The following is a 230,686-nucleotide window of genomic DNA, read 5'->3' on the forward strand; positions in this document are numbered from 1 at the left end:
TATGGTTTAGGCGAAAGGGATATGACGATCGCGCATTTATGCGAGATTTTTGAAGAAATCAATGAAGACGCTCTTAAAGGCACGCTCACGCACCCTACCCAACAATTCGTAGGTTTGCATGGCCCTAAAATGAGCTTTTTTTAAAAAGGAAATATCATGGTAAAAGAAGTCAAAACACTCAAAGGTTTTAGCCAAAGCGCTGAGAAATTTCAAGGCTCGCACTTGCTTTGCCCGGGTTGTGGGCATGGCATTATTGTGCGCGAAGTTTTAAACGCTGTAGATGGGCCTATTGTTTTAGGCAATTCTACCGGTTGTTTAGAGGTATGCTCGGCGGTGTATCCGCACACTTCATGGGATGTGCCTTGGATTCATATTGGTTTTGAAAATGGCTCTACGGCGATTTCAGGGGTGGAAGCGATGTATAAGGCTTTAGTGAATAAGGGCCGCTATCAAGGTCAAAAGCCAAAATTTGTGGCGTTTGGGGGCGATGGAGCTAGTTATGATATTGGTTTTCAATTCATCAGCGGTTGCATGGAAAGAGGGCATGACATGACTTACATTTGCCTAGATAATGAAAACTACGCCAATACCGGCGGTCAAAGAAGTGGTTCTACGCCATTAGGGGCTAGCACTTCTACCACGCCAGCAGGATCGGTTAGCTTTGGTAAAAAAGAAAAGAAAAAAGACATCGTCAATATCATGGCAAGCCATGGGGTCCCTTATGTGGCGCAACTCTCGCCCAATAAATGGAAAGACATGAATAAAAAGATTAAAACCGCGCTAGACACTGAAGGGCCTTGCTTTATCAACGCTCTTAGCCCATGCACGACTGAATGGAAATTTGAATCCAATAAAACCATTGAATTAGCGGATATGGCTGTGGATAGTTTGATGTTCCCCTTATTTGAAATCTTTAATGGCAGGGAATTGAAAATCACTTACCGCCCCAGAAATATCATTCCTGTAAGGGATTATTTAGCGGCTCAAAAGCGTTTCAAACACCTTTTCAAAAAAGAAAACGAACACATCATTGAAGAATTGCAAAAAGATGTGAATGATCGTTGGGAATACTTGCAACGCAGAGAAGAAGCTAAAGTATAACCCTTCCATTAAATCAAGGGGCTTTTTTGCACCTTGTGCGATTTTCCCCTTGATTCTTTAAACCCCTTTAAAGTAACATAAATCCCATTTTGATTGTAAGGATTGTCGGTGTTAGAACGCTATGCGAATGAAGAAATGAAAGCCCTATGGAATGAGCAAACCAAGTTTGAAACCTATTTAGAAGTGGAAAAAGCTGTCGTTAGAGCGTGGAACAAGCTTGGACAAATCCAAGATAGCGATTGTGAAAAAATCTGTGCGAAAGCGGCATTCAATCTTGAACGCATCAAAGAAATTGAAAAAACCACTAAGCATGATTTAATCGCTTTCACTACTTGCGTGGCTGAAAGCTTGGGCGAAGAATCCCGCTTCTTTCATTATGGGATCACTTCTAGCGATTGCATTGATACGGCTATGGCGTTATTGATGACCAAAAGCTTAAAACTCATTCAAAAAGGCGTTCAAAATCTTTATGAAACCCTTAAAAATAGGGCTTTAGAGCATAAAGACACGCTGATGGTGGGCAGAAGCCATGGGGTGTTTGGCGAACCCATTACTTTTGGCTTAGTGTTAGCCCTTTTTGCTGATGAAATCAAACGGCATTTAAAAGCCTTGGATTTAACGATGGAATTTATCAGCGTGGGAGCGATCAGTGGGGCTATGGGGAATTTCGCGCACGCCCCTTTAGAATTAGAAGAATTAGCGTGCGAATTTTTAGGCTTAAAAACCGCCAATATCAGCAATCAAGTCATTCAAAGAGACCGCTACGCTAGGCTTGCATGCGATCTGGCTCTTTTAGCGAGCAGTTGTGAAAAAATCGCTGTCAATATCCGCCATTTGCAACGCAGTGAAGTCTATGAAGTGGAAGAAGCTTTTTCAACAGGGCAAAAAGGAAGCTCTGCAATGCCCCATAAAAGAAACCCCATCTTGAGCGAGAATATCACCGGGCTTTGCAGGGTGATTCGCTCTTTTACGACCCCTATGTTAGAAAATGTCGCCTTATGGCATGAAAGAGACATGAGCCATAGCTCTGTGGAGCGTTTTGCCTTGCCCGATCTGTTTATCACGAGCGATTTTATGCTCAGCCGCCTAAATGGCGTGATTGAAAATCTGGTGGTTTATCCTAAAAACATGCTTAAAAATTTAGCTTTGAGTGGGGGGCTAGTCTTTTCGCAACGGGTGTTATTGGAATTGCCTAAAAAAGGTTTGAGCCGAGAAGAAAGCTATTCTATCGTGCAAGAAAATGCGATGAAAATATGGGAGGTTTTGCAACAAGGCGCTTTTAAAAACGCTGATGAAAATTTGTTTTTAAACGCCCTACTCAACGATGAACGCTTGAAAAAATATTTGAGCGAGGACGAAATCAAAGCATGTTTTGATTACAGCTATTACACTAAAAATGTGGGGGCGATTTTTAAAAGGGTGTTTGGATAAGGCGCGTTTTTACAAAAACAAAACTATAAAATAAGCGCTAAAAAATTGAAGTTTTAAGGGGTTTTTTGAAACGAGCGTTATACTTAATTTTAGGGCTTTTTTGCGCGCTTAATGCAAAGGGTTTTAAAGATGTTTTGACTAAAGGGGATTACACTTTTTTTAATAAGAAGGTAGTTTCGCCCATCAAACGCTATGCGGATAGATCAGCGTTTTATTTGGGGCTTGGGTATCAGTTAGGGAGCATTCAGCACAACTACAGCAACTTGAATTTATCCCAACAATTCAATAAGAGCCAAATCATTTTTAGCGATGGCTTAAGCCCTGTTTTTAAAAATTCGTATATGTCTAACGGCCTTGGCGTGCAAGTGGGCTATAAATGGGTGGGTAAGCATGAAGAAACGAAGTGGTTTGGATTTAGGTGGGGATTATTTTATGATTTGAGCGCTTCTCTTTATGGCCAAAAAGAATCGCAGTCTATCATCATTTCCACTTACGGCACTTATATGGATTTATTGCTTAACGCTTATAATGGGGATAAGTTTTTTGCTGGGTTCAATCTGGGGATCGCTTTTGCTGGAGTGTATGACAAATTGAGCGATGCGTTATTGTATCAAGCCCTTCTTTTAGACACTTTTGGCGGGAAAGTGGATCCAAATGGTTTCCAATTTTTGGTAAATTTAGGGGTTCGTTTGGGGAATAAGCGCAACCAATTTGGCTTTGGGATTAAAGTCCCTACTTATTATTTTAACCATTATTATTCCATGAATAACATTAGCAATAATAGTGGAGATGTTCTCAAAGTTTTACGATTTTTAGAATACGGGATCAACAGCTTGTTATACCAAGTTGATTTCAGGCGCAATTACTCGGTTTATTTCAACTACACTTATAGTTTTTAAAGCGTTCTTAATTGAGCGATTTCGTCTCTCAAACGCATCGCTTCTTCAAAATCCAAATTTTTCGCGCATTCTCGCATTTTTTTATCCAATTCTTTAATGATTTTTTCCCTTTCACTTTTAGGCATTTTGTCCTTTTTTAAGGCTTTAGCGATTCTAATCTCATCGTCTCTTAATTTCAATTCCTCTTCTAAAGTGCGAGTAACGGTTTTAGGGGTAATATTATGGATTTTATTGAACTCTTCTTGTTTGGCGCGCCTGTAACTAGTGATCTCAAAGGCTTTTTGCATGCTTTGAGTGATCTTTTTAGCGTATAATAAAACCTTGCCATTAGCGTTTCTAGCGGCTCGCCCCATGGTTTGAATGAGGCTTGTTTCGCTCCTTAAAAACCCTTCTTTATCCGCATCCATGATCGCTACTAAAGAGACTTCAGGCAAATCCAACCCCTCTCTTAAAAGATTGATCCCTATTAAAATGTCAAATTCTTTAAGCCTTAAAGAGCGGATAATGTGGTTCCTTTCAATCGCATCAATTTCACTATGCATGTAACGCACTTTCAAGCCCCATTCAGCATAATATTTGCACAATTCTTCTGCCATTTTTTTAGTGAGCGTGGTGATGAGCACCCTTTCATCTCTGGCCACCACTGACTTGATTTCATCAAACAAATCCTGGACTTGCTTATCACTGTCTCGCACTTCAAATTTGGGGTCTAAAAGCCCTGTAGGGCGAATGATTTGCTCAGCGACATTCTTTTGAGAAAGCTCTAATTCTAGCTTATTGGGCGTAGCGGACACAAAAAGGAACTGGCAATTTTTATGGATAAATTCATCAAATTTTAAAGGGCGGTTGTCTAAAGTGCTAGGCAATCTAAAACCATATTCCACTAAAACGCTTTTCCTGCTCATATCCCCTGCATACATCCCCCCAAATTGCGGCAAACTCACATGGCTTTCATCTACAATGACTAAAAACTCCCGCTCAAAAATCCCTAAATAATCAAACAAACAAAAGGGCGTTTCGTTAGGGGCTTTGCCTGTAAAATGGCGCGCGTAATTTTCAATGCCCTTACACACACCGGTTGCGCTAATCATTTCTAAATCATGCTCGGTGCGTTGTTTGAGGCGGTTGTATTCAAGCATTTTATCCTGCTCTTTAAAAAATTTCAATCTTAAAGCGAGTTCATCTTCAATGCTTTTAATGGCTAAATTCAACCTCTCACTCCCTACGGCAAACTGACTGGCCGCATAAAGCATGACAGAATCCAAGCGCTTGATTTCATTTCTTTCTAAAGCGTCAAAGACCGCAATCCTTTCTATCTCATCGCCAAAAAATTCAATCCTAATAAATTCAGCGTCATTATAAGCGGGGAAAATATCCACGCATTCTCCGGTCGCTCTAAAGCTCCCCCTATCAAACACCACTTCATTACGGCTATAACCCATTTCCACTAGCTTGAGTAAAAAGCTCTTGTAAGCGCGCTTCTCGCCCACTTTGATTTTTTCCATGACTTTTAAATATTCTTCAGGGTTACCCAAACCATAATTAGCCGAAACGCTCGCTATCACGATCACATCATCATAACCTAAAAGCGAGGTGGTCGCACTCAATCTCAAACGCTCCAAATCATCGTTAATAGAGCTGTCTTTTTCAATGAATAAATCCCTCCTAGGGATATAGCTTTCAGGCTGGTAGTAATCAAAGTGGGAGATAAAATACTCCACCCTATTATGCGGGAAAAACGCCTTAAACTCGCTATAAAGCTGCGCGCATAAGGTCTTATTATGGCTCATGATCAAAGCGGGTTTATTGGTTTGAGCGATGATATTGGCCATCGTATAAGTCTTACCGCTTCCTGTAACCCCCACTAAAGTTTGATAATGGTTGTTATTTTTCAAGCTTTTCGTTAAGGCTTCTATGGCTTGGGGCTGATCGCCTGCTGGTGGGTAAGGGCTTTTTAAATCAAATAAAGGCATCTTTAAAACTCGCATTTTTTAGGGGTATTATAGTGGTTTTTTAACACGCCTTATTCAATCTCAAAAAAATCAATGTTTTGATAATGATCGGTTTTTTTCGCTTCAGTAATCTCGCTTGTGGCTTGGGTTTTTTCTTTTTTGATGTTGTTTAAAACTTCTTGCTTATTGGTGTTTATTTGATTTGTAGCGCTCTCTTTGGCTTCGTTAATGTTAGTGATCGCTTGCGTTTGATTGTTGCTTATTTCGTTGTTAGCGTTGTTTTTCGCTTCGTTAATGTTAGCTATCGCTTGCGTTTTATTCGTGCTTATTTCGTTGTTAGCGCTTTCTTTAGCTTGGTTTATCGCTTCAAGGCTTTGGGTTTTGTTTTCTGTGATTTGATGGTTAGCGTTATCTCTGGCTTGGTTTAAAAAGATTTGATAGCTCGTTAAAAGCCTTGTAGTGGTTTCTATGATTTGATTTTCTAGCTTTTTAACTTCGCTTTTAATGTTTTCAGTGTTAGCGTTTAAAGTAGCAGTTACTTCTTGCTCGTTGGTGCGCATGCTCGTATTAAACTCGTTAAAAAAGCGCTCGTATTCTTTCATTTTTAATTTCAAGCTCTCGCCGGCGTTACTCAGCCATTCAATGGAATTTCTTAAACTGCTATCTATTTCATTCGCATTCTTGAAAAAATCCAAACTCAAAAGCACTTCTAAAATCCTAACAATCCCTTTAAGGCTTAGTTTTATTTGATCCGTAAAAAGCGCGTTACTATGTAAAGCGTTCTGTAATTGCTTTAAGAGTTCGTTAGTGATTTCTTTCACTTCGGGCTGTTCGCTTATTTCTAAAGCGCTATTAGGTAGATTAGGGTAATTGATCATTTCAACACTCCGTGATTATCTATAAGAGAGATAGTAATACGCATCCCAAAAATAAGATAACTAACTAATAAAAAAATAATATATACATTTTCTACATTAAAAAATATTTTTAAATTTTCATTAAGTTTTTTAATGTTTTCCCATTCATCATTAGTTACTTCCATATTCAAATCCTTTTCTAATTCGCTAACGCTGTCAAATTTCAAGCTCTTAGCGCTTTGAAAATCTTTCTTTTGCCACTCATAAAGCAAATAGCAACCTACCACTAAAAACAAAAAATACAAATGAGGCTTATTGGTAAAACTCACGCTTAAACAAACCATGTTAAGACCAAAAAAAATAAAAGCGTTTTAATGCGTTTATTAAGCATGTTCCTCGCTTCTAAGATAATGTCAAAGGGTTTCATTTCTTTCATTTGTTTTATTCCTTTTTTATTTTTTTTGTGGTAGGATTAGGTCCTACGGAGTTTAAAGAATTAAACGCCTTTTCTTTAGTGATTGCTTGCGGAGTAGACCGTAACGCTTGCTTCTCTGTATCATACAATTCATAACTGCTTATCACCCAATGATTTTCTAATTTTTCATTTTTCCACTCATTATTTAATCCCACTCTCTTGTTATCATAATCCACAAACACACGCCCTAAATGATCCGTTCCTTTAGTGCCTTTCTCTAACACTTCAGGGATTGATTTAACGATATTTAGGGCGTATTCTTTAGCTTCTGTTTCACTTAAGCCTTTCTTCATCTCGTTAGATATTCTACGCTCTAATATATGCGCTAAGCCATAACCGTTGCTATCTTTAGTCTTTGGCGTTCCCCAAACTAAATCAATATCTCCTAATCCTTCCTTATAAAACGCTCCCGCTACAAAACCTTTTTTAGTTTCTAATAGCTTGTTAATCGCTCCTAAGCCATCACCCTTGAACTCGCTATAATTCTCTCCCCATTCGCTAGGCGCTTCAAGTTTTTGTTTTATCCCTTTCTCGCTCTCTTTTTGCATGTCTTTAACGGCTTCTATCAAGCGCTTTAAAACGGGATTATTTTCGTTCGGCTCTCTATTCACCATTAAAAGGTAATGCGCAAAATCGTAAATATCAATATCCTTAAATTCCTTACTATCAGGGTTAAACATGTCTTTGGTAAGATCTGCGATCTTAAATTCTTTCAAACCTTTTTTAATGTTATCGCTCTTTAAGGCTTCAAATAACGCTTTGCTAGGATCATCAAACCTCGCAAAGCGCGCGATCGCACCTCCTAAAATCTCGCTTATATCGCTCGTAGTTTGATCGCTCTTTTCAAACATCTCTAAAGAACTCGTTTTATAGAATTTCTCGCTCAAATCTTTTAAGCTCTCGCTTGTAGTTGGATAATTCTTTAAATTCGCAAAACTGCGATCCATGATATCGCTCAAATAAGCGTTAAGGCTTACATTAGGAAAATTCATGTCGTGGATTAGATTGTGAAAACTCCCAGCGTTATCTACAAACATTTTTTTCACATTTTCATAGCTTTTAATATCGTTAGAAAATTCTTTCTGCCAACGATTGAGTAACTCTATCCCTTGCGTTTTCGTCCTTGGCATGTTAAACATTAAAAGGGCTAGGTTGCTATCGCCTACATTAGGGTGAGTGGCTTTGTCAAAATTCAAATTTTTAGCAACGATATTTTTAAGTGAGTAGATGCTATCAGCGTCTAATTTTTGGTCTAATTCTTTCAATTTCGCTTCATAGTGGCTTAAAACCGCTATCGCATGATCGCTTTCGCTATTAAAACGTCCTTGATTAGAAGAAGCCGCTAAATTGTTGATCTCGGTGTTGTTTAATCTATTGTGCGGCACTCTCACTAACAGCTCGTCTGGTTTTAAGTCTATGTGATAGTATTCCTTGATCGCTTTCTCGTAAGCAAAACGGCTTTTAGGCGTGAAGTTTAGCATACCAGCTATGCGGTGGTTTCCTGCGATCACTTGCCCATCGTGTAAGATAATCGGTAAATCTTCAAAACCTCCGCTCCCAAATATCTTTTTAGGATCAAAATTTTCAGCGATGCTTTTAATCTGTTCTTCGTTCATGTCCGTGCGTTTTTGCGTCCCGCCTGTGGTAAAGCTTGGTTTCAAATCTTTAGCTTTGACGATCGCATAATCTAGATCGTAAATCTCTCGCTCGTTCAACCTTACTCGGCTTTTTGGTAGTTGCTCCTGTGTTTGTGTAGGTATATCCTCTCCTACTTCTATTTTAGTCTGGCTTTCAATGTTGCCTGCATTGCCGCGCTCGTGCTCTAATTTCTTTTTTAACGCTTCTTTACGCTTTAATTCTTGCTCTTTAGCTTTTAAAAATTCTTGTTCGCTTTGTAGGGCTTCGCTTTCTAACTTCGCTAACTTTTCGGCGTTGGCAAGTTCTAGGGGGCTTAAATTTTTAACTTCTTGGGTGGTTTCGTTTAAGTTTTCGCTTGTTTTTAATAAATCCTCTTGACTATTTAGTGGTTTTTATATAATATTTTCTGTAGCACCACTATGACTATGGGAACTCAACCCATGGGGCACCTTCGCGTTAGCGTCGAGTGAGGTGCTTGAAAATTCTTTATAAACATCATTATTCTTATAATCTCCGTTACTTTTGAACATCGTTTTTAAAACTAATTCATTTTTCTTATTGACCGCTTGCTCTACCACTACCGCATAGCCGTTGATTTGTTTAAACGCTGTTATATTTTCTTTATTTCCTTTTCCTATGGCTCTAATAATTTCATCAGCGTTATTAACAATATCTCTATAATTAGCTATATCTTCGTAAGTGATAGGGCTTTCACCATTTCTAACATTAACAGAATTAACGCCATGCCTTTTGAGTATGTGAGCGATAGCATCATGATCTAAACTCGCTCTTATGTTTTGCTTAAAGTTAGCGTCTTTTAAAAGTTCTAATTCTTTGTTAGAGGCTTTTTCTATAATCATTTTTTTGTTGTTTTTGTGTAAAAATTCAACCATTTCAGGGTTTAGGTTATTCACTCCAAAAGTGATCGCATCTCTCCCGCTTGTAGGGATTTCTGCGTTATTTAGTATCTCTTTGATTTGTTCGTTAGTGAGTTTTTCATTAGAAAAATCAAACGCTTTCTCTTTGATTTCTTCACTGGCTTGCTTGATTCCGTTAGTAAGCTCTTCAATGATTTTAAGCGTGTTGTTGGAAAATTTAGCGTTTTTGGCGCTCAAGTTTAAATTTTTACTAAATTCGCTTATGCTGTGGCTTCTCTCTAGCGCTCTTTTAATGTGATACTTTAAAGCCGCTCCTGCGGTGGCTTCGTTTAAGGCTTTGGGTAACTTCACGCCTAAAATGCGATCGGGCGCGTTGCGGTATAAAGTCCCTAGCGTGAATTTAGTCCATTGGTATTTTAACGCTCCGCTTAAAGTGGTCGCTAAACCTTGGCTTAAGTTTTTCGTAATGGCTGGCTTTAGGCTTTCGGCGATCTTAGCGTCGTTTTTAAAAAGCTTGTGAAAACCGCTCGCTATTGTTTGGAGTTTGTAAATTTAGGGGGTTTGTTAAGATTGGGGGAGTATTTAAGGCAAAAACAGAGCAAGGTTATAGCAAACAATATTTTTTGGCTAAAGTTTTTGGTAGGAAGCCACTTAGCCATGAAAATGCAATGTCTTTAATCTATCGCTTCAAATCAATTGTTCAAAAACGCATGCTACTTAAAATAAAACAAAAATCCTTGAATCAAGCCCAAGTTTGAGAGTTATCGGCTTGAAGTGTTCTTTTTCTTACAATTTTTATCAATGTCAAAATCGCATGCTTTTTGCATGTATTCTTCAGCCTTTTGCTTATCTTTTTCCACGCCTAACCCATACCGATAAGACTCTGACAACCCTTCATAAGCTCTAGAAGAACTCATGTCAGCCGCCATTTTATAATAGACAATCGCCTTATCTTTGTCTGGCTCAATACCCAATTGATCATTCCCACTATAATAAATATCCCCTAAAAGGATATAAGCTTCTACATTACCCTTATGCATCGCTTTTCTAAAGCACTCTGTCGCTTTCACATAGTTGCTTGGAACGCCCCTACCCTCCATATACATGATGCCTAAGTTGATATAAGCGTTAGTATAGCCCTTCTCTGTAGCTATTCTAAAATACTCCACGGCTTTTTTTTCATCTTTAGGCACGCCCCTACCCTCTTTATACATCACGCCTAAATTGTTATACCCTCTAGGCATATCGTTATCAACCGCTTTTTGAAAATATTCAGCCGCTTTCTTGTAATCTTTAGGCACACCCCTACCATTTTCATACATGATCCCTAAAAGAACATAAGCAAGCGGTTCGCCATTTTTAATAGCACTCTTATAAAAAGAAGCCGCCCGCTCATATTCCTTATTATTATAGGCTTCCTCCCCTTTATAAATATAACTCCTTTTTTGTTCAAGGTGTTCTGCACCAAGAACACTAAATAAACATAAACTTGCCAAACAAATCTTCAAGGCTAATTTGCTTGCGTATCCCATTGTTACTCCTCTGCTTTAATAAGATCAAACATAATGTGAATGGCTACCAATCTTAAAAAAGAAACTGCATGCGTTCTAAAACCAGCAAACATTCTCAAACTCCATTCTGCATATACCATATTTAGATCTAATATCGTCTCTTGTAATGAGAAATTTTACACTATTTTTATGAATTTTAAAACTAAATTTAAGATTTTCTCGCTAAAAAAGTCCCCCCTCCCAAAACAATAAGGCTAAATAGGATTAAAATTCTTTCCTTGGATCCGTTGCCCCATAGAAAACGCTCCCTTTAGTTTTAGGCAAAACTTGGATCGCATTCACATCGCCCATGACCGGCTTGGTAACGATTTGATAGCCCATTTTAGTGAGGTTATCTTTCACATCAGCGGGCATGCCAAACTTTTCAATCCTTAATTCATCAGGGAGCCATTGCATGTGGAATCTAGGGGCTGAGACCGCTTCAGAAACATTCATATTATAATCAATGACATTAGAAATCACTTGCAACACCGTAGTGATAATCCTAGACCCTCCAGGGCTTCCCACCACCAAGAAAACCTTATTGTTTTTCAACACGATCGTAGGCGACATGGAGCTTAAAGGGCGTTTATTGGCTTCAATCGCATTCGCATCGCCCCCTACTAAACCATAGAGATTGGGATTCCCTGGCTTGATGGAAAAATCATCCATTTCATTGTTCAATAAAAATCCTGCCCCATCAATACTAGCAGCGCTCCCATAAGAAGCGTTAATGGTGTAAGTAACGCTGACTGCATTCCCCCACCTGTCCGCTACAGAATAATGCGTGGTGTTGCTCCCCTCATGCAACTGCCCCATTCCTGGCTTGATTTGAGAGCTTGGCGTGACCGTATCTGGCTGGATAGCGTCAAAAATCTTTTTGGCATACGCTTTATTAATCAATTTATCCACCGGCACTGAAACAAAATCAGCGTCTCCCATATAAACCGATCGGTCCGCATAAGCCTGGCGCATCGCTTCTGCAGCGATATGGATATTCTTAGAAGCCCCATACCCAAGAGCGCTTAAATCCGCATTCTCCATGACATTTAAAATCTGGATCAAATGCGTACCTCCCGAACTTGGTGGCGACATAGAAATGATCTTATACCCACGATAACTCCCTACCACGGGTTTGCGCCATTTCACATTGTAACTGGCTAAATCTTCTTTAGTGATAATCCCTCCATTTTTTTTCATATCTTTCTCAATAAGCTCAGCGACTTGCCCTTGATAAAAACCTTTAGCGCCTAGCGTTTTGATTTGATTCAAAGTCTTGGCTAGATCTTTTTGGACAAACAAATCCCCTTCTTGATAATCAAGATGCCCTTTTTTAAAAAAATACTTTTTGCTAGAACTGTATTTTAAAAACCGCTCCCTTGCTTCTTTTAAGGTTTCTGCTTGTCTTTGTGAAATCGCATAACCATTTTCAGCCAATTTAATGGCAGGATCAATGAGTTGCGATAGTTTTTTAGTGCCGTATTTTTTCAACATCGCTTCCATGCCCGCCACCGTTCCAGGAACCCCAGCCGCCAAATAGCCATCTTCGCTGAGTTTAGGGACTACATTGCCTTGCTTGTCTAAAAACATGTTTTTAGTGGCTTTTAAGGGGGCTTTTTCTCTAAAATCTAAGGCAACATTTTCACCATTAGCTAAATGGATAACCGCAAAACCCCCACCACCAATATTGCCTGCTGCAGGATGGACGACCGCTAGAGCAAAACCTATCGCTACCGCCGCATCAATCGCATTACCCCCATCTTCTAAAACCTTTTGCCCAATTTCAGTGGCTAGCGGGTGGCTAGAAAGGGCTAACCCCACTTTAGTGTTTTTAATGGGCGGGTAACTCGCTGTGCTCAAAGGGCTTAACAAACCCAAAGAGAGTGCTATCACGCCCAAGCCAATCGTCTTTAAAAAACTCCGTCTCATCTGTTTTCCTTTCAATCAGTTACGCTTAAAATTTCGTTGTTATTATAACACAAGCTTTACAAAACACCCTCTCGCTTATAGCTTATAATGGCTATTAAGCACTATCGTTAATGAGTTTTAAAATAAATAGAGTTTAAAAAATAAGTTACATAAGGCTTGTTTGATAAAAACGCTATGGGTAGAAAACTTATTGTTTAATCCCCAATAAAGTGTCTATCATCCGATCAATAGCGGTAATGACTTTAGCGTTAGCGGCATAACCGCTTTGAAATTTGATTAGATTCAGCATTTCTTCATCCACGCTCACTTGCGAAATAGAGAGTTGCTCTTTTTTAATGGTTTCTAACATGCTCTTTTTAGTGTCCAAGATACGCCCTGATTTTTCAGCGTCCGTGTTGATTTTACCGGTTAAAAATTGATAAAACTCGCTGATTTTCATTGGTTTGATGTCAAACTTGTCGTTATAAAAATCCACGCTGTCGTATTGCAATTGCTGCATCATGTTCGCCACATCAAAATTCCCGTTAATGGGAGCAAGCCATGGGCGGATAGTGGTAGGCTCTTTTTTGTATTCTTTATTCAAGCTGATATTAGAAGCGTCATCGCCTTGAAAAAAGGGGTTGAGTTTTAACGCCCCCATAAAATTCGTGCCATCATCTTTCATGGAGACAAACAACCCTTGCGAAGCGTTTTTAGGCTGGATAACAAACTTTTTAGTCTCATTGTTAAAGCTCGCTGTGAAATAATCATCAAAATCGTTTTCGGTGTTATTGTCTTGATTGTCATCGGTGTTAGCGTTAATGGCTTGGATAATGTCGTTCATGGTTGTAATGGGCGTGATAGCAATGGTTTTCCTGGCGATTTCTTTACCATCGGTGTTGTAAGCGATTAAATCAAACGAGCCGTTTTTGATATTATAATTAGTGTCTTTAAAGGCTTCATCGCTGTTAAACTCCACAGGTTCGCCTTCAATATGATGACTCGCGCTTTGAGCGTAAATCGCATTCGTGGATTCTATCAAGCCCCTAGCAAAAGAATCCAACAAATCAATATAATCTTGCAACTTGCCCTTTAAAGTCCCGTTAGAGCCGTCATTATACACATTCAATAACGCCCCCACTTTCCCTTGATTGAGCTTATCGGTAATATTAGTGAGCTTAAAATCATCGCTTTGAAAATAGATTTGATTCAAACCCCCTTTATTTTCGGATTCTTTAACCACTAAAGGATGGAAAATAGAACCATCAATGATATTGAATCCATGCCCGATATTAAGGTTATAGCTCTCATCAAAATCCGCTGAGTCTTTATCGGTGAGCGAATGAGTCTTAATGCTGCTTTTAAAAACATTCCCCCCCAAAAGCTCTCGCAAATGAAACTCTAATTCATCTCGCTTATCCCTTAATTCATTCGCATGCTTTAAGCTCTTGTTGTTTTCCACTTCTTTAATGCGTTTGTTGATCTCAGCGATTTGAGAACCCAAGCTATTGACTTCTTTAATGACGCTTTTTAATTCTTCGCTCGCCTTGTGCTGTAAGGTCGTTAACCTCTCTCTGGTGTCTTTAATGTTGTGCGTTAAAGCTTCTGTTTTTTGAGCGAGAGCCTGTTTTTGAGCGGAGTCTTTGGCGTTTTTAGACAATTCTTTCCATGAGTTAAAATAATCTTGCAAATCCGTAAAAAGGCTCGCTTCATCAATGTCCGGAAAATACGCGCTCGCTTCTTTTAAATGCGAAAACTCTGTATCGTAATAAGTGTTTTCGTAATTAGCCTTCGTGTAACGAGCAAAAACAAACTCATCATGCACCCTTTCAATGGCTTCTACATCCACGCCCATATTCACATTTTTAGTGCCATACATGTAAGCCGCTTGAGGCTTTGCGATCACGCGCTGACGGCTATAAAATTCATCGCTAGCGTTAGAAATATTATTCCCGGTAACATCCACCATGCTCTGATGGGCTTGCAAGCCGGTGTAAGAAGTGTTGAGTGAAGATAAAATCCCGCCCATTTTACGCCTGCACTCTTAAAAAATGACTCCCCACATGCCTAGAGCCTTTATAATCGCAGGTGTCATGGGGAATGATTTGTTGGATGAGCGAAGAATAAAACTCAGAAACCGCAAACGCCATGCGCGAATAAATCAAGTTTTTTTCTTTCAAAACAAACAAGGACTCTCGCATTTGGTTTAAAAAATCGCTCGTTTTTTCGTCTAATAACTCACTCATTTCTTTATTAGGGAATTGATTTTTTAAAGACAACATTTGCGCATCTATATTCGCTTTTTCTTTTTCAAAAGCTTGAATCGCTAGCTGTTTTTGATGGTTTCTTTCAAAAATTTCGGTGTGTTTAGCGAGCTTAATGTCTCTTATATCGCGCTCGGTTAAATCAATCAATTCTTTCAATTGGTTTAGCGCGTTTTCTAAATGAGAATGTAAAACGACCATAACAAATCCTTTAGCTCTTATTTCAACCATATTCAAGCAAATACTATGCCGTTTTATTTTGGATTTTTCAGTTTGTTGTAAAACTCAATTTCTTAAGGGGATAGGGGGTGTTTTGAAATCATTTTCCCCTTAAAACTCCCTTATTAGATCGCCTTTAACATTTGCTTAGCGATAGTGGCAATCACATTCACGCTCATCGCATTCCCCGCTTGGGATAACAAATGGCTTTCTTTAAAGTTAGGGTTGTCTTTAATCTTAGCGATCAAATCTCTAGGAAATCCTTGTAAAAGCAGGCTTTCAATAGCGTTTAATCTTTTGATTTTGCCTTTTTGGGCATAAAACAAGCCATGCCGAGAAGTCCTTAAAGTAGGAAAAACATTAAAATACAACCTTAAATCAGATTGTCTTGTGTCTAAAACAGTGTTTTCTAAAGTTAAAATATTCTCTAAAGAAACCCGGTTATGGTTGTATGGGTTGTGCAAGTATCTTTGGAAAGTAGCGTTACTCACATCCAAATAGCATTCATTATCAGCGTCTAAAAAATCCTTAAAACAATAATCATTGGCTAAACCTAAAGGAAAGACAAAATGATGTTTTAAATCCTTCCTAAACCCTACAATATAAAGGCGTTCTCTGTTTTGGGCTAATTGGAAATCAGCGCTGTTTAAAATTTGATAATAAGTTGTATAGCCCGCTTCTTGCAAGGCTTTGATAATGGTTTTAAAAGTTTCTTGTTGCTTATGATGGATCAAGCCCTTAACATTTTCAAGCAAGAAACATTTGGGCTGTTTGACTTTTAAGATACGAATAATCCCATAAATAATAGTCCCTCTTTCATCTTCAAGCCCCTTCCTTTTGCCATTGATAGAAAAAGCTTGACAAGGAAACCCACTAATGAGCGCATCAAAATCGGGTAAATCATTAGGATTGATTCGCATCAAATCCCCAAAATTATGGGTATCTTTAAAAAATAATTCATAAGTTCTAAGGGCTTCATGATTGATTTCGGCATGCCCTACGCATTTTAAATGGCATCGCTCCAAGCCCAAACGGCCTCCACCAATACCAGAACAAAAATCCATAAAAGTTAAAATTCCCAATCAATCATTCCTAACACACAAAAAAACATGCCCTATTTAAGAAAGCAACAAACGCATTTCAAAATACAAAAAAACTAAACTTCAATGAAAAACAAAACGACAGCGAGAATAACCCCCCTAGAAATGAAGCCCTTAAACCCCCTAGCTTATCCCCAATAAATCCTGTGCCATTTTGTGAGAAGTCTCATGCAAGTTGATTTTATACTGGTTATTTTCAATCGCTTTCTTGATCTCAGCTACCCTATCAAGAGCGGCCTCATTGTTTTCAACTTTTTCATTCTTTTCCACACGCTTATAATTCCCCAAAGACTGCACCGGAGCAAGAGAAGAAACGGCATTAATCATTGTAAAATCCTTTAATTTGATATTCATTCCATCACAGCAAGTATCGGCAAAAAAGAAAAAAAGTTAATGGATTTTTGAAATCTGTTTTTGCAATTCCTTACCAAATTTCTTGGTGGTTGTGATGGGTTTTTTTCCGGTTTCTGCCACAGAGCCAAAAGATTGCGATTGCAAACTTTTAAACATAAAAAACATTAAAAAAATTAAAATATAACAAAATAAAAAAAAGCAAATGGTAGGGAATAGCCAATTTTTGAGGTTAGAACTATTCATGACCTTGCCTTTTAAAGACTCCTATACCTTACTACCCATGCGAACATGAGCAACCACAACCCCCACCTTTCTTTCCGCCATGACCCCCATGACCGCCACAGCAACCTGTCCCACCGCTGTGGTGTGAAGCTAAAATTTCTTCTTCGCTCACTTCCCTAAAACCTAAAACCTTGAAACGAAACGCTAAAGTTTTCCCGGCTAACGGGTGGTTATAATCCACCATCACATGCGTGTTGCTAAAGTCTTTGATAGTGGCTTGAATGGTTTGGTTGTCTTCAGTTTGCCCAAAAACGCTCATGCCTTTTTCTAATTCAATGCCTTCAAATTGATCTCTAGGAACTTCTTGCAAATAGCTGCTTTCATAAACCCCATAAGCTTCCTCTGGGGCGATGACAACCTCTTCCCACTCGCCAATTTGAGCCTTTAATACCGCTTTTTCTAACCCTACTATGATTTGATTAGCGCCTATGATAAACTCTAAAGGCTCTTTAGAAATATTACTATCTAGCACTTCGCTAGAGCCTTGTTCTCTCACTTCATATTCAATCAAAGCGGCTTGCTTGATTGATTCTAAATCATGGTTTTGCATGGTGGTGTTTCTCCTTGTTTTCTAAGATTTTTTGTGCCATTTTAACTTGTTCGCTTGAAGGATACAAGTGTTGCAAAGTGTTTAAAAATTTATAATAGTTTTGATCGTCTTTGATTTTTTTAAACGACCATGCCGTATGCCACAAAAGCACAGGCATGTAAGACGCTTTTTTATTTAAAAGAGCGCTCTCTTTGTAATACTTGATCGCTTCTCTATACTTTTTCTCTCCATAAGCCACTTCTCCAAGAACATAACGCACATAATAAAGTCTGTAACTATTGGCTTCTAACCACAACAAACGCTCTTTAGCTTCTGCATAGGATTTGTTTTTAAAAAAAGACAGAGCTTCTTGAAAGATCTCTTTTTGCTTGGACAGATCTTTATCAAACTCCACTTTCGCCTTTTCTTGGGTTTTTTTCTCTTGATTTTTTGGGGCTTCGGCTTTTAAAGAAGGGTTTTTATTGGCCGGAACGCTTGGTTTGAGCGGCTTTTCAGCTTTTTCCTCTTGTTCTTTTAGGGCTTTTTGGATTAAGGCGATTTGTGAAACCAAATCCTGGCTTAACTTGGTCAATAATTCACTCATCTCTTTATTTTGCTTGTCTAACTGCTGGATAGCTTGCTGGTTAGCGTGGATCTCATTCCTCAAATCCTCTAAAGTTTGCGATTGCTGCTTTAATGTGTTAGCCTGCACTTCTTGAGAGGCTTTTAAGGCTCGCAAGGATTCTTCTTGGGAAAGGATAGCGTTATTGAGATCTTTAATCTTATTAGCCTGCCCCTCATAAACGCTTCTCAAACCCTCTTGAGCTTGAGTGTTAGCCTCCACTTGCGAATGGATTTTGGTCAAAATATTAGAAAAATTCTTACTATTGATTTGCAACTGCTTGAGTTCTTTTTTGGTCGCTCCGCTTTGCAAATCAAACGCTGAAGGCTCCCCATTGAGAAAAAAGGGAGCGATAAAAGGGATAAAAAAAAGCCTTTTCATCCTAGAATTACTTCACTAATTTGACATCCACTCTTCTGTTTTCTTTATAACACTCTCTAGTTTTTTGGGCGCATTTGGGTTTGGTTTCACCAAAACTGATGGTTTTGATCATATCTTTTTCTACCCCCTTAATGACTAAAGCGTTTTTCACGCTCAAAGTCCTTTTAACGCCAAGCGCTTGGTTGTATTCGCTAGAGCCAAATTCATCGGTATTGCCTTCCAAAAGCACTTGCATGTGGTTTTCTTTAGCTTTTTGCACGATTTCATCCAAAGTCTCTTGATCGGATTCTTTGATCTCATACTTGTCAAAATCAAAATAAATAGAAGCGATGATAGTCCCGCTCTCAACAGCCGGTTTTTCTTCAACCACTGGAGCTGGCTCTTGTTTAGGCTCTTCTTTCTCTGGAGCTGGTTCTGTAGTAACAGGTGCAGTCTGAACCGTTTTAGCACTCACATCGCCAGCCACAGTCTTATTATCCATTTTATGACTACAGCCAGCTACCAATAAAAAAGCTACCAAGAAACTAAATACAGAAGATCTCTTCATTATAAATTCTCCAAGAATCAAATTTTAATAAGTGTAAATATTAACTCACATTCGCTTAATTTAACCTTACCAATCAAAGGCTTGTATTTTCACATTCTTTAAGGGGAATAAAAAACTCTGATTATAGTCTAGCAAAATAAGCCCCATGGCGTATTCTTGGGGTGTCTTTTTGATATACATGATATTTTTCCCATCCATAGAAAAACGAGGCATCTGGTTAGAGCCATTCACGGTAAGTCTGCGGATATATTTGCTATTTAAGGCGATCAAATTCAAATTAAACACCGTTTTGCCAAATTCATTAAGATTTTCCCGGCTCACATACACAATACTATCTTTATAAGCGTCAATGGATTCATTGCTTCTCCCTTCATAAAGGAGTTGCTCCGCGCTCTCTTTTAACCCCAATTTCTTCATATAGATGTTAGGATAACCGGATCTATCCGAAACAAAAGCCATAGACTTGTCATCTTCTAAAAACACTCCTGAGACATCTATCCCAGGATAGCGCGTTATTTTGGTTTTAGTTTTTTTATGCGTATCATATAGATATACATCCGGTTGGCCATCAGGGGCTAAAGACATTAAAATTTTAGAGCCATCAGAACTCACGCTAGAGACCACAGCCATTCCTTGAGAGCTAGCGATATTCTCATGAGTGGCTTTTTGAATGTTGTATTTTAAAATCATGGGCGTTCTTTCGCCATACTGCGTGTAATAAAACTCCGTTTGCTCAGCGTTCGCCCATTTAGGGAAAATATTGAGTCGGTTATTTTTGATGATTTCTTTTTGATAACGCATCGTGTAATCGGCTAGTGCGATATTTGTGATTCCTGGTCCAATGTATTTAGAAAAAACAATAAGGCGCTTCATCCAAGCGATAGAAGGAGCTTTTAAATAATCATTCACCACAATGGCCATGTTGTGCGCTGCAAAAGGGTATAGATCGGAACTTACAATGGGGTAGTCAAAAGTCTTTTTGAGCGTTCCTGTATCCACATCATAAAGTTTTAATCGTGAGATTTTATTGCCGTTTTCTACCGCCACGCTCACAAGTGCTACAAGATGGACTTTTTTATCCTTGAGTTCTGCGTAATTGATAGCGCCTTGATCCTTGTTTTGAGAAACATCAAAATGCTGGCTAGTCTTTAAATCGTTCGCTAAGACTTCATGCAATTTTAAAGCGTAATTGGCATCGTTATCTATAGAGTAGCGCACTTCAATCTTAGGAAGTTTTTGAATGGTTTTAATAATATCTAGCGTTTTATCCGTTGCAAAAAGCCCTATAGTGTGTATTAAAAAAAGCCATAAATACCTCATTGTTCTTCCTTAGTGGTGAAATTAACTTGAATAGAAATCATGTTTCCTCCAGGATATGGGGGGAAATCCACTTTCTTTAAATCATTTAAAAGGGTCATCACACTCTTGTTATAATCCTTAAAATCGGAGTAACTAAGAATGGTATAATCAAACTCCCCATCTTTAGTGATCATAATCAGCGCGCTCACTGAAGCCTTGTGATAAAAAACCCCTTTCCAACCTTTATATAAAATCTGATAGATTTGAGCGTACCATTCTTGATAAGCCTTTTCATCAACCCCATCTTGTTTAGGGATTTGCAAATCTAAAGTTTTGTTTTTAACGCTTTCTAGTTTTTGTGCGAATTGATCCAAATTCTGTTGCAAATCTTTCAACATCTCTTGATTTTTTTGGTTTTTTCTTAAGCGTTGCTGTTCTTTTAAACGCCTTTGCTCTTCTTCTTGCTCATTTTTTTGCTCATCTTTTTGGGCGTTTGTGTCTGTCTTTTCTTGAAAATCATTGAGTGAAGAAAAAATATCTTCAAGGCTTTCTTCTTGTTCTTTAGGATCAATAAAATCGCCCTCTTTATCAGTTGCATTTTTTTCAACTACTTTTTCATCTTTTTTTTCTTCTGCTTTTTCAGCGATTTTTTCATCTTTTTTTTCATCGCTTGGCAAATCTTCTAAATTCAAATCAATGACTTGTTCGTTTTTTTTGCCCAAATCTAAAAGGATTTTCTCCGCTTCTTTATTGTGCTTTTCTAGCAACAAACCATATAATAACAAAGCATAGAGCAAGAACGCTAAAAAGCCAGAAACAACAAAGATCGCGCTCTTACTCATGCAAATTAGCCCTACTTTTTAAGGACTTGTGATTAAAGAAACTTTTAAAAAACCCGCTTCTTTAATCGTTTTTAACAAATAAATCACTTTATCATAAGTCAATCGTTTGTCCGCACGGATACTAACCCTAGTATCTTTATCGTATTTCTTAGAAAGCAAGTTGAAAGTATCCGGGAAAGAGTTGTATTCATAGGTTTGACTATCTATATAGATTTTTGCGTCTTTATCCATGCGGATCTCTATCATTTTATCTTGAGTGGCTCTAGCAGTTTTTGAACCAGAAGGCAAAGCAATCTCTTCTTTATAAGTGAGAGTGGGCGTCGTTACCATAAGAATAGCCAATAAAACAAGCATCACATCCACTAAAGGCGTGATATTGAGTTCTGGCTTGTCTTCATCCCAATAGTTATCATAATTCATAAAAACCTTCTAACTCCCTATTTAAGATATTTATAAAATCCCCTTAAAGCTTTATTTTTTAGAAGACAAAATATCCACTTGCATCTGCACATAAACCGATAAATCATACACCTTGCGTTTTAAAATCAAGTAAAAAGAATAAGCTGGAATGGCCGCTAAAATACCTGCAGCGGTGGCGATAAGAGCCTTAGAAATAATGGGTGCAATCACCCCAAAAGAAGCCTGACCTAACGCGCCCAAATTGTTAAACGCTTCTAAAATTTCAACCACCGTCCCAAACAAACCAATAAAGGGGGCTGTAGAAGAGATAATGCTCAACACCACTAAACCTGTCGTGCTTTGCTTAAGAACTTGGTGTTTCCAAGCTTGCAACAATTCATTAGAATACCTTTTGGTCTCATCATTTCTTTTTTTATTAAACATGAAATGCTCTGGAGCGTCTTGCGCCCCATTAAGAATGTTAGACAAAGATTGCATCTCGCGCCTGAGTTCAATCTTTAACACAATGCTTTTATACAAAAAGACCCATAAAGTCATCACCAAATAAAGCGAAATCCAAACTAAAACAAGCGTAGTAACAAACCCGCTCTTATTGAAAAAATAAACGATTGAATCGAACATGATTATCCCCTTAAAGAGACTCAATCTTAGCCAGCACGCTAGAGACCGCTAACCTGTCAGAGCTTGCGTCCTCTAAAAGCTTTTTAGCCCTAGAGATAGCATCGTCTCTGTCGTCTGATTCTTTTTTAATAAAGACCGCCCCATCGGCTAAAATATCCACCCGTTCATTAGTAACTTCTGCATAGCCCCAATTGATCGCAATGTGCTCTTTTTGATTCTCCGTTTCAATCTCAACCACTCCCGCCTGAAGCAAAGTAATCATGTTGCTATGCCCATAAAGCACCCCAAATTCCCCTTCAACTCCTGGCAACACAACGCTTTTAACCTCTCCTGTATAAACTTCCCCCTCAGGAACTACCACACTAATTTTCAACAAAGCCATCACAAAACCCTTAGGAATTTTTCATGTTTTTAGCTTTTTCTAAAACCTCTTGAATGCTGCCCACCATGTAAAACGCGTTTTCAGGAATATGATCGTATTTGCCCTCTAAAATCCCTCCAAAGCCCTCTAAAGTCTCTTGGAGAGTCACATACTTACCGGGACTTCCTGTAAACACTTCAGCCACAAAGAACGGCTGGGATAAAAACTTCTCAATTTTTCTGGCCCTTTCAACCGTTTTTTTATCCTCTTCGCTCAATTCGTCTAAGCCCAAAATCGCAATAATGTCTTGCAGATCCTTGTATTTTTGCAAAACCTGCTGGATACCGGTGGCGATTTCATAGTGTTTCTCGCCAATCATTTGAGGGCTTAAAATCCTTGAAGTGGAATCTAAAGGATCCACCGCCGGATAAATCCCTTTTTCAGCGATCTTTCTATTCAACACCGTAGTTGCATCTAAATGCGCAAACACCGAAGCAGGGGCTGGGTCAGTCAAGTCGTCTGCTGGCACATACACCGCTTGAACCGAAGTGATAGAGCCATTTTTAGTGGAAGCGATACGCTCTTGAAGTTTCCCCATTTCCCCAGCTAGCGTGGGCTGATACCCTACGGCTGAAGGGATACGGCCTAATAGTGCGCTCATTTCCGCACCGCTTTGAGCGTATCTAAAGATGTTATCAATGAACATCAACACGTCTAAGCCCTTTTCATCACGAAAATACTCCGCCATTGTCAAGCCGGTGAATGCGATGCGATTCCTCGCACCTGGTGGCTCATTCATTTGCCCATAGCACAGCGCGACTTTGTCTAAAACGCCCCCTTCTTTCATCTCAAAATACAGATCGTTCCCTTCTCTGGTGCGCTCCCCCACACCCGCAAACACCGAATACCCGTTATGTTTGTAAGCCACATTATGGATAAGCTCCATAATGATCACCGTTTTCCCTACGCCAGCCCCACCAAACAAGCCTACTTTACCGCCCTTAGAATAAGGCGCAAGCAAGTCAATGACTTTAATACCGGTTTCAAACATTTCTGTTTTAGTGCTTTGCTGCTCAAAACTAGGGGCTTTTCTGTGAATGGGCCAAGTTAAGGACGGCTTAAGAGGTTCTAAATTGTCAATGCTCTCGCCCACAACATTAAAAATACGCCCTAACACTTCTTCGCCCACAGGCACTTCAATCATTTTGCCACGAGCTTTGATCACTTGGTTACGCACTAAGCCTTCTGTCATATCCATAGCAATCGCTCGCACCCGATTACCTCCCAAATGGGCTGCCACCTCTAAAACTAAAGATTTTTGAACGCCATTGACTTCAAAATTAATGTCTAACGCTTCAAAAATCGCCGGCAGATAGGATTCAAACTCCACATCTACCACCGGGCCTAAAACCTGAATGATTTTACCTTCCATCGCTTTCATCGCTCCTTATTTTAATGTAATTTTTATTTTAGGGCTTCTACGCCAGCATTGATTTCTACTAGCTCGGTCGTAATCGCCTCTTGTCTGGCTTTATTATAAGAAATAGTTAAAGTTTTAACCAAATCTTTAGCGTTATTCGTCGCTGTATCCATAGCCTGCATTCTAGCGCTATGCTCTGCAGCTAAAGAATCAATCAAAGCGTAGTATAAACTATACTCCACATATTTTTCTGCCAAAGAGTCTAAAATTTCATCTTCACTCCCGCTTGGCTCACTAGTAATAGTCTCTTGCGTCTCATTAGGCTGAGGGTTTTGGTGGATGATTTTATACCCAATCGGCAAAATTGTTTTCACTCTTATTTCTTGGCTGATCATGTTTTTAAAGCCATTATGAATGATAATCACCTTATCGGTTTTCCCACTCAAATAATCCTCTACCACTTTTTTCATGAATTCCTGTGCGCGTTCATAATTAGGCGTAGAACTCAAATTATTGATCTTGTCTAAAACCTCTATCCCGTTAAAGCTAAAATACTCATTACCCTTTTTACCAATACCGCGCAAACGCACTTTAATGTCTTTTTCTTTGTATTCATTCGTGCATGCTAAAACTTTTTTAATGGTATTGGTGTTAAAGCCCCCACAAAGCCCCTTATCGGCTGTGATAAAAATAATATCCACTTTTTTGATTTCAAGTCTTTCTAGTTCCCTAAAATACTTGCTTTGAATGTCTTCAATCCCTTGATTTTTCATCTTGGATAGCACATCATCAAACACAGCGTCTAGTTTCAGTGCATACGCTCTGGAATTTCTTGCAACTTCTTCAGCTTTTCTTAGCTTGGAAGTGGAAACGAGTTTCATCGCATGCGTGATTTTTTGCGTGTTTTTAACGCTTCCAATTTTCTTTCTAATGTCTCTTAAATTCGCCATATTCTAGCCGTCTCCTACTCGCTATAAGTGAGCTTAAATTCCTCTAAGACTTTTCTTAGCATGGCTTCTAAATCCTTATCTAGCACTTTTTTAGTGTGGATTTCTTCTAAAACTTGGGGGTATTTTGCTTCCAAGAAAGGGTGCAGTTGCTCTTCAAAATCCACAACTTTTTTCACGCTCACGCTGTCTAAAAAGCCCTTAGCCCCAGCGTAAATAATGACCACTTGCTTTTCAATAGGCAAGGGCGAATAAGGGGCTTGTTTCAGCACTTCCACCATGCGTTGCCCCCTTTCTAATTGCTTCTTACTCGCTTCATCTAAATCAGAAGCGAATTGCGTGAAGGCTTGCAACTCTCTGTATTGCGCTAAATCCAGGCGCAAAGTCCCTGAAACCTGCTTGGTCGCTTTGATTTGAGCGGCCCCTCCAACCCTTGAAACCGACAAGCCCACATTAATAGCCGGGCGGATCCCTGAATAAAACAAATCCGTTTCTAAGAAAATTTGTCCGTCTGTAATAGAAATGATATTCGTAGGGATATAAGCTGAAACATCGCCCGCTTGAGTTTCCACAATAGGGAGTGCGGTCAAAGAGCCGGCACCCTTTTCATCGCAAAGTTTAGCCGCTCTTTCTAAAAGCCGTGAGTGGATATAAAACACATCTCCAGGAAAAGCCTCCCTACCTGGGGGTCTTCTCAAAATCAAAGAAATTTCTCTGTAAGCGACAGCATGCTTACTCAAATCATCATAAATGATTAGGGCATGGCGGGCATGATCTCTAAAGTATTCCCCCATAGCTACACCTGAATAAGGGGCTAAATATTGCATTGCAGCTGAATCTGAAGCCGAAGCGTTGATCACGACGCTGTATTCCATCGCTCCGTATTCTTCTAATTTGCGGACCACTTGCGCAACAGTGGATTCTTTTTGCCCAATAGCCACATAGATACAGATCACATTTTGCCCTTTTTGGTTAATGATCGCATCGATCGCTACGGTGGTTTTACCGGTTTGTTTATCCCCAATGATCAATTCCCTTTGCCCGCGCCCAATAGGAACTAACGCATCAATAGCTTTAATGCCAGTTTGTAAAGGCTCATGCACCGATTTTCTGTCCATAATGCCCGGGGCTTTTTGCTCTATTAGGCTAAACTCATTCGTTTCTATCTCGCCCTTGCCATCAATAGGCTCACCCAAAGCGTTCAACACACGCCCTACAACCGCATCGCCAACAGGAACTTTCATCAAATTCTTCGTGCGTTTAACGCCAGTCCCCTCTTTAATATTGTTGCCAAAACCAAACACAATCACGCCAACGCTATCTTCTTCTAAGTTAGCCGCAACGCCTTTATCCCCTGTTTCAAACTCCAGCACTTCATACGACATCACACCATTTAAGCCATAAACCTTAGCCACACCATCAGCGTATGAAACGACTTTTCCTACTTCAGCCATATCACAATCAAGTTCAAAATTCTTGATTTTTTCTTCAATAACCGAGCTGATTTCTTCCAATTTTAGTTGGGACATTATCTTTATCTCCTTAGATTGATTAAATAGATTGAATAACCTGTTTTTCTATTTTCTTTAAAATATCTTCTTTAGAAAAGCCTATTTCTAAATCCAGGCTTGAAACGCTCAAAGAAACCCCTTTTTTAGACCAAGTGTCTTGAGCGATTTCTACAGGGGCGTTAAAACGTGCTTGCAATTTTTGTTGCACGGCTTCTAGTTCATTATTTTCAAGCTTTTCTGGGACTAAAAGTGTGGCTTCTAAAGTCCTTTTAGAATCAAAAGACAGCTCTTCAGCGACTAATTCCAACATGTCAAGCCGGTTATTTTTTAACACCACTTCCATTACAGGCTTTAAAACTGAACATGCTTTTATAGAAGTTATTTTTTCTAAGATTTCAAATACAACCTCTTTTTTAACTTTTAAAGAAACATGAGCTAACACCTGGTTGAGTTTGTGTAACTTTATGGCTTCTGCTACATTTTTAAGCCCCACAACGATTTCTTCCAATAACGCTAGATCGCTTTTAGTGTGGTTTTTCAACGCCTTAGCATAATGCTTAGCGATCACTTTTAAATCTTGCATTTAAAGCCTTTGTTTCAAAATATTCACGCAATCTTGCGCATTGAAAGAGACTTTTTTGCTCTCTCTTAGATCTTTAAAAACGCTTTCAACCAGCTCTCTTTTGATCTTTTTAACTTCTAAATCCATCAACGCCTTAGAATTTTTGATCAAATTTTCCACATCCATTTTGGTTTGCAATTCGTATTTTTGCGTGATCGTGTAAGCTTCTTTATTCGCATCAGAAATAATTAATTCAGCTTTTTCTTTGGCTTGCTCTAATTCTTTAAGGAGTTTTTTCTTATTTTCTTTACTCACTTTAAGTTGGGCTTGAATTTCTTCTAAGCGTTTGGAGATTTCAAGGCTTTTGGAGCGTAAAAATGAACGCAGTTTTTTAGCCAAAAAATACCACAAAATCCCCGCAAATAAAAGGAAATTTAAAGAACGCTCTATAATATCTGTTTGTGAAATATCCAATCCAGTAGCGCACAAAGGGCTTAAAAGGATCAAAAACCCTAACACCATTTTAACTACAAACATTCATCAACTCCCTAAACCCATAGCCACACGCTTGTTTAACTCGTCTTCAAATACCGGCATTTGTGCTTGCAACTGCTCTTTTAGCGCTTGCTTTTCATTTTGCAATTGCTTTGCAAACGCTTCAAACTCTTGATTGAGTTCGTTCTCTTTTTGCTTGATCACAGCGTCATAGGACTCTGTGGCTTTTTGAATCGCTTCTGCTATTATTTCTCTGCGTTTTTCAGCCGCTTCCTTAAGAAGAGTCTCAATTTGATGACCAATCTCCACGCTTTGGGTGTTATCCGTTTTGATTTTAGCCAAGCTATCCTTTATCTCTGCCTGTCTGTTATCCATAAAAGCCAACAAAGGCCTATACACCCAAACATTCATCGCCCACAACAATAACACAAACACCACAAAAACGACCGCCATTAAATAGGGGTTAACCGATATATTCATAACCTATTTCTTTCCTAAAATCCTACAAAATATTTGAAACTCGCATTTGTTATAAAAACATTAACTCTATCTTAACAAAAAATCGCTTAAAAATTGAGAATATCTAAGCATTAAGACATCATTTTTTTCATAAAAGCCTCTAAAAGAGAATTTTTATAACATCGTAAAATGATTTTATTCCCTTTTAAAGCCGCTTTAAGCTTGTAACGATCCCACAAACTTTGATTAAAACGCTCTAATTCATCTTCAGCGATGAGCGTTTGGGTTTGCTTGAAACCATGTTTTTTATTGTCAAAATTTGCGTTTATTTTAAAATCACGCGTTAAATCTTCTGTCTGGCGCACGCTGAGTTTCTGCCCTATGATGGAATTTAAAATCAATTCTTGTTTTTCTTCATCCAAACCCACCAAGACTTTTGCATGCCCTGAAGTGATTTTTTCTTCTAAAAGAGCGTTTTGAACCTTAGAAGAGAGCGTCAATAAACGCATGATATTAGCCACATGGGCTCGGGATTTTTTAACGATTTTAGACAGCTCTTCTTGGGTCATTTGATAGCTTTCAAGCAATTCTTTATAAGATCTAGCCAACTCTAAAGGGTTTAAATCTTCTCGTTGGATATTTTCAATCAACGCCACTTCACGCATTTTCTCTTGCTCAATATCCACAACAATCGCCTTAATCGTAGGCATTTTAGCTAATTTGCTCGCTCTTAAGCGCCTTTCACCCGCGATCAAATGGTAACGCCCGTTCTCACTCACCACCAAAACCGGTTGCAACAAACCATGTTCTTTAATGGATTGTGCTAATTCTTCTAAAGAATCTTCGCTAAAGATTTTTCTGGGCTGGTAAGGATTAGGCATCACCTCATCAATACCAAGCTCCACAACCCGATTCGCTCTTTCATACAGCCCTTGCTCATACACTTCATTGATCTCAGGGAAAATATCCGCTAAACCCCTACCCAACACTTTATTTTTTGCCATATGCTACCCTTGAAGAATACTTTGAGCTAATTTTTGATAAGCGATACTGCCATTAGATTTAATATCATAGAGCAAAATGGGCTTACCAAAGCTAGGCGATTCCGCTAGTTTCACGCTTTTAGGGATCATAATATACTCTCCTGTAGCTGAATCTCTAAAAAACTCTGAGTCAAAATACTTGAACAATTCCGCTAAAACCCCTTTTGTCAAATTGAGTTGAGGGACATGCATTGTGGGTAAAAAACCTCTGATTTTGAGCTTAGAGTTCGTGCTTTTTTGCAGCATTCTAATGGTGTTAAGCAACAATTTAGTGCCTTCAAGGGCAAAAAATTCGCATTGGATAGGAATGATCACCGAATGGGCTGCTGAAAGCGAATTGATCGTGAGAGGCCCAAGAGCTGGCGGGGAATCAATAATGATATAATCATAAAGTCCCACCACGCTCTCTAATGCGTTTTTGAGCATGAGCTCGCCTCGTTTGTTCTCATCTTGGCTGTCATAAAAGGTTTTTTCAAACCCGGCCAAACCCAAATTAGAAGGCACTAAATCCAAAAAAGGCATTTGGGTTTTTAAGATCACTTGAGAAATTTGCTTACGGCCAATCAGCACATGATAAATATCATAATCAATTTTATCGCGCCTAAAACCCAAGCTTGAAGTGGCGTTGGCTTGAGGGTCAAAATCAATCAGCAAGATTTTTTTTTCATGCACCGCTAAAGAAGCCGATAAATTAACCGCCGTTGTCGTTTTGCCCACACCCCCTTTTTGATTAGCCACTGCAATGATTTCACTCATCATACTCACATCCTATCATAAATCTTACCTTTAATACAAATGCGGCCGTCTTCTAACAATTCCGCATCTTTCAAACTCATCGCTTCGCCCCAATCATTATGGAAGCTAAAAGAGTTGCTTCTATGAAATTCTAACGCATACTTACTTAAAACTTCCCCCCAAAAAAGATTTTCTTCTATTTTTTTTAAAAAGCCCTCTATAATCAAATCATCGCTCGCGCCAATATCTAAACATGCCCATTTTGTTGAAACCCTATTCACGCCAATGCCGCACACCCGCATGTCTTTATAAACATTAACCAGCACGCCCCCTATTTTTTGATCCTCTAAATACAAGTCGTTAGGCCATTTAAGCCAGGTTTGAGAGCCTAATTCTTTTAAAACTTCTTTAAATAAAAACCCCAAATACAAAGCGTTCGCTTGCATGGGTAAATCGTTAGGCAAATCGCTTGCGTTTAAAGCGAGCGAAAAAGTCAAAGCGCTTTTTGTGCCCTCCCAAATATTCCCCCTACTGCCTATCCCAGCGCTTTGGTTTTTAGCCATAATCAAAACAGGGGCTTTGAGCGCATCGTTTTTAAGTTTTTCTAAAAGATAGGTTTGCGTGGAAGGCAGGCTATCAAAAACCCTTTTTTCACATTTTCTCATGCCAAAATACCGCCTACTTTCAAACGCTTGCCATTCAAATAATCCTTCGCTTTCAAGGGCTTTTTACCCACCGCTTGCAACCTTGCTATACGCACGCTACCCTTCAAACAACCCACAAGAACGCCTTTTTCATCAATTTCTAAAATCTCGCCTTCCTTGTGGCTCTTTTCATTCTCCACCAACTCCACTTCTAAAAGTTTAAGGCTGTTTTCTAAAAAGATTTCTGGCCAACTCTTAAACGCAAGCGATTTTAAAAACAAGCTTTTAGCGTCTTTAAAACCCACTAAACCATCGGCTTTGGTGATTTTTTTACAAAAAGTAGCTTGCGTGTGATCTTGATGCTTTCTTGTGATGGAATGAAAATTTTTGAGCGTTGAAAGAAGTAAATCCGCTCCCATATGCGCTAATTTTAAACTTAAAGCGTCTAAATCCAAATAATCCTCTCTCAAAAAAGAAGCGCTTTCTAAAATATCCCCGCTATCCAATTCCAAATCCATAAGCATGGTGCTTATGCCATAAATCCTATCGTCATTGAGTATCATCTCATGAATGGGCGAAGCCCCCCTGTATTTGGGCAATAACGATGCATGCACATTAATGCAAGGAGCGATGGTTAAAACCTCTTTAGGCAAAATCTTACCATAAGCCACCACCACGATAAAATCAGGCTTCAAGTCTTTTAAAATTTGAACTTCAGGCTCTTTCAAACTTTGCGGTTGGAAAATGGGGATGTTTAAATGATTTTCTAAAATGTATGTTTTAGTCTCTGGGGCTTTCAATTCTTTTTTGCGCCCAAAAGGTTTATCTATTTGAGTGAATAGCCCCACCACTTCTATGTCTTTATCTCCAACCAACGCCCTTAAGATCACTCCAGCAAAACCCGGCGTTCCCATAAATACGATTCGCATGTTACCAACCCTTAATTTTTATCTTTTGTAATACCATACTTTCTTTCTCTATTTTTAAAAGCTTCTTCGCCCCCCTCTAATTTCAATAAATCATCTCTATATCCATCGCTCTCAATCGTAAAAGATTGCGCGATTATCTTATTATTCTCATTTTTTAACTGAATAATTAGCTCTGCATCAGCGTTCAAAACAAAATTAGCGTTATGGGTGGCAAAAATAATTTGTCTTTCTTGTTTCCGCTCTTTGATTAGAGTAACCAAGTATTTAGCGATTAAAGCGCTATCCAAGTGTGCTTCTGGCTCATCAATGATGATAGGGTTATTCCCTAAAGATAAAAGGACAACCAATACAGCAGTGCATCTTTGCCCAAAGGAAGTTTCATTTAAAGCTCTTTTGTCATAACGGACTTCAAAAATTTTATATTTTTCAACATTCCTTAAATGTTTGAGAACGAAAAGCCGATAGATTTGAAAATGACTTTCTCTATCAAATATATCTTTCATGGTTTCATAAAATGTCGCTTTTTTATTTTCAATTAGATTATCAAGCTTTTCTGTAAATTCTGTATGTTGCATACCTATAACACTTTTTAATTCAATTTCTTTTAAATATTCCTTGATTTTTGATTGGTGTCTTTGGATATTAAAACCCTTATCCACCAACTTATCAAAATCCTCAAAAACCCCTTCAAAAACATCTTCATTCAAACGATATTCTATGATAATTGGTTTCACTTCCTTGTGATTTTTTGAAATTTCTTCAAAAACTGAATTGATTTTGTTTAATTCCTCATTGATTTGATTTTTAAATTCTTTAATATTTTTATCAATATCTTCATAAGAAAAACCTTCTATTTTGTTAGCCTTCTCTTTTATTTCACGCTCTAAATCAGCAATGTTCATTTCTATGTTTCCTAAATGGTGATTAGCGTTTCTAATATCTCCTATATTCTCATCGCTCACGCCTTTTTCTTTAAGAAATTCCCCAATCTCTTGTCTCAATACTTCGCGTCCTGATTCTAGCGTCCTTATTTCCTCGTCTTCGCTATTAAAATACCCATTTTTTATATGTTTATCTATTTCTTCAAGTTCCTTACAAATATTTTGTTTGAGTTGGTTATAGACTTTATCATAGCTATTTTTTTCTTTCATGTTTTCTTTTGAATTAAAATTCACAACCCGTTTTAATTCTTCAATAAAAGTCAAAAATCCCTCTTTAGATTGTTTTAAATCAATTAACGCCTTGCGTTTTTCTTACAATTTGTCTTTTTTGTCCAAATAGTTCTTATCTGTAAAAGCATCTATAATGCTTTGGTATTTCTTTCTTATTTTTTCGCTCTCTTTTAGTCGTTCTTCTAGTTTGGTCTTTTCTTGCCAACATGCAATTTGCTCATCAAACTTTTCAATGCCTTTTGTAATTTGCTTTTCTAACTCCTTAAGTCTTCCACTTGACTTGCTATCCATTCTGTTAAAAATAGCCTCTGTGAATTTTGAAACATTAGTTGCAAATTCTTCCACTTCATTTTGAGCCAAATACTCTACGCTATCCACTATGTCTATGTCTGGCTGTATTTTTAAAGACTTTTGAATTGTTTCAAGCCTTAAGCCTTTAACAAAACTTTCCTCTTTAATTGATGAGGCTATCAATTGCAACAAAGTGCTTTTACCACTCCCTCTACCCCCTATCACACAAGTAAAATACGGACTAAAAAATAGCGTTTCATTAAATCCTGCATAACAAAAAGGAGTATCGCCTTTTTCATTGGTGATTTTTACATCTTCATTAAAGTGCAACCCCACACAATCTATCTTATACAAAGGATCTTGAAGTTTCTCTTCATCAATGCTCACTCTTGTTTCTGGCTCATAAATAATTTGTTTTAACCTCTCAAAGGTTTTTTCAGCCTTTATCCAAGTGTATCTTTTCCCTATTTGCTCCTCTTCGTGGGCATCGCTACTCTGTAAGAGAGATTTGTTACATTTAAGCCAAAATTCTCTATCCTTTTTAAGATTTTCTTGGTTATTTGATGAGTGGATTAAAAAATGCGACTTATTAATGATTTTTTGATAGATAGTCTCATTGCGACCACCTTTTCCAAGAAACTCACATTCAATACTGCCGTGCCCTCTTGATAAAAACCCTAGCAAATACTTGCCTCTCAAGTTTAAAGACTCTTCCTCTAAACATTCCAACAATTGATCAAAATTAACTACTGCTTTATTAAAATCATTTTTTTCTAAATCTGCAAGTCTTTTCTCAGTTCCATCAATAGTAGCTTTCATATCTGATAAAAACCTTTTTATATCATCACTTAAGATCTCATCTGAAAAAATAATGTGGAAATCTAAAAACTTATTTTTATTATTCTTATAATCCAACCTAACTTCTAAATTATAAAAAACCTTAATGCCCTCTTTTTCTATTTTTTCTTTTAATTCAAATTCTTCCTTATTAAACTTAAAATAGTTCGTTAATCCAATACAATCAATCTTGCTATCGCATAGTTTTTGTATAAACTCCTCTTCAGAACATTTATATTTCTTATTTAAATTTGTATATGGCGTATGCACATGTAAATCCCATTTATGCCAACTTGAACCTTTACTATGATCTTTATTGCCCATATTTTCTCCTAATATAATACTATCTCAAAAGCACACCACAAAAACTAATCTTCTAAATCTTCCCCATCATACCCAAGCTCTAGCGCTTTCACTTGCCCAATAGCATTACCCGCAATGCCCTTGATAGAGCCATACATGTTAATCGTTCCCTCAAACACTTTTTCAATTTGTTTTTCCCTGCTTTTCCAGATCTTATTCATCGCGCGCTTTTCGCTTTCTAAATCCGCTCTCAATTGCTCAAACCCCTCTATAATCGCATTCACTTGCATAGAAAATTCAGAGCTTGTCAAATAATGATAGAGCAGATTCACTTTATCGCCCTTATTTTCCTGACTTTTTTTAGCCAAACTCACTTGAATAACCCCCTCTCTTAGCACCGCGCTCAACCCCTTAAACTCTTCAAACGAACACACCCACACCCCTTCAAGTAACCCCATCCTCTCCATCTCTTTAGGTAGCGCTTCACTCACAATGACCCCCACATCAGCCCCAATCTCTCGCATGTCGCTTTTAAGCTTTTCCACCCAAGCTTTTTGAAAGTCTTTAGTGCGTTTGCTCTCATAATAAATTTTCCCGCAATTTTGAAATTCCCTAGTATGCACCACCTGAATGCAATCGCCCCCTCTTTGCCCTTTTTTGATTTCTTCAATACTATCTAGGGGGAATTTTTGCTTCAAAAACTCTTCAATCGCTAATTCCTGCACCTCGCCTTGGAGTTGCTGCGAGCTTAACTCCGCCTTTCTTTGAGCGTTTTTCAACTCGTTTCTTAACATTTCTAATTGCTCTTCTTGCTGCTTGAATTTCAATTCATTTTTTTCATGCAAGGCTTTTTCTATTTTTTCCCTTTCCAGATCCAATTTTTCATTCAATTTTTTTTCATTTTCAGCCTTCAATCGGCTCTCTGCTTCGTTATTCTCTCTTTTTAGCCTTTCAATTTCCGCTTCTTTTTGGTGCAATTCCTGGACTTGTTTGGACTTCTCGTCTAATTCTTTTTGCAACAATTCCAAGCCCTTTTGCTGCTCTAAAAAAGCGTTTTTTCTAGCTTCTTCAATGATTTTAGCCCTTTCATCTTGCAAGGCTAACGCGCTCGCTTGTTTGACCGCCTCATCAAATTGAGCCTGTTGCTCTTTTGCCCGCTCTTTTAGGGCCTCTTCTTTTTGCTCTAACATTTTAAGATGAGTATGATATTGCGCTCTTTCTTCATTCATCTCTTTTTCAAACTCTTTTTGTTGGGCTAAAAACCGGCTTTGATTTTCTAGCTCAATCTGTTTGTATAGCGCTTCTCTCACATCAATGAGCGTTTGACACTTGGGGCATGTGATTTGATTTTCTTGCATGATTTTCCTTTAAGATTTGATTTTTTATATTTTATAATAGAATGAGATCAATTTAACTTAAGCAGGTTTTATCCAATAAGTTCAGTAAAATAGGGCTTTAAACAAGGTAAAAAATACCTTTCGCATAAAAACCACATTATAAATAAAAAGAATGAAGAAATTGAGATAATGATCGATCAGTTGCAAGTTGTCCCAAAAGCACAAGTTTTAGAGAACCATACGATGGGAAGAAGTCTTGCATCAGCATTACAAAAGGCATCTATCTCTAGATTCGCATCGGTGCATAGAGTGCCGCTCATCAATCATTTTTTAGAACAAGTTATTCTACAAAGCCCATCTGATGAAAACAAAAATATAAAAACAATTGCTTTTGGAGGTGTTATCAAACTCAATCCACACAATAGAAATCCCTTATTAAAACCCTACAGCGCATTTATTGCGCTTTCTTGTGCTCAATTCCATTATTCGGGCATGCGCCTAGTTGCCCCCTATGAAAACGATTCTATTATTTTTGAGTTATTGCATTGATTTTCAGGCACGCAATTTTGAACGCCAACAACTTGTTCAATTAGATCCGAAGAAATTAAAACTCAAATCCTTGAGCGTTTAAAACTCTAGAAATATAGGGCATTAAAAATCAAAAATAATCCCCACCCCCTTATGATTTTCACTATAAGATAAAACTTCAAACTATAAAAATAAGGCTTTAAACATCAATACTTGATGGGAACGGAGTTTTCAAATCCAAACGCATTCAATTACAATCAGATCAGACCCACCAAAAACACCAAAAGCAAAAATCAAACATTAAGAAATAAGAAACAACAAACAGCAAGCAACCAAAACACATGAAAACAAGGAGAAACAACAAAAGCCATAAGCAGTAAAAAACAAAATCAAGCGATTAAAATCATTAAACATTAAACATTAAAAAAACAAGAAGCAATAAATCTAAACAAAAGAATTAAGAAAGCTCAACGCTAAATCCAACACAACTAGCAAAAAAATTTAAAGCAGCAAACAAGAAAACACTAACTTCAATTGAAGAGCAAAAAACCAAACATTAAAGCATAAGAATAAACAAAGTAAAAAATCAAACACAACAAACAAAAACCATAAGCGATTAAAATCAAGCAAGCAAGAAATAAGATTTAAGAAACCAACACAAGCAAACTAAACACATTAAACATTAAATATAAAAACACTAACAACTAAAAATATAAGTATTAAGAAATAACAAACAATAAGCAAGCAAATATTAAAAACAATCAAGAAGTAAAAAAGAAAGAAAAGCCCAATCTTTCAAAACTAAGCAAAAAAAGTTCTTTTGTCAGGTAATACTCTTGGCTTTTAACAAGCGAATGTTAAAAGCTTTTCTCTAGAAAGGAGGTGATCCAACCGCAGGTTCACCTACGGTTACCTTGTTACGACTTCACCCCAGTCGCTGTGTGTGCCGTGGGCAGTAGCCAATTTAGCATCCTGACTTAAGGCAAACACAACTCCCATGGTGTGACGGGCGGTGAGTACAAGACCCGGGAACGTATTCACCGCAACATGGCTGATTTGCGATTACTAGCGATTCCAGCTTCATGCAGGCGAGTTGCAGCCTACAATCCGAACTGAGAGGTGTTTTGAAGATTGGCTCCACTTCGCAGTATTGCTTCTCTTTGTGCACCCCATTGTAGCACGTGTGTAGCCCTAGGCGTAAGGGCCATGATGACTTGACGTCGTCCCCACCTTCCTCCTCCTTACGGAGGCAGTATCCTTAGAGTTCTCAGCATGACCTGTTAGCAACTAAGAAAGGGGGTTGCGCTCGTTGCGGGACTTAACCCAACATCTCACGACACGAGCTGACGACAGCCGTGCAGCACCTGTTTTCAAGGTCTAGCAAGCTAGACACTCCACTATTTCTAGCGGATTCTCTCAATGTCAAGCCTAGGTAAGGTTCTTCGTGTATCTTCGAATTAAACCACATGCTCCACCGCTTGTGCGGGTCCCCGTCTATTCCTTTGAGTTTTAATCTTGCGACCGTACTCCCCAGGCGGGATGCTTAATGCGTTAGCTGCATTACTGGAGAGACTAAGCCCTCCAACAACTAGCATCCATCGTTTAGGGCGTGGACTACCAGGGTATCTAATCCTGTTTGCTCCCCACGCTTTCGCGCAATCAGCGTCAGTAATGTTCCAGCAGGTCGCCTTCGCAATGAGTATTCCTCTTGATCTCTACGGATTTTACCCCTACACCAAGAATTCCACCTACCTCTCCCACACTCTAGAATAGTAGTTTCAAATGCGGTTCTATGGTTAAGCCATAGGATTTCACACCTGACTGACTATCCCGCCTACGCGCTCTTTACGCCCAGTGATTCCGAGTAACGCTTGCACCCTCCGTATTACCGCGGCTGCTGGCACGGAGTTAGCCGGTGCTTATTCGTTAGATACCGTCATTATCTTCTCTAACAAAAGGAGTTTACAATCCTAAAACCTTCATCCTCCACGCGGCGTTGCTGCTTCAGGGTTTCCCCCATTGAGCAATATTCCCTACTGCTGCCTCCCGTAGGAGTCTGGACCGTGTCTCAGTTCCAGTGTGTCCGTTCACCCTCTCAGGCCGGATACCCGTCATAGCCTTGGTAAGCCATTACCTTACCAACAAGCTGATAGGACATAGGCTGATCTCTTAGCGATAAATCTTTCCCCCGTAGGGAGTATCTGGTATTAATCATCGTTTCCAATGGCTATCCCAAACTAAAAGGCACATGACCTATGCGTTACTCACCCGTGCGCCACTAATCAGCATTCTAGCAAGCTAGAAGCTTCATCGTTCGACTTGCATGTATTAGGCACGCCGCCAGCGTTCACTCTGAGCCAGGATCAAACTCTCCATAAAAGTGTTTGTCCTAAAGCTCTTTTGTTTTTTGATAGGCTGTTGTTATTCCTAACAACAGCTTTAGCGTATCACAAGAACTCGTTTTATTTGATTATTGAATAAAACGGGTTGTGTTCTTAAGTATTACAACAACAAAACAGAAAGAAACTTTTTAAAAAGGTTTAGCCAAACGCTAACCTAAAAATACTCTCATGCCATTCAGTCATCAATCATAATGATATAATCATCATAATCAATGAAATTGATTGGCACTGGTTGGATAAGAATTTCTTATAAAAGAATGAAAGTTATAAAAACCCTCACTCTATTTAGTCAGTCATTACTTACTTTGTTTTAGAATATCCCTTTAAAAAGAACTTCTATCAATTTGCTTAGTTTTCAAAGATCGTTTGCTTTAAACAGCTATCCTTGTAAGGTATCAAGCGGCTTTTCAAAAGCCCTTGCTGAAACAAGGAAATGAAAGTATAGTCATAGAAAGCTTAAGGTTTGCTTAAATTATAAAAATTTTTGACAGAGTAGGTTAAAATTTTAAAACGATTGGGTTTTGAGAAATCTAAATACCGCCAAAAACACGCACGCATTCCCCATAAAACCACTATTATAGGCGCTAATTTATCTCTGTTTTCAAAAATCACTCCATAATAGAGAGCAAAAAATGAAATCATGGATTAGAAAAAATCCGCTTAAGCTAACCCTTTTAAAATGGGCACTTTTTTGTCCCCTTGGTGGGGGGATCGTGTTAGTTCTTCTTAAAGAGTTGGTCTTTAAGTAAGCTGTTAAAAGGCTCGTTGGGGGAAAAGTTCTTTTTCTTGGGGGTGTACTGATTTTTTGGCAAGTTATCTACAATGTCAGTGACACTGCGTTCTCTCACATTGCAAGACTTCTTCAAGTCTGAAGGGACAGAATTGGGACTTTCTTGAATGTTAGCAATGAAGACTTCAAAGCCTTTCTCCCAAGCGGCTTCTAACACAGGCACAAAATCAGTATCCCTGCTGAACAGCAAAATACACCCTCCTTGTTTGGTGCAATACAGCTTGGTAATATCGTGCACCAACAGCGCATCAACTTGTTTTTGACGCAACTTTAAGTAAGGTATGAAAATCTTGGCTTCTAGACCATTATAGACTTCTTATGTCTTCGAACTTATATACGAATTTGAACATTACCCGCCCGACTCGTAATTTCACTTGATTTTGTTGGGCGATCGCATGGTTGAAAGATTGGATAATCCCTGATTTATTCACTCTTTCCTCATAATCTTTGGGATTCTTCTCTTTATACTTTTCAAGTTCTTCGTTTTTATTGCCCCTAATTCTGGGCTCGGCTTCTGTGAAAGGCTCAGAAACATAAAAATAGATCCGCTTCAATTCCTCTTCAGGCTCCAAAAACGAACGGATTAGCGCTAAGAGTTGATCGGGATTGTTGAAATTAAAATTAGGCTCTTTTAAACGCTCATCCGTTTCTTGGATTGCTTTCAAATCAGCGAGAAGATTTTCCCAATCCACAAAAATCGTGGTTTCAGTTTTTTCCATGCTTTCTCCCAAAATATGAATTTTGCCATAAGGGTTGAGTATAGCATGGGGATTTAAACATGCCTTGTTTTTTAAAAAAAATAAAAGTTCTGTTAAAGTTCTGTTCTCATCAAACAGACACCAAAAGCCTTAATTAATTTCTTTCATTTTTTAAAAACTTTATAGTAAAATTTTCTTGAGAATATGAGGGGATATTTCGCGCTTTAATGTTCTTTCAAACCCTTTAAATCCCCCTTAACCTGATCGCTTTTTTTAAGGAGTCATCGTTCAACTTGCGTCAAGTTTTTTGTATTTTGATGGTAAAAAACGCTTTTTAACCTTTTTTAAAATTTGACAACCAACGCCCCATTAAAAACAGAGCCAAAAATTCAGTTTAATAGACAGCAAGCTAGAAAAGAAGTTATCTAGAAAAGAAGCAATTAAAGCTTTGCCTTGAAAAAACGAACGCCAACGCTAAAAAGAGTTTAGAGTTTTAAAAAAAGTTGGTGGTAAAAACTAAAATAAAAACTAAAAAGGGATTAAAAAACTCTTTTCAAGCCAATCCAATCCATTGAAAAAGTTTTACGCTAATTTTAAGAGAAGCGGTTAAAAAACGGATTTCAACCCCTAAAGAGTGTTTTACCCATCAGCATTGATTGAAGCATGACAGATAAAAAGCCTTAAAGTTAATGGCGGACTTCTTTAATCCTTGCTGCCTTACCTCTCCTATCGCGCAAATAGTAGAGCTTCGCGCGACGCACCCTACCCACACGCAACACCTCAACGCTCGCCAAACTTTCGCTATAAAAAGGGAAAATTTTCTCCACGCCGATATTGTTAGCCCCTATTTTACGCACGCAAAAAGTCTTATCCACGCCATTGCCTCTAATCGCAATGCACACGCCTTCAAAATACTGAGTTCGTGTTTTTTCGCCTTCTTTAATGGTAATACCCAATCTCAAAGTATCGCCGGCCTTAAATGCTGGCATGGTCTTGTCTTTTAACTGAGCGTCTTCAAACTGCTGAATGTAGCGGTTTTTCATGTGTTTTCCTTAATGTCAATTTCATGATTTGTGCTGTTTGAATAAATCAAGGCGGTAGAATTTTGTCCTTAATTTTGACAAATCAAGTTTTAGTTGCTTGATTTTAGCATGATTTCCTTTAGAATATTCTAAAGGGGCAGGGATTTTATTGATTTCTTTGGATTTAAAAACAGCGTTAGCGAAATTAGGGGCTTCCAAATAATGGTTTTCAAAGCTCTCATTTTCTAAAGATTGGGCGTTACCCAAAACCCCTTGAATGTGGCGAGCGATACTATCTATCAAGCACAACGCCCCAAGCTCGCCCCCTGTTAAAATAAAATCGCCTATACAAAAAACTTCATCAGCGCTCAATTCAATAGAGCGTTCATCAAATCCCTCATAACGCCCGCACACCAAAACGACATGCTTTTTTTGAGCCAAACGCATCGCGTCTGTTTGCTTGAAAGGCTTGCCCACCGCGCTTAAAAAAATCGTGTGTTTAGGGTTTTTAACAGAATGGAGCGCGTTTTCTACCATCTCAGGGTCTAAAATTTGCCCCGCACCCCCACCAATGAGCGTGTGATCCGCTTTTTGATATTTATTAGCGCTAAAATCTCTAAGGTTTAACACTTCCAATTCAAAAAGATTTTTTTCTAACGCTCTTTTTAAAATAGAATCTTCAAAATAAGGCAAAATGAGCTGCGGGAAAAGGGTTAAAACGCTGAATTTCACTCAACTATTCTCTAAAAGCGTTTTAGCGTTATGGGTGGTTATTTTTTTGTCTTGCAAAAGGATTTCTTTGATATAAAAATCCCTATAAGGGATTAAAAAAATCTTAGCCAAACCTTTTTCAACCAAGTTCAGCGTGGTTTCAACCATGAAATAATCTGTTTGAGAAATCCTTTGGATTTCTATGACTTTTCCTAGAATCTCGTTTTCTTCCACCACGCTAAGCCCTACTAAATCGCAATAAAAAAACTCGCCCTCTTTTAAAACACAGAGTTTTTTACTCTCTACTTCGCTCATAAAAAGCCCTAAATTAGTCAGCTCTTTAGCTTTTTCAGGCGTGTGGATAGTTTCTAAAAATAACAAATTTTTAGCATGTTCATAAGAATGGATCACATAGTCTTTAAAAGAAGAAGCGTAAGAGAAAGCGTTGGTTGGAGCGACGCTCACCTTAACGCCCTTTTTTAAGCACTCCGGAAAATCGCTCTCTAAATGAAGCTTTAGCCCCCCATTAAGCCCCACGCTTTTACCAATCCTACCCACTAAAAGCATAGAAACCATTCAAGGCGTTTGATCGCCTAAAGCATGGGGATTTTTATCGCTATTTTTATCGTTATTGGCAAAAACAACAATCTTATAAGAAAACCCATCTTTGGCTTTCACACCAGAAACAAATGCCTTAATCGCGCTCACCATTTTGCCCTCTTTACCAATCACATGCCCCATGTCTGATGGGTGGGTATAAATAGTGATTTGCTTGACTTTATATTCTAAAAGCGTGTACTCTACGCTCAAAGCTTGCGGAAAAGAAACAACCTTTTTTAAATATTTTTCTAAAAAAGTTGCCACACAATACGAATAGTCCTTGCATTCAGCTTGAGAAAAAGGCGTGTTCAAAGGATCTAATTCGCGCATTTAGTCTCACAAAACCTTAGGCTTTTTGAGAAAGTTTTTCCACCCTCTCGCTCATTTTAGCCCCCACGCCTTTCCAATAATCCAAGCGCTCCTTATCAATCTTAATATCTTTAGGCTCGCTTAAAGGGTTGTAATACCCAATGGATTCAATCCAACCCCCATCTCTTCTTTTCCTGGAATCGGTTACCACCACCCTATAAAAAGGCTTTTTCTTTCTCCCAATGCGCGTGAGTCTAATGACTGTCATTACAAAAATCTCCTAAAATATTCGTATTAAATTTGAGATTATACAACAAAAGTGCCTAAAACATGCTTAAAAGTTAGCGCATTTTAGGGGGCGTTTGATTTTTAGCCTGACTCATTAGATTCATCAAATCGCTAATACCCTTTTTATTCGTTAAGCGTTTAGCCATTTTGCTCGCTTGATCAAAGCGTTTGATAATGCGGTTGATTTCAGACACTTCTAAGCCGCTCCCTAAAGCGATCCTTTTTCTTCGGCTGCCGTTTAAAATCTCGGGGTTTTCTTGCTCTTTTTTGGTCATGGAATTGACCATAGCCTTGATTTTTTTCACTTCTAAAGAACTTTCTAAATCCGTGTCTTTTAGCGCGCTTGCCATATTCCCTAAACCTGGAATCATAGAGATTAGAGAACTCATAGAGCCTAATTTTTTCACTTTTTCAATTTGGTTTAAAAAATCGTTGAAAGTGAATTGCCCTTTTTTGAGCTTTTTGCTTAAGTCTTTGGCTTCATTAGGGTTTAGAACGCTGGCGGTTTTTTCAGCGAGCGAGACAATATCTCCAGCCCCCATCAAACGCCCCACAATCCTTTCAGGCACAAACACATCTAAATCAGGGATTTTTTCCCCGCTCCCAATAAACCGCAAGGGTAAGCCCAATTGATAAGTGATGCCTAAAGCGATACCCCCTTTAGAATCGCTATCAAATTTGCTTAACACCACCCCACTCACGCCTATTTCTTCATTAAAGGTGTTCGCGCTTTTGACCCCATCTTGCCCGCTCAATGCGTCTGCAACATACAGCACTTCATGGGGGTTTAAGACTTCTTTGACTTCTTTTAATTCTTGCATAAGCTCTTTATCAATGGCTAAACGCCCCGCGCTATCCACGAGCAAAACGTCAAATTGTGCTTCTTTAGCCCTTTTTAAAGCGTTGTTGGCGATTTCTTTCACGCTTTTATTTTCTTCGTAAAACACTTCCACGCCCACCTGTTCACCCAAAACCTTTAATTGCTCCACTGCCGCTAAGCGTTGCAAATCGCATGCACATAAAAGCACTTTTTTATTTTTGGTTTTTAAATAATGAGCGAGTTTAGCGGTCGTGGTTGTCTTACCGCTCCCTTGCAAACCTGCCATTAAAACCACAGTGGGGGGCGTTTGAGCGAAAGTGAAACCACTGCTCCCTTTAGCGCTTAAAATTTCTAACAAACTCTTTTCTAAAGCGTCTAAAAATTGCTGCTTACCGATGCCACTCGCTTTAGTCTGGCTTTCCACTTTTTTGAGCAATTCTCTAGCGACTTTATGATGCACATCGTTTTTTAAAAGCGTTTTTTTCAATTCGTCTAACGCTCTGTCTAGCGCTTTTTCATCATCTTGAAAGCGGATTTTATTGAGCGCGTTTTTAAACCCATCGCTTAATGCTTGAAACATTTTCTATCCTTTGATTATGGTTGTTCTAACAAATCCAATTCTTGCTTGATCTTACCCTCTTTTTCTAAAAGCGTTTTTAAGCTCTCTTTGGCTTTTTCTAGCACGCTTTTAGGCGCGTTTTTGACAAAATTTTCATTGTGCAAATTGAGTTTTAGTTTTTCTTTTTCCAGTTTTTCTAGCTGCTTTTTTAAACGAGCAATGAGCGGGCTTAAATCAAGATTTTCTAAATCCGCATAAGTCTGGCAAAATTCACCCACATCGCTCACGCTTTTTAAAGGCTTGAGAGCTATCACGCTGACCTTTTCTAATTTCGCTAATTTTTGGGCGTAAGTTTGCAAACGCTCTGTGTTTTCTATTTTTTCCCTTAATCCCACGCTCGCTTCTTTTAAAACAATCGGTGGGGTTTCTAGCATGATTTTCAAACGCCTTAAAGACACGATGCAATCTTTGATCACTTCAAATTCATGCTCTAGTTTTTCATCTTGCGCCAAATCTTTAGGGTAAGGCATGACCATAATAGAATGAGTGTTTTCTAGCTCCGTGTTACTGAGCTTGTGGTATAAAGACTCGCTAATAAAAGGCATGAAAGGGTGCAAGAGTTTTAAAGCTTCTTTTAACACGCTCCCTAATTCGTCTATCGCTTCATTTTCCACTTTAGAAAATTCAATGAACCAATCGCAAAATTCCCCCCACAAAAAGCGGTATAACAAAGTCGTGGCGTCATTAAAACGATAATTATCTAAAGCGTTACGAACCTCTTTAGTAACAAGATTCAAGCGCGATTTCGCATAACGCCCCAAAGGCGTTTGGTATTCGTTCAAATATTCTTTATCTTTGAAAGATTCTTGTTTGAGCTTCAAGTAACTCGCTGCATTAAAAAGCTTGTTAGCGAAATTCTTGTTATTTTCTAAATGCGTAATAGAAAGCTTGATGTCCCTACCCGTAGCGCACAAATTGGCTAAAGTGAAGCGCAGGCTATCCGCGCCGTATTTTTCTATCATCTCTAAAGGATCGATCACATTACCTTTAGATTTGCTCATTTTTTCACCCTTTTCGTCCCTAACCAAGGCGTGCAAGTAAATGTCTTTAAAGGGCAATTCGCCTAAAAGCGACTCGCTGCAAAAAAGCATCCTAGCCACCCAAAAAAAGAGAATATCAAACCCGGTAATGAGCGTGGTGTTAGGGTAGAAATCTTTCAAATCGCTTTCATTAAACAAACCGCTTTTTTCTTGCCCCCACCCTAGAGTGGAAAACGCCCATAACCCTGAACTAAACCATGTGTCTAGCACATCTTTATCCTGCTCTAATTTTTCACTCTTGCAAGTAGGGCAATTTAAGGGAGCATCAAGGCTTACGAACTGGTGGTTATTCTCGCAAGTAAACACCGGTATTTGATGCCCCCAAAACAATTGCCTGCTGATACACCAAGGGCGTAATTCCCTCATCCAAGCGTTATAATTGTTGATCCAATTAGAGGGGTAAAATCGCGCCAAACCTTGTTGGATTTTCTCAATAGAACTTTGAGCGATTTCAGGCTTGACAAACCATTGCTTAGACACATAAGGCTCTACCACATTATGACAACGATAGCAATGCCCCACTTGATGCGTGTGTTCTTCTATTTTTTCCAATAAGGCGTTTTCTTTTAATCTTTCTACGACCTTATCTCTAGCTTCTAATCGTTCTAAATTTTCAAACTCCCCGCAATGCGCGTTTAAAATCCCCTTTTCATCAAAAATTTTAATCATTTCCAAATGGTGGCGTTTGCCCACTTCGTAATCGTTAAAATCATGCCCAGGGGTAACTTTCACACACCCTGTGCCAAACTCCATTTCCACATGCGCATCAGCGATAATAGGGATTGTGCGATTAATTAAAGGCAGGATCGCTTTTTGCCCCACTAAATGCTTGTACCTCTCATCGTTAGGATTGACCATAAGCGCGCTATCGCCAAACAAAGTTTCAGGGCGCGTGGTGGCCACCACCAAATAATCTTTTTGATTTTCTAAATAATATCTAATATAATACAATGCCCCCTTACGCTCTTCATACTCCACTTCAATATCGCTCAACGCCCCGTCTTTAGTGCACCAATTCACCATGTAATTATCTTGAACGATGAGACCTTGTTCATACCATTTCAAAAACGCCAATTTGACCGCTCTTTGCAAGCCCTTATCCATCGTGAAACGAGTCCTAGAAAAGGCCGCGCTCACGCCTAAATGCTTCATTTGCTCTAAAATCGCTCCCCCGCTCTTTTCTTTCCATTCCCACACTTTTTTAATGAACTCTTCACGCCCTAAATCTTCTTTTTTAATCCCTTGACTTAAAAGCTGCTTTTCCACAACATTTTGCGTCGCAATGCCGGCGTGATCCAACCCGGGCTGATACAAAGTCTTATACCCGTCCATGCGTTTGTAACGCGCTAAAATATCTTGCAAGCTTAAAGTTAGGGCATGCCCTATGTGTAAAATACCGGTCACATTAGGAGGGGGCATCATCAAGCAAAATCGTTTGTTTTTTTCTTGGATTTTTTCATTGCCATTGATTTCAAAATACCCCCTGTGAGAGCAAATTTCATAAATCTTTTTTTCTATTTCTTTAGGTTGGTAAGTGGTGGGTTCTTGTTTCATTATTTTCCTAAATTTTCCTAAATTATCTTAAAATAGAATGTTCCTTAAAAAATGGTTGGTTTTTGGAACGCCTTTTGCTTTTACGCTTTTAATTGTTGCGTATTTTTTCAAAATTATACAACAAAGCATTTAAATTAAAAAGGATAGTCCAGTGAATTACTTTTTAAAAGCCCCTATTTTAGGATTTGAGCATATCAATGAAGTGCGTTTGGAAAAAATTGATTCCTTATTCAGCCGATTGGTTAGTCAAACGAACTCGCCCATGGCGTTGGATATGGTCTTAGTGAATCCCTATTGTTTGAGGGAATACAGCTTTGTGATACCCAAATACATAGAATTACTGCTAGAATTAGATTCTCATTCCAAAGTTGAGGTGTATTGCGTGGTCGTGTTGCAAAAAAATTTAGAAGATTCTATGGTTAATTTCTTAGCCCCCTTAGTGTTTAATTCCAAAAATGGCTTTGGCGCTCAAGTCGCACTTTCTATGATGGATTATCCGGATTTTGGCTTTAGGGATCCTTTAAAAAGCTTTGTGGTTAAAGAAAGAGAACGAGCTTAAGGGTTTTTAGCATGAAATTCGCTCTCACAGGGGGAGGTACAGGGGGGCATCTCTCTATCGCTAAAGCCTTAGCTATAGAATTAGAAAAGCAAGGCATAGAGGCTATTTATTTAGGCTCCACTTACGGGCAAGATAGAGAATGGTTTGAAAACAGCCCCTTATTTAGCGAACGCTATTTTTTTAACACGCAAGGCGTGGTCAATAAAAGCTTTTTCAAAAAAATAGGCTCTTTATTTTTGCAAGCTAAAGCCGCATTTAAGGCTAAAGAAATCTTAAAAAAACACCAGATCACGCACACCATTAGCGTGGGAGGGTTTAGTGCAGGGCCGGCGAGTTTTGCAAGCTTACTCAATAAAATACCCCTTTATATCCATGAGCAAAATGCGATTAAAGGCTCTCTTAATCGCTACCTTTCCCCCAAAGCTAAAGCGGTGTTTTCAAGCTACGCTTTTAAAGATAAGGGAAATCATGTTTTAACCTCCTATCCCGTGCAAAACGCTTTTTTTGATTTTGCTAGGACTCGCACGGAAATCAAGCACATTTTATTTTTAGGCGGTTCGCAAGGGGCAAAAGCGATCAATGAATTCGCTTTATTAAACGCTCCCAAACTCACCAAACAAGGGATTAAAATCACGCACATTTGCGGCCCCAATTCTTATGAACAAGTGCGTTTTTTTTACCAGGAATTGGGGCTGTTGGACAAGGTAGAATTGTTTGCTTTCCACAATAATATCACAGAAGTCATGCATAGAGCGGATTTGTGTGTGAGCCGAGCGGGTGCTAGCAGCGTGTGGGAATTGTGCGCCAATGGCTTACCCACGATTTTTATCCCCTACCCTTTTGCGAGCAATAACCACCAGTATTACAATGTCTTAGAATTTGAAAAAGAAAACTTGTGCTATGTCGTGCCTCAAAATGAATTGTTACCTAAAAAACTCTTTGAAGTCATTAGAAAGCTCAATCAAAAAGACGATCAAGGCAATAAAAACCTCACCACTATCAGCAACAAATTGCAACAAAAAATCGCTAAAAACGGCGCAAAAACCATTATTGAAACGATTTTGAGCGCCTAAAATAGCCCATTTTAATCAACAATTAAGCGACTAACCATTAAACTTAAGCGATAAATAAGATAAAATTTAGGATAGCTCAAATCTTTATAAAAAGAAAAGGATAACCCTTTGCAAAACTTTATTTTTAATAAAAAATGGCTTATCTATTCTAGCCTACTCCCCTTGTTTTTTCTCAATCCCTTAGCGGCAGAAGATGACGGGTTTTTTATGGGGGTGAGTTATCAAACTTCTTTGGCCGTTCAAAGGGTGGATAACTCAGGGCTTAACGCCAGTCAAGCCGCATCCACTTATATCCGCCAAAACGCTATCGCTCTAGAATCTGCAGCAGTGCCTTTAGCCTATTATTTAGAAGCGATGGGCCAACAAACGAGGGTTTTAATGCAAATGCTCTGCCCTGATCCTTCTAAAAGATGCTTGCTTTATGCGGGGGGTTATCAACAAAACGCCCAAAATGGCGATACAGGCAACAACCCCCCAAGAGGCAATGTCAATGCCACTTTTGATATGCAATCTTTAGTCAATAATTTAAACAAGCTCACCCAACTCATCGGCGAGACTCTACTCCGTAACCCTGAAAATCTTTCTAACGCCAAAGTTTTTAATGTCAAATTTGGCAATCAAAGCACTGTTATTGCATTGCCTGAGGGTCTAGCCAATACCATGGACGCTTTAAACAATGATATTACCAACGCTTTAACCACGCTCTGGTATAACCAAACCTTAACGAATAAATCTTTTAACAGCGGTAATTCCGTGAATTTTAGCCCTGAAGTCTTGCAACACCTTTTACAAGACGGCTTAGCCACAGCCAACAACAATCAAACCATTTGCAGCACTCAAAACCAATGCACCGCCACTAATGAAGCTAAATCTATCGCTCAAAACGCCCAAAACATCTTCCAGGCCTTGATGCAAGCAGGGATTTTAGGGGGCTTAGCGAATGAAAAACAATTTGGCTTCACTTACAACAAAGCCCCTAATGGCAGTAATTCCCAACAAGGCTACCAAAGCTTTAGCGGCCCGGGTTATTACACCAAAAATGACAGCACGCAAGCCCCCTTAAAAACCTTGCCCGCTGGAGCGACAATTGGATCAGGCAATGGCCAATACACCTACCACCCTAGCTCGGCGGTCTATTATTTAGCCGATAGCATCATCGCTAATGGCATTACCGCTTCTATGATTTTTTCAGGCATGCAAAATTTCGCCAATAAAGCCGCTAAACTGACAGGCACTTCAAGCTATAACCAGATGCAAGATGCGATCAACTATGGGGAAAGCTTGATTAGTAACACCGTAGCGTATGGGGATTTCATCACCAATTGGGTCGCCCCCTATTTGGATTTAAATAATAAAGGTTTGAATTTCTTGCCTAGCTATGGGGGGCAATTGAATGGCGCTAATCATCAAACCCCACAATTAACCCCACAACAAGCCCAACAAGAACAAAAAGTGATCATCAACCAACTAGAGCAAGCCACAAACGCCCCCACCCCTGCACAAATAGACAAAATCTTAGCCAACCCCTATTCCCCCACGGCAAAAACTTTAATGGCTTATGGGCTTTATCGCTCTAAAGCAGTGATTGGTGGGGTGATTGATGAAATGCAAACTAAAGTGAATCAAGTCTATCAAATGGGCTTTGCTAGGAATTTTTTGGAGCATAACTCTAATTCTAATAACATGAACGGCTTTGGCGTGAAAATGGGCTATAAGCAATTCTTTGGCAAAAAGCGCATGTTTGGGCTTAGGTATTATGGCTTTTATGATTTTGGTTACGCTCAATTTGGCTCAAACCCCTCTTTAGTGAAAGCCACTCTCTCTAGCTATGGGGCAGGCACAGACTTTCTTTATAATGTTTTCACCCGAAAAAGGGGGACTGAAGCGATAGATATAGGTTTTTTTGCCGGTATCCAACTGGCAGGGCAAACCTGGAAAACGAATTTTTTAGATCAAGTGGATGGCAACCATCTTAAGCCTAAGGACACTTCTTTCCAATTCCTTTTTGATTTGGGCATAAGGACTAATTTTTCCAAAATCGCTCATCAAAAAAGATCCCGTTTTTCTCAAGGGGTAGAATTTGGCCTTAAAATACCGGTGCTTTATCACACCTATTACCAGTCAGAAGGCGTTACAGCGAAGTATAGAAGAGCCTTTAGTTTTTATGTGGGCTACAACATAGGCTTTTGATTAAACAAAATAAGGGAAAAATATGATAAAAAAAGCTAGAAAATTCATACCACTCTTTTTAATTGGCTCCCTCTTAGCTGAAGACAATGGCTGGTATATGTCTGTAGGCTATCAAATCGGTGGCACGCAACAATTCATCAATAACAAACAACTTTTAGAAAATCAAAATATCATCAACAGCGTAACCCAAAGCGCGATCAATATTGCAGGGCCTACTACCGGTTTAATCACTTTAAGCTCTCAAAGCGTCATTGACGCTTTAGGCTATGGCGTGAGTAACACGGTGGGCAACCAATTAGAGGGCATTTCTAATATCCTGAATCAAATTGGCAAAAGAAAAGACTTTTATTCTAGCCGTCAAATCTCTAGCATTTCCCAACAAATCATAGGGCTTAAAGGAAGCTCTGACCCCTTAAAAGCCCACTCTTCACAAATCACAGCCAAACTCCTTTCCAACACCCAGAGCGCGTTTGATGAAGGCATCGCGCTAAGCACTAACATCATTAGCTCTATCAATAGCCTTAATCCCAGCAACAACACCCAAGAAGTCAAAGCCCAGCTCCAAAACACCGCGCAATCCATGACAGAATTATTGCAACAAATTGAACACAGCATCACTAAAACCACTAGCACCACTTACGCGCAATCCTTGCTCACCAACCTAACCGATGCGGTGAACGCTTCTAGCAATAATACCGCTTATGTGAGCGCTCTTGTTAACGCTTTAAACACTTTAGGGGTGGGGGTTTTCCCCACCACAACCTCAACGCATGTGGTGTTAAACCCACCGGGACAAGTCGTATTCTATCCAACTAATTCCCTTTTAGGCTCCACTTCTTCAAACAGCAACAACCAACAACAATACAACAACACCCTTTTAATGAACACCTTACAAGGGGAATTAAGCGCTAATAATCAAAATAACCCCAATGGTTGCACCAATCAAGTCCAGTGTTTAGAGCAATTCATCCAAAATTTAGCCCCTTTAGCCGCAACCCCCACTTCAAACAACCAGGCCAACCAGCAAGTCAAAGCCATCGCTCAAAAGCTTCAAAGTGTGGCTATCAACGCTTTAGACAACAATGCGATCAACAACACCACCTATAATTTAAACAACTTGCACAACGCTTTGAATTTCCAAGCCTATGAAAGCACGATAGAACAATACAATAACGCTTTAAAACAAATTTCTTGGATTAGTTTCACTGAGCCTAAAAACTTGCTCAAAAACACTTCCAATAACTACCAAATCGGCACCGTTACCAACGCTCAAGGGCAAAATATCAGCGCCTATGATTGCGCAAGCGCTACCGGGAGTATTACTAGCAGTGCTTCTAGCGGGATTTCATGCTCAGCCACAAGCTCCACAAATGGCTCTACAAACAGCACAAACAGCTTTGACAATTCTTTAGTCGCTACCTCCAAAGTCCAAACCATAGGAGGCAAAGAGCAGATCGGCGTGAATTCTTTTAACCTTGTTTCTCAAGTGTGGAGCGTTTATAACTCTTTAAAAACTTCAGAAGCCAATTTGAAAAACAACGCCAAAATATTATGCAACAATGGATCGCCATCCGGGACAAGCTCATGCAATAGCTCTTCGGGGGGTTTGAGCATCAGCGGGAACGCCCAATTGCAAAATATTTTAAGCTCTACTAATGGGACTACCACTCAAGCTAAAAGCAACGCTCCCAAAAAAGCAATGGTGGTGGTGAATAATGAAGAAGAAGCTAAAACGACTAATTTAGCTCAAAATAGTGGGCCAACCACTCAATCTCCTAACAGCACGGTGATGGGAGCTTTAAACACCGTGTTGCAAAATGTCAGCAATTTCCAACAAAGCATTCAAAGCGCTTTTCAAAACCAAGAAAATAATATCCAAGCTTGGGCGAATGCGATTTATAACCCTAATGGGAGTCAATCGCAAGAGATGACACCTAACAATAACCAAGATTTACGCATCCAATTGAGAGCGAATTTCTACCAGCTCATCAATACCATTAACCAGCAAGTGCCTACAGACATGAGTGCTTTAATCGCTCAAAGCCAACAAACCCAACAAACAAGCGGATCAGCAACAAACAATAACAATCCATGCAGTAATGGTAATGGAACCGGTAGCACCAACTGGTGCTATCAGCAATGGTCCGATTCTAAGGCTTATTACAGCGGGTTGCAAAGCGCTTTAGGGTATCAAACACAAGCGACAACTCAAAGTGGGAACAATGGTGGGAACAGCATCACCTACAATGTCCAACAAATCACGCTCACTAGTGGTGGTTTGCTCAATAATATCATTTCATCTCTTAAGAGTTTTAGCAGTAGCGGAAATAATGGGGGTAATGGGAATGGAAACATCAACACAGCCTACCAGATGCTCACAGACGCTAGTGATGGGAAGTTGGGAACTTATACTAATAATGCCTACCAAACATGCAATAGCGGGAGCAATGGAACGAGTGGGAACAATTGCTACACCCCTAGCAAAACACAAAACGCCACCACCGCAACCACCGCAACCGACAGCAATTTACAAAAAGTCTATAATGACGCCCAAAAAATAGCCAACATTATCGCTAGCTCTGGGAATAATAAAGGCGTTGAAAACGGCTTAAAACAATTCTTTGAAGCGCTAAAAAGTAATAGCAACAGTCTCAGTAATTTGTGTGGTAATAGTAGTAGCGGTAGTAGCTCTACTTGCTCCGGTGGGCTTATCAACCTTTTAGGGGCAATCCCCACAAACGGGGTGAGCGATACGAATAATTTAATCCATTTGCTCACTGAATTTATTAAGACTGCCGGGTTTATCCAAAATAATGATAATAACGCTAGTAATGAGAGTCTCAAAAGCGCTTTTCAAGCCATTACGAGTGCTATTTCTCAAGGGTTTCAAGCCTTACAAAACGATATTAGCCCTAATGCGATTTTAACCTTGCTCCAAGAGATTACTTCTAACACCACCACGATCCAAGCGTTCTCGCAAACCTTACGGCAGCTTTTAGGGGATAAGACCTTCTTTATGGTGCAACAAAAGCTCATTGATGCGATGATTAACGCCAGAAATCAGGTTCAAAACGCGCAAAATCAAGCCAATAACTACGGCTCTCAACCCGTTTTAAGCCAGTATGCGGCCGCTAAAAGCACCCAACACGGCATGAGCAACGGCTTAGGGGTTGGCATAGGCTATAAATACTTCTTTGGTAAAGCGAGAAAATTAGGCCTTAGGCATTATTTTTTCTTTGATTACGGCTTTAGTGAAATAGGCCTAGCCAATCAAAGCGTGAAAGCGAATATCTTTGCTTATGGGGTAGGCACGGATTTTTTATGGAACTTGTTCAGGAGGACTTACAACACTAAAGCGTTGAATTTTGGGCTGTTTGCTGGGGTCCAATTAGGCGGTGCGACTTGGCTTAGCTCTTTAAGGCAACAAATCATTGACAATTGGGGGAACGCTAATGACATCCATTCAACGAATTTTCAAGTGGCGCTGAATTTTGGGGTGCGCACCAACTTTGCAGAGTTCAAGCGTTTTGCTAAGAAGTTCCACAATCAAGGGGTTATCAGCCAAAAGAGCGTGGAATTTGGGATTAAAGTGCCTCTCATCAATCAAGCGTATTTGAGAAGTGCTGGGGCTGATGTGAGTTATAGGAGGCTTTATACTTTCTATATCAATTACATCATGGGGTTTTAAAAAAGGCGTTTCATGGAAATCTTACAATTCATCGGCTATGGGAATATGGCTCAAGCGATTTTAGAAGGCGCTCATGAAACTTTATCCAAGCGTTTTATTTTAGAAATCACCGGAAGAAACCCTGAAAAAATCGCCCCCTTTTTACAAGAAAAAAACATTCAAGCTCAAATCGTGCCTTACAAAGACGCTATTGATATACACCAAAAATTCGTGTTTTTACTTTTTAAGCCTTATAACCTTAAGGATTTTAATTATCAAGGGCAAGCCCAAAGCGTTTTGAGTGCGTTAGCCGGGGTAAATTTTGAAGCTTTAAGCGATGCGATAGATTCTTTACATTACTTAAAATGCATGCCCAACATTGCGAGCAAGTTCGCCCTTTCTTCTACGGCGGTGTGTGAAAAATCGGTTGCGCCTTCAATAAGCGAGAAAGCTTTGAGTATTATTGAGAGTTTTGGGAATTGCGTGCGAGTGGGTAATGAAGAGCAGGTGGATTCTAGCGTGGCGACAAACGGGAGCGCGCTCGCGTTTTTAAGCTTGGTAGCGAGCAGTTTGAAAGACGCCGGTATTAGAGAGGGTTTGAACGCTAGAGATTCTTTAGAATTGGTGGAAATGAGTTTTAAAGGCTTTGCCAAGCTGTTAGAAAAAGAACGCCCAGAAATGATTATAGAGCAAATTTGCACCCCTAAAGGCGCAACGATTGAAGGCTTGAGCGTTTTAGAAAAAAAAGGGGTTAGGGGAGCGTTTATAGAAGCTTGCCATGAAAGCGTGAAAAAAATGCGCCTCTAAAAATTACACTCTTAAAAATAAGCGCGATGCATTTAGACAGACAGAGTTTAGAAAAAGCCAAGCATTTAATCCAAAGCGGTCTGATTGATACCATAGAAGTAGGCACAATCAAGGGCTTGCAAGAAATCCATCGGTTTTTATTTGAAGGGCTGTATGAATTTGCCGGGAAAATCAGGGATAAAAATATTTCGAATTTCAAGTTCGCTAACTGTTTGTATTTGGATTTGATTTTACCCAGAATTGAAAGCATGCCGCAAAGCAATTTCAATCAAATCATAGAAAAATATGTGGAAATGAATATCGCCCACCCTTTTTTGGAAGGTAATGGCAGAGCGACTAGAATATGGCTTGATTTGTTGCTTAAGAAGGAATTAAAAAAATTGCGCTTTGGGATAGGATTGATAAAGCCGCTTATTTGAGTGCGATAAAAAGGAGTCCTGTGAATGATTTGGAAATCAAAACGCTTTTAAAAAAGCATTTGAGTTCTAATACCAACGATCCCTTAACTTTCATTAAAGGCATCACGCAGTCATATTACTATGAAGGGCTTTGAAAAAATACTAAAATCATTTTTTATAATCCAATACGAAAGAGTTTGACGCTAGTCAAGAGATAGTTTTTTATAATGCGATCTTAGGGGATTAGTGGGATTTAGTTGGGGGGTTGCAGGAGAAAATGTTACCTCTTATCCCCCCCTTTACCATAAAATAAAATTTAAAGTATAAAACAAAGTAATTAAAGCCCCATTTTAAAAGAAATTAAAAGCTTTATTTGTCAGCATTAGTAGAGCATCTAAACCTAATCCTGTGTGCGTTCAATCAAACTCAAAGGCAAGTCAAACGCTTTAATGAGTTCGCTCTCTTTTTGGCGTTGTTCGCCCTTATCTTTTTCATGGTCATAGCCCAACAAGTGCAACACCCCATGAATGAATAAAAGAGCGATCTCATTTTCTAAGCTATGCCCTAATTTCAGGGCGTTAGTTTGAGCTAATGGTGCATTAATCACCACGCTCCCTAAAGGGGTGTGAGGGATCGCTTCTAAAGGGAAACTCAAAACATCGGTAGCGTAATCGCAACCCCTTAAATCCCTGTTGATTTCTCGCATGGTTTCATCGCTCACTAAAACAAGCTCAATGATTTGAGTGGGGGCTAAAACATTTGCGATTTTTTCTAATAATAAAAAGTCTGATTCTAGTGGGGTTTGGTTGTCTATTTCTAGCATCAAAGATATAAAAAGAAGTTTAAAAAAGCCCTAAAATTTAGGGCTTACAAAGATTAAGCGAAAGAACCTTTAACTTGTTCTACCCATTTTGAAATCCTCTCATCAGTGAGATCGTCTTGATTGTCTTCATCAATCACAAGACCCACGAATTTACCGCCTTCTACCGCTTTAGAAGCTTCAAAATGATAACCATCAGTGGGAGTTTGCCCTACCACTTTGCCGGCTTTAGCTTTTTCATAAATGTGGAAAATGCCTTCCGCAAAAGTTTCGCTGTAAGTGTCTTGATCGCCTAAGCCTACAAGTCCAATGGTTTTATTCGCAAAGTCGCTCGCTTCTAGTGTGCCTAAAAAGTCTTCCCAATCTGTTTGCAAATCGCCCGCACCAGCTGTTGGAGCGACTAAAATAACCTTTGTAAAGCTATTGAATTGCTCTTTAGAAGCTTTAGCCACATCAACCACTTCGGCATTACCAATAGCCTTGCTGATTTTTTCAGCGATAGCTTCAGCGTTCCCGCTATCTGTCCCAAAAAAGATACCAATTTTTCCCATGTTCTCAATCCTTGTGTTTAAAGATATTAACGCACCCGCTTTTGCGAATGCTTGTGGGCGTAGTTTAGCGCATTTAATTAAAAATCTTGCTTAAAAACCCATTTTGCGCGAATATCGTTTCAATAAAAACCATATTAAAAGCGCGATAAGAGCAAAGCTTATGACAAAAAACGAAGTGTAATGAGAAAGCCTTTCATACAGCGTTTTCACCCAATCGCTCGCTTGAAAAGAAACGCTCCCCACGATTAACGCCCACAAAAAACTGGAAAAAACATTAAGCCATAAAAATCTTTTTAAAGGGTATTTGCTAAAACCAACCGCCAAAGGCACAACGCTCTTAATCCCATACAAATATTTATTGACAAAAATCATGAGCAAGGCGTAGCGTTTCACCCACAAACTCGCTAAAGCAAGCTTTCTTCTATGCTTTTGGAAATACTTTAAAAATTCTCTTTTTTGATAGCGGGCAAAGATTACAAGAGCCCCACTCCCTACCATATTCCCTAAAAAAGCGACAAGAATGGTTATTTTTATATCCAAAGCGTGTGTGGTAGCGCTCAAAATAGAAGCGATGACAATCCCCACATACCCACCCCCTAAAGAATATAAAAATAAAATAAGATAACCCCACTCCTTAAAACCCTCTTGAAAACGCAATAACGCTTCTTGCATTCAAACCCTCTTTTTAGTTTTCTCATTTTCATGTTATCCAAACTTATTCAACCTATTGGTGATTTAAACGCTATCTTTTAGTATAATGACAGCATTATCCTAATAACCTAAAAGATATAGAGATGAATACAGAAATTTTAACCATCATGTTAGTTGTCTCAGTGCTTATGGGATTGGTAGGCTTAATAGCGTTTTTATGGGGGGTTAAAAGCGGTCAGTTTGACGATGAAAAACGCATGCTTGAAAGCGTGTTGTATGACAGCACGAGCGATTTGAACGAAGCGATTTTACAAGAAAAACGCCAAGGGAATTAAAAAATTAAAATAAAAGGATAGGAATGAACCAAGAAATTTTAGATGTATTGATAGTGGGTGCAGGGCCTGGGGGCATTGCCACGGCCGTAGAATGCGAAATAGCCGGCGTTAAAAAAGTGCTTTTATGCGAAAAAACCGAAAGCCATTCAGGCATGTTAGAGAAGTTTTATAAAGCCGGTAAAAGGATTGATAAAGATTATAAAAAGCAAGTCGTAGAGCTTAAAGGGCATATCCCTTTTAAAGACAGCTTTAAAGAAGAAACTTTAGAGAATTTCACTAACCTTTTAAAAGAGCACCGCATCACGCCAAGCTATAAAACCGATATTGAGAGCGTGAAAAAAGAGGGCGAATACTTTAAAATCACCACCACTTCTAACACAACCTATCATGCTAAATTTGTGGTGGTTGCGATCGGGAAAATGGGCCAGCCAAACCGCCCTACTACTTATAAAATCCCTGTTGCGCTCTCCAAACAAGTGGTTTTTAGCATCAATGATTGTAAGGAAAATGAAAAAACCCTTGTGATCGGCGGAGGCAACTCAGCGGTGGAATACGCCATTGCTTTGTGTAAAACCACCCCTACCACCCTCAATTACCGCAAAAAAGAATTCAGCCGCATCAATGAAGACAACGCTAAAAACTTGCAAGAAGTCCTAGACAACAACACGCTTAAAAGCAAGCTTGGAGTGGATATTGAAAGCCTAGAAGAAGATGGGGCTCAAATTAAGGTTAATTTCACCGATAACACGAGCGAGAGTTTTGATCGTTTGCTGTATGCGATCGGCGGCTCTACCCCTTTAGAGTTTTTTAAACGCTGTTCTTTAGAATTAGATCCTAGCACCAATATCCCTGTGGTGAAAGAAAATTTAGAGAGCAACAATATCCCTAATTTGTTCATCGTGGGCGATATTTTATTCAAATCAGGGGCGAGCATCGCTACCGCGCTCAATCATGGCTATGATGTCGCTATAGAAATCGCTAAAAGGTTGCACTCTTAAAACCGCTCACTCATCAAACGGCTTAGCCTTATACAAAAAGAAAAAGAGGATGAGAAGCGTTAGGGAAAAATGCATGGTGATGATAGTTAGGGGCGAGAAGTAACGCAGTTCCAAACTGCTGAGCGATAAAACTAGCACAGAGACCACGCGCACACAGCTTGATGAAAGCGATGAGAGCGAGGAAATGTTATTTTTAGAAACGAATTTGGAGAATTGATAGTTTAAGCAATAACTCATGTAAGTGAAAAACGCCACCATGAGCGCATACACCCCTATAAAACAATAAGGGATATTGCTAAGCAACAAGGGGCTAACGCTTAACAACACCAAAAGCGAACTCAAGGCGATTTTTTGGCTGTAATTTTTGGCTTTTAAAAAATGAATGAGGATAGAAATCACTTGAAAAGCGATATAAAACATAAAAAGGTATTGCTCTTTAATGCCTTGTTTTAAAAAATACGCTTGCCACATTTGAAAATGGCTCATAAAAAAGATAGGCGTAATCAAATGCCCCACTAACAAAATTTTAAGCTTGGGGTTATCTTTAAGCTCTTTAAGACTGCCTTTGACTTGCTCTTTAAGGAGTTTCAGGCTTTTTTGGCTTTTAAAATCCCCTTCTTTTTCTTTAAAATAAAACACGATCGTTAGCGCACAAAGCATGATTAAAAAAATCCCCACGATATACAGCATCGCATGGATTTTGAGATACAAAAACGATCCCAAAGAGCTCCCTATAATCATGCCTAAATAAGTAATTTGATTGTTTTTGGCTAAAAACTTGGATAAATCCTTTTTATTTTCTTTAATGTCCGTGATGAGTGAAGCTTCAATCGTGCCGCTAGAGCATGCGCTATACAAACCATACAGCCCCCACGCTAAAAGCATGAAAATAAAGCTATCAAAAAACAGCACAAACGAAAAACTAGCGATTAAAAAGGCATTAGAAACCAAGAATAAATTTTTCCGACTCATCAAATCCGCTAAAACGCCGCTTGGGTATTCAGCCACTAGCACGCAAAAACTAAAAAAGGTTTGCACGAGCAAGATTTCACTCAAACTAAGCCCTTTAGAAAGCAACAAGGGGGTTAAAATCGCATGGGGCAAGCTTTGAGCGATGATTAAGAGAAAATTCGCCCCATAGTAAGCTAAAATGTTTTTCCTTAACATTTGAAAATTGTAATTAAAACTAGCTTATAATAGAGTGTTATATCTTTTATTTAAGGGGTATTGATGCTAACCCAATTAAAAACTTATCCAAAATTACTCAAACATTATGAAGAAATCAAAGAAGCGCATATGCGCGATTGGTTTTTTAAAGACAAAGAGCGAGCGAGCCGCTATTTTTTGCAATTTGAAAGCTTGAGTTTGGATTATTCCAAAAACCGCCTGAACGATACCACTTTAAAGCTTCTTTTTGAATTAGCGAAGGATTGTTCTTTAAAAGAAAAGATTGAAGCGATGTTTAAGGGCGAAAAAATCAACACCACCGAAAAAAGGGCCGTTTTACACACCGCCTTAAGAAGCTTGAATGACGCAGAAATCTTGCTAGACAACATGGAAGTGTTAAAAAGTGTGAGAAGCGTTTTAAAACGCATGCGAGCCTTTAGCGATAGCGTGAGAAGCGGTAAAAGACTAGGCTATACCAATCAAGTGATCACCGATATTGTCAATATCGGTATTGGAGGGTCAGATTTAGGCGCTTTAATGGTTTGCACCGCCTTAAAACGCTACGCCCACCCGAGATTAAAAATGCATTTTGTGTCTAATGTGGATGGCACGCAGATTTTAGACGTTTTGGAAAAAATCAATCCGGCTAGCACGCTTTTTATCGTGGCTTCTAAGACTTTTTCCACTCAAGAAACCTTAACCAACGCCCTAACCGCTAGAAAATGGTTTGTAGAAAGGAGCGGCGATGAAAAACATATCGCTAAACACTTTGTAGCGGTATCCACCAATAAAGAAGCCGTGCAACAATTTGGCATTGACGAACATAACATGTTTGAATTTTGGGATTTTGTAGGGGGGCGCTATAGCTTGTGGTCGGCTATTGGCTTATCCATTATGATCTATTTGGGGAAGAAAAATTTTAACGCTCTTTTGAAAGGGGCGTATTTGATGGATGAGCATTTTAGAAACGCCCCTTTTGAAAGCAATTTACCCGTTTTAATGGGGCTAATTGGCGTGTGGTATATCAATTTTTTCCAATCCAAAAGCCATTTGATCGCCCCTTACGATCAGTATTTGAGGCATTTCCCTAAATTCATTCAGCAACTGGATATGGAAAGCAATGGCAAACGCATCAGCAAAAAAGGCGAAACCATCCCCTATGACACCTGCCCTGTTGTTTGGGGCGATATGGGCATTAACGCTCAGCATGCCTTTTTCCAGCTCTTGCATCAAGGCACGCATTTAATCCCCATTGATTTTATCGCCTCTTTGGATAAAAAGCCTAACGCTAAAGGCCACCATGAGATTTTATTCAGCAATGTTTTAGCGCAAGCACAAGCCTTCATGAAAGGCAAAAGTTATGAAGAAGCGTTTGGCGAACTGCTTTCTAAAGGCTTAGACAAAGATGAAGCCAAAGACTTGGCCCACCACAGGGTGTTTTTTGGCAACCGCCCCTCTAATATCCTTTTATTAGAAAAGATTTCACCAAGCAATATTGGGGCGTTAGTGGCTCTTTATGAGCATAAAGTCTTTGTGCAAGGGGTTATTTGGGATATTAACAGCTTTGATCAATGGGGCGTGGAGCTTGGGAAAGAATTAGCCGTGCCGATTTTACAAGAATTAGAAGGGCATAAAAGCAACGCTTATTTTGACAGCTCCACTAAGCATTTAATAGAATTGTATAAAAATTACAACCAATAGGCTTTATCTTACAACCAGATAAAACCTAAAAAACGATAAAACAAAGCTTAACCCCCATTTTCAAGCGCTCCATTCAAAATAATCCGTTAATCATAACGGATTTTAGCACCATATATTAGCCATTTGAATTTAAAGAGAGTAAATTTTCCACAAATTGATCGTTTTTAGCTTTTAAAAGCTTGACTTTCTCATCATATGCATTATTTTACATATTATAATTACTTCAAAGCTAAGAATAATAAAAATCAAAGAATAGATTTATCTTTAAAGTATCTGCATTTATCAATCTCATTTTAGGAGGTATGCATGAAAAAGGCAAGTCAGGTTTTATTCTTTGGGGCATTTTTAAGCTCTTCTTTACAAGGTTTTGAAGCTAAGCTCAACGGCTTTGTGGATCAATCCAGCACGATCGGTTTTAACCAGCATAAAATCAATAAAGAAAGAGGCATCTACCCTATGCAGCAATTCGCAACGATTGCGGGCTATTTAGGGCTTGGTTTTAGCCTGTTACCCAAAAAGGTTTCAGACCATGTTCTAAAAGGCAAAATAGGGGGCATGGTCGGATCTATTTTCTATGACGGCACGAAGAAGTTTGAAGACGGATCTGTGGCTTACAACCTCTTTGGTTATTACGATGGGTTTATGGGGGGCTATACGAATATCTTACAGACCGATAGCCTTGAAACACAGAACATGAAACACAACAAAAATGTCCGCAATTATGTCTTTAGCGATGCGTATTTAGAATACGCTTATAAGAATTATTTTGAAATAAAAGCCGGACGCTATCTCTCCACTATGCCTTATAAAAGCGGTCAAACGCAAGGCTTTCAAGTTTCTGGGCAATACAAGCATGCGCGCTTGACTTGGTTTAGCTCTTTTGGGAGGGCGTTCGCTTACGGCTCGTTTTTAATGGATTGGTTTGCCGCTAGGACCACTTATAGCGGAGGCTTTACCAAAAACGATAAGGGAGGTTATGATAGCCATGGGCGAAAGGTGCTTTATGGCACGCATGCGGTGCAACTCACCTATAAACCTCATCGTTTCCTCATAGAAGGCTTTTATTACCTTTCGCCTCAAATCTTTAACGCTCCAGGCGTTAAGATTGGTTGGGACTCTAACCCTAATTTTAGTGGCACAGGCTTTCGCTCTGATACAGCTGTCATAGGGTTTTTTCCCATTTACTACCCTTGGATGATCGTTAAATCCAATGGAAGCCCGGTCTATAAATACGACACGCCTGCCACTCAAAACGGGCAAAACCTCATTATCCGCCAACGCTTTGACATCAACAATTACAATGTTTCAATCGCCTTTTATAAAGTCTTTCAAAACGCTAATGGTTGGATAGGCAACATGGGTAATCCAAGCGGTGTGATCATGGGGAGTAACAGCGTCTATGCGGGTTTTACAGGCACAGCCCTTAAAAGAGACGCCGCTACCATTCTCTTGTCTTGTGGTGGCACTCATTTTGCCAAAAAATTCACATGGAAATTCGCCACGCAATACTCCAATTCCGTGGTCTCTTGGGAAGCGAGAGCGATGATCTCTTTAGGCTATAAATTCAATGAATATTTGAGCGGCAGCGTGGATCTTGCGTATTATGGCGTGCATACTAACAAAGGCTTTAAACCGGGTGAAAACGGGCCTGTGCCTAAAGATTTCCCCGCCCTTTATTCTGACAGGAGCGCGTTATACACGGCTCTAGTAGCATCTTTTTGATGCTGTCTCCTATAATATGGTAGGCGTTTTAACGCTACCCTATGAATATGATAGGCGTCATTTTGATGCTACGATCACAAAAAATAGTAGGCATTATTTTGATGCTGTCTCCTACGATATGATAGGCGTTTTTTAACGCTGTTCCTCTAATCTCTATATAAAATTTCTTTTCAAGCAAAAGCCCTTTGTTAATCATACCCATTAAGCAAAATATCCATTATCTTCATCATCTTTAAAATTGAGCTTTTAAAAAGCAAACGATAGTTTTTTAAAAACCAAAACAGAAATCCCAAACATCTTTAGTGTTTGGCGCTTCACGAACAGGGTCAAACTTTTTTTATGGATTTAAAGGGGGCTAAAAACCCCTTTTTTATTCAAGCGGCTTTGATATAGGGCGTTTCAGCCAGCGGCGGGTAAATTTGATTTTTAAAATAAGCGTTTGAGCAAATCCTAACGCTCACTATTAAAACCAATAGCGCCACGAGCATGAAAAACACGCACAAAATCGCATCAATCGCATGGTTAAAAAAGGATTTTTGGAGCGTTTTTAGCGCTTTTTCATCGGTAGTGAGCGCGATTTTTTCTTTGATGATTTGCATTTGTGCCACATGGGAAACGTTATTCAGCACGCTATCATTACTCTTTGGCATTACTTTTAAAATACCGCTATAAAAAGTGATAAATAAAATCAAAACTGCCGGCAAGGCGCTTATTATCGCCCCCTTAAAACGCCCCATTTTAAACAACACCACCGTAACCAGCAACAACGCCATGCCCGCTAACATCTGATTGCTCACGCCAAATAAAGGCCATAGCGTATAAATCCCCCCTTTAGGGTCAATCGTGCCTTGATACAAGAAATACCCCCACCCTGCCACACACAAAAGAGTGGCAAAAATCCCAGCTTTATAAGAGCTAAGATTACCCAAAGGCTTATAAACATTACCGAGCAGATCTTGAATCATAAAACGAGCGGTTCGTGTGCCAGCATCCACAGCGGTTAAAATGAACAAAGCTTCAAACAAAATCGCAAAATGATACCAAAACGCCATCACGCTTGGATCCCCTAAAATGTGATACACGATCATCGCTAAACCGATCGCAAAAGTGGGCGCCCCACCGGTGCGGCTCAAAATGGAGCTTTCGCCAATGTTTTTAGTCATCTCACTGATTTCTTCAGCGCTGATACTAAACCCCCATGAGCTAATCACCGAAGCCGCATCAGCTATGTCTTTACCGATGCTCACTTCTGGGGAATTGATAGCGAAATAAAGCCCTGGGTGCAAAATCCCTGCACACACCAACGCCATAAGAGCCACGACGCTCTCCATCACCATAGAGCCATAGCCCACTAGCCTGGCGTCGCTTTCTTTAGCGAGCATTTTAGGGGTCGTGCCTGAAGAAATTAAAGCATGAAAGCCGCTAATCGTCCCGCAAGCCACCGTGATAAACAAGAAAGGGAACACGCTTCCTGCAAACACAGGCCCACTGCCATCTACAAAGGGCGTGATTTTAGGGATTTGTAAGGGCGGAGCGACAAAAACAATGGCCACAACCAACACCCCTATAACGCCAATTTTTAAAAAAGTGCTTAAATAATCTCGTGGAGCGAGTAAAAACCATACCGGTAAAATAGAAGCCACAAACCCATAGCCCATGATCATCCACGCTAAAGAGCCGGCCTCAAAAGTAAAAATTGACGCTAGTTTGGGATCTAAAGAAACGTATTTACCCGCATAAATCGCTATAATCAACAAAATAAAGCCGATAACAGAAACTTCTAAAATCTTATGCGGCCTGAAAAACCGCATGTAAAGCCCCATAAGAATCGCAATGGGAATAGTCATTGCGATCGTAAAAAAGCCCCAAGGCGAATGCGCCAAAGCCTTCACCACCACCATCGCTAAAATCGCAATGATAATGAGCATGATCCCTAAAATGCCAAGACTTGCGATCATGCCTACAAATTGACCCATTTCAAGCTTGATCATTTCGCCTAAAGACTTGCCATCGCGCCTAATGGAAGCAAAAAGCACCACAAAATCATGCACGCAACCCCCTAGAACCGAGCCTATCAAAATCCATAGAATAGAGGGCAAGTAACCCATTTGAGCGGCTAGTATCGGACCTACTAAAGGGCCAGCCCCAGCAATAGCGGCGAAATGATGCCCAAAGGTGATGGCTTTATCGGTTGGCACAAAATCCTTGCCGTCATTCCTTATGCATGCAGGCGTGGCTCTGTTATCGTCTAGTTTTAACACCCGATAAGCGATAAAATGGCTATAAAAACGATAGCCTATGCTATAAATGCAAGCACTCGCTACTACAAGCCATAGCGTGTTAATGCTCTCACCCTTGTGTAAGGCTAACACCCCTAAACAGATCGCCCCTAAAATAGCTACAAAGACCCAAGCCAAAGAAACTAAACTTTTTTGCATGTCCTCTCCATTTAATGATTGTTTAATCATTGTTGTTAATTTCAGCCAGTTTTTTATTATAATCCAAAATTTCTTTGAATAGTGGCAAAACGGCTCATAAACTTCCCATAATAAGGGCTTGGGTTTTCCAAACTTCTAACAATTGGGGTGAATAAGAGCTGTTTTTAAACATGATGCTTTAAAGCGTCATTAATTTTAAGGTATAGCGTTATGGCATTAGATTGGGATTTTATGTTTCACTCCATCCCCGCGTTTTTTAAGGGGTTAGAACTCACGCTTTATATTTCTTTTTTTGGGATTTTACTCTCTCTTTTGGTGGGGTTTTTGTGCGCGATCGTTTTGTATTTTAAAACGCGCTTTATCTCCCCTATCGTCTATATCTATGGCGAAATTGCCAGGAACACGCCCCTACTCATCCAGCTTTTCTTTTTGTATTACGGGTTGAATGAAATCGGTTTGAGCGCTTTAGAGTGCGCGATTTTAGCACTAGGGTTTTTGGGTGGGGGGTATATGAGTCAAAGTTTTTTGCTTGGGTTTAAAAGCTTAGCTTCCATTCAAAGAGAAAGCGCTTTGAGTTTAGGGTTTAGCCCCTTGAAAATGATGTATTATATTACTCTGCCTCAAAGCTTAAGCGTTTCCATGCCTTCCATAGGGGCGAATGTGATTTTTTTACTCAAAGAAACTTCTGTGGTGGGCGCGATAGCCCTAACCGATATTATGTTTGTAGCGAAAGATTTTATTGGCATTTATTACAAAACGACTGAAAGCCTTTTGATGTTAAGCCTCACTTATTTGATCGCTTTACTCCCTTTAAGCGTTTTGTTTGTGATCTTAGAGCGTTTCTTTAAAAAGAAAGTGGCTTAAAATGGGAGTTTTGTTAGAATTAGACAACCTTAAGCGTTTGTTAGAAGGGTTTGAAACCACTCTTTTGATCGCTCTTAGCTCTGCGGTTATTTCAATCATTGTTGGAATACTTTTAGGGAGTTTGATGGCGTTTGGCTCTAAAATAATGGTTTTGGCGTGTCGTGTGTATTTAGAAAGCGTTCGCATCATCCCGCTTTTAGCATGGCTTTTTATCGTGTATTTTGGGTTAGCGAGCTTGTTTGATTTGCATATTAGCGCTGTTTTGGCGAGCGTTATTGTTTTTAGCTTGTGGGGTGGCGCTGAAATGATGGATTTGACTAGAGGGGTTTTAACTTCCGTGAGCAAACACCAAGTAGAAAGCGCTCTAGCCTTAGGCTTAGATTCAAAAAAGGTGATTTTTAATATTATTTTCCCTCAAAGCTTTTTGTCTTTATTGCCCTCAAGCCTTAATTTATTCACGCGCATGATTAAAACCACAGCCTTAGTCTCTCTCATTGGAGCGATTGATTTGTTAAAAGTGGGCCAGCAAATCATAGAGCTTAACCTCTTACGCATGCCTAATGCGAGCTTTGTGGTTTATGGCGTTATCTTAATGTTTTATTTTACTTTATGCTATAGTTTGAGCCTGTATAGTTCCTATTTAGAAAAAAAATTCCAATACATTAGAGGGTAAAATGAGCGCGATTTTAGAAACCAAAGGGTTAAAAAAAACCTATCAAAACCATTTGGTTTTAGACGGCATCAATTTCACTTTGAATAAGGGTGAAGTGGCAGTGATTTTAGGGCCTAGCGGGTGCGGGAAAAGCACTTTTTTAAAATGCCTAAACGGGCTTGAAAAGATTGATGAGGGTGAAATCCTTTTTGAAAACACTAATCTTAATACACCATCTACTAATTGGAATCAAATGCGCCAAAAAATAGGCATGGTGTTTCAAAATTATGAATTGTTCCCGCATTTAAATGTGCTGGATAATATCTTACTCGCCCCCTTAAAAGTGCAAAAACGCTCCAAAGATGAGGTCATTTCTCAAGCCGTAGAGCTTTTAAAACGAGTGGGTTTGGAGCATAAACAACAAGCTTACCCTAAAGAATTGAGCGGCGGGCAAAAACAACGAGTAGCCATTGTGCGCTCTTTGTGCATGCGGCCAAAAATCATGCTTTTTGATGAAGTAACCGCCTCATTAGACCCTGAAATGGTTAAAGAAGTTTTAGAAGTGATTTTAGAATTAGCCACAACAGGCATGAGCATGGTGATTGTAACGCATGAAATGAAATTCGCGCAAAAAATCGCTAGCAAAATCGTGTTTTTTGATAGCGGTAAAATCGCTGAAGAAAACAGCGCTAAAGAATTTTTTAACCACCCGAAATCTCAAAGAGCGCAAAAATTTTTAGAAACTTTCCATTTTTTAGGGAGCTGTTAAATAAAGTTTGCTAAAAAGATGATTTTAATTTCAAAAAAAAGGTGTTTTTATGAAAACGAACGGGCTTTTTAAAATGTGGGGGCTGTTTTTAGTTTTAATCGCTTTAGTCTTTAGCGCATGCTCTGATAGCCATAAAGAAAAAAAGGACGCTTTAGAAGTCATTAAACAAAGAGGAGTTTTAAAAGTGGGGGTTTTTAGCGATAAGCCTCCTTTTGGATCTGTGGATTCTAAAGGGAAATATCAAGGCTATGATGTGATCATCGCTAAACGCATGGCCCTTGATTTATTGGGCGATGAAAATAAGATTGAGTTTATTCCTGTAGAAGCTTCAGCTAGGGTGGAATTTTTAAAAGCCAATAAAGTGGATATTATCATGGCTAATTTCACGCGCACTAAAGAAAGAGAAAAAGTCGTGGATTTCGCTAAGCCGTATATGAAAGTCGCTTTGGGGGTGATTTCTAAAGATGGGGTCATTAAAAATATAGAAGAGTTGAAGGATAAAGAGTTGATCGTGAACAAAGGCACGACAGCGGATTTTTATTTCACTAAAAATTACCCCAATATCAAACTTTTGAAATTTGAGCAAAACACAGAGACTTTTTTAGCCCTTTTAAACAATAAGGCTACCGCTCTAGCCCATGACAACACTTTATTGCTCGCTTGGATAAAACAACACCCTGAGTTTAAATTAGGCATTACAAGCCTTGGCGATAAGGATGTGATCGCTCCAGCGATTAAAAAAGGCAACCCTAAGCTTTTAGAATGGTTGAACAACGAAATTGATTCCCTCATTTCTAGCGACTTTTTAAAAGAAGCTTACAAGGAAACTTTAGAGCCTGTTTATGGCGATGAAATCAAACCGGAAGAAATTATTTTTGAATGATTTCTTTAGGCTTTGCTTGACAGAAGCGCGTTTTTGTTGCTAAATTAGCAATTTTGTGATCTTTTTGTTTTTCATTTTGGGATATATTTGTTTGATTTTACATTGAAAGGATTTGTTGATGAGCTATTTTTATAAGCGTTGTTTGAAATTTTCATTAATTGGGTTGCTAGGGCTTTTGAGCGTTCAGCTTGACGCTAGGAGTTTTGTTGATGGGGATTTAGACATTCAAAAATTCAGCTATGAAGATTCTCTGCTTAAAAAGGGAGATCCTAATGGCGTGCATAAGGTTCAGGTGCGAGATTATAAGGGCAAAATGCAAGAAGCTGAGATCCATTCAGAAATACGCATTGCGCTTAAACCGGGGGTTAAAAAAGAAGTTAAAAAAGGCAAGATTTATAGCGCTCAAATCAATGATGGCATGTGCTATGCTTTTAGAATGCTCCAAACCGGCGATAATACCACAGGTCTTGATTCTAAAGAGTTCCCCAAGCAAAGCCGTGAAAAAAAGGGTCGAGTGATCACTTTAATCGGTAAAGATGAAGTGCCTTATCTTATCTTAGAAACCGATTGCCAAGTGGGTGATATTGCAAAGATCTCTTTAGTGGGTAATTTTGATGGCACTGGGTTTCTTACGGAATATAAATTCAAAGACGCTAAACCCATTTACTAATCTTCTTTTTTAGCTTCATTCTTAAAATCTCTTAATCTTTTGTGGTTAGGGGATTTTTCTTATTCATTAGCAGTGTTTTTGATCGCATCTTAAAATTTTAAAATTTGCATGCCTTTTGGTTTCAAACGCTGATCAATAAAAACCTTACTTATTTTACAAACAAGCTAAAAGAAAGAAAATAAAAGAGAAACCCCCCCCTTTTTTAGGAGTTTTCTTCCTGCTTATACCCTTTAAGCGCAAAGAAGAGGATATAAAAATAGCACAATAACGGCACACCATAAGCGTAGAGCAAATTTGATTCGGTTGCTGTTAGCATGTCTGTAACCGCGCCTTGAATGGGGGGGATTAACGCTCCTCCTACAATCGCCATGCTAATCACCCCAGAAGCTTTAGAAGTGAGATGCCCTAAATTGAGCGTAGCCAAAGAAAAGATGGTAGGGAACATGATAGAGTTGAAAAAGCCCACAAAAGTCAGAGCGAATAGAGCGATCTTGCCTCCAATAAGAATGGCTAAAGCAATGAGAACAATAGAGCTTAAGGCGTTGAAAGCCAGGTATTTATTAGGGGCAATTTTATTCATCAAAACACTGCCTAAGAAACGGCCCACCATCGCGCCGCCCCAATAATACACCAAGTAATGCGCGCTTGATTGAGGGTCTAAATTCAAAAGCTTTTCAAAGCTTAGCACCAAGAATGAGCCAATCGCCACTTCTCCCCCCACATAGAAAAAGATCCCCAAAGCCCCAAAAACAAAGTGTTTGTGCGAAAATAGGCTTTTTTGCGTCGTTTCTTTAGGCATTTCTTTTTCCACATCAGGCAATTTCAAAAGATACATCACAAGCGCTAAAAGAAGCGAAAACGCCGCCAAGCCCAAATAAGGCATTTGAACGCTTTTAGCGTCCGCTAATTTGTCTATCAAACTTGCATTATCGCCCATTTTAGTCGTGCTAAAAATCAACAAGCTCCCAAAAATAGGCCCTAAAGTTGTGCCAAGCGAATTGAACGCCTGGACTAAAACCAGGTTTCTGGCTTCTTTACCTTTAGAAAGCAAGGTTACAAAGGGATTACCAGCGGTTTGCAAGCACACAATCCCGCTCGCTAAAATAAACAACGCTCCTAAAAAAAACCCATAGGAGCCAAAATGCGCCGCTGGATAAAACAACGCGCACCCCGTCGCTGTGATCACAAAACCAAGCACCACGCCAAAAGGGTAGCCGATTTTACTGATCACATTCCCAAAAACTCCTCCCATGATGAAATACGCCCCAAAAAAGCAAAATTGAATGAGTGAAGCTTCAAAATAGGTCAAGTCAAAAATGGGCTTTAAATGCGGGATTAAAATGTCGTTTAAAACCGTGATAAAACCCATTAGAAAGAATAGCGCTGTCAAACTCCCCAGCGCCAAAGTGTTAGAAGTTTTTTGCATACCTTCTCCTTTTTTATTGAGTTGATATAATAATAATGATATTACAATTATTTTAAGATAATAATCTGTCTAAATAAAGAAAAAGAGGCATGAAATGGGTAAAAAATGCAAAGCCCCTTAAAAAGAGCTTAACGAAAGATAAATACAGAAACAGAAATGATGCAGAGAATGATGATGCCAGAATTGAGGGCTTTAAAGTCTTTTTGAACCAATTTGATGATACCATAAGACAAAAAGCCAAAGGCTAAGCCATCGGCAATGGAGAAGGTTAAAGGCATCATCACCACGGTTAAAAAAGTGGAAACGCTAATGGCCATGTCTTTAAAATTCACCCCCTCTAACACGCTAAACATCAAAACCCCTACTACCACTAGCACCGGATAAATCGCATTGCTAGGAATAGCTTTTAAAAGAGGCAAGCAAAAGAGCGTTAAAACAAAAAATAATCCGGTAAAAACCGCTGTCAGCCCTGTGCGGCCCCCCTCTTCAACCCCACTCGCGCTCTCTATAAAAGCTGTCGTAGTAGAAACGCCCACCACCGCGCTCCCTAAAGAAGCCACCGCATCCGCTTCTAAAGTCTTTTCCAATTCCTTATTTTTTTCTTCATCATTGAAAAAATCAGTCTTGTGGCCAATCCCTGCAAGCGTGCCTAAAGAATCAAACAAATCGGTTACAAAAAAAGTGATGATGACTGGCACTAACGCTAAAGTGAAAACCCCACTCGCATCAAAAAAAATGCCCTTAAAGTCTAATTGAAAGGCGATAGGGCCAATGCTAGCGGGCATGGAAAAAAACTCGCTAGGGTAAGGGGCTAGCTTTAAAACCCATGCGAGAATGGAAGTGATTAAAACCGCTATAATAAAAGAACCCTTGATTTTAAGCGTGTAGAGCGCAAAAGTTAGAATGATCCCCACAACCCCCAATAACACATGCGGATCGCTAAAATCGCCTAAGGTTACAAGCGTAGCCTTATGGGTAACTACAATATGCATTTCTTTAAGGCCAATGAATGCGATAAAAGCCCCTATCCCCGCGCTCACCGCACGCCTTAAATCGCTAGGAATGCTTCGCATGACCCAACTTCTAAATTTAGTGAAAGACAAAATCACAAAAATCGCTCCCGAGAGCGCTACGATGCCTAAAGCGCTCTGCCAAGGGAGTTTTAGCCCTTGAACTAACCCGAAGCTAAAATAAGCTGACAGCCCTAAGCCCACGCTCATGGCTATGGGGGTGTTTGCCCATAACCCGTTAAACACGCTCGATAAGATAGTGATAATGGCCGTTGCGCTCAAAAGGGCTTCATAAGGCATGTTGGCTTGAGAAAGGATAAGAGCGTTTAAGGGCACGATATAAATCATGGTGATAAAAGTCGTTAAACCCGCTCTAAACTCGGTGGCAATGTTCGTGTTGTGTTCTTTAAGCTTGAAAAACCCCATGTTAGATAACTCCTTACTATTTGGTATAGATTAATTTAATAAGGGGCTTTGGGGTTATGTTAGCGCTATTTTATTTTAAATTGCCTTAAGATGCTTGATTGTGTTGTTTCAATCAAAAGAAGTGAGTAAAAAACCCTTTTTTTAGAAAAACTCCGCTAAAAAATGATCGTTTTAATAAAAATCACAAAAAAGCTCATCTTGTAAGGTAATTTTACTCTTTAGTGGTTTTTGAGAGCGTTTTTTAAATTTGAAAAGATTGTTGCAAAACAAACGCCCCATAAGAGCGATTATGGGGATAAATTCTAAAAAGGAGTTTGCCATGGAAAACTAAAAACGAAAAATAAAAATGGCGGAAACATTATACCTTAAAATTTCATTTTTTAGGTTTAATAACTATTTTTTTGAAAATTTTTAGGTTTTTTAGAAGTTTAACCCCCCCCTTTTTTTTTAAAAAGAGAGTTTTTAATAAGCAAACACATAATTGAGATACACGCTATAAAGCCTTCTATATTCTAGTTTAGTGTCTAGAAAAGAATAGTAATTCGTGTTAATGGTAGGGATTTTCACGCCCAATTCCATGCCATGTTGAGCCGCATGATGGCTATCTTTTTTCTTAGGCCTAGCGAGATTGGTCCTCAAGCCCAAATTGAATAAAAATTGGAAGTTAGCCGTATTCACTTTAGCGCTATAGACATTGCTGATGGTTTTTAAATTCACAAATTGAGAATTAAGCCATGAAGTCCCTGCTAAGGCGATTCCTCCAAAAAGCCCAAAAGAAATCTGGTTATTCTTGCCTAAAAAGTTGGTGTTTTTATCATTGATGAAATTAAACAATAAATCGCTACCCACCCCATAAGTCCACACATCAGAAGCCGAGTTAAAGAAATTGGATTTGATATAGGCGTGGTTGTAATCAAAGAAACCATAATACCTTAACCCCCATCTTTTCTTTTCTCCAAAAAATTGCTTATAACCCACTTGCACCCCAAGGCCGTTCATCGCCCCGTTATTCGTGGTTGAAGAAGCGATCATGCCCATATTCCTAAAAGGGTTGTTGCCAAGTTCTTGAATAAGGGTGTTGGCTAGGTTTTGCGCTTGATTGATTTGAGGCGTTTGGTTGTTAAAATCAGCGGCGCTTGTTTTTAATAAATTCAGAGTTTCTTCCACGCCAGCACACCCGTTCCCCCAATTGTTCTTTTGATTTTGCATTGTCATATTCGCGCTGCTTATAGCGCTCGCATCGCATTTCCCTATGTAGTCTTTAAGATAGCCTGAAGAAAGTTTGTTAAAATCGCTCTCCACTTGATTGGCTAGTTTTAAAATTTCTGCTTGAGATTGCGCGTTTTTAAGCATTTTTTGAGCTAAAGCCGTAAGACTGCTAGGGGTGTTAAGGTTGAGATTTTGGGGTTGTGTGATATTTTTTGGTTGGTTGGCGCTGAGTTGTTGGGTTCTTTTAACGATTTCTTGCGCATTATTAATCATGTCTGAAGCGGCACTAAACTCCGCACCAAAAGTCGTGCATGAATTTTTGCTGCCACCGGCTGTTTGCCATGAAGGGGCGTTTGTAGTAGCTCCGCCACTACTTCCACTACTAGATTTCGCTATCAACATGGGGCAATAATCTTTAAGGGTATTGACAATCGTTTGCGCTTGAGTCAAAAGATTTTGCGCATCATTAGTCGTATCAATAACAGAAGTTGTCGTTTTAGTTTGATTATCTTGTTGATGCTTTGATGTGGTTACATGCGCTTTTAATTTTTCCCCTTTGCTATTTAAAGGAGCAAGCCCAGCTTGTTTTAAAGCTTTTGAAAGAATCTGATAAGCTTCATGGATTTTTTCATATTGCTCAATAGATAGAGAAACATTTTTGTCTGCTTTTAATGTATTTGTACCATTAGAACTATGAGTGCCATTACTATTTGTGCTCCCACCGCAATTGATTGTAGTGCCGTTGCCATTCTCATCGGTGTAGTGGAAATCTTTTTGATTGTTTTCGCCTGGACTTTTGGTATAGCCTCCGCATATGACCGCATAACCCATGCTATTCCATAGCCCTAACACCGATCTCAACGCTAAAAGCGTGGCTTGATAGGCAGGGGAATTGGTTGTCCCACCGGCTAAAGTTTTTGCGCGTTCGTTCAAATTATTAACCGCTTGGTTGATCGCTTGCGCGCTTGTCTTTGAGTTTGTGCCACTATCGTTGGTTAAAAGCCGGCTTAATTGTTCATAAGTGTCTGAAAGTTTTTGCACCTTGTCGGCGTTTTTCACTTTTTGAACCGCTTCACCGATTTGATAACCCACGCTTAAAAAAACGCCGTTGTCTTCAGCATGGAGCAATGATGACGCAAGAGTTAGAGAAAGCAGAATTGTTTTTTTCGTTTTTTTTATAAGATGTTCCTTAAAGTAATGTTTTTATTGTAAAAAATGTATCAAAATGAGAATTTATTTACAATGCGTTTAATTTTATCACAAATTTATTGGATTTCCAAAAAGTTTTAGGGTGTTTTGACGCACTCAATCAAGCTTTTAAGAGTGTTTTTATTTAATTGGGATTTGGTTTTAGAAAGATTGTTGTAAAATAAACACCCCCATAAGTGCAATTATGGGGATAATTTTTAATGGGAGTTTGCCATGAAAACAGAAAATGGTAAAAACTCTTGGAAAACATTATACCTTGAAATTTCGTTTTTGGGGTGTAAAGTTGTTGTTTTATTGAAGCGGTAGTTTTGTAAAACGAAGTTTCTGTAAAACGATAGCTTTAGTTTTTCCAAAGTTCCCTTAAGGCTTTTAGCTTTAAGGGTTTTCCTTTAAATTTTATCCTTAACTTATGGGGGGTAACAAAAAAGGCTAACTCATCATCTCTAAAGCCAGAATTATCATGTTATCAAAGCTTTCTATTCTTTCTTTAGGGCTTAAGGCTTCTTTAGTGATTAAGTGATCTGAGACAGAGCATAAGCATAAAGCCTTAGCGTTTAGTTCCATCGCCGTGGCGTATAACCCTGCCGCTTCCATTTCAATAGCCAAGTGGTTGTATTGGGCCATCAAATCAAAAACATGCGTTTCAAACGAATAGAAAAAATCGCTTGAAAAAATATTACCCACTTTCAAATCAATACCCAAACGCTTTGCTGTTTGATACGCTCTTAAACTCAATTCAAAATCAGGCGTTGCGCTCAAATCGTGGTTTAAAAAACGCACCCGATTGGTTTTAGAATCCGTTGAAGCTCCAGTGGCCATGACAATGTCTTTCAAGCCGACTTTTGGGCTAATCGCCCCGCAAGTGCCAATCCTTAAAAGCTCTTTAACCTGATAGGTTTTAATGAGTTCGGTTACATAAATCGTGCATGACGCAATGCCCATGCCATGCCCCATTAAAGAAATCCCCTTACCCTTATACTTCCCGCTAAAGCCTAGCATGTTACGCACATTCGTGATCTCTTTAGCGTCTTGTAAGAATTTTTTTGCAATGTAGCTCACCCTTAAGGGATCGCCGCATAAAAGGCATTGAGGATAAAAGTCGCCGATTTTAGCGTTGATGTGAGGGGTCATGGTTGTCCTTTAAATTTTAGTAAGTTTTTGCCATAATCTAGGGGGCTTAATCCCAAAAAGTGAGCGATGCTTTGCCCAATATCCGCAAACGACTCGCTCTTGCCTAAAAAGGCTGGTTGTAAATCCTTGTGATAGAACAAAACAGGAATGTATTCTCGTGTGTGATCGGTACCTTTAAAGCTAGGATCGCACCCATGATCGGCGCAAAGAATGAGCAAATCGTTTTCCCTTAAATTGTCTAAAACCTCTTTTAAACGCGTATCAAAATACTCTAAAGCGTTAGCATACCCGCTAATATCGCGCCGATGCCCATAATCGCTATCAAAATGCACAAAATTCGTAAAAATCAAGCTGTTGTTTGGGGCGTTTTTGACTCGCTCTAAAGTAACATCGCATAGCTCCATCAAACTACCGGCTTTGAACTTTTGAGTGATCCCCACATGAGCGTAAATATCAGCAATTTTCCCAATGCTGATGACTTCGCCTTGCTTTTCTTCAATGAATGTTTCAAAAAGCAATTTTTTATGGGGCTTTATCGCATAGTCTTTGCGATTGGCGGTGCGCTTGAAATTATCTCTATTGGTGCCAATAAAAGGGCGTGCGATCACTCTAGCGATCTTTAAAGGCTCTAGAATTTGAAACGCTTCTTCACAAAGAGCGTATAAATTATCCAGCCCAAACTTTTCTTCATGCGCAGCGATTTGAAACACCGAATCCGCTGAAGTGTAAAAAATGGGGTATAAAGTTTCTAAATGCTTTTCGCCTAAATCTTTAATGATTTCAGTCCCTGATGCGTGGCAATTCCCTAAATAGCCCTTAATCTTAGTTTTGTGCATGATTTCATCTAAAATTTCTTTAGGAAACGAATGGGTTTTGTCTTTAAAATACCCCCATTCAAAAAGAACGGGCGCGCCCATCATCTCCCAATGCCCAGAAATCGTATCTTTAGCGCTAGAAAGTTCTTGCGCATAAGCGTAAGCCCCTATTAGATTGGGTTGTGGTTGGAAACCCAAAGGCAATTCGTTTGCGGCTTTTAAAGTGCTCAAGCCTAAACCCAAACCCTCTAAATTGGGCAGTTTCAAAGCCCCATTGCGATCGTTAGAATTAGCCAAGTTATTAAAACAAGCCTTAGCGATATTGCCTAAAGTGTTCGCCCCCAAATCGCCAAAATCCTTAGCGTCTTCACTAGCCCCTATACCAAAAGAATCCAATAATAAGATTACCACTCTTTTTTGCATGCCTTATCCTTTTAATTGGCGCTTAACCCTATAAATAACCCGGCGATAGTCGCGCTCATGAAATTAGAAAGCGTGCCTACAAGCACCGCTTTTAAAGCAAGCCTGGCAATGAAATCTTTCTTTTTAGGCACTAAACTGCCAAGCCCTCCAATGAGCATGGCGACTGAGCTTAAGTTAGCGAATCCGCACAACGCAAAAGTAATGATCGCTTTGGTTTTCTCGCTCAAGATTAAAGGAGGGTTATCGCCCAAATAAGGCAATAATTGCATATAGCCCACAAATTCATTGAGCGCGATTTTAATGCCTATGATTTCCCCGGCAATCCCGGCCTGACTCCACGGAATGCCTAGCATAAAGGCTAAGGGTTTTAAGAGTGTGCCTAAAATCAACCCTAAAGACAAATGCTCCATGCCTAAAAACCCCCCTACAACCCCTAAAAGCCCGTTAATGAGCGCGAGCATCCCCACAAAGGCTAAAAGCATCGCTCCCACATGCAAGGCTAAATTTAGCCCTGTGCTTGCCCCATTAGCGATAGCTTCTATGGCATTGACATGCTTTTCTACCGAAACATCTGCATGGCTAGAAATGGTTTCGTTTTGCGGGTAAATGATTTTAGCGAACAACAACCCCCCAGGAGCGGACATAAACGATGCGGCTATTAAATAAGGCAAAGGAATGCCCATGCTCGCATACCCGGCTAACACAGGCCCCGCAACGCTAGCCATGCCCACGCACATGACCGCAAAAATCTCTGAATCGCTCATGCTTTTCAAATAAGGTTTAATGACTAGGGGTGCTTCGGTGTGCGCTACAAAAATATTAGCCGCTGCACTCATGCTTTCTGCTTTAGAAGTGCCTAAGCATTTTTGCAACGCCCCACCAATGAGATTGATAAACAAAGGCATGATTTTTAAATAATATAGAAGTGAAATCAAGCTAGCAAAAAAGATAATAATCGCTAAAACGTTGATCGCAAAGATAAAGCCTCCTATCCCTTGATCGCCTTTAGCGTTTGGAGCGAGATTGCCAAACAAGAAACGCACCCCCTCATAGCCGTAAGAAATCACGCTTTGTATGCCGCTGGCTAAGCCTTGCAACATTTCCCTACCCAAAGGCACATATAAAGCCAACGCCCCTAAAGCCACCTGAATCACAAAGGCGCTGACAATCGTGCGATAATTTATAGCCCTTTTATTGCTAGAAAACACCCAAGCAATAAGAAAAAGCACCGCCATCCCTACAACACTAAAAAGAGAGCTAAAAATCATCGTCAAATCCCTAATGTTAAGAAATTAAAAGATGCAACGCTATTGTAGTTCAGGTTTGCTAAAAAAAAGATTAAACGGATATTAAATGAAGATTAAATCAAATCATGGTGTCAAGAGGGGGACTTGAACCCCCGACCTCCGGCTTATGAGACCAGCACTCTAAACCAGCTGAGCTACCTTGACAAAAAAATAAAAGAATAAGATTATACAAAAAATTTTCTTAAAAATCCATTAAAATTACATTAAACTTTTATTATCAATCCTATTTCCCTAAATTAATGATAAAAATTAGATATTTTCTTGTAAAATAACCCGCATGTTTAAGAAAATTTTTCCATTAGCGTTAGTGTCGTCGTTGCGGTTTTTGGGGCTTTTTATTGTTTTGCCGGTCATTAGTTTGTATGCGGATAGTTTCCATTCAAGCAGTCCCTTACTCGTGGGGTTGGCTGTGGGCGGAGCGTATCTTACGCAAATTGTTTTTCAAACCCCCATGGGCATTCTTAGCGATAAGATAGGCCGTAAAGTGGTGGTTATGGTGTGCTTGTTGTTGTTTTTAGCTGGCTCGTTAGTGTGCTTTATAGCGAATGATATTGTTTGGCTCGTTATAGGGCGTTTCATTCAAGGCATGGGGGCTTTAGGGGGGGTTGTTAGCGCGATGGTGGCGGATGAAGTGAAAGAAGAAGAGCGCACCAAAGCGATGGCGATCATGGGAGCGTTTATTTTCATTAGCTTTACCATAAGCATGGCAATAGGCCCTGGGGTTGTGGCGTTTTTGGGGGGGGCAAAATGGCTCTTCTTGCTCACGGCGATCTTAACCTTATTGAGTTTGTTGATGCTTTTAAAAGTCAAAGACGCCCCTAAAATTTCTTACCAAATCAAAAACGTAAAGGCTTACCAACCCAACTCTAAAGCCTTGTATCTTTTGTATCTAAGCTCTTTTTTTGAAAAAGCGTTCATGACGCTTATTTTTGTGCTGATCCCTTTAGCCTTAGTGAATGAATTTCATAAAGATGAAAGTTTTTTGATCTTGGTGTATGTGCCTGGAGCCTTATTAGGGGTCTTAAGCATGGGGATAGCGAGCGTTATGGCTGAAAAATATAATAAGCCTAAGGGGGTGATGCTTTCTGGCGTGTTGTTGTTTATTGTGAGTTATTTGTGCTTGTTTTTAGCCGACTCTAGCTTTTTAGGGAAATATTTATGGCTCTTTATTCTTGGGGTGGCGTTTTTCTTTATTGGCTTTGCCACCTTAGAGCCTATCATGCAATCTTTAGCGTCTAAATTCGCTAAAGCAAACGAAAAAGGTAAGGTTTTAGGGCAATTCACCACTTTTGGCTATTTAGGGAGCTTTGTTGGGGGCGTGAGTGGGGGGTTAAGCTACCATCATTTAGGCGTTTCTAACACAAGCTTAATCGTTGTAGCTTTAGGGCTTATTTGGGGACTATCGCTCTTTTTACTCCATAACCCTTCCAAGCAAAAAAATGTCTATTTCCCCTTAGACGCTTATAATGAGGAACAATTTGAAACTTTAGGGGACAAAATCATTGAATGGTATGTTAATATTAGCGAAGAAATCATTATTGTGAAATATAATTCCGATCACATTAGCGAAGAAGAAATCATTCGCTTAGCGCGAAACTTTAGAAAATAAAACAATTAAGGATCAAAAATGGCCTATGAAATTTCCAAAAAAGTCTTACACATTGTAGGCAAGACCAACGCCACTTACAAACTCATAGAAGAAGGCGATAAAATCTTATTAGGATTGAGTGGGGGTAAGGATTCTATCATGCTCGCTTGCATCTTAGCCAGGATGCAAAAACATGCCCCTTTCAAATTTGATTTTAAAGCGGTTACCGTGCATTATGGTTTGGGCGAAGATTTGAAATGGTTGAGCGATTTGTGCCAAGAGCAAGGTATTGAGCATGAGATCATTTACACCCAAATCGCTGCCACGATCAACGAAAAACGCCGTGAAAAAAGCTCGTTTTGTTCGTTTTGTTCTCGTTTGAGGAGGGGGACTTTGTATTCTAAGGCTTTAGAAGAAGGCTATAATAAAGTCGCTATCGCGCACCATTTAGATGATGCGGTGGAGAGCTTTTTTATGAATTTCACTTATAACGGGAGTTTGAGGAGCATGCCCCCCATTTATAGGGCTGAAAACGGCTTATTGGTGATCCGCCCTTTGATTAAGGTTCGAGAAGCCAGCAGCATTCATTTTGTCACTTCTCAAAATATCCCGGTTGCTCCTGATTGCAACTGCCCAGCCAAGCAGCCCACCTCTGATAAGCCCCCTATCGCGCGATTAGCCACCAAAAATTTCTTAAAAGAAATGCAAAACTTGCACCCTCGTTTCTTTGACAGCTTAGAAAACGCATTCAACAATGTTCAAGCGAACAGCTTTAGCGACGCTAGATATTTAGACGCTTAAGCTTTCATTTAAGCTTTTTTGTTGAGTATTTTGATCGCAATCGTGAATAATACCCCTTCAAAAATAGCCGCCATGAGCAACGCGTAGTAGGTGTTTTGTGAGATCGCTTGCGCTTTTAAGCCTACCGCTGCGGTGGTTACTAAAAAAGTTAAAGGCATAGAAGCCCCTAAAGCAAATGAAAATAAATGCTTAGCCTCTTTAAAGTATTTGCGCCACAATAAGGTTGAAGTGATCAAGTGCAAACTCAACATCGCTATGACAATCAATATCCCTTGGAGAATCAAATGCGGGTTTAAAAACACTAATTTTAAGTCTAAAGTAGAGCCTACATGGATGAAAAACAAAGGCACAAAAAACCCAAAACCCACATCATTAAGCTTGTGGATCAATTCTGATTTATGAGGGAAAAAAGTAGAAACGACTAACCCTGCTAGAAACGCCCCTAAAACCATTTCTATTTTGAGCCACACCACGATCGCAACCAAGGAAAAAAAGAGCATGAGCGAAAAACGCACATCTTGGTTAAACTGACTGCTTTTAGGCATCACAAAAAGCTTTAAATGCGGGAACCACCAAAACAAAGTCTTAAAGATTTGAAACGCCACGATAATTAAGATTAAAAAAACAATGAGAATGCCTAAATCTTTAATCAAATCCATGCCCAAACCATGCGAATACACCCCATCCACGACCACCAAACCAAAAATGCTTAACAATTCCCCAATAACGCCCACTTTTAAAACCAAATCAAGCCACAAAATCTCTTTACGATAATCTTTGACTAAAGTCATGATCATGCCCAAACTGATAATAGGGAAAATCACCATAAAAATAGGCTCTAAATTAAGGCTAAAAGTAAGGATGAACGAAAGCGTGTATAAAATCAACAGATAAGCAAAAATGCGTTTTAAAAGAGAAACCCCTAATTTTTTAAACAAATAAATTTCTACTTCCAAACCGCATAAAAACATTAAAAATAAAAAGCCAATTTCGGACATGATTTCAAAGCCCTTAGTAGGCTCAATAAAACCCACATACGCCCCAACAGACCCAAATAAAATCTCCACGACCGTGATGGGCAAACGAGAGATTCTAGACATATAGGGAGCCATCACAATTAAAAGCATGATGAGCGCGAAAGTGAAAAATTCTGCATGCATGTCTTAATTTTACCTTATTTATTGGTTAAGTTTTCAAAGCGATAGGGTTTTTCTCTTTATAAGTGGTAAAAACCCTTTTTTTGATTTCATAATAAGTTACCCCTAACGCTACTAAAAACGCTAAAAATTGCGCGATAGGGTAAGTTACCCAAACGCCATTAATCCCATAGAAATGACTTAAAATCGGCAATAAAATAACGATAAACCCCAGCGTGTGCGAAAGGGTGATGATAAACGAACTTTTGGTGCGTTGGATGGATTGGAAAAACACCGCGCACAACAAAGTCATGCCTAAAAAAACATAGCCAACATAATAAATATTCATCGCTCTTTTAGTCTCTTGCATAAAAAGGGGGTCTTGTTCGCTTGGCTGCAAATAAAGCTTGATTAAAAATTCATCTAAGAAATAATAAGCGCCATAGAAAACAATCCCTATACAAAACGCTGCTTTCAAACCAAAAACAAACACCTCTTTCACGCGCTCTAAATTTCTAGCCCCATAGCTAAAGCTCGCAATCGGTTGGATGCCTTGAGAAATCGCAAATAAAGTCGTAAAAAAGATAATCGCATTATACATAACGATCCCATACATGCTCACAAACCTTTCCCCAGCCGTGTGCATGATAGCGGTATTAAACAATAAAATCATAATAGAAGCGCTAAATTCTGCCGTGCTTTGAGGCACGCCGCTTTTAGCTGAAGAAATGACTGAAGACAAGGAAAATCGTTTGATAAAATACAATTGCCCTTTTTTAAACCAAAAATGCTGCATTAAGACTAAAACCCCTATCGCATGCCCTATCACGGTGGCTATCGCGCTGCCTTGAACCCCCACTTCCAAAACAAAAATAAACAAGTAATTGAAAAAGATATTCGCTAACGAGCCAATCAGCATCGCTACCATCGCTAAAATGGGGCGTTTGTCATTCACCACAAAAATATCCGCTAAAGGGTGGAGGACCATAAAAACCGTGCCCATTAAAATGATTTCAATGTAGCGTTTGGACATGCTCAATAAAGCGTCATTGCTCCCAAAAAAACGCGCGATAGTTTCACTAAAAGGCAATAACGCCATGCTCAAAACAAAGGCGCTTAGAGCGACAAAATAAAACACGCTGCTAAACACAAGCCTAGCCCTATGGGTTTTATTTTGACCCAAAAAATACCCCACAATGCTCGCTGCCCCAAAACCAAAAAGCAATTCATACGCAATGAGTCCTGGAAAAATAGGCCATGCGATATTGACCGCAGCGATAGCTTCTTTACCCAGTTTTTTGCCCACAAACATGCCATCTACCATAGAGTAAGTGGAAAGTGAGATCATAGAAAAAGCTAAAGGGATGAAGTAATAAAAAAAGAGCTTCCTAATAGAATCTTTATGCAAATCAATCTTTTTTTTGAGCATTTAAACCACACACCGCTTAAAATTTATGACAAATTTTTCTATTTTAACATAAAAAGAGAGACAATCTATCCGTTAGTGCAGTTGGATTCAAGCCGTATCATTAAATTTTAAAAATGGTTTTTAACGCAAAAGGGATTTTCCTTTATTGGGCTAATCCTTTTAACGCTCTTTATGTTTTTTTAAACTTTATCGTAATGAATCTAAGCCAAAATAACGCCAACAACCCCAAAGCCCCACCCACAAAGCCAATATACCCTAGCCCTAATTGGTGGATCATAATACTGCCAAACAGCGCTCCTGATCCAATCCCCACATTATAGCTCCCCGAAAAAATCGCGCTCGCGACATCCGTGGCATCTGGGGCGAGCTGCAACACCCTCATTTGCAACGCAATGGTGAGTGAAGTGATCCCAATCCCCCATAAGAAAATTTGCAAAAAGATCACCCACTCTAAGTTTTTAAACACAAAAAGCAAGAGTTGCGGGCAAATAACTAAAACCATTGCAAAAGCGATGAATTTTCTTGAATTTTTCGCATACAAACGGCCAAATAAAAAACTCCCCGCCACGCCCGCTAACCCAAAAACAAACAGCATTAGCGTTGTAATGTCAGGAGAAAATTGGCTGATTTGAATGATAAAAGGCTCAATATAGCTATAAGTGGTGAAATGCCCAGAAATAACCATGATCACAAGCAAATAAATCCCCACTAAAAGCGGGCGTTTCATTAATATAGGGACACTTGCGAGCGTGCCGGCGTTTCTACTCGGTAGATGCGGGAGCAATTTCCACATAAGCAGCATTATAAGAGTCGCAACGCCCCCAATCACGCCAAAAGTGGATCGCCAATCCAGGATTTGCCCAATGATCCTCCCAAGCGGCAAACCCAAAATCATCGCTAACGAACTCCCTAGCGCTAATAACCCTAAGGCTTGCTGTTTTTTATTTCTTGGCGCGACACGAATGACTAAAGAAGCCGTAATGGACCAAAAAATAGAGTGGGCAAAAGCGATACCCATACGAGAAAGGAGGAGCACCCAAAAATTCCATGCTAACGCTGAAAGGATATGGCTGAGAATAAAAAGGGCAAAAAGAAAGAGCAATAAGCGTTTCCTTTCAACTTTAGCACTAAGCAGCATCAAGGGCAATGAGCCAAGAGACACCACCCATGCATAAGCAGTGATCATAAGCCCCACTGTCGCGCTCTCCATTTCAAAACTTTTCGCAATATCTGATAACAATGCGACAGGGACAAACTCCGTGGTGTTAAAAATAAACGCCGAAAGCGAAAACACAAAAACCCGCATTAAGGCGAATCTTTGATACGATTGTTTGGTTATCATCATTTAAATCTTAAGGGGTTAAATTTTATTCCATTTGAAAACTTGGAGTATAAGACAAAAATTTTAATCGCTTGTAAATTGGGGGGTTGGTTAAAACAAATATTTCGCTCCATAGGCGCATTAATTTAGAGTTGTTACCATATAAAACAGAATTTAAAATCATTTCCAACTTTTAACCAATCTATTTTTTGTAACTGCGGTCATTATTGATTAAGCGCTAGAATTAATTGCTTTTTAATATTTTAGAATTTTAGAATAAAGGATAATTAAAATGAAAAAAACTTTTTTGATCGCTTTAGCGTTAGCCACTTCTCTTATAGGCACTGAAAACACCCATTGGGATTATAAAAATAAAGAAAATGGCCCGCACCGCTGGGACAAATTGCACAAAGATTTTGAAGTGTGCAAAAGTGGTAAAAGCCAATCGCCCATCAACATTGAGCATTACTACCACACGCAAGATAAAGCCGATTTGCAATTCAAATACGCCGCTTCTAAACCTAAAGCGGTCTTTTTCACCCACCACACTTTAAAGGCTTCGTTTGAGCCGACTAACCACATTAATTATAGAGGGCATGATTATGTGCTGGATAATGTGCATTTCCACGCCCCTATGGAGTTTTTAATCAATAATAAAACCAGGCCTTTGAGCGCACATTTCGTGCATAAAGACGCTAAAGGGCGTTTGTTAGTGTTAGCGATTGGTTTTGAAGAAGGGAAAGAAAACCCCAACCTTGATCCTATTTTAGAAGGCATTCAAAAGAAACAGAATTTTAAAGAAGTGGCTTTAGACGCTTTCTTGCCTAAAAGCATCAATTACTACCATTTTAACGGCTCTCTCACCGCTCCCCCTTGCACAGAAGGGGTGGCATGGTTTGTCATAGAAGAGCCTTTGGAAGTCTCCGCTAAACAATTGGCTGAAATCAAAAAACGCATGAAAAATTCGCCCAACCAACGCCCCGTCCAGCCTGACTACAACACCGTGATCATTAAAGCTCAGCTGAGACCCGCTAAAGATCCGCTAAAATTAAAACTCTCTCTTTAATAAAGAGGGAGATAAAAACCATTCTTCATAAAAAAACAACGCTAAAAATTGCAACCGCTTGTATTTTGTGAAACGCTCAAACGCTAAAGACGATTGGGATCCCTACTAAGGAGTTTAAAAAAGGCTCTGTTCTCATTGGGTAATATAGACTCTTTAAAATACCATAAATAAGCTAAAAACGATTTTATGGTGTTCTTATTTTCTTATGCCTACATCCTTTTACTATAACCATAACCCGCTTTTTCTACTTTTTTCTCGGTATTAGCAACTACTTTTATTTCTTTACTAACATCAGCAAATATTTTTTGAACGAACAAAAGGCTTTGAGAGGTTGGAAGGTGGGCTTGTGGGTATGGTTTTAAATGCCTCATTTCAAGCATTTTAGCTTGAGCTTTAGAGCGTATTTTTAGATTTTCTTTTTGCCATTCTTCTGTAGCTTTAAAATCTCTAGGATCTAGCTCTAAATAAGCGATAGAACTTGGTTTATAAAAATCCACTTGTTTAGCGATAGCTTTTTGTGAATAGGGCAGAGATTCTAGCTCTTTTTGCAAATAAGCTATAAGCTCTTGCGCTTTTGATCCTCTTTGAGAGCGGGGTTGTTTAGAGTTTGGAAGGTGTTTTGGCTGGATAGGGGTTTGATTGGTTTTTGTGGGTTTAGGGGTTTTGCATTCAGCTTCTACTTCTATAGCAATACCACCCTTAATGCCTACTTTTTTAATAAAGAATTGATTATGATTTTCTTGGCAATTTTGTTCTGCTTTTTTAACCAAATCTTTTTGCGTATTGTTTGTCTTTTGTTTTTCTTGTTCTGTCTTTTGTTGTTCTTGTTCTACTTTTATTTGGTTATTAGTCTCTATATTGTTTGTCTTTTGTTTTTCTTGTTCTACTTTTATTTGGTTATTAGTCTCTATATTGCTTGTCTTTTGTTTTTCTTGTTCTGTCTTTTGTTTTTCTTGTTCTGTCTTTTGTTTTTCTTGTTCTGTCTTTTGTTTTTCTTGTTCTGTCTTTTGTTTTTCTTGTTCTGTCTTTTGTTTTTCTTGTTCTGTCTTTTGTTGTTCTTGTTCCAATTCTATCCCACTCTTGTTTGCTCTATCCCTAGCATTTTCAGCTTCCTTTTGAGCTTGAGCCACTTCTTTTTTGGATTGGTCATCAGCAAAACACACATTCATAAGCATGGCTGTTAAAGCTGTTACACCTATTGCTGAATTAAACCACGAGTTAGGATGCGTTTTTAAATAATCATCTGCAGTCTTAACATTCCCGCATATCCAATTGCTTTTTTTAATTTGTTTTTTTATCGAGTCTTTTATCGCTTCCCAAAAAGCAATCCCCATTATAGATATTCCCACATTCTTAAAAACTTTCTTTTCTTTTGCCGTTTTTCCTAATTTCATCATCATTGTTGCAAGCATTACCAAAACCCTTATAATAGGCATTTAAATCCTTTCAAAAAAACAATCTCACCTTTCAAAATCTTATTATTGTAGTGTATATAGCCATATTTAACCGCTATTAAACAATTGGTTTGAAAAATTGTAAGGGTCAATCCAATCAGATTTTTCTAATCCATTCCAACAAAACTTGATACAAGTTTCCCTTATACCTTAAACTCACACCCTTTTAAATGGAATAATAGGCAATAACTCGCTAGCTAAACATTCACTCTCTGCTTGAGTGTAAGCCTTTAATTCCTTTTGACCTACCAAATACTAGCATTTCTCTCAATCAAGCCTTGAGAAATTCAATTACACCCTTGTTTAACACCGCAAGCCTAGTAACTTAAAGCTCTTTTTTAGAGATTGGGTTAGATTGATCCTTATCCTTAATTCAAGCGCATGCGCATTCATCTTTGTTATCTTTGAATAAACTCAAGCGTTCTTAATGTAATGCATGGCGATTTTGAGCGCGTTGGTGGCTGCCCCCACTCTTAATTGATCCGCCACGCAAAAGCCATGCAAAGTTTTCTTATCAAACAAATCCTTCCTCAAGCGCCCTATAAAGGTGGTATCCGTGTGGCTCGCTTTTAGGGGCGTGGGGTAGAGGTTATGGCTAGGATCATCGCAAACAACCACGCTAGGGGCGTTTTTTAAAACTTCATAGACTTCTTTAAGATCGAATTCTTTTTCAAAAGCGATACTCAAACTCTCGCTATGGCTCCTCAATACCGGCACGCGCACGCAAGTCGCGCTGATAGGGAAATCCACGCCCATGATTTTATGGGTTTCATGCACCATTTTTAGCTCTTCTTTCGTGTAGCCATTCTCCTTAAAAGTGTCAATATGGGCGATCGCATTGAAAGCGATCGGGTAAGGGAAAGCCCCGGCTTGCAAAGCTTGGTTTAAATCAATAGCGGGGTCTTTTTCCAAACACTCTAATGCGGTTTTTAACTCATTTTTCAAACTCTCTATGCCCTTATTCCCTGCCCCACTCACGGCTTGATAGGTGCTAACAATCACGCTTTTTATCTTAAAATGGAGGTGTAAGGGGTTTAAAATCTGCGTCATTTGAATGGTAGAGCAATTAGGGTTAGCGATGATATTTAAGGGAGCGTTAAAAATTTCTTTAGCGTTGATTTCAGGCACGACTAAAGGCACATCTTTATTCAATCTAAAAAAGCTCGTGTTATCAATCACTAAGGCCGTTTTTGCAGCGCTTATAGCAAATTCTTCGCTCACGCTCCCCCCAGCGCTAAAAAAGGCGATGTCTATTTTTTCTTTTTCAAAAACCTCATGCGTGGTTTCTAAAATTTCATAGTCTTTATTGAAAGCTTTAATCTTTTTACCAGCGCTCCTAACGCTAGCGAACGGGACAAATTTTTTAATCGGGAAAAAAGAATTTTCTAAACCTTTAATCAGCTCTTGGCCTACCGCCCCACTAGCCCCGACAATAGCGACATTATAAGTCTTCATCGTTTTCTCCAATGATTTCAAGGGCTTTTAAAAAACTCAAGCAATTCAACTGCATGCCTGAATGCATGTTTTTCAAGCTTAAGGTTTCGCTTTTAAATTCTTCTTCGCCAATGACAGCCACAAACTCATGCCCTTTGTGGTTAGCGTAAGAAAAGGGTTTTTTGATTTTTTGAGCTTCTGGATAGACTTCGCTAAAAATCCCGCTTTGCCTTAAAGACTCCGCTAAGCGGTTGGCGTAAGAAAAATACTCTTCATGCATGCAAGCGATTAAAACTTTAGCTTGGGTGGAACGCTCGTCTAATAATTGCATTTCACTCAAAGCCACAATCAATCGATCAATCCCAATAGAAGCCCCTACCCCTTGTAAATTCTCTTTAGAAAAATTTTTAGTCAAATGATCGTAACGGCCCCCTGAACACACGCTCCCTAAAGACTTCATTTCATTAAGCGTGGTTTCATACACAATCCCCGTATAATACCCTAAGCCCCTAGCGATAGAAAAATCAATTTTATACAGGTTTTGAGAAATTTGCAAATCCCCTAGCAACTGGTATAGCCTTTCTAAATCCTGTATGCCCTTTTTCAGATTTTCATTATAGTCTTTCAAATAAGCAATCTTTTCAAAAAATTCCGCATGGCTCAAATCGTTCTGTTGGATTTGAACCATTTCTAAAAGCTCTTTAATGGTGTTTGAATTCAAATTGCACTCTTTTTTTAATTCTTCTTCAACCCCATTCAAGCCAATTTTTTCTAATTTATCCACAATGCGCAACACTTCATTCACTTGAGCAATGCCAAAATATTCGCATATGCCATTCAAAATTTTTCTGTGGTTGATAGAGACGCAAAAATCTTCTAAATCCAAAGCTTTTAAAGAAGCGATGATCACTTGAATAATCTCAGCATCGCACACCAAACTCTCGCTCCCTATAAAATCAAAATCGCATTGCGTAAATTCCCTATAACGCCCTTTTTGCGCCCTTTCGCCCCTAAAGACATTGCCTATAGCGTAGCGTTTAAAGGGCATGCCTAGCGTTTGGTGGTGCAAAGAAACAAAGCGGGCTAATGGCACGGTCAAATCAAACCTTAAAGCCACATCTCTATCCCCATGGTCTTTAAAACGATAAATTTCTTTTTGAATATCGCTGCTCGCATCAGGTAGTAGCACTTCAGCGTATTCCAAATGAGGGGTTTCAATCGGCACAAAACCAAAACTTTGAAACACGACTGAAACTTTCGCAAGCAACTGGGCTTTTTGTATCGCATCTTTAGGCAAGCGGTCTTTAAACCCGCTCAACACTTTAGGGGTAATCATTCCATTTCCTTGTATTTGTATGCTAAAATTTTAGCTTAAAATCTTTAAAAAAGGGCTATTGATGAGCGTAAATGCGCCCAAACGCATGCGTATTTTATTGCGTTTGCCTAATTGGTTAGGCGATGGGGTGATGGCAAGCTCGCTTTTTTACACCCTTAAACACCACTACCCTAACGCGCATTTTATCTTAGTGGGCCCACAAATCACTTGCGAACTTTTCAAAAAAGATGAAAAAATAGAAGCCGTTTTTATAGACGACACCAAAAAATCCTTTTTCAGGCTGCTAGCCACTCACAAACTCGCTCAAAAAATAGGGCGTTGCGATATAGCGATCACCTTAAACAACCATTTTTATTCCGCTTTTTTGCTCTATGCGACAAAAACGCCTGTTCGCATCGGTTTTGCTCAATTTTTCCGTTCTTTGTTTCTCAGCCATGCGATAACTGCTGCCCCTAAAGAGTATCATCAAGTGGAAAAGTATTGCTTTTTATTTTCGCAATTTTTAGAAAAAGAATTGGATCAAAAAAGCGTTTTACCCTTAAAATTAGCCTTTGATCTCCCCACTCACACCCCAAACACCCCTAAAAAAATCGGCTTTAACCCTAGCGCAAGCTATGGGAGCGCTAAAAGATGGCCGGCTTCTTATTACGCTGAAGTTGCGGCTGCTTTGTTAGAGAAAGGGCATGAAATTTATTTTTTTGGGGCTAAAGAAGACGCTATCGTTTCTGAAGAGATTTTAAAATCCGTTAAAAACTTATTGAAAAACCCCTTATTATCCCATAACGCTTACAATCTGTGCGGGAAAACAAGCATTGAAGAATTGATACAACGCATCGCTGTTTTGGATTTATTCATCACTAACGATAGCGGCCCTATGCATGTAGCCGCTAGCACGAAAACCCCCTTAATCGCTCTTTTTGGCCCCACTGATGAAAAAGAGACTCGCCCCTATAAAGCTCAAAAAACGATCGTATTGAACCACCATTTAAGCTGTGCGCCTTGCAAGAAACGAGTTTGCCCTTTAAAGAATGAAAAAAACCACTTGTGCATGAAATCTATCACGCCCCTTGAAGTCCTAGAAGCCGCTCGCACTCTTTTAGAAAAGCCTTAAACGCCTTTTATGCGCTTTTTTAAAAACACAGCCGTATTGACAAAATTCTAGTATATAAAAGATTTAAACTTTACTTTTGAAAGCGTGAGAAGAGCGATAAATCCTATCAAGGGTTTTACAAAATGGTAAGAAAAATTACAAGATAGTATCCAAAAAAGCGTTTTTAAAAACGCTTTTTTGAGTCAAAGCCATTAGGCCACTGAGTTTTTAGGTTTTTTAGCGTCTTTTTTATCTTTGTGAGCCACGACTAATTCTGTGCTAAATTTAGGTTTTTTAGCGTCTTTTTTATCTTTGTGAGCCACGACTAATTCTGTGCTAAATTTAGGTTTTTTAGCGTCTTTTTTATCTTTGTGAGCGTATGCAGAACTCACTGCCAAAACTGATAATAAAACACCTGTCAAGATTTGCTTTTTCATACGAAACTCCCTGTGATGATCTTAAAAGCGAGAGAATTATATTTTTCAAAAGTAAACGAATAGAAACCAATCAAATTTTTGATTGGTTTGGTGGTTTTGCTGCCTTAAAAAAACTACAATACAAAAAACTTGATAAATTATCTTTGGTTTTAGAAAGTTTGACAAAAAATTAAGATTCGGCTACACTAAAAAAACAGTATGAAATCAAGGAGTTTGTATGCAACAGCGTCATTTAGGCCCTTTAAAAGTGAGTGCGTTAGCTCTAGGGTGCATGGGCATGACTTATGGGTATGGGGAAGTCCATGATAAAAAGCAGATGGTTAAACTTATCCATAAGGCTTTGGAATTGGGTATTAACTTTTTTGACACTGCAGAGGCTTATGGGGAAGATAATGAAAAGCTTTTAGGCGAAGCGATCAAGCCTTTTAAAGACAAGGTTGTGGTAGCGAGCAAGTTTGGGATTTACTACGCAGATCCTAATGACAAATACGCAACCATGTTTTTAGACTCCAGTCCTAACCGCATTAAGAGCGCCATTGAAGGGAGTTTGAAACGCTTAAAAGTAGAATGCATTGATTTATACTACCAACACCGCATAGATACTAACACGCCCATAGAAGAAGTGGCAGAAGTTATGCAAGCTCTTATTAAAGAAGGAAAAATTAAAGCTTGGGGGATGAGTGAGGCAGGGTTATCTAGCATCCAAAAAGCCCATAAAATTTGCCCTTTAAGCGCGTTGCAGAGCGAATATTCCTTGTGGTGGCGCGAACCTGAAAAAGAGATTTTAGGTTTTTTAGAAAAAGAAAAAATTGGCTTTGTCGCTTTTTCGCCTTTGGGTAAGGGGTTTTTAGGCGCGAAATTTGAAAAAAATGCCACTTTCGCTAGTGAGGATTTTAGAAGCGTTTCTCCTAGGTTTAATCAAGAAAATCTAGCCAAAAATTATGTCTTGGTGGAATTAATCCAAGATCATGCACACGCTAAAGGCGTTACACCAGCCCAACTGGCTCTCTCGTGGATTTTGCACACGCAAAAAATCATTGTCCCTCTCTTTGGCACCACCAAAGAATCCAGGCTCATAGAAAATATAGGGGCTTTGCAGGTTTCTTGGAGTCAAAAAGAATTGGAGATTTTCCAAAAAGAATTGACTACAATCAAAATAGAAGGGGCCCGCTACCCTGAAAGAATCAATAAAATGGTGAATCAATAAAAGTATTGGGTATTTATAATTGCATTGGCTCTTTTAAAAGAGGTCAGTGTGTTTTTATCCCCTTAACAAACTTTTTAAGGCATTTTAACAAGGCTTTGTTTTAAAAGGCTTTGTTTTAATAAAAAATTGATTATAAAAATTTGAAAAATACCAAAAAGCGTTTTTTAAGACTGAATACAAAAGAGTTTGTTGTTAGTCAAGCGGAATTTCTTGTAAGGCGATCTATGAATTAGGGGATTTTTAAAGAGCATTGCTACAAAACACCCCCTAACCCCTTAAGAAAACGAATTCCACCATGAAATAAAATCTAAAACGATTAAACGAAGCAACCAAAACCCCATTTTTAAAAAATTAAAAAGTTTTAATTATTCTTGTTTGACAAGAGAGCCAAAAAATAATCTTATAGCAAACTAAAAAAGGTCATTAGAGAGATAAAAAGGGATAAAAACACTCAAAAAGTCTTTTTAAATCCAAAAGAGAAAAAATTTAAACAGCACCTATAACACCCCCTAAAAATAAGAGAGCGTTATTACAAAATCAGCCTTTGCGCTTTTCTACAATTTCCTTAGCGATATTGCTAGGCACTTCGCCATAATGATCAAACTCCATGGAGTAAGTCCCACGCCCTTGGGTAGCTGATCGTAAATCCGTAGAATAGCCAAACATTTCCACCAACGGCACAAAAGCGTTCACGATTTTCAAGCCTAATCTATCGTCCATAGAATTGATTTGCCCTCTTCTTCTATTCAAATCGCCAATCACATCGCCCATGTATTCTTCAGGGACTTCCACTTCCACTTTCATCATAGGCTCTAGTAAAACCGGGTTAGCCGCACGACTCGCTTCTTTAAACGCCATAGAGCCAGCGATTTTAAACGCCATTTCTGAAGAATCCACATCATGGTAGCTCCCATCATAAAGGGTAACTTTAAAATCCACCACCGGATAGCCCGCCAAAACGCCATTTTGCATCGCTTCTTGGATACCCTTATCCACCGCAGGGATATATTCTTTAGGGATCACGCCCCCAGAAATTTCATTCACAAATTCATACCCACTGCCAGGCTCTTTAGGCTCAAGCTTGATAAACACATGCCCGTATTGCCCACGACCACCGCTTTGCTTAGCGTATTTATGCTCTTTGCTCACGCTTGAGCGGATAGTTTCTCTAAAGGCGACTTGCGGCTGACCGATTTCAGCTTCCACCTTAAATTCTCTCTTCAACCTATCCACGATGATTTCTAGGTGCAATTCACCCATACCACCAATAAGGGTTTGCCCAGTTTCTTCTTGAGTCATCACCCTAAAGCTTGGATCCTCTTCAGCGAGCTTGCCTAACGCTACGCCCATTTTTTCCTGGTCTGCCTTAGTCTTAGGCTCTACAGCGATGTGAATGACCGGCTCAGGAAATTCCATCCTCTCTAAAACGACCGCATTCTTTTCATCGCAAAGCGTGTCCCCAGTTAGCGTGTCTTTTAAGCCCACAAACGCACAAATCTCACCCGCATAAACTTCTTTAATGTCTTCCCTCTTATTGGAGTGCATTTTAAGCAGTCTTCCCACGCGCTCTTTTTTGTCTTTGGTGGAGTTATACACATAGCTACCGGACTCTAGCTTGCCACGATACACGCGCACAAAAGTGAGTTGACCCACAAAAGGATCCGTCATGATTTTAAACGCCAAACCGGCAAACTCGCCATCATCGCTGGATTTCACAAAAACTTCTTCTTCGGTTTTTGGATCAATCCCCTTAATATCCACAACCTCCGTAGGCGCTGGCAAGTAATCAATGACCGCGTCTAATAAAGTCTGCACGCCTTTATTTTTAAAAGAAGAACCGCAAAGCATAGGGACAAGGCTCATGTTCAAACAACCTGTTTTAATGCCTTTTTTGATTTCTTCAATATCCAATTCTTCACCACCCAAATACTTTTCCATTAAGGCTTCATCTTGCTCAGCTACGGCTTCTACAAGCTTTTCTCGGTATTGTTTAGCCTTTTCTAACAAATCGCTAGGGATTTCTTCCACATCGTATTTGGCCCCCATGGTTTCATTATTCCAAACAATCGCTTTCATTTGGACTAAATCAATCACGCCAATGAAAGTGTCTTCAGCCCCAATAGGGATATTAATAGGCACAGGATTAGCTTTCAAGCGTTGCTTGATCTGGTTTTCCACATTATAGAAATTCGCCCCAATCCTATCCATTTTATTGACAAAAACAATCCTAGGCACGCCGTATTTATTCGCTTGACGCCACACGGTCTCGCTTTGAGGCTGCACACCCCCCACCGAGCAAAACACCGAAACCGCACCATCTAGCACGCGCATGGATCGTTCCACTTCAATAGTGAAATCCACATGCCCTGGGGTGTCAATCAAATTGATTTGGTGATCCTTCCAAAAGCAAGTCGTTGCCGCAGAAGTGATAGTGATCCCTCTTTCTTTTTCTTGCTCCATCCAGTCCATTGTCGCCGCGCCGTCATGCACTTCGCCAATTTTATGACTCACGCCTGTATAGAATAAAATCCTTTCAGAAGTGGTGGTTTTCCCAGCATCAATGTGAGCGGCGATACCGATATTCCTGATCCTATTTAATGGGGTTTTTCTAGCCATTCTAACTCCAATTACCAGCGGTAGTGCGCGAACGCTTTATTCGCTTCTGCCATTTTATGCACATCTTCTTTTTTCTTAAAAGCCGCACCCTTATCGCTAGCCGCATCCATAAGCTCGTTAGCCAGTCTATCCACCATCATTCTTTCATTACGTTTTCTGGTCGCTTCTAAAATCCAACGAATAGATAGCGACTGCTGGCGGCTCGCTCTCACTTCTACCGGCACTTGATAGGTAGCCCCACCCACTCTTCTGCTGCGCACTTCCACTAAAGGACGCACTCTTTCTAGGGCTTTTTCAAACACTTCAATCCCTTTTTCACCGCTTTTTTCTTCAATCTTATTAAAAGCTTTGTAGATGATTTTTTCCGCTACGCTTTTCTTGCCGTCGAACATCATCTTATTGATAAACTTAGTAACCACTTTGTTCCCATAAACAGGATCGCCCAAAACCTCCCTAACGGGTGCTTTTCTTCTTCTCATGTTTTTATTTTCCTCTTATTTTTTCTTGTTGTCTGTTGCTTTCTTGTCGGTCGCTTTAGCTTTTTTAGTCCCATATTTAGAGCGTGAAACCGTTCTTTTATTGACCCCTGCAGTGTCTAAAGCACCACGAACAATGTGGTATTTCACACCGGGTAAATCCTTAACCCTACCCCCACGCACTAACACAATGGAGTGTTCTTGCAAGTTATGCCCTTCACCAGGGATGTAACTGATCACTTCAAATTTACTGGTCAAACGGACCTTAGCGACCTTTCTTAAAGCCGAGTTAGGCTTTTTAGGGGTAGTCGTATAAACCCTAGTACAAACCCCTCTTCTTTGAGGGCATTCCACTAATGCAGGTGATTTCGTTTTTTTAACCACCTTTTTCCTTTCTTTTCTAATCAACTGATTGATAGTAGGCACTATTTTTCCTTATTCTAAAAATTTAAAACTAAAAGTTCTCCCATTTTACCCTAATTTTTCTTTTAAAAATCTTAACCGATTTTTTATATCAAAATTTAGAGTTATCCTCAAGCGCTCTCAGCACGATTTTTTTATTTTTATACATGCCCGTTCCCACAGGAATCATCCTTCCTAACACCACATTTTCTTTCAGATCCTCTAAAAAGTCTTTTTTCATCGCAATACTGGCTTCTGTTAAAACTTTAGTCGTTTCTTGAAAAGAGGCCGCTGAAATGATGCTATCGCTCCCAATAGCCGCTCTAGTGATCCCTAAAAGCACCGGTTCAGCAATCGCCGGCTCGCCTTTTAAAGCGATCACACGAGCGTTTTCTTCTTTGAAGAGTTTTTTACTGACCAAATCCCCTTCAATAAACTTGCTATCCCCGCTGTCTAAAATACGCACTTGCCTTAACATTTGAGACACAATGATTTCAATGTGTTTGTCCGCAATGCTTACCCCCTGCCTGCGATACACTTGCTGGACTTCGCTCACAATGTATTTATAAAGCTCTTTTTCGCCACTGATCCTTAAAATATCATGGCTTGAGATTACTCCATCTGTCATCGCTTCTCCTGCATGCACAAATTCATCAGCATGCACTAGAATTTGCTTGCCTTTATCCACAAAATAATCCATGGAACGGCCATCTTTAGAGGTTACGATGATGTGTTCTTTATTACGGATAGATTTACCAAAACTCACAATCCCATCAACCTCAGAAAGGATCGCCACATCTTTAGGTTTAGGCTTTCTCGCTTCAAACAATTCCGAAACCCTTGGGAGACCCCCAGTAATATCCCTGGATTTAACGGTCGCTTTAGGGATTTTCGCTAACACTTCAGCTTGCTCCACGCTAGAGCCATCGCTAATAGCGATAGAAGTTTTTGGCTCTAGGAAATAACGCGCTTCTTCGCCATTAGCCCCCTCTAAGAACAAGCTTGGTTTGTACCCGCTTGGGATGTAATCATTCACCACTAAATTGGTGATACCGGTATTTTCGTCTTCTTTTTCAGCGACCGTAACCCCTGCGATAACATCCACAAAACTCACCTTACCTTTAAAGTCCGCAATGATAGGGGTGTTGTAAGGATCCCATGTGGCAATCGTTTTGAAAGTGTTAGTCGTGGGTTTAGAAATCACGCTATTAGCGCTCACTTCACTATTATCATCAATCAAGATCTCAGAACCCCTAGCGATATAATGGCGAGCGGCTTCCCTACCATTATCATCAGCTATCACCGCAAACAAGCCTTTTTCGCTCACCATATCGCCCTTTTTGATCCCATGGGTGCGCTCTAAATGGTTAGCCTCTAAAACATAGTATTTGATTGCACCTTTTTCTTTGGCATACACGTCTTGCGCAATAGGGTCATTATCCTTGACTAGCAATTCGCTCGCATAAGGGATGCGATTAGGCACATTCCAGCCCTCTTGGATAATATCAGCAATACTTCCCCCCTTATGCACCTTATGCCCATTAGCATAAGGCAAATACACTTTCCCTTCAATCTTACCGCCAACGCCGGCTAATTCGCTTGGCTTGACAATATCGCTTCTTCTTAAAACGAATTTAGCTTCTTGATCGCCATTTTTCACGCTCACAACGACTTCTTCATAGACCGTTTCAATGCGTAATTCCCCATCAAAAGGTGCTTTAATCTTAGGCTCTACCACTAAAATAGAAGCGTTACGGCGGTTAGCGATAATGTTTTTACCCTCTTTATTCGTGTAAGTCCTAAGGTTATAAAAACGCACAAAACCTTCTTTGCTCGCTACAATTTCGCGCTCATCCTGACTCCTGCTCGCTGTCCCGCCCACATGGAAAGTCCTTAAAGTGAGCTGCGTTCCAGGCTCCCCGATAGATTGCGCGGCTACCACGCCCACCGCTTCACCCGGATAACTCATCTTGCCTTCGCCTAAATTCAAGCCATAGCATTTCGCGCACACGCCCTTTGGCGCTTTACAAGTTACTGGGGTGCGGATCGTAATGGATTTAATCCCGGCTTCAACCACCTTTTTAGCGCCCTCTTCATCAATCAAAGTGTCCGCATAAAGCAAGATTTCATTCGTAATGGGATCGATCACATCTTCTAATAAAACGCGCCCAAAAATACGCTCTTCTAAAGGTTCAATCAGCTCACTCCCCACCGCAATATCCGTGATTTCAATCCCTTCATGCGTGCCGCAATCATCAGACACCACCTTGACATTTTGCGAAACATCAATGAGCTTTCTTGTCAAATACCCCGCATTGGCTGTTTTTAGTGCTGTATCTGCTAAGCCCTTTCTAGCGCCATGGGTGGAGTTAAAGTATTCTAAGACATTCAACCCCTCTTTAAAGTTAGAAATAATGGGCGTTTCAATGATACTGCCGTCCGGCTTTGTCATAAGACCCCTCATCGCTGAAAGCTGGCGGATTTGCGCCGAGCTACCCCTTGCGCCGCTATCTGCCATCATATAAATAGAGTTAAAGCCCTCTTTATCTTTTGCGATAGCGGTCATCATTTCTTTACTCATTTTGTCATTGACTTCAGTCCAAGTGTCAATGATCTTATTGTAACGCTCTTGGTCAGTGAGCAACCCTTGATCGTATTGTTGCTGGATTTTTTTAACCTCTACTTTGGCTTTTTCCACCATTTTTTGCTTGTCTTTGGGCGTGATAATATCTTCCATAGAGATAGAAATACCAGCCTTAGTCGCATACCTAAAGCCAAGCGTTTTTAAATTATCCAAAAAGGTTGCAGTAATGCCGATACCGCCGACTTTATGCACATAATCCACAAGCACGCCAATATCTTTTTTCTTCATGGGTCTGTTCCACAAATCCGTAGGGATAAAATCAGGCAAAATAGACTTAATGATCATGCGCCCCGCGCTCGTAGCGATAATATTCCCTTGATCTAAAACCCTAATCTTTGCGTGGATGTCTAATTCTTTCGTGTCAATAGCGGTGATGATTTCATTCACGCTAGAGAAAAGCTTATGTTCGCCCTTGACCCCGCTCTTTTCTAAAGAAAGATAATAAAGCCCTAAAACCATATCCTGGCTAGGAATGGCTACGGCTTTACCGCTAGCGGGCAGAAGGATATTCATAGAGCTTAACATCAGCACCTTGCATTCAGCGATCGCTTCTTGGCTTAAAGGCACATGCACCGCCATTTGGTCCCCGTCAAAATCGGCGTTAAACGCTGAACACACTAACGGGTGCAACTGGATCGCTTTGCCGTCAATCAGCTTTGGATGGAACGCTTGAATGGATTGCTTGTGCAAGGTAGGAGCGCGGTTGAGTAACACCGGATACCCCTCTGTGATTTCTTGCAAGCACTCCCACACTTCATTGCTTTTTTGTTCAATCATGCGTTTAGCTTGTTTGAGCGTGGTAGCATAGCCCCTCTCTTCAAGCTTGGATAACAAATGCGGTTTGAAGAGTTCTAACGCCATGTTTTTGGGCAACCCGCATTCATCCATTTTGAGATTAGGCCCAACCACAATCACGCTTCTGCCTGAAAAATCCACGCGCTTACCTAAAAGGTTTTGCCTGAAACGCCCTTGCTTGCCTTTAATGATCTCGCTGAGCGATTTTAAAGGGCGTTTGTTAGCCCCTTTAACCGCATTGGTGCTGCGGCCGTTATCAAAAAGCACATCCACGGCTTCTTGCAACATCCTTTTTTCATTGCGCACAATGATTTCTGGCGCCCCAAGCTCCATTAGGCGTTTCAAGCGTTGGTTACGATTGATGACACGACGATACAATTCATTCACATCGCTGACCGCAAACTTCCCGCCATCTAGCGCGACTAAAGGCCTTAAATCCGGTGGCAATACCGGTAAAACCGTAAGCATCATCCATTCAGGCCTGTTACCAGAATTTAAAAAGCTTTCTACCACTTTCAAACGCTTAATGAGTTTTTTCTTTTTCGCATCAGAATTGGTATCTTTCACTTCTTCTTTCAAACTCTGCAATAAGGTGATCAAATCAATTTCTTCTAACAAATCCTTGATCGCTTCACCGCCCATTTGCGCTACAAAGCCCCTATCTTCGTATCTTCGTGAGATATTTTGATACTGCTCTTCATTCAAAATATCGTATTTCATCACAAGCTTAGCGCCTTCATTGTCATAAGCGGCTTCGCCTGGCTCTTTAACGATATAAGCTTCATAATACAACACGCGCTCTAAGTCTTTCATCTTAACGCCCAAAAGCGTGCCGATACGGCTAGGCAAGGAATTGACATACCAGATATGCGCTACAGGAGTGGCCAATTCAATATGCCCCATTCTAAAACGCCTGACTTTGGAGTGCGTGATCGCCACGCCGCATTTTTCGCATGTGCCAATGTCTTTGAAGCGAGGCTTTCTGTATTTACCGCACAAGCATTCATAATCTTTAGTAGGGCCAAAGATTTTCATGCAAAACAAGCCGTCTCGTTCAGGTTTTAGGGTGCGATAATTGATCGTTTCTGGCTTTTTAACTTCCCCATAACTCCAAGAATGGATTTTTTCAGGGCTGGCTAGAGTGAGCTGGAAAGAGCTAAAGTCTTTAGGCCTGTCATCTTCTTTAATGACAATGGGTTTAGGCACTCCATCTTCATCCACATCGTCCCCAAAAATATTAATATCCAAAGCGAGCGATTGCAATTCTTTAGTCAAAACATAGAAAGTCTCAGGGATTTCGCTCTCGCCCACTTGCTCACCCTTAGCGATAGCCCTATAAGCGTTCTCTCTGCCTCTAATATCATCGGATTTAATGGTGAGCATTTCTTTTAGAGTGTGCGCTGCACCATAAGCTTCTAGCGCCCATACTTCCATTTCCCCAAACCTTTGACCCCCAAAGAGCGCTTTACCCCCCACAGGCTGGTGCGTTACTAAGCTATAAGGGCCTGTGCTTCTGGCATGGACTTTTTCATCCACTAAATGGTGGAGTTTGATCATATACATATAGCCCACATTCACGCGCTCCCTCATTTTCTCGCCGGTGCGCCCATCATACAGATCCATTTTGCCATCCATAGCGATCTTGGCTAATTCAAACAGCTTGTAAAATTTTTCTTGCGAGATGCCTTCAAACACAGGGATAGCCATCTTAACGCCCTTGCTCCAATCTTTAGCGTATTCCAAAAGCTCTTCATCAGAGCAACTCTCAAGCACATGGATTGTCAAGGGGTCTTTTTCATTAATGGCGTTAGCGATTTCTAGCATTTTAGCACGCAATTCTTTGGCAAAATCTTTGGTTTTATCCTCTAGCATGCTAGCGATTTGTTTCCCAAACTCTTTCCCCACTAAGCCTAAATGCATTTCTAAAATCTGCCCGATATTCATGCGGCTTGGCACGCCTAAAGGGTTTAAGACAATATCCACAGGCTCGCCATCAGCGGTATAAGGCATATCCGCAACCGGCACGATATTAGACACAATCCCTTTATTCCCATGCCTTCCTGCCATTTTATCGCCCACTTTAAGCTTTCGTTTTGTAGCGATATAGAGCTTGACTTTTTTGATCACGCCATTAGGCAAAATATCATCTTTTTCTAAAATAGAGAGCTTTTCTTCATGCTCTTCGCCCAAAACTTTCTTTTGCTCTAAAAAATTGTTTTTAGTGATTTCATAGTGGTTTTGCACTTCTTTAGAATACTTTTTGACCAAACTAGCCAAAGTGAAGCGGTTGATTGAAGCGATTTCTTCTTTAGGGATTTGATCGCCTTCTTTATAATCCTTGCCGTTATGGCTGAAAGGCTCTTCTAAAATCGCTTGAGAAAGGAGCGAACTAACGCGCAACAATTCTTCTCTATTGAGCATGGTCAAGCGGTCAAAATGCTCCATATCAAGCTTGGCTTTTTCTTCTTCATACGCGCTCAAAACTCGCGCGTCTTTCTCATAGCCTTTTTTAGTGAAGACCTTCACGTCAATCACCGTGCCTTCCAAACTGGGGGGGCAATACAAACTCTTATTGACCACATGCCCGGCTTTATCCCCAAAAATAGCCCTTAAAAGCCGCTCTTCAGGCGTGCTTTTAATCTCGCCTTTAGGAGAAGTCTTACCCACTAAAATCATGCCAGCGCTCACATAAGTGCCGACTTTAACGATCCCGCTTTCATCAAGATGAGCGAGCGCTTCTTCTTTCACATCAGGAATATCAGCGGTAAATTCTTCCACGCCATGCTTAAGCTCTCTGGCATCCACTTCTTTTTCATAAATGTGCGTGGAAGTGAAAACATCGTCTTTAGTGATGCGCTCACTCACCACGATCGCGTCTTCAAAGTTATAGCCATTCCAAGGCATGAACGCCACGCGCACATTTTTCCCTAACGCCAACTCGCCTCTGTCCATGCTAGGGCCATCAGCGATGATTTGCCCAGCTTCCACTTTATCGCCCACTTTAACGATAGGGACTTGATTGAAACTGGTGTTTTGGTTGGTGCGCAAGTTTTTTTGCAAAGAATACGCGTCAATATAAGCCTCTTCTTTGCCTTCGCCTAAAATATAAATGTTTTTAGAATCAATTTTTTCTACAACGCCTGCGCGATTGGCCTTGATCGCCCCCCAAGAATCCCTAGCGATAATTTTTTCAATCCCTGTGCCTACAATGGGAGCGTCGCTTCTTAATAAAGGCACCGCTTGGCGTTGCATGTTAGTCCCCATTAGAGCGCGGTTAGCGTCATCATGCTCTAAGAAAGGAATGAGCGATGCGGCTACCCCTACTAGCATGCTAGAGCTTAGATCCATTAAGGTTACTTTGCTTTTTTCGTTTAAAACAATCTCGCCTTCCACGCGCGTTTCAATCAGATCGCCCAAAATATTACCCTCTTCATCAATGGGGGTGCTTGCGGGAGCGATGATGTGGCTGTCTTCTTGAATAGCGGTCAAATAAATCGTCTCACCCACTACCTTGCCATCCACAACCTTTTTATAAGGGGCTTCAATAAAGCCTAAATCATTCACTCTCGTGAAAGTGGAAAGGGTGTTGATCAAACCGATATTTTGACCTTCTGGGGTCTCAATGGGACAAATTCGGCCATAATGCGTGGGGTGCACATCCCTGGCTTCAAACCCTACCCTGTCTTTCACCAACCCCCCTTCACCGAGCGCTGAAAGGCGTCGTTTGTGCGTAACTTCACTCAAAGGGTTAGTTTGATCCATGAATTGCGAGAGCTGACCGCCCATGAAAAATTCCATGATCGTGCTGGTGATCATTTTAGAATTGACCAAGTCATGGGGCATGAGCGAATCAAAAGCCCCGCTCATGGTGGTGAGCTTGTCTTTAATGGTCTTTTGCATTTTCACCAAGCCTGAATGCAATTCATTGGCTAGTAATTCCCCAACGGCTCTGATCCTGCGATTGCCTAAGTGATCCCTATCATCAATCTTGCCCTGATTGTTTTTGATTCTCATGAGATATTTAACGGTGGTGATAATATCTTCATGCGTTAAAGTTGTGATGTAATCAGGCACATGCAAGCCTAACTTGTGATTCATTTTCATGCGCCCTACCATGGTCAAATCATAGCGTTCAGGGTCAAAGAAAAGTTTTTTGACAAACTGCTTAGCCACTTCAGTCGTAACGGGATCGCCTGGTTTCATAACCTTATGGATACGAATCGCCGCTAGAGCGTTTTCATCATCAATCTTTTCAGTTTGCTTGAGCAATTTCAAAGACTCATGATCGGCTGAGAAAGAATGGATAATGGAAGCGTCATGCCCTAACGCTAGATCGTTGATGATCACAAATTCTTGCACGCCTAGATCGTGGATTTTTTCTAGTCTGTTTTTATCCAACTGCGTGAGCATGTCCAATAAAACTTCTTTCCCTACCATAACAGGCTCAGCTAAATGGCGATTGAGTAAAATATCCATAGGGTATTCCACCCATTCTAAATGGTTTTCTTTAAGCTCTTTAATTTTCCTTGAAGTGAGCTTTTTACCCGCTAAAAGGATAATCTTGCCTTGAGGGTCTTTCAAGTCAAATTCCATTCTTTGATTGGCGTCTAATGAGGCAAACGGGATTAAATATTTATCGTTTTCATAACGTACTTTCACAAGCGGGTAGAACATTTTAATGATGTCTTGTTTTTGATAATCCATCGCCCTAAATAAAATGGTAACAGGCACTTTACGGCGTTTGTTGATACGAGCGTATAAAACATCTTTAGAATCGTATTCAAAATACAGCCACGAACCCCTATCAGGGATGATTTGCCCTGTGTAAATGAGCTTGTTTAAAGAAGTGCTAGATTCTTCTTCTTTGAAAATCACACCGGGGCTTCTGTGGAGCTGATTGACCACCACGCGCTCCACCCCATTGATAATAAATGAAGTGCGTTCTGTCATCAAAGGGATCTCACGAATGAAAATGCTTTGTTCTTTAATATCTTTGATGCCGTTCTTTTCGCCACTTTTGGTATCTTTTTCCCACAAGATCAAGCGCACTTTAATTTTGAGGGGGATAGAGTAGGTAATGCCCCTCTCCATCGCTTCTCTAACAGTGTATTTAGACTTGCCAAATTCGCAACCCGCGTATTCCAAAGTGATGCGGTTATGCTCATCTTGGATAGGGAAAATGGATTTAAAAACCTTTTCAATCCCGCTCTCTTTACCCTCTTTAGAATACAAGAAAGAATCATAGCTGTCTCGTTGTAATAATAATAAATTAGGAACTTCTAAATCTGTCGGGGTTTTTGTAAAATCAGCTCTCAAGCGGTTTTTTAGGGGAATTTTTTTTGACATATTTCAAGCCTTTGATCAAAAATTTTGAGTTATTTAATGCATTAATTCAAGTAAGCATTGCAAAAGGATCTTTAAACTTTAGAACCATCCATGATAAAAATACCAAAACCCACCTGCAATACTAACCACTTTAGGCTACACGCTCACAAACAAAATCATGGAGCAAAATCATCTGCCACACTAGAGCAGAGAAAGGCACAAAGACCTTTCTGTTTTTAAGTCTTACTTGACTTCAACCTTAGCACCTACTTCTTCAAGTTTCTTCTTGATGGTTTCAGCTTCTTCTTTATTCACGCCCTCTTTAAGCACATGAGGGGTTTTTTCGGTAGCGTCTTTAGCTTCTTTCAGGCCAAGCCCAGTGATTTCACGAACCACTTTAATCACCTTAATTTTTTCAGCACCGCTATCGGCTAAAATCACATTAAATTCGGTTTTTTCTTCGCTCTCAGCCGCTACACCGCCAGCTACAGCCGCACCCGCTACGACCGTTGGAGTCGCGCTCACGCCAAATTTTTCCTCAAACATTTTAACCAATTCAGCAAGCTCTAAAACGCTCAATGAACCAATATACTCTAACACTTCTTCTTTTGAAATTGCCATAATCCAATCCTTCAAATTTTTTTAATTAAAGCCATCATAGGCTCTTAGTTTTCTTCTTTCGCTTTACGCAAATTGTCTAAACCGGTCACAAAATAACGTGCCGGAGCCGTCCAAACAGAAAGCAACATTCCCATAAGCTCTTCTTTGCTTGGGAGTTTTGAAACCGCTTCCACATGAGCTACGCTAACGCTTTCTTTATCAAACAAGCCCGCTTTCAACACAAAGTGATCTTTATGCTCTTTTTGGAAATCAAACACAAGTTTAGAGAGAGCGATTTGATCACCGCCCCACAAAAACACATTGGTTTCTTTCAAATCCAAATCAGAATAGCCAGCCTCTTTCATGGCAATATGAGCGAGAGTGTTCTTAATCACTTGCACTTTAATGCCTTGATTGCGAGCCTTATTCCTTAAAGCTTCCAACTTTTTCACGCTAAGACCCTTATAATCGCAAATTAAAAGGACTTTGGCATCTGCAAATTGCGATTTTAAGTTAGCGACTAGCTCTACTTTATGCTGCCTTTGATGTTGTTTTTGCATCTTTTCCTCCTTTCTAGACTAGACCTCTGCAAGATTATCTTTTTAAAAAAAGAAATTTTAAGCTTTTTAGCTCTTGCGATCTTCAGCCTAAGATTAAAAACTCCTAACGCTATTTAATATCCATCAATTCCTGCGCGTCCAAACTCACTGAAGGCGACATGGTGAGCGAGAGAGCGGCGTTTCTAATATACTTGCCTTTCGCGCTACTGGGTTTTAGGCGGTTGATCGTTTTAACCAACTCAAGCATGTTTTCTTTGATTTTTTCTTCAGGAAAACTCGCTTTGCCAATAGGGGCATGAACATTGCCCTTTTTATCCACCCTGAAATTCACTTGACCGCTTTTAGCGTTACTGACCGCTTTAGCAATATCCATCGTAACGGTTCCGGTTTTAGGGTTTGGCATCAAACCCTTAGGGCCTAAAATCCTACCCACTTTACCGACAACCGCCATCATATCAGGCGTTGCAATCACCATGTCAAAATCAATGCGACCATTTTTGATTTCTTCAGCCAAATCGTCTCCGCCAACGACATCAGCCCCAGCGTTCTTGGCTTCATCTTGCTTAATATCTTTTGCAAAAACAGCCACCCTCACTTTTTTCCCTGTTCCATGAGGAAGCACCACCGCACCGCGCACCATTTGATCCGCATGCCTTGGATCAACCCCTAGTCTTAACGCTACTTCCACGGTTTCATCAAATTTGGCTGAAGCGAGAGATTTAACCACCTCTACGCCTTGCTCTACGCCATACGCTTTATCGTTTTGAATTTTAGAAAAAAGTTTTTCCAATCTCTTAAATACTTTTTTTGCCACGATTCTAATCCTTAAAAATTTCTTTCAATTCCAACAACACCCAATCAATCCACAACTTCTACGCCCATGCTCCTAGCACTGCCCATAACGATTTTTTTGGCCGCTTCCATGGTGCTTGTGTTTAAATCTTCCATTTTCAATTGTGCGATCTCTTCCACTTGCTTGTGGGTGAGCTTTGCAATTTTATTTTTGAGTGGGTTGTCAGAACCTTTTTCAACCCCAGAAGCTTTTTTGATCAAATCCGTTACCGGAGGCTTTTTAGTGATAAAGGTAAAACTCTTATCTTGATAAACCGTGATAATCACCGGGATATTAAAACTCCCCATGTCTTTAGTTCTCTCATTAAAAGCCTTACAAAATTCCATGATATTAACCCCTCTTTGACCCAACGCTGGCCCTACGGGAGGTGAAGGGTTTGCCTTACCGGCAGGGATTTGAAGTTTGATTTCTCCGACTACTTTTTTAGCCATGTTTTCTCCTTAAAAAGTTATATAATTTTTTCCACTTGCGAATGCAAAATCTCTATTGGAGTGTTCCTACCAAAAATAGAAACATTGAGCTTGAGTTTGCGGTGCTCCACATCATACTCTTCCACCGTAGCGGTAAAGTTCGCAAAAGGGCCTTCCACCACGCGCACCACTTCGCCTTGCTCAAAAAAGATTTTTGGCTTGGGGGCCGCTCGGTTATTCATTTTTTCTAGAATATGCCCAATATCCGCTTCACTCAATGGGGTTGGCTTTTTATTTTCTCCAATAAAACGGCTCACTCTTGGCAAAGATTGTATCTTATGCCACAAAACCGTATCTAAATCCACCTTAATAAAAACATACCCAGGATAAAGGCTTCGTTCCGTTACTTTCGTCTTGCTTTTTTTAGAAACCTCTATAATATCTTCAGTAGGTACAATGATCTCTTGTATCCTATCTCTTATATTATGGTCATTCGCTAGATTCTCAATCGCTTTCTTAACGGACTGCTCGCTCCCTGAATAAGTTTGTATAGCATACCAATCCATCATTATTCTCCTTAATTTAAAGCCACCAACCTATAGAACACTAGAGACAAAAGCCCCCAGAAAAAAATCCAACAAAGCTAAAAACAGCGTGATAGCACTCACCACCACCAAAACAGAAACAAGCGCGTTGCGTATCTGCTCCTTAATAGGAAATATCACTTTAGAAAGCTCTTCTCTAGCTAATTTATATTGCATGAGCCATTTATCCATAGTTTCTTTTCGCCCTCACTTAAACTTCATACATTTATACATTAAAAGAATTTTCAATTTTATCCAAAATAGCTTAAACTAAAATTAAAAAATTCAAAAACAATCCAATTGAAACAAAAATTTGATAGAATAAATTAGTAGATGGCAGGCCAGGAGGGACTCGAACCCCCAACAACCGGTTTTGGAGACCGACGCTCTACCATTGGAGCTACTGACCTAACCTCCCCTCCTTTTAAATCACAACACAAAAGAAAGAACTAGCTCTTCAATTTGATTTCTTTATGAAGAGTGTGTTTGTTTTCCCTTGGGCAGAACTTCTTAAGCTCCAGTTTTTCAGTGTTAGTTTTAGCGTTCTTGGTTGTGCTGTAATTGATGTCTTCACAATCAGAACACTTCACCCCTATTTTAACTTTCATAATGACCCTTTATGGTAACTCTTTTTGCTAATATTATTCAATAATATTGCTCACAACACCAGCACCAACGGTCCTACCGCCTTCACGAATCGCAAATTTAGTTCCCAACTCTAACGCAACAGGGCTAATCAACTCTACAGTGATTTTAACATTATCGCCAGGCATAACCATTTCTACGCCTTCAGGAAGAGTGATAGAGCCAGTCACATCAGTTGTGCGCACATAGAATTGCGGACGGTAATTGGTGAAGAATGGAGTGTGTCTCCCGCCTTCTTCTTTAGAAAGGACATAAATTTCTCCCTCAAATTTCTTGTGCGGAGTGATAGAACCTGGTTTGCATAGAACCATACCGCGTTCTACTTCTTCTTTTTTAGTTCCTCTCAAAAGCACGCCCACATTATCGCCGGCTTCACCTTTTTCTAATTCTTTTCTAAACATTTCCACACCGGTTACAGTCGTTTTTTGTGTAGCTCTGATACCAACGATTTCCACTTCATCGCCTACTTTCACCACACCTCTTTCAATCCTACCTGTAACCACAGTTCCTCTACCCGCAATAGAGAACACATCTTCAACCGGCATCAAGAAAGTTTTTTCAGTGTCTCTTTCTGGAGTAGGGATATAGGAATCCACTTCAGCCATGAGTTTAAGCACTTTTTCACCCCATTCACCCACATTGCCAGCCTTTGCTTCTTCTAAAGCTCTTAAAGCTGAACCCGCTACGATAGGAGTGTCATCGCCAGGGAATTCATACGCGCTCAACAACTCGCGCACTTCCATTTCTACAAGCTCTAACAATTCTTGGTCATCTACCATGTCTTGTTTGTTTAAGAAAACAACGATGTGAGGCACGCCTACTTGACGAGACAATAAGATATGCTCTCTGGTTTGAGGCATGGGGCCATCAGCTGCAGAAACAACCAAAATCGCTCCATCCATTTGCGCCGCACCGGTGATCATGTTTTTTACATAGTCAGCGTGTCCTGGGCAATCCACATGCGCGTAGTGTCTGTTTTCAGTCTCATATTCAATGTGAGAAGTAGCGATAGTGATCCCTCTTTCTTTTTCTTCAGGGGCGTTATCAATATTGTCATAGTCTTTCATTTCTGCAAGACCTTTCAAAGAAAGCACCGCTGAAATCGCTGCGCTCAAAGTCGTTTTACCATGGTCTACATGCCCAATGGTTCCAATATTAACATGCGGCTTAGTTCTATTAAACTTTTCTTTTGCCATTTGTATTTCTCCTTAATTTTTTGAAATGGATTTTAGAATTATACTAAACAAAATCCTAAGTATTCCTAAATGCTACTACAAAATTTAAGACATTTTTGTCTTATCGCCATTCAAGAGATTATAAACTGGAGCCTATAAGCGGAATTGAACCGCCGACCTCTTCCTTACCAAGGAAGTGCTCTGCCTCTGAGCTATATAGGCGTCTCAAAAACTAAAATGTTGTCCTAAAAATGGAGCGGGAAACGGGACTCGAACCCGCGACCCTCAGCTTGGAAGGCTGATGCTCTAGCCAACTGAGCTATTCCCGCATCTATAAAACAAACATGGTGGTGAGACGTGGATTCGAACCACGGAAGACATAGTCAGCAGATTTACAGTCTGCCCTCGTTGGCCACTTGAGTATCTCACCAAAAACTTTGCAAAATAACATTTTAACTGGAGCTGGCTAAGGGACTTGAACCCCCGACCTGCTGCTTACAAGGCAGCTGCTCTACCAACTGAGCTAAGCCAGCGACTAAATTAAATAATCAAAGACTTGGGATTATAGCAGTTTTATACTTAATTTGTCAAGAAATGATGACAGAAAGCTAAATTATTCGTATGGCGCAGAGCATGGTTAAAATTTTAGCTATAATCTAGCTCAATTTGGCTTAACACAGCTCAAACTTATTGCATATAAAAGAATTTATGGACACTTAAATTATGGCGAAAAAAAACATAAAATTCCTACTTTAAAATATTTTTTGCGTTCTTTAAAGCAAATCTATAGGCTCATCACTTTCAAGGAAAAAATGATTTTTTTCCTGCTTGTGTTGATGGCTGTTTTTTCTTCTTTTGTGGAAGTGATGTCCCTAACTCTTCTGATGCCTTTTATCACTCTCGCTTCCGATCCTAGCAGGGCTTTAGACGATAAAGACTGGAAAATGGTCTATGATTTTTTCCATTTTTCATCTCCCGTTCGTCTCATGTATTTCTTTAGTTTCTGTTTGGTGGGGATTTATTTGTTTAGGATGTTTTATGGGGTGTTTTTTACCTATTTAAGAGGGCGTTTTTCCAATAAAAAAGCTTATCAAATCAAGCAACAACTTTTCTTGCAACACATCAAAAACAACTATTTATCGCACCTCAACCACAACCTGGATTCTTTAAGAGACATTATCAACAATAAAGCGGAGGGCATGTTTATGAGCTTTAACGCTTTTTTGAGTTTATTGACCGAAATAACCGTGATCGTTTTTTTCTATTCCACGCTCATATTGACTAATTGGAAAATAACGCTCGTTTTTACCACGATCCTCGCCTTACAAATTTTTTTTATTGTCAAAAAAGTCACCGTCCTTATCAAAAAAAAGGGTGAGATGGCCGCCAAATCCAAAGCGCAAACGCTTAAAGTCTTTTCAAAATTTTTCAGCAATTTCAAAATCACTAAACTTAAAGACAACCACGAAGAAGCCCACAAACTTTTTGGAGAAAATAGCCGTAAAGCCCATGACACTGAGATCATTTACTCCACTTTGCAAGTGGTCCCCAGGTATTCAATAGAAACCGTGGGCTTTAGTTTGTTGATTTTAGCGGTCGCTTACATCTTATTCAAATACGGCGAAGCTAGAATGGTGCTCCCTACCATCTCTATGTATGCCCTAGCGCTTTATCGCATACTCCCTTCTGTAACTGGAGTGATCAACTATTATAATGAAATCGCTTACAACCAGCTTGCGACCAATGTTGTTTTTAAAAGCCTTTCTAAGACCATTATTGAAGAGGATTTAGTCCCTTTAGACTTTAATGAAAAAATCACTCTCCAAAACATTTCATTCGCTTATAAGTCAAAACACCCGGTTTTGAAAAATTTTAATCTCACCATTCAAAGAGGTCAAAAAGTCGCTCTCATAGGCCATAGTGGGTGCGGGAAATCCACGCTGGCGGATATTATTATGGGGCTTACTTACCCTAAAAGCGGGGAAATTTTTATTGATAACACCCTTTTAACCAACGAAAACAGGCGCTCATGGCGTAAAAAAATAGGCTATATCCCCCAAAATATTTACCTTTTTGATGGCACTGTGGGGGATAATATCGCTTTTGGGAGTGCTATAGATGAAAAACGCTTGATTAAGGTGTGCAAAATGGCTCATATTTATGATTTTTTATGCGAGCATGAGGGCCTTAAAACCCAAGTGGGCGAAGGGGGCGCTAAGCTTAGCGGCGGTCAAAAACAGCGCATAGGCATTGCAAGAGCCTTATACGATAACCCTGAAATTTTGGTTTTAGATGAAGCCACTTCAGCCCTAGACAATGAAACCGAGAGTAAAATCATGGATGAAATCTATCAAATCGCTAAAAATAAAACCCTAATCGTTATCGCCCACCGCTTAAGCACGATTGAACGCTGTGAAGTCATCATTGACATGAGCCAGCACAAAGACAAGCTTGGCTAATCAAGCGGCTTCACTCTTTCATGAAATTTTGCAAATCAAACCCTTTAAAGCCCTCTAAATACTTCCATTGATAGCCGTTTTGACCCACTAAATTTTTCAAAACCTTGCTGTTATAGCCCAAAAACGCCACTTTATTAGCTTGAGCACTTTCATAGTCATTGACGCTATCGCCTATCATTAGCATGCGGCTTGGGTTATAGGCATATTTTTGAATGATATTGGCGATGATTTTAGGTTTATTGGGCGGACTCCCTTCAACACTCCTAAAATACTTAGTAATCCCTAAAAACTCGCACAACACTTGCAATTCGCTATGCAAGGCCGCTGAAGCGATATGGAAAATGTAATTTTGATAATGCTCATCAATAAACGCCATCACTTCGCTATTCAAATGACCCCTATCAAAAAGCTTTTGTTCTATGATAGCGCCAAATTCTAGGGCTAATGCATCCACTTTTTCTTGAGCGATAGGGGTTTTTAAGATCTCGTTATAAAAGTATTGGATTTTTTCATTCCTTGAAATCCCCCCACTTTGATAATGATAAACTTCAAATTGCTTCAAATTCTCTTGATTCTTGTTGCCATGCTTTTGAAACAACGCTTTAAACCCTTCATATTTTAAATGCATGCTGTCAAAAATCACGCCATCAAAATCCCATAGAACCACTTCAAGCGCCATGATTTCCCCTTTTTTATAGGCTTATTTTGGTTTCATTTTACCTTATTCAAGCGGTATTTAAGCGATTATTTTTATCATTATTGGAGTATCTTGGATTGGTTTTAATCAAATACTGCCCGCTAAAGCCTTATTTAAAACTCTAACGCTCTTTAGACTTTTAACTTAAAGCTCGTTTTTAAAGGTTGGGTTGTTTTGACTCTTATTTGATAAGAATATGTAAACACTCTTTGGTGTGTGCGGCTTTGTGGGCGCGTTTGTTATCCGCTTTAAAACGCATGTAAGTTTTGGTCATTAAGGAGTAAGCACCGTATTTTTTTAAAATATTTCCAATCTCTATCTCGCTCATAAGCCCTTCATTGTTATAGCTTAAAAAAATATATTTGAATCGTGCTTTTTTGATCAAGTTTTCAAAAGCGTTTAAGATTTGAGAACGAGAGCAAAAAGAGGATTTCTGATAACTGGGCAAGCCGGTTTTGCCTTTTGGAGCAAAGGGCGTATAAGCAGCAATCGTGTTTAATAAATGATAATTCGCCCCGTATTGCCTCGCATTGTAAGGAGGGTCTAAATACAAAATATCCCCTGAAATCTTTCCGATCAACTCGCTAGCATCTTGCTGATACACTTCATTAGCGTTTAAACTCACATCAAAATGAGCGCCTTTTAAGATGAGTTCTTTTTGAGCGCTTTTTTTAAGGCGTTTTAAAAAAGCCCCATAAACTGAAGCGGTGTTAGCCACCTTGTCCGCACTCTCTAATAGTGATGCGAGCAAAAAATAATACGCGCAATTATCAATGTTTTGAGAAAGCTTAAGCTCTTCAATTTTTAGACGCATCGCATCAATTTTTTGAGCGTTTGTTTCGCTAAAATACTGCCTTGCACTCCCCCCCAAAGAATAATGCGAATAGATAAAGCCCTTTTTTAAAGCAACGCTATTGAGCCTATCAATAAGCTCTTCTTTATTGGGGATTTCTTGAATGTTGCCGATATAATTTTGATTCAAAACAAAGCTATAATACTCCAAATCATTAGAAATAACCTTATTAACAGCTTTTTTAAACGCACGCCCCACAATGCCCGTCCCAGCGAACAGATCACAAAAAATCGCACCAGAGAGATCATGGCCTACAACCGCATGGATATTTTCTTTAATAAAGGGAATGAGCTTGTATTTAGAACCGATGTAGTTCATTAATCTGTGTTTGTATGCTTCTTTAATATGGTATAGCTATATTAAAGTTAAATTTTATGTATTGTAACATAACTTGATTATGAATAAGTCCTAACCCCCACGATTAAAATAATCTTAAAACCAACTAATCAATCCTATGTGAAACGATGATCGTTTTTTTAATACCGCACGCTCTACCAATCGTTTCATTAAAACAACGAAACAACCCCTCTATTGCCAATAAAGACTTTTTCTATCGCAACTACTCATTAAAACACCGCTAGAAAAACAGCGAAACCCCTCTACTAGCTGAATGCATCAAAGCTTTTGCCGCTATTACCCTATTTTCTAGTAGGTTCTTTTATGAATACCATTCTCATATTCCTGTATTTTGCCATTAACGACTTTAACTACAACCGCCATTATAAACCTCCTAAAATATAAATTGTGATATACCCAACGCCAAACTACCAGTCTAGTCTATAGTCTAACTAACAGATAAACCTAATTTGAGTATTTGATCACAAAATCCCTAAAAAATAGCTTAATAACAAACTCGCTTAACTCTCATAAAATCCCTCTCTGTAACATTAAATCAATTTACCTCAAAACAACCCGCATGGTGCAAACTACAACCGCTTGTCTAAAATTAACGATCTTTTGTGATGGTTTTAGCTTTAGCGCCTACAGCCGTAGAACCCGTAGGTAAATCTGAAAGCACCACCGCATTAGCCCCAATCCTCACATCATCGCCCACGCAAATCGCGCCCAAGACCTTAGCCCCTGCCCCCACTACCACTCGGTTGCCTAAAGTAGGGTGGCGCTTGCCCTTGAACTTGCCCGTGCCCCCTAGGGTTACGCCATGATAAATAGTAACATCATCTCCAATCTCTGTGGTCTCGCCAATCACCACACCCATGCCATGATCAATAAAAAGCCCTCTCCCAATCTTAGCGCCAGGGTGGATTTCTATCCCAGTGATAAAACGCGCTAACTGAGAAAGCGCGCGCGCAATAAAATAAAACCCTTTCTTGTGCAACGCATGCGCTAGGCGGTGGCAAAGCAGTGCATGAATGCCCGGATAAAGCAAAAGAACCTCCCACTTATTCCTAGCTGCCGGGTCTTCTTGCAAGACACGCTCCAGGCTATAAGACAGATCTAGCATGACAGAGTCTCCGGTTAGAATATATCTGGATCAACATGACTTAAGCAGATTTTTCTCATCCATTCTAATAAAATTTGATGCAAATTTTTCTTGCCATTATACCTAAACTCACACTCCTTTTAATGGAGTAAAATCAATAGAGTAAAACGCTCTCTTTTTTAATTTTTTTTAAATTCTCTTAACAACCCTTTAAAAAAGGCTTAAAAACCCACTAATCCATCATTCATTTGGCATTTATTTGGGATAAAACTATTTTAAACGAAAAAATTTTAAACGAAAAAGATAAAAAGCAGATTGAAAAAAATTACTAGTAGTGGTGCCGAAGGTCGGACTCGAACCGACACGGGATTGCTCCCACCAGATTTTGAGTCTAGCGTGTCTACCAATTCCACCACTTCGGCGTTATAGAGCAAAGAGTGAGATTATACCCACTTATTCCTTAAAGAAACTTAATGGTGCACTGGGCGAGACTCGAACTCGCACGAGATTGCTCCCACCACCCCCTCAAGATGGCGTGTCTACCAATTCCACCACCAGTGCTAAAAATTTAAAACAAATATTATAGCTAAATCATGCTTTTTAAGCAATAATTTAGCCCATCAAAAAACCCTTAACTTAAGAATGGGTTACTATAAATAGCGATAATAGCAAACACTAGAGTATAAATCACTTGTGCTTCAATCATCGCCATGGCCACGAACATGGTGGTGAGCAATTTACCGCCCACTCCTGGGTTTCTTGCTGTGCCTGTAATGGTCGCTGCGGCCGCATTCCCCATGCCGATCGCCCCACCAAAAGCGGCAATCCCTAAACCGATCATCGCCCCTAAGATAGAATAAGATTTAATCATATCCATCCCACCCATTCCACCATCATGAGCGAAAGCAACGCCCGCTAAAGCCAGAAAAAATAACGCTAAAAATTTCATTTTCGCACTCCGTTTCAAAAATTGGGCTTGATTTTCATTTCGAATCGTTCCTCTACTTTCAAAAATACAAGCAAGGATTTATTCTAATATAAACTAGCTTAAAAACGCTTTTAAAAAACGCTTTTTAAAATTTTAAGCCAAATCCAAAGCGATTTTACCCTTATTGAAACTAATCACCCTACATTTGATGCTATCGCCTTCTTTTAAAGCCACTTGACACCTGTCCATGTGTTGTTTTCTCAACAAGCCTTCGCCCCCCTTAGGCAAGCTTAAAAACGCCCCAAAATCCACGATTCGTTTCACTTGAGCTTCTAGCACCTCATCAATAGCGTATTGCTCCAATTCTTGATCTAAAGAATGCAAGTAGTTTAAAATAAATTCCTTAGCTTTCAAAACGCGCTCTTTATTCCCCATGATTTTCACTTCACCGCTTGGTTTATTCAAATCAATTTTAACCTCAAACTTTTCCACTATCTCTTTAATCACACGCCCCCCTTGACCGATAATTTCTACAATTTTATCTGGCGCGACATTAAAAATCTCCGTTGTGGGCAAATGGGAAAAATTGATCACAATCTTTTCTTTCGCTTCATGCATGATTTTTAAAATATGTTTCCGTGCTTCTTTAGCTTGGAGTAAGGCTTGGTATAAAACTTCTAATTGGATACCGCTCATTTTGGTATCCATTTGCATAGCCGTAATGCCTTCTAAATTCCCGGCAATCTTAAAATCCATATCGCCTTCTGCGTCTTCTAAGCCGCTAATATCGCTTAAAATGGCGTGATCTTGCCCTTCGCTCACCATGCCCATAGCCACCCCAGCGACTAAATCATAAATTTCCACACCGCTTGCATAAAGGGCTAAAGACCCTGCGCACACGCTCGCCATTGAGCTTGAACCATTGCTTTCTAAAATCTCAGAAACCAATCGTATCACCTGCTCTTTATTTTTAATGCTCGTTTCTAAGGCTCTTTTAGCCAAATTCCCATGCCCTAATTCGCGCCTTGAAGTCGCGCCAATAGAGCTCGCTTCGCCCACGCAAAAAGGAGGGAAATTGTAATGGAACATGAAGCGTTCTTTGATAGGGGTTTTATGCTCCAAACTCTCATGGGTTTGAGCGTCATTATCCGTGCCTAAAACCCCTACCACTAAGCTTTGAGTTTGCCCCCTAGTGAATAAAATGGAGCTGTGCGCCATAGGGAGCAAATTGCTCTCTATTGAAATGGGCCGCACTTCTTCTAACGCGCGCTTGTCCGGACGGATTTTATCTTGAATAATCATGCGTCTGATCTCGGTTTTTTTCACCTTCTCTAAAGACAATTCAATTTCTTCTAAACTGAATTCTGAGTGGGCTTCGCTGATTTTTCTAGCCACTTCTTTGAAAACATTTTCTCGCTCGCTCAAAGCAGAACTTTCAATGCCTTTGATGATTTCATCAAAATACTGATTTGTTAATAAATCCAACAGCCTTTCATTAAAAATTATTCCTTCGCCCTCTTTAAAAAGCAACTCGTTTTGATAGGGCGTGAAAACCTCTTCATAAAGCGTGCAAGTTTCTTTCAAACTTTTTTGAGCCAATTCTAAAGCTTTTAGCATTAAAGGCTCTTCTAAAGCGTTTAATTTTTGCCCTAAAGATCGCATTTCTATCATGTTCAAACTCTCTTTTGTGCCGGACACGAACAAATCCAAACTGGATTGATTCAAAAGGCTTGTGTTAGGGTTAATGATAAATCCGTTACCAACCCTAGCGATCCTGCAAGCGCTCACGCTTTTAATGGGAGCGATATGGGCCAAAAAGAGAGCGGCTGAAGCGGCGTTTAAAGCAGAAACTTGCAAATCATTTTCAATATCATGGCTTAAAACCATTAAAGTGATTTGGGTAGGGTAGCGGTAATCTTTAGGGAATAAAGGGCGTAAAGTCCTGTCTATGAGCCTAGAGGTTAAGATTTCAAAATCTTGCGCCCTGCCTTCTCTTTTAACAAAACCGCCTGGGATCTTACCGGCAGCATACGATTTTTCTAAAAACTGCACCACTAAAGGCAAAAAATCTTCACTCACAGGCTCTCTTTCTACGCACACGCTCGCTAAAATAAGGGTTTTTCCTAAGCGATACATTAAAGAGCTAGTGGCTTGTTTGGCCACTTGTTTGAGAGCGAACTCTTCGGTTTTGTTACTAGAATTGATGGTGATAAAATCCATATTTAATGTTCCTTTTTTAAATTAGGTGCGTTGTTAGCGCCCAAGTATTTTTCAATTTCTTCATTGCTTAATCGCTTGAGTTCTTTATAATGATGCTCCACAGAGACAAAACATTCAGGGCGGTACACGCTAATCACCCCATCGCACAAACTTTCTAAGCCTTGAGCGACATTTTGCGCGAGAATGGGGGTTAGAATATAAATGTCTTGGCATTCTTTTTTCAAGCAAGTTTGCACGCCTAACCCTGCTCTAAACCCGGTCTCAATCCCCCTATCTACGATAAAAATATTTTTATCTTTTAAGCTTTTGATCGCATTGCCTTTGCGATACTGATAGATGCGAGACAGAATGTCTTCTTCATAAGCTCGCTTGGCTTCCCCATAAACATAGTCTAAAGCGATGTCAAAGGAATTGATTAAACTTTCATTCATCACAATATCCATGCTTTCACTCACTAAAGCGATTTCACACTTTGAGTTTAAAGGGGCTAAGATAGGTTCTAAAAAAAGTATATCATAAGTCGCTCCAAATTTTTGCGCTAAAGCGTGAGCTAAATACAGAGCGTTAAAACTCAAAGCGAGCATGATGGAATCTTTTAAATCAATGTGGTGCGTGTGGATTTCATTAATCAATTTGTTTAAAGCGTCTTCTTCATTAATAAAACGCATGCCCTCTATATCGGTGATATGGCTAAAATCCGTATTCAAATCTATTCCTTTTTTACTTACGCTGTAAAGAGCGGTAAGTTACATTGGTTTTAGTGATCGGTGAAAAGTCTAATTCTAGCTTAACATAGTTATTTTCAAACACTCTTATAGGTTGGTTGGGATCGCCGGTGAGGATAGGGCGTCTTTGGTTGACGAATTGAAAGCCAATCCCAAAACAACGGATTTTTTTATAAATCCCCACATTCCAATTCAAAACCACGTTATTTCTAATATCATAACCCACATCCGCGCTCATGGAAAAATACCCAAAATCGTTGCTAAAACCCGCCTTTAAATAATCCGCAGGATTTTCTACAATGCTATTAATCCCACTGCTAAAATTGTTCCTTAAAAAATAAGAGAGGTTAAAGCTTAAAAATTTGCGTTGGTAATTGGCGTTCACAGAGATTTCTTCTAAGCGGTTTTGATAAAACGAATAAAAGACATTCCCAAAGATGTTCAATCCCGTTAAGGGCGAAAACCCGATCTTGCTTTCTAGGGGCATTTTAAAGGGCGAAACTTTATCGTCAAGATTGATGAGTTGCGATATTTTAAAATACAACAACTCTTGCCCCCCTAAGCCATAAAGGTATTGCGTTAGGGTTAAATCCACCGTTTTATTGCTCGCATCGCTGGGTAAAATGCTATTAGGATTCCACACGGAGTCATACAAGCGCCCTTGATAATCGTAATCTCTCAATAAAGGCGAAGTGTAGCTGTTTAAGGCTTGCACGCTTAAAGCATACATGTTTTGAGAAAATAAGCCGTTTTTAAAGGTGTAATAAGGGATGTTGAAAATCGCTTCCAATTGGATCGTGTGGAAAAGCTTGTTGTATTCTCTGGCTAAATCCATATTGACATACATGGAAAAATTTGAAGACACAAAGTTCCCAAATTCCCTTGATTCATTAGGGATCGTAGGCACGAAGGAATTTTTAGATTGCATTAAAGCCACATTAGATAGTTGGAGATCATTCCAAAGCCCTAAAGACAAATACTTTTTAAACAAAGAAAATTGCAAGCCCACCGGCACATTCAAAGCGTTTTGCACATAGCCATAGCCAATCTCTCTTGCGGTGTTTCTAAACTGATAATCCACCGAATACAATAAATTCCTAAAATACAAAGAATTTAAATATTTATGGTATTGCAAATTAGGGACAGATTGGAAAGTGCGGTTATTGTTGATTTTATTCAGGTTTAAAAAATACTTGATATTCAAGCCGTAATAATTGTTTTCTGTTTGCAAATAGTAATTCGCCCTAGACATGTGCGTGGCGTCTGTGATGCGCTTATTAACCTTTTCAAAACGCACATAGTCCAAATCGTTCATGTATAAAAAGTCAATGTAATGCCCGTTATCAATATTAGACTTAAGATGGAAGTATTTTTGTAAAGTGTCCCTGCTAGAGCTTAAAAATTCAAAACCATAGATATTTTGATTCCTCAAATCGTAGCGTTTGACGTATTGGGTGTAATTCCTAAAATAGCGCGCGTTGAATAAAAACCTGTCGTCTTTAGAGTTGATGTAGCGCGCTTCAAAATTCAAGCCAAAACCCCTTTTATAGCGGATTTGTGGGGTAAAGGTCATATCCCATGAGTTTTTGGGGGCTAAATAAAAGGGTTGCAAATAAATAAAGCCGTCTAAGTTGGAAGTGCCAAACTCAGGGTATAAAAACCCGGTAGTTCTTTTATTGCTCGTGGACATGAAAATGTAGGGCAAATACAATACAGGAATATCGCCGACATAGATCTTAGGATTCCACATAGACAAATGCGATTTTTGCATATTAAATGAGCCTGAAGTCGCATTGACATGCCAAATGGGGTTATCAATGCTACACCCTGAAGCGTTCATGTTTTTAACCTTATATTTTTGATCCTTCCCGCTAGCAATATCCGCGCTCACCCAAATCCCGCTCACGCTGTCTTGGACATAAAAGGGGAAAATGATCTCATATTTTTCATTCAAACTCAATTTCACGTAATCGGTTTTAACGAGCAAACCCTCGCCCCTATAAACCTTGATATTCCCCTCTAATAACGCTTCTTTAGTCTTGGTGTCATAACGCACCTTGTCCGCTAGAATATACACATCATAATTCAATAAGATCGCATTCCCTGAGGCGGTTATCACATTGTCTTTAGCGCTCACTTTATCCGCAAGGATTTCAAAAATCTTATGGTTTTGTTTGTCAAATCGTTGCATGGCGATTTCTTTAGCGTCTAATGCACTCAACAAAAAAAAGACCGCCAAATACAACCAATAAATCATGATTAAAACAACACCAAAAGACTTTTGCTTTTTTCTTCATGCCACGCCCTATGATAGGGATTTTTAAACACTACAAACCATAAAAAGGGGCATAGAAAAACCACGATCTTTAACCCTAAACGCTTCAATAAAATAGCCCTACTGGGGCAATCTGCTAAATAAATATCAATGATCTTAATCCTAAAAACCAGTTTAGCCAAACTCATCTTGCACAAACACACAAAAAAGATTTCATAAACGCCATACAAGATGATAAAACTCACTATGACAAACGCGCTGTGATAAATGGGGTTAGTTAGCCAATATAAAGAATGTAAAAAAGCGCATGCCCTTAAAAGATCGCTCAATAAAAACGCCACCAATAAACTATCGGTTAAAAACGCTAAGATGCGCCAATACAAGGGGCATAAACGCATTTTTTCACGCATAAGGAGTGTTTCTATGATTTCAGTTTCTTCTTTTTCTAAATTTGGAGAGTGCATTCAAAACAAACAAGACAAACCCCCTTCATTTGTCTTAAACTTTAACCTTTAAGAATATTCTTTCAAATCCAACACCTTAAAACCAATGTCCTTGCGATAAAACATGCCTTCAAAATGCACCTTTTGAGCGATTTCATAAGCATGGTTTCTAGCCTCTAATAAGGATTTTCCTCTGCCAATGGCAAAGATCACCCTCCCCCCACTGCTTTCAAACACGCCATTATCCTGCTCCACCTCCCCTAAAATCAAATGACCCTTTTTTTCATCAACCGGATCAATATAAAGGGTTTGCTTGGGCGAAGAGCTAGTGGGGTAATTCCTAGAAACAAGCGCCACACTCATCACAAATTCTTTAGAAAACACCAATTCAAGAGAATGCAATTCCCCTTTGGCTGTAGCCAAACACAAATCTAAAAGCGAGCTTTCTAAAAGGGGTAAAATCGTCTGGCATTCAATATCTTTAAAACGCACGCTAAAATCCAATAAATACGGCTCTAAAACGCCCTCTTCTTCTATAACCACAATTTCAGCGAGTAAAACCCCTTTAAAAGGCGTGTTGTCAGCCTGAAGTTTCTCTAAAGTGGGTTTAAAAATATGATTTTTTATTTTCTCTTCTAATTCATTAGAGAAAAAGTTTGCAGGAGCGATGGCCCCCATACCTCCTGTATTGACCCCGTTATCCCCCTCTAATAAGCGTTTGTAGTTTTGGCAAAAGGGCAACAAGATAAAATCATCATTGGCTATGAGCGCTGTAACTGAAAGCTCAAACCCCTCTAAAAAAGGCTCTATGATCACAGGCTCATTGCTTTGTTTGAAAGCGTCTTCAAGGATTTTTATCGCTTCTTCTTCTTGATGGACAATGCTTGTGTTTTTATTCAACGCTTTAATCACTAAGGGGAAGGAAGCGTTTTGAATGTAACTGAGAGCTTCTTTTAAGTCGTTTGTTTCAAAATAAGACGCGCTTTTGATACCGCACTCTTTAACAAAAGCTTTCATATAGCTTTTAGAAGCCTCTAACTTAGCCGCTTCTTTAGAAGCCCCAAACACTAAAATACCCGCTTTTTCTAACCTCTCTGTAAGCCCTAAAACCAAAAGCTCTTCTTCTGAAATGATGGCTAAATGGATCTGTTTTTTCAGGGCCAATTCCACGATATGCTCGTAATGCTCGCATTCCAGATTTTCGCCTAAATCTTGAGTGCCACCATTACCCAAACAAAAATACAAAGCATTCACTCGCTCATCTTGCTGAAGCCTTTGAGCCAAAGCATACTCTCGCCCCTTATTCCCCACAATTAAAACATTATAGTTGTTGTTATCTTTCATGTCTTCCCTAAAATGTGGTTGTTTTTAAACCCAGATGACCGCTACTTTTACATGCGCATAAGTTCAACAAACCTACACTAATAAGGCTAGGAGGATTTTCTTAGGGGCAGATTTAAAAAATGCCATCACACAAAAACCACTACCTTAGCCTAACTTATTTTTTCAACGAACTTGCCATCAAATAAGAAACACGAATCATCCAGGCGATGTTTACAATTATACTTAAATTTTAAAGAAATTCCATGTAAAAATATTCCAACAATCTGTGATAGTTTTGATTGGCGTTTAGGCGTTTTAAGACAAACTGACTGATTTATTTCAGCCTTTCTTTATACGCTACCTCCAAACTGCTATACCCTTTTTTTAATTCCCCCACATCCCCAAAAGCCATTACTTTGGCTTCTTTTAAAAAAATCGCGCTGTCTAAATACTTTTCCACATCCACCACCAAATGCGTAGAGACTAGCAAGCTTGCGTTTTGGCTAAACTCCTTAGCGATTAACTCAAAAATCTCTTCTCTAGCGATAGGGTCAATCCCAGCCACCGGCTCATCAAAAAGATACAAAGAAGCGTTTCGTGATAGGGTTAAAATCAGCTGTAATTTTTCCCTCATGCCTTTTGAAAGGGCTTTGAACTCTCTTTTTAAAGGCACACTGAAGCGTTTTAGTAAATTTAGGGCTTTTGATTCATCAAAATCGCTAAAAAAATCCTTGTAAAAAGCGATCGCTTTTAAAGGCGTTAATTTAGGATCTAAAAAATCGCCATCGCTTAAAAACGCCACGCTTTTTTTAGTCTCTATACCGATCTTTTGATTTAAAATTTTCACTTCCCCCTGATAGTTCAAATTCAATCCGGCTAAAATTTTTAACAGAGTGGTTTTACCCGCCCCATTAGGGCCTAAAAGCCCTATAAATTGCTGTTTAGGTAATTTTAAACTGATATTGTCTAGCGCTTTTAAACTCCCATAGGTTTTAGTCAAATTCTCTATTTCTACTAGCATTTTAATTCCCCGAATTTGCGCACTCTTTTGTAAAAATCGCTAATGATATTTTCTAAATCTTTAGGGGTGAAATCAGGCCATAAAATCGGCGTGAAAAACAATTCCGCATAACTAGACTGCCACAATAAAAAATTAGACAAGCGCATTTCCCCCCCTGTTCGCAACAACAAATCCACTTCCGGTAAATCATGCGTGTCTAAACGATGAGAGATTTCATTTTCCAAGCTTTCTATATTATTATTTATATTGCTAGGTGGACTCTCTAGCAAGCTTTTAAACGCCCTTGAAAGCTCGTTTTTAGATCCGTAATTAAGAGCTAAAACTTGCGTAAAATCCTTAAAATGCTTGGTATCGTTTTCAAGCCGTAAAATCGTATCTCGTAATTCTTTAGAAAAGCCCTCTAAATCCCCTATCGCCCTGAAGCGTATGTTATTATCCAAGTAAGTGGATCGCTCATCTTTAAGGTATTTTTTAAGCATTTTCATCAAAAAATCCACTTCACTTTTAGGGCGTTTCCAATTTTCTGTAGAAAAAGCGTATAGAGTCAAGCATTCTAATTGATGGTTAGCGCACCAGATCGTGATGTCTTTAAGGGTTTTTACGCCCTTTTTATGCCCATAAGCCCTAGCTTTATTCTTTAATTTAGCCCACCTGCCATTACCATCCATAATAATGGCAAGGTGTTTGAGAGTGTTATCCAATGCCTTTACCCTTTAAAGAAATTCTTTAATTATACACCATTAAAGCGTGCAAGCATCCACTAAATAAGCGATATGCTGCCAAGCGAATTGGGTTTTTTCACTCAAACCAATTTCACAAGTGCTAGAAGTGGAAAAGCCCCTTTTAAGATCATAGGATTGGTAAAACGCTTGAAAGCCGTTTAAAGCGCTCTCGTTTAGTTCAGGGGTGAAAAAGCCCTTATTCCCCGCAAAGCCGCAACAACCCGTCTCTTTATGGATAACAATCTCGCCTAAAGTGCATTTTTTAGCCAAATTCAATAACAATTCTTCTTTATTCTCTAACTTTAAAGCGCACATCGTGTATAACCCTATGTCTTCGTTAATGGGGTTGAATTTTAATTTTGGGCTTAGAACTTCTTCAATATAGACGCTCAAATCATAGACTTTCAAATCCTTATAAGCTTTCATTTGCTTGAAAAAATGCGTCGAACATGCGCTATGGTCTAAAACAATGGGGATTTTTCCCTCATCGCTTAATTGTAAAAAAATCGCATGGTTTTTTTCGTTGTTTTGCTTGGTTAAGTCGGTGTAATTGATAAAGGCTTTCCCGCAACAAAGTGCGTCCAATCCATTAGGATACATCACAGAAACCTTGGCTTTTTGGCATAGGGATTCAAACACTTCTTGAATGCATCTTTTATCCGCCATTTTGGTTGATGGAGCAAACGAGCGGTTGATGCAGGTGCTGAAATAAATGACTTTTTCTTCGCTTTTGTGCGTTTTATTTTCTAAAGGATAGGCGTTGTTTTTGGGCATGTAATGAAAGGCTTTGGGGAAGGGCTTGATGAATTTTTTAATCCCTTTGGTTAGGCTCACTAAGTTGTGAGAGCCTATGAGTTTTTGAACCACGAAAGCGCTTTTTAAAGAAAAACGAGCCATGCTTGTGGTTGTTTGCATGTTATTAAGGATCTTTGAAGCGATCTTTTCGCCTTTAGGGTTTTTTTGATAATAATTTAAAGCGATCTTTCCGGTATCAATTTCTAAAGGGCATAGCATAGAGCACATATGGCACACCGCGCAAGTGGCATGCGCTAAATATTCAGACTCTTTTAAAAGCTCATCTAATAAAACTTGATCTTCATTATGCCCATGACTCACTCTTTCTTTTAAGCGTTCTATCTCTCTGTGGATAACGATTCGTTGTCGTGGCGTTAAAGATAAATCTTTACTAGGGCAAATCCTTTCACAAAACCCGCATTCCATGCACATGTCCAAATGCTCTTCAATAGGGTAAATGCTCTTTAAATTTTTAGTGTGGATTTCTTTATCGTTTGTGATGATCACATCAGGGTTTAAAAAGCCATTAGGATCAAACAATTCTTTGATTTGTCTGTGGATCTTATAGGCTTTTTCTCCCCACTCCATTTCCACAAAAGGGGCTACCATCCTGCCTGTGCCATGTTCGGCTTTAATAGAGCCAGAGCTTTTACTCACCATTAAAAACATCTCAGAAACCAAATTTTCAAACGCCCTCCTTTCAGCTTCATTTTCTAAAATCGGCGTAACGACAAAATGCAAATTCCCGCTTAACGCATGCCCAAAAATAATGCCATTATCCTTAAAACCATGTTTTTTTAAAAGCCCTTCAATCGCTTTTGCCCCTTCTACAAAATCCTCTTTGCTGAAGCACACGTCTTCAATGATCACAGAGCTTTGGCTTTTTCTCTTTGACGCTGCGATAGGGAAAATGCCTTTTCTGATCTTCCACCACGATTGATAAATGTTAGGATCACTACTGATTTGAGAATCTAAAACGACCGGTATCGCACTCAAAGCGTTTAAAATCGCTTGCATGTTGTTTTCTAAAATCAAAGGATCATCGCTTTCGCTTTGAATGAGTAAGCATGCGTTAGGTTCTTTGATTTCTAAAATCACTTTAGGCATGCCCTCTAAATTTTTCACGCTTTTTAAGGACGCATAATCCATAAGCTCTGCTGAAGAAATCATTTCTGGTTGTTTGGCTTTTAAGGCGGCTAGAATTTGAGCGGCTTTGGCGCATCGCTCTAAATTTTCATAAAACAATAACGCGCAAGTTTTATAAGCGTAGTCTTTCACGCATTCTAATCCCACGCTTGAAATAAAGCCTAAAGTCCCCTCAGAGCCTATGAATAAATGGCTGATGATTTCAATCGGATCTTCAAAATCAATGAGAGCGTTTAAGCTGTAGCCGGTGGTGTTTTTGATCTCGTATTTTTTCTTAATTAAAGCGTGCAATTCTTTATCTTTTAAGATTTCTTTTCTTAAGTTCAAAACCCCTTCAATCAAATCCTTGCGCGCGTTTTTGAAACTCTCAACGCTCTCTTGATTGGCCGTGTCTAAAAGAGTGCCATCAGCTAAAATGACTCTTAAGGATTTTAGGGTTTTGTAGCTGTTTTGCTCCACCCCGCAACACATTCCGCTAGCGTTATTAGCGACAATCCCCCCTATCATAGCGGTGTTTATCGTAGCAGGATCCGGGCCTATTTTTTTTATGGTAAGGTTTTAATAAAGCGTTCGCATGGCTTCCTATGACTCCGCATGAAAGCTGAATGCTTTGAGCGTTGTCTAAAATGTGAGCGTCTTTGAAAAAATGCGCCACCACCACTAGCACCCCATCACAGCTCGCCTGCCCTGATAAGGAACTCCCAGCCGCTCTAAAAGTCAATGTAACGCCATGCTTTTTAGCTAAAACACAAAGCTTTTGAATTTCTTCTTCATTTTTCACCCAAGCGACTATTTTAGGGATATAACGATAACATGACGCGTCAGTGCCATAAGCCAAACGGCGTAAATAATCCTTAAAGATCCGTTCGTTTAAAAACCCGCTCGCTTCGGTAAAAAAAGCATGATAATTTTCTTCCACGCACACTCCTTAAACATTCCTATTTATCAAATCATTGTAACATAACCTTACTTTAAAAATTAAGGATAAACATGCTTGAAGATTATGCAATCAGTTTAGAAGAAGTCAATTTCAATGATTTTATTGTCGTGGATGTGCGCGAATTGGACGAATATGAAGAATTGCATTTGCCTAACGCTACGCTCATTAGCGTCAATGACCAAGAAAAGCTCGCTGATTTTTTATCTAAGCACAAAGATAAAAAAGTGTTGCTCCATTGCAGGGCTGGTCGCAGGGCTTTAGATGCGGCTAAAAGCATGCATGAATTAGGCTATACGCCCTATTATTTAGAGGGCAATGTCTATGATTTTGAAAAATACGGCTTTAGAATGGTCTATGATGACACTTGCGCTAAAAAAAACTAGGCATGAGGGAGATTGTATGGGTGCATTCTCAAAGAATCGCCCCTTATAAGACTCTCATTTTAAACGAATTGCGCTACTATCCTTTAGAATTGGATTTAACCCCTTTTAACGCCCTGATTTTCACTTCTAAAAATGCGGTGTTTTCCTTGCTAGAAACCCTAAAAAACAGCCCCAAACTCAAAATGTTACAAAACATTCCTGCTTACGCTTTGAGCAAACCCACCGCCAAAACTCTACAAGATCACCATTTTAAAGTCGCCTTTATAGGGGAAAAAGCCCATGGCAAAGAGTTCGCTAAAGAAATCCTTCCTTTATTGAAAGGAAAAAGCGTTTTGTATCTTAGGGCAAAAGAAATTGCCTCTTCTTTAGACACCATTCTTTTAGAGCATGGCATCAATCTTAAACAAGCCGTTGTTTATGAAAACAAGCTCAAACATTTGACTTTAAGCGAACAAAACGCCCTAAAACCCAAAGAAAAGAGCGTTCTTATTTTCACCGCCATAAGCCATGCAAAAGCCTTTTTACATTATTTTGAATTTTTAGAAAATTACACCGCTATAAGCATTGGCAACACGACCGCTCTTTATTTGCAAGAGAAAGGCATTCCAAGCTATATTGCCCAAAAGCCTTCCTTAGAAGCGTGTTTAGAATTGGCTTTAAATTTGAGAGTTAAGGAATGTTAAAAATATCTTATTATAATGCTCTCAATGGTTTTTTAAAGGATGATGCATGAATCTTGTCTTTTTATGGGCCGCTTTAGGGGGGGCTATAGGGAGTTCGTTAAGGTATTTTGTGGGCAAAATGATGCCCAGTAAATTTTTAATGTTTGAAAGTTTCCCTTTAGGGACTTTTAGCGTGAATCTCATAGGGTGTTTTGTCATCGGCTTTATGGGGCATTTGGCTGTTAAAAAAGTTTTTGGCGATGATTTTGGGATTTTCTTTGTTACCGGAGTTTTAGGGGGTTTTACGACCTTTTCTTCTTATGGGTTAGACACTTTAAAACTCTTGCAAAAATCCCAATACTTTGAAGCCATTTCTTATGTCTTAGGCACTAACCTTTTAGGGCTTATTGGGGTAGCCATTGGTTGGTTTTTAGCTAAAAATTTTGTAGGCATTCATTAAAAAACGCTTCCTAGCGTTTCATTAACACTTGATTAAAGCAGAGCCTTACAACAGCCACAAAGCCATTTCATCGGCCATGAAAAAATCGCTCGCTATCAATCGGTTATTTTTAATGAAAGCCTTATTTTCTTCAATCAAAAACTTTACTTTATTTTCATCTAACAAGCTAAGCTCAACCCCCAGCACGCACCTCAAGCCCAAAAACAGCTTTTCTAAGCGCTTGTCTTGTTTATTAAGCGTCTCAACTTGGCGTTTTAAGGGGTCTTTGATGTAATTTTCTATGAGTTTTTTCGCATAAAAACGCTCATTCGCCACGCAGCCTACAGCCCCAGCCCCACACCCTAAATAATCTTTAGCCCCCCAGTAAGCTAAATTGTGCTTGACTTGATAATTTCTAGCATAATTAGACACTTCGTATTGCTTGAAAGAAAAGCCCTCTAAAGTTTCTCTCACCACATTGTCAAAATTGGTGCATGAGGGTTTTTTGGCGTTTTTTTCTAAATTCGTGTTTTTTTCAACGCTCAAAGCGTAAGCGCTCAAGTGGTTGATAGGGAGTTCTTTGGCGAGTTTTAGTTCTTCTTTTAAAGAATTTTCATTGTCTAATGGGGTGTTATAAATCAAATCAATGCTGACATTTTCAATCCCGCTTTTTAAAATGGTTTCTATCACGGGAGCGATATTTTTGGAATGTTGGCGCTCTAAAAACAATAATTTATCTTCCCTAAAACTTTGCACCCCTAAACTCAAGCGGTTGATCCCTAAATCTTTTAAGCCTTGACACCAAGCTTTAGTAATCAATTCGGGGTTAGCTTCAGTGGTGATCTCACATTCCATACTCAAGCAAGCATGTTGATGAATGCTTTCAAAAATCCTTTCAAAAGACTCCACGCTTAAAGTGTTAGGCGTGCCACCGCCAATAAAAATACTTTCAATTGGTTCGTCAGTTTGGCTTAAGGCATGCTTTAAATCCAGGCACAACGCTTGAGTGTATTCTTCTTTTAGTCCATGCTTATTTTCATAGGAATTGAAAGCGCAATAACCGCATTTATTTTCACAAAAGGGGATATGAATGTATAATATCATATTTATTTCTCCCATTTTCATTTCATTTTTTAAGCAAAGCTTAAACTTGTAATTGTATCATTTTATGATTATTTTGGTAATTAAGGAGACAAACAATGAAAAAGGTTATTGTGGCTTTAGGCGTTTTAGCGTTCGCAAACGCTTTGATGGCAACCGATGTTAAAGCTCTTGCAAAAGGTTGTGCCGCTTGCCATGGGGTCAAGTTTGAAAAGAAAGCTTTAGGCAAAAGCAAAATCGTCAACATGATGAGTGAAGCAGAAATTGAAAAAGATCTTATGGATTTTAAAAGCGGTGCTAATAAGAATCCTGTCATGACCGCGCAAGCTAAAAAATTAAGCGATGAAGACATCAAAGCTTTAGCCAAATACATCCCCACCCTCAAATAAACTCCCTCAATTTTAGTAGCGTTATTTGGGCGCTATTAAAATGAGTTTCAAACCCTTTTTTCTTAATTTTTGATTTTAATGGCATTCTTAACCCTACTTAAAGCCAGCATACACTATAATACCATCTTAATCACACAAGAAAGAGCTAAAATAAAGACCTATGCTACATAAAAAATATCGTCCTAATGTTGCGGCCATTATCATGTCGCCAGACTACCCTAACGCATGCGAAGTTTTTATCGCCGAGCGCATAGATATTAAAGGGGCGTGGCAATTCCCCCAAGGGGGCATTGATGAGGGCGAAACCCCTTTAGAAGCGCTCCATAGAGAATTATTAGAAGAAATTGGCACGAATAAAATAGAGATTTTAGCGCAATACCCCAGATGGATCGCTTATGATTTCCCAAGCAACATGGAGCATAAATTTTATTCGTTTGACGGGCAAAAACAACGCTATTTTTTAGTGCGCCTAAAGCATGCTAACAACATTGATCTGAACAAACACACGCCAGAATTTAGGGCTTATCAATTCATCCATCTTAAGGATTTGCTTAAAAAAATCGTCCCTTTCAAACGCCAAGTGTACCGCCAAGTCATCGCTTATTTTAGAAAAGAGGGGTATTTATAGGGTGTTAATCGTTCAAAAATACGGCGGCACGAGCATGGGTAGTATAGAAAGGATCCACAATGTCGCTCAAAGGGTTTTAGAAAGCGTTAAATTAGGGCATCAAGTCGTGGTGGTGGTTTCTGCGATGAGCGGCGAAACCGACAGGCTTTTAGAATTTGGCAAGAATTTTAGCCATAACCCTAACAAGCGGGAAATGGACAGGATTGTGAGCGTGGGGGAATGGATTTCAAGCGCGGCTTTGAGCATGGCGTTAGAGAGGTATGGGCATAGAGCCATTTCCTTGAGCGGGAAAGAAGCGGGCATTTTAACCAGTTCGCATTTTCAAAACGCTGTGATCCAATCCATTGACACCAAACGCATCACAGAGCTTTTAGAAAAAAACTACATTGTGGTGATTGCTGGGTTTCAAGGCGCTGATATTCAAGGCGAAACAACGACTTTAGGGCGTGGGGGGAGCGATTTGAGCGCGGTCGCTTTGGCCGGGGCTTTAAAAGCGGATCTGTGCGAAATCTATACGGATGTGGATGGCGTTTATACCACCGATCCGCGCATTGAAGAAAAGGCTCAAAAAATCACGCAAATCAGCTATGATGAAATGCTTGAATTGGCTTCTATGGGGGCTAAAGTGTTGTTAAACCGCTCGGTAGAATTAGCCAAAAAGCTCAGCGTGAAATTAGTGACTCGCAATTCGTTTAACCATAGCGAAGGCACGCTCATTGTGGCTGAAAAAGACTTTAAAGGAGAACGCATGGAAACCCCTATAGTGAGTGGGATCGCATTGGATAAGAATCAGGCTCGTGTGAGCATGGAAGGCGTGGAAGATCGGCCTGGCATTGCCGCTGAAATCTTTGGCGCTTTAGCGGAGTATCGCATTAATGTGGATATGATCGTCCAAACGATCGGCAGAGACGGCAAAACCGATTTGGATTTTACGATCGTTAAAACCCAAATAGAAGAAACCAAGCAAGCCTTAAAGCCTTTTTTAGTGCAAATGGATTCCATTGATTATGATGAAAATATCGCTAAAGTTTCCATAGTGGGCGTGGGCATGAAGTCGCATTCTGGGGTAGCGAGTATCGCTTTTAAAGCCCTAGCCAAAGACAATATCAATATCATGATGATTTCTACAAGCGAGATTAAAATTTCGGTTTTGATTGACATTAAATACGCTGAATTAGCCGTTAGAACTTTGCATGCGGTGTATCAATTAGATCAATGAAAAATTTCTACGACTGGATCAAGGAATTTGTGCGCGATCAAGGGGAGTTTATCGCTCAACAAAGCGGGTGGTTGGAATTAGAACGATCAAGCTATGCCAAACTCATCGCGCAAACCATCTCGCATGTGCTTAATGGCGGATCGCTGTTGGTGAGCGCGGATTCTTCTAGGCGCTGGTTTTTAAACTACATTCTCTCTAATCTCAACCCTAAAGACTTAAAAGAGCGCCCCTTATTGTCCGTCATTGATTTTAACGCTTCTTCTTTCTACCCTAAAAACGATGCGAATCTCTCTCTGGCCACCATAGAGATGACTTATCAAAACCCCATGTTTTGGCATGTTGGGAAAATTGAAAATGAAGGCTTGAAAACCTTACTATTGAGTAAAATCCCTAGTTTTTTATGGCTTTTTGAAGAACTTAAAGAAGATTGCTTGCTTTTAAAAGAGCATGATAGTTTGTTAGATTATAAATTATTGCAACTCTTCAAACTCTTTGAAAACGCGCTTTTTAGCGCGCTATACAATAAGGTTACTTTGTGAAAAACCTCAACCGCCTCATTTATACGGACAATCTTGAAGAGAGCCTAGAAGAGGCTGCAAGCCTTTTTGAACACCACATTAAATTCTACACCGAGATCATTGAAAAAGACAAAAAGGTGATCAAAACTTTTAACAAGGATTTTAAAATAGAGCATGCTAAAGAAGTCATTTCCAAAGCCAACCTCAAACACAGCGAATTAAACGCCTTTTTAATCGCCGCACCCAGTTATGGCACAGAAGCCCAAAACGCGCTTTTAAAAATCTTAGAAGAACCCCCGAATAACGTTTGTTTTATCATGTTCGCTAAAAGCCCAAACCATGTTTTAGCCACCATTAAATCCCGCCTAATCAAAGAAGACAAACGCCAGAAAATCCCCCTAAAACCTTTAGATTTGGATTTGTCCAGGCTGGATTTGAAAGATATTTATGCGTTTTTAAAAAATTTAGACAAAGAAAATTTTGATTCCAGAGAAAATCAGAGAGAAAGGATTGAAAGCTTATTAGAGAGTATTCACAGACACCAAATCTATTTGAGCGAGCAAGAATTGCAAGCCTTTGATTTAGCGATCAAGGCTAACAGCTCTTATTACAAGCTCAGCTACAATCTTTTACCCCTACTTTTAAGCCTTTTATCTAAAAAGAAAACGCCATGATTGTAAAACGCCTTAACCTTGATGCGCTCAAAAACGCTCTGCAAAAAATAGGCCCAGAAAAGATCGCGCAAAACCATATGCACCAAAAAGGCGTTAGCTTTGTTTTTGAAATCCAACACCTGCCCTTAAGCGCTGTGCTCATTTTAAAGCAAGAGGCCATAAGCGTTGGGGGCGATTTTGCCACGCCAAGAGATTGTATTTTAGCTAAAGAGCCTTTTTATGATGGGGTGTTGGTTGCGAGCGCTAACCAATTAGAACGCCTTATTGTTAAGTGCCATTCCCAACCCTTTGGGCTTAAAAATTTAGCGCAAGAATTAAAAAGCCACCTCAAAGCTAAAAAACCTAACAACCCACAGATCATGGCAATCTTGAATCTCACGCCGGATAGTTTCTATGAAAAGAGCCGGTTTGATAGTAAAAAAGCGCTTGAAGAAATCTATCAATTGCTAGAAAAGGGTATCACGCTCATTGATATAGGCGCGGCCAGTTCAAGGCCAGAGAGTGAAATCATTGATCCAAAAATAGAGCAAGATCGCTTAAAAGAAATTTTATTAGAAATCAAATCCCAAAAACTCTACCAATGCGCTCAATTCAGCATAGACACCTACCATGCCACAACCGCGCAAATGGCTTTGGAGCATTATTTTTCCATCCTTAATGATGTGAGCGGTTTTAATAGCGCTGCAATGCTAGAAGTCGCACGAGATTACAAGCCCACTTGCGTTTTAATGCACGCTCAAAAAACCCCCAAAGACATGCAAGAAAATGTTTTTTACCACAATTTATTTGATGAAATGGATCGCTTTTTTAAGGAAAAACTAGAGATTTTAGAAAAATACGCGCTTCAAGATATTATTTTAGATATTGGGTTTGGATTCGCTAAATTAAAAGAGCATAATCTAGCCTTAATCAAGCATTTAAGCCACTTTCTTAAATTCAAAAAACCCCTATTGGTGGGAGCGAGCCGTAAAAACACGATCGGGATTATCACCGGGCGTGAAGTTCAAGACCGGCTCGCTGGCACTTTGAGTTTGCATTTAATGGCGCTGCAAAACGGAGCGAGTATTTTAAGAGTGCATGATATTGATGAGCATATCGATCTCATCAAGGTGTTTAAGAGTTTGGAAGAAACGGATCGAACCCAAATTTGAGTTTTGATCCCACTAGGCGTTGGCTATCATCAAAACGCTCAAAAGCGTTTTTGATGATCAATTCTCCATTTAACCCTAATATTCAAAGAACCACATCCATCGTTGAAGGGTTGTTGTAAGCGTTTTGATAGCGTTGCAAAAAAGCGTTATGGTTGGTAGCGTTAAAGGTTTGTAGGGCTTTTTTGTGCAAGCCATTCACCGGTTGTTTGGGGGCGTTTTCCACTTCTTTAGAGAATTTTCCGTTATAAAAATCCGTCAAACTATAGAGAGACTGGGCGGCCAAGCGTTTCTGGCTCTCATCCATTCCGGCCGTAGCCCTTAAAAAAGCCTCATACTCTCTATCGCTCATCAATTCTAAAACCAAAAAGCCGTAAGTCTCTCGCTTGTCAGGGTTAAAGGGGAGGTTTTCTGTTGGAGCGTCCTTTTTTTCTCGCTCTATTTTTTCTGTGTTTTCAACGGGAGCCAGGTCTTCTTTAGGAGCGCTTTTAGCGTTTAAAAGCCCATAAATGTTAGAATCAAACTGATTGATAGAAGAAACAGCCATGTGAATTTCCTATAATTGAATTTTACGCTGATATTAAGCAAAATCCATTCCCTAATGAGACTAAGAAATTTAAAAAGCTTAAAAGAGTTTTCTAATAGTGGCGTTCAAACCCTTTAAAAAGGGTCTAGGAGTTTATTTTCAAAAAGGATTCGTGTTTTTATGTTTTCATATTTCTATAAGGAGCTTAAAATGGATAAACAAAAGGTAAAACTCCTAGAGCATTGTTATACCATGATTTTATCAATCAATGCAACTTTTATGCGTTTAGAGCTTAAAAACTTTAATCCTTTAATTAGAGATTTTAGGTTAAACTACCCTAAAAATCTTTATTGATGGGTAAAAAGCATGCGTAATACCATTTTATTTGGCGTTTCAATGATACTCTTAGCGAATTTATGCTTTGGGATCATGAGCGCGTTTGTTAAAATCACAGCGGATTATTTTTCCCCTATGGAAAACGTGTTTTACCGCTCCATTACCATGACGCTTTTACTCTTATTTATTTATCCTTTCAAACCCTACCGCTTGAAGAGTTACAAACAAGGCGGTTTTAAAAAACTCGCTTTTAGGGTCGTTGTGGGGGGCTTAGCCATGCTGGCGTTTTTTTATAATATTGAAAAAATTTCGCTCGCCACAGCGACGGCTTTCTCGCAATGCGCGCCCATTTATACGGTGCTCCTTTCCCCTTTGCTTTTGAAAGAAAAGCTCAAAAGAAGCGCGTTAATTTCCGCATGCATTGGGCTAGTGGGGGTGGTGCTGATCTCCGATCCTAGCGTGGAAAATGTGGGGCCGGTTGAAATTATTATGGGCTTATTGAGCGGGATTTTTGTGTCTTTAGCGTATATCACTTTAAGGGATTTGAGGGAATATTATGACAAGCAAGCCGTGATTTTAGCGTTCGCCTTTGGCATGAGCCTTCTTGGATTAATAGGCATGTTCATTGATATTCCTTTTTTATCCACAGGCATTCATATCCCTAGAAAAGAAGACATTTTGTGGATTTCTTTAATAGGGATTAGCGGGACTTTAGGGCAGTATTTCTTAACTTATGCTTACATGAACGCGCCCGCTGGGATCATTGCCCCCATTGAATACACCCGCATTGTCTGGGGGCTGTTGTTTGGGTTGTATTTGGGCGATAAATTCTTGGATCTTAAAAGCTCTTTAGGGGTGGTTTTGATTTTATGTTCAGGCTTACTCATTGCCTTGCCCGCTCTTTTAAAAGAATTAAAAAAAATTTAAATCATGCAACTAAGCCCCTTACAAAGCGCTCTGTTATACTTTAGCTATTTTATTTATCCAGAGAAAAAAACAAGAAGCTTTGATTTAAGCGATTTAGTCTTTATCATCATGGTTTTTTTAGTCCTGGCTTTGGGGCTGTTGATGAGTAAAGAAATTTCTATCAGCTACAATGAAGCGAAAGACTTTTTTTATAACGATGTGTGGTTTGTCAAAATCGCTCAAAAAAGCGTAGCCATTTTAGGCCAAAACGATTTGGCTTTAAGATTGCCTTTTTTGATCGCTCATCTCATCAACATGTTTTTATTCTATCTCATAGGGCGAAAGATTTTAAAAAAGCCTAAAGACGCTCTTTATGTGGTATTGACTTACGCTTTATTGCCTGGAGTGAATCTCTTTGCGATTTTATTGGCTAAAAGCGTGCTGGTGTTAAGCCTTGGGCTTTTGATTAGCTATTTATATATCAAAACCCAAAAAATCCCTTATTTAACCCTTAGCGCTTGCGCGTTTTTAGACGGCGCGTTCATCCCGCTCTTACTAGGGGTTTTTACCTACGCTTTAAGAAAACGCTATTTTAAGAGCGCGATCTTTATTTTGGTGGTTTTAATTGTGAATACCGCTCTTTTTAGCGGGAGTTTCAATAAGGGATTGCCTAGCGGGTATTTTATAGACACATGCTTAGAACTCATGCTTTTATATTCGCCCTTATTGTTCCTCTACTACCCTTATACGCTCTATAAAGCCCTTTTGGATAAAAAGCCATCGTTACTAGCCTTTATGAGCGCGAACGGTTGGCTTTTCCCTTTGCTTTTGAGCATGCGTCAAGAGATAGATTTAAGAACTTTCGCCCCTTTAGCGTTAATCGGTTTGCCTTTGTTTGTTAAAAGCGTTTTAAATAGCCTTAGGGTGCGTTTGAAGGAATTTAGGGGGCAATATTATTTGCGCGTTTTCAGTTTGTATCTTTTAATGCTCACTGAAACGCTTTTTTTATGGGGGAGTAAAATTTCTGGCGCTAATGAAAAATTATTAAACCGGCATTTCTTGGCCAAAGAAGTCGCTACAGCCTTGCAATTAAGGGGCATCCATCAAATCCGCACTAACGATAAACAACTCGCTTTAAGGCTCCAATTCTATGGCATTAAAAAAGGGGGGAGGTTAAGACTGATTAACACTAAGATTTCTAAAAAACGCCCTGATATTACAATCATCTACGCTGATAAAATTCTACAATCCTATAGTTTGGTGCGCCATTAAATCCATTCTTTAAAAAGCGTTTTATCTAAAAAACGATAAAATACACTCTAAAAATAAATAAAATATGCGAGAAAAATCATGAGACTCAAACTAACCCATATCACCCATATAAGCCATAAGATTGCTAACGACTTTATCCATTCAAAACTATTAGAATTAAAAGCCCCTAGAGAATTATTGTGTGAATTGATAGAAGGGATTTTAGAAAAAAGCGTTAAAAAAGAAAACGCCATAGATGAGCAAGCCAGAGAGCTTTTAGAAGAAAACACCGATGAAATAGAATTCATGCGGATGGATGAAAGGCAGCTTTTTTGGATGATTAAAAGACAGATCGCTCAAAAAGAGGGCTTTCATTTGTTTTGGGAAGAAAGGTGCAGCGATTTATCGCACCAGATTTTGAACAAAATCTTAGATGAAGATTTGATCATGTTTAGCGTGTCAGAAAATTTGATAAGAAATTTGATTTACAAATCCATTGACACCTATTCTAAAGCGTATGAAAGCATTGAAAATGAAGTGCATGAAAAAATCAAGCATTACAAACGCAAACTGCCCGTAGGGAGCGATGAATACGAGTTGGTGTTTGAAAGGCTCTATGAAGAAGAATTAAGACGCAAAGGCTTTTTATAATGGTCTCTCTCTATTTAGAAAACGGGCTTTTTTTACAAGCGCAAAGTTTTGGGGCTAGCGGCACGCAAGTGGGCGAGCTTGTTTTTAACACTTCTATGAGCGGCTATCAAGAAGTCATTAGCGATCCTAGCTATAAGGGGCAATTCGTGGTTTTTAGCATGCCTGAAATTGGGGTTGTGGGCGCTAATTCTAAAGATGATGAATCCTTTTTTTCATGCGCAGGGGTTTTAGCACGCCATTACAACGAATTTTTTTCTAATTCAAGGGCGGATTTTAGCTTGAGCCTTTATTTGAAAAAGCGTGGCGTTTTAGGGATTTGTGGCGTTGATACCAGGAGTTTGATTAAAACCTTACGCCATCATGGGTGCTTGATGATGGTCGCTTCCACGATAGAGCATGACAAAAACAAGCTTGAAGAAATTTTAAAAAACGCTCCTAAAATTTCTCACTCCCCCTTAGTGTCTAGCGTTTCTACGCCAAAAATCATCACGCACCAGCGCGCTACTTTTGATTTCAACACCCTAGATTACAAGCTTTTTGATGAAAAAACCTCTCATAAAGTTATCGCCGTGTTAGATTTTGGGGCTAAGGGCAATATTTTAAACGAGCTTCAAAATGTGGGGTTAAAAGCCCTTATTTACCCGCACCACACTAAAGCTAGCGAGCTGATTAAGGCCTATGAAAAAAAAGAAATTAGCGGGATTTTCCTCTCTAACGGGCCAGGCGATCCTTTGAGTTTGCAGCAAGAAATTGGCGAAATCAAACAACTCATTGACGCTAAAATCCCCATGTTTGGCATTTGTTTAGGGCATCAATTGCTCTCTATCGCACAAGGCTACCCTACCTACAAGCTCAAATTTGGCCATCATGGGAGCAACCACCCCGTTAAAAACCTAGAAACAAACGCTGTTGAAATCACCGCGCAAAACCACAACTATTGCGTCCCTGAAGCAATTGAAGAAATCGCTACTATCACGCACCGCAATCTTTTTGACAACACCATTGAGGGCGTGCGTTATAAAAACGCTCCCATCATCTCTGTCCAGCACCACCCAGAAAGCAGCCCTGGCCCTAAAGAGAGCCATTATATTTTTAAGGAATTTGTGGAATTGTTAAAGGGCTTTTAGGGGTTTTTAAAACAACACCTATAAAGGTTGAAAAGCACTTTAAAAATAGATTTAAATCTTTTTATCAAAAAATCTCACATTTACTCTAAATTAGTTCTCTTGCAATAGCATTCTCTCGCAATAATTGTTATTGTTATTGCGACAAAACTTTTAGAAGGAGTTATTATGGGAAGTATCGGTAGTATGGGCAAACCTATTGAAGGGTTTTTAGTGGCAGCCATTCAGTTTCCTGTGCCAATTGTCAATAGCCGTAAGGATATTGATCACAATATTGAAAGCATTATTAGAACCTTGCATGCGACTAAAGCGGGGTATCCGGGAGTGGAGCTTATCATTTTCCCCGAATACAGCACGCAAGGTTTGAATACCGCTAAGTGGCTTAGCGAAGAGTTTTTATTAGATGTCCCGGGTAAAGAGACAGAGCTATACGCTAAGGCGTGTAAAGAGGCGAAAGTTTATGGTGTTTTTTCAATCATGGAACGCAATCCTGATTCTAACAAAAACCCCTACAACACCGCCATTATCATTGATCCGCAAGGTAAAATCATTTTAAAATACCGCAAACTATTCCCATGGAATCCCATTGAACCATGGTATCCTGGGGATTTAGGAATGCCTGTGTGCGAGGGTCCGGGCGGATCAAAATTGGCCGTGTGCATTTGCCATGACGGCATGATTCCAGAGCTCGCTAGAGAAGCGGCCTATAAAGGGTGCAATGTGTATATCCGTATTTCAGGCTATAGCACTCAAGTCAATGATCAATGGATTTTGACCAACCGCTCCAATGCGTGGCACAATTTGATGTATACCGTGAGCGTGAATTTAGCCGGCTATGATAATGTCTTTTACTACTTTGGTGAGGGGCAAATCTGTAACTTTGATGGCACGACTCTTGTTCAAGGGCACCGCAACCCTTGGGAGATTGTAACCGGGGAAATCTATCCTAAAATGGCAGACAACGCCCGCTTAAGCTGGGGCTTAGAAAACAACATTTACAACCTAGGCCATAGAGGGTATGTGGCTAAACCGGGCGGAGAACATGACGCAGGCTTAACCTATATCAAAGACTTAGCCGCTGGTAAATACAAATTGCCTTGGGAAGATCACATGAAAATCAAAGATGGCTCTATTTATGGCTACCCTACCACCGGTGGGCATTTTGGGAAATAATCCCTAACCTTGTATTTTTGCTAGAACCTGTTTTTAAAGGTTCTGGTTTTTCCCCTATTTTAATTTTTTCAATCAATTTTTACGAATAGTCTTCTATTGTAGAACATGTAAAAAAACCCATAAAAAGCGTAAGCCCCCATAAAGCGATATAACCTATGCAAAACCATGTTATTTTTGATAAAGACCACCACCCCATTGCGGCTGATAGAGCACTAAAATCTGTAATAATGCCATAGCTACAATAGATCATTCCCGCTAAACATGCCAATTTATGAGCATAGTAGTAAGCACTAATCCCAAAACCACCACCAAGATTGATAAAAGAATACGAGACCAAGACCCCATGACAACTCCTTAAACATCAAATGCTAGAGTATATCGTTTTTTTTGTTTGTCAAGGGGGTTTATCAGTTAGTGGATAGTGTTTTAATATTTATAAAATAATAGCGTTTATAATAATAAAAGTTTAGCCCCTAATTGTAGTGCCCCTAACAAGCCTTCCACATTCAGCCCCAACCCCACGCTCAAATTCTTGCTTGAGCTTTTAATATAAGGCTTATGAAAGTCCTCTAAACGCACGCAGCCCGCGCTTTCTTGCCACAAACCGCTCTCTAAATATTTTTCTATCTCGCTAGGATCAAACGCCTTTAAACGCGCTCTAAAAACCGACAGATCCAGCCATTCCAACACAGGAGAAATCAATGCAGAGCAGGTTAAAACCTCTATTTCATGACCATTTTGGAGTTTTAAAAATTCAAGGGCTTCTTGCTTGTTTTTAGCTTTTCGTTGCATGCGATTACCCACGCTCACCACGCTATCAGCCACCACGATAACGCAATTATTCGCAAGTAACTCTTTAGCTTTTTCTAATTTCCCCTTGCACGCCAAATAGACAAACTCCCTAGGGTCTGTGGTTTTTAGGCTTTCTTCATCAAAATAGAGTGCTTTTTGTTCAAACTTAATCCCATGCTCTTTTAAAAGATTCGCCCTAGCGCTGGATTGAGAGCCTAAAATAAGCTCCATGCTATCCCTCTAAAGCTTTAAGAGCGGTATTTTTCGCTAAATTGAGCGCCGCTTGCAAATTTTCAATATCCTTACCCCCAGCGCTCGCAAAATCATCTCTCCCGCCCCCTTTACCCCCTAAAATTTGCGCCACTTCATTAGCCCATGCGTTCGCTTTTATGGGCGCGTTTTTCACCCCGCATGCGAGAGTTATGCGCTCATTTTCTTGTTTAAACACCATAGCGAGCAATCTTTCATGCTTACTTTTCAATCGGTCAATCATTTCTTTAATGTCGCCTTGTTCCACGACGCCCACCACCAAATCCACGCCATGGATTTTTTCAATCGGCAAATCCATAGAAACGGGGACTTTTTGGCTGTTTTTCACGCTCTCTTTAAGCTTGTTGATGCCGGCTATGACATCGTTATTTTTCAATAAAGTCTTAGCGTTTTTAAGCTCTTTACTTTCTTCTTTAGCCAGTTGGTAAAAGGCCTTCCCGCACACCGCTTCAATGCGTCTGACCCCACTACTCACCCCGCTTTCTTTTACAATCCTAAACCCCCCAATCAGCCCGGTATTTTCCACATGAATGCCCCCACACAATTCAATAGACGCTTCTTTAAAGCTCACCACGCGCACATTTTCAGCGTATTTTTCACTGAATAACGCTAACGCTCCCTTATCTTTAGCTTGGTTTAAAGGCATATACTCCACCTGGCTATTTAGGTGCTTGAAAATTTGAGCATTAACTAAATCTTCCACTTTTTCTAACTCTTCATCATTGAGCGCTTTAGCATGCGAGAAATCAAAGCGCAATCGTTTGGATTCCACTAAACTCCCTGCTTGACTCACATGCGAGCCTAAAACTTCTCTTAAAGCGCTCTGCAATAAATGCGTCGCGCTATGGTGTTTGGCGATTTCTAAGCGCTCATCGCTCACTTGCGCGATCACTTGATCGCCTTTTTTTAGCGCTTTTTTGATTTCAAGAAGCGAAAAATTAAGCCCAAAAAAGTTTTTTGTGTCTGACACTATAGCCGCTTCTTCATTATCTTTTAAAAGTGCACCCCTATCGCCTATAGCCCCCCCACCTTCTGCATAAAAAGGGGTTTTTTCTAGCAACACCCAAACTTCTTGGTTAGGATTTGCATCGGTTATTTCTTTAAAATCGCTATCAAAAAACCCTAAAACTTTAGCAGGACATTCTGTCGTTTCATACCCTACAAAAACATTAGGTGCATAAGCGTTTAAAATAGCGCTAAAATCAGCGTTATTTTGTTTGCCTTTCCATGAAGCTTTAGAGCGTTTCACTTGCTCTTGCATGCAATGTTCAAAGCCTTGCATATCCACGAACGCCCCATGACTTCTTAGCATGTCGTTCGTTAAATCCAAAGGGAAACCAAAAGTGTCATAAAGCTTGAAAGCGATCTTGCCATCAAAGATTTTATTTTCATTCAAATGCTTTAAAGACAAGTTAAACAATTCCATGCCAGATTCCAAAGTCTCTAAAAAACGCTCTTCTTCTTCAAAGCACTCTTTCATCACTATTTCTTTAGATTCTTTCAAATACGCATGCGTGTTAGCAAATTGCTCGCACACCACGCCCACGACTTTGTATAAAAACGCTTCTTTCAAGCCCATTAAATACCCATGCCTTAAGGCTCGCCTTAAAATACGCCTTAAAACATAGCCACGGCCTTCTTTATTGAAATGCACCCCTTGAGCGAGCAAGAACGCTACCGCTCTGGCGTGATCGGCTACTACCCTAAAGCTTGGTTTAAATTCGCTCGTATAATCCAAACTTGTAAGCTCGCTGATTTCTGCCATTAAGGGTGCAAATAATGAAGAATCAAAATTATTGAGCTTATGTTCTAATAGTGCTTGCACCCTTTCTAACCCCATGCCTGTATCAATGCTAGGCTTTGGTAAGGGGGACAAAACGCCATCATTAGAGCGTTCGTATTGCATGAACACCAGATTCCAAATTTCTAAAAACCTATCGCCCTCGCCCCCAAAATAATCCTCGCTCCCCTTAAAGTGTTTTTCGCCCTGATCAATATAAATTTCACTGCAAGGCCCGCAAGGCCCGCTATCGCCCATTTGCCAGAAATTATCTTTATCGCCCATTTTTTTAATCCTATCAAAAGGCACAAACTTTTCCCATAGCTTAACGGCTTCATCGTCTTTTTCATGCACGCTGATATACAAATCTTTAGGCTTAAACCCTAAATTCTTGGTTACAAATTCCCACGCAAACAAAATCGCTTCTTCTTTGAAATAATCCCCAAAAGAGAAATTCCCTAGCATTTCAAAAAGCGTGTGGTGTCTTGCGGTATAACCGACATTTTCTAAATCGTTATGCTTACCGCCTGCGCGCATGCACAATTGCGAGCTTGTCGCTCTAGGGATGCTAGGGCGCGGCACAATCCCGGTAAAAATATCTTTAAATTGCACCATGCCGGCATTAGTAAAAAGCAAGGTGGCGTCATTAGGCACTAAAGGCATGCTAGGATAAATCTCATGCCCCTTATTTTGAAAAAATTGTAAAAATTCGTTGCGAATGTCCATGGGTATTCCTTTTTGTCGTTTTATCGCGCGCTTTAAAGCTATTTTATAGCTCTTTTAAGTTGTTTTTTTAAAAAGATAGTTTATTATACTTTAAACATCCAAAATAAAGGAGAAAACCATGTTCCATGAATTTAGAGACGAAATCAGCGTGTTAAAAGCGAATAATCCGCATTTTGATAAGATTTTTGAGAAACATAACCAGCTTGATGACGACATCAAAACCGCTGAGCAACAAAACGCTAGCGATGCTGAAGTCAGCCACATGAAAAAACAAAAATTAAAATTAAAAGATGAAATCCACAGCATGATCATAGAATATAGAGAAAAGCAAAAATCCGATCATGTTTAAGGTTTAGTCATCTTTGTGAAAACACGCTAAAACGCTTTTTAAAAAGGGGGTTTTGGCTTGTCGCTTGGTTAGCACTTATTAGTTAGACTTGACACCTTGATTTTAGGTTAAAGCGTTAGGTTGCTTTCAGCTTTATTCCCACTATAAGCTTTATTAATTTTAATATTCTTTACATTTTTAAAAAATGGGTTTTTAAAACTTTAGTTTTATCGTTTTAGATCTCATTTTGTTGTAAAATTATTTTATTAAAGTTCTTAAAGTTTTGTTTTATTTTCTTGAAAATATAGGAAGCACTTTGAGATTATTCTCTCCCTTTTAGCCCCACTAATCCCCCTAAAGAAGCGCTTTTTAAAAACTATCGCTTAAATTAGCGTCAAGTTTTCCAATAAATAATTATCAAAAACGCTAAAAAGGATTTTTCATCAAAATCCCCAAAAAAACAAAGTGTTTAAGAAAAGAGGGTTTAAGAAAAGAAATCTCTCAATAAGAAACCCCCTAAAAAAAAGAGGATTTAAGAGAGAGGGTTCAAAAGAAAAAAGATTTTTCATTAAAATCCCCAAAAAAAACAAAGGGTTCAAAAACAGAGAATTTAAAACAAAGGGTTCAAAAAAAAGAGAGTTTAAAAAACAAAGGCTTCAAAAAAATTAAACCCCTCCAAAAAAAAAGGCTTCAAAAGAAACCCCCCAAAAAAAGAGGGTTAAAAAAGGGAGTTTCACAAAGGGTTTTAAGCTTTTAGTAAGCGAACACATAATTCAAATACACGCTATAGAGCCTGCGGTATTTGAGTTCAGCCCCCATAAAGGAATAATAGTTCGTGTTGATGGTGGGGATCTTCACGCCTAATTCAATCCCATGCTGAGCCACATGATCGCTGTCTTTTTTCTTAGGTCTGGCCAAATTCATTCTCACTCCCATGTTGAATAAGAATTGGAAGTTCGCCACGTTCATTTTAGCGTTATAGACGTTATTCATGGTGGCTAAATTCACATACTCAGAATTAAGCCATGAAGTCCCCGCTAACGCAATCCCTCCAAAAAGCCCCACGGAAAGCTTGTTGTTTTTGCCTAAGAAATTGGTGGCTTTATCGTTGATGAAATTATAAAGAGCGTCCGCTCCAAAACCATAAGTCCATACATCAGAAGCCGAGTTGAAGAAGCTGGATTTAATGAACGCATGGTTGTAATCAAAGAAGCCGTAATACCTAGCGCCCCATTTTCTTTTTTGGCCAAAGAATTGTTTGTAGCCTACTTGGATACCGATCCCATTCATGGCACCATTGTTGGTTTGAGAGCTGACGATTCCCACTTTCCTAAAGGGGTTTCGTCCTAGTTCTTGGTTGATGGTTTGGATTTGGTTGTAAGAGTTTTGATTCAAGTAGTAGTTGGTCTCTATGCCTTGCGGGCTATAGGGGTTATTCTTTTTGCTCACCGCATTTTGCAAGCTTTGCGCGTTAGGGATGCTAGAGAGCGCAGTAGTGATGCTGTTATAGGTGTTGCCCAATTCGTTGTATCTAGATTTGAAATTCACTAGAGTGTCAGCGATGTTTTCAGCTTGCTGTATCTGCTGCTCTTGAGTGCCAAAATGAGCGATGCTGTTGGTTAAAGCCGTTATGGTTTGTTTCACATAGGCGCAACCGGCCCCCCAAGTGTTAGAAGTTACCCCTTGATTAGGCAATGTCCCATCATCTTTACAACTTGCCAAAAAGGCGCTAACAAAATTGGTCATTTCTTCCCTAACATTAACGTTATTGTTGTTTTGCATGACTTCCAAATTCTTTTTCACTTGTTCGCTCAAATTGAACATCTCTGCTTGCGCTTTAGCGTTAGCGAGCATGCTTTGTGCAAAGCTAGCGTCTGTGTAAGGGTTGAATGGTTTTCCAGTGTCTAGGTTGTTTTGATTTTGCGCATTTTCACTAACGATTTGGCTTTGCGCGACGATTTCTTGGGCGTTTTTGATCATGCTAGTAACCTGGCTAAATTCCTGTTGGAAGATTTGGCACGCATTCCCACTTGTGGATAAACCCCATGGGCTACCATCACCTTGAGCGTTTACATTACTCCTAGATCGCACTAAAGGGCATTGCGTGTTAAGGACTTGCATGATGTTTGCCGCTTGATTTAAAAGCTGTTGAGCGTTATTGATGATGCTAAATTCGACGGTGGCTTTGTTATTATTATAAGTAGTGGCGATCATTACGCCGTCTTGAGTAGTCATTTGCGTGCTACCACCACTGCTGCTACCATTTTTAGCCCGGCAGAACTGATTCACACCGCCGTTAGTACTATTATTCTGTTCGCATTCGTAGGTGTATTTAACACTCACACTTGTGCCTTCCCTGCCTAGTTCAGGAAACCCATTTTGATTCTTTAAAGCTTGTTGGATGATTTGATAGGCTTCATTGAGTTTCTTGAATTCATCAATAGACATGCTTTTACCAGGCCCAGTCGATTCAAAGCGGTTGCAAGTAATGGCCGTGGAACTCTGTCCTGGCTGGCCATGAAAGATCACGCTACCAGGCCCACCCCCTGTGTCGTTCCCGTTCCCGCACATGACCGCATAGCCGATGGTATTCCACAGCCCCACTGCGGCATTAAGAGCCAAAGAGACGGCTTGATAGGCGGGGGAATTGGTTTTTTCTTTGAGCAAACCCGTCGCGCCCGCATTCAAATTATTAATCGTGCCACTGACAGCGCTCGGATCAGCGGATAATTTGATCAGGGTGTTTAGGGTGCTGTATCGGGTTAAAAGGTTGTTCAGCTTTTCATAATTGTCTGAAAGCTCTTGAATGCCTTTGGTGTTTGTTACCATTTGAGCGGCTTCACCGATCTGATAGCCTACGCTTGTGTAAAAGCCGTCGTCTTCAGCGTGGAGCAAAAACGAGAGAGAGAGAGAGAGAGAGAGTAAAAGGGTTTTTTTCATAAATTTTCTCCTTGAAATTAAAATAGTTAGGTAAGTCTTTTAAAATGATAAGATCTTATCACAAGACTTCGTTAATATAGCATGGATTGATAAGATTTTTGCACTGATTTGGCGTTTTGTTGTTTCAAAAAAAAAAAAAAAAGGGTTTTTGGGGTATTTTTGAACCATTTTTAATTGTTAAAAGGGGTTTAAAATTTGTTTTAATAGGGATAGCAGTAAAAATAGGGTTTAGTTACTTGGTGGGATCGTTTTGGATTTGGCTGCAAGACTCTTAAGGGGGTATTTTAAAATAACATTCCCACTAGATTTCTAATAACGCTCAAGAAATCACCGCTAAAATCAAGCTTTTTTATTTTGTCTTAAAAAGGCTTTTTATCGTTTTTACCGCTAGCACTCCATAAAAGCCAGGCCAAGATTAAATAAGATTAAATAAGATTAAATAAGATTAAATAAGATTAAATAAGATTAAATAAGATTAAATAAGATTAAATAAGATTAAATAAGATTAAATAAGATTAAATAAGATTAAATAAGATTAAACAAGATTAAACAAGATTAAACAAGATTAAAAGGGCCATGCCCCCTATCAGCCCTAAAAATTTAGTGCTGTTTAAAAGGGCTATCCACGACTTTTTTCCTGTCTACAATGTAGGGGATTAAAGCCATGTGGCGGGCTCTTTTGATCGCTACTTCCACCCTCTCTTGCCACTTTTTGCTATTGCCTGTCAACCTCCTTGGCATGATTTTATAGCGCTCTGATAGCGTGTGCTTGAGCATGTCTAAATCTTTATAATCAATAAAGCTGATTTTAGCTTCAGTGTATTTGCAATAGCGTTTTGAATAGCGTTTTCTTTCCATAATGTCTCCTTAATTTTAACCCTTAAAAGGGGATTTCTTCTTCATCAATATTGATTTCAGGCACGCTGTTTTGATACTTGGACGGCTGTGCTTGTAAATTCTCTTTAGCGTAAGCGTTTTGCGCATAACTTGGGGCTTGGTTAAAAGGATCCTGGCTGGGAGCGTTATAATTAGCGGGATAAGCGTTGTTGAAATTCTCATGCGTCATGCTATCTTGCATGGTGTTTGCTTGGGGATTGTCTGACTTTTTATCCATAAATTGCAACGAGTCCGCTGTGATAGTGTGGCGGGAATTTTTTTTGCCCGTTTGATCCATCCAACTCTCATAAGTCAAACGGCCTTCTATCAAAACGCTTGACCCCTTGCTCAAATACTGGTTAGCGATTTCAGCCGTTCGCCCAAACAAACGCGCATCTATGAAGCACACTTCTTCGCCTAGCGTGCCGTCTTGCTTTTTAAAACGCCTGCTTGTGGCTAAACCTATTGTAGCCGCAGCCGAACCGCTAGGCAAATATTTCAACTCCACATTCCTAGTCAAACGCCCTACCATAATCACTTTATTAAACATGATAAGCCCTTATTCGCTATGAGATTCTGTGCTTTTTGCTTCCTCTGCGTGGTGAGAATGCGTGTGTTCGGTTTTTTCGTGTTTTTCTTTAGCGTGCGATGGCTTTTTATTAGCCCTATCCACTAACGCATGCCACGCTTCCACTTCTTTTTTGCTTTCGTATTTGATCACAATGAAACGCAACACGTCTTCATTGATGCGATACAATCGTTCAAGCTCTAAAATCATTGACGGATCTGCTTTGAAATACGCCACATAATAATAGCCTCTTTTGTGCTTTTTGATTTCATAAGCTAAATTACGCATGCCCATATCCAGGCTCGTTTCAATCACGCCATGATGCTTAGTGATCACTTCTCTGTAAAATTCAATTTTGGATTTAATCTCTTCTTCTACTAAAGTAGGTTTGAGAATAAACATCGTTTCATAATGCCTCATCCATTCTCCTTATGGTTGTATAGCCCTTTTTTTACTAAAAAAGAGCAAGGTCTAAAAAACTTTTGATTATACCTTGCTTTCGCTTGTTTTTGGATTAAATTTAGTTTTATTGGAATATTAAAGCTCAAAACAAAAAACGCCTTAGGCATTTTTCAAGGGTTAATGATTTTTTGAATGGAGGTCAAATACAAAAAGCCCAATTCTTTTTGCCCTTGCATGCTTTGAAGGTGCCATAACCTAAAAATTTCAAAAACCCTCTTATAGCCGGCTTCTTTCAAACGCAAGGCGTTTTTAGCGTAATTTTCGGCAATTTCTTTAGGAGGAGTGTAGCCTAAAACTTCTTTAGCGTCCATTAAACCGGTCGTTTTAATGTGGGCGAAAAATAAAAAAAGCTGGTAAAAATACCGCTCTAACCCCCTTAAAATATCCGCATCCTTTTTGCCCTCTTTTAACAAATAATCATAAATATCAAGAACGCTTTTTTTCAAAAAAAGCCCTAAAATGAGCTTTTGCAAATCCATATCCCCCGCATTGGAGCTTAATTCTTGAATGTCTTCTAAAGCGATGGGCGCATTTAAAACCGCTAGCTTGTCTAAATCGTTAAACGAAACGCCTAAATCCTCGTTATTGGTTTCAAAAAGAGCGTTTAAAAGATGGCTGCTGATGTCTAAATGTAAAAAATTAGCCCTTTCTTGCAAGAATTTCAAACTCTCCCAAGTTTTAGGGGTAAAAAAACGCGTGCAGATCGCTTCATCTTTCAAGGGGCTTTTTTGGAAAAATTTAACGATAGCATCGCTAGTGTATTTGTATTTGGTGGTGTCGCTTTTAGCATTATAAAGCCCTATGATAAGCCTGTTATGGCTAGGCCGCTCTAAAGCCTTTAAAAAAAAATTGATATCATTTTCCTTAAATTTCTTATGCAGCGCAAAATCCAGTTTTAAAATGACTAAACTGCTCCCTCCAAATAAAGAATCCTGCTCTAAAAGGGTCGCGATCTGACTTTTTTCATAATCGCTCGCATAAAAAAGCGAAGTTTCTGTGTCAGGGTTATTGCCTTTAAAAAGCGTGCTAATCGTTTGAATATAATAATGGATAAAAAAATCAAACTCCCCATACAAAAACACCGCTTTAGGGAGTCGTTGTTTTAAATAATGGTCCAAATCTTTACGATACATGCTCTTTAATCCTTTCTGTGATTTCGCCTCTAACTTGCCCTAAAACCAAATCCGCATGCGTGATTGTAACGCGCACCTTTTCTAACGGCTTAAAAACCTTGTTCGTTTTGATTAAAACTTTAAGCCCTATAAATTCTTTTAACCCCACCACTACCCAATCTTTAACCTCTAAAACCACGCCCAGAAATTCTTTTTCTAAAAGTTCTAAAGCCAAGCGAGCGAATTTGCGTTTGATGAAATCTCTTTCAATCAAAGCGGCCTTTTTTTGCAAAGCGTTCAACTCAGAACACAACTCAGGCGTTTCTTCTAACAAATACGAGCAACCTTTAGCTTGATGAAACAACAATTCTTTTAAAAGCCTGTGTAAGGCTAGATCGCTGTATCGTCTAATGGGCGAAGTGAAATGCGTATAGCTAGCAAACCCCAAACCAAAATGGCTTTCTTGCAGGGGGCTATAAAGGGCTAAATTTTGAGACTTGATGATTAAGCGTGAAACTTCTCTTTCTATACTCTTTTCTTTGGCTATCTTTAAGGCATGCTCTAAAAAAGGAAAAAAACCCATGTTTTTAGGGCGCACAATCTCATAATCAAAAAGCTTAGCGTAAAGGCGTTTTTGCTGCTCCAAACTCGGCTCTTTATGGGTGCGGTATATCCCCTTATTGTGAAAATGCTCATCTAATAACTTCGCACTAGATTGGTTGGCTAAGAGCATGGCTTCTTCTATGAGGGTGTGCGCATCGCTTTCTTTTTCTGTTTCAATTTTTTCTATACGCCCTTCTTTATTCAAATACAGCTTGTTTTCAAAGGAATTGAAATTAAGCCCCTTTTTTAAACGCTCCTTTTTTAACTTTAAAGCCATTTCTAAAAACCCCAAAAGGCTTTGTTGCAAATCTTTATCTAAAGAGCTTTGATTAGCGCTTAAAAAATGATTGATTTCTTCATAAGTGCAATTAGCCCTAACTTCAATGACGCCTTGAGATAATCGGGCATTTTTCAAATTATCTAGAGGGATTTCATACACTAAAGCCAGGCGTTTTTCAAACGCTTTTAATGAGCATGCCCCTTGAGACAAACTCAAAGGCAGCATGGGATAGACGCTGTTAGGGAAATACACGCTAAAGCCCCTAATTCTAGCTTCTTTATCCAAACTGGAATGTTTCGGCACAAATTCGCTCACATCAGCGACCGCCACAAACAAAACCCTTTTTTTTTGGTCATAAAAAATCGCATCGTCAAAATCTTTAGCGTCTTTGGGGTCAATGGTGATAAAAGGGATATGAGAATAATTGATCCTGTCTTTAAAATCGCTCGCTTTGAGTTGCGCGTAATGTTGCGCTAAATCCAAGCAATCTTGTGAAAAATCCTTAACCCTGTCAAAAAGGCTTAAAGAAAGGTTTTCATCTATTAAAGGGTCTTCTAAAGCCCCTAAAATTTCGCTGATTTCACGCTTTTTAAGATCGATCTTTACCACGCAATGCCTGGGCAATTCTAGTAAGGATTTTTGGCTGTGCTTTAAAGAAACAGGTTTTTTAAAAGGCTCTTTAAAAGGGATAGCCACAATCTGGTTATTTTTTTTAGCCAAGTAAGCTATCATCGTGTGATCTGCATTTAAAAGAGCGGCTTTAAAAAAGGCTATGGGGCGTTTTTTAGAACATTCTATTTGGCATAAAATCAAAGCGTCTGTTTTAAAAGATGGGGGTAAGTTTTTGATTAAAGGGTCTTTAGGGTAATTTTTCGCTAAAGAAATGAAAAACGCCTTATCTTTTACTTTTTCAACTTTGCCTATATCAAAGCCTTCTTTTAAAAAATAGCGATCCTTTTTCAATTCAAGCGCTTCTTTTAAAACGCCCTTTTCTACTAGAGGAGCGAATGGTTTAGGGATCTTTTTAACCCCAAAAAACAGGCTTCTTAAAAACCCTTGCATCAAAAAACACTTCGCATGACTTCAAACGCTTTTGAATAAGGGATTTGAGAAGCGCTGAATTTTTCAAAACTTAAAGCAGCTTGATAGATGAGCATGTCTTTCCCGTCTTGAAAAGGGGTTTCTAACTCTTTAGCCAGAGATAAAAAGGGCGTTAAAAACCCATACGCTAAATCATAAGCGAGCTTGCCCTCTTTAAAATACCCTTTCAAAACCTCTTTATTCAAAGGCAATTCGTGATTTAAACTCGCTGAAGTGGCGTTGATAATCAAATCAAAAGCGCTTTTAGGAGGATCCATAAAACAATCACAGCCCAGGCGTTGGAAAAAATCCAATCCCCTAGCAGAGCGGTTTAACACGCTCACTTTCAAGCCTTGTCTTTTCAATTCGCACGCTAGGGCTTTAGCGCTCCCCCCAGATCCCAAAATCAGAGTGCTCTGGTAGCTCTCACCTCCCAAAGAGAGCCAGAAACCCAAGGCGTCGGTATTGTAACCCACAAGCTCATCATTTTCTAAAACAAGCGTATTGACCGCTCCGCATTCAAGCACGATACCTTTGATCTTATCGCAAATTTGAAACGCCCTTTCTTTAAAGGGTAAAGTTACATTAGCCCCACTCAATCCCAAATGCAAAAACTCGTTTTTGATGTGGCTTTCTAAAGGGAGTAATATGGGGTGGTAATGCCCCAAAAACCCTAATTCTTTTTGAAAAGTCAAAAAACAAGCGTTATGGATTAAGGGCGATTTGGAATGCTTAATGGGATTTCCCAAAACCCCAAAAGATTTTAATTTCATTATTCTTTCATTCAGCCCTTTTTAAAAGTTTTAAAAACACATAGCCCTTTGTTTTATTAGAAAATTCAATTTCAGCCCAATCGTTTTGGATTTCTAAAACCTTCACGCTTTTATTTTTTAAAAGCAATCCCAAGATTTTACCTTTTGTGCTAGGAAAAGCGCGTACATTCACGCCACTGACTGCGACTTTATACTCTAAAGGTTTTTTTCCCATTAAGGGGGTTGTAGGGGTTTTTTGGTTGTTTTGAGTGGGCGGGACGCTGTTTTGTTTAGGCTCGTTTTCTTTTTCTTGCTCTTGTTTAGTTTCTTGTTTAGTTTCTTTTTCTTGTGCGGCTGTTTCTAAAGGTGGCACTGTGTCTTTGGTGGGGTTTTCTTCTGTGGCGGTTGTGGTTGCGTTGGATTCTTCTTGTTTGGGCGGAAGCACGCTGTTTTGACGCTCTGTCTCGGTTTTTTCTAAATTCTGGTTTATTTGAACGCTGTCTTTTTTCGCATAAAAACCAAGAGCAGCATGCACTAAAGCATACAACAACATGAACGCCAAAACCACCAAAAAAGGCCGCATAAAAAGTTTTAAAGAAGATTTCATCTCAGTTTTCATTCCTACCCTCAACGCTTTTCAAAATCAATCCTAGGGTCAATCACCACGCAGAGCAAATCGCTTATCAAACTCGCTACCAAACCCAAAAGCGTGAAAATATAAAGCGAACCAAACACAACAGGATAATCCCTGCTCACAATGCTTTCATACCCTAAAAGCCCTAACCCATCTAGGCTAAAAACAATCTCTATCAATAAGCTTGAGCTAAAAAACATGCCTAAAAAAGCTTGCGGAAAACCCACCACCACTAACAAAATCGCATTGCGGAACACATGCGCATAAAAAATACGCCCCACTGAACAGCCCTTAGCCTTAGCGCTCAGTACATAAAGCTTGCCCATTTCATCTAAAAAAGAGTTTTTCACTAAAAGCGTAAGGCTTGCAAAACCCCCTAAAGAAATGCAAAGAACGGGCAAAGTGATATGCCATAAATAATCCTTGATTTTGCCTAATGTGCTCAAACTTTCAAAATTATCGCTCACTAGCCCTTTTAAAGGGAACCAGTGCCAATAATTCCCTCCAGCAAAAAACACGATCAACACCACCGCAAACAAAAAGGCCGGGATAGCGTTAGCGACAATGATCACCACGCTGCTTAACACATCTAAAGGCTCGTTATTGCGTTTGGCCTTGAAAATCCCTAAAGGGATAGAAATAAGATAGATCAAAAGCGTGCTAAAAAGCCCTAAAGAAATGGATACGGGCAATTTTTCCTTAATCAAATCTATCACTTTAATCTGGCGATAAAAGCTCTCCCCAAAATCAAATTGCAGATATTTTTTGAGCATGAGAAGATAGCGCTCCCCTATGGGCTTGTCAAAACCATAGAGTTTTTTTAAATTTTCTAACAAATCGCTCTCCAACCCTTGAGACGCCCTATACGAACGCTCTTTAACAACGCCTTGAATCTCTTTGGACTGCGTGTTATTGATTTTAGCCATCATCTGCTCAATAGGTCCTCCTGGGGCGGATTGGATCAAAAAGAAATTAATCGTCATGATGGCTAATAAAGTAGGGATAATCAAAAGCAAGCGTTTAAGAATATAAGCAATCATTGAAGATCCTTTTCTTTTTTTATCCACCACAAATACGGCGAAAATCCATAGCTAGGGCTAATTTCAGGCATGCCGATGTAATTATACGCCGCGATCCTGTAATTAGGCAAATAAAAATGCGGTATCACATAAAACCCCCACAACAATACCCTATCCATCGCTTGAATGGCGGCCAATTGCTCCTTATAATCTTTAGCGTTAATGATTTTTTCAATCAAATCATCTACCGCTTTACTAGAGATTCCCGCATAATTCCTTGTGCCTTTTTCTTTCGCGCTCAAAGAACCAAAATAAAAGCGCTGCTCATTACCTGGGAAAGACGATTGGCCAATCACCCCTACGATCATGTCAAAATCATAGCTTTTGATCCGATTGACATACTGGCTTAAATCCACTCTTTGGATTTTCATTTCAATCCCTAACACCCTTAAGTTTTTAGCAAAGGCTAGGGCCAGTCTTTCAAAGGCTGGGCTGTTTAAAAGCAAAGTGAAACTGAAAGGCTTGTTATTCTTATCCACCAAACGCATGTTTTTGTAAGAAAAGCCCGCGCTCTCTAAAAGCTTTTGGGCGTATTTTAAATTTTCCCTCAAATTATAGCCTAAAACATCAGGCCCATCGGTTCTAGGCACGACATAAGGCTCTTTAAAAACCCTTTCATCCAAACTCTTTTCATAAGGGGCTAACAGAACTTTTTCTTCAGGGCTTGGGAGTGGAGGGGACGCATAGATAGAGTTACTGAAAAAACTGGTGGTGCGCTTGTATTGCGAAAAAAACAAATTTTTATTCGCCCATTCAAAATCAAACGCATAGAATAAGGCTTCACGCACCCTTTTATCCTTGAAAATTTCTCGGCGCGTGTTGAAAAAAAACCCTTGCATGCCGCTTGGCATTTTATGGGCTATTAGGTATTTAGTGATTTTTTTATTATCCATAGCTTTCCCCACATAGCCCCTAGCCCAAACCTTAGCCGTGCTTTCAAGACGCCAGTCATACGCCCCGCTTAAAAAAGCCTGTAAGGCGACGGTTTCATCTTTGTAATACTCAAATTTGATTTGATCAAAATTGAATTGCCCCTTTCTGCTAGGCAAATTCCTCGCCCAATAATTAGGGTTTCTTTGGTAGGTGATTTTCTTGCCCACATCAAAAGAAGCGATCACATAAGGGCCGCTAGAAACAGGAATGAGTAAGGGGTTTTTTTCAAAATAATCCTTTTGAAACGCTTTTTTGGAAAAGATCTGCAACTGCCCTAAAATGAGAGGCAACTCTTTATTTTCAGTGGTTTTGAAAATGAATTTAACATGGTGCTTGTCTAAGATAACCGCCTTTTTAACATCTTGGTAATACTGCCTATAAATAGGCGATCCTAATTTCATGATCGTATCAAAGCTAAACTTCACATCGCTCGCTAAAATGGGAGCGTTATTGCTGAATCTCGCTCTTTTATCTAGGGTAAAAATCACATAGCTGTTATCCTTAGCCACTTCTGCGTCTTTAGCGATCAAGGGGTATTCTGCAAAAGGTTCGTCCAAACTTTGCACCATTAAAGTGTCATAAATGAGATCCAAGCCTTCGGCTTTAGTGCCTTTAAGCACAAAAGGGTTAAGGCTATCAAAAGTCCCTATGGCGTCATTTCTTAAGACACCGCCTTTTCTAGCGTTAGGGTTAGCGTATTCAAAATGCGTGAAATTGTCTTTATATTTAGGCTCTTCGCCCAAGTATAAATAAGGCGTAGCCTTAAGGAAACAAAACACCCCTAACCATAAACTTAAAATTTTCATCTAAACCAACCCCATCAATTCTTTAGCCTTTTGGTAAGTCGCCCTCGCTAAAGGCTTGGCTTTTTCGGCTCCGCAATTTAAAACGGCTTTCACTTCATCGTCGCTGATTTCTTTGTATCTTTCTTGGATGGGTTTTAAAGATTGGATCACTACTTCAGTCAATTCCTTTTTAAAATCCCCATAGCCCTTATTTTTGAAACGCTCTTCTATGTTTTCTGGGCTTTCATCGCTTAAAAGCATGTAAATATTTAAAAGGTTAAAAATACCCTCTCTTTTTTCATCAAATGCAATAACGCCCATAGAATCAGTGGCCGCTTTTTTGATTTTTTTCACAATAATGTCCGGCTCATCTAAAAGAAAAATCGCATGGTTAGCCCCTTGATGCGATTTACTCATCTTCATTTTTGGATCATCTAGCCCCATAACCCTTGCCCCCACTTTAGCGATCAAAGGCTCTGGCACTTTAAAGCAATTCCCAAAATCCCTGTTAAATTTTTCTGCAATGTTTCGTGTGAGCTCTAAATGCTGTTTTTGATCTTCGCCCACTGGCACTAAATCGCTTTGGTATAATAAAATATCTGACGCCATTAAAATAGGGTAATTGAAAAGCCCCACATTCACGCTTTTAGGGTTTTTTAAAGACTTGTCTTTGAATTGCGTCATTCGTTGCATTTCCCCCATAGACACCTGACAATCTAATAACCACGCTAAAGCCGGGTGCTCATCCACTTCACTTTGAATGAATAACCCCGATCGCTCAGGATTAATCCCACAAGCCAAAAGCAATTTGACTAATTCATAGCTTTGGGATTTTAAAAATACAGGATCTATGGGTAGGGTGATCGCATGCGAATTGACGACGCAAAAAAGGTTTTCATATTCATCTTGCATCTCTACCCAATGCTTGATCGCTCCTAAATAGTTGCCCAAATGGATTTGCCCGGTAGGTTGGATGCCTGAAAAGACTCGTTTTTTTTGCATGTTGTTTCTCGCTCATTAGTTTAGCGTTTATTGTAACCACCTAATTTTAATATTTTAATTTATCTTAGTTTTTAAGAACGCTTGATCCCAGAAAAGAGTAACACTTCATAGCTCAATTTTTCAAACGCCATGTTTTGGAAAAAATGTTTTTTTTGCTTGAAACTCAGCGTTGAACCCCCTAAAAGACCGCATTTTTTAAGGTAATTCAAGCAATCTTGTTTGCGGTTGAAATAAAGAGCGAAGCGCTTGTTTTCCAATTCTATTTGAAAATGTTTAAAAGCGTTTTTGATCAAGGATTTGAGCGTTTTAAGATCCCTTAAGGGCGAAGGCGTGCCTAAAAACTCATGCACTTCATGCAAACTAAAATCCGTATGGATAGCTAAAGCCACCTCCTGACTAGAAAGAGCGATTTTTTCTAAAACGCTTTTTAAATCCCTTGCCCATTGTAAAGAAGAAGAAGACACAACCAGATCGTAATCGCAAAAAACATGTTCTTCAAAATCCGCATGCTCTAAAGAGATTTTTTGAATGTTAATAGAATGCGTGGGGTGTAATTTGAGCATGTTCATAGAATTATCCAAAGCGATAAACTCTTCAATTAAAATATTTTGCCGCTCTAAAGCGTTAAAAACAGCCCCACTCCCCGATCCTAAATCCAAAACTTTAGCGTAATGTTTTTGTTTTAAAAATTGAACAAGATGAATAGCGATTTGTTGCTGGATATGAGCAAAGAGGTGATAAGTTTTGGCATGCCTATTGAATGCATGCTGATTAAATGAATGAAAAGAGTCCAACACCACCGCCTTTAATACGCCACGATTGAAATTAAAACTAAATTTTAGTGTATTCTTAGCAAATTTTAGATAAGATTAAGGGTAATTTTTTCTAAATTTTAGGCATTTAAGGAATCAGTGTTTATGACAAGTGCTCTGTTAGGCTTACAAATTGTTTTAGCGGTATTGATTGTGGTGGTGGTTTTGTTGCAAAAAAGTTCTAGCATCGGCTTAGGGGCTTATAGCGGGAGCAACGATTCTTTATTTGGCGCTAAAGGGCCCGCAAGCTTTATGGCGAAATTGACCATGTTTTTAGGCTTATTGTTTGTCATCAACACCATCGCTTTGGGCTATTTTTACAACAAAGAATACGGCAAGAGCGTTTTAGATGAAACCAAAACCAACAAAGAGCTTTCGCCCTTAGTCCCTGCCACCGGCACGCTCAACCCTACGCTTAATCCCACACTCAACCCTACGCTCAACCCTTTAGAGCAAGCCCCCACTAATCCTTTAATGCCTACACAAACGCCTAAAGAGCTTCCTAAAGAGCCAGCCAAAGCACCTTTTATTGAAAGCCCCAAACAGAACGAAAAAAATGATGCCAAAAAAGAGAATAAAGAGAATAGTATAAAGGGTATTGAAAAAACCAAAGAGAGTGCAAAAACGCCCCCAACCACCCACCAAAAGCCTAAAACGCATGCAACGCAAACCAACGCCCATACCAACCAAAAAAAGGATGAAAAATAATGTTACAAGCCATTTATAACGAGACCAAAGATCTAATGCAAAAAAGCATTCAAGCTTTAAACAGGGATTTTTCCACTCTAAGGAGCGCGAAAGTTTCAGTCAATATTTTAGATCACATCAAAGTGGATTATTACGGCACGCCCACGGCATTAAATCAAGTCGGATCCGTGATGAGCTTGGATGCGACCACCCTTCAAATCAGCCCGTGGGAAAAAAACCTGCTCAAAGAAATTGAAAGATCCATTCAAGAAGCCAATATCGGCGTCAATCCTAATAACGACGGCGAAACGATCAAGCTTTTTTTCCCGCCCATGACAAGTGAGCAAAGAAAACTCATCGCAAAAGACGCCAAAGCGATGGGCGAAAAGGCTAAAGTGGCTGTAAGGAATATCCGCCAAGACGCCAACAATCAAGTGAAGAAATTAGAAAAAGACAAAGAAATCAGCGAAGATGAAAGCAAAAAAGCCCAAGAGCAGATCCAAAAAATCACCGATGAAGCCATTAAAAAAATTGATGAAAGCGTGAAAAACAAAGAAGACGCGATCTTAAAGGTCTAAACCATGGATATTAAGGCATGTTATCAAAACGCTCAAGCGCTATTAGAGGGGCATTTCTTGCTCAGCAGCGGGTTTCATTCCAATTATTATTTGCAATCCGCTAAAGTCTTAGAAGATCCCAAACTAGCCGAACAATTAGCGCTAGAATTAGCCAAACAAATCAAAGAAGCTCATTTGAATATTGAATGCGTATGCTCGCCTGCGATTGGGGGGATCTTGGCTGGGTATGAGCTTGCAAGGGCTTTAGGCGTGCGTTTTATCTTCACTGAAAGGGTGGATAATACCATGACATTAAGGCGTGGTTTTGAAGTCAAAAAAAACGAAAAAATTTTAGTGTGTGAAGACATCATCACTACGGGGAAATCCGCCATGGAATGCGCTAAAGTTTTAGAAGAAAAGGGCGCTCACATCGTGGCTTTTGGCGCTTTAGCCAATCGGGGCATTTGCAAACGCACCCATTCTCATTTAAAAGCCCAAGAGGGAGCGTGTTTGCCTAGCCATTTGCCCCTTTTTGCTTTAGAAGATTTTGTTTTTGACATGCACAAGCCTAACTCTTGCCCTTTATGCGCTACTAGCGTTGCTATAAAGCCAGGAAGTCGTGGCAACTAAAAAAACCAAAAAAAATAAAACCCCAGAAAAAAAGCAAGCGTTAGAAAGCCCTTTAAAAGGGCTGTATCTCTCTTTGCGCTTAAAGGCCTTTATCACCGATATTTTTATGATTTATACCCCCATGCTTTATATAATGACTTATGCGATTTTAGGGAGCGCGAAGGATTTTAGGGAAAACCAGAGCGCGATTTTTTTATGCTTGCTTTTTTACGCCCTAACGCACAGCTTTTTTATCGCTTTTAAATCCCAAAGCCCTGGCATGCGTTACGCTCAGTTTAGATTAGTCAAAAATAATGGTGAAGAAGTGGGCTTTTTTTTAGCTTTGTGGCGCTTTGTTTTGTGGGTGTTGAGCATGGGGTTACTTATAGGGTTTGTTGCACCTTTTATTTTTAAGTTTTTTTTGCATGACAAATTCAGCGGCACTCATATTGAAACCATCAAGGAGGAAACATGAAAAATTTAGTGATTTTAAGCGGGGCTGGCATTTCAGCAGAAAGCGGGATTAAAACCTTTAGAGACGCTGATGGCTTGTGGGAAGGGCATGACATCATGGAAGTCGCCTCGCCTTATGGCTGGAAAAAGAACCCGCAAAAAGTGTTGGATTTTTATAACCAAAGGCGCCGACAGCTTTTTGAAGTTTATCCTAACAAAGCCCATAAGGCTTTAGCGGAATTGGAAAAACACTATCAAGTCAATATCATCACCCAAAATGTAGATGATTTGCATGAAAGGGCGGGCTCTTCTCGTATTTTGCACTTGCATGGGGAATTATTAAGCGTTCGCAGCGAGAAAGATCCTAATTTAGTCTATAGGTGGGAAAAGGACTTGCACCTAGGCGATCTCGCCCATGATGATTCGCAATTACGCCCTGATATTGTGTGGTTTGGCGAAGCGGTGCCTTTGCTTAAAGAAGCGATTTATTTAGTCAAACAAGCGCACCTTTTAATCATCATTGGCACTTCTTTGCAAGTCTATCCCGCCGCTAGCCTCTACACGCATGCGAACAAAGACGCCCTCATTTATTACATTGACCCTAAGGCTAAAAACGCCCGTTTGCCCCAGAATGTCCAATGCATTAATGAAAGCGCGGTGCATGCCATGCAAGATTTAATGCCCAAACTCATAGAAATGGCCTCTTAAGAGATGTTAAAATAATTTTTATTTTTTCAGCTAACGATTAGCAAAAACATGGTTTAATTGCTTCCATCGTTTGCTAAAAGTAATAATTAAAGGAGTTTGAGAGCCTGATGCAACAAGCCACAGAAGCATTGAATCACCCCTATTTTGGCGTTTTTGTTTTGTTGGTATTCACCTTTTGGGTGTTTAACTTAACCTTAAGGATTCAAAGGTTTTTAAGCCGTAAAATGGCTCAAAAAAAGGGCGAAAAGCTCAAGCTCGCTCCCTATGAATGCGGGCCTGTGGCTCTCAAACAGCCTAATAGAGTGTCCCATCATTTCTATATCATGGCCATGCTTTTTATTTTATTTGATGTAGAAATCGTTTTCATGTTCCCTTGGGCGATTGATTTTAAAAAATTAGGCTTGTTTGGGCTCGTTGAAATGCTAGGCTTTGTCTTCTTTTTAACCATTGGTTTTATTTACGCTTTAAAGCGAAACGCTTTGAGCTGGCAAAAATTAGAGGTGAAATAATGCAACAAGCACCGGTTGTTCTAAGCACTTTGGATAAATTATTGAATTGGGGGCGTTCTAATTCGCTCTGGCCCTTAACTTATGGCTTGGCGTGTTGCGCGATTGAGATGATGGCAACAGGGGGTTCGAGGTTTGATTTTGACAGATTTGGCACGATTTTTAGAGCGAGCCCTAGGCAATCGGATGTGATGATCATCGCTGGCACGCTCACTAAAAAGCATGCCGAATTCATGCGTAGGCTCTATGATCAAATGCCTGAACCTAAATGGGTGATTTCTATGGGGAGTTGCGCTAACACGGGCGGGATGTTCAACACTTATGCGACCGTTCAAGGAGCAGACAGGATCGTTCCTGTGGATATTTACTTGCCCGGTTGTGCACCACGCCCAGAAACTTTACAATACGCTCTTATGGTTTTGCAAGATAAAATCAGACGCTCTAAAGCGATCAAACAAGACGCTCCCAAAAGGTTAGTGTGATGGTAAGAAAACAATCCCCCTATGAAGATGTGCAAAAACAATCGCGCCAGCATGACCCCTATAAAATCATAGAACCCACCCCTAAAAAATATTTAGAGGGCAGTGCTTATGAGGTCATTTACAACCACCTTTCTTACAAGCATGAAATTTTAGACAAATACATAGAGACTAACACCGCTGTGTTTTGGATCAAAAAAGACGATATTTTTTCTGCCGCTACGATTTTAAGGCATTTGGGCTATGAGTGCTTGAGTGAAATGAGCGCGATAGATTTGTGCGCTAAAAAAGGGCATTTTGAATTGTTTTATCAATTCGTGGGTTTTAGCGATAGTTGCAAAAACCGCCGTAGGGTGCGCGTGAAATGCGTTTTGTTGCCTAATGAGAGCGTGGATTCTTTGAGTTTTTTATACCGATCGGCTAATTGGAGCGAAAGGGAAGCGTATGATTTGCTTGGCATTGTGTTTGACAAACACCCTTATTTGAAACGCCTTATCATGCCGCATGATTGGGTAGGCCACCCCTTATTGCGTTCTTACCCGCTCAAAGGCGATGAATTCGCTCAATGGTATGAAGTGGATAAAATTTTTGGCAAAGAATACCGAGAAGTGGTGGGCAAAGAGCAACGAGACAGCGCGAGAGTGGATGAAAAAGACACTTTCAATTTTGCAAAAATTGGCTATGAGCAGGGCAAGGGCGAAGAATTGAAAGAAACAGAAGAAAAGCATGCGTTTAAGAAAATCCCTTTTGTCAAAGATTTGCACAAAATCGCCCCCACTATCTTAAAAAAGAGGCTATAAAATGGCTCAAAATTTCACGAAACTCAACCCTCAGTTTGAAAACATCATTTTTGAACATGACGACAACCAAATGATTTTAAACTTTGGCCCTCAACACCCCAGTAGTCATGGGCAATTGCGCTTGATTTTGGAATTAGAGGGCGAAAAAATCATTAAGGCTACCCCTGAAATTGGCTACTTGCATAGAGGCTGTGAAAAGTTAGGCGAAAACATGACCTATAACGAATACATGCCCACTACCGACAGATTGGATTACACTTCTTCTACCAGCAATAACTACGCTTACGCTTATGCGGTAGAAACCTTACTCAATTTAGAAATCCCACGCCGAGCGCAAGTGATCCGCACGATTTTACTAGAGCTTAACCGCATGATTTCACACATCTTTTTTATCAGCGTGCATGCTTTAGATGTGGGGGCGATGAGCGTGTTCTTGTATGCGTTTAAAACGAGGGAATACGGCTTGGATTTGATGGAGGATTATTGCGGAGCTAGGCTCACGCATAACGCTATAAGGATTGGGGGCGTGCCTTTGGATTTACCCCCTAATTGGTTAGAGGGCTTGAAAAAGTTTTTAGGCGAAATGAGGGAATGCAAAAAACTCATTCAAGGCTTATTGGACAAGAATCGCATTTGGCGGATGCGCTTGGAAAATGTGGGCGTTGTAACGCCAAAAATGGCACAAAGTTGGGGCATGAGCGGCATCATGTTAAGAGGGACTGGGATCGCTTATGACATTAGAAAAGAAGAGCCTTATGAGCTTTATAAAGAGCTTGATTTTGATGTGCCGGTGGGCAATTATGGCGATAGTTATGATCGGTATTGTTTGTATATGCTAGAAATTGATGAAAGCATTCGCATCATTGAGCAACTCATTCCTATGTATGCAAAAACCGATACGCCTATCATGGCTCAAAACCCGCATTATATTTCTGCCCCTAAAGAAGATATAATGACGCAAAACTACGCCTTGATGCAGCATTTTGTTTTAGTGGCTCAAGGCATGCGCCCGCCTGTTGGGGAAGTGTATGCCCCCACAGAAAGCCCCAAAGGGGAATTAGGGTTTTTTATCCATTCAGAGGGCGAGCCTTACCCTCATAGATTAAAAATCAGAGCCCCTAGCTTTTATCACATTGGGGCTTTAAGCGATATTTTAGTGGGGCAATATTTAGCGGATGCGGTAACCGTGATTGGCTCAACCAATGCGGTATTTGGCGAGGTGGATAGATGAAACGCTTTGATTTACGCCCCTTAAAAGCGGGCATTTTTGAACGATTAGAAGAATTGATTGAAAAAGAAATGCAGCCTAATGAAGTCGCTATTTTCATGTTTGAAGTGGGGGATTTTTCTAATATCCCTAAGAGCGCTGAATTTATCCAATCTAAAGGGCATGAGCTTCTCAATTCTTTGCGTTTCAATCAAGCGGATTGGACGATTGTCGTGAGAAAAAAGGCTTGATTTTGAGCGGCTTTAACCCCTTAAATTCTCCCTTAAGCGCAAGCTCTTCAATTAGCTTGAAAGAAGCCTATTGTTTAGAAAAATTATCTCTTCAAAAAGGGTTTGAAATCCATTACAAATTGAGCGAAGATAGCTTAAACCTTTTAGAAAAAAGCGATTTGTGCGTTTTGTTTGGAGGGTTTTCAAACGCTTGTTTGAATGAAAACGAACGATTGATTTTAGAAAGCATTAACCAATCAAAACGCCCCTACGCCTTGTTAAGACCCTTACAAGATACAAGAGACTTGCAAGAAAATTGCCTTTTTGCGTCGTATGAAATCCACACGGAAGCGGCGGTTTTGGCTTTGATTTTAAGGGGCATTTTAGAAAAAACTTCCCAATTAAAGGGGCATGTTTTAGAAAAGGTTGATGTGGGGTATTTAAGCTCTGAAGCGAACATGAGCGAAGAGGAATTGCAAGATCTTATCGTGCTTATTGTTAAAGCAAAAAAAAGGGTGCTTGTTTTAAACAGAGAAATCACTAAGCATGCTCATAGCGCTTTTTTATACACCCTTTTAAGCGAGTTGCAAAACTACCTAGAAATTTTGCATATCCCTTGCAATGATTCAGGCGCAACGACCGCTTTTTATGATTCTAAAGATCAAGAATGGCTGCTAGAAACAGCCCTAAAAGAGGGCATTTTGCCTTTTGAATCACAACTCCAATCAAAAGATTTAGAGCTTTTAGAGCGAATGGGTGAGGCTAACGGCTCGTTTGTTTATGTTTCTTACAAGAGCCTTGAAACCCCCAAATTATCTTTTTCCAAGCAATTTAAGATCGCTAATAAGATCCAGCATTCTAAAGCGGGGTTTCAAATCTCCAATAAAACGCTAGAATGCGAGTTAGAAGAAAGCCCTAATTTGAAGGGCTTGATTGCGATTTTAGAAGGGGCGTTTTTTGATGCTTACCCTTATATCCCTATTTTATCCCACTCTCAAGGAATTTCATGATTACAATGAATATCAATGGCAAAACGATTGAATGCCAAGAGGGACAAAGCGTTTTAGAGGCTGCTAGGAGTGCTGGGATCTACATCCCTACCATTTGCTATTTAAGCGGTTGCTCGCCCACGGTCGCATGCAAAATGTGCATGGTTGAAATGGATGGCAAACGGGTTTATAGTTGCAACACGAAAGCCAAAAATAACGCCACCATTCTCACTAACACCCCAACGCTCATGGATGAAAGAAAAAGCATCATGCAAACTTATGATGTCAACCACCCCCTAGAATGCGGCGTGTGCGATAAGAGCGGGGAGTGCGAATTGCAAGACATGACGCATTTAACCGGCGTGGAGCACCAACCTTATGCGGTGGCTGATGATTTCAAAGCGCTAGATTCATGGGCAAAAGCCTTGTATGATCCTAATTTGTGCATCATGTGCGAAAGGTGCGTAACCACTTGCAAGGACAATGTGGGCGAAAACAACCTTAAAGCCACTAAAGCCGACTTGCATGCTCCGGATAAATTTAAAGACAGCATGTCCAAAGACGCTTTTAGCGTGTGGAGTCGTAAGCAAAAAGGCATTATTTCTTTTGTGGGCAGCGTTCCTTGCTATGATTGCGGAGAATGCATTGCGGTATGCCCTGTGGGCGCTTTGAGCTATAAAGATTTCGCTTACACGGCTAACGCATGGGAACTAAAAAAGATCCATTCCACTTGTTCGCATTGCTCAGCTGGGTGTTTGATTTCTTATGATGTGCGCCATTTTGATACTCTAGGCGAAGAATCTAAGATTTTTAGGGTGCTTAATGATTTTTATCATAACCCTATTTGTGGGGCAGGCCGTTTCGCTTTTGACGTGAGCTCTAGCCCTAAAGGCAGCACCAATCTTAAAGAAGTGCAAAACGCTCTCAAAGAATGCGAAGCGGTGCGAATAGGTGGGGATATTACGAATGAAGAGGCGTTTTTAATAGAGCGTTTGAGGAAAGAGCTTGATTTTAAAATCTACAATCAAGATGCGTATCGTTTCCAGCAATTCTTAAAGGTATTGGGCGAAGTTAAACGCCCCAGCGTTGAAGAGATTAAAACTTCCAATTTGGTCGTTACGATAGGATCTTCTATCAAAACAGAAAACCCTTTGGTGCGCTATGCTATTAATAACGCTCTCAAACTCAATAAAGCTTCTTTGATCGCTATGCACCCTATCAAAGATAACGCGCTAGCGAATTTGTGCCGAAGCTCTTTTTGCATCACCCATGAAGTGGGGGCTGAAGAAATCCTTTTAGGCATGCTTTTAAAAATGCTTAACATTGAAAGCGCGGCTCTAAAAAGCTTAGAAGATTCCAAGCAAAGCGTTGTAGATGAAGCGGCACTTAAAGCTTTAGAAGAAGAGCGAAAAAAAGCTTTAGAACAAGCCGAGCAAGGGTGCAGTATTGGAGAGAATAAGGCAGAAAATCAAGAAGAGGATAAAACAGAAGCAACTACTCCAAAAGAAGAAAATCAAGAAGAAACAACTACTCCAAAAGAAAACCAAACAGAAAACAAGACAGAGGTTAAAGAAGAAAAAATTGAAGTCCCTACCAAAACCACTTATTTGCTGCTTGAAGAAGCGGGCATCAATTTAGAAACTTATGAAAAAATTCTCGCTCTTTTGCAAAAATCAAATAACACCTTGCTAGTAGTTGGCGAAGAAATTTATAGCCACAAACAAACCCATAACATCGCTAAAATGTTGCGTTTGCTAGCCCAAAAAAGCGCTATTAAACTCATTCTTATCCCTCCAAGCGCGAACGCTTTAGGCATCGCTTCTATTTGTCAATTGAGCGAAGAAATTTTTGAACATGAAAAAATCGTAGGCATTCGCGCTCAAGGGGATTTCACTATCAATAGCGACGATAGGGTTTTTGGGAAAGACGCTGTCAGTAAAGTGGATTTTATTTTGCCCAGTCTCAACCAGATAGAAGGCACGATCACTAATGTTGAAGGGCGTGTGTTGCCCTTAAAACCGGCTTTGAGGTTTGAGGGCTATGACTTGAGCGATATTATGCAAGGCTTTGGCTTTGTGGAAGAAAATCTCACAGAATGCACCCACAAACTCCCTACAGAAGCGGGCTTTAAAGCCATAGAATTTGATCATCTAACCAACTATTTCACTAACGACAGGGTCAATCACAGAGGCTATTTATTAGGAACAAGCCATTTTGAAAAGAGTGCTAAAGAATGCGAAACCACAGAATGCGAGCCTATCAAGCCTTTAAAAGAAAAAATCGCTTTCAACGCGTATTTAAAATACCCAGAAACACAATTCAATAACGCTACTAATAAAAGCGAGAATTTGCAATTAAAAGCCGGTGTCTATGTGTCTAAAGCTTTCTTAAAAAAATTGAATAAAGAAGTGGGGCAAAACATCACTTTAACTAAAGAAGAAGAGGAATTAACAGGCGTTTTGTATCTTGATGAAAGCTTGGATCAAGAGGTGTTTGTCATTTCGCCTTCTCTTTTGAAAAACCATTCTAACTTTTTTAGAGAGGGCGTGTTTGATAGCGTGGATTTAAAGGAGCAAGCATGAGCGCTTATATCATTGAAACCTTGATTAAAATTTTGATTTTAGTCGCTGTTTTTTCGGCTTTAGGAGGCTTTGCCACTTATATTGAAAGGAAAGTGTTAGCCTATTTCCAACGCCGTTTAGGGCCTTGTTATGTGGGGCCTTTTGGGCTTTTGCAAGTCGCAGCAGACGGCATTAAGCTTTTCACCAAAGAAGACATTATCCCCCAAGGCGCGAATAAATTCATTTTCACGCTAGCACCCATTATTGCGATGGTGAGCGCGTTTGTGTCCATGGCGCCCATCCCCTTTTTCCCTAATTTCACTCTGTTTGGCTATGAGATCAAGCCCCTTATTTCTGACATCAACATTGGCTTTTTGTTTTTCTTAGCTGTGGGTTCAGCAGGGATTTATGCGCCTATTTTAGCCGGGCTTGCCTCTAATAACAAATACTCTTTAATTGGCTCCGCGAGAGCGACGATCCAACTGCTCAGCTTTGAAGTGGTCAGCACTTTAACCATTCTAGCCCCCTTAATGGTGGTAGGATCGCTCTCTTTAGTGGAAATCAATCATTACCAAAGCGGTGGGTTTTTAGACTGGCTTGTGTTTAAGCAGCCTCTAGCGTTTGTTTTGTTTTTGATCGCAAGCTACGCTGAATTGAATCGAACCCCCTTTGACTTGTTAGAGCATGAAGCCGAGATCGTGGCGGGGTATTGCACTGAATACAGCGGCTTGAAATGGGGCATGTTCTTTTTAGCGGAATACGCGCATTTATTCGCTTTTTCTTTTGTGATTTCTATTGTGTTTTTTGGCGGGTTTAACGCATGGGGCTTTATCCCTGGGGGCATAGCGATTTTGATTAAAGCGGGCTTTTTTGTCTTTTTATCCATGTGGGTTAGAGCGACTTATCCGCATGTAAGGCCCGATCAACTGATGGATATGTGCTGGAAAATCATGCTGCCTTTAGCGTTATTGAATATCGTGCTAACAGGCATTATCATTTTAATTTAAGGAGGTTTTATGGCCAAACAAGAATACAAGCAACTTCCTAAACGAGCCGAAGTCCATAGCGCGACCGAGCAGTTTAAAGACACCATTAAAACGAGTTTGGGTTTGGATCTATTCAAAGGGTTAGGGCTTACGATCAAGGAATTTTTTAGCCCAAGCGTAACCATCCATTACCCTATGGAGCAACTCCCTTTAAGCCCACGCTATCGCGCGGTGCATAATCTGCAACGGCTTTTAGACTCAGGCTCTGAAAGGTGTATAGGTTGTGGGCTGTGCGAAAAGATTTGCACGAGCAATTGCATAAGGATCATCACGCATAAGGGCGAAGACAACCGCAAAAAGATCGATTCTTACACGATCAATTTGGGGCGTTGCATTTATTGCGGGCTGTGCGCGGAAGTTTGCCCAGAATTGGCGATCGTTATGGGGAATCGGTTTGAAAACGCCAGCACCCAACGCTCCCAATACGGCTCTAAAAGCGAGTTTCTAACGAGCGAACAAGACGCTAAAAACTGCTCGCATGCCGAATTTTTAGGCTTTGGTGCGGTAAGCCCTAATTACAACGAACGCATGCAGGCCACCCCTTTAGATTATGTCCAAGAGCCTTCAAAAGAAGAATCCAAAGAAGAGTCTCCAAGCCCAGAAAGTAATAAGGGAGATGAAAATGTTTGAAACCATTGCCTTTTATTTCTTTGCGATCCTTACTTTGAGCATGGCGTTAGTGGTGATCACCACCACGAATATCCTCTATGCCATTACCGCTCTTGCTAGCAGCATGGTTTTTATCTCTGCTTTTTTCTTTTTGCTAGACGCTGAGTTTTTGGGCGTGGTGCAAATCACGGTGTATGTGGGTGCGGTCATTGTGATGTATGCGTTTGGCATGATGTTTTTCAACTCCGCTGCAGAAGTCATTGAACGCAAGCAAAGCCCTAAAATCTTGTGCGTTCTTTCATTTGGCGTGGCGGTATTGCTCACCTTGATTTTAAGCGCTCCTAGCATTGGCGAAAACCTTTCTAATCAAGTCAATTCCAACGCTATTGATGCGCAAATCCCTAACATTAAAGCCATTGGTTATGTGCTTTTTACCAATTACCTCATCCCTTTTGAAGCGGCAGCTTTAATGCTTCTAGTCGCTATGGTTGGAGGCATCGCTACAGGGATTCAAAAAATCCATGGGAAAAATCACACGCAATTTATAAAGGAATCTCTATGATAGGGTTAAACCACTATTTGATTGTTTCAGGGCTGCTCTTTTGCATTGGTTTAGCGGGCATGCTGAAACGCAAAAACATTCTGTTGCTCTTTTTTTCTACAGAAATCATGCTCAATGCGATCAATATCGGTTTTGTAGCGATCTCTAAATACACGCACAATTTAGACGGGCAGATGTTTGCACTCTTTATTATCGCTATTGCCGCTAGTGAGGTGGCTATTGGTTTGGGCTTGGTGATTTTGTGGTTTAAGAAATTCAAGAGCTTAGACATTGATTCTTTAAACGCTATGAAAGGTTGAGCATGCAATATTCTTCTTTGCTGTCAGTGGTGTTGTTTTTGCCCTTAATCGGTGCACTTTATGCGGGGCTGTTTGGGGCTAAAGCTAAAGCGTTGCATGTGGGCGTTTTCAATTCTTTGTGCGTGCTGGTTTCTTTCATTGGCGCTGTGGTTCTTTTCATTCAAGCATGGCATCATCAAAGCTATGAAAAATATTTATTTGACTGGATCGTGGTAGGGAATTTTAAAGTCGGCTTTTCCCTCATGCTGGACAATATCAATGCAGTCATGATTGTCGTGGTCACTTTAGTTTCTTTCTTAGTGCATGTGTATTCTATAGGCTATATGGAGCATGATACAGGGTTTAACCGCTATTTTTCCTACCTCAGCGGCTTTGTGTTTTCCATGCTGGTGTTGGTGTTGAGCGATAATTTTTTAGGGCTTTTCATTGGTTGGGAAGGGGTGGGGCTATGCTCTTACTTGCTCATTGGCTTTTGGTATCATAAAACAAGTGCGAATAACGCTTCCATTGAAGCCTTTGTGATGAATCGGATCACGGATTTAGGCATGCTCATGGGGATTATTTTGATCTTTTGGAATTTTGGCACCCTCCAGTATAAAGAAGTCTTTAGCATGCTCAATAACGCCGATTATTCCATGCTCTTTTACATCAGCGTGTTTCTTTTCATTGGCGCTATGGGCAAGAGCGCGCAATTCCCTATGCACACATGGTTAGCCAACGCTATGGAAGGTCCTACCCCTGTATCCGCTCTCATCCATGCAGCGACAATGGTAACCGCTGGGGTATATTTGGTCATTAGAGCCAACCCTTTGTATAGTGCGGTGTTTGAAGTGGGCTATTTCATCGCATGCTTAGGGGCGTTTGTGGCCCTTTTTGGGGCGAGCATGGCCTTAGTCAATAAGGATTTAAAACGCATCGTGGCTTATTCCACGCTTTCTCAATTAGGCTATATGTTTGTAGCGGCCGGTCTTGGGGCTTATGCGATCGCGCTTTTCCACCTCTTCACGCATGCGTTTTTCAAATCCCTCCTTTTCTTAGGATCAGGGAATGTCATGCATGCGATGGAAGACAATTTGGATATTACCAAAATGGGCGCTTTATACAAGCCCATGAGGGTTACAGCTATCTTTATGATTATAGGATCAGTGGCTTTGTGTGGGATTTACCCTTTCGCAGGATACTTTTCTAAAGACAAAATTTTAGAAGTGGCTTTTGGGATGCACCACCACATTTTATGGTTTGTTCTTCTAATTGGGGCGATCTTTACCGCTTTTTATAGCTTCAGGCTCATCATGCTGGTGTTTTTTGCACCCAAACAGCACAAAATCAACCACCCCCATGAGGCTCAAAATTTCATGCTTTTAAGCATGCTGCCGTTAGGGATTTTAGCGGTCATTGCCGGGTTTTTTGAAGAGCCGTTTTTTCATTTTATTTCTCAAGTAATCCCTAGCGTTGGAGAGTATCTAGTCCCGCTCGCTCTTTTAATCAGTATCACCACCATAGTGGTGTTATTGAGTATCGCTTATGCCATATTTAAATATAAAAATGGTATCACTTCCAAAAAAGAGAGGGGCTTTTTATACAAGCTCTTGCTCAACCAATACTATATCCCGCAACTCTATCAAGGGATTGCAAAAGTTTTTAGCGCCATCGCTTCATTCTTGCACCAGGTCGTGGAATTAAGGATCATTGATACGATAGTGGATACTATAGGAAGAAGCGTTTTTGTTATAGGGCGCGTGTTTAGAATCAGTCAAGATGGGAATTTAACCTCCATGCTGCGCTTCATGGTGGCCGGGGTTTTAATCTTATTGGCGTTTGTAGCTTTTTTTGGGAGATAAGAAATGCAGTTTTTACATGCGCATCTTTTAAGTGTGGTGATCTTTTTCCCCATGCTGAGCGCGCTATTAGCGTTCTTTATGAGCGATCAAGCGAGCAGGGCGTATGCGATTGTCATCGCTTTGATTGAATTGTTATTAATCTTGTTGTTGTGGCATGGGTTTGATATTCAAACAGCCGGCATGCAGTTTGAAGAAATGAAGGAATTAGTCTATCAAATTGGCGTGAATTACCATGTGGGCGTTGATGGCATCGCGCTCTTTTTGTTGCTCTTAAACGCTATCGTGGTGTTATTGTCCGTGATTTATGTCAAAGAGCGTCGTAAAGACTTTGCGATTTGTTTGTTGTTGTTAGAGGGGATTTTAATGGGCGTGTTTTCTTCTCTCAATATGATCTTTTTCTACGCTTTTTGGGAAATCTCGCTCTTGCCGGTTTTATACCTCATCGGTCGTTTTGGCCGTAATAATAAGATCTATTCTGGCATGAAGTTTTTTCTCTACACCTTTTTAGCGTCGTTATGCATGCTTTTAGGCATTTTATACATTGGGTATTACTACGCTAGCAATTACGGCATGATGAGTTTTGATATTTTAGACTGGTATCAATTGAACTTTTCTAGCGAGATTAAAACCTGGCTCTTTGTGGCTTTCTTAATAGGGATTGCGGTTAAAATCCCGCTCTTTCCCTTACACACATGGTTGCCTTATGCGTATTCTAACGCCCCTACTTTAGGCTCTGTCATGCTTTCGGCCTTGCTTTCTAAAATGGGGACTTACGCCTTATTACGCTTCTTGCTCCCGCTTTTTCCTGAGCTTTCAGAAATCTATTTAACCCCTATAGCCATTGTGGCGCTATGCATGATCATTTATGGAGGTTTTCTAGCCTACGCTCAAAAAGATTTAAAAACCCTCATCGCCTATAGCTCGTTCTCGCACATGGGAGTCGTGGTGCTTGGGGTTTTTTCTTTCAATGTTGAAGGGATTTCAGGGGCGGTGTTTATGATGTTTGCGCATGGCGTTATCGTCATGGGATTATTCTTGCTCGCTGGCATCTTAGAAGAACGCGCCAGCAGTTTAGAAATCGCTCGCTTTGGGTCGATCGCTAAAAGCGCTCCTGTTTTTGCAGCCTTTTTTATGATCGTTTTAATGGCGAACGTGGGCATGCCTTTAAGCATTGGCTTTGTGGGAGAGTTTTTAAGCTTGTTAGGGTTTTTTGCCACTTACCCTCTTTTGGCTATCATTGCCGGGACAAGCATCATTCTATCAGCGATTTACATGCTCACTTCATATAAAAACGTGTTCTTTGGCAACTTAAAAACCGGGAACAATCAAATCAGCGTGTTTGAAGATTTGAACGCTCGTGAGGTAGGGGTTTTAAGCGTGATTTTAGCTTTGATTTTGATTTTAGGGATTTATCCTAAAGCACTTTTAAAACCGATTGAGCAAGGCTCTAAGCAGCTTTTAGAGGTGATAGAAATCCGCTCACTCCCTTTTTTAGGTTCATTGGACACTAAGATAAAAGAGGTCTCTTATGTTAATAGATAGTCTCCACATCTCTTTTGATAGCTTTAATTTTGAGAGCGTTTTACCCATGCTGGTGTTGGTGTGTGGGGGGATTTTCACGCTCTTAATCAACGCTTTCACTTCCAGGTTTTCGCGCAATTTGAATGTGTTTTTATGCATGCTCTTTTTGGTTTTAGATTTTTTAGTGGTTTTAGGGTTAGAAGAGCAAGAAAACGCTTTTTTTGGGTTTTTAAGCCTGGATACGCTCTCGCTCATCTCTCAAAGCATTGTCTTGATCTCAGCTTTTTTCCTCATTTTCTTAGCCCTTTCAAAAGAACGCTTCAACGAATTTCAAACCGCTGAATTTTATTCCTTATATTTGTTTATTGTTGCTGGCTTTCAATTCATGGTTTCAAGCAACCATTTGTTATTGATCCTTATTGGGTTAGAAACAGCGTCCTTGCCCCTTTGCGTGTTAATGGCGTTGAGCGATAAACGCTACGGCTTGGAAGCAGGGATCAAGTATTTCACCATGGGGGCGATGGCGAGCGCGTTTTTTGCTATGGGGGCGATGGCTTTTTACCTGCTTACAGGGAGCTTGAATCTTGAAGTCATTAGCCTATACTTACACACTGAAGGCATCACAAACCCCATGCTCTTTGCGATGGGCGCTATCTTTTTGATTGGAGCGATTGGCTTTAAGGTTTCTTTAGTGCCTTTCCATACCTGGATGCCTGATGTGTATGAGGGCAATAACCCAGTCTTTGCGAGCTATATTTCCATTGTGCCTAAAATCGCTGGCTTTGTGGTAGCGACTCGCCTTTTTGGGGCGTTTATAGACACTCATACCGCTTGGGTAGAAGACATTTTTTATGTTTTGATTCTTATGACTATCACCATTCCTAATTTCATTGCTTTATGGCAAGAAGATGTCAAAAGGATGCTCGCTTATAGCTCCATTTCGCATTCTGGGTTCGCTTTAGCGTGCGTGTTTATCCACACTCAAGATAGCCAACAAGCGATGTTTGTCTATTGGTTCATGTTCGCCTTCACTTACATTGGGGCTTTTGGCCTTTTATGGCTCTTGAAAAGCCGGGAAAAAACATGGGATGAACGCTACGATCACCCCTATTCTAAATTCAACGGCCTTATCAAAACCCACCCTTTAGTGGCGATCTTGGGCGCTATTTTTGTTTTTGGGCTTGCAGGGATCCCGCCTTTTAGCGTGTTTTGGGGGAAATTTTTAGCCGTTGAAAGCGCGTTAGAGAGCAATCACATTCTTTTAGCGGTGGTGATGTTAGTTAATAGCGCGGTGGCTGCGTTTTATTATTTCCGTTGGCTCGTGGCGATGTTTTTCAATAAGCCCTTACAAACCCAAAACTACGCTCAAAACGATATTTACACCCAAAACGCCACCATGCCCATTTATGCGGTCATTGTTGTCATGGCGTTAGCGTGCTTGTTCTCTGTGTTTATGATGCGAGGGCTTTTAGAGTTTGTGGCTTAAGTCAAAATTCTTTCTTTTAATTGGCGTGGGTTTGCTCTCCCATTCGCTCAACGCCTTAAGCCTCACACTCACGCAAGGCAAAGAAGGGGGGGAAGATTTTTCGGTTTTAACCTTACGACACAATAAGGCGTTTTCTTGTTTTTATACCAATGAAAAACCGCCAAGCGGGATTGAAGCCTCTCTATCCATTATACACGCTAAACGCCCCATAGAATGCGTGATAGACTCCATCCCTAAGGAGGGTTTTACCCCTTTAGAAAACGCTTTTTTCAATATCACCTATTCCATGCGCCAACAACAATTCATTTTACACATCAAACCCAAAGTGATGCGAAGACTCACCCTTTTTTCTTTTGATAGGGATTATAAAAAAGCGATCCCCCTTTTTGTGGAAAACGATCCTAAAGCCAGAATGTGGCAAATCATAGGCTATGATCAAAATATCCCTTTTTTGAGCGGAAAAGACAACGCTCAAAAAGGCTTGAATTTCCCCATTGTCATTAAAGACGCTCAAACCCCTATCATTCAAGAACTGGATGTGAATAACAAACCCCTACTCACCACAAAGGGCTATGATTTAAACGCTTATTTAGAGGCTAAAAAACAAATGGATTCGCAAGCCTATTTTGACGCTTTACGCACGATCAGCCGTGCGTTTAAAAACTACCCTCAAACGATGTTTAAAAAAGATTTGTATTTATTAGAAATTATCGCATTAGGCCAATTAGGCATTAAAAAATCCTTACTCATAGATATTGGCACCCAATGGATTAAAAATTACCCGACTGACCCTAATATCCCTGAAGCGCTATACTATGTCGCCAAAGCTTTAGATGAAAACAATAACTACAAACAAGCCGTGCGCTATTACAAACGCATTCTTTTAGAATACAAAAACTCCCGCTACGCTCCCTTAGCCCAAATGCGTTTAGCCATTGAAGCGGCTGAAGGCTCTGATTTGAGCAGCGCTAGCATGCTTTTCAAAGAAGCTTTTTCTAACGCCAAAGACAAAGAGAGCGCGAGTGAAATCGCGCTTAATTGGGCTGAAGCAGAGATAAATTATCAAAACTTTAATAACGCTAAATACCTCATTGATAAGGTGGTTCAATCCAACCCTGATTATCTTTCTATGCATAGCGAATTAGCCCTAGAATTGCTCAAGTTATTGAAAAAAAACCAGATGAATGCAAGTGCGATTGAGATCGCTCACTTGCTTCTCAATCAAGATGATGATCTGAAAGCTAAAGAGCAAGCGCTTTATGATTTAGGGGCGTTGTATGCAAGGATCAAGGACTTTAAGAACGCCCACCTTTACAATTTGCGATATTTGCAAGACCATGCGGAATTGGAGCGGGCTTCTGTCGTTAGAGCGCGCGATGAAAAAGCCCTTTTTTCCATGGAAGGGAACACGCAAGAAAAAATCGCCCACTACGATAAAATCATTCAAAATTTCCCTAATTCTAATGAAGCCCAAAAAGCTTTAGAGTTGAAAGCCCAACTCTTGTTTGACAATAAACGCTATGCTGAAGTTTTAGGCATGCAAAAAAATTTGCCTAAAGATTCTCCCTTGATCCAAAAAACGCTCAATATTCTTGCTAAAACCCCATTAGAAAATCATCGTTGTGAGGAAGCCTTAAAATATTTATCCCAGATCACAGCCTTTGAATTCAGCCTCAAAGAAGAAATCCAAGCCTTTGATTGCTTGTATTTTGCATCGCTCAAAGAAAAAGCGCAAATCATTGCCCTAAACGCTTTAAAAGCGGCTAAAACCCCTAGCGAGAAATTGGTATGGCTTTATCGTTTGGGGCGCAATTACTACCGCTTAGGGGATTTTAAAAATTCCACTCTGGCCTCTAAAGACGCCTTAATCCTCGCTCAAAGTTTAAATAAAAAAGAATTTTATGATATTGCTTTTGTTTTATTTTCAGATTACATGCAAAACAATGAAAAAGGATTGGCCCTCAATCTGTATGCGTTTTTAGAAAAGCATTTCAAAGACGATAAACGCATGGCGTTGGTTTATTTTAAATTGCTAGAGAATGAAAAAGACCCTAAAAGCGTCAAAATTTATGCCACAAGCTTACTCACACTCCAAGACGCTTACAAGGATTATTCTTACACGCCCTTTAGCGAATTCGCTCTCATTGATGCTTACCGAACCACCAAAGATTATTCAAAAGCGTTAGAAACGCTAGACAAGCTTTTAAACCGCAGGCTTTCTTTAGAAGATCACCAAAAAGCCTTATACTTGCAATCTAGCTTACTGGATCTAACCAATCAAAAAACAAAATCTAGAGCCAGTTTAGAAAAATGCGTTCAGTTAAAACAAAAAGATCAAACAAACGCATGGCAAAATTTATGCGAACAGGGTTTAAATTTATTCAAAAACAAGGAGTCATGACATGGACATTAGCATTTTTAGAGAATACGATATTAGAGGCATCTACCCCACCACTTTAGATGAAAATACGGCTTTTAGTATCGGCGTGGAGTTAGGGAAAATCATGCGAGAATACGATAAAAGCGTGTTTGTAGGGCATGACGCCAGGGTGCATGGGCGCTTTTTGTTTGAAGCTTTGAGCGCGGGGCTGCAATCAAGCGGCTTGAAAGTGTATGATTTAGGGCTAATCCCCACACCGGTAGCGTATTTTGCGGCCTTTAATGGAATCAATGGCATTCAATGCCCTAATTCCATCATGATCACTGGCTCTCACAACCCCAAAGAATACAACGGCTTTAAAATCACGCTCAATCAAAACCCGTTTTATGGCAAGGACATTCAGGCTTTAAAAGACACGCTTTTAAGCGCCAAGCATGAAATAAAACCCCTAAAAGAAACGCCAGAGAAAGTCAATGCCCTAGAAGCGTATCAGCGCTATTTGATCAAGGATTTTCAGCATTTAAAAGATCTTAAATACAAAATCGCCCTGGATTTTGGTAATGGCGTGGGGGCGTTAGGATTAGAACCGATTTTAAAGGCTTTAAACATTGATTTTAGCAGCCTTTATAGCGATCCTGATGGGAATTTCCCTAACCACCACCCAGACCCTAGCGAAGCGAAAAACTTAAAAGATCTAGAAAAACACATGCAAGAAAACGCTATTTTAATAGGCTTTGCTTTTGATGGCGATGCGGATAGGATCGCGATGCTAAGCTCTCATCATATTTATGCGGGCGATGAATTAGCGATTTTATTCGCTAAACGCTTGCATGCTCAAGGCATCACCCCCTTTGTGATAGGCGAAGTCAAATGCTCTCAAGTGATGTATAACACGATTAATACCTTTGGTAAGACGCTCATGTATAAAACCGGGCATAGCAATCTAAAAATCAAGCTCAAAGAAACCCATGCGCATTTTGCGGCTGAAATGAGCGGGCATATCTTTTTTAAAGAGCGCTATTTTGGCTATGATGACGCCCTTTACACATGTTTAAGGGCTTTGGAGTTGTTGCTTGAACAAACCCCAAGCGATTTGGAAAACACCATTAAAAACCTCCCCTATTCCTACACCACGCCTGAAGAAAAAATCGCCGTGAGCGAAGAAGAAAAATTTGAAATCATTCATAACTTACAAGAAGTGCTTAAAAACCCGCCAAGTCATTTCCCTAAAATCAAAGAAATAATCAGCATTGATGGCGTGAGGGTGGTTTTTGAACATGGTTTTGGGCTTATTCGCGCAAGCAACACCACCCCCTATTTAGTCAGCCGCTTTGAAGGCAAGGATGAAACAACGGCGTTAGAGTATAAAAGGGCGTTGCTTGGGCTATTAGAAAAACTCTAAAATAGAGCTTGGGATAATCTCATTTCATATCCCTTGCTCTTAAAAATATTAGATCAATTAAACAAGTCGCTTTAAAACCACACATAAAATCATAAGATCTCAAATTTTTTGCACTATTTAAGCTAAGTTGAAGTTGAAGTTGAAGTTGACTATACTACCGCATGCTATCTAGGTTAGATTAGCAAAACCAAAAAAAAGGAAGTTAGCATGGGTGATAAAAAAAGTAACACCATTAAATGCATGGGCAAGTTGTTCATAGTCGTGATGGAGAGGTTGTCAATACCTACGAAACAAAAACGGTTATGTTTCAATGCAAAGAAGAAACAGAAAGCGCGATTCGAACATTAGTGGATGGCATTAACCAACTTACTAAAGATAGCGAAAAAGAATAGATACTAAACCATAACATACGGAGAAATTTCAAATGACACAAGAAAATTTTAAACAAGCAGTTGAGAACATTGAAAATAAACATCAAGTTAAATTGATTCTTGAAGCAAGCGGTTGCAAAAGTTTTTATCCAACATGCGATAATGACACATGTAAAATAGATGCACCAGAATGCGAGAAAGGCTGGTAAGGTTTTGCAAACCACGAATGCTGAGTTTCTTGGTTTTTTAAAAAAATTAAACTACCAAGTTCATAATTATAAAACTTCTAGTCCCTTTAGGCTAGAAGAAGTGATTAAAGACCGCATAATGTTTAAAAAACATGTTAGCGAGATAGAGAATCTAGCTCATTCTTCACCATTTTTCTTAAAAAAGTGGGTGATAAATGGGAAAAAACTTATAGAATTGAAGAAATAGCTCAAAGAACCTTAAAAGAATTGCAAAAAGATAATTTGCATAAGCAAGTTATAGAGATGTTAGAGAATAATCCGCTCATTCTACACCAAGAATTTGAGCGTTGGTTAAATACCAAACATCAAGGAATGATTTCTACAATCATAGATAAATATTGGCATAACTTTATTATCTATACTTATGAGTATCAGTCTTGGTGTTTAGACAAGTATGATCGTTTTATCCATCATCTCCCTACTCCAGAATACGAAAAAGAAAGCTCTGACAATCTTGATAATTTAAAGAATATTGCATATTATTTCAAATCCTACCAACAACAATACCCCCTAGATAGAAATATCCTACTTTATAATTTTCCATACAAATTACTCTATCAAGAAAAATCTTTTGAGACAATAAGGGCTATTATTATAGAATTTAGCGAACTTGTATAAGCTCATAAGAATTTTTGATACACCAACACTACCGATTTAGGTGTAGAGCTAAGGCTAAAAAAACTATCTGTAGCTTCATTGAGCGAACCAGAAAAGAGCGTTTTTAAACGCAAGTTTTTTAAGGGGTATTTGAGGTTTTTGGAAGTGAATCGGGCTTTAAGATCTAAGCTAAAAAGCGAGATTTGTTCCCCTTTAAAACTAGGTAAAGTAAAAGGGGTTTCTAACACCCTAAAAAGACCATAATCGCTTATGGCTTGGATTTTTTGGCAAAATTTAAAATACTCCAACAATAAAAAAGTGTTCGCTAAAGCGTGATCTTCTCGCTTGCCATTCAACCCTAAAAAAATAAAGTCATCAAAGCCTTTATTCAAAGCATAAAAAAAGGCTTTGGACAAATCGTTGCTGTCTTGTTCGCTCATGCATATAGGGTTATACAAAGCTTTCAAATGCGAATCAATGCTATCTAGATCGCCTATAACAACGCTGGGTTTGAATTGAAGCGCATGCAATGATATAACAGCCCCATCGCATGCGATTAAAAAGGGAGCGTTTTTTAAAAGGTCTAAGCATTTTTGAGATTTAGGAAACTCCCCATTCGCTAAAATCACTGCTTGCATGACTTATTCCAACGGTTAAAATAATACAAACCAATAAAAAGGTATAGAATCGTTGTGAAGAGTTGCACCAAACTCTCTGTAGAAATTTGGAAAATACAAAACCACACGATAATGGACACGATATTCCCCAAAGTTACCAATACATAGTTCTCCATATAACGCAAAACCTGTAAAATAAAAGCAATAATAAAAATGACGAAATTAAAACTCTCTGCCCATAAAAAATTCGTTTTAATCTCTTTAAAAAACAAAGCGCTCACACAAGTTAAAACCCCTATGCCTAAAACGAGCGCAAAACGCCAATTTTTGGAAAGTTTTTGAGCCTTGATAGCACCCTCATGCTGCTCTGTCTTTTTCCATGCGAACAGCCCATAAATCGTTACCGGCATATACAAAAAAAGGCATAAAATCACATCAGCGTTTAATTTCCATTGATAAGCGACATAAGCGTAACTCAAATTATAAACAAGACCAAACACAAAGCAAATCGTTTGCCTTTCTCCGGCAAAAAACGCATACAAAACCCCACTAAGCCCTGCTAGTAGGTTAACAAATGAGCCTTTGACAAGGATGTTAGTGATGGTTAAAAACACGCAAGAAAGAATGAGTGTGGCGTAAAATCGTTTGGATAGTTGGGTGGTTATTAACATGCTATTTCCTTACGCAAGAATTACCTTGACAAGTTCTATGGGTTTGATCTCAGCCTTTTAAAAACTTGAGCGTTTTAAAAAGCACCCCTTAAATGCTTCTCATTGTAACACAAATCAGTGAGAACGCGCTTTAAAGTTTCTTTATTTTTTTATACCCCCTCCATTTAATGACATTTGGGTTAAATCACCACCCTAATTTAGCGCAAAGCCTAGAACAAATCCCAAAACACACAAGAAAGCAAGCATAACCAAACCCTCTACAAGGAGATTGCTAGGATGCCCACAATACGCCGAAATCTCATGCATAGCGACAATAAAGGGCATTATCAAAAGCATCAAATAAAAATCCCTTAGCCTTGATCCTAACACAGCGTTATAAAATGCGCCAAAAAACCTAGCCTTAAAAATGGCTTTGAGAAACCTAGGGTATCTTACTTGGAAAGATTTATAACAATCCCTACCTCGTGGGTCAAATAAAAGGTTAGACAATAGGGTTGCTATTAAAAGCGTTAGCCATGCGTAATAGCTATCTTTAGGGTTAAAAAGGATATCGCCTTGGCTCCAAGGAAATGTAGACAGACATCCAGCATAGACTATGGCCACCGCCCATTGATATTCCCAGTCGCTCAAACGCTTTTTGATGTTCATGCTCTCTCCTTTCTTGCCCAAAGCTACCTATCATACACGAAATGACGATCATAGGTGGGTTCTCTTGGGGTTTGTGGCTCTCTATCAACGCCACGGATATAATCTTCTACCCTATCGCCTACTTCAGACCCAATATATCCTCCTGCTGTGCTACCAAGAAATCTCCCTAATCCAATACCCACTGGACCTCCAGGAACCCCAATTGCTCCTCCAATTTTATCACCAACAAAACCCCCAACACCACCCCCTATAAGTTTGCCTAATTCACCCCTTGCCTCTATTTTAGGACTAGCTATAGCCACATTAGCCATTGCACCGCATAAAACCACTACACAACTAAATGTTCTTAATCCATTCATAACAAATCCTTTCATAAAATTGAGATTCAAGGCATGTTTGGCACACCTTGGTAAGAATATTTATACCACAACCCTATTAAAAGCATTGTTATAGATCGGAAAAATATCACAAGAAGCTCAATAAATGTTTTGTTTCTACTCAAATTACAATATTAAGGTAAATCATTGGTTTTATGGTTTTAGTATTTTTTAAGCGTTTTAGAGCGTTAAGTTTCAAGCATTAAAGCCTTTAATTGCGTTTTTACACCAACCGCTTAAAAATTGAACGCCTATTTTGAATATATTAGACGCTTTTTTATTTTTATGCTAAACTATCTGAAGTTTTGGCCGATATGACTTCATACAGAGGTTAAACCAATCATAAATGGTAAGGTTGATTCCATCTCGCTCTGTAATAGGTTTGAAACCATGCATCTAAGATTGACTCCTATCTTGTAAGTGCCATACTACAAGTTCCAATAATAAAAACTTCTAAAAATCAAAACCTACAGAGCGAGATGGAATTAACCTTTGTATGATTACAAAGGATAGCCAATCTTAAACAACCAATACAAGCCTTATAATATCATTAATCGCTATTCAAAATCACAGATATTTTAATACAGCGTTCAATTTTTGAAAGCAAGAGTCCACTCACAAATCTTTTTAACAACAAATTTTTATACCATGTTGATAGCTTTCGTGTTAGAATGCGTATTGAATTGATCTTAGGAGTGTAAAAATGCAAGTTTCACAATATCTGTATCAAAACGCACAATCTATTTGGGGGGATTGTATTTCCCATCCGTTCGTTCAAGGCATAGGGCGTGGGACTTTAGAAAGAGATAAATTCCGTTTTTATATTATTCAGGATTATTTGTTTCTTTTAGAATACGCTAAAGTGTTTGCTTTGGGCGTAGTTAAGGCTTGTGATGAAGCGGTGATGAGAGAGTTTTCTAACGCTATACAGGATATTTTGAATAACGAGATGAGTATCCATAACCATTACATTAGAGAACTTCAAATCACTCCAAAAGAATTGCAAAACGCATGCCCCACTCTAGCGAATAAATCCTATACGAGCTACATGCTCGCTGAAGGGATTAAGGGCTCTATTAAAGAAGTTACGGTGGCTGTTCTATCCTGTGGTTGGAGCTATTTAGTGATCGCGCAAAATTTAAGCCAAATCCCAAACGCTTTAGAACATGCCTTTTATGGGCATTGGATTAAGGGCTATAGTTCCAAAGAATTTCAAGCGTGCGTAAATTGGAATATTAATTTGCTTGATTCCCTCACCCTCACTTCTTCAAAACAAGAAATTGAAAAATTAAAGGATATTTTTATCACTACAAGCGAATACGAATATCTGTTTTGGGATATGGCGTATCAAAGTTGAATAAAAGTTTTTGTGCTGTTAGAAAAACGCAAGAGAAGAAAATATCTATCTCTTGCAAAAAGTCTATTGAGCGTAAGCTTCTAGTTTGAGTTCAATCTTTACCTCATCTCCAACGACAGCATCGCTAAAGGTTTTACCGATACCAAAATCCTTGCGGTTGATTTTGCCTTCAGCTTGTAGCACCATGAATTCTTTTTTATTCATGGGGTTTTGTAAAGGGGCTTGGATTTTGGCTTCCAATACGACAGGCTTAGTTACGCCACGAAGAGTCAAATCCCCATAGATTTTACTATCTTCGTATTTGGTCATTTTAAAGCTCCCTTTTGGGTATTTCACCACATCAAAAAAATCCGCTGTTTTCAAATGGTTATCTCTTTTTCTGTCCCTAGTATTGACGCTTTTCACATCAATATTGCCTTCAAAAACGCTGAGCGTTTTAGTGTTAGGCTCTAGATCAATTTTGCCATCAAAATTATCAAACGTGCCTCTTGTTTCATTGAATGTGAAGTGCTTGACCTCAAACCACACGCTAGAGTTTGCCTTATCAATCGTATAAGGTTTTGCAAACGCCAAACTAACGCCCAAAAGGGTGAACATTAACGCTTTTTTCATTGTTTCCTCGCTTCATTAAAATTAAAAATGCCAACTATACAACAAATTGGTTAATGGTAAAATACTCCTAATCGTCTGTTTTAAGGTATAATACAAAAAATCCCCATTAGGTAGGTGTTGTTATGATAAAAAAGACCCTTGCATCGGTTTTATTAGGATTGAGTTTGATGAGTGTGTTAAATGCCAAAGAATGCGTTTCGCCCATAACAAGAAGCGTTAAGTATCATCAGCAAAGCGCTGAAATTAGAGCCTTGCAATTGCAAAGTTACAAAATGGCGAAAATGGCGCTAGACAATAACCTCAAGCTCGTTAAAGACAAAAAGCCAGCCGTCATTTTGGATTTAGATGAAACCGTCTTAAACACTTTTAATTATGCGGGCTATTTAGTCAAAAATTGTATTAAATACACCCCAGAAACTTGGGATAAATTTGAAAAAGAAGGCTCGCTTACGCTCATTCCTGGAGCGCTAGACTTTTTAGAATACGCTAATTCTAAGGGCGTTAAGATTTTTTACATTTCTAACCGCACGCAAAAAAATAAGGCATTCACTTTAAAAACGCTCAAAAGTTTTAAACTCCCCCAAGTGAGTGAAGAATCCGTTTTATTAAAGGAAAAAGGCAAGCCTAAAGCTGTTAGGCGAGAATTAGTCGCTAAGGATTATGCGATTGTTTTACAAGTGGGCGACACTTTGCATGATTTTGACGCGCTTTTTGCTAAAGACGCTAAAAACAGCCAAGAACAACGAGCTAAAGTCTTGCAAAACGCTCAAAAATTCGGCACTGAGTGGATCATTTTACCCAACTCTCTTTATGGCACATGGGAAGATGAGCCTATAAAAGCATGGCAGAATAAAAAATAAAATTTATCCATCGCATAAGAACGATTTTTGCTAACATGACAAAAAATTTGATCTCTTAGGCGGAGCTATGGATTTTGTAGGGTTTGAAGATTTAAAATGCAAAGATAAAGAAAACTCTCAAAAAGTTTTTGTGATCCGTAACGATAAGTTAGGCGATTTTATTTTAGCCATACCCGCTTTAATCGCTCTAAAGCAAGCTTTTTTAGAAAAAGGCAAGGAAGTGTATTTGGGTGTGGTTGTGCCTAGCTATACCACCCCAATAGCCTTAGAATTCCCTTTTATTGATGAAGTCATTATAGAAGATAACCACTTGAGCGCCACTCTCAAAAGCAAATCCATTGACGCTCTTATCTTTTTATTTTCTAATTTTAAAAACGCCAGACTCGCTTTTAGTTTTAGGAAATTTATTCCTTATATCCTAGCCCCAAAGACTAAAATCTATTCTTGGCTGTATCAAAAGAGCGTGCGCCAAAACCGATCGCTGTGTTTAAAAACCGAATACGAATACAATTTGGATCTCATTCATGTGTTTTGTAAAGATCACAACCTCCCTAACGCTCAACTTAAAAAAATCGCATGGAAGCTTAAGGACAAATCCAAAGAGCGATCCATTATCGCTTCAAAACTCAACGCTGATGTTGGTTTGTTGTGGATTGGCGTGCATATGCATAGCGGAGGCAGTTCGCCCGTATTGCCCGCTTCGCATTTCATTGAGTTGATTGCAATCTTGCATGAAAAATTAAGTTGTGAGATCATTCTTATTTGCGGGCCAGGCGAGAGAAAAGCCACAGAAGAACTCCTTAAAAAAGTCCCTTTCGCTCATCTCTATGATACGAGCCATAGTTTAGTGGATTTAGCCAAATTGTGCGCGAATTTAAGCGTCTATATCGGGAACGCTTCAGGCCCTTTGCATGTGAACGCTTTATTTGACAACCAATCTATCGGGTTTTATCCTAACGAACTCACCGCCTCTATTGCCAGATGGCGGCCTTTCAACGAACAATTTTTAGGCATCACCCCGCCTAATGGATCAAACGACATGGGTTTGATTGACATTAAAAAAGAAAGCGAAAAGATTATGGGATTTATCACAAAAAATCTTTCTCATCACGCGCAAGAAAGATAACCGCAACAAACATTACGCAAACGATCTTAAAACGCTCAAAAATTTAATCGGATTGAAGCGGTTTTTCGCATTCTCATTAAAATTTCTAATTTCCTCATAAATTGAGCCTTGAGGGATTCAATTTGAGTTTAAGTTAGATTAGCCCTTGCAAGCTCTATAAGGCTATTAATTTATTTCCCATTTATCTATTTCTTGTAAAATACGAGTTTATTTTTAGCGTGAAGAAATTGATGGTTAGCCTGATAGAAAAAGCCCCTTACATTCCCTACCCCCTAGCTCTTTATGAAAAGTTAGAGCAACCACACACCTTGCTTTTTGAAAGCGCTGAGATTGAGAGCAAAGCGCACACCAAATCCCTATTAATGGCTAAGGCTTGTTTGAAACTAGTTTGCAACCACAATATCGTAACCATCACTAGCCTAACGCCTAATGGTGGGGCGTTTTTGCAAACATTGAGCGCGTTTTTTAAAACGCCTATACAAGACAATGCCCTAACCTTAACCTACACCAAAAATAAAAAAACGCAAGATGAGTTTTTAAAACTCTTTGAGCCTAGCCCTTTTGACGCTTTAAGGGGGCTTTTTAAAAGCGTTAAAACAAAACCCAAACACCCTTTTACGCTCTTTAGCGCGGGCGTTTTTTCTTTTGAAATGCTCAATTTTTTTGAAGATTTACCTAACTTAAAAGCACAAGACAACACCGCGCATGACTTTATATTTTATGTTGCGCAAAATTTGATCATCATAGACCATAAAGAAAAAAGCGCTGAAATCTTGGGGGCGTGTTTTGATGAACGCTTTAAAACAGAGATAGCCCAAGAATTACAGGACTTAAAAGAGTTGGCTAAAAACATCAAAAGCGACTTTATCCCTAAAAAAGCTAAGCAAAGCACAGGAGTTAGTGCTAATTGCGATGATAGCGAGTTTGAAAAAAGGGTGCTATCCTTACAAGAAGAAATCAAAAAAGGCGAGATTTTTCAAGCGGTGTTGTCGCGCAGCTTTTATATGGAGTGCTTGGAGGGTTTGAGCGCGTATTATCATTTAAAGCTCTCTAACCCTAGCCCTTATATGTTCTATATCAAAGACAGCGATTTTATCCTTTTTGGGGCAAGCCCTGAGAGCGCCTTAAAATACAACGCTTTAATGAATACGGCTGAAATTTATCCCATTGCTGGCACTCGTTTAAGGGGTAAGGACAAACAAGGGAATATTGATTACGATTTGGATAGTAAAATGGAATTTGATTTGCAACACGACTATAAAGAAAGGGCTGAACACATCATGCTAGTGGATTTAGCCAGAAACGACATGGCCAGAGTTTCAAAAAAACGCTATTGCGACAAGCTTTTAAAAGTGGATAAATATTCCAATGTCATGCATTTAGTTTCAAGGGTTGTGGGGGAATTGAAAAAAGGGTGCGATAGTTTGCATGCTTACAGGAGTTTTATGAACGCCGGCACGCTCAGCGGGGCGCCTAAAATCTCTGCGATCAGGCTCATTTACCAATTAGAAAAGCAAAGGAGAGGCTCTTATGGGGGGAGCGTGGGGTATTTAAATAGCGAGGGCTCTATGGATTCTTGCATCACTATCCGTTCATGTTTTGTTAAAAACAATAGGGCCGTGATCCAAGCAGGAGCCGGTATTGTGTTAGACAGCGTGCCGCAAAACGAAGCGAATGAAACAAGAGCCAAAGCGCAAGCCCTTATTGATGCGATCAGGAAAACAAGCTTATGAAAATCTTTTTTATAGATAATTTTGATTCTTTCTCTTATAATTTGGTGTATGAATTAGAGTGTTTGGGTTATGAAGTGGCCGTTTATCAAAACGATATTGATCCGAGTTATCTTATGGGTTTAATGAATGAAGAATTAAAAACCCCTTTATTGTTCATCTCACCCGGGCCAGGTAATCCTAGCAGTTCAGGCAATCTTTTAAGAATCATTGCAATGGCTAAAAAGAAATTCCCCATTTTAGGGGTTTGTTTAGGCTTACAGGCTTTAGCGCAAAGCTATGGGGCTAAAATCATAAGGAGTAAAGAAATCGTGCATGGCAAAGCGACGACTATCGCGCTCAAAAAGCATGCCGTTTTTAAAGGTTTAGGGGAAAGCATGGTAGTGGGGCGTTACCATTCTTTAATGGCGAGCGGGTTGCCTAAAAATTTAGAAGTGATCGCTAAGCATGACAATATCCCTATGGCCATTATCAATGAAGAAGATAAAATCTTAGCCTATCAATTCCACCCTGAAAGCATCATGACTTTACAAGGGAGAGCGTTGTTAGAGCAAAGCGTGGGGTTTTTAAAAGAATTATAATGAAAGATATTTTAAACGCTCTCTATCATCAAAAAGACTTGAACGATGAAGAAGTTAAAAAGTTATTCACGCTCATTATCAACGAAAAAGTAAGCCCAGCACAACTTGGGGCCATTTTGTGCGCTTTAAAAATCAAGGGCGAGAGCTTTAAGGAGATTAGCGTCGCTGCAACCACGCTTTTAGAGCATGCCCCTAAGCCTTTTAACAGCGGCGTGGATTTAATAGATAATTGCGGCACAGGGGGCGATGGGTTAAAAACGATTAATATTAGCACGATTGCCGCGCTCATTGCCAGCTCTATGGGGTTATCTATGGCTAAACACGGATCAAGGAGCGTTTCCAGTCATAGCGGGAGCGCGGATTTGTTGGAAAATTTGGGCGTGAATATTGAAATGAACCCCACGCAATTAGAGAATTGCTTCAAACAAACGCATTTTGGGTTTTTATTCGCGCCTTTATACCATCAAAGTTTTAAAAAATCCGCCCCCTTAAGAAAAGAGCTTTTCACTAAAACGATTTTTAATTGCTTAGGGCCTTTAATCAACCCCTTAAGGCCAAAAATCCAGCTTTTAGGCGTGTATGACAAATCCTTGTGTAAGACCATGGCACTAGCGTTAAAGACTTTGGGCGTTAAAAGGGCGATGGTGGTTAATGGAGGGGGGACGGATGAAATCGTGTTGCATGACATTACGCATGCGTGTGAATTGAAAAATAATGAAATTTTAGAGTATGACTTGAGCGCTAAAGATTTTGACTTACCCCCCTATGATTTGAAAGAATTACAGATTGAAAACGCCAAAGAAAGCGCTCAAGCGTGTTTAGATATTTTAGAAAATAAAGGCAAAAATTCGCATACAATGGTGGTTGTGGCGAATGTGGCGAGTTTGTTGTATTTAAGCCATAAGGCTAAAGATTTAAAAGAGGGCGTGGGCATGACTTTAGAGCATTTAAAAACCAAAGCGCCTTATGCGCATTTGCAAAAAATCATAAGGTTAAGCCATGCCTAGCGTGTTAGAAAACATCCTTAAAGACAAGCTCCTAGAAGTTTCTGCACTCAAAAAAAATCACACTTTGCCCGCAAACATAAACCCAAGCGATAGGGATTTTAAAAAAGCGTTATTGGAAAAAAAGACCAGCTTTATTTTAGAATGCAAAAAAGCATCGCCCTCCAAAGGTTTGATCAGAAAAGATTTTGATCTGTTAAAAATAGCCAAGACTTATGAAAAATTTGCCTCTTGTGTTTCAGTTTTAGCCGATGCTAAATATTTTTTAGGCTCTTATAAAAACATTAAGATTGTTTCGCAGCATTCCACCAAGCCCATTTTGTGTAAAGACTTTATCATTGACGCTTTTCAAATCAAACTCGCTAGAATGATGGGAGCTAATGCGGTGCTTTTAATGCTAAGCGTGTTAGATGATAAAAATTATTTAGAGCTCTTTAATCTCGCTAAATCCTTAAACATGAGCGTGCTGACTGAAGTTTCCAACCAGCAAGAAATTGAGCGCTTGCTCAAACTCCAATACGACATTATAGGTATTAATAACAGGGATTTACACACCTTAAAAACCGATATTTTTCACACGCTGGAATTACGCCCCCTTTTGCCTAAAGATGCGATTATTATCAGTGAGTCCGGTATTTATTCGCATGCGCAAATCAAAGTCCTAGCCCCTTATGTGAATGGCTTTTTAGTGGGCAGCTCTTTAATGAAAGAAAAGGATTTGAAAAAAGCGTGCATTAAATTGATTTTAGGCGAAAATAAAGTGTGCGGGCTTACAAGAATCAAAGACACCAAAGCCGTTTATAAAAACCATTTCATTTATGGGGGTTTGATTTTTGAAAAATCTTCGCCCCGATACATCAAGCCTAAAAAAGCCCTAAAGATCACAAAAGCGGTTAAAAAACTGGATTTTGTGGGCGTGTTTGTGAAAGATAGCGTTAAAAAAATTCAAAAAATCGCTAAAAAACTTGATTTAAAAGCGGTGCAGCTTTATGGCTATTCGCAAAAAGAAATCGCTCAATTAAAAAAATCGCTCCCTAAAACTTGCGCGATCTGGCAAGTAGTGAGCGTGATGAACGCTAAAGATTTAGTGCCTAAAGCTAAAGAAGCCTCTCTAATCTTATACGACACTAAGGGGGATAAAATGGGAGGCAATGGCGTGAGTTTTGATTGGGAAATTTTAGAAAATGTCAAAACGCCTTTCATGCTAGCTGGTGGGCTTAATTTGGATAATATTCAAAACGCCTTGAAAGTTAAAGCGTTGGGGTTGGATTTCAATTCCGGTTTAGAAATAAGCCCTGGGATTAAAAATAAGGATAAAATCAAGCGATTAACCCGAATTTTAAGAGAGTATTAAATGAATAAAAAAGCGTATTTTGGGGAGTTTGGAGGGAGTTTTGTTTCAGAATTGTTAGTGCCTGCATTAAGAGAGTTAGAACAGGCGTTTGATGCGTGTTTGAAAGATGAAAAATTTCAAAAAGAGTATTTTCGTCTTTTAAAGGATTTTGTGGGCCGTCCTAGCCCTTTAACCTTGTGTCAAAATATCGTTTCTAACCCTAAAGTCAAGCTTTATTTAAAACGAGAGGATTTAATCCACGGCGGGGCACACAAGACTAATCAGGCTTTAGGGCAAGCCCTTTTAGCGAAAAAAATGGGAAAAACAAGGATTATTGCTGAAACAGGCGCTGGGCAGCATGGCGTGGCGACGGCTATCGCTTGCGCGTTGTTGGGTTTAAAATGCGTGATTTTTATGGGGGCTAAAGACATCAAGCGCCAGGAAATGAATGTTTTTAGAATGCGCTTATTAGGCGCTGAAGTGAGAGAAGTCAATTCAGGGAGCGCGACGCTTAAAGACGCTGTGAATGAGGCTTTAAGAGATTGGGCGAGTAGCTATAAGGACACGCATTATTTGCTAGGCACAGCCGCCGGGCCACATCCTTACCCTACGATGGTCAAAACCTTTCAAAAAATGATAGGCGATGAGGTTAAAAGCCAAATTTTAGAAAAAGAAAACCGCTTGCCTGATTATGTGATCGCATGCGTTGGAGGGGGGTCTAACGCTATAGGGATATTCAGTGCGTTTTTAAACGATAAAGAGGTCAAACTCATAGGCGTAGAGCCAGCCGGTTTAGGGCTAGAAACCAATAAGCATGGGGCGACTTTGAATAAGGGGCGTGTGGGGATTTTGCATGGGAATAAAACCTATCTTTTACAAGATAATGAAGGCCAGATTGCAGAAAGCCACAGCATTAGCGCTGGGCTTGATTATCCAGGAGTAGGGCCAGAACACAGCTATTTAAAAGAGATTGGGCGCGCGGTTTATGAAAGCGCAAGCGATGCTGAAGCGCTAGAAGCCTTTAGTTTGTTGTGCCAAAAAGAAGGCATTATCCCAGCATTAGAGAGTTCGCATGCCTTAGCGTATGCCCTAAAGCTCGCTCAAAAATGCGAAGAAGAAAGCATTATTGTAGTGAATTTAAGCGGTCGTGGGGATAAGGATTTAAGCACCGTTTATAACGCTTTAAAAGGAGGTTTAAAATGAGGTATCAAAACATGTTTGAAACCTTAAAAAAACAAGATAAAATGGCGTTTATCCCGTTTGTAACCTTGGGCGATCCTAATTATGAATTGAGTTTTGAAATCATTAAAACCCTAATTATTAGCGGGGTGAGCGCTTTAGAATTGGGTCTTGCTTTCTCAGATCCCGTAGCGGATGGAATTACCATACAAGCGAGCCATTTAAGGGCATTAAAACACGCTTCTATGGCTAAAAATTTCCAGCTTTTAAAAAAAATTAGAGGCTACAACCATGATATTCCCATAGGGCTTTTAGCGTATGCGAATTTAATTTTTTCTTATGGCGTTGATGGCTTTTACGCTCAAGCTAAAGAATGCGGTATAGATAGCGTTTTAATAGCGGACATGCCCCTAATAGAAAAAGAATTAGTCATCAAATCCGCTCAAAAACACCAAATCAAGCAGATCTTTATCGCTAGCCCTAATGCGAGCGTTAAAGATTTAGAACAAGCCGCTACGCATTCGCAAGGCTATATCTACACTTTAGCCAGGAGTGGGGTTACAGGGGCGAGCCATACTTTAGAAAATGACGCGAGAACTATTATTAAAACCTTAAAAACCTTTAGCCCTACCCCAGCTTTACTGGGCTTTGGCATTTCTCAAAAAGAACACATCACAAACGCTAAAGAAATGGGTGCTGATGGCGTGATTTGCGGCTCAGCGTTAGTCAAAATCATAGAAGAAAATTTAAACAATGAAGACGCCATGCTAGAAAAAATTAAAGGGTTTATAGGAGGAATGATTTTTTAAGGCTTTTTGGCTTTGTTGCGTCAAAAAATTAAAGATCACAGATTAACAATCATCAAGCTTTATTATATGCACGTTATGGCGTTAGCGTAGGAAATACTGCCATAAGCCTAACAATAATATAAAAGTAACCTTGTAGTGTGGTTGATAGCGGCTAAAATCGCAGGTATTTTGATAATAAAAAAGGCTAATTTTCATATACTAAGCCATAAGCGATTATGGTCTTTTTAGGGTGCTAGAAACCCCTTTTATCTTGCCCAGTTTTAAAGGGGAACAAATCTCGCTTTTTAGCCTGAATCTTAAAGCCCAATTCACTTCTAAAAATCTCAAATACCCCTTAAAAAACTTGCGTTTAAAAACGCTCTTTTCTGGCTCGCTCAATGAAGCCACAGATAGTTTTTTTATCCTTAGCTCTACACCTAAATCGGTGGTGCTGGTGTATCAAAAATTCTTATGAGCGGGTTTTGTTAGGCAAGTTTTTGTCTGTATATTGTGTCAAGTTAAGAAGCGTTTGAGTTAGCAAGTAGAGAAAGATTGATTCAGTTTCGCTTTGCGTGGAGGTGGTAGGTTTAGTGTTTTTAATGTGCATTGTGTGGCGGACACAATGATAGGAGTTCATAATTTTTTAACAAAACGACTACAAAGCGAACAAATCAACCCATCACCTACATCGGCTAAAATCCAAAGCAGTTTAGTATAGAGAAATAGCCAATATCTAGCGTGTCTCAAAATACGCTTGAATCCATCTGGATCAATCTCCAGCAGTTGGATTTCTTAAAATCATCAAACCAATTAGAAGCCTTAATAAAAATGTAAGAAATACCGCTCAATTAAAGGGTAGGGTAGAAGCCAGTGCGAGTTTTGAGTTTATTTTAATTTTTTAAAAAAATAGGGTTTTAGTTACTTTATTTTTGCAGTTTGGAGGTTATCGCTTAACTAAGCTCTTTTATATTTTGATTACAGAAAATGCTTTTTAGATTTTTTAAATTTCATGATCAATAAAACAAAGTCAAAGCTTTTGAGTGCTTCTTTTAAAAGGATAAAATCAAAGCGATAACCACCAACCAAAATCTTGGCTAGCAGTTCATCAAATTTCATACAAATTCAATGGTGGCTAGAGTGGAAGCATCCCCTCTTCTAAAAGTAGTGCGCTGGATCCTAGTGTATCCGCCATTCCTTTGCGCGTATTTGGGCGCGATTTCAGTTACAAGCTTGTGGGTGGCTTCTTTGTTTTGCAAATATGCAAAAACATGGCGGTGCGCGTTAAAATCGCCCACACGAGCCGCTGTCGTTAATTTCTCAATGTAACTGCGCAACTCCTTAGCTTTATAAATCCCTGTTTCAATTTTGTTATGCTCAATCAAAGCGATCGCTAAATTCTTTAATAACGCCTTTCTGTGCGAGCTGGTTCTCCCAAGCTTGCGGTATCCGTGTTTGTGTCTCATCAGTCGTTACCTCCTTTATCTTCTAATTTTTCTAATCTTTTCTTTAAACTCTCTCTTTGTTCATGGCTTAATTCTGTGCCTACCGGATAGCCCAAATCATTCAATTTTTCAGCGATTTCATCATAGGATTTTTTACCCATGTTCTTCACGCCCTTAAGCTCTTCTTCGCTCATCAACACGAGTTCGCCCACATACTTGATGCCGATTTTATCCAAGCAATTAAAACACCTAGCGCTCAAATTCATGCTTTCAATCTTAGCACTCAAATCTTTAGCGTCATCTCTTTGAGCGTAATCGCCTGAATACTCCGTGTTAGCAATGGGTCTTTCGCCAAAAACGCCTAGTTGCTTGCTCATCACTTTCACCGCTGATAAAAACGCTTTATAAGGGTCAATCTGCCCGTCTGTTTCAATATCAAAAATGATTTTTTCATAGTTGGGATCGCCCTCAACCAAAACGTTTTCAATCTCATAAACGACCTTTTTAATCGGCGTGAAAGAGCCGTCTAATGGCATGTAGCCCTCAGGCATCAATTCCCTTGTGTTTTCGCTTGGGACATACCCCATTCCTTTATAGATAATGAGCGAAAAATTCAATTGAGCGTCTTCGTTGATTATCGCTAGGGGCATTTCCGGATTGACAATTTCTATATGCTCAGAATTCAAATCCCTAGCCCTAAGCTCCATAGGCCCTTTAAAAGAATAATCCACCACAACCGATTGGTTTTCTAAAGAGCTATCCTGCCCCACTAACGCCTTGGCTATAAAGCGGATATTCTTTAAATTCATGATAAAAAGCGACACATCTTCAGTAACCCCCCTTAAAGAGTCAAACTCATGATGCACACCTTCAATCTTTAAACCCACAGGAGCATACCCCACAGAACTTAAAAGCAAGAGTCTTCTAATAGGATGAGCAAGCGTAACAGCGTAACCAAACTCAAATGGAGCCAGAGAAATCTTAACCCGATTGCCCTCTTTCTCTAGCACCTTAATTTCTGATGGGATCAAAGGTGCTGTTTTGATAACTTTCATGCTCTAACCCCTTACTTAGAATACAATTCTACAATGAGTCTTTCTTCAATAGGGACAACCACTTCTTCTCTTTCAGGGTAGCGGGTGAAGATGCCGTATTTTTTATCTTTTTCCACATCAATCCATGGCACAATCCCTGTTTGAGCCGTTAATTCCATCGCGCGCACCACTTGAGGGTTGCTCTTGGTTTTTTCTTTGATCTCAATTTTTTGCCCTGAACGCACGAAATAAGAGGGAATATCCAAACGCTTACCATCCACAAGCACATGCCCATGCGTTACCAATTGCCTAGCAGAGCTTCTAGTGGTCGCAAACCCCATGCGATAGACGACATTATCCAATCTTCTTTCAATCAAGCGGATAAGGTTTTCGCCCGTATTGCCGTCCAAACGATTGGCTTCCACGAAAATACTCCTGAATTGCTTTTCAGAAATGCCATACATCATTTTAGCTTTTTGCTTTTCTTTCAATTGCAACCCGTAATCAGAAGTCTTAGCACGTCTTTGCCCATGCTGACCTGGCCCATAAGCCCTTTTATCTAGCGCGCTCTTCCCGCTCAATCGCCTTTCACCTTTTAAAGCTAAAGAAACCCCAAAACGCCTTTCTAGTCTTTCTACTGCGCCTCTATATCTTGCCATAAAGCCTCCTTACACTCTTCTTCTTTTAGGGGGTCTGCAACCATTATGAGGGAGCGGGGTGATGTCTTTAATCCAAAGCACTTTAACGCCCTCTGTCGCGCCCACGCTCTTAATAGCGGTCTCACGCCCACTGCCTGGCCCTTGAACCTTAATGCCCACTTCTTTAACGCCATGCTCTTTAGCCTTGCTTAGAGCACTTTCTACAGCTTGTTGGGCCGCATAAGGGGTGGATTTTTTAGAGCCTTTAAACCCTAAACCGCCCGCCGTGCTCCAGCAAATCACATTGCCCATTTCATCAGTGATCGTGATATTGGTGTTGTTAAAGGTCGCTGAAATATAAACAACCCCTCTCGCAATATTCTTTTTGACTACTTTCTTTTTAGCCACTACATTTCTCTTAGCCATTAAATCATCATCTCCTTATCCGCTACTTGCTGCCCACGGTTTTTTTCTTACCCTTACGAGTCCTAGCGTTATTTTTGGTGGTTTGGCCTCTCACAGGAAGACCCTTACGATGCCTGATCCCACGATAATTCCCTAAGTCCATTAAGGATTTAATATCCATTTGAACTTTTTTACGCAAATCGCCCTCTACTAAGTAGCTTTGTTGGATTTTTTTAGCGATACTAGACACTTCATCTTCGCTCAATTCATGCACGCGTTTGTCAAAAGAAATGCCTACCGCTTCTAAAATCTCTCTAGAACTCTTAAGCCCAATCCCATAAATATAGGTAAGGGCATACTCTACTCTCTTCTTTTTTGGTAAATCCACACCAGCAATCCTTGCCATGCTTTATCCTTGTCTTTGTTTGTGTTTAGGGGTAGCGCAGATCACTCTAATAACGCCCCTTCTTTTAATGATTTTGCACTTATCGCACATCTTTTTCACTGATGGCCTGACTTTCATGATTTTTCTCCTTTGAAAAAATTAGGCACTACTAAAAACTTTTATACTAACATATTTTCATTGAAATAACCCTTAAATTATTTATATCTAAAAGTTATCCGACCCTTGTCTAAGCTATAGGGCGTAAGCTCTAGCTTGACCCTATCGCCTAAAGCAATCCTAATATAGTGCATGCGCATCTTTCCAGAAATACGGCACAACACCACATGCTTATTGTCTAACTCCACCTTAAAAGTGGCGTTAGGCAACGCCTCAATCACTTTCCCATCCACTTCTATAACATCATCTCTTGCCATTAACGCTCCGTAAGAATCACTGCTTTATTGCCAACTATGGCGATAGTATGCTCATGGTGGCTTGTGTTAAGCCCATCCACTGAAACCACGCTCCACTTATCCGCTAGTATTTTAGGCTCGCCTTGTTTTTGACACACCATAGGCTCTAAGCAAAATACCATGCCCTCTTTGATTTTAGGGCCGCTATTAGCTTTGACGCCTTTTTCTAGGTAGTTTGGGATTTCTGGCTCTTCATGGGGTTTTTTACCAATGCCATGCCCGCAAAATCCTTTCAAAGGCACAAAGCCCCTTTCTACAATAGCGCCCTCTAAAATCTGACTCAACTCTTTAAAATGCATGCCCACTCTAATTGAATTAATGGCATGCATCAAGCTCTCTTTAGAGCAAGCGAGCAATTTTTCATCTTGCGGGCTTATCGCGCCTATGGGAAGCGTGAGGGCTGAATCGCCATAATAGCCATCCACCTCCACCCCCAAATCCAAGCCTATAATATCCCCTTCTTGTAAAACATAATCCGTAGGAATGCCATGAATAACCACCTCATTTAAGGACATGCACACCGAGTTGGGGAAACCATACAGCCCCTTAAAAGCAGGCCTAGCATGCGAGGATTTGATAAAATCTTCAGCCATTTTATCCAACTCTAAAAGTGAAACCCCAGGCCTTACTTCTCGCTCTAAAAGGGCTAACGCTTGAGCGGTTAATTCCCCGGCTTTTCTTAGAGCTTTGATTTCTTTTGGGCTTTTAATAGAGATCGCCATTAAAAGCCTACCGCGCTTAAAGTTTTATACTTGCTCATATAAATTTGCGCTTCAATCTTTTTCATGGTGTCAATAGCGACTTGAACCACAATCAGCACCGCCGTGCCTCCAAAATAAAAAGGCACGCCCATAGCCTTAACCAAAATCCAAGGCACGGTAGAAATGAGCGCTAAATACAATGAACCCCACAAAGTGAGCTTACTCGCTACAGCATTCAAAAACGATGAAGTCCCCTCTCCAGGCCTAAGCCCTGGAATATACCCGCCATTACGCCTCAAATTATCCGCAATATCCTTAGAATTGAACACGATAGAAGAATAAAAGTAAGCAAAAAAGATAATGAGTAAGAACATCAAAATATTATACGCATACCCTTGCGGGCTTAAAAAATCCGCAATCGCTTGCAAGGTTTTGTTGCTTGTGGCTTGCTGTAAGATCGTAGAAGGGAACACGAGCAGAGCTGAAGCGAAAATAGGGGGGATCACCCCGCTTAAATTCAACTTAATGGGAATGTAATTCATGATGCGCTTGTTCTGGTTTTGCATCACCACTTTACGTGCATAAGAAATAGGGATTCTGCGCTCAGCTAATTCCACATAGATGATCGCAAAAATAGTCGCTAAAACAATCAGCACAATACCAATGAGCATTAAGATATTGATCACGCCCGTATTGACCAAATTGAATGTGCCTGAAATAGCTGATGGGATCCCTGAAACAATCCCGGCAAAAATAATAAGGCTAATCCCATTCCCCACGCCCCTTTGCGTGATTTGCTCCCCTATCCACATGAGTAGCATCGTCCCTGTAAGCATAGAAAACGCTGAAACGATCATAAAGACTTGCATATCAATCATGATCGCTCCATTGGCTCCTCCACTAATGCTCCTTAAGCCCACTGAAACGCTCACCGCTTGGATTAGGGTGATTAAAATGGTCAAATAGCGCACGATTTGCATGTATTTTTGCATGCCGTCTCGCTCTTTTTTCATTTTAGCTAAGTTGGGGAAAGTCGCGCTCAAAAGCTCCATGATAATGGAAGAAGTGATATAGGGCATGATACCCAAAGAGATGATGCTCAAGCGAGAAACCGCATTCCCGCTAAACATGTTAAACAACCCCAAAGCGTTGTTGGAATTGCTGTCAAAAAAAGCCTTGATCGCTGCTAAATCTACGCCAGGAATGGGGATATAAGCTAAGACTCTGTAGAGAAATAAAAAACCCAAAGTGATGAGTATCTTACTAGCAATAGCTTTATTCATAATAACTTATTCCTCTTAAATCAAGCTGATACAATAGGGGCATTACTTCTGCCCGCTTGTTTTGATTCTCTCATCTTTAATTTTAGAAGCTAGGTTTTTAGCGTCTTTACCGATCAATTTCACGCCTTCAATATAAAGGGGGAAATGGTGTAAAGCGCGCAAGCTTGAAAAAGTGATTTCTTCTAAATTTTTAATCGCTTCATTCTTTTCCACATTGATAGAATAGACATGAGAATCTTTAGTCCTAAAACCTATTTTAGGCAAACGGCGTTGTAAGGGTTGCTGCCCCCCTTCAAAGCCTCTTTTAGCCTTATAGCCTGTCCTTGCGGTTTGACCTTTACCGCCCCTTGTGGCCGTCTTTCCCATGCCGCTTCCTTGACCACGGCCCACTCGTTTGATTTTCTTAACGCTACCTTTAGCCGGTTTTAAATTTTCTAATCCCATTATCATATCTCCTTTTTAACTACGCCTTGATTTTCGCTAAAGCGTCAAAAGTCGCGCGCACCACATTATAGGGGTTGTTGGAGCCTAAAGATTTGGTGAGAATATCCTTAATGCCTGCTAATTCCACGATAGGGCGCGTTGAACCCCCAGCAATCACTCCCGTTCCCTCACTTGCCGGTTTGAGTAAAATACGGCTCGCGTTGTATTTATGTTCAATGTCATGAGCGATAGTCGTGCCTTTAATCGTTACATGGATTAAGTTTTTAAACGCATCATCTACCGCTTTTTTAATCGCATCAGGGACTTCTTTAGCCTTGCCTAAACCAAAGCCTACAAGCCCATTTTTATTGCCCACAACCACTAAAGCGTTAAAACGAAAACGCCTACCGCCCTTAACCACTTTGGTTACACGGCCAATATTCACGACGACTTCTTGAAACTCTTCTCTGTTAATCTCTTCCATACCTTTCCTTTCTGTCATAGAGCGATCCCATTCTCTCTCAAGCTTTCAGCAAACGCTGCCACCACGCCATGATAGAGGTAACCATTCCTGTCATAAACCGCTCGCTCAATCCCTGCTTTTTTCAATTCTTCAGCAAAGAGAGCGCCTAATTTTTTAGCGTCTTCTTGCGTGTTTTTAAAGCCCATTTTCCTGCCATCAATATGCGTTATGGTGCTTTGTTTAACATCATCAATCGCTTGCGCATAGAAATAGCGATTCGAACGAAAAACGCTCACCCTAGGTCTTAAATTATCGCCCAAGAGTTTGCTTTTAATCCTTAATTTTCGGCGATCCCTTAAGGCTTTCTTTTTATACAATGCTTTTGCGTTCATCACTCCACCTTATTTATTTTTTAGCTGTTTTACCAGCTTTTCTAATAATGACTTCATTGCTGTATTTCACGCCCTTGCCCTTGTATGGCTCTGGGGGCCTGAAGCTCCTGATTTTAGCGGCGACTTGCCCTACTTGTTGCTTATCGCTCCCTTTGATAGTGATCGTGTTTTTTTCCACCACCATTTCAATCCCTGCTGGAATGGGGTATTTCACCGGGTGGCTAAAACCCAAACTCAAATCCAAAGTTTTATTGCCCAAAGCCACCTTATAGCCCACGCCATTGACTTCTAAAGTCTTACTAAAGCCAGTGCTTAAGCCTGTTACAATGTTGTTGGCTAACGCCCCATAAGTCCCCCAATAAGCTCTAGACTGCGCGTCTTCGCCCACAGGCTGGAAGCTCAATTGGTTGTTTTCAAGCGTGATTTTCACGCGGTTGTGAGTTTCTAACTCATGCTTTTCTTTGCTGTTTTTAAAAAGAAGCTTGCTCCCTTCAACGCTCGCTTGCACAGAGCTTGGAATTTCAATGATTCTTTTCCCAATTCTTGACATTTTCAATCCTTTACCAAATGCTGCAAAGCACTTCGCCACCGACATTTTGTCTGTAAGCTTCTTCGTTGGTGATCACCCCTTTAGAAGTGCTTACCACAATCACGCCATAGCCATTTTTAAAGCGCTTCAACTCGTTTTTTTGCTTATACACACGACGACCAGGCTTGCTTAAGCGCTTCACTTCGCTGATTTTTGAATGCCCTTTTTCATCATAAGCCAATTGCACATAAACCGATTGTTTCTTGTCTTTATCTTTGACATTGAAATCTTTAATGAAACCTTTTTCTTTAAAAATCTCTAAAATAGAAACCACGATCTTTGCGTAATAAAGCTGTGTGAATTCTAAGCGACGCATAGAAGCGTTTCTCAAACGAGTCAATGAATCTGCTATTATATCATTTACCATATCTTATCCTTACCAACTGGCTTTTCTCAAGCCTGGGATGAGTCCCTCACTGCCCATTTTTCTAAGGCACACCCTACAAAGCCCAAAATCCCTATAAACCGAATGAGGTCTCCCACAAATGCGGCATCTGGTATAAGCCCTTACTTGGAATTTTGGTTTCCTTTGAGCCTTTGCTATCATTGATTTTTTAGCCATATTAACCCCTTATCTCACTTTTGCAAAAGGCAATCCAAGCAATTCTAACAACTTGAACGCTTCTTTATCGTTGTCCGTAGAAGTTACCATAGTGATGTTCATGCCATGACTGACCATAATATCATCATAAACCACTTCCGGGAAAATCAACTGCTCATTGATCCCAAAGGTGTAATTCCCACGCCCATCAAAACCATTTCGTGAAATCCCTCTAAAGTCTTTCACTCTGGGTAACGAAATCACAATCAGCTTTTCTAAGAAATTATACATGCGTTTATTCCTTAAGGTAACTTTCGCCCCTACCGCCATGCCTTCTCTGATCTTAAAGCCTGCAACGGATTTTTTCGCTTTAGTGATAACCGCTTTTTGCCCTGCAATCAAAGAAATCGTTTGCGCGATATTTTGCATGATTTTCATGTCTTTTGCATGAGCCCCAGCGCCCACGCTGATAACGATTTTTTCTAGCTTGGGCAAAAGCATGGGGTTTTTGATGTCTAATTCTTGAGCGAGTTTTGTTCTCACTTCATTTTGATAAAATTGTTTCAAACCAAACATGTATCCAACTCCTTAGGCTTTCTTCACATTGGAAATGTGTATGGGCTTTTCTTTATGGATAAAGCCTCCTTTAGGGTTATCATCAGTAGGTTTAATCGCTTTTTTCACCACCTTACACCCTTCAACAATGACTTGAGAAGTCTTAGGCAACACCGCTAAAACCTTAGCGACCTTACCCTTATCGTCTCCTGCAATGACTTTCACCATGTCATTTTTTTTGATTTCGGTTTTCATTATACAACCTCCGGCGCTAGAGAAATAATTTTCATGAAATTAGCGTAACGCACTTCTCGGCTCACTGGTCCAAAAATCCTTGTGCCAACAGGATCTTTTTTAGCGTCCAAGATCACTGCCGCGTTGTCATCAAAACGCACCAAAGAACCATTTTTCCTTTGGATTTCTTTTTTCGTTCTCACCACAACGGCTTTGACGACTTGACCGCGTTTCACCTTACCATTAGGGATAGCTTTTTTCACGGAAGCCACAATCACGCTACCCACACTCGCATAGCGCTTATGACTGCCTCCTAACACCTTAATGCACATGATTTCTTTAGCGCCGCTATTGTCAGCGACATTCAATCTTGTAAAACTCTGTATCATGCTTATACTCCCACTACTAAAATTTCTTTAAGCGTGAAAGACTTGGTTTTAGAAAGCGGTCTGCACTCAATCGCGCTCACAAAATCCCCTACTTTCACCTGATTGTTTTCATCATGGATAGTGTATTTTTTGAATTTTTTAACAATCTTGCGGTATTTTTCATGCACCACTTTTCTTTCCACAAGAATCACAGCGCTTTTTTCAGCAAACTTGCTGATAACCTTGCCTTGCACTAGCCTCTTATGCGGCTCTTTCGTATTCATTGCTTACCCTTTTTTACTCAACGCTAGAAGAATAATGTGCATTAATGGCCGTGTTAATGCGAGCGATATTTCTTCTGGCTTTCTTAATCTCGTTAGGATTACTCAATTGCATAGCCTTTAATTTAACGCGCAACTCAAAAAGCTCCGCTTTCTTAGCATGCAACAACTCTTCTAATTCCTTGATACTTTTATCTTTCAATTCAGTATATTTCATTTTCGCTCTCACAAGTTACAATTTTGGTTTTAAAAGGAAGTTTGCTCTGAGCTAGTGCTAAAGCTTCTCTCGCTAGTCCTTCTTCAATGCCTAGCATTTCATAAACGATTCTGCCCGGCTTGATATTCATCACCCATTTTTCCACAGAGCCTTTACCTTTACCCATCCTGGTTTCTAAAGGTTTAGCGGTCAAAGGCTTATCGGGAAATACTCTAATCCACACCTTACCCGCTCTTTTAATGTGCCTTGTCATAGCCACCCTTGCGGATTCAATCTGGCGTGAATCAATCCTCCCATGCTCTATGGCTTTAATCGCAATATCCCCAAACGCAATGGAATTGCCACGATGGGCTTTCCCACGATTGCGCCCTTTCATTTGCTTTCTGTATTTTGTTCTTTTTGGCATTAACATGATTATTGCCTCCCTCTTCTGCTTCTTCTAGGCTCTCTTTCTTCTTTAGCCTCTTCTTTTTTCTCAAATTGGATGCCTTTTTGCAAAACTTCCCCTTTGAAAATCCACACTTTCACGCCAATAATACCATATACCGTCATCGCTTCAGCAAAGCCATAATCAATTTTAGCCCTTAAAGTGTGTAAAGGCACGCGCCCTTCCATATACCATTCGGTGCGAGCGATTTCAGCCCCTGCTAAACGGCCAGAAACGCGCACCTTAATCCCTTTAGCGCCGGATTTTAACGCCGCTTGCATGACCTTTTTCATCGCGCGGCGGAAAGCGACCCTTTTTTCTAGTTGGGTGGCTACATTTTCTGCGGCTAATTGGGTGTCAGCTTGGGGGCGTTTGACTTCTTTAATATTAATGGAGACTTCTTTTTTGATGAGCGTTTTTAGGCCTTCTTTGACTTTTTCAATATCCACGCCTTTTTTACCAATGATAAGTCCTGGGCGAGCCGCTACGACCGTAACGCGCAGTTTTTTAGCCGCTCTTTCAATCACAATCTCGCTCACGCCGGCATAATAAAGCTCTTTTTTAAGGAATTTCCTAATCTTATTGTCTTCATCAATATTGCTTGGAGCGGTGCGAGCGCTAGGGAACCATCTGGAAGTCCAATTCCTATTAATACCTAATCTCAAACCTACCGGATTAACTTTTTGTCCCATGCCCTACTTACCTTCTGCTTGATTTTTTTTATGGCTTTTAGAAGATTTCATTTCTTTCCCTTCTGCTACTTCTACGAATACATGAGATGTTGGCTTTCTAATGGCTGTGGCTCTGCCTTTAGCCCTTGGAATGGAGCGCCTAAGCACAGGGCCAGCATCCACTCTGCAAGAAACAATCAGAGCGCTCTTGGCGTCTAAAGAGCCGTTAGCGACCGCAGAAGCCACCACTTTTGAAAGCACTCTGGCCGCTTTATTGGGCGTAAATTCCAAACTAGCGATCGCTAATTCAGCGTTCATGCCTTGAATCTGTCTTGCAATCAATCTGGCTTTAGTAGGAGATAAACGCACAAATTTTAATAACGCTTTACTCATTCTACCCCCTTACTTGCCAATCTTTTTTTGGACACTGCCTTTGTGCCCTTTAAAAGTTCTTGTAGGAGCGAATTCCCCTAACTTATAACCCACATGGTTTTCTGTGATATACACAGGGACAAAAACCCTGCCATTATGCACATTATAAGTAAAACCAATCATTTCAGGCAAAATGGTGCTTCTTCTAGACCATGTTTTAATCGGGCGGTTATCCTTACCCTCTTTTGCCTTGAGCGTTTTTTTCATCAAGTGGTCGTCTATAAAAGGACCCTTTTTAATTGACCTAGACATTCTTTAACCTTTATTTATGTTTCTTTCTGGAAATGATGAGCTTGTCGCTAGCTTTTTTCTTTCTAGTTTTATAGCCCTTAGCTGGAGTGCCCCAAGGCGATACAGGATGACCGCTTGTCCCTGTTTTACCCTCACCCCCACCATGCGGGTGATCCACTGGGTTCATCGCGCTACCACGAGTTTGTGGGCGAATGCCTCTATGGCGGTTACGCCCTGCCTTACCGATAGAGACATTGATAAAATCCTCATTCCCTACCACGCCAACACTCGCCATGCATTCGCTTAAAATGTAGCGCATTTCAGAGCTTGGCATCCTAAGAATGGTGTATTTATTTTCCCTACCCATGATTTGAGCGCTCATCCCAGCGCTTCTGGCTAATTGCCCGCCAGCCCCCGGATGCATTTCAATGTTATGCACCACCGTTCCTATAGGGATATTTTTCAACTTCATCGCAAAGCCCACTTTAATATCCAAACCGCTTTCAGCAGCGATAACGCTATCGCCCACTTTCAAACCGCTTGGCTGTAAAATATAGCGTTTGTCCCCATCAGGATAGACTACAAGAGCGATGCGCGCGTTTCTGTAAGGATCATACTCAATCGCAGCCACTTTCCCTTCAATATTGTATTTGTTGCGTTTGAAATCAATAATGCGATAGAGTTTTTTAGCCCCTCTCTCTTTGTGGCGGCTGGTGATGTGCCCGTTATTGTTTCTCCCTGCTGTCGCTTTAAGCTTAGTGAGTAAGCCTTTAACACTGCTTTTTGCGGTAATGTCTTTAGAGTCCAACACCGACATGAAGCGTCTGCTTGGGGTGTAGGGCTTATAAGTTTTAATCGCCATAACGCTTTCTCCTTTCTTAAGCGCCAAGGGCGGCAATGCTAGCGCCCTCTGGAACTTTCACATAAAATTTCTTAAACGACTTTCTTTGTCCAAGCTTCCCTCTAAAGCGTTTCACCTTACCCTCTTGTTTCAAAGAATTGATTTTCAAAGGCTCAAAGCCAAAGTAAGTTTTAAACACTTCTTTGAGCTGGTTTTTGGTTACATTTTGAGCCGTTTGGACCACTAAAACACCTTTTTCTTGCAATCCTAATGACTTTTCAGTGTAAAGAATTGACTTTATATCCATGATGTCTGCCATTTTTTACTCCTCTGTCTTATCTTGCACCACATACTGAAACGCCGCTTCTTCCATCACCACAGAGCTAAACGCCGCTAAAAGATAAGCGTTTAACTCGCTCACATCAATAACAAGGCATTTTTTAAGGTTGCTAAAGGCTAACTCGGTGTATTCGTCCATGTTCATGCACACAAACAAAGTGTCTCGTTGCTCTAAAGCCTGAAACATTTGGTTGGCTTCTTTAGTCAAATGCTTTCTTTTATTGTCTTCAACCACGCCTTTTATAGCGATTTTTTCCACCACAAAAAGCTTATTCGCTTGCGCTTTTTCTTCTAAAGCGTATTCTAAAGCCAAGCGTTTTTGTTTTTTATTGATTTTAAGGTTGTAGTTGCGCTTATTCGTAGCCCCATGAGAGACACCCCCACCGACAAACACAGGCGAAGTGATGCTCCCTGCTCTGGCTCTCCCGCCTCCTTTTTGCGCCCAAGGCTTCCTACCGCCCCCGCTCACTTCAGCGCGGTTTTTACTTTTAGCGGTATTAGCGCGCGCAGAAGATAAATAATGTTTCACATAAAGATAGAGGTTATGGCTGTTAATGCCCTCATATCTTTTAGGTAACTCCACGCTACCCTTTTCTTTCAAATGGCTGTCTAAAACGATGGCCTTACTCATATCAAACCCTTTATATTATATTCAATGTATGGTTTTATACCGCTCTAATGCGTCCATAAGCCCCAGAAAAGCCGGCCACTGAACCCTTTAGCACTAACACCATACTTTCTTTATCAAAAGAGAGCACCTCGTTTTGGCAAGTAACTAGCTCATTGCCATAATGCCCTGCCATTTTCCTACCCTTTTGCACTCTTCCTGGCCATTCTCTATTACCAATAGAACCAGGGCGGCGGTGGAATCGACTCCCATGCGCTGCAGGCCCGCCTTGGAAATTCCAACGCTTCATCACCCCCGCAAAGCCTCTTCCCTTCGTTTTAAAGCTCGCTTTAACCCTTTTAAGCGTTTCTAAAGCGCTCAAATCCAAATCGCCCAACTCTTGTTGTTGGGAAGCTTTTAAGGTAGCGAAATGGTTAAACTCTTTACTGAGTTGGTATTTCTTTTGCTGGCCTTCAATCGCCTTATTGTGTTTTTTATGCATCGCATAGGCCACCAAAGCTTTCCCGTTTTCTAGCTGGCACACTTTCGCTTGCAAGACTTTAAGCAAGGTTACAGGCGTGCTGTTAGCATCAATCGTGCGGCTCATGCCTATCTTTTGAACTAAAAATTCCATATCTAACCCTTATTTTATGATCTCAATGCGTTAGGACTACTTCGTTTCCATAGAAGTTACTTCTACATCCACTTCAGGAGCTAAATCCAACTTCATCAAGCTATCCACGGTTTCTGGGGTGGCCGAGATAATATCAATCAACCGGCTATAAACCCTAATCTCAAACTGCTCTCTTGAATCCTTATTGACATGCGGGGAGCGTAAAACGGTGTAACGCTTATTCTTAGTCGGTAAAGGGATAGGCCCTCTAATTTCAGAACCTGAGCGCTTTACGGCTTCCACGATAGCCACAACAGAGCGATCCAACACTCTATGGTCATAAGCTTTGAGCTTCAACCTGATTTTTTCCATAAACTCTCCTAAAAGAACTCGTTTCATTCGTTACTCAAAACAGAATAAAACAATAAAATAAAAACTGAAATACTACTCAAAATGCGCCATTTAGTCAATAACTTTTGCTATTTTTAGGGCTTTTTAGAGATTTTTACTTCCTTTTTATAAGGAAATATAAAAAAATGCGCTACGATTGTCTTAATCCAATCCCCTTTGTAAGGAAGTTCATGCCCCTTTCTTGCTTACACCCTTTTGGGCCTTTTGAAACCCCTAAAGAGCCGGCCTTAAACAACCCGCTTTCAAAGGCACCTTCAAGCGATAAAATCTGTCTTTTAGGGCCGATGAAATCCGGTAAAACCACTTTCGCCCTCAAACTAGCGAAGGATTTTAAAAACCCTGTGTATCTCAATTACAACGACATGCGTTTGAACCAAAATATTTTAAGCTCGTGGCTTTTAAAATGGCATTTAGAAAAGAAAATGGACTTGCTCATTTTAGACAATATAGAGCGCTTGGATTTCAGCCTGCCTAAGCTTCCCAAAATCATTCTTATCCCTAATTGTTTAAGCCCCATAACAGCACCCCATTTTAGCTTATGCTATGCGTTAGGGTTGAGTTTTAAAGAATACACTCGCTTTTTCAAGCCCAACACCCCTAAAAACACTCTGTTTAACCGCTTTTTAAGAGACGGCAACGCTTTAGATTCGCTTTTTATAGAAAACGAGCAAGAAAAAATCCTAAAAAAACAAGAAAATATTCAATTAATCTTTCAAGCTTACGCCCCCTTAATGGCTAAAATCTGCGCGCATCAGTCTAAGTTTGTGAGCGCTTTTTATCTTTATACGCAACTCAAAAAAGAGCTGAAAATTTCTAAAGACACCCTTTATAAATTGTTACACGCGCTAGAAAAACAACGCATCCTTTTTTTAGTCCCTGATTTTGAAAACCATAAAACTAAATTGTATTTGTGCGATTTTGCCTTGCCTTATAGCCTGACTCCCAGCCCCTCGCTTTTAAGCGTTTTTGAAAACATGGTTTTTTTAGAGCTTTACAAGCAATTCCCCAGCCATGAGCTTTACTCCCATGATAACGGGATTTTTATCTTGCGCGAAAATTCTACCAACAAGCTCGCTCTCATCGCCCACGCTTTCCCCACGCCCCATTTTTTAGAAAAACAGCTTTCTTGGTGCCATGAGCATGGGTTTTTAAATATCGTGGTAGTTTCTATCAACGCCCCTATTTCAGCAACTAATCCCCCCTACAAACACCTTAATTTCATTGATTTTTCTTTGGATATTCAATCTATTTTGGTATAATAGTTATTATGTATTTATGTATTTATGTATTTATGTATTTATGTATTTATGTATTTATGTATTAAATATTATTACTAAAATTTTTAATTGATTATTTAATATTTTTTATCTTTTCTTAAGCTAACTCGCTATAAGCTATCCCAGTATTTCTCCTTTTTGAGAAATACCCACCTACCCTAAAAGCGTAGGACATTTTTTTATAGAAAGGAAGCTATAATGAGCGCATTGAAGAAATTAAGTTTCTGTGCCTTGTTATCCCTAGGCCTCTTCGCTCAAACAGCGCATGCTAATCATTTAAAGGACACGATTAACTATCCTGATTGGCTTGAAATCAATCTTTTTAAAGAAAAGAACCCGCCCAATCAATATGTCGGATCGGCTTCAATTTTTGGTAAAAGGAACGATTTTTACGCCGATTACATCCCCTATGATGACAAATTGCCCCCTGAAAAGAACGCTGAAGAAATCGCTCTTTTAAGGGCCAGAATGAACGCTTACAGCTCGTTAGAAAGCGTTTTAATCACTAAAATGCGCCATCGCATTGTTAAAGCGCTTCAAGTTAAAAATAACGCTATCAGCCTTTTATTCGGGCTTGTTGATTTTTTAACCTCTAAATCCATTTTGGCTAAAAGGTTCGTGGATACCACAAATCATCGTGTGTATGTCATGGTGCAATTCCCTTTCATTCAGCCTGAAGACTTAATCGCTCACTTTAAAGCCAAACGCATCAGTCTTTCTTCAGCGAGCGCTACCCATCTCAGCGCCGTTTTAAATAAGGCGTTGTTCCACCTCTAAGAGTTTGGGGTTTAAGGTGCGGTTTTTAAGCGTGAAGCTATGCCGATGAAAGGGCGTAGCCCCTAGCTTAATGATCGCTTCTATATGCCGCTTAGTCCCATACCCGCAATTCTTATCCCAGCCGTATTCCTTAAACAAAGCGTGCAGTTCTAGCATTTCTCTGTCCTTAGCAGCTTTCGCCAAAACAGACGCCATAGCGATTTGAGCGACTTTGTCATCGCCCTTGATGATGGTTTGTATATTAGGGTAGCGTTTGTTCAAGCCAAACGCCGTGTTGCCATCTATTTTTATTTCATTAGCTAAAGAGCAACCATTTTCTAAAATTTCTTCAATAGCGAGCCTCAAACACGCCCCTAAGCCTAAGTTATCAATTTCATTTGCGCTTTTTTTAATCACGAAAAACTTGACCTCATCATGCGTTTTGATTTTATCTTCTAAGAAAAAGCGCTTTTTGGGGCTGAGCTTCTTGCTATCCCTAAGGCCCATTTTTAGAAATTCTAAGGCTGTTTTTTCACTGCACACCACTCCAGCCACAAAAAGCGAACCGGCCAAACACCCCCTCCCTGCTTCATCAATGCCTAAAATCATTTTTACGCAACCAAACCGGTATCAAAATTCCTACTCACACGCTCCATGCGTTATCCTGTTTCCTCTTAGCTTCTTAATAAACTCTGTTAATTCTTTTTCAAAGTTTTTCACGCTTTTTCTGTCGCCTGGCGATGAGAGGATGGTCAAATGATTCGCCCCATCAGTTAGCTTGGCATGCTTGCTTCCAGATTCCAAATAAAGATTCGAATCTTTATTGCCATGCAACGCTTCTTTTAAGATCTTACGAATCTCTTTGCTATGAGTGGCTTTTTCACATCTCACGCACCCGCCCAAGGTTTTAAGCCTTAGGCCCGATCATCTTTTCAGGCACCACGAATTGGTCAAAATCTTCAGCGCTCAAGAGTTTCAGTTCCAGCGCGCTTTCTTTTAAAGAAATGCCTTTTTTGTGGGCGTTTTTAGCGATTTTAGCGGCGTTTTCATAGCCTACATGCGGGTTTAGGGCGGTTACTAGCATTAAAGAATGGTGCAAGTAATAATCAATTTTTTCTTTGTTAGGCTCAATACCGCTCGCGCAATGGATATTGAAACTTTCCATGCTGTCGCCCAATAGCCTTAAACTTTGCAAGAAATTATAAATGATCACCGGCTTGAACACGTTCAATTCAAAATTACCCTGACTGGCCGCAATGCCAATAGCGGTATCATTCCCCATCACTTGCACGGCCACCATGGTCATCGCTTCGCATTGCGTGGGGTTGACTTTACCGGGCATAATAGAACTGCCCGGCTCGTTTTCAGGGATATTAAGCTCGCCCAGACCACAGCGCGGCCCGCTCGCAAGCCATCTAATATCGTTAGCGATTTTCATTAAATTCGCCGCTAAAGCCTTAAAAGCCCCATGCGCATAAGCGATAGCGTCATGGCTAGTGAGCGCATGGAATTTATTGGGCGCAGAGACGAATTTCACGCCGCTAAACTGGCTCAATTCTTCAGCCACTTTTTCACTCAATTCTTTATGAGCGTTTAGCCCGGTGCCTACGGCCGTCCCGCCTATGGCTAATTCCCTTAAATGCTCCAAACTCTCTAAAATTTGTTGTTTAGAATGCTCTAACATGCTCGCATACCCGCTAAATTCTTGCCCCAAAGTTAAAGGCGTGGCGTCTTGCAAATGCGTGCGCCCGATTTTGACAATCTCTTTAAATTGTTGGCTTTTGTCTTTAAAAGTTTTTAACAGATTCTCTAAACTAGGCAGTAGTTTGTGCGTGATTTCTAGCACGCTCACAATATGCATTGCGGTAGGGAAAGTGTCGTTGGAGCTTTGAGACATGTTCACATCATCGTTAGGGTGGATGAGTTTTTTCTCCCTAAAATTACCCCCTAAAATTTCTGTAGCCTTATTGGCAATGACTTCATTGAGGTTCATGTTCGTTTGAGTCCCGCTCCCTGTTTGCCATATCGCCAACGGGAATTCGCCGCACAACTCGCCTTTTAAAATGCAATCGCATGCCTTGATAATGGCTTGCGATTTTTCCAGGCTTAATTTCCCTAACTTGTGATTGACAACCGCCAGACTCCTTTTGAGTTTGGCAAACGCGCCAATGAGTTCTTTAGGCATTTTTTCAGTGCCGATCTTAAAGTTTTCAAGACTGCGTTGCGTTTGAGCCCCCCAGTATTGGCTATCATTTACTTTGATTTCGCCCATCGTGTCATGTTCAATCCTAAATTGCATACTAATCCTTTGAAATTTGATTTTAAAACCTTAAAAAAATAGCATAAACTCTTATACCTTCTACTTAAAAACCTTAATTTTTTAAACACCATTTCCACAATTTTTACACAAAAGAGGGTTATCATTCGTCCGCAACAAGAATTTTCTTGTTATCTTAATTTAAAGGTCAAAACGATGAAAAAGTTAGCCGCTTTATTTTTAGTAAGCGTGTTGGGGGTTATGAGCTTAAACGCATGGGAGCAAACCCTAAAAGCCAATGACTTGGAAGTGAAAATCAAATCCGTGGGTAACCCCATTAAAGGCGATAACACTTTTGTGCTTAGCCCCACTTTAAAAGGTAAGGCTTTAGAAAAAGCTATCGTTAGGGTGCAGTTTATGATGCCTGAAATGCCCGGCATGCCAGCGATGAAAGAAATGGCGCAAGTGAGTGAAAAAAACGGCCTTTATGAAGCGAAAACCAATCTTTCTATGAACGGGACATGGCAGGTTAGGGTGGATATTAAATCCAAAGAGGGCCAAGTTTATCGCGCTAAAACAAGCCTGGATTTATAAGCACATGCTGTCTTTTATAAGCGCGTTTGATAAAAGGGGCGTTTCAATACGCCTTTTAACAGCCTTGTTACTGCTTTTTAGTTTGGGGTTTGCTAAAGATTTAGAGATCCAATCTTTTGTGGCTAAATACCTTTCTAAAAATCAAAAAATACAAGCCTTACAAGAGCAAATTGACGCTTTAAGTTCTCAAGAAAAAGTCGTTAGCAAATGGGATAACCCTATTTTGTATTTAGGCTATAACAACGCTAACGTGAGCGACTTTTTCAGGCTGGATAGCACCTTAATGCAAAACATGAGCTTGGGTTTGTCTCAAAAAGTGGATTTAAATGGTAAAAAACTCACGCAATCTAAAATGATTAACTTAGAAAAGCAAAAAAAGATATTAGAGCTTAAAAAAACCAAGCAGCAATTGGTGATTAATTTAATGATAAATGGCATTGAAAATTATAAAAACCAACAAGAAATAGAGCTTTTAAACACAGCGATTAAAAATTTAGAAAACACCCTTTATCAAGCCAACCATTCCAGTTCGCCCGATTTAATAGCGATCGCCAAGCTAGAAATTTTAAAATCGCAATTAGAAATCAAAAAAAACAATTTAGAAGAAGCCTTGTCCAATAGCCATTATTCCATGGGCGAATTGACTTTTAAAGAAAACGAGATTTTAAGCATTGCCCCTAAAAATTTTGAATTTAATAAGGAGCAAGAGCTGTATAACATTAACGCCACTAATTACGATATTGCGATCGCTAGGCTTGATGAAGAAAAAGCGCAAAAAGACATCACTTTGGCTAAAAAAAGCTTTTTAGAAGACGTGAATGTTACCGGGGTGTATTATTTCCGCTCCAAACAATACTATAACTACGACATGTTTAGCGTCGCTTTGTCTATCCCTTTGCCCCTTTATGGCAAGCAGGCTAAATTAGTGGAGCAGAAGAAAAAAGAAAGCTTGGTGTTTAAAAGCGAAGTGGAAAACACCAAAAACAAAACCCACCACCTGGCCCTAAAACTCCTTAAAAAATTAGAAACCTTGCAAAAAAACCTAGAATCGATCAATAAAATCATCAAACAGAATGAAAAAATCGCGCAAATTTATGCGCTTGATTTGAAATCTAATGGCGATTACAACGCTTATTACAACGCTTTTAACGACAAAATCACTATCCAAATCACCCAGCTTGAAACCTTGAGCGCTCTAAATAGCGCTTATTTGTCTTTACAAAACCTTAAAGGATTAGAATGAAACGGCTTTTATTATTCGCCTTGATTTTATTTTTTAGCCTCTCATGCGCTAACGCTCAAGAAATTAAAGAAACTAAAGAAATGAAAAGCCAAACCCGTTTTAATATTTCCACCACTAAGGTTATAGAAAAAGAATTTGCCCAAAGCCGGCGCTATTATGCGATTTTAGAGCCTAATGAAGCGCTGATTTTTTCTCAAACCCTGCGTTTTGATGGCTATGTGGAAAAGCTTTATGCGAATAAAACCTATACCCCCATTAAAAAGGGCGATAGACTATTGAGCGTGTATTCCCCTGAATTAGCGGGCGTTCAAAGCGAACTGTTATCATCATTAAAATTCAACCAGCAAGTGGGAGCGATTAAAGAAAAATTAAAACTACTAGGGCTAGAAAACTTTAGCATTGAAAAAATCATCAGCAGCCACAAGGTTCAAAATGCAATCACTATTTACTCTCGTTTCAACGGCGTTATTTTTAAAAAAAGCCCGGATCTCAATGAGGGGAGCTTTTTTAAAAAAGGGCAAGAGCTGTTTCAAATCATAGATTTAAGCCAATTGTGGGCGCTTGTTAAAGTCAATCAAGAGGATTTAGAGTTTTTAAAAAACACGCATCAAGCGATTTTGTTCGTAGAAGGGATTAAAGGCGAGCAAGAAATCACGCTTGAAAACATCAACCCCATCATAAACAAAGAAGATAAAATGCTAGAAGCGCGCTTCAATGTGCCTAATGTTAAACAGCTTTATTACCCTAACATGTTCGCTCAAGTAGAAATCTTTCAAAAACCACAAAAAATGAAGATTTTGCCTAAAGAAGCGGTTTTGATTAAGGGGGGGAAAGCTATCGTGTTTAAAAAAGATGATTTTGGCTTAAGCCCGTTAGAAATTAAAGCCGTCCGCTTGAGCGATGGGAGTTATGAAATTTTAGAGGGTTTAAAAGCGGGCGAAGAAGTGGCTAATAACGCTTTATTCGTGCTAGACGCTGACGCTCAAAACAATGGGGATTATTGAATGATAGAAAAAATCATTGATTTAAGCGTTAAAAACAAACTCCTTACCACTTTAGTCACTCTACTCATTTTTTTAGCCTCTTTGTGGGCGGTAAAAAGCGTTCGTTTAGACGCTTTGCCGGATTTAAGCCCCGCTCAAGTGGTCGTGCAAATCACTTACCCCAATCAAAGCCCTAAAATCGTGCAAGAGCAGGTTACTTACCCGCTAGTTTCTACTTTCATGAGTATCGCTAACATTGACACGGTTAGAGGGATTTCTAGCTATGAAAGCGGCTTGATTTACATCATCTTTAAAGACGGCGTCAATTTGTATTGGGCTAGGGATAGGGTTTTAGAGCAATTAAACCGAGTGAGCAATCTCCCTAAGGACGCTAAAGTGGAAATAGGGAGCGATTCCACTTCTATTGGCTGGGCGTATCAATACGCATTATCTAGCGGCAACAAGAATTTAAGCGATTTGAAAGTCTTGCAAGATTTCTATTACCGCTATGCGCTTTTAGGGGTTGATGGGGTGAGTGAGGTCGCAAGCGTGGGGGGTTTTGTGAAGGATTATGAAGTAACACTTCAAAACGATTCTTTGATCCGTTATAACTTGAGTTTGGAGCAAGTCGCTAACGCGATTAAAAATTCCAATAACGATACCGGTGGGGGGGTTATTTTAGAAAACGGGTTTGAAAAAATCATAAGATCGCATGGCTATATCCAATCTTTGAAGGATTTAGAAGAAATTGTGGTTAAAAAAGAAGGGGCTATCCCTTTAAAAATCAAAGATATAGCCAGCGTTAGGCTAACGCCAAAACCACGCAGAGGGGCTGCCAACCTTAATGGCGATAAGGAAGTGGTGGGGGGGATTGTTATGGTGCGCTATCACGCTGACACCTATAAGGTGCTTAAAGCCATTAAAGAAAAAATCGCCACCTTACAAGCGAGTAATCCTGATGTGAAAATCACCAGCGTGTATGACAGGAGCGAATTGATTGAAAAAGGCATTGACAATTTGATCCACACGCTCATAGAAGAAAGCGTCATTGTGTTAATCATTATTGCGATTTTTTTACTGCATTTCAGGAGCGCTTTAGTGGTGATTATCACTCTGCCTTTAAGCGTGTGCATCAGTTTCTTGCTCATGCGTTATTTCAATATTGAAGCGAGTATTATGAGTTTAGGGGGCATTGCGATCGCTATAGGGGCGATGGTGGATGCGGCGATTGTGATGGTAGAGAACGCTCACAAGCATCTGCAACACATTGATACGAAAGACAATATTCAAAGGGTTAATGCTATCATGCAAGGGGTTAAGCATGTGGGGGGCGCGATATTTTTTGCTTTAATGATCATTGTGGTTTCTTTCTTGCCAATTTTTGCGCTCACCGGTCAAGAAGAAAAGCTTTTTGCCCCTTTAGCTTACACCAAAACCTTTGCCATGCTAGTAGGAGCGCTGCTTTCTATTACGATAGTCCCTATTTTAATGGTATGGCTCATTAAAGGGCGGATTTTAGAAGAATCTAAAAACCCCATTAACGCTTTTTTCATTAAAATTTATGGTGCGAGTTTGAAGGTTGTGCTTAAATTCAGATACGCTTTTTTGATAGCGAGCGTTGTGGGTTTAGGGGGCTTGTATGTAGCGTATAAAAAACTTAATTGGGAATTTATCCCCCAAATCAATGAAGGGGTAATCATGTATATGCCAGTAACGCTTAATGGCGTGGGCATTGACACCGCTTTAGAATATTTGAAAAAAAGTAATGCCGCTATCAAGCAACTGGATTTTGTCAAACAGGTTTTTGGTAAAGTGGGGCGCGCTAACACCAGCACCGATGCCGCCGGATTAGGAATGATAGAAACCTACATTGAATTAAAGCCACAAAACGAATGGAAAGAAAAGCTCAGCTATAAAGAAGTTAGGGACAAATTGGAAAAAACCCTGCAATTAAAAGGCTTGACTAATTCATGGACTTACCCCATTCGTGGCAGGACGGACATGCTCTTAACCGGCATTAGAACGCCCCTAGGCATCAAGCTCTATGGTAACGACACGGACAAATTGCAAGAATTGGCGATCCTTATGGAACAACAGCTCAAAACCCTAAAAGAAAGCTTGTCCGTCTTTGCCGAGCGATCCAATAACGGCTACTACATCACGCTGGATTTGAACGATGAAAATTTAGCTCGTTATGGTATCAATAAAAACGCCGTGTTAGATGCGATTAAATTCGCTCTGGGTGGAGCCACGCTCACTACCATGATTAAAGGCGTAGAAAGCTACCCTATTTCTTTACGCTTAGAAGACACCGATAGAGACACCATTGAAAAATTAAAAAACCTCTACATCAAAACCGCTTACAATTACATGCCTTTAAGGGAATTAGCCCATGTGTATTACGACAATTCGCCGGCGGTGCTAAAAAGCGAAAAGGGTTTGAACGTGAATTTTATCTATATCGTGCCGCAAAATGGTATCAGCTCTGATACTTACAGGCAACTGGCTCAAAAAACGCTAGAAAAAATCCAATTGCCTAGCGGGTATTATTATGAATTTAGCGGCGAAAGCCAGTATTTAGAAGAAGCGTTTAAAACCTTGCAATACATCGTGCCGGTGAGCGTTTTTATCATTTTTATTTTAATTGTCTTTGCTTTAAAGAATCTCACTAATTCCTTATTATGCTTTTTCACTCTGCCTTTTGCGTTTTTGGGGGGGTTAATTTTTATGAATCTCATGGGCTTTAACATGAGCGTGGCGGCACTAGTGGGCTTTTTAGCCCTTTTAGGGGTAGCGAGTGAAACGGCTATTGTGATGATTATTTATTTAGAAGACGCGTTTCAAAAATTCATCAAAACCCCCTTAAAAGAGCAGACGACTACCGCCTTAAAAGAAGCTATCATGCATGGGGCGGTGCTTAGGGTAAGGCCCAAGCTGATGACCTTTTTTAGCATTTTAGCTTCACTCATTCCTATCATGTATAGCCATGGCACAGGAAGTGAAATCATGAAATCCATCGCTGCGCCCATGCTAGGGGGAATGATAAGCAGCGTTGTTTTAACGCTTTTTATTATCCCTACGGCGTATTTTGTGATTAAAAACGCTAGGGTTAAAAACGCTAGGGTTAGGAAACATGAATATTAAAAAAAGCCTTTTCTAACGCATGGCTTTGGACTAAAACCATATAAAGAATGGTAGGGAGCGTGATGCTTAAAACAAACACCTTAAAAATGCGGTGCAAAAGGATAACGGATAAAAAAGCAGTGATTTCATTGATCCCATAAGGGGGTTTTAAAACATGAATGTCTTTAAAACAATAGATCACGAGCATGCCTATCACTGAGCATGATAAAGCCCTACCCAAATAACGCACAAAGTCGTTAGGCGGGTTTTTAGCGTTAAACACCATAAAAGGCCAAATGCGCGTGAAATAAGTCGTTATTATGATGACTAAAAGAATGAGTATAGAATGCATTAACATTCTAACTGCTTTCTAAAAACAATGAGGGCAAGCACCATTAAAACCAAAGCGATGAGCAAAAAGTATTCAGTCCCAAAGAGCGCCAAACAAACGACCGCAATAAAAATCCCAAGCCATGCGTTTTTGTGGTTTGTGTTTCGTTTGTATTGCTCCATGAACAGCACGATAAAAATCGCTGTCATCACAAATTCCATGCCTTGAGTGTCAAAAGAAAAATGCGAACCCACTAACGAACCCACTAACGAACCAAAAATCCAATAAGAGTGGTTGAGTAAGGAAATACTAAAAATGAAGTCTTTTTCACTCACCCCCTCTTTAGGAGCGTATAAATTCAATAGCGCAAAGGTTTCATCCGTGAGCGCGTGCGCTAAATAGGGCAAACGCCATTTAGTGTTTTTAAATCGATCTAGCATAGAAAGCGCATAACAAGTCTGCCTCGCATTCACTAACAAGCTCACAATAACGACATTCATCAAGCTCGCTTGCACGCTTAAAAGCGTGATCGCTACAAATTGCACCGCCCCAGCATAAATGAATAACGACATGAACAGAGCGACTTTATAATCATAGCCATGCTGGACTAAAAGCATTCCAAAAGTCATTCCCATAAGCAAATACCCTAAAAAGATAGAAATGGTATGAGGGAAAGCGTCTTTAAAAGCTTTTAGAAACTCGCGCACCAATAACCTTTTATTTGAACCAGTCTTTAATTTTAGAAACGCAAGTTTCTAAAACGCCTTTATGCGGTTCGCCCTCATAGCCAAAACTCGCATGCAATTTTTCCAATAACCCTTGCTGCTCTTTATTCAAGCTTTTAGGATAAATCACTTGCAACACCACGATCAAACTCCCCCTATAAGAGCTTTCAGGGTGTTTCACGCCCTCGTTTCTAAACGCAAAAGTTTGCCTGTCTTTGGCGTTTCTAGGGATTTTTAATTCCAATTCGCCTCCTCTTAAAGACGGCACTTTAATCGTATGCCCTAAAGCGATAGTGGTGAAAAACACCGGCGCTTCAATGAACAAATCACAGCCTTCGCGCTTGAAATGCTCATCTTCTTTGACTCGCGCTTCTAAATACAAATCCCCTCTTTTCCCCTTCTCGTATTCATTGCCCTTATTTTTAAGCACCATGCGGTTTTGATCATCAATGCCCTCAGGGATTATCGCATCAATTTCTTCATCTTTAAGAATGTAGGTTTTACCCTTGCACGCTTGGCATGGGGTTTTAATGATCTTGCCCTTACCTTGACACGCCCCACAAGTTTGCGCAAAACTCATAAAACCTTGACGCATAAACACCTGCCCCTGCCCATTACACTGCTTGCAAGTCTCTAAAACTTTATCTTTAGCACCCGTGCCATTGCAACTCTCACAAATACTTTGGTATTGGGCTTTAATGGTTTTTTTACAGCCAAAAACCGCCTCTTTAAAACTCAATTCAATGGTTTGCAAATAATCCGGTGCGATAGAGCTTTTTTGCCTTTTACCTCCCCTAGCGCCAAACCCAAAAGCGTCCTCAAAAAACGAGCCTAAATCTTCAAAAAAATCAGAAAAATCGCTCTGGCTCGCGCCGGCTTGGTTTAAGCCCTTTTTACCATACCTGTCGTATAAGGCCCGTTTCTTTTCATCGCTTAACACCCCATAGGCTTCATTGATGAGCTTGAATTTTTCTTCGGCTTCTTTATCGCCGGCGTTTCGGTCTGGGTGGTATTTTAAAGCCAGCTTTCTGTAAGACTTTTTAATGGTCTCTTGGTTGCTGTGTTTTTCCACTTCTAAAATTTCATAATAACTCAATTCCACGATCGCTCCAAAAATGGCATCAAAACGCTTATTTTATCTTAAAAGCGACAATTTTGCGTGTTTTAGCGCATACCAAAACTTAGATAAAATAACACGATGAAACTATAGTAATAAAGACAACCCCATGAGATTTTTTTGCCTTTTCTTATTTTTTCTAACCTTTTCAAACGCACAGATAATGATGACCTTTGATTCTCAAACTAACGCCAAACTTTCGCGCTCTAACGAACAGCTTTCTGACATGCTTTACAAACTCAATGAAAGTTTAAGAATCTATCAAAACGTGCTTTCCAACAACCAGGATCAACTCAAAGAAATCAAAAAAGCTAACAGCACCCTAACTAGCCAAAGGCGTTTTTTTAACGCCAGCCAGATCCGCCTTATGGACACTGATGCGTTATTGAAACAAAGCGCTTTGGAATTAGAAAAATTACAAGCTTTAGAAAAACGCTTAAAAGAGAGCATGGAACAAGAACGCTTAATCAAAGAATCCCAAACGCTTTTCTTGCAAGAACATTGCCCTTATTTGAGCGGCGTTAAGAATTTAGAAGAGGCTTCAAACGCTTTAGAAGTCCAAGAGCAAAACAACGCCCTTTTCTTACTCAAAGAGCCTAAACTCGCCCATTTGCTCTCCCAATTGGATTTGATGAGCGCTTTAAACGCCTTGTGCGATCAAGTTTTAGAAAACCAAGCCCATAACCAACAATCCCATAACAAAACGTTAGAATACAACGCCCTCATAAACCATGATTTTCAAGCCTATAAAGCCATGCGTTTGAAAAAATTTAAAAACAAGCTTCAAAGCCAAATCCAAGCCCAAGAAGACGCCCTAAAAACCTTTTTACCCTTAGAAAAACGCCTGGAAACTTTAAAAACGCATTTTTTATGCAATAAAGAAAACCTCAAATCATGCGCTAAAGAATTGCACCAACGCTACCAAAACGCCCTAATAGAGCGAGACAAAGAATTAAAAGACGCTAAAAACAATAAAGAAAAGCATGCGCTAATCTTAGCCAATTACGAGCATACTTTAAAAACCTTGAATATAGAATTTTTAAGCGAATTAAATAAGCAAATGGCGTTTTTAAATGAAACCATGGCGTTAAACGCCCGAGTTTTAGCCCTTTTAGCCAAACAACAGACTAAAAAGCCCTTCAATGTGAGCGGTGATTTGAGCGGTGGAAAAGCTCTTATTAAAAATATCCGCTTAGATCCGCATGGATTCCCTAGCTTTGAAAATTTTAAGCAAGAGTGAGTGTTTAAAAAAGCGATCAATCAGGCTATAAGTGCCAAAAGCCCTAAACAATCACGCCCCCACCAAGCAAGATGTCATCTTGATAAACGACCAAGGCTTGCCCTTTAGCCACGCCGTAAAAAGGCTCTTTAAACTCCACTTCAATCATCTCATCTTTCAAGCTGACAAACGCTTTAGCAGGCACGCTCCTGTAACGAGCCTTAATAGAATATTCGCCATCTTTAAAATCTTTCATCAAAGATTTGTTTTTAGCCTTAAGGGAATGCGTGGCGAGATCTTCTTTTTTGCCTACAATTAGCTCGTTCTTTTTAGCGTCAATCCCCACCACAAAATGCGGCTCTAACGCGCCTTTAATATTAAAGCCTTTGCGTTTGCCAATCGTGTATTGCATATAGCCCTTATGCGTGCCAATGATTTCGCCTTGTAGGTTCTTCACCACACCCTCTTTTTCCACTTCAACATGCTTTTTTAAAGTGTCAATGTAGCTTTTTTCCACAAAGCAAATTTCTTGAGATTCCTTATAAGTCTCTAAAGTGCCTAAAAAAGGCATCGCATTCAAGGCTAAAGGCTTAATGTCTTTTTTTAACAAACCCCCTAAAGGGAACACCAATTTAGCGATCACTTCATGCTCTAAAGCGTATAAAAAATAGCTCTGATCTTTAGTTTTATCCAAAGCCTCTTGAATATAACTTATTTTGTCAATTTCTTTGACTCTCGCATAATGCCCGGTAGCGATCTTTTCACACCCTAATTTTAAAGCGTGATCTAAAGCTAGCCCAAACTTCATTAAAGGGTTGCACAACGCACATGGGTTAGGGGTTTGCCCTTCTTCATAGGCGTTGATAAATTCATCATAAACTGCACTTTTAAAATCCTTTTGAAAATCCAACACCTCTAAAGGAATGCCTAAAAACTCGCATGCTTTTTGAGCGTTTTTGATGTATAAATCATGCTTTTTTTCACTCGCATGGAGTTTTAAATAAATCCCCACCAATTCATGCCCTTGCTCTTTTAAGCTATAAGCGCTATAAGAGCTATCCACCCCCCCACTGAGTAATACCGCTATTTTCATTTTTAATCTTTCATTATGAGTTATGGCTCGTAGTCTAGCGCAAAAACCATTCATAACCACCTTTTTTTAACCATTGGCATGCTAAAATACCTAAAGATTTTTAAAAATCGCATCAAAACGCATGGAGAAAATAAGGGCAATGGCCAAAATTGAATTGTTAGCCAGATTCACGCAAATCGCGCTCCCTAACAGCCACCCTTTATTGAAAAAAGTTTTAAACTACGCTAAAAAACATTTCAGCCAGTGCCACATGCTCTCTTCATCGTTACTCATTTTAAACGACACGGAATGCTTTAAAAAAAACTACTTGCTCAATTGGGTCTATCATGCCCTTGAATGCACGCATGAGAAAGATATTAGCATGCATTCTTTAGAAGAGGTTTTACAAAAAAGCCACCTGCCCATACGCATCAAGATCATCAATCAAAACACGCTTTTAGAAAAAATAGAAGTGAAAGTTTTAACCTTTGGGGCAGAATACGCGCTTTTTATCACCAAGCACCCTATCGCTAAGCGCTTTTTACGCCAAAAATTCAGCGGCTATGTGTTTTTAGAAACCCAAGATGAATTGCATATAAGAGGCGATTCAGAGCGTTTTTGGGAACTCATTGTAACGCTCAATGAAAATAGAATCGTCCATAACGCATGCTTAGATTTCATCTATCCTAATGGCTTTGGCAAGGACAGCTACACCACTATGGCTGAACGCAAATTAAAAGAATGCTATAAAACGCTAGGGTTTATCAAACATGAAAATTTCAGCGAAGTCAAAAAGCGCTATTTAGAATTAGCTAAAACCTACCACCCTGATTTATGCGATCTTAAAGAAAAAAAGGCTCTTTACGCCAAACGCTTCGCTATCATTCAAGAAGCCTATAGCCACATTAAAAAACACGCTTAAACCCCTAAACTAGCCCTAATCGCGCTAGAAGAAATCGGTGCATCAATGCCCTTTAAAGGGTGGTAGTGTCCCTTAAACTGGATCTCTTCATAGCCAATCCTTTCAAAAACCACTAATTCCACCCTTTTTAAAAGCTCTGTAGCGTTAGTCCAAGAAGAAAGGTGCCTTAAGCAATCCGCCCCTATGACTAAATAAAGCGTTTTAGGGCGGTAGAGTTTTTGAAAATGAAGAACGCTTTCTATCGTAGGCACAGCCCTTTCTTGCTTGATTTCAAAATCGCTCAATAGCACCCTAGGCATTCCCTTTAAAGCTAATTCTAATTCCTTAAAACGGGTTTTTGCGTCCAAAAAACATGGCTTTTTGAAAGGGTTTTGATAAGCGGGCAAGACAATGAGCTGAGCGAATGGCAGTAATTCTAAAGTTTGATCAATAATGGCTAAATGAGCCTTGTGCAAAGGATCAAAACTCCCTCCATAGAGCGCTAATTCTTTGTATTTTAAGATGTTATTCATTGTATTCAAAGCTAGACGCCTTAGTCAATTTAGCGAATTTAACCCCCCTAAGCCCCCCAATTTCTAATTGCAAGCGTTGGATTTCAAGCGAATTGCCTTGTAAAATAATCGTCTCCAAACAATTATGCTCATCCATATGAATGTGCGTGGTGCATAAAACATGCGTCCCGCTGGCATGCTGAATGTCTATCATGCGCTGGTTCAATTCCCTTTGATGGTGATCATAAATCACCACAAGCACGGCGATCTTACTCTCATCATTAGGGTTATCTTCTGCCCAATTGTCTTCTACTAATTTTTCTCTGATCATGTCGCGCACCAATTCTGAGCGAGAAGAATAGCCGTTTTTAATGATGCGGTTGTCCAATTCGTCTAATAAATTTTGTTGTAAAGAAACCGAAAAGCGGATGATTGAATCGTCTTTATTGGGTGTATCCATTGAGAAAAATCCTTTTTTGGCATGAGTTCGTTAAAAGCCACTCATGCTAGTATGATTGAATTAATTTAAAATGAACAATTATAATACAGATTGGATTTAAATGGTTGGTCATAAGAGCGTTTGAATTTGATTGTAATTATTAGCTTAATCATCATTGACTTGTTATTATTAAAACAATATAATCAACAAACCAACATTCTTTTATCATTTTGGAGCATTTATGCGAACGAATGCTTCTTAAAGAGTGCATGCTCTTTAGTGTGGCTGTGTTGCATGTTGCTTTAATCTTAAGGGAATTGTTTTATCATAGACAAGGAGTTTTTATGGGCGGTTTTTCAGTGGGAATGTTGAAAGATTATGTGGACATATTTGTTTTTGCGGTGCTTGGCGTGGCCAGTTTTTTAGCCTTGTGGTTTGTGATTGAAAGGGTTATTTTTTATTCTAAAGTCAATTTGAAAGCTTATGATGATATAGATGCCTTGAATTTGGATTTAACCAAGAATCTAACCATTCTCTATGTGATTTTTTCTAACGCGCCTTATGTGGGCTTATTGGGGACGGTTTTAGGGATCATGGTGATTTTCTATGACATGGGCATGAGCGGCGGGATGGACGCTAAAACGATCATGGTAGGTTTGTCTTTAGCTTTAAAAGCGACCGCTCTAGGGCTTGCTGTGGCGATTCCCACTTTGATCGCTTATAATAGCTTGTTGAGAAAGTCCGATGTGTTGAGTGAAAAATTCAGGATCATGAAAAAATGAAAAGCATCAGAAGAGGCGATGGGCTGAATGTTGTCCCTTTCATTGATATTATGCTCGTTTTGCTGGCGATTGTGTTAAGCATTTCTACTTTTATCGCGCAAGGTAAGATTAAAGTCAGTCTCCCTAACGCTAAAAATGCGGAAAAATCCCAGCCAAACGATCAAAAAGTGGTGGTCATCTCCGTAGATGAGCATGACAATATTTTCGTAGATGACAAACCGACGAATTTAGAAGCTTTGAGCGCTGTAGTCAAACAAACAGACCCTAAAACCCTTATAGACTTAAAAAGCGACAAAAGCTCTCGTTTTGAAACTTTTATCAGCATTATGGATATTTTAAAAGAGCATAATCATGAAAATTTCTCCATCTCCACAGAAGCTCAGTAAAGTTTCAACGAGTGTCAGCTTTTTAATCTCTTTTGCCCTATACGCTATAGGGTTTGGCTATTTTTTACTGCGTGAAGACGCCCCAGAGCCTTTAGCGCAAGCCGGGACCACTAAGGTTACCATGAGTTTAGCCAGCATTAACACCAATTCTAAAGTGAAGACGAATGCCGAATCCGCTAAACCCAAAGAAGAGCCTAAAGAAGAGCCAAAAAAAGAAGAACCCAAGAAAGAGGTAACAAAGCCTAAGCCAAAACCCAAGCCTAAGCCTAAACCCAAGCCTAAGCCTAAACCCAAACCTGAGCCAAAACCCAAACCTAAGCCTGAGCCAAAAGTTGAAGAACCTAAGAAAGAAGAGCCTAAAGAAGAGCCCAAAAAAGAAGAAGCTAAAGAGGAAGCTAAAGAAAAGAACGCTCCTAAACAAGTAACGACTAAAGATATAGTCAAAGAAAAAGACAAGCAAGAAGAATCCAACAAAACCTCTGAGGGTGCAACTTCTGAAGCTCAAGCTTATAACCCAGGGGTGAGCAACGAATTTTTAATGAAGATCCAAACCGCTATTTCTTCTAAAAACCGCTACCCTAAAATGGCGCAGATTAGGGGCATTGAGGGCGAAGTGTTAGTGAGCTTTGTGATCAATCCTGATGGGAGCGTTACGGACATTAAAGTCGTCAAAAGCAACACGACTGATATTTTAAACCATGCGGCTTTAGAGGCCATTAAAAGCGCGGCGCACTTGTTCCCTAAACCAGAAGAAACCGTGCATCTAAAAATCCCTATCGCTTATAGCTTGAAAGAAGACTAACTAGTCTTTCTTTTAAGGGCGGTTTTAAGCCTTAAAAGTTAGGCCAAAACCCCTATTTTTCGCAATTTACAAAAAAAAAAAAACAAAATCTCTAAAATTTAGAGCTAAAATTAGCCATAAAATTCCATTTATTGCTTATAATATGGAGTTTCTTTGTATCAAAGAAAAATCTAATAAAAGGAGAAAACATGAAAAAATCTCTCTTACTCTCTCTTTCTCTCATGGCTTCATTATCAAGGGCTGAAGACGACGGATTTTATATGAGTGTGGGCTATCAGATCGGTGAAGCGGTCCAACAAGTGAAAAACACTGGAGCATTGCAAAACCTTGCGGACAAATACGATAATTTGAGCAACCTTTTAAACCAATACAATTACTTAAATTCCTTAGTCAATCTAGCCAGCACACCGAGTGCAATCACGGGTGCGATTGATAATTTAAGCTCAAGCGCGATTAACCTCACTAGCGCTACCACCACTTCCCCCGCCTATCAAGCTGTGGCTTTAGCGCTCAATGCCGCTGTGGGCATGTGGCAAGTCATAGCCTTTGGGATCAGTTGCGGCCCTGGCCCCAATCTTGGCCCAGAACATTTAGAAAATGGGGGCGTTCGATCGTTTGACAACACGCCAAACTACAGCTACAACACCGGTAGCGGAACGACCACTACCACTTGTAATGGAGCTAGTAATGTAGGACCCAATGGCATTCTGTCTAGCAGTGAATACCAAGTTCTCAATACCGCTTATCAAACTATCCAAACCGCTTTAAACCAAAACCAAGGAGGCGGGATGCCTGCCTTGAATAGCTCCAAAAATATGGTAGTCAATATCAATCAAACTTTCACAAGAAACCCTACAACAGAATACACTTACCCCGATGGGAATGGCAATTATTATTCAGGCGGTTCATCAATCCCAATCCAGCTAAAGATTAGCAGTGTCAATGACGCTGAAAACCTTTTGCAACAAGCCGCTACTATCATCAATGTCCTTACCACCCAAAACCCGCATGTGAATGGTGGCGGTGGGGCATGGGGTTTTGGCGGCAAAACCGGGAATGTGATGGATATTTTTGGCGATAGCTTTAACGCAATTAATGAGATGATCAAAAACGCTCAAACAGCCCTAGCAAAAACCCAACAGCTTAACGCTAATGAAAACGCCCAAATCACGCAACCCAACAATTTCAACCCCTACACTTCTAAAGACACGCAGTTCGCTCAAGAAATGCTCAACAGAGCTAACGCTCAAGCAGAGATTTTAAATTTAGCCCAACAAGTTGCGGACAATTTCCACAGCATTCAAGGGCCTATTCAAGGGGATTTAGAAGAATGTAAAGCAGGATCGGCTGGCGTGATCACTAATAACACTTGGGGTTCAGGTTGCGCGTTTGTGAAAGAGACTCTCAATTCCTTAGAGCAACACACCGCTTATTATGGCAATCAGGTCAATCAGGATAGGGCTTTATCTCAAACCATTTTGAATTTTAAAGAAGCCCTTAACACCCTGAATAAAGACTCTACAGCGATTAATAATGGTATCTCTCACTTGCCTAACGCCAAGTCTCTTCAAAACATGACGCATTCCACTCAAAACCCTAATTCCCCAGAAGGTTTGCTCACTTATTCTTTGGATACCAACAAATACAACCAGCTCCAAACCATCACGCAAGAATTAGGCAAAAACCCCTTTAGGCGCATCGGCGTGATTGACTATCAAAACAATAACGGCGCAATGAACGGGATCGGCGTGCAAGTGGGCTACAAGCAATTCTTTGGCAAAAAAAGGAATTGGGGGTTAAGGTATTATGGTTTCTTTGATTATAACCATGCTTATATCAAATCTAATTTTTTTAACTCCGCTTCTGATGTTTGGACTTATGGGGTGGGTATGGATGCGCTTTATAACTTCATCAACGATAAAAACACCAACTTTTTAGGCAAGAATAACAAGCTTTCCGTGGGGCTTTTTGGAGGCTTTGCACTAGCTGGGACTTCGTGGCTTAATTCCCAACAAGTGAATTTGACCATGATGAATGGCATTTATAACGCTAATGTCAGCACTTCTAATTTCCAATTTTTGTTTGATTTAGGCTTGAGAATGAATCTCGCTAGGCCGAAGAAAAAAGACAGCGATCATGCCGCTCAGCATGGCATGGAATTGGGCGTGAAAATCCCCACCATTAACACGGATTATTACTCTTTCATGGGGGCTGAACTCAAATACAGAAGGCTCTATAGCGTGTATCTCAATTATGTGTTTGCTTACTAGGTGGCACAAATCCTCTTTTTAAGGGGGTTTCATTGCGAAATGCCCCTATGCGCTTATGAGTTTTGATTAAAATTTGGTTGTTCATAAAAGCATGAAAGCCTTTTACAAATAACTCCTTTAATTTTGTTTTTAAAAAACGCTTTTTAATTTTTTTTCATTTTTTTTCTTATGAAAATGTTCAAGCATTCTATGAGCAAGGCAAAACCAATACCCGCATACAAATAATTTTTATCAACATGCAAATGCAAGCCTTCCAAAAACAAAAACACACCCACAACGAGCAAAAACACAAAGGCTAAAGTTTTGATGCGATAATGCCTTTCAATAAAATCGCCAACGATTTTGGAAAAAAACATCATCACGATTACAGATAAAATGATAGCAAGCGCCATGACTTCTAGGTGTTTAGCGATCCCAATAGCCGTGATCACGGAGTCTAAAGAAAAGACAATGTCTAAAAACATGATTTCTATTAAAGTGATGGAAAAGCCAAACGCTTTTTCTTGGTGTTTTTCTTTAGGGTAGATCTGCTCTTTTAATTCCACTAACGCTTTAAAAGCCAAAAACGCCCCCCCTACAAGCAGCACCACATCACGCCATGAAAAGCTCATGCCCGCTATAGTGAATAAAGGCTTTTGCAAATGGCTGATAAAAAACAAGCTCCCTAAAAGCCCTATGCGAGCGATCATCGCTAAGCCCAAGCCTAAAATCATGGCTTTATTTTGCTGGTGTTTGGGGAGTTTATAGACCATCACCGTGATAAAAATGATATTGTCAATCCCTAGAACGATCTCTAAAAGCGTGAGCGTAGCCAAGGAGACTATGCCATGCGGTGTAGAAAGAGCGTCTAAGAGTGAGGATAAAAATTCCATAAAAGGCTACAACCAGCCTTTCTTTTTAAAATAGAGCACAGGCAAAATCGTAGAAATCGCCATGACAATCAGCGCGAAAAGATACCCGTATTGCCATTCTAACTCCGGCATGAATTTAAAATTCATGCCATAAATCGTGCCAATCAATGTGGGGGGCATCATCGCCATAGTCGCCACAGTGAAGAGTTTGATGATTTTATTTTGCTCCACATTGACT

General features: G+C 39.8%; 223 protein-coding genes, 8 tRNA genes, 1 rRNA gene and 12 pseudogenes (2 of these 244 only partly in view). 90 read left to right on the forward strand and 154 right to left on the reverse strand.

Going from position 1 to position 230,686, the window contains the following annotated elements:
• The 4 genes from HPB14_RS05210 to HPB14_RS05225 all read left to right on the forward strand — a co-directional run.
• Positions 1 to 144, forward strand: partial view of a 2-oxoacid:ferredoxin oxidoreductase subunit alpha gene (locus HPB14_RS05210; RefSeq protein WP_001129851.1) — the 3' end only. Its footprint begins 1,080 nt before the window's first position; 144 of the gene's 1,224 nt are visible here — the last part of the coding sequence; the start codon falls outside the window, past its left edge; its stop codon occupies positions 142 to 144.
• Between the two features lie 12 nt (positions 145 to 156).
• Positions 157 to 1,101 carry a thiamine pyrophosphate-dependent enzyme gene (locus HPB14_RS05215; protein ID WP_000238146.1) on the forward strand — a complete coding sequence of 315 codons (945 nt, stop codon included), beginning with the start codon at positions 157 to 159 and terminating at the stop codon, positions 1,099 to 1,101.
• Positions 1,102 to 1,209: 108 nt separating this feature from the next.
• Positions 1,210 to 2,532, forward strand: coding sequence for an adenylosuccinate lyase (gene purB, locus HPB14_RS05220; RefSeq protein WP_000893849.1), 1,323 nt, complete (start codon positions 1,210 to 1,212; stop codon positions 2,530 to 2,532).
• A gap of 65 nt (positions 2,533 to 2,597) precedes the next feature.
• Complete coding sequence (locus tag HPB14_RS05225) at positions 2,598 to 3,431, forward strand: outer membrane protein (RefSeq protein WP_000816922.1); 834 nt, start codon at positions 2,598 to 2,600, stop codon at positions 3,429 to 3,431.
• Here the strand turns inward: HPB14_RS05225 and uvrB are convergent.
• The 4 genes and pseudogenes from uvrB to HPB14_RS08005 form a co-directional block, all read right to left on the reverse strand.
• Positions 3,428 to 5,404, reverse strand: a complete 1,977-nt coding sequence (uvrB, locus tag HPB14_RS05230; RefSeq protein ID WP_014658506.1) for an excinuclease ABC subunit UvrB — start codon at positions 5,402 to 5,404, stop codon at positions 3,428 to 3,430. The genes HPB14_RS05225 and uvrB overlap by 4 nt on opposite strands.
• Before the next feature lie 50 nt (positions 5,405 to 5,454).
• On the reverse strand, positions 5,455 to 6,258 hold the full coding sequence (locus HPB14_RS05235) for an ATP synthase subunit B family protein (protein ID WP_195182607.1): 804 nt from the start codon (positions 6,256 to 6,258) through the stop codon (positions 5,455 to 5,457).
• Positions 6,258 to 6,676: pseudogene (locus HPB14_RS05240) on the reverse strand (RipA family octameric membrane protein). The gene HPB14_RS05235 and the pseudogene HPB14_RS05240 overlap by 1 nt, the downstream one beginning before the upstream one ends.
• Before the next feature lie 5 nt (positions 6,677 to 6,681).
• Positions 6,682 to 9,582, reverse strand: a pseudogene (locus HPB14_RS08005) (DUF3519 domain-containing protein).
• Between HPB14_RS08005 and HPB14_RS05260 the strand changes: the two are divergent.
• Both HPB14_RS05260 and HPB14_RS08290 read left to right on the forward strand, forming a co-directional pair.
• Entirely contained in the window at positions 9,551 to 9,751 is a 201-nt protein-coding gene (locus tag HPB14_RS05260; RefSeq protein WP_041199427.1) for a hypothetical protein, read from the forward strand. The pseudogene HPB14_RS08005 and the gene HPB14_RS05260 sit on opposite strands and share 32 nt — an antisense overlap.
• 13 nt (positions 9,752 to 9,764) lie before the next feature.
• Positions 9,765 to 9,989 carry a hypothetical protein gene (locus HPB14_RS08290; protein ID WP_000468125.1) on the forward strand — a complete coding sequence of 75 codons (225 nt, stop codon included), beginning with the start codon at positions 9,765 to 9,767 and terminating at the stop codon, positions 9,987 to 9,989.
• A 3-nt stretch (positions 9,990 to 9,992) separates the two neighbouring features.
• On the opposite strand, the gene HPB14_RS05270 is transcribed toward HPB14_RS08290, so the two are convergent.
• The 27 genes and pseudogenes from HPB14_RS05270 to HPB14_RS05400 form a co-directional block, all read right to left on the reverse strand.
• Positions 9,993 to 10,763, reverse strand: a complete 771-nt coding sequence (locus HPB14_RS05270) for an HP1117 family Sel1-like repeat protein (protein ID WP_000540132.1) — start codon at positions 10,761 to 10,763, stop codon at positions 9,993 to 9,995.
• A 243-nt stretch (positions 10,764 to 11,006) separates the two neighbouring features.
• A complete protein-coding gene (gene ggt, locus HPB14_RS05275; protein ID WP_001254573.1) occupies positions 11,007 to 12,710 on the reverse strand; it encodes a gamma-glutamyltransferase in 1,704 nt (567 codons plus the stop codon).
• Positions 12,711 to 12,897: 187 nt separating this feature from the next.
• Complete coding sequence (gene flgK, locus HPB14_RS05280) at positions 12,898 to 14,718, reverse strand: flagellar hook-associated protein FlgK (RefSeq protein WP_000508875.1); 1,821 nt, start codon at positions 14,716 to 14,718, stop codon at positions 12,898 to 12,900.
• Position 14,719: 1 nt separating this feature from the next.
• Positions 14,720 to 15,154, reverse strand: a complete 435-nt coding sequence (locus HPB14_RS05285) for a hypothetical protein (protein WP_000260924.1) — start codon at positions 15,152 to 15,154, stop codon at positions 14,720 to 14,722.
• 143 nt (positions 15,155 to 15,297) lie between these two features.
• Entirely contained in the window at positions 15,298 to 16,236 is a 939-nt protein-coding gene (gene dcm / locus HPB14_RS05290; protein WP_014658508.1) for a DNA cytosine methyltransferase, read from the reverse strand.
• 159 nt (positions 16,237 to 16,395) lie between these two features.
• The gene (locus HPB14_RS05295) at positions 16,396 to 16,599 is read right to left on the reverse strand and encodes a flagellar biosynthesis anti-sigma factor FlgM (protein ID WP_001864146.1); all 204 of its coding nucleotides are present in this window, start codon (positions 16,597 to 16,599) and stop codon (positions 16,396 to 16,398) included.
• Between the two features lie 63 nt (positions 16,600 to 16,662).
• The gene (locus HPB14_RS05300; RefSeq protein ID WP_001088955.1) at positions 16,663 to 16,869 is read right to left on the reverse strand and encodes a hypothetical protein; all 207 of its coding nucleotides are present in this window, start codon (positions 16,867 to 16,869) and stop codon (positions 16,663 to 16,665) included.
• Positions 16,870 to 16,900: 31 nt separating this feature from the next.
• On the reverse strand, positions 16,901 to 17,458 hold the full coding sequence (locus HPB14_RS05305; RefSeq protein WP_001179299.1) for an FKBP-type peptidyl-prolyl cis-trans isomerase: 558 nt from the start codon (positions 17,456 to 17,458) through the stop codon (positions 16,901 to 16,903).
• The gene (locus tag HPB14_RS05310) at positions 17,445 to 18,440 is read right to left on the reverse strand and encodes a hypothetical protein (RefSeq protein ID WP_000825109.1); all 996 of its coding nucleotides are present in this window, start codon (positions 18,438 to 18,440) and stop codon (positions 17,445 to 17,447) included. The genes HPB14_RS05305 and HPB14_RS05310 overlap by 14 nt, the downstream gene beginning before the upstream one ends.
• 7 nt (positions 18,441 to 18,447) lie before the next feature.
• On the reverse strand, positions 18,448 to 18,987 hold the full coding sequence (locus tag HPB14_RS05315; RefSeq protein ID WP_000831157.1) for an outer membrane protein Omp18: 540 nt from the start codon (positions 18,985 to 18,987) through the stop codon (positions 18,448 to 18,450).
• Between the two features lie 66 nt (positions 18,988 to 19,053).
• Positions 19,054 to 20,307 (reverse strand): Tol-Pal system protein TolB, encoded by a 1,254-nt coding sequence (gene tolB, locus HPB14_RS05320; RefSeq protein WP_001269996.1) that lies wholly within the window; start codon positions 20,305 to 20,307, stop codon positions 19,054 to 19,056.
• Entirely contained in the window at positions 20,304 to 21,128 is an 825-nt protein-coding gene (locus HPB14_RS05325) for an energy transducer TonB (protein WP_000045034.1), read from the reverse strand. Before HPB14_RS05325 ends, tolB begins: the two co-directional genes overlap by 4 nt.
• 18 nt (positions 21,129 to 21,146) lie before the next feature.
• Complete coding sequence (locus tag HPB14_RS05330) at positions 21,147 to 21,548, reverse strand: ExbD/TolR family protein (RefSeq protein WP_001105106.1); 402 nt, start codon at positions 21,546 to 21,548, stop codon at positions 21,147 to 21,149.
• 51 nt (positions 21,549 to 21,599) lie between these two features.
• Complete coding sequence (locus HPB14_RS05335) at positions 21,600 to 22,169, reverse strand: MotA/TolQ/ExbB proton channel family protein (RefSeq protein WP_000460425.1); 570 nt, start codon at positions 22,167 to 22,169, stop codon at positions 21,600 to 21,602.
• Positions 22,170 to 22,179: 10 nt separating this feature from the next.
• Positions 22,180 to 22,551, reverse strand: a complete 372-nt coding sequence (atpC, locus tag HPB14_RS05340; protein WP_001196331.1) for an ATP synthase F1 subunit epsilon — start codon at positions 22,549 to 22,551, stop codon at positions 22,180 to 22,182.
• Positions 22,552 to 22,561: 10 nt separating this feature from the next.
• Complete coding sequence (gene atpD / locus HPB14_RS05345; RefSeq protein ID WP_014658509.1) at positions 22,562 to 23,962, reverse strand: F0F1 ATP synthase subunit beta; 1,401 nt, start codon at positions 23,960 to 23,962, stop codon at positions 22,562 to 22,564.
• A 32-nt stretch (positions 23,963 to 23,994) separates the two neighbouring features.
• Positions 23,995 to 24,900 carry an ATP synthase F1 subunit gamma gene (gene atpG / locus HPB14_RS05350; RefSeq protein ID WP_000002195.1) on the reverse strand — a complete coding sequence of 302 codons (906 nt, stop codon included), beginning with the start codon at positions 24,898 to 24,900 and terminating at the stop codon, positions 23,995 to 23,997.
• Between the two features lie 14 nt (positions 24,901 to 24,914).
• The gene (gene atpA, locus HPB14_RS05355; protein ID WP_000080477.1) at positions 24,915 to 26,426 is read right to left on the reverse strand and encodes a F0F1 ATP synthase subunit alpha; all 1,512 of its coding nucleotides are present in this window, start codon (positions 26,424 to 26,426) and stop codon (positions 24,915 to 24,917) included.
• Positions 26,427 to 26,448: 22 nt separating this feature from the next.
• Entirely contained in the window at positions 26,449 to 26,991 is a 543-nt protein-coding gene (locus HPB14_RS05360) for a F0F1 ATP synthase subunit delta (RefSeq protein WP_001153184.1), read from the reverse strand.
• A complete protein-coding gene (locus HPB14_RS05365) occupies positions 26,992 to 27,507 on the reverse strand; it encodes a F0F1 ATP synthase subunit B (protein WP_000498432.1) in 516 nt (171 codons plus the stop codon). It lies immediately after the preceding gene.
• 3 nt (positions 27,508 to 27,510) lie between these two features.
• Positions 27,511 to 27,945, reverse strand: a complete 435-nt coding sequence (locus HPB14_RS05370) for a FoF1 ATP synthase subunit B' (protein WP_001027619.1) — start codon at positions 27,943 to 27,945, stop codon at positions 27,511 to 27,513.
• Between the two features lie 110 nt (positions 27,946 to 28,055).
• Entirely contained in the window at positions 28,056 to 28,928 is an 873-nt protein-coding gene (locus HPB14_RS05375) for a ParB/RepB/Spo0J family partition protein (protein WP_001107354.1), read from the reverse strand.
• A gap of 3 nt (positions 28,929 to 28,931) precedes the next feature.
• Positions 28,932 to 29,723 carry a chromosome partitioning ATPase Soj gene (gene soj / locus HPB14_RS05380; protein ID WP_014658510.1) on the reverse strand — a complete coding sequence of 264 codons (792 nt, stop codon included), beginning with the start codon at positions 29,721 to 29,723 and terminating at the stop codon, positions 28,932 to 28,934.
• 5 nt (positions 29,724 to 29,728) lie between these two features.
• Complete coding sequence (locus tag HPB14_RS05385; protein ID WP_001224127.1) at positions 29,729 to 30,367, reverse strand: biotin--[acetyl-CoA-carboxylase] ligase; 639 nt, start codon at positions 30,365 to 30,367, stop codon at positions 29,729 to 29,731.
• Complete coding sequence (fmt, locus tag HPB14_RS05390; protein WP_001223531.1) at positions 30,364 to 31,275, reverse strand: methionyl-tRNA formyltransferase; 912 nt, start codon at positions 31,273 to 31,275, stop codon at positions 30,364 to 30,366. Before fmt ends, HPB14_RS05385 begins: the two co-directional genes overlap by 4 nt.
• An 11-nt stretch (positions 31,276 to 31,286) precedes the next feature.
• A pseudogene (locus tag HPB14_RS08180) lies at positions 31,287 to 33,899 on the reverse strand (TrlF family AAA-like ATPase).
• 44 nt (positions 33,900 to 33,943) lie between these two features.
• Positions 33,944 to 35,236: a DUF2130 domain-containing protein gene (locus HPB14_RS05400; RefSeq protein WP_001157356.1), complete on the reverse strand. Its 1,293-nt coding sequence runs from the start codon at positions 35,234 to 35,236 to the stop codon at positions 33,944 to 33,946.
• Between the two features lie 168 nt (positions 35,237 to 35,404).
• Here HPB14_RS05400 and HPB14_RS05405 point away from each other — a divergent pair.
• A pseudogene (locus HPB14_RS05405) lies at positions 35,405 to 35,854 on the forward strand (hypothetical protein).
• A 764-nt stretch (positions 35,855 to 36,618) separates the two neighbouring features.
• Here the strand turns inward: HPB14_RS05405 and HPB14_RS05410 are convergent.
• Positions 36,619 to 38,122, reverse strand: a 16S ribosomal RNA gene (locus HPB14_RS05410).
• 1 nt (position 38,123) lies between these two features.
• Between HPB14_RS05410 and HPB14_RS08660 the strand changes: the two are divergent.
• A pseudogene (locus tag HPB14_RS08660) lies at positions 38,124 to 38,303 on the forward strand (hypothetical protein).
• 298 nt (positions 38,304 to 38,601) lie between these two features.
• On the opposite strand, the gene HPB14_RS08605 reads toward HPB14_RS08660, so the two are convergent.
• The 9 genes and pseudogenes from HPB14_RS08605 to valS form a co-directional block, all read right to left on the reverse strand.
• Positions 38,602 to 38,787, reverse strand: a complete 186-nt coding sequence (locus HPB14_RS08605; protein WP_000622759.1) for a hypothetical protein — start codon at positions 38,785 to 38,787, stop codon at positions 38,602 to 38,604.
• A 74-nt stretch (positions 38,788 to 38,861) separates the two neighbouring features.
• A pseudogene (locus HPB14_RS08025) lies at positions 38,862 to 39,654 on the reverse strand (NYN domain-containing protein).
• Positions 39,655 to 40,319: 665 nt separating this feature from the next.
• A complete protein-coding gene (gene rplS, locus HPB14_RS05430; protein ID WP_000797699.1) occupies positions 40,320 to 40,676 on the reverse strand; it encodes a 50S ribosomal protein L19 in 357 nt (118 codons plus the stop codon).
• A 21-nt stretch (positions 40,677 to 40,697) separates the two neighbouring features.
• The gene (trmD, locus tag HPB14_RS05435) at positions 40,698 to 41,387 is read right to left on the reverse strand and encodes a tRNA (guanosine(37)-N1)-methyltransferase TrmD (protein WP_000672911.1); all 690 of its coding nucleotides are present in this window, start codon (positions 41,385 to 41,387) and stop codon (positions 40,698 to 40,700) included.
• Positions 41,388 to 41,942, reverse strand: a complete 555-nt coding sequence (gene rimM, locus HPB14_RS05440; protein WP_000254329.1) for a ribosome maturation factor RimM — start codon at positions 41,940 to 41,942, stop codon at positions 41,388 to 41,390.
• The gene (locus HPB14_RS05445; RefSeq protein ID WP_001208541.1) at positions 41,943 to 42,296 is read right to left on the reverse strand and encodes a KH domain-containing protein; all 354 of its coding nucleotides are present in this window, start codon (positions 42,294 to 42,296) and stop codon (positions 41,943 to 41,945) included.
• 16 nt (positions 42,297 to 42,312) lie between these two features.
• The gene (rpsP, locus tag HPB14_RS05450; RefSeq protein WP_000216122.1) at positions 42,313 to 42,543 is read right to left on the reverse strand and encodes a 30S ribosomal protein S16; all 231 of its coding nucleotides are present in this window, start codon (positions 42,541 to 42,543) and stop codon (positions 42,313 to 42,315) included.
• A 73-nt stretch (positions 42,544 to 42,616) separates the two neighbouring features.
• Positions 42,617 to 43,963, reverse strand: a complete 1,347-nt coding sequence (gene ffh / locus HPB14_RS05455) for a signal recognition particle protein (protein ID WP_000484721.1) — start codon at positions 43,961 to 43,963, stop codon at positions 42,617 to 42,619.
• A gap of 14 nt (positions 43,964 to 43,977) precedes the next feature.
• Complete coding sequence (valS, locus tag HPB14_RS05460; RefSeq protein ID WP_000808145.1) at positions 43,978 to 46,596, reverse strand: valine--tRNA ligase; 2,619 nt, start codon at positions 46,594 to 46,596, stop codon at positions 43,978 to 43,980.
• A 151-nt stretch (positions 46,597 to 46,747) separates the two neighbouring features.
• Here valS and fliW point away from each other — a divergent pair, with 151 nt between their 5' ends.
• The 6 genes and pseudogenes from fliW to fic all read left to right on the forward strand — a co-directional run bounded on the left by fliW (position 46,748) and on the right by fic (position 55,445).
• The gene (gene fliW / locus HPB14_RS05465) at positions 46,748 to 47,155 is read left to right on the forward strand and encodes a flagellar assembly protein FliW (protein WP_001105859.1); all 408 of its coding nucleotides are present in this window, start codon (positions 46,748 to 46,750) and stop codon (positions 47,153 to 47,155) included.
• An 11-nt stretch (positions 47,156 to 47,166) separates the two neighbouring features.
• Positions 47,167 to 48,228: an undecaprenyldiphospho-muramoylpentapeptide beta-N-acetylglucosaminyltransferase gene (gene murG, locus HPB14_RS05470; protein ID WP_000666646.1), complete on the forward strand. Its 1,062-nt coding sequence runs from the start codon at positions 47,167 to 47,169 to the stop codon at positions 48,226 to 48,228.
• A 108-nt stretch (positions 48,229 to 48,336) separates the two neighbouring features.
• Positions 48,337 to 50,418 (forward strand): Hop family outer membrane protein HopI, encoded by a 2,082-nt coding sequence (gene hopI, locus HPB14_RS05475; protein WP_001178880.1) that lies wholly within the window; start codon positions 48,337 to 48,339, stop codon positions 50,416 to 50,418.
• 22 nt (positions 50,419 to 50,440) lie between these two features.
• On the forward strand, positions 50,441 to 54,106 hold the full coding sequence (gene hopL, locus HPB14_RS05480; protein ID WP_000591311.1) for a Hop family outer membrane protein HopL: 3,666 nt from the start codon (positions 50,441 to 50,443) through the stop codon (positions 54,104 to 54,106).
• A gap of 12 nt (positions 54,107 to 54,118) precedes the next feature.
• On the forward strand, positions 54,119 to 54,892 hold the full coding sequence (proC, locus tag HPB14_RS05485; protein WP_000404470.1) for a pyrroline-5-carboxylate reductase: 774 nt from the start codon (positions 54,119 to 54,121) through the stop codon (positions 54,890 to 54,892).
• A 26-nt stretch (positions 54,893 to 54,918) separates the two neighbouring features.
• Positions 54,919 to 55,445 (forward strand): annotated as a pseudogene (gene fic, locus HPB14_RS05490) (protein adenylyltransferase Fic).
• A 245-nt stretch (positions 55,446 to 55,690) separates the two neighbouring features.
• Here fic and ybeY read toward each other — a convergent pair.
• The 3 genes from ybeY to HPB14_RS05505 all read right to left on the reverse strand — a co-directional run bounded on the left by ybeY (position 55,691) and on the right by HPB14_RS05505 (position 57,333).
• Positions 55,691 to 56,113, reverse strand: a complete 423-nt coding sequence (gene ybeY, locus HPB14_RS05495) for an rRNA maturation RNase YbeY (protein ID WP_000889567.1) — start codon at positions 56,111 to 56,113, stop codon at positions 55,691 to 55,693.
• A gap of 53 nt (positions 56,114 to 56,166) precedes the next feature.
• Positions 56,167 to 56,661, reverse strand: coding sequence for a flavodoxin (locus tag HPB14_RS05500; RefSeq protein ID WP_000516075.1), 495 nt, complete (start codon positions 56,659 to 56,661; stop codon positions 56,167 to 56,169).
• 90 nt (positions 56,662 to 56,751) lie between these two features.
• On the reverse strand, positions 56,752 to 57,333 hold the full coding sequence (locus HPB14_RS05505; protein ID WP_001154572.1) for a DedA family protein: 582 nt from the start codon (positions 57,331 to 57,333) through the stop codon (positions 56,752 to 56,754).
• Between the two features lie 122 nt (positions 57,334 to 57,455).
• Here HPB14_RS05505 and ccoS point away from each other — a divergent pair, with 122 nt between their 5' ends.
• Positions 57,456 to 57,647 carry a cbb3-type cytochrome oxidase assembly protein CcoS gene (gene ccoS / locus HPB14_RS05510; RefSeq protein ID WP_001090957.1) on the forward strand — a complete coding sequence of 64 codons (192 nt, stop codon included), beginning with the start codon at positions 57,456 to 57,458 and terminating at the stop codon, positions 57,645 to 57,647.
• A 23-nt stretch (positions 57,648 to 57,670) separates the two neighbouring features.
• Entirely contained in the window at positions 57,671 to 58,645 is a 975-nt protein-coding gene (locus HPB14_RS05515) for an NAD(P)-binding domain-containing protein (protein ID WP_001071031.1), read from the forward strand.
• A 6-nt stretch (positions 58,646 to 58,651) separates the two neighbouring features.
• On the opposite strand, the gene HPB14_RS05520 is transcribed toward HPB14_RS05515, so the two are convergent.
• Positions 58,652 to 59,812: an HP1165 family MFS efflux transporter gene (locus HPB14_RS05520; protein WP_000944749.1), complete on the reverse strand. Its 1,161-nt coding sequence runs from the start codon at positions 59,810 to 59,812 to the stop codon at positions 58,652 to 58,654.
• Between the two features lie 63 nt (positions 59,813 to 59,875).
• Here HPB14_RS05520 and pgi point away from each other — a divergent pair, with 63 nt between their 5' ends.
• Both pgi and hofH read left to right on the forward strand, forming a co-directional pair.
• Positions 59,876 to 61,513 (forward strand): glucose-6-phosphate isomerase, encoded by a 1,638-nt coding sequence (gene pgi, locus HPB14_RS05525; RefSeq protein ID WP_000957562.1) that lies wholly within the window; start codon positions 59,876 to 59,878, stop codon positions 61,511 to 61,513.
• 306 nt (positions 61,514 to 61,819) lie between these two features.
• Entirely contained in the window at positions 61,820 to 63,235 is a 1,416-nt protein-coding gene (hofH, locus tag HPB14_RS05530; RefSeq protein WP_000710273.1) for an outer membrane beta-barrel protein HofH, read from the forward strand.
• Positions 63,236 to 63,609: 374 nt separating this feature from the next.
• On the opposite strand, the gene HPB14_RS05535 is transcribed toward hofH, so the two are convergent.
• Positions 63,610 to 65,673 (reverse strand): carbon starvation CstA family protein, encoded by a 2,064-nt coding sequence (locus HPB14_RS05535; protein ID WP_001172676.1) that lies wholly within the window; start codon positions 65,671 to 65,673, stop codon positions 63,610 to 63,612.
• A 210-nt stretch (positions 65,674 to 65,883) separates the two neighbouring features.
• On the opposite strand from HPB14_RS05535, the gene HPB14_RS05540 reads away from it, so the two are divergent.
• The 5 genes from HPB14_RS05540 to HPB14_RS05560 all read left to right on the forward strand — a co-directional run bounded on the left by HPB14_RS05540 (position 65,884) and on the right by HPB14_RS05560 (position 69,511).
• Complete coding sequence (locus HPB14_RS05540) at positions 65,884 to 66,537, forward strand: amino acid ABC transporter permease (protein WP_001162486.1); 654 nt, start codon at positions 65,884 to 65,886, stop codon at positions 66,535 to 66,537.
• Between the two features lies 1 nt (position 66,538).
• The gene (locus tag HPB14_RS05545) at positions 66,539 to 67,210 is read left to right on the forward strand and encodes an amino acid ABC transporter permease (protein ID WP_000538554.1); all 672 of its coding nucleotides are present in this window, start codon (positions 66,539 to 66,541) and stop codon (positions 67,208 to 67,210) included.
• Position 67,211: 1 nt separating this feature from the next.
• Positions 67,212 to 67,958, forward strand: a complete 747-nt coding sequence (locus HPB14_RS05550) for an amino acid ABC transporter ATP-binding protein (protein ID WP_001274170.1) — start codon at positions 67,212 to 67,214, stop codon at positions 67,956 to 67,958.
• A 49-nt stretch (positions 67,959 to 68,007) separates the two neighbouring features.
• Positions 68,008 to 68,841: a transporter substrate-binding domain-containing protein gene (locus HPB14_RS05555; RefSeq protein ID WP_000855970.1), complete on the forward strand. Its 834-nt coding sequence runs from the start codon at positions 68,008 to 68,010 to the stop codon at positions 68,839 to 68,841.
• 118 nt (positions 68,842 to 68,959) lie between these two features.
• The gene (locus HPB14_RS05560) at positions 68,960 to 69,511 is read left to right on the forward strand and encodes a hypothetical protein (protein ID WP_000120138.1); all 552 of its coding nucleotides are present in this window, start codon (positions 68,960 to 68,962) and stop codon (positions 69,509 to 69,511) included.
• 202 nt (positions 69,512 to 69,713) lie between these two features.
• Here HPB14_RS05560 and HPB14_RS05565 read toward each other — a convergent pair whose 3' ends face one another.
• The 7 genes from HPB14_RS05565 to HPB14_RS05595 form a co-directional block, all read right to left on the reverse strand.
• Positions 69,714 to 70,937, reverse strand: coding sequence for a sugar MFS transporter (locus HPB14_RS05565; protein WP_001174177.1), 1,224 nt, complete (start codon positions 70,935 to 70,937; stop codon positions 69,714 to 69,716).
• 128 nt (positions 70,938 to 71,065) lie between these two features.
• Positions 71,066 to 72,373, reverse strand: coding sequence for an NCS2 family permease (locus HPB14_RS05570; protein ID WP_000505478.1), 1,308 nt, complete (start codon positions 72,371 to 72,373; stop codon positions 71,066 to 71,068).
• 462 nt (positions 72,374 to 72,835) lie between these two features.
• Positions 72,836 to 74,761: a Hop family adhesin HopQ gene (hopQ, locus tag HPB14_RS05575; RefSeq protein WP_041199431.1), complete on the reverse strand. Its 1,926-nt coding sequence runs from the start codon at positions 74,759 to 74,761 to the stop codon at positions 72,836 to 72,838.
• A 459-nt stretch (positions 74,762 to 75,220) separates the two neighbouring features.
• Positions 75,221 to 75,922, reverse strand: a complete 702-nt coding sequence (gene deoD, locus HPB14_RS05580; RefSeq protein ID WP_000187704.1) for a purine-nucleoside phosphorylase — start codon at positions 75,920 to 75,922, stop codon at positions 75,221 to 75,223.
• Positions 75,919 to 77,160, reverse strand: a complete 1,242-nt coding sequence (locus HPB14_RS05585) for a phosphopentomutase (RefSeq protein WP_001172202.1) — start codon at positions 77,158 to 77,160, stop codon at positions 75,919 to 75,921. Before HPB14_RS05585 ends, deoD begins: the two co-directional genes overlap by 4 nt.
• A gap of 11 nt (positions 77,161 to 77,171) precedes the next feature.
• A complete protein-coding gene (locus tag HPB14_RS05590; protein WP_000577880.1) occupies positions 77,172 to 78,428 on the reverse strand; it encodes a NupC/NupG family nucleoside CNT transporter in 1,257 nt (418 codons plus the stop codon).
• A gap of 105 nt (positions 78,429 to 78,533) precedes the next feature.
• Positions 78,534 to 78,611: transfer RNA gene (locus HPB14_RS05595), tRNA-Met, on the reverse strand.
• A gap of 172 nt (positions 78,612 to 78,783) precedes the next feature.
• Here HPB14_RS05595 and HPB14_RS05600 point away from each other — a divergent pair.
• Entirely contained in the window at positions 78,784 to 80,076 is a 1,293-nt protein-coding gene (locus tag HPB14_RS05600; protein ID WP_324185923.1) for an MFS transporter, read from the forward strand.
• An 18-nt stretch (positions 80,077 to 80,094) separates the two neighbouring features.
• The gene (locus HPB14_RS05605) at positions 80,095 to 80,856 is read left to right on the forward strand and encodes a tRNA 2-thiocytidine(32) synthetase TtcA (protein WP_000312857.1); all 762 of its coding nucleotides are present in this window, start codon (positions 80,095 to 80,097) and stop codon (positions 80,854 to 80,856) included.
• Positions 80,857 to 80,864: 8 nt separating this feature from the next.
• Here HPB14_RS05605 and HPB14_RS05610 read toward each other — a convergent pair whose 3' ends face one another.
• The 3 genes from HPB14_RS05610 to HPB14_RS05620 form a co-directional block, all read right to left on the reverse strand.
• Positions 80,865 to 82,016: a cation:proton antiporter gene (locus HPB14_RS05610; protein WP_000542869.1), complete on the reverse strand. Its 1,152-nt coding sequence runs from the start codon at positions 82,014 to 82,016 to the stop codon at positions 80,865 to 80,867.
• A 25-nt stretch (positions 82,017 to 82,041) separates the two neighbouring features.
• Positions 82,042 to 83,421: an HP1184 family multidrug efflux MATE transporter gene (locus tag HPB14_RS05615; protein ID WP_000914084.1), complete on the reverse strand. Its 1,380-nt coding sequence runs from the start codon at positions 83,419 to 83,421 to the stop codon at positions 82,042 to 82,044.
• A gap of 169 nt (positions 83,422 to 83,590) precedes the next feature.
• Positions 83,591 to 84,766 (reverse strand): sugar transporter, encoded by a 1,176-nt coding sequence (locus tag HPB14_RS05620; RefSeq protein WP_000973631.1) that lies wholly within the window; start codon positions 84,764 to 84,766, stop codon positions 83,591 to 83,593.
• Positions 84,767 to 85,034: 268 nt separating this feature from the next.
• Between HPB14_RS05620 and HPB14_RS05625 the strand changes: the two genes are divergently transcribed.
• Positions 85,035 to 85,808, forward strand: coding sequence for a carbonic anhydrase (locus HPB14_RS05625; RefSeq protein WP_014658514.1), 774 nt, complete (start codon positions 85,035 to 85,037; stop codon positions 85,806 to 85,808).
• 209 nt (positions 85,809 to 86,017) lie between these two features.
• Here HPB14_RS05625 and HPB14_RS05630 read toward each other — a convergent pair whose 3' ends face one another.
• The 3 genes from HPB14_RS05630 to hisS all read right to left on the reverse strand — a co-directional run bounded on the left by HPB14_RS05630 (position 86,018) and on the right by hisS (position 90,032).
• Complete coding sequence (locus HPB14_RS05630; RefSeq protein ID WP_001121662.1) at positions 86,018 to 87,244, reverse strand: DUF874 family protein; 1,227 nt, start codon at positions 87,242 to 87,244, stop codon at positions 86,018 to 86,020.
• Positions 87,245 to 87,676: 432 nt separating this feature from the next.
• Positions 87,677 to 88,717 carry an aspartate-semialdehyde dehydrogenase gene (gene asd / locus HPB14_RS05635; RefSeq protein ID WP_000860856.1) on the reverse strand — a complete coding sequence of 347 codons (1,041 nt, stop codon included), beginning with the start codon at positions 88,715 to 88,717 and terminating at the stop codon, positions 87,677 to 87,679.
• Positions 88,704 to 90,032, reverse strand: a complete 1,329-nt coding sequence (hisS, locus tag HPB14_RS05640; protein ID WP_000632470.1) for a histidine--tRNA ligase — start codon at positions 90,030 to 90,032, stop codon at positions 88,704 to 88,706. Before hisS ends, asd begins: the two co-directional genes overlap by 14 nt.
• Positions 90,033 to 90,093: 61 nt before the next feature.
• On the opposite strand from hisS, the gene waaF reads away from it, so the two are divergent.
• Positions 90,094 to 91,143 (forward strand): lipopolysaccharide heptosyltransferase II, encoded by a 1,050-nt coding sequence (gene waaF, locus HPB14_RS05645; protein WP_000115463.1) that lies wholly within the window; start codon positions 90,094 to 90,096, stop codon positions 91,141 to 91,143.
• Between the two features lie 191 nt (positions 91,144 to 91,334).
• Here waaF and HPB14_RS05650 read toward each other — a convergent pair whose 3' ends face one another.
• Positions 91,335 to 91,559 (reverse strand): hypothetical protein, encoded by a 225-nt coding sequence (locus HPB14_RS05650; protein ID WP_000744178.1) that lies wholly within the window; start codon positions 91,557 to 91,559, stop codon positions 91,335 to 91,337.
• A 217-nt stretch (positions 91,560 to 91,776) separates the two neighbouring features.
• On the opposite strand from HPB14_RS05650, the gene HPB14_RS05655 reads away from it, so the two are divergent.
• Positions 91,777 to 92,766, forward strand: coding sequence for an aldo/keto reductase (locus HPB14_RS05655; RefSeq protein WP_001187423.1), 990 nt, complete (start codon positions 91,777 to 91,779; stop codon positions 92,764 to 92,766).
• Positions 92,767 to 93,303: 537 nt separating this feature from the next.
• On the opposite strand, the gene fusA is transcribed toward HPB14_RS05655, so the two are convergent.
• The 17 genes from fusA to HPB14_RS05740 form a co-directional block, all read right to left on the reverse strand.
• A complete protein-coding gene (fusA, locus tag HPB14_RS05660) occupies positions 93,304 to 95,382 on the reverse strand; it encodes an elongation factor G (RefSeq protein ID WP_000101867.1) in 2,079 nt (692 codons plus the stop codon).
• A gap of 11 nt (positions 95,383 to 95,393) precedes the next feature.
• Positions 95,394 to 95,861, reverse strand: a complete 468-nt coding sequence (gene rpsG, locus HPB14_RS05665) for a 30S ribosomal protein S7 (RefSeq protein WP_001254357.1) — start codon at positions 95,859 to 95,861, stop codon at positions 95,394 to 95,396.
• A gap of 15 nt (positions 95,862 to 95,876) precedes the next feature.
• Positions 95,877 to 96,284 (reverse strand): 30S ribosomal protein S12, encoded by a 408-nt coding sequence (gene rpsL / locus HPB14_RS05670; protein WP_001142321.1) that lies wholly within the window; start codon positions 96,282 to 96,284, stop codon positions 95,877 to 95,879.
• An 88-nt stretch (positions 96,285 to 96,372) separates the two neighbouring features.
• Positions 96,373 to 105,045, reverse strand: a complete 8,673-nt coding sequence (locus HPB14_RS05675; protein ID WP_000037863.1) for a DNA-directed RNA polymerase subunit beta/beta' — start codon at positions 105,043 to 105,045, stop codon at positions 96,373 to 96,375.
• A gap of 222 nt (positions 105,046 to 105,267) precedes the next feature.
• On the reverse strand, positions 105,268 to 105,645 hold the full coding sequence (gene rplL, locus HPB14_RS05680) for a 50S ribosomal protein L7/L12 (protein ID WP_001018223.1): 378 nt from the start codon (positions 105,643 to 105,645) through the stop codon (positions 105,268 to 105,270).
• A gap of 44 nt (positions 105,646 to 105,689) precedes the next feature.
• Complete coding sequence (gene rplJ / locus HPB14_RS05685; protein WP_001171744.1) at positions 105,690 to 106,184, reverse strand: 50S ribosomal protein L10; 495 nt, start codon at positions 106,182 to 106,184, stop codon at positions 105,690 to 105,692.
• A gap of 109 nt (positions 106,185 to 106,293) precedes the next feature.
• Complete coding sequence (gene rplA / locus HPB14_RS05690) at positions 106,294 to 106,998, reverse strand: 50S ribosomal protein L1 (protein WP_001085839.1); 705 nt, start codon at positions 106,996 to 106,998, stop codon at positions 106,294 to 106,296.
• Positions 106,999 to 107,042: 44 nt separating this feature from the next.
• A complete protein-coding gene (gene rplK / locus HPB14_RS05695; RefSeq protein ID WP_001085997.1) occupies positions 107,043 to 107,468 on the reverse strand; it encodes a 50S ribosomal protein L11 in 426 nt (141 codons plus the stop codon).
• Between the two features lie 17 nt (positions 107,469 to 107,485).
• Positions 107,486 to 108,013 carry a transcription termination/antitermination protein NusG gene (nusG, locus tag HPB14_RS05700; RefSeq protein WP_001846772.1) on the reverse strand — a complete coding sequence of 176 codons (528 nt, stop codon included), beginning with the start codon at positions 108,011 to 108,013 and terminating at the stop codon, positions 107,486 to 107,488.
• A gap of 30 nt (positions 108,014 to 108,043) precedes the next feature.
• Positions 108,044 to 108,223 (reverse strand): preprotein translocase subunit SecE, encoded by a 180-nt coding sequence (gene secE, locus HPB14_RS05705; RefSeq protein ID WP_000362122.1) that lies wholly within the window; start codon positions 108,221 to 108,223, stop codon positions 108,044 to 108,046.
• 142 nt (positions 108,224 to 108,365) lie between these two features.
• Positions 108,366 to 108,441, reverse strand: a tRNA-Trp gene (locus HPB14_RS05710).
• A 39-nt stretch (positions 108,442 to 108,480) separates the two neighbouring features.
• Positions 108,481 to 108,639 (reverse strand): 50S ribosomal protein L33, encoded by a 159-nt coding sequence (gene rpmG / locus HPB14_RS05715; RefSeq protein ID WP_000865161.1) that lies wholly within the window; start codon positions 108,637 to 108,639, stop codon positions 108,481 to 108,483.
• Between the two features lie 33 nt (positions 108,640 to 108,672).
• Entirely contained in the window at positions 108,673 to 109,872 is a 1,200-nt protein-coding gene (tuf, locus tag HPB14_RS05720; protein WP_001040581.1) for an elongation factor Tu, read from the reverse strand.
• Between the two features lie 126 nt (positions 109,873 to 109,998).
• Positions 109,999 to 110,073 (reverse strand) — tRNA-Thr (locus tag HPB14_RS05725).
• Between the two features lie 30 nt (positions 110,074 to 110,103).
• Positions 110,104 to 110,180, reverse strand: a tRNA-Gly gene (locus HPB14_RS05730).
• A gap of 16 nt (positions 110,181 to 110,196) precedes the next feature.
• Positions 110,197 to 110,281: transfer RNA gene (locus HPB14_RS05735), tRNA-Tyr, on the reverse strand.
• A gap of 27 nt (positions 110,282 to 110,308) precedes the next feature.
• A tRNA-Thr gene (locus HPB14_RS05740) sits at positions 110,309 to 110,384 on the reverse strand.
• Positions 110,385 to 110,555: 171 nt separating this feature from the next.
• Between HPB14_RS05740 and HPB14_RS05745 the strand changes: the two genes are divergently transcribed.
• Positions 110,556 to 112,310 (forward strand): ABC transporter ATP-binding protein/permease, encoded by a 1,755-nt coding sequence (locus tag HPB14_RS05745; RefSeq protein WP_041199450.1) that lies wholly within the window; start codon positions 110,556 to 110,558, stop codon positions 112,308 to 112,310.
• A gap of 10 nt (positions 112,311 to 112,320) precedes the next feature.
• Here the strand turns inward: HPB14_RS05745 and HPB14_RS05750 are convergent, their stop codons facing one another.
• The 15 genes and pseudogenes from HPB14_RS05750 to HPB14_RS05815 all read right to left on the reverse strand — a co-directional run bounded on the left by HPB14_RS05750 (position 112,321) and on the right by HPB14_RS05815 (position 127,818).
• Entirely contained in the window at positions 112,321 to 112,989 is a 669-nt protein-coding gene (locus HPB14_RS05750; RefSeq protein ID WP_001163061.1) for an HAD family hydrolase, read from the reverse strand.
• A 199-nt stretch (positions 112,990 to 113,188) separates the two neighbouring features.
• The gene (locus HPB14_RS05755) at positions 113,189 to 114,178 is read right to left on the reverse strand and encodes a DNA adenine methylase (protein WP_001106547.1); all 990 of its coding nucleotides are present in this window, start codon (positions 114,176 to 114,178) and stop codon (positions 113,189 to 113,191) included.
• Positions 114,179 to 114,508: 330 nt separating this feature from the next.
• A pseudogene (locus HPB14_RS08185) lies at positions 114,509 to 114,580 on the reverse strand (IceA2 protein); the annotation flags it as partial.
• 226 nt (positions 114,581 to 114,806) lie between these two features.
• The gene (gene cysE, locus HPB14_RS05760; protein WP_000886319.1) at positions 114,807 to 115,322 is read right to left on the reverse strand and encodes a serine O-acetyltransferase; all 516 of its coding nucleotides are present in this window, start codon (positions 115,320 to 115,322) and stop codon (positions 114,807 to 114,809) included.
• Positions 115,323 to 115,636: 314 nt separating this feature from the next.
• Positions 115,637 to 115,723, reverse strand: a tRNA-Leu gene (locus HPB14_RS05765).
• 52 nt (positions 115,724 to 115,775) lie between these two features.
• A tRNA-Leu gene (locus tag HPB14_RS05770) sits at positions 115,776 to 115,862 on the reverse strand.
• A gap of 70 nt (positions 115,863 to 115,932) precedes the next feature.
• Positions 115,933 to 116,250: a F0F1 ATP synthase subunit C gene (locus HPB14_RS05775; protein WP_000669961.1), complete on the reverse strand. Its 318-nt coding sequence runs from the start codon at positions 116,248 to 116,250 to the stop codon at positions 115,933 to 115,935.
• Between the two features lie 132 nt (positions 116,251 to 116,382).
• Positions 116,383 to 118,449, reverse strand: a complete 2,067-nt coding sequence (locus HPB14_RS05780) for a polyribonucleotide nucleotidyltransferase (protein WP_000345874.1) — start codon at positions 118,447 to 118,449, stop codon at positions 116,383 to 116,385.
• Positions 118,450 to 118,451: 2 nt separating this feature from the next.
• A complete protein-coding gene (locus HPB14_RS05785) occupies positions 118,452 to 119,156 on the reverse strand; it encodes a phosphoribosyltransferase (protein ID WP_001090650.1) in 705 nt (234 codons plus the stop codon).
• 13 nt (positions 119,157 to 119,169) lie between these two features.
• Positions 119,170 to 121,431: an LPS-assembly protein LptD gene (locus HPB14_RS05790; RefSeq protein ID WP_000641047.1), complete on the reverse strand. Its 2,262-nt coding sequence runs from the start codon at positions 121,429 to 121,431 to the stop codon at positions 119,170 to 119,172.
• Positions 121,432 to 121,433: 2 nt separating this feature from the next.
• Positions 121,434 to 121,913: an RDD family protein gene (locus HPB14_RS05795; RefSeq protein WP_000556016.1), complete on the reverse strand. Its 480-nt coding sequence runs from the start codon at positions 121,911 to 121,913 to the stop codon at positions 121,434 to 121,436.
• 48 nt (positions 121,914 to 121,961) lie between these two features.
• The gene (gene purD / locus HPB14_RS05800; protein ID WP_000654421.1) at positions 121,962 to 123,236 is read right to left on the reverse strand and encodes a phosphoribosylamine--glycine ligase; all 1,275 of its coding nucleotides are present in this window, start codon (positions 123,234 to 123,236) and stop codon (positions 121,962 to 121,964) included.
• Between the two features lie 313 nt (positions 123,237 to 123,549).
• Positions 123,550 to 124,236, reverse strand: coding sequence for an ABC transporter ATP-binding protein (locus HPB14_RS05805; RefSeq protein WP_000959633.1), 687 nt, complete (start codon positions 124,234 to 124,236; stop codon positions 123,550 to 123,552).
• On the reverse strand, positions 124,230 to 124,937 hold the full coding sequence (locus HPB14_RS05810) for a di-trans,poly-cis-decaprenylcistransferase (protein ID WP_000370687.1): 708 nt from the start codon (positions 124,935 to 124,937) through the stop codon (positions 124,230 to 124,232). Before HPB14_RS05810 ends, HPB14_RS05805 begins: the two co-directional genes overlap by 7 nt.
• A 39-nt stretch (positions 124,938 to 124,976) precedes the next feature.
• Positions 124,977 to 127,818 (reverse strand): annotated as a pseudogene (locus HPB14_RS05815) (FAD-binding and (Fe-S)-binding domain-containing protein).
• Between the two features lie 71 nt (positions 127,819 to 127,889).
• Here HPB14_RS05815 and HPB14_RS05820 point away from each other — a divergent pair.
• Genes HPB14_RS05820 through crcB form a run of 3 tightly spaced genes read left to right on the forward strand, consistent with a single transcriptional unit; the run spans position 127,890 to position 129,344 of the window.
• Positions 127,890 to 128,222 carry a rhodanese-like domain-containing protein gene (locus HPB14_RS05820; protein WP_000888808.1) on the forward strand — a complete coding sequence of 111 codons (333 nt, stop codon included), beginning with the start codon at positions 127,890 to 127,892 and terminating at the stop codon, positions 128,220 to 128,222.
• Between the two features lie 2 nt (positions 128,223 to 128,224).
• Positions 128,225 to 128,905, forward strand: a complete 681-nt coding sequence (locus HPB14_RS05825; RefSeq protein ID WP_001207060.1) for a uroporphyrinogen-III synthase — start codon at positions 128,225 to 128,227, stop codon at positions 128,903 to 128,905.
• A gap of 46 nt (positions 128,906 to 128,951) precedes the next feature.
• On the forward strand, positions 128,952 to 129,344 hold the full coding sequence (gene crcB, locus HPB14_RS05830; protein ID WP_001054952.1) for a fluoride efflux transporter CrcB: 393 nt from the start codon (positions 128,952 to 128,954) through the stop codon (positions 129,342 to 129,344).
• A 45-nt stretch (positions 129,345 to 129,389) separates the two neighbouring features.
• Here crcB and hemW read toward each other — a convergent pair whose 3' ends face one another.
• The gene (hemW, locus tag HPB14_RS05835; protein WP_014658517.1) at positions 129,390 to 130,427 is read right to left on the reverse strand and encodes a radical SAM family heme chaperone HemW; all 1,038 of its coding nucleotides are present in this window, start codon (positions 130,425 to 130,427) and stop codon (positions 129,390 to 129,392) included.
• Positions 130,428 to 130,522: 95 nt separating this feature from the next.
• Between hemW and HPB14_RS05840 the strand changes: the two genes are divergently transcribed.
• From HPB14_RS05840 to folP, 6 genes are all read left to right on the forward strand, one after another.
• Positions 130,523 to 130,813 carry a c-type cytochrome gene (locus tag HPB14_RS05840; protein ID WP_000756023.1) on the forward strand — a complete coding sequence of 97 codons (291 nt, stop codon included), beginning with the start codon at positions 130,523 to 130,525 and terminating at the stop codon, positions 130,811 to 130,813.
• 160 nt (positions 130,814 to 130,973) lie between these two features.
• Entirely contained in the window at positions 130,974 to 131,441 is a 468-nt protein-coding gene (locus tag HPB14_RS05845) for an RNA pyrophosphohydrolase (RefSeq protein WP_000902571.1), read from the forward strand.
• Position 131,442: 1 nt separating this feature from the next.
• On the forward strand, positions 131,443 to 132,660 hold the full coding sequence (locus tag HPB14_RS05850) for an aspartate kinase (RefSeq protein WP_000909673.1): 1,218 nt from the start codon (positions 131,443 to 131,445) through the stop codon (positions 132,658 to 132,660).
• Complete coding sequence (locus tag HPB14_RS05855; protein ID WP_000788269.1) at positions 132,657 to 133,199, forward strand: HobA family DNA replication regulator; 543 nt, start codon at positions 132,657 to 132,659, stop codon at positions 133,197 to 133,199. Before HPB14_RS05850 ends, HPB14_RS05855 begins: the two co-directional genes overlap by 4 nt.
• The gene (locus HPB14_RS05860) at positions 133,196 to 133,852 is read left to right on the forward strand and encodes a DNA polymerase III subunit delta' (RefSeq protein ID WP_000793454.1); all 657 of its coding nucleotides are present in this window, start codon (positions 133,196 to 133,198) and stop codon (positions 133,850 to 133,852) included. Before HPB14_RS05855 ends, HPB14_RS05860 begins: the two co-directional genes overlap by 4 nt.
• Positions 133,849 to 135,003, forward strand: a complete 1,155-nt coding sequence (folP, locus tag HPB14_RS05865; protein WP_000636028.1) for a dihydropteroate synthase — start codon at positions 133,849 to 133,851, stop codon at positions 135,001 to 135,003. The genes HPB14_RS05860 and folP overlap by 4 nt, the downstream gene beginning before the upstream one ends.
• 82 nt (positions 135,004 to 135,085) lie before the next feature.
• Here folP and HPB14_RS05870 read toward each other — a convergent pair whose 3' ends face one another.
• Positions 135,086 to 135,547, reverse strand: a complete 462-nt coding sequence (locus HPB14_RS05870) for a hypothetical protein (protein WP_000301257.1) — start codon at positions 135,545 to 135,547, stop codon at positions 135,086 to 135,088.
• A 94-nt stretch (positions 135,548 to 135,641) separates the two neighbouring features.
• On the opposite strand from HPB14_RS05870, the pseudogene HPB14_RS08615 reads away from it, so the two are divergent.
• The 6 genes and pseudogenes from HPB14_RS08615 (at position 135,642) to HPB14_RS05895 (ending at position 140,967) form a co-directional block, all read left to right on the forward strand.
• A pseudogene (locus HPB14_RS08615) lies at positions 135,642 to 135,880 on the forward strand (hypothetical protein).
• A 12-nt stretch (positions 135,881 to 135,892) separates the two neighbouring features.
• Entirely contained in the window at positions 135,893 to 136,789 is an 897-nt protein-coding gene (locus HPB14_RS05875) for a DMT family transporter (protein WP_001246301.1), read from the forward strand.
• A gap of 3 nt (positions 136,790 to 136,792) precedes the next feature.
• Positions 136,793 to 138,040, forward strand: coding sequence for a glycosyltransferase family 39 protein (locus HPB14_RS05880; RefSeq protein ID WP_001177373.1), 1,248 nt, complete (start codon positions 136,793 to 136,795; stop codon positions 138,038 to 138,040).
• Positions 138,041 to 138,118: 78 nt separating this feature from the next.
• On the forward strand, positions 138,119 to 138,670 hold the full coding sequence (locus HPB14_RS05885; RefSeq protein ID WP_001237439.1) for a DUF507 family protein: 552 nt from the start codon (positions 138,119 to 138,121) through the stop codon (positions 138,668 to 138,670).
• A complete protein-coding gene (gene carA / locus HPB14_RS05890) occupies positions 138,670 to 139,797 on the forward strand; it encodes a glutamine-hydrolyzing carbamoyl-phosphate synthase small subunit (protein WP_000254223.1) in 1,128 nt (375 codons plus the stop codon). Before HPB14_RS05885 ends, carA begins: the two co-directional genes overlap by 1 nt.
• Before the next feature lie 165 nt (positions 139,798 to 139,962).
• Positions 139,963 to 140,967 (forward strand): formamidase, encoded by a 1,005-nt coding sequence (locus HPB14_RS05895; RefSeq protein WP_000534775.1) that lies wholly within the window; start codon positions 139,963 to 139,965, stop codon positions 140,965 to 140,967.
• A 79-nt stretch (positions 140,968 to 141,046) separates the two neighbouring features.
• On the opposite strand, the gene HPB14_RS08295 is transcribed toward HPB14_RS05895, so the two are convergent.
• From HPB14_RS08295 to alaS, 3 genes are all read right to left on the reverse strand, one after another.
• A complete protein-coding gene (locus HPB14_RS08295; RefSeq protein WP_000255518.1) occupies positions 141,047 to 141,304 on the reverse strand; it encodes a hypothetical protein in 258 nt (85 codons plus the stop codon).
• 113 nt (positions 141,305 to 141,417) lie between these two features.
• Positions 141,418 to 141,990: a septum formation inhibitor Maf gene (gene maf / locus HPB14_RS05905; RefSeq protein WP_000420266.1), complete on the reverse strand. Its 573-nt coding sequence runs from the start codon at positions 141,988 to 141,990 to the stop codon at positions 141,418 to 141,420.
• Between the two features lies 1 nt (position 141,991).
• On the reverse strand, positions 141,992 to 144,535 hold the full coding sequence (gene alaS, locus HPB14_RS05910) for an alanine--tRNA ligase (RefSeq protein WP_000354778.1): 2,544 nt from the start codon (positions 144,533 to 144,535) through the stop codon (positions 141,992 to 141,994).
• A 118-nt stretch (positions 144,536 to 144,653) separates the two neighbouring features.
• Here alaS and HPB14_RS05915 point away from each other — a divergent pair, with 118 nt between their 5' ends.
• A complete protein-coding gene (locus tag HPB14_RS05915) occupies positions 144,654 to 144,884 on the forward strand; it encodes a YdcH family protein (RefSeq protein WP_000468328.1) in 231 nt (76 codons plus the stop codon).
• A 732-nt stretch (positions 144,885 to 145,616) separates the two neighbouring features.
• Here HPB14_RS05915 and sabA (HPB14_RS05925) read toward each other — a convergent pair.
• The 12 genes from sabA (HPB14_RS05925) to HPB14_RS05980 form a co-directional block, all read right to left on the reverse strand.
• On the reverse strand, positions 145,617 to 147,803 hold the full coding sequence (sabA, locus tag HPB14_RS05925) for a Hop family adhesin SabA/HopD (protein ID WP_000753175.1): 2,187 nt from the start codon (positions 147,801 to 147,803) through the stop codon (positions 145,617 to 145,619).
• A gap of 600 nt (positions 147,804 to 148,403) precedes the next feature.
• Positions 148,404 to 148,661 (reverse strand): 30S ribosomal protein S18, encoded by a 258-nt coding sequence (gene rpsR, locus HPB14_RS05930; RefSeq protein WP_000440196.1) that lies wholly within the window; start codon positions 148,659 to 148,661, stop codon positions 148,404 to 148,406.
• Between the two features lie 22 nt (positions 148,662 to 148,683).
• Positions 148,684 to 149,229, reverse strand: coding sequence for a single-stranded DNA-binding protein (locus tag HPB14_RS05935; protein WP_000482468.1), 546 nt, complete (start codon positions 149,227 to 149,229; stop codon positions 148,684 to 148,686).
• A 9-nt stretch (positions 149,230 to 149,238) separates the two neighbouring features.
• The gene (rpsF, locus tag HPB14_RS05940; RefSeq protein WP_001216736.1) at positions 149,239 to 149,667 is read right to left on the reverse strand and encodes a 30S ribosomal protein S6; all 429 of its coding nucleotides are present in this window, start codon (positions 149,665 to 149,667) and stop codon (positions 149,239 to 149,241) included.
• A 152-nt stretch (positions 149,668 to 149,819) separates the two neighbouring features.
• Complete coding sequence (gene holA / locus HPB14_RS05945) at positions 149,820 to 150,842, reverse strand: DNA polymerase III subunit delta (protein ID WP_000285877.1); 1,023 nt, start codon at positions 150,840 to 150,842, stop codon at positions 149,820 to 149,822.
• Complete coding sequence (locus HPB14_RS05950; protein ID WP_001161317.1) at positions 150,832 to 152,766, reverse strand: RNB domain-containing ribonuclease; 1,935 nt, start codon at positions 152,764 to 152,766, stop codon at positions 150,832 to 150,834. Before HPB14_RS05950 ends, holA begins: the two co-directional genes overlap by 11 nt.
• Positions 152,766 to 153,557, reverse strand: a complete 792-nt coding sequence (locus HPB14_RS05955; RefSeq protein ID WP_000769681.1) for a shikimate dehydrogenase — start codon at positions 153,555 to 153,557, stop codon at positions 152,766 to 152,768. The genes HPB14_RS05950 and HPB14_RS05955 overlap by 1 nt, the downstream gene beginning before the upstream one ends.
• 7 nt (positions 153,558 to 153,564) lie before the next feature.
• Entirely contained in the window at positions 153,565 to 154,155 is a 591-nt protein-coding gene (locus HPB14_RS05960; RefSeq protein ID WP_000846041.1) for an SH3 domain-containing protein, read from the reverse strand.
• Between the two features lie 8 nt (positions 154,156 to 154,163).
• On the reverse strand, positions 154,164 to 155,210 hold the full coding sequence (locus HPB14_RS05965) for a microcin C ABC transporter permease YejB (protein WP_000562624.1): 1,047 nt from the start codon (positions 155,208 to 155,210) through the stop codon (positions 154,164 to 154,166).
• On the reverse strand, positions 155,207 to 156,988 hold the full coding sequence (locus HPB14_RS05970) for an extracellular solute-binding protein (protein ID WP_000699002.1): 1,782 nt from the start codon (positions 156,986 to 156,988) through the stop codon (positions 155,207 to 155,209). Before HPB14_RS05970 ends, HPB14_RS05965 begins: the two co-directional genes overlap by 4 nt.
• Positions 156,989 to 157,969 (reverse strand): tryptophan--tRNA ligase, encoded by a 981-nt coding sequence (gene trpS / locus HPB14_RS05975; protein WP_001170121.1) that lies wholly within the window; start codon positions 157,967 to 157,969, stop codon positions 156,989 to 156,991.
• A 71-nt stretch (positions 157,970 to 158,040) separates the two neighbouring features.
• Positions 158,041 to 158,769 (reverse strand): methyltransferase domain-containing protein, encoded by a 729-nt coding sequence (locus HPB14_RS05980; protein ID WP_195182599.1) that lies wholly within the window; start codon positions 158,767 to 158,769, stop codon positions 158,041 to 158,043.
• A gap of 117 nt (positions 158,770 to 158,886) precedes the next feature.
• Between HPB14_RS05980 and secG the strand changes: the two genes are divergently transcribed.
• From secG to HPB14_RS06095, 23 genes are all read left to right on the forward strand, one after another.
• Positions 158,887 to 159,489, forward strand: coding sequence for a preprotein translocase subunit SecG (secG, locus tag HPB14_RS05985; protein ID WP_014658518.1), 603 nt, complete (start codon positions 158,887 to 158,889; stop codon positions 159,487 to 159,489).
• Complete coding sequence (gene frr, locus HPB14_RS05990) at positions 159,489 to 160,046, forward strand: ribosome recycling factor (protein WP_000938332.1); 558 nt, start codon at positions 159,489 to 159,491, stop codon at positions 160,044 to 160,046. The genes secG and frr overlap by 1 nt, the downstream gene beginning before the upstream one ends.
• A 3-nt stretch (positions 160,047 to 160,049) precedes the next feature.
• The gene (gene pyrE, locus HPB14_RS05995) at positions 160,050 to 160,655 is read left to right on the forward strand and encodes an orotate phosphoribosyltransferase (protein WP_000351587.1); all 606 of its coding nucleotides are present in this window, start codon (positions 160,050 to 160,052) and stop codon (positions 160,653 to 160,655) included.
• A complete protein-coding gene (locus HPB14_RS06000; RefSeq protein ID WP_000201736.1) occupies positions 160,645 to 161,109 on the forward strand; it encodes an RDD family protein in 465 nt (154 codons plus the stop codon). Before pyrE ends, HPB14_RS06000 begins: the two co-directional genes overlap by 11 nt.
• A complete protein-coding gene (locus HPB14_RS06005; RefSeq protein WP_000793936.1) occupies positions 161,106 to 161,795 on the forward strand; it encodes an SIR2 family NAD-dependent protein deacylase in 690 nt (229 codons plus the stop codon). The genes HPB14_RS06000 and HPB14_RS06005 overlap by 4 nt, the downstream gene beginning before the upstream one ends.
• 107 nt (positions 161,796 to 161,902) lie before the next feature.
• Positions 161,903 to 162,304, forward strand: a complete 402-nt coding sequence (locus tag HPB14_RS06010) for an NAD(P)H-quinone oxidoreductase subunit 3 (RefSeq protein WP_001183540.1) — start codon at positions 161,903 to 161,905, stop codon at positions 162,302 to 162,304.
• Complete coding sequence (locus tag HPB14_RS06015) at positions 162,304 to 162,783, forward strand: NuoB/complex I 20 kDa subunit family protein (protein ID WP_001183508.1); 480 nt, start codon at positions 162,304 to 162,306, stop codon at positions 162,781 to 162,783. The genes HPB14_RS06010 and HPB14_RS06015 overlap by 1 nt, the downstream gene beginning before the upstream one ends.
• On the forward strand, positions 162,783 to 163,580 hold the full coding sequence (locus HPB14_RS06020) for an NADH-quinone oxidoreductase subunit C (protein WP_001888957.1): 798 nt from the start codon (positions 162,783 to 162,785) through the stop codon (positions 163,578 to 163,580). Before HPB14_RS06015 ends, HPB14_RS06020 begins: the two co-directional genes overlap by 1 nt.
• A 1-nt stretch (position 163,581) precedes the next feature.
• On the forward strand, positions 163,582 to 164,811 hold the full coding sequence (gene nuoD / locus HPB14_RS06025; RefSeq protein WP_000068229.1) for an NADH dehydrogenase (quinone) subunit D: 1,230 nt from the start codon (positions 163,582 to 163,584) through the stop codon (positions 164,809 to 164,811).
• Positions 164,808 to 165,038 (forward strand): NADH-ubiquinone oxidoreductase subunit E family protein, encoded by a 231-nt coding sequence (locus tag HPB14_RS06030; RefSeq protein WP_000819168.1) that lies wholly within the window; start codon positions 164,808 to 164,810, stop codon positions 165,036 to 165,038. The genes nuoD and HPB14_RS06030 overlap by 4 nt, the downstream gene beginning before the upstream one ends.
• Positions 165,039 to 165,040: 2 nt before the next feature.
• Positions 165,041 to 166,027 (forward strand): hypothetical protein, encoded by a 987-nt coding sequence (locus HPB14_RS06035; protein WP_000012690.1) that lies wholly within the window; start codon positions 165,041 to 165,043, stop codon positions 166,025 to 166,027.
• Positions 166,024 to 168,588 (forward strand): NADH-quinone oxidoreductase subunit G, encoded by a 2,565-nt coding sequence (locus HPB14_RS06040; protein WP_000632169.1) that lies wholly within the window; start codon positions 166,024 to 166,026, stop codon positions 168,586 to 168,588. The genes HPB14_RS06035 and HPB14_RS06040 overlap by 4 nt, the downstream gene beginning before the upstream one ends.
• Positions 168,585 to 169,574: an NADH-quinone oxidoreductase subunit NuoH gene (nuoH, locus tag HPB14_RS06045; protein ID WP_001277308.1), complete on the forward strand. Its 990-nt coding sequence runs from the start codon at positions 168,585 to 168,587 to the stop codon at positions 169,572 to 169,574. Before HPB14_RS06040 ends, nuoH begins: the two co-directional genes overlap by 4 nt.
• Positions 169,575 to 169,583: 9 nt before the next feature.
• On the forward strand, positions 169,584 to 170,243 hold the full coding sequence (gene nuoI / locus HPB14_RS06050) for an NADH-quinone oxidoreductase subunit NuoI (RefSeq protein WP_001118535.1): 660 nt from the start codon (positions 169,584 to 169,586) through the stop codon (positions 170,241 to 170,243).
• On the forward strand, positions 170,236 to 170,784 hold the full coding sequence (locus tag HPB14_RS06055; RefSeq protein ID WP_000464198.1) for an NADH-quinone oxidoreductase subunit J: 549 nt from the start codon (positions 170,236 to 170,238) through the stop codon (positions 170,782 to 170,784). Before nuoI ends, HPB14_RS06055 begins: the two co-directional genes overlap by 8 nt.
• Positions 170,781 to 171,083 carry an NADH-quinone oxidoreductase subunit NuoK gene (nuoK, locus tag HPB14_RS06060; protein WP_000579758.1) on the forward strand — a complete coding sequence of 101 codons (303 nt, stop codon included), beginning with the start codon at positions 170,781 to 170,783 and terminating at the stop codon, positions 171,081 to 171,083. The genes HPB14_RS06055 and nuoK overlap by 4 nt, the downstream gene beginning before the upstream one ends.
• Positions 171,084 to 171,085: 2 nt before the next feature.
• Positions 171,086 to 172,924, forward strand: coding sequence for an NADH-quinone oxidoreductase subunit L (nuoL, locus tag HPB14_RS06065; RefSeq protein WP_001200240.1), 1,839 nt, complete (start codon positions 171,086 to 171,088; stop codon positions 172,922 to 172,924).
• 3 nt (positions 172,925 to 172,927) lie between these two features.
• Positions 172,928 to 174,466: an NADH-quinone oxidoreductase subunit M gene (locus HPB14_RS06070; protein WP_001159932.1), complete on the forward strand. Its 1,539-nt coding sequence runs from the start codon at positions 172,928 to 172,930 to the stop codon at positions 174,464 to 174,466.
• Positions 174,453 to 175,931, forward strand: a complete 1,479-nt coding sequence (gene nuoN, locus HPB14_RS06075; protein ID WP_000904258.1) for an NADH-quinone oxidoreductase subunit NuoN — start codon at positions 174,453 to 174,455, stop codon at positions 175,929 to 175,931. The genes HPB14_RS06070 and nuoN overlap by 14 nt, the downstream gene beginning before the upstream one ends.
• Entirely contained in the window at positions 175,921 to 178,332 is a 2,412-nt protein-coding gene (locus tag HPB14_RS06080) for a DUF7494 domain-containing protein (RefSeq protein ID WP_000266316.1), read from the forward strand. The genes nuoN and HPB14_RS06080 overlap by 11 nt, the downstream gene beginning before the upstream one ends.
• A gap of 1 nt (position 178,333) precedes the next feature.
• Complete coding sequence (locus HPB14_RS06085) at positions 178,334 to 179,713, forward strand: phosphomannomutase/phosphoglucomutase (RefSeq protein ID WP_000355218.1); 1,380 nt, start codon at positions 178,334 to 178,336, stop codon at positions 179,711 to 179,713.
• Between the two features lie 236 nt (positions 179,714 to 179,949).
• Positions 179,950 to 180,105, forward strand: a complete 156-nt coding sequence (locus tag HPB14_RS08470) for a hypothetical protein (RefSeq protein WP_001891807.1) — start codon at positions 179,950 to 179,952, stop codon at positions 180,103 to 180,105.
• A gap of 371 nt (positions 180,106 to 180,476) precedes the next feature.
• Complete coding sequence (locus HPB14_RS06095) at positions 180,477 to 180,950, forward strand: glycine-rich domain-containing protein (protein WP_229018041.1); 474 nt, start codon at positions 180,477 to 180,479, stop codon at positions 180,948 to 180,950.
• Between the two features lie 2 nt (positions 180,951 to 180,952).
• On the opposite strand, the gene HPB14_RS06100 is transcribed toward HPB14_RS06095, so the two are convergent.
• From HPB14_RS06100 to HPB14_RS06115, 4 genes and pseudogenes are all read right to left on the reverse strand, one after another.
• Positions 180,953 to 181,567 (reverse strand): thiamine diphosphokinase, encoded by a 615-nt coding sequence (locus HPB14_RS06100; protein WP_001149250.1) that lies wholly within the window; start codon positions 181,565 to 181,567, stop codon positions 180,953 to 180,955.
• On the reverse strand, positions 181,555 to 182,217 hold the full coding sequence (gene pnuC, locus HPB14_RS06105; protein ID WP_000909409.1) for a nicotinamide riboside transporter PnuC: 663 nt from the start codon (positions 182,215 to 182,217) through the stop codon (positions 181,555 to 181,557). Before pnuC ends, HPB14_RS06100 begins: the two co-directional genes overlap by 13 nt.
• A gap of 184 nt (positions 182,218 to 182,401) precedes the next feature.
• Positions 182,402 to 182,865 (reverse strand): annotated as a pseudogene (locus HPB14_RS06110) (hypothetical protein).
• Positions 182,866 to 182,888: 23 nt separating this feature from the next.
• A complete protein-coding gene (locus tag HPB14_RS06115) occupies positions 182,889 to 183,224 on the reverse strand; it encodes a hypothetical protein (RefSeq protein WP_001013847.1) in 336 nt (111 codons plus the stop codon).
• A gap of 721 nt (positions 183,225 to 183,945) precedes the next feature.
• Here HPB14_RS06115 and tenA point away from each other — a divergent pair.
• The gene (gene tenA / locus HPB14_RS06120; protein ID WP_001198294.1) at positions 183,946 to 184,599 is read left to right on the forward strand and encodes a thiaminase II; all 654 of its coding nucleotides are present in this window, start codon (positions 183,946 to 183,948) and stop codon (positions 184,597 to 184,599) included.
• A gap of 63 nt (positions 184,600 to 184,662) precedes the next feature.
• On the opposite strand, the gene HPB14_RS06125 is transcribed toward tenA, so the two are convergent.
• Positions 184,663 to 185,211: a YceI family protein gene (locus HPB14_RS06125; protein ID WP_000709845.1), complete on the reverse strand. Its 549-nt coding sequence runs from the start codon at positions 185,209 to 185,211 to the stop codon at positions 184,663 to 184,665.
• A 122-nt stretch (positions 185,212 to 185,333) separates the two neighbouring features.
• On the opposite strand from HPB14_RS06125, the gene HPB14_RS06130 reads away from it, so the two are divergent.
• The 9 genes and pseudogenes from HPB14_RS06130 to HPB14_RS06170 form a co-directional block, all read left to right on the forward strand.
• Positions 185,334 to 186,071 (forward strand): 5'-nucleotidase, lipoprotein e(P4) family, encoded by a 738-nt coding sequence (locus HPB14_RS06130; RefSeq protein ID WP_041199451.1) that lies wholly within the window; start codon positions 185,334 to 185,336, stop codon positions 186,069 to 186,071.
• A gap of 67 nt (positions 186,072 to 186,138) precedes the next feature.
• Positions 186,139 to 187,197, forward strand: a complete 1,059-nt coding sequence (locus HPB14_RS06135; protein ID WP_000348231.1) for a glycosyltransferase family 9 protein — start codon at positions 186,139 to 186,141, stop codon at positions 187,195 to 187,197.
• Between the two features lie 230 nt (positions 187,198 to 187,427).
• Positions 187,428 to 188,930 carry an anthranilate synthase component I gene (gene trpE / locus HPB14_RS06140; RefSeq protein ID WP_000254033.1) on the forward strand — a complete coding sequence of 501 codons (1,503 nt, stop codon included), beginning with the start codon at positions 187,428 to 187,430 and terminating at the stop codon, positions 188,928 to 188,930.
• The gene (locus HPB14_RS06145; RefSeq protein ID WP_000688234.1) at positions 188,927 to 189,508 is read left to right on the forward strand and encodes an aminodeoxychorismate/anthranilate synthase component II; all 582 of its coding nucleotides are present in this window, start codon (positions 188,927 to 188,929) and stop codon (positions 189,506 to 189,508) included. The genes trpE and HPB14_RS06145 overlap by 4 nt, the downstream gene beginning before the upstream one ends.
• Complete coding sequence (gene trpD, locus HPB14_RS06150) at positions 189,508 to 190,515, forward strand: anthranilate phosphoribosyltransferase (RefSeq protein ID WP_000651796.1); 1,008 nt, start codon at positions 189,508 to 189,510, stop codon at positions 190,513 to 190,515. Before HPB14_RS06145 ends, trpD begins: the two co-directional genes overlap by 1 nt.
• Entirely contained in the window at positions 190,508 to 191,866 is a 1,359-nt protein-coding gene (gene trpCF, locus HPB14_RS06155; protein ID WP_001141424.1) for a bifunctional indole-3-glycerol-phosphate synthase TrpC/phosphoribosylanthranilate isomerase TrpF, read from the forward strand. Before trpD ends, trpCF begins: the two co-directional genes overlap by 8 nt.
• Positions 191,867 to 193,048, forward strand: a complete 1,182-nt coding sequence (trpB, locus tag HPB14_RS06160) for a tryptophan synthase subunit beta (RefSeq protein ID WP_001034272.1) — start codon at positions 191,867 to 191,869, stop codon at positions 193,046 to 193,048.
• Entirely contained in the window at positions 193,045 to 193,833 is a 789-nt protein-coding gene (gene trpA / locus HPB14_RS06165; protein ID WP_001270370.1) for a tryptophan synthase subunit alpha, read from the forward strand. Before trpB ends, trpA begins: the two co-directional genes overlap by 4 nt.
• 202 nt (positions 193,834 to 194,035) lie before the next feature.
• Positions 194,036 to 194,287 (forward strand): annotated as a pseudogene (locus HPB14_RS06170) (hypothetical protein); the annotation flags it as partial.
• Positions 194,288 to 194,924: 637 nt separating this feature from the next.
• On the opposite strand, the gene rplQ reads toward HPB14_RS06170, so the two are convergent.
• From rplQ to rpsJ, 29 genes are all read right to left on the reverse strand, one after another.
• A complete protein-coding gene (rplQ, locus tag HPB14_RS06175; protein ID WP_001216119.1) occupies positions 194,925 to 195,275 on the reverse strand; it encodes a 50S ribosomal protein L17 in 351 nt (116 codons plus the stop codon).
• The gene (locus HPB14_RS06180; RefSeq protein WP_000864519.1) at positions 195,275 to 196,309 is read right to left on the reverse strand and encodes a DNA-directed RNA polymerase subunit alpha; all 1,035 of its coding nucleotides are present in this window, start codon (positions 196,307 to 196,309) and stop codon (positions 195,275 to 195,277) included. Before HPB14_RS06180 ends, rplQ begins: the two co-directional genes overlap by 1 nt.
• An 11-nt stretch (positions 196,310 to 196,320) precedes the next feature.
• Positions 196,321 to 196,947, reverse strand: coding sequence for a 30S ribosomal protein S4 (rpsD, locus tag HPB14_RS06185; RefSeq protein ID WP_000135247.1), 627 nt, complete (start codon positions 196,945 to 196,947; stop codon positions 196,321 to 196,323).
• Between the two features lie 9 nt (positions 196,948 to 196,956).
• Complete coding sequence (rpsK, locus tag HPB14_RS06190) at positions 196,957 to 197,352, reverse strand: 30S ribosomal protein S11 (RefSeq protein ID WP_001129297.1); 396 nt, start codon at positions 197,350 to 197,352, stop codon at positions 196,957 to 196,959.
• A gap of 22 nt (positions 197,353 to 197,374) precedes the next feature.
• Positions 197,375 to 197,737, reverse strand: coding sequence for a 30S ribosomal protein S13 (rpsM, locus tag HPB14_RS06195; RefSeq protein WP_000090809.1), 363 nt, complete (start codon positions 197,735 to 197,737; stop codon positions 197,375 to 197,377).
• A gap of 3 nt (positions 197,738 to 197,740) precedes the next feature.
• The gene (gene rpmJ / locus HPB14_RS06200) at positions 197,741 to 197,854 is read right to left on the reverse strand and encodes a 50S ribosomal protein L36 (RefSeq protein ID WP_000868339.1); all 114 of its coding nucleotides are present in this window, start codon (positions 197,852 to 197,854) and stop codon (positions 197,741 to 197,743) included.
• Positions 197,855 to 197,931: 77 nt separating this feature from the next.
• Complete coding sequence (gene infA / locus HPB14_RS06205) at positions 197,932 to 198,150, reverse strand: translation initiation factor IF-1 (protein ID WP_000090248.1); 219 nt, start codon at positions 198,148 to 198,150, stop codon at positions 197,932 to 197,934.
• Positions 198,150 to 198,911 carry a type I methionyl aminopeptidase gene (gene map, locus HPB14_RS06210; RefSeq protein ID WP_001018125.1) on the reverse strand — a complete coding sequence of 254 codons (762 nt, stop codon included), beginning with the start codon at positions 198,909 to 198,911 and terminating at the stop codon, positions 198,150 to 198,152. The genes infA and map overlap by 1 nt, the downstream gene beginning before the upstream one ends.
• The gene (gene secY / locus HPB14_RS06215; RefSeq protein WP_001030180.1) at positions 198,911 to 200,173 is read right to left on the reverse strand and encodes a preprotein translocase subunit SecY; all 1,263 of its coding nucleotides are present in this window, start codon (positions 200,171 to 200,173) and stop codon (positions 198,911 to 198,913) included. Before secY ends, map begins: the two co-directional genes overlap by 1 nt.
• Positions 200,174 to 200,215: 42 nt before the next feature.
• Complete coding sequence (gene rplO / locus HPB14_RS06220) at positions 200,216 to 200,617, reverse strand: 50S ribosomal protein L15 (RefSeq protein ID WP_000522177.1); 402 nt, start codon at positions 200,615 to 200,617, stop codon at positions 200,216 to 200,218.
• Between the two features lie 19 nt (positions 200,618 to 200,636).
• The gene (rpsE, locus tag HPB14_RS06225) at positions 200,637 to 201,080 is read right to left on the reverse strand and encodes a 30S ribosomal protein S5 (protein ID WP_001860543.1); all 444 of its coding nucleotides are present in this window, start codon (positions 201,078 to 201,080) and stop codon (positions 200,637 to 200,639) included.
• Between the two features lie 14 nt (positions 201,081 to 201,094).
• The gene (gene rplR / locus HPB14_RS06230) at positions 201,095 to 201,451 is read right to left on the reverse strand and encodes a 50S ribosomal protein L18 (RefSeq protein ID WP_000991872.1); all 357 of its coding nucleotides are present in this window, start codon (positions 201,449 to 201,451) and stop codon (positions 201,095 to 201,097) included.
• 13 nt (positions 201,452 to 201,464) lie between these two features.
• Positions 201,465 to 202,001 carry a 50S ribosomal protein L6 gene (gene rplF / locus HPB14_RS06235; protein ID WP_000086606.1) on the reverse strand — a complete coding sequence of 179 codons (537 nt, stop codon included), beginning with the start codon at positions 201,999 to 202,001 and terminating at the stop codon, positions 201,465 to 201,467.
• Between the two features lie 10 nt (positions 202,002 to 202,011).
• Positions 202,012 to 202,407, reverse strand: a complete 396-nt coding sequence (gene rpsH / locus HPB14_RS06240; protein ID WP_000245805.1) for a 30S ribosomal protein S8 — start codon at positions 202,405 to 202,407, stop codon at positions 202,012 to 202,014.
• A 9-nt stretch (positions 202,408 to 202,416) separates the two neighbouring features.
• Positions 202,417 to 202,602 carry a type Z 30S ribosomal protein S14 gene (locus HPB14_RS06245; protein WP_001085694.1) on the reverse strand — a complete coding sequence of 62 codons (186 nt, stop codon included), beginning with the start codon at positions 202,600 to 202,602 and terminating at the stop codon, positions 202,417 to 202,419.
• A 9-nt stretch (positions 202,603 to 202,611) separates the two neighbouring features.
• The gene (gene rplE, locus HPB14_RS06250; protein WP_000467388.1) at positions 202,612 to 203,157 is read right to left on the reverse strand and encodes a 50S ribosomal protein L5; all 546 of its coding nucleotides are present in this window, start codon (positions 203,155 to 203,157) and stop codon (positions 202,612 to 202,614) included.
• A gap of 12 nt (positions 203,158 to 203,169) precedes the next feature.
• Positions 203,170 to 203,391 carry a 50S ribosomal protein L24 gene (gene rplX / locus HPB14_RS06255; RefSeq protein WP_000845538.1) on the reverse strand — a complete coding sequence of 74 codons (222 nt, stop codon included), beginning with the start codon at positions 203,389 to 203,391 and terminating at the stop codon, positions 203,170 to 203,172.
• Positions 203,391 to 203,759 (reverse strand): 50S ribosomal protein L14, encoded by a 369-nt coding sequence (rplN, locus tag HPB14_RS06260; protein ID WP_000616110.1) that lies wholly within the window; start codon positions 203,757 to 203,759, stop codon positions 203,391 to 203,393. Before rplN ends, rplX begins: the two co-directional genes overlap by 1 nt.
• A 2-nt stretch (positions 203,760 to 203,761) precedes the next feature.
• The gene (gene rpsQ / locus HPB14_RS06265; protein WP_001092746.1) at positions 203,762 to 204,022 is read right to left on the reverse strand and encodes a 30S ribosomal protein S17; all 261 of its coding nucleotides are present in this window, start codon (positions 204,020 to 204,022) and stop codon (positions 203,762 to 203,764) included.
• 13 nt (positions 204,023 to 204,035) lie between these two features.
• The gene (gene rpmC / locus HPB14_RS06270) at positions 204,036 to 204,236 is read right to left on the reverse strand and encodes a 50S ribosomal protein L29 (RefSeq protein ID WP_000877884.1); all 201 of its coding nucleotides are present in this window, start codon (positions 204,234 to 204,236) and stop codon (positions 204,036 to 204,038) included.
• Positions 204,223 to 204,648, reverse strand: coding sequence for a 50S ribosomal protein L16 (gene rplP, locus HPB14_RS06275; RefSeq protein ID WP_000928961.1), 426 nt, complete (start codon positions 204,646 to 204,648; stop codon positions 204,223 to 204,225). The genes rpmC and rplP overlap by 14 nt, the downstream gene beginning before the upstream one ends.
• Before the next feature lie 2 nt (positions 204,649 to 204,650).
• Positions 204,651 to 205,355, reverse strand: a complete 705-nt coding sequence (rpsC, locus tag HPB14_RS06280; RefSeq protein ID WP_000529981.1) for a 30S ribosomal protein S3 — start codon at positions 205,353 to 205,355, stop codon at positions 204,651 to 204,653.
• Positions 205,356 to 205,358: 3 nt separating this feature from the next.
• Positions 205,359 to 205,727 (reverse strand): 50S ribosomal protein L22, encoded by a 369-nt coding sequence (gene rplV / locus HPB14_RS06285; RefSeq protein ID WP_000030349.1) that lies wholly within the window; start codon positions 205,725 to 205,727, stop codon positions 205,359 to 205,361.
• Positions 205,728 to 205,736: 9 nt separating this feature from the next.
• Positions 205,737 to 206,018: a 30S ribosomal protein S19 gene (rpsS, locus tag HPB14_RS06290; RefSeq protein ID WP_000091385.1), complete on the reverse strand. Its 282-nt coding sequence runs from the start codon at positions 206,016 to 206,018 to the stop codon at positions 205,737 to 205,739.
• Between the two features lie 10 nt (positions 206,019 to 206,028).
• Positions 206,029 to 206,859, reverse strand: coding sequence for a 50S ribosomal protein L2 (rplB, locus tag HPB14_RS06295; protein ID WP_000985790.1), 831 nt, complete (start codon positions 206,857 to 206,859; stop codon positions 206,029 to 206,031).
• Positions 206,860 to 206,875: 16 nt separating this feature from the next.
• Positions 206,876 to 207,157, reverse strand: coding sequence for a 50S ribosomal protein L23 (locus tag HPB14_RS06300; RefSeq protein WP_000763613.1), 282 nt, complete (start codon positions 207,155 to 207,157; stop codon positions 206,876 to 206,878).
• 3 nt (positions 207,158 to 207,160) lie between these two features.
• A complete protein-coding gene (rplD, locus tag HPB14_RS06305; RefSeq protein ID WP_000030146.1) occupies positions 207,161 to 207,808 on the reverse strand; it encodes a 50S ribosomal protein L4 in 648 nt (215 codons plus the stop codon).
• Between the two features lie 34 nt (positions 207,809 to 207,842).
• Positions 207,843 to 208,418 carry a 50S ribosomal protein L3 gene (gene rplC, locus HPB14_RS06310; protein WP_000395323.1) on the reverse strand — a complete coding sequence of 192 codons (576 nt, stop codon included), beginning with the start codon at positions 208,416 to 208,418 and terminating at the stop codon, positions 207,843 to 207,845.
• A gap of 36 nt (positions 208,419 to 208,454) precedes the next feature.
• Positions 208,455 to 208,769 carry a 30S ribosomal protein S10 gene (rpsJ, locus tag HPB14_RS06315; RefSeq protein ID WP_000411561.1) on the reverse strand — a complete coding sequence of 105 codons (315 nt, stop codon included), beginning with the start codon at positions 208,767 to 208,769 and terminating at the stop codon, positions 208,455 to 208,457.
• A 209-nt stretch (positions 208,770 to 208,978) separates the two neighbouring features.
• Between rpsJ and HPB14_RS06320 the strand changes: the two genes are divergently transcribed.
• Positions 208,979 to 210,067, forward strand: coding sequence for an ATP-binding protein (locus HPB14_RS06320; RefSeq protein WP_014658521.1), 1,089 nt, complete (start codon positions 208,979 to 208,981; stop codon positions 210,065 to 210,067).
• Between the two features lie 216 nt (positions 210,068 to 210,283).
• Positions 210,284 to 210,862 (forward strand): hypothetical protein, encoded by a 579-nt coding sequence (locus HPB14_RS06325; protein ID WP_001275010.1) that lies wholly within the window; start codon positions 210,284 to 210,286, stop codon positions 210,860 to 210,862.
• On the opposite strand, the gene HPB14_RS06330 is transcribed toward HPB14_RS06325, so the two are convergent.
• From HPB14_RS06330 to fumC, 3 genes are read right to left on the reverse strand one after another with little or no spacing between them, the layout of a single operon-like run.
• Positions 210,836 to 211,450, reverse strand: a complete 615-nt coding sequence (locus HPB14_RS06330; protein ID WP_000600334.1) for a ribonuclease HII — start codon at positions 211,448 to 211,450, stop codon at positions 210,836 to 210,838. The two genes, HPB14_RS06325 and HPB14_RS06330, sit on opposite strands and share 27 nt — an antisense overlap.
• 30 nt (positions 211,451 to 211,480) lie before the next feature.
• Entirely contained in the window at positions 211,481 to 211,732 is a 252-nt protein-coding gene (locus HPB14_RS06335; RefSeq protein ID WP_041199494.1) for a hypothetical protein, read from the reverse strand.
• A gap of 16 nt (positions 211,733 to 211,748) precedes the next feature.
• On the reverse strand, positions 211,749 to 213,140 hold the full coding sequence (gene fumC / locus HPB14_RS06340) for a class II fumarate hydratase (protein ID WP_001160523.1): 1,392 nt from the start codon (positions 213,138 to 213,140) through the stop codon (positions 211,749 to 211,751).
• A gap of 174 nt (positions 213,141 to 213,314) precedes the next feature.
• Between fumC and crdA the strand changes: the two genes are divergently transcribed.
• Genes crdA through HPB14_RS06360 form a run of 4 tightly spaced genes read left to right on the forward strand, consistent with a single transcriptional unit; the run spans position 213,315 to position 219,062 of the window.
• Positions 213,315 to 213,692 carry a copper resistance determinant CrdA gene (gene crdA / locus HPB14_RS06345; RefSeq protein ID WP_000731627.1) on the forward strand — a complete coding sequence of 126 codons (378 nt, stop codon included), beginning with the start codon at positions 213,315 to 213,317 and terminating at the stop codon, positions 213,690 to 213,692.
• Between the two features lie 4 nt (positions 213,693 to 213,696).
• Entirely contained in the window at positions 213,697 to 214,935 is a 1,239-nt protein-coding gene (gene crdB, locus HPB14_RS06350) for a copper resistance outer membrane protein CrdB (RefSeq protein WP_000948076.1), read from the forward strand.
• Positions 214,932 to 215,939, forward strand: coding sequence for an efflux RND transporter periplasmic adaptor subunit (locus HPB14_RS06355; protein WP_000826028.1), 1,008 nt, complete (start codon positions 214,932 to 214,934; stop codon positions 215,937 to 215,939). The genes crdB and HPB14_RS06355 overlap by 4 nt, the downstream gene beginning before the upstream one ends.
• The gene (locus tag HPB14_RS06360; protein ID WP_000570479.1) at positions 215,940 to 219,062 is read left to right on the forward strand and encodes an efflux RND transporter permease subunit; all 3,123 of its coding nucleotides are present in this window, start codon (positions 215,940 to 215,942) and stop codon (positions 219,060 to 219,062) included. It begins immediately after the preceding gene.
• On the opposite strand, the gene HPB14_RS06365 is transcribed toward HPB14_RS06360, so the two are convergent.
• From HPB14_RS06365 to dnaJ, 3 genes are read right to left on the reverse strand one after another with little or no spacing between them, the layout of a single operon-like run.
• A complete protein-coding gene (locus tag HPB14_RS06365) occupies positions 219,043 to 219,399 on the reverse strand; it encodes a branched-chain amino acid transporter permease (protein ID WP_000928571.1) in 357 nt (118 codons plus the stop codon). The genes HPB14_RS06360 and HPB14_RS06365 overlap by 20 nt on opposite strands.
• On the reverse strand, positions 219,393 to 220,079 hold the full coding sequence (azlC, locus tag HPB14_RS06370; RefSeq protein WP_001206599.1) for an azaleucine resistance protein AzlC: 687 nt from the start codon (positions 220,077 to 220,079) through the stop codon (positions 219,393 to 219,395). Before azlC ends, HPB14_RS06365 begins: the two co-directional genes overlap by 7 nt.
• A gap of 10 nt (positions 220,080 to 220,089) precedes the next feature.
• Positions 220,090 to 221,199: a molecular chaperone DnaJ gene (gene dnaJ, locus HPB14_RS06375; protein ID WP_000423850.1), complete on the reverse strand. Its 1,110-nt coding sequence runs from the start codon at positions 221,197 to 221,199 to the stop codon at positions 220,090 to 220,092.
• 124 nt (positions 221,200 to 221,323) lie between these two features.
• Between dnaJ and HPB14_RS06380 the strand changes: the two genes are divergently transcribed.
• Complete coding sequence (locus HPB14_RS06380) at positions 221,324 to 222,454, forward strand: hypothetical protein (RefSeq protein ID WP_001210219.1); 1,131 nt, start codon at positions 221,324 to 221,326, stop codon at positions 222,452 to 222,454.
• Positions 222,455 to 222,497: 43 nt separating this feature from the next.
• On the opposite strand, the gene mnmA is transcribed toward HPB14_RS06380, so the two are convergent.
• Complete coding sequence (mnmA, locus tag HPB14_RS06385) at positions 222,498 to 223,526, reverse strand: tRNA 2-thiouridine(34) synthase MnmA (protein WP_000686219.1); 1,029 nt, start codon at positions 223,524 to 223,526, stop codon at positions 222,498 to 222,500.
• A gap of 139 nt (positions 223,527 to 223,665) precedes the next feature.
• Between mnmA and HPB14_RS06390 the strand changes: the two genes are divergently transcribed.
• Complete coding sequence (locus tag HPB14_RS06390) at positions 223,666 to 224,427, forward strand: J domain-containing protein (protein WP_001062502.1); 762 nt, start codon at positions 223,666 to 223,668, stop codon at positions 224,425 to 224,427.
• On the opposite strand, the gene nadD is transcribed toward HPB14_RS06390, so the two are convergent.
• The gene (nadD, locus tag HPB14_RS06395; protein ID WP_014658522.1) at positions 224,424 to 224,939 is read right to left on the reverse strand and encodes a nicotinate (nicotinamide) nucleotide adenylyltransferase; all 516 of its coding nucleotides are present in this window, start codon (positions 224,937 to 224,939) and stop codon (positions 224,424 to 224,426) included. The genes HPB14_RS06390 and nadD overlap by 4 nt on opposite strands.
• Positions 224,932 to 225,378 (reverse strand): nickel-responsive transcriptional regulator NikR, encoded by a 447-nt coding sequence (gene nikR / locus HPB14_RS06400; RefSeq protein WP_000380789.1) that lies wholly within the window; start codon positions 225,376 to 225,378, stop codon positions 224,932 to 224,934. Before nikR ends, nadD begins: the two co-directional genes overlap by 8 nt.
• Positions 225,379 to 225,701: 323 nt before the next feature.
• Between nikR and exbB the strand changes: the two genes are divergently transcribed.
• From exbB to sabA (HPB14_RS06420), 4 genes are all read left to right on the forward strand, one after another.
• Complete coding sequence (exbB, locus tag HPB14_RS06405) at positions 225,702 to 226,139, forward strand: TonB-system energizer ExbB (RefSeq protein ID WP_001901659.1); 438 nt, start codon at positions 225,702 to 225,704, stop codon at positions 226,137 to 226,139.
• Positions 226,136 to 226,525, forward strand: a complete 390-nt coding sequence (gene exbD / locus HPB14_RS06410) for a TonB system transport protein ExbD (protein WP_000836354.1) — start codon at positions 226,136 to 226,138, stop codon at positions 226,523 to 226,525. The genes exbB and exbD overlap by 4 nt, the downstream gene beginning before the upstream one ends.
• Positions 226,491 to 227,327: an energy transducer TonB family protein gene (locus HPB14_RS06415; protein ID WP_000703712.1), complete on the forward strand. Its 837-nt coding sequence runs from the start codon at positions 226,491 to 226,493 to the stop codon at positions 227,325 to 227,327. The genes exbD and HPB14_RS06415 overlap by 35 nt, the downstream gene beginning before the upstream one ends.
• 188 nt (positions 227,328 to 227,515) lie before the next feature.
• On the forward strand, positions 227,516 to 229,597 hold the full coding sequence (sabA, locus tag HPB14_RS06420; protein ID WP_000749317.1) for a Hop family adhesin SabA/HopD: 2,082 nt from the start codon (positions 227,516 to 227,518) through the stop codon (positions 229,595 to 229,597).
• 143 nt (positions 229,598 to 229,740) lie between these two features.
• Here sabA (HPB14_RS06420) and HPB14_RS06425 read toward each other — a convergent pair whose 3' ends face one another.
• On the reverse strand, positions 229,741 to 230,469 hold the full coding sequence (locus tag HPB14_RS06425) for a TerC family protein (RefSeq protein ID WP_000395204.1): 729 nt from the start codon (positions 230,467 to 230,469) through the stop codon (positions 229,741 to 229,743).
• Between the two features lie 6 nt (positions 230,470 to 230,475).
• Positions 230,476 to 230,686, reverse strand: the final stretch of a protein-coding gene (corA, locus tag HPB14_RS06430; RefSeq protein WP_000248511.1) for a magnesium/cobalt transporter CorA. The gene runs 746 nt beyond the window's last position; 211 of the gene's 957 nt are visible here — the last part of the coding sequence; its start codon lies off the right edge, out of view; the stop codon is at positions 230,476 to 230,478.

Origin of the sequence: Helicobacter pylori HUP-B14 (assembly GCF_000259235.1) — a bacterium.
Lineage (GTDB): Bacteria > Campylobacterota > Campylobacteria > Campylobacterales > Helicobacteraceae > Helicobacter > Helicobacter pylori_CU.

Bases quoted from the DNA above. Each gene is read 5' to 3' on its own strand.
- crdA (WP_000731627.1), top strand. From the start codon at position 213,315: ATGAAAAAGTTAGCCGCTTTATTTTTAGTAAGCGTGTTGGGGGTTATG.
- infA (WP_000090248.1), bottom strand. From the start codon at position 198,150: ATGGCAAGAGATGATGTTATAGAAGTGGATGGGAAAGTGATTGAGGCG.
- valS (WP_000808145.1), bottom strand. From the start codon at position 46,596: ATGAAACAAGAACCCACCACTTACCAACCTAAAGAAATAGAAAAAAAG.
- HPB14_RS06100 (WP_001149250.1), bottom strand. From the start codon at position 181,567: ATGCAAGCAGTGATTTTAGCGAATGGGGAGTTTCCTAAATCTCAAAAA.
- hofH (WP_000710273.1), top strand. From the start codon at position 61,820: ATGAAAAAGGCAAGTCAGGTTTTATTCTTTGGGGCATTTTTAAGCTCT.
- HPB14_RS06055 (WP_000464198.1), top strand. From the start codon at position 170,236: ATGTTTGAAACCATTGCCTTTTATTTCTTTGCGATCCTTACTTTGAGC.
- HPB14_RS05620 (WP_000973631.1), bottom strand. From the start codon at position 84,766: ATGATGATAACCAAACAATCGTATCAAAGATTCGCCTTAATGCGGGTT.
- HPB14_RS05385 (WP_001224127.1), bottom strand. From the start codon at position 30,367: ATGAGAAAATGTGAAAAAAGGGTTTTTGATAGCCTGCCTTCCACGCAA.
- HPB14_RS05675 (WP_000037863.1), bottom strand. From the start codon at position 105,045: ATGTCAAAAAAAATTCCCCTAAAAAACCGCTTGAGAGCTGATTTTACA.
- cysE (WP_000886319.1), bottom strand. From the start codon at position 115,322: ATGCTAGATCTGTCTTATAGCCTGGAGCGTGTCTTGCAAGAAGACCCG.
- HPB14_RS06070 (WP_001159932.1), top strand. From the start codon at position 172,928: ATGCAGTTTTTACATGCGCATCTTTTAAGTGTGGTGATCTTTTTCCCC.
- nuoN (WP_000904258.1), top strand. From the start codon at position 174,453: ATGTTAATAGATAGTCTCCACATCTCTTTTGATAGCTTTAATTTTGAG.
- HPB14_RS05540 (WP_001162486.1), top strand. From the start codon at position 65,884: ATGGCATTAGATTGGGATTTTATGTTTCACTCCATCCCCGCGTTTTTT.
- HPB14_RS05520 (WP_000944749.1), bottom strand. From the start codon at position 59,812: ATGTTAAGGAAAAACATTTTAGCTTACTATGGGGCGAATTTTCTCTTA.
- HPB14_RS05610 (WP_000542869.1), bottom strand. From the start codon at position 82,016: ATGCATGCAGAATTTTTCACTTTCGCGCTCATCATGCTTTTAATTGTG.
- rplB (WP_000985790.1), bottom strand. From the start codon at position 206,859: ATGGCGATTAAAACTTATAAGCCCTACACCCCAAGCAGACGCTTCATG.
- nikR (WP_000380789.1), bottom strand. From the start codon at position 225,378: ATGGATACACCCAATAAAGACGATTCAATCATCCGCTTTTCGGTTTCT.
- HPB14_RS05870 (WP_000301257.1), bottom strand. From the start codon at position 135,547: ATGGCTGTTTCTTCTATCAATCAGTTTGATTCTAACATTTATGGGCTT.
- HPB14_RS05330 (WP_001105106.1), bottom strand. From the start codon at position 21,548: ATGAATTATGATAACTATTGGGATGAAGACAAGCCAGAACTCAATATC.
- HPB14_RS05550 (WP_001274170.1), top strand. From the start codon at position 67,212: ATGAGCGCGATTTTAGAAACCAAAGGGTTAAAAAAAACCTATCAAAAC.
- exbB (WP_001901659.1), top strand. From the start codon at position 225,702: ATGGGCGGTTTTTCAGTGGGAATGTTGAAAGATTATGTGGACATATTT.
- HPB14_RS05605 (WP_000312857.1), top strand. From the start codon at position 80,095: ATGGCCTATGAAATTTCCAAAAAAGTCTTACACATTGTAGGCAAGACC.
- rpsC (WP_000529981.1), bottom strand. From the start codon at position 205,355: ATGGGACAAAAAGTTAATCCGGTAGGTTTGAGATTAGGTATTAATAGG.
- HPB14_RS05305 (WP_001179299.1), bottom strand. From the start codon at position 17,458: ATGCAAAACCATGATTTAGAATCAATCAAGCAAGCCGCTTTGATTGAA.
- HPB14_RS05790 (WP_000641047.1), bottom strand. From the start codon at position 121,431: ATGATTTATTGGTTGTATTTGGCGGTCTTTTTTTTGTTGAGTGCATTA.
- HPB14_RS06425 (WP_000395204.1), bottom strand. From the start codon at position 230,469: ATGGAATTTTTATCCTCACTCTTAGACGCTCTTTCTACACCGCATGGC.
- HPB14_RS05845 (WP_000902571.1), top strand. From the start codon at position 130,974: ATGCTACATAAAAAATATCGTCCTAATGTTGCGGCCATTATCATGTCG.
- rplD (WP_000030146.1), bottom strand. From the start codon at position 207,808: ATGAGTAAGGCCATCGTTTTAGACAGCCATTTGAAAGAAAAGGGTAGC.
- secG (WP_014658518.1), top strand. From the start codon at position 158,887: ATGACAAGTGCTCTGTTAGGCTTACAAATTGTTTTAGCGGTATTGATT.
- HPB14_RS06355 (WP_000826028.1), top strand. From the start codon at position 214,932: ATGAAACGGCTTTTATTATTCGCCTTGATTTTATTTTTTAGCCTCTCA.
- trpS (WP_001170121.1), bottom strand. From the start codon at position 157,969: ATGCAAAAAAAACGAGTCTTTTCAGGCATCCAACCTACCGGGCAAATC.
- HPB14_RS06115 (WP_001013847.1), bottom strand. From the start codon at position 183,224: ATGAATGGATTAAGAACATTTAGTTGTGTAGTGGTTTTATGCGGTGCA.
- soj (WP_014658510.1), bottom strand. From the start codon at position 29,723: ATGAGTGAAATCATTGCAGTGGCTAATCAAAAAGGGGGTGTGGGCAAA.
- trpB (WP_001034272.1), top strand. From the start codon at position 191,867: ATGAATAAAAAAGCGTATTTTGGGGAGTTTGGAGGGAGTTTTGTTTCA.
- HPB14_RS05935 (WP_000482468.1), bottom strand. From the start codon at position 149,229: ATGTTTAATAAAGTGATTATGGTAGGGCGTTTGACTAGGAATGTGGAG.
- deoD (WP_000187704.1), bottom strand. From the start codon at position 75,922: ATGACCCCTCACATCAACGCTAAAATCGGCGACTTTTATCCTCAATGC.
- ggt (WP_001254573.1), bottom strand. From the start codon at position 12,710: ATGAGACGGAGTTTTTTAAAGACGATTGGCTTGGGCGTGATAGCACTC.
- HPB14_RS06020 (WP_001888957.1), top strand. From the start codon at position 162,783: ATGGTAAGAAAACAATCCCCCTATGAAGATGTGCAAAAACAATCGCGC.
- HPB14_RS05820 (WP_000888808.1), top strand. From the start codon at position 127,890: ATGCTTGAAGATTATGCAATCAGTTTAGAAGAAGTCAATTTCAATGAT.
- HPB14_RS05295 (WP_001864146.1), bottom strand. From the start codon at position 16,599: ATGATTAATGCCGTTTCTTCTCTTGCTCCGGTGCAGTCTTTGGGGAAT.
- nuoD (WP_000068229.1), top strand. From the start codon at position 163,582: ATGGCTCAAAATTTCACGAAACTCAACCCTCAGTTTGAAAACATCATT.
- alaS (WP_000354778.1), bottom strand. From the start codon at position 144,535: ATGGACATTCGCAACGAATTTTTACAATTTTTTCAAAATAAGGGGCAT.
- HPB14_RS05555 (WP_000855970.1), top strand. From the start codon at position 68,008: ATGAAAACGAACGGGCTTTTTAAAATGTGGGGGCTGTTTTTAGTTTTA.
- mnmA (WP_000686219.1), bottom strand. From the start codon at position 223,526: ATGAAAATAGCGGTATTACTCAGTGGGGGGGTGGATAGCTCTTATAGC.
- rplL (WP_001018223.1), bottom strand. From the start codon at position 105,645: ATGGCAATTTCAAAAGAAGAAGTGTTAGAGTATATTGGTTCATTGAGC.
- rpsE (WP_001860543.1), bottom strand. From the start codon at position 201,080: ATGGAAGAGATTAACAGAGAAGAGTTTCAAGAAGTCGTCGTGAATATT.
- HPB14_RS06390 (WP_001062502.1), top strand. From the start codon at position 223,666: ATGGCCAAAATTGAATTGTTAGCCAGATTCACGCAAATCGCGCTCCCT.
- HPB14_RS05825 (WP_001207060.1), top strand. From the start codon at position 128,225: ATGAGGGAGATTGTATGGGTGCATTCTCAAAGAATCGCCCCTTATAAG.
- HPB14_RS05755 (WP_001106547.1), bottom strand. From the start codon at position 114,178: ATGAACTACATCGGTTCTAAATACAAGCTCATTCCCTTTATTAAAGAA.
- HPB14_RS05375 (WP_001107354.1), bottom strand. From the start codon at position 28,928: ATGGCAAAAAATAAAGTGTTGGGTAGGGGTTTAGCGGATATTTTCCCT.
- waaF (WP_000115463.1), top strand. From the start codon at position 90,094: ATGAGCGTAAATGCGCCCAAACGCATGCGTATTTTATTGCGTTTGCCT.
- crdB (WP_000948076.1), top strand. From the start codon at position 213,697: ATGCTGTCTTTTATAAGCGCGTTTGATAAAAGGGGCGTTTCAATACGC.
- proC (WP_000404470.1), top strand. From the start codon at position 54,119: ATGGAAATCTTACAATTCATCGGCTATGGGAATATGGCTCAAGCGATT.
- rpsR (WP_000440196.1), bottom strand. From the start codon at position 148,661: ATGGAAAGAAAACGCTATTCAAAACGCTATTGCAAATACACTGAAGCT.
- HPB14_RS08605 (WP_000622759.1), bottom strand. From the start codon at position 38,787: ATGATTTCATTTTTTGCTCTCTATTATGGAGTGATTTTTGAAAACAGA.
- rpsQ (WP_001092746.1), bottom strand. From the start codon at position 204,022: ATGAATACGAAAGAGCCGCATAAGAGGCTAGTGCAAGGCAAGGTTATC.
- HPB14_RS05400 (WP_001157356.1), bottom strand. From the start codon at position 35,236: ATGCAAGAAAATCAAATCACATGCCCCAAGTGTCAAACGCTCATTGAT.
- rplQ (WP_001216119.1), bottom strand. From the start codon at position 195,275: ATGAGACACAAACACGGATACCGCAAGCTTGGGAGAACCAGCTCGCAC.
- rpsK (WP_001129297.1), bottom strand. From the start codon at position 197,352: ATGGCTAAGAGAAATGTAGTGGCTAAAAAGAAAGTAGTCAAAAAGAAT.
- HPB14_RS05570 (WP_000505478.1), bottom strand. From the start codon at position 72,373: ATGGGGTTTTTCAAGCTTAAAGAACACAACACGAACATTGCCACCGAG.
- frr (WP_000938332.1), top strand. From the start codon at position 159,489: ATGTTACAAGCCATTTATAACGAGACCAAAGATCTAATGCAAAAAAGC.
- HPB14_RS05535 (WP_001172676.1), bottom strand. From the start codon at position 65,673: ATGCAAAAAAGTTTAGTTTCTTTGGCTTGGGTCTTTGTAGCTATTTTA.
- HPB14_RS05950 (WP_001161317.1), bottom strand. From the start codon at position 152,766: ATGCAAGGGTTTTTAAGAAGCCTGTTTTTTGGGGTTAAAAAGATCCCT.
- HPB14_RS05515 (WP_001071031.1), top strand. From the start codon at position 57,671: ATGAACCAAGAAATTTTAGATGTATTGATAGTGGGTGCAGGGCCTGGG.
- HPB14_RS05750 (WP_001163061.1), bottom strand. From the start codon at position 112,989: ATGGCGCTTGAAGTGGTTCTATGGGATTTTGATGGCGTGATTTTTGAC.
- fmt (WP_001223531.1), bottom strand. From the start codon at position 31,275: ATGCGAATCGTATTTATGGGAACGCCGGGTTTTGCTGGAGTGATCTTA.
- ccoS (WP_001090957.1), top strand. From the start codon at position 57,456: ATGAATACAGAAATTTTAACCATCATGTTAGTTGTCTCAGTGCTTATG.
- pgi (WP_000957562.1), top strand. From the start codon at position 59,876: ATGCTAACCCAATTAAAAACTTATCCAAAATTACTCAAACATTATGAA.
- rimM (WP_000254329.1), bottom strand. From the start codon at position 41,942: ATGGTTTCTATGCTTTTAGTGGGTAGGATTGGTAAAAGCGTGGGGCTT.
- hemW (WP_014658517.1), bottom strand. From the start codon at position 130,427: ATGATATTATACATTCATATCCCCTTTTGTGAAAATAAATGCGGTTAT.
- HPB14_RS06320 (WP_014658521.1), top strand. From the start codon at position 208,979: ATGCCCCTTTCTTGCTTACACCCTTTTGGGCCTTTTGAAACCCCTAAA.
- HPB14_RS05895 (WP_000534775.1), top strand. From the start codon at position 139,963: ATGGGAAGTATCGGTAGTATGGGCAAACCTATTGAAGGGTTTTTAGTG.
- tuf (WP_001040581.1), bottom strand. From the start codon at position 109,872: ATGGCAAAAGAAAAGTTTAATAGAACTAAGCCGCATGTTAATATTGGA.
- rpsM (WP_000090809.1), bottom strand. From the start codon at position 197,737: ATGGCAAGGATTGCTGGTGTGGATTTACCAAAAAAGAAGAGAGTAGAG.
- secE (WP_000362122.1), bottom strand. From the start codon at position 108,223: ATGGATAAATGGCTCATGCAATATAAATTAGCTAGAGAAGAGCTTTCT.
- HPB14_RS05285 (WP_000260924.1), bottom strand. From the start codon at position 15,154: ATGGTCGTTTTACATTCTCATTTAGAAAACGCGCTAAACCAATTGAAA.
- HPB14_RS05915 (WP_000468328.1), top strand. From the start codon at position 144,654: ATGTTCCATGAATTTAGAGACGAAATCAGCGTGTTAAAAGCGAATAAT.
- HPB14_RS06245 (WP_001085694.1), bottom strand. From the start codon at position 202,602: ATGGCTAAAAAATCAATGATAGCAAAGGCTCAAAGGAAACCAAAATTC.
- nuoI (WP_001118535.1), top strand. From the start codon at position 169,584: ATGGCCAAACAAGAATACAAGCAACTTCCTAAACGAGCCGAAGTCCAT.
- rplK (WP_001085997.1), bottom strand. From the start codon at position 107,468: ATGGCTAAAAAAGTAGTCGGAGAAATCAAACTTCAAATCCCTGCCGGT.
- HPB14_RS06005 (WP_000793936.1), top strand. From the start codon at position 161,106: ATGAAAAATTTAGTGATTTTAAGCGGGGCTGGCATTTCAGCAGAAAGC.
- rplS (WP_000797699.1), bottom strand. From the start codon at position 40,676: ATGAAAAACCGCTACATTCAGCAGTTTGAAGACGCTCAGTTAAAAGAC.
- rplX (WP_000845538.1), bottom strand. From the start codon at position 203,391: ATGAAAACCGAAATCAAAAAAAATGACATGGTGAAAGTCATTGCAGGA.
- nuoK (WP_000579758.1), top strand. From the start codon at position 170,781: ATGATAGGGTTAAACCACTATTTGATTGTTTCAGGGCTGCTCTTTTGC.
- HPB14_RS06325 (WP_001275010.1), top strand. From the start codon at position 210,284: ATGAGCGCATTGAAGAAATTAAGTTTCTGTGCCTTGTTATCCCTAGGC.
- HPB14_RS06010 (WP_001183540.1), top strand. From the start codon at position 161,903: ATGCAACAAGCCACAGAAGCATTGAATCACCCCTATTTTGGCGTTTTT.
- HPB14_RS06135 (WP_000348231.1), top strand. From the start codon at position 186,139: ATGGATTTTGTAGGGTTTGAAGATTTAAAATGCAAAGATAAAGAAAAC.
- fusA (WP_000101867.1), bottom strand. From the start codon at position 95,382: ATGGCTAGAAAAACCCCATTAAATAGGATCAGGAATATCGGTATCGCC.
- maf (WP_000420266.1), bottom strand. From the start codon at position 141,990: ATGGAGCTTATTTTAGGCTCTCAATCCAGCGCTAGGGCGAATCTTTTA.
- HPB14_RS05855 (WP_000788269.1), top strand. From the start codon at position 132,657: ATGAAAAATTTCTACGACTGGATCAAGGAATTTGTGCGCGATCAAGGG.
- dcm (WP_014658508.1), bottom strand. From the start codon at position 16,236: ATGGATTTTTGTTCTGGTATTGGTGGAGGCCGTTTGGGCTTGGAGCGA.
- HPB14_RS05500 (WP_000516075.1), bottom strand. From the start codon at position 56,661: ATGGGAAAAATTGGTATCTTTTTTGGGACAGATAGCGGGAACGCTGAA.
- HPB14_RS06015 (WP_001183508.1), top strand. From the start codon at position 162,304: ATGCAACAAGCACCGGTTGTTCTAAGCACTTTGGATAAATTATTGAAT.
- rplF (WP_000086606.1), bottom strand. From the start codon at position 202,001: ATGTCAAGAATTGGGAAAAGAATCATTGAAATTCCAAGCTCTGTGCAA.
- rplJ (WP_001171744.1), bottom strand. From the start codon at position 106,184: ATGCAAAAACAACATCAAAGGCAGCATAAAGTAGAGCTAGTCGCTAAC.
- uvrB (WP_014658506.1), bottom strand. From the start codon at position 5,404: ATGCCTTTATTTGATTTAAAAAGCCCTTACCCACCAGCAGGCGATCAG.
- HPB14_RS06365 (WP_000928571.1), bottom strand. From the start codon at position 219,399: ATGTTAATGCATTCTATACTCATTCTTTTAGTCATCATAATAACGACT.
- tolB (WP_001269996.1), bottom strand. From the start codon at position 20,307: ATGAGGTATTTATGGCTTTTTTTAATACACACTATAGGGCTTTTTGCA.
- hopL (WP_000591311.1), top strand. From the start codon at position 50,441: ATGATAAAAAAAGCTAGAAAATTCATACCACTCTTTTTAATTGGCTCC.
- HPB14_RS05310 (WP_000825109.1), bottom strand. From the start codon at position 18,440: ATGAAAAGGCTTTTTTTTATCCCTTTTATCGCTCCCTTTTTTCTCAAT.
- HPB14_RS05270 (WP_000540132.1), bottom strand. From the start codon at position 10,763: ATGGGATACGCAAGCAAATTAGCCTTGAAGATTTGTTTGGCAAGTTTA.
- HPB14_RS06125 (WP_000709845.1), bottom strand. From the start codon at position 185,211: ATGAAAAAAGCGTTAATGTTCACCCTTTTGGGCGTTAGTTTGGCGTTT.
- HPB14_RS05965 (WP_000562624.1), bottom strand. From the start codon at position 155,210: ATGATTGCTTATATTCTTAAACGCTTGCTTTTGATTATCCCTACTTTA.
- HPB14_RS05370 (WP_001027619.1), bottom strand. From the start codon at position 27,945: ATGAATATATCGGTTAACCCCTATTTAATGGCGGTCGTTTTTGTGGTG.
- HPB14_RS05795 (WP_000556016.1), bottom strand. From the start codon at position 121,913: ATGCACTCTCCAAATTTAGAAAAAGAAGAAACTGAAATCATAGAAACA.
- atpD (WP_014658509.1), bottom strand. From the start codon at position 23,962: ATGGAAGGTAAAATCATTCAGGTTTTAGGCCCGGTGGTAGATGTGGAG.
- HPB14_RS05360 (WP_001153184.1), bottom strand. From the start codon at position 26,991: ATGCAAGATTTAAAAGTGATCGCTAAGCATTATGCTAAGGCGTTGAAA.
- rplV (WP_000030349.1), bottom strand. From the start codon at position 205,727: ATGAGTAAAGCGTTATTAAAATTTGTGCGTTTATCTCCTACTAAAGCC.
- murG (WP_000666646.1), top strand. From the start codon at position 47,167: ATGAAATTCGCTCTCACAGGGGGAGGTACAGGGGGGCATCTCTCTATC.
- pnuC (WP_000909409.1), bottom strand. From the start codon at position 182,217: ATGTTAATAACCACCCAACTATCCAAACGATTTTACGCCACACTCATT.
- nadD (WP_014658522.1), bottom strand. From the start codon at position 224,939: ATGAATAACATCTTAAAATACAAAGAATTAGCGCTCTATGGAGGGAGT.
- ybeY (WP_000889567.1), bottom strand. From the start codon at position 56,113: ATGCTAGAAATAGACAACCAAACCCCACTAGAATCAGACTTTTTATTA.
- atpC (WP_001196331.1), bottom strand. From the start codon at position 22,551: ATGGCTTTGTTGAAAATTAGTGTGGTAGTTCCTGAGGGGGAAGTTTAT.
- secY (WP_001030180.1), bottom strand. From the start codon at position 200,173: ATGAATAAAGCTATTGCTAGTAAGATACTCATCACTTTGGGTTTTTTA.
- rpsG (WP_001254357.1), bottom strand. From the start codon at position 95,861: ATGAGAAGAAGAAAAGCACCCGTTAGGGAGGTTTTGGGCGATCCTGTT.
- ffh (WP_000484721.1), bottom strand. From the start codon at position 43,963: ATGTTTCAAGCATTAAGCGATGGGTTTAAAAACGCGCTCAATAAAATC.
- HPB14_RS05315 (WP_000831157.1), bottom strand. From the start codon at position 18,987: ATGAAGAGATCTTCTGTATTTAGTTTCTTGGTAGCTTTTTTATTGGTA.
- nuoL (WP_001200240.1), top strand. From the start codon at position 171,086: ATGCAATATTCTTCTTTGCTGTCAGTGGTGTTGTTTTTGCCCTTAATC.
- rplN (WP_000616110.1), bottom strand. From the start codon at position 203,759: ATGATACAGAGTTTTACAAGATTGAATGTCGCTGACAATAGCGGCGCT.
- HPB14_RS05840 (WP_000756023.1), top strand. From the start codon at position 130,523: ATGAAAAAGGTTATTGTGGCTTTAGGCGTTTTAGCGTTCGCAAACGCT.
- HPB14_RS05215 (WP_000238146.1), top strand. From the start codon at position 157: ATGGTAAAAGAAGTCAAAACACTCAAAGGTTTTAGCCAAAGCGCTGAG.
- rplC (WP_000395323.1), bottom strand. From the start codon at position 208,418: ATGGAATTTTTAGTTCAAAAGATAGGCATGAGCCGCACGATTGATGCT.
- HPB14_RS06085 (WP_000355218.1), top strand. From the start codon at position 178,334: ATGGACATTAGCATTTTTAGAGAATACGATATTAGAGGCATCTACCCC.
- HPB14_RS05630 (WP_001121662.1), bottom strand. From the start codon at position 87,244: ATGCCTATTATAAGGGTTTTGGTAATGCTTGCAACAATGATGATGAAA.
- rpsP (WP_000216122.1), bottom strand. From the start codon at position 42,543: ATGACAGTCATTAGACTCACGCGCATTGGGAGAAAGAAAAAGCCTTTT.
- HPB14_RS06300 (WP_000763613.1), bottom strand. From the start codon at position 207,157: ATGGCAGACATCATGGATATAAAGTCAATTCTTTACACTGAAAAGTCA.
- HPB14_RS06380 (WP_001210219.1), top strand. From the start codon at position 221,324: ATGAGATTTTTTTGCCTTTTCTTATTTTTTCTAACCTTTTCAAACGCA.
- asd (WP_000860856.1), bottom strand. From the start codon at position 88,717: ATGAAGACTTATAATGTCGCTATTGTCGGGGCTAGTGGGGCGGTAGGC.
- HPB14_RS06415 (WP_000703712.1), top strand. From the start codon at position 226,491: ATGAAAATTTCTCCATCTCCACAGAAGCTCAGTAAAGTTTCAACGAGT.
- HPB14_RS05655 (WP_001187423.1), top strand. From the start codon at position 91,777: ATGCAACAGCGTCATTTAGGCCCTTTAAAAGTGAGTGCGTTAGCTCTA.
- HPB14_RS05590 (WP_000577880.1), bottom strand. From the start codon at position 78,428: ATGATTTTTAGCTCTCTTTTTAGTGTTGTAGGGATGGCGGTGCTTTTT.
- rplO (WP_000522177.1), bottom strand. From the start codon at position 200,617: ATGGGATTAGAAAATTTAAAACCGGCTAAAGGTAGCGTTAAGAAAATC.
- HPB14_RS06330 (WP_000600334.1), bottom strand. From the start codon at position 211,450: ATGATTTTAGGCATTGATGAAGCAGGGAGGGGGTGTTTGGCCGGTTCG.
- crcB (WP_001054952.1), top strand. From the start codon at position 128,952: ATGAATCTTGTCTTTTTATGGGCCGCTTTAGGGGGGGCTATAGGGAGT.
- rplR (WP_000991872.1), bottom strand. From the start codon at position 201,451: ATGAACGCAAAAGCATTGTATAAAAAGAAAGCCTTAAGGGATCGCCGA.
- HPB14_RS06030 (WP_000819168.1), top strand. From the start codon at position 164,808: ATGAAACGCTTTGATTTACGCCCCTTAAAAGCGGGCATTTTTGAACGA.
- pyrE (WP_000351587.1), top strand. From the start codon at position 160,050: ATGGATATTAAGGCATGTTATCAAAACGCTCAAGCGCTATTAGAGGGG.
- HPB14_RS05775 (WP_000669961.1), bottom strand. From the start codon at position 116,250: ATGAAATTTTTAGCGTTATTTTTTCTGGCTTTAGCGGGCGTTGCTTTC.
- flgK (WP_000508875.1), bottom strand. From the start codon at position 14,718: ATGGGCGGGATTTTATCTTCACTCAACACTTCTTACACCGGCTTGCAA.
- HPB14_RS05585 (WP_001172202.1), bottom strand. From the start codon at position 77,160: ATGCAAAAAAGAGTGGTAATCTTATTATTGGATTCTTTTGGTATAGGG.
- fumC (WP_001160523.1), bottom strand. From the start codon at position 213,140: ATGCAATTTAGGATTGAACATGACACGATGGGCGAAATCAAAGTAAAT.
- HPB14_RS05615 (WP_000914084.1), bottom strand. From the start codon at position 83,421: ATGCTCAAAAAAAAGATTGATTTGCATAAAGATTCTATTAGGAAGCTC.
- HPB14_RS05955 (WP_000769681.1), bottom strand. From the start codon at position 153,557: ATGAAATTAAAATCTTTTGGGGTTTTGGGAAATCCCATTAAGCATTCC.
- rpmG (WP_000865161.1), bottom strand. From the start codon at position 108,639: ATGAAAGTTAAAATAGGGGTGAAGTGTTCTGATTGTGAAGACATCAAT.
- HPB14_RS06145 (WP_000688234.1), top strand. From the start codon at position 188,927: ATGAAAATCTTTTTTATAGATAATTTTGATTCTTTCTCTTATAATTTG.
- HPB14_RS05960 (WP_000846041.1), bottom strand. From the start codon at position 154,155: ATGAAAACTGAGATGAAATCTTCTTTAAAACTTTTTATGCGGCCTTTT.
- trpCF (WP_001141424.1), top strand. From the start codon at position 190,508: ATGCCTAGCGTGTTAGAAAACATCCTTAAAGACAAGCTCCTAGAAGTT.
- HPB14_RS05560 (WP_000120138.1), top strand. From the start codon at position 68,960: ATGAGCTATTTTTATAAGCGTTGTTTGAAATTTTCATTAATTGGGTTG.
- trpE (WP_000254033.1), top strand. From the start codon at position 187,428: ATGGTTAGCCTGATAGAAAAAGCCCCTTACATTCCCTACCCCCTAGCT.
- trpA (WP_001270370.1), top strand. From the start codon at position 193,045: ATGAGGTATCAAAACATGTTTGAAACCTTAAAAAAACAAGATAAAATG.
- HPB14_RS05780 (WP_000345874.1), bottom strand. From the start codon at position 118,449: ATGGATTTTATCACCATCAATTCTAGTAACAAAACCGAAGAGTTCGCT.
- rpmJ (WP_000868339.1), bottom strand. From the start codon at position 197,854: ATGAAAGTCAGGCCATCAGTGAAAAAGATGTGCGATAAGTGCAAAATC.
- HPB14_RS05365 (WP_000498432.1), bottom strand. From the start codon at position 27,507: ATGTTTGTAGTTAAAATGGTGTTAGGGTTTTTGATCCTTTTAAGCCCT.
- HPB14_RS05335 (WP_000460425.1), bottom strand. From the start codon at position 22,169: ATGTTCGATTCAATCGTTTATTTTTTCAATAAGAGCGGGTTTGTTACT.
- HPB14_RS05300 (WP_001088955.1), bottom strand. From the start codon at position 16,869: ATGAATAGTTCTAACCTCAAAAATTGGCTATTCCCTACCATTTGCTTT.
- rplP (WP_000928961.1), bottom strand. From the start codon at position 204,648: ATGTTAATGCCAAAAAGAACAAAATACAGAAAGCAAATGAAAGGGCGC.
- nusG (WP_001846772.1), bottom strand. From the start codon at position 108,013: ATGGATTGGTATGCTATACAAACTTATTCAGGGAGCGAGCAGTCCGTT.
- HPB14_RS05445 (WP_001208541.1), bottom strand. From the start codon at position 42,296: ATGCGCGAATTAGATCCTTTGAACACGCCTTTTTCTCAAGCTGAATGC.
- sabA (WP_000753175.1), bottom strand. From the start codon at position 147,803: ATGAAAAAAACCCTTTTACTCTCTCTCTCTCTCTCTCTCTCGTTTTTG.
- HPB14_RS05805 (WP_000959633.1), bottom strand. From the start codon at position 124,236: ATGCTAGTAGAAATAGAGAATTTGACTAAAACCTATGGGAGTTTAAAA.
- rpsS (WP_000091385.1), bottom strand. From the start codon at position 206,018: ATGTCTAGGTCAATTAAAAAGGGTCCTTTTATAGACGACCACTTGATG.
- HPB14_RS05505 (WP_001154572.1), bottom strand. From the start codon at position 57,333: ATGCAAGAAGCGTTATTGCGTTTTCAAGAGGGTTTTAAGGAGTGGGGT.
- rpmC (WP_000877884.1), bottom strand. From the start codon at position 204,236: ATGAAATATACTGAATTGAAAGATAAAAGTATCAAGGAATTAGAAGAG.
- HPB14_RS05545 (WP_000538554.1), top strand. From the start codon at position 66,539: ATGGGAGTTTTGTTAGAATTAGACAACCTTAAGCGTTTGTTAGAAGGG.
- HPB14_RS06130 (WP_041199451.1), top strand. From the start codon at position 185,334: ATGATAAAAAAGACCCTTGCATCGGTTTTATTAGGATTGAGTTTGATG.
- HPB14_RS06040 (WP_000632169.1), top strand. From the start codon at position 166,024: ATGATTACAATGAATATCAATGGCAAAACGATTGAATGCCAAGAGGGA.
- HPB14_RS05325 (WP_000045034.1), bottom strand. From the start codon at position 21,128: ATGAGTAAGAGCGCGATCTTTGTTGTTTCTGGCTTTTTAGCGTTCTTG.
- HPB14_RS05625 (WP_014658514.1), top strand. From the start codon at position 85,035: ATGAAAAAAACTTTTTTGATCGCTTTAGCGTTAGCCACTTCTCTTATA.
- rplE (WP_000467388.1), bottom strand. From the start codon at position 203,157: ATGTTTGGTTTGAAACAATTTTATCAAAATGAAGTGAGAACAAAACTC.
- HPB14_RS05875 (WP_001246301.1), top strand. From the start codon at position 135,893: ATGCGTAATACCATTTTATTTGGCGTTTCAATGATACTCTTAGCGAAT.
- rpsF (WP_001216736.1), bottom strand. From the start codon at position 149,667: ATGAGGCATTATGAAACGATGTTTATTCTCAAACCTACTTTAGTAGAA.
- atpG (WP_000002195.1), bottom strand. From the start codon at position 24,900: ATGGCGAATTTAAGAGACATTAGAAAGAAAATTGGAAGCGTTAAAAAC.
- map (WP_001018125.1), bottom strand. From the start codon at position 198,911: ATGGCGATCTCTATTAAAAGCCCAAAAGAAATCAAAGCTCTAAGAAAA.
- carA (WP_000254223.1), top strand. From the start codon at position 138,670: ATGGTCTCTCTCTATTTAGAAAACGGGCTTTTTTTACAAGCGCAAAGT.
- HPB14_RS05885 (WP_001237439.1), top strand. From the start codon at position 138,119: ATGAGACTCAAACTAACCCATATCACCCATATAAGCCATAAGATTGCT.
- holA (WP_000285877.1), bottom strand. From the start codon at position 150,842: ATGTATCGTAAAGATTTGGACCATTATTTAAAACAACGACTCCCTAAA.
- atpA (WP_000080477.1), bottom strand. From the start codon at position 26,426: ATGTCCCAACTAAAATTGGAAGAAATCAGCTCGGTTATTGAAGAAAAA.
- rpsJ (WP_000411561.1), bottom strand. From the start codon at position 208,769: ATGGAAAAAATCAGGTTGAAGCTCAAAGCTTATGACCATAGAGTGTTG.
- rpsH (WP_000245805.1), bottom strand. From the start codon at position 202,407: ATGGTAAATGATATAATAGCAGATTCATTGACTCGTTTGAGAAACGCT.
- HPB14_RS05565 (WP_001174177.1), bottom strand. From the start codon at position 70,937: ATGCAAAAAACTTCTAACACTTTGGCGCTGGGGAGTTTGACAGCGCTA.
- folP (WP_000636028.1), top strand. From the start codon at position 133,849: ATGATTGTAAAACGCCTTAACCTTGATGCGCTCAAAAACGCTCTGCAA.
- HPB14_RS05880 (WP_001177373.1), top strand. From the start codon at position 136,793: ATGCAACTAAGCCCCTTACAAAGCGCTCTGTTATACTTTAGCTATTTT.
- trpD (WP_000651796.1), top strand. From the start codon at position 189,508: ATGAAAGATATTTTAAACGCTCTCTATCATCAAAAAGACTTGAACGAT.
- nuoH (WP_001277308.1), top strand. From the start codon at position 168,585: ATGAGCGCTTATATCATTGAAACCTTGATTAAAATTTTGATTTTAGTC.
- exbD (WP_000836354.1), top strand. From the start codon at position 226,136: ATGAAAAGCATCAGAAGAGGCGATGGGCTGAATGTTGTCCCTTTCATT.
- HPB14_RS05650 (WP_000744178.1), bottom strand. From the start codon at position 91,559: ATGAAAAAGCAAATCTTGACAGGTGTTTTATTATCAGTTTTGGCAGTG.
- sabA (WP_000749317.1), top strand. From the start codon at position 227,516: ATGAAAAAATCTCTCTTACTCTCTCTTTCTCTCATGGCTTCATTATCA.
- rpsD (WP_000135247.1), bottom strand. From the start codon at position 196,947: ATGGCAAGATATAGAGGCGCAGTAGAAAGACTAGAAAGGCGTTTTGGG.
- HPB14_RS05970 (WP_000699002.1), bottom strand. From the start codon at position 156,988: ATGAAAATTTTAAGTTTATGGTTAGGGGTGTTTTGTTTCCTTAAGGCT.
- HPB14_RS06180 (WP_000864519.1), bottom strand. From the start codon at position 196,309: ATGAAAGTTATCAAAACAGCACCTTTGATCCCATCAGAAATTAAGGTG.
- hisS (WP_000632470.1), bottom strand. From the start codon at position 90,032: ATGATTACCCCTAAAGTGTTGAGCGGGTTTAAAGACCGCTTGCCTAAA.
- HPB14_RS08470 (WP_001891807.1), top strand. From the start codon at position 179,950: ATGCATGGGCAAGTTGTTCATAGTCGTGATGGAGAGGTTGTCAATACC.
- tenA (WP_001198294.1), top strand. From the start codon at position 183,946: ATGCAAGTTTCACAATATCTGTATCAAAACGCACAATCTATTTGGGGG.
- purD (WP_000654421.1), bottom strand. From the start codon at position 123,236: ATGAAAGATAACAACAACTATAATGTTTTAATTGTGGGGAATAAGGGG.
- HPB14_RS06360 (WP_000570479.1), top strand. From the start codon at position 215,940: ATGATAGAAAAAATCATTGATTTAAGCGTTAAAAACAAACTCCTTACC.